This is a genomic window from Nonomuraea sp. NPDC054003, assembly GCF_055585125.1.
This window is the reverse complement of record NZ_JBVJKR010000004.1, coordinates 1-228,768: the sequence shown is the minus strand read 5'-3', so window position 1 is coordinate 228,768 and position 228,768 is coordinate 1. Positions and strand designations below refer to the sequence as shown.

197 protein-coding genes and 4 pseudogenes (1 of these 201 only partly in view) are annotated in these 228,768 nt (G+C 70.8%); 96 read left to right on the top strand and 105 right to left on the bottom strand.

What is annotated here, in order from left to right:
• Positions 1–111 carry the end of an MsnO8 family LLM class oxidoreductase gene (locus tag ACZ6YG_RS11645; protein WP_466017936.1) on the top strand. Its footprint begins 858 nt before the window's first position, so only the last 111 of its 969 coding nucleotides appear in the window; the start codon falls outside the window, past its left edge; the stop codon is at positions 109–111.
• A 41-nt stretch (positions 112–152) separates the two neighbouring features.
• Here the strand turns inward: ACZ6YG_RS11645 and ACZ6YG_RS11640 are convergent, their stop codons facing one another.
• A complete protein-coding gene (locus ACZ6YG_RS11640; protein WP_148032132.1) occupies positions 153–404 on the bottom strand; it encodes a hypothetical protein in 252 nt (83 codons plus the stop codon).
• Between the two features lie 344 nt (positions 405–748).
• Here ACZ6YG_RS11640 and ACZ6YG_RS11635 point away from each other — a divergent pair, with 344 nt between their 5' ends.
• From ACZ6YG_RS11635 to ACZ6YG_RS11610, 6 genes are all read left to right on the top strand, one after another.
• Positions 749–1,774: a helix-turn-helix domain-containing protein gene (locus tag ACZ6YG_RS11635; protein WP_148032133.1), complete on the top strand. Its 1,026-nt coding sequence runs from the start codon at positions 749–751 to the stop codon at positions 1,772–1,774.
• Positions 1,762–2,871 carry a hypothetical protein gene (locus ACZ6YG_RS11630; RefSeq protein ID WP_148032134.1) on the top strand — a complete coding sequence of 370 codons (1,110 nt, stop codon included), beginning with the start codon at positions 1,762–1,764 and terminating at the stop codon, positions 2,869–2,871. The genes ACZ6YG_RS11635 and ACZ6YG_RS11630 overlap by 13 nt, the downstream gene beginning before the upstream one ends.
• Positions 2,872–2,967: 96 nt before the next feature.
• On the top strand, positions 2,968–3,489 hold the full coding sequence (locus ACZ6YG_RS11625) for a GNAT family N-acetyltransferase (RefSeq protein ID WP_148032135.1): 522 nt from the start codon (positions 2,968–2,970) through the stop codon (positions 3,487–3,489).
• Positions 3,490–3,529: 40 nt separating this feature from the next.
• Positions 3,530–5,050 carry an acyl-CoA synthetase gene (locus ACZ6YG_RS11620; protein WP_466017935.1) on the top strand — a complete coding sequence of 507 codons (1,521 nt, stop codon included), beginning with the start codon at positions 3,530–3,532 and terminating at the stop codon, positions 5,048–5,050.
• A 60-nt stretch (positions 5,051–5,110) separates the two neighbouring features.
• Positions 5,111–6,172, top strand: coding sequence for a spore photoproduct lyase family protein (locus ACZ6YG_RS11615; RefSeq protein WP_271279301.1), 1,062 nt, complete (start codon positions 5,111–5,113; stop codon positions 6,170–6,172).
• Positions 6,173–6,240: 68 nt separating this feature from the next.
• Positions 6,241–7,176: a hypothetical protein gene (locus ACZ6YG_RS11610; protein ID WP_466017934.1), complete on the top strand. Its 936-nt coding sequence runs from the start codon at positions 6,241–6,243 to the stop codon at positions 7,174–7,176.
• An 8-nt stretch (positions 7,177–7,184) separates the two neighbouring features.
• Here the strand turns inward: ACZ6YG_RS11610 and ACZ6YG_RS11605 are convergent, their stop codons facing one another.
• From ACZ6YG_RS11605 to ACZ6YG_RS11595, 3 genes are read right to left on the bottom strand one after another with little or no spacing between them, the layout of a single operon-like run.
• A complete protein-coding gene (locus ACZ6YG_RS11605) occupies positions 7,185–7,556 on the bottom strand; it encodes a DUF6069 family protein (RefSeq protein WP_148032139.1) in 372 nt (123 codons plus the stop codon).
• Positions 7,553–8,209 carry a VC0807 family protein gene (locus ACZ6YG_RS11600; protein ID WP_148032140.1) on the bottom strand — a complete coding sequence of 219 codons (657 nt, stop codon included), beginning with the start codon at positions 8,207–8,209 and terminating at the stop codon, positions 7,553–7,555. Before ACZ6YG_RS11600 ends, ACZ6YG_RS11605 begins: the two co-directional genes overlap by 4 nt.
• On the bottom strand, positions 8,206–8,808 hold the full coding sequence (locus tag ACZ6YG_RS11595) for a TetR/AcrR family transcriptional regulator (RefSeq protein WP_219549101.1): 603 nt from the start codon (positions 8,806–8,808) through the stop codon (positions 8,206–8,208). Before ACZ6YG_RS11595 ends, ACZ6YG_RS11600 begins: the two co-directional genes overlap by 4 nt.
• 62 nt (positions 8,809–8,870) lie before the next feature.
• Here ACZ6YG_RS11595 and ACZ6YG_RS11590 point away from each other — a divergent pair, with 62 nt between their 5' ends.
• From ACZ6YG_RS11590 to ACZ6YG_RS11575, 4 genes are all read left to right on the top strand, one after another.
• Positions 8,871–9,974, top strand: coding sequence for a glycerophosphodiester phosphodiesterase family protein (locus ACZ6YG_RS11590; protein ID WP_466017933.1), 1,104 nt, complete (start codon positions 8,871–8,873; stop codon positions 9,972–9,974).
• Position 9,975: 1 nt separating this feature from the next.
• Positions 9,976–11,388 carry a tetratricopeptide repeat protein gene (locus tag ACZ6YG_RS11585; protein ID WP_466017932.1) on the top strand — a complete coding sequence of 471 codons (1,413 nt, stop codon included), beginning with the start codon at positions 9,976–9,978 and terminating at the stop codon, positions 11,386–11,388.
• Between the two features lie 10 nt (positions 11,389–11,398).
• Complete coding sequence (locus tag ACZ6YG_RS11580) at positions 11,399–12,217, top strand: PIG-L family deacetylase (RefSeq protein WP_466017931.1); 819 nt, start codon at positions 11,399–11,401, stop codon at positions 12,215–12,217.
• A 199-nt stretch (positions 12,218–12,416) separates the two neighbouring features.
• Positions 12,417–13,334 carry a carbohydrate kinase family protein gene (locus ACZ6YG_RS11575; protein ID WP_466017930.1) on the top strand — a complete coding sequence of 306 codons (918 nt, stop codon included), beginning with the start codon at positions 12,417–12,419 and terminating at the stop codon, positions 13,332–13,334.
• Positions 13,335–13,337: 3 nt separating this feature from the next.
• Here ACZ6YG_RS11575 and ACZ6YG_RS11570 read toward each other — a convergent pair whose 3' ends face one another.
• Complete coding sequence (locus ACZ6YG_RS11570; protein ID WP_219549090.1) at positions 13,338–13,904, bottom strand: NADAR family protein; 567 nt, start codon at positions 13,902–13,904, stop codon at positions 13,338–13,340.
• A gap of 137 nt (positions 13,905–14,041) precedes the next feature.
• On the opposite strand from ACZ6YG_RS11570, the gene ACZ6YG_RS11565 reads away from it, so the two are divergent.
• Complete coding sequence (locus ACZ6YG_RS11565) at positions 14,042–14,221, top strand: hypothetical protein (protein ID WP_466017929.1); 180 nt, start codon at positions 14,042–14,044, stop codon at positions 14,219–14,221.
• Between the two features lie 40 nt (positions 14,222–14,261).
• On the opposite strand, the gene ACZ6YG_RS11560 is transcribed toward ACZ6YG_RS11565, so the two are convergent.
• Positions 14,262–15,446 carry an RNA-guided endonuclease InsQ/TnpB family protein gene (locus tag ACZ6YG_RS11560; protein WP_466017928.1) on the bottom strand — a complete coding sequence of 395 codons (1,185 nt, stop codon included), beginning with the start codon at positions 15,444–15,446 and terminating at the stop codon, positions 14,262–14,264.
• A 179-nt stretch (positions 15,447–15,625) separates the two neighbouring features.
• On the opposite strand from ACZ6YG_RS11560, the gene ACZ6YG_RS11555 reads away from it, so the two are divergent.
• From ACZ6YG_RS11555 to ACZ6YG_RS11530, 6 genes are read left to right on the top strand one after another with little or no spacing between them, the layout of a single operon-like run.
• Positions 15,626–18,361: a Na+/H+ antiporter subunit A gene (locus ACZ6YG_RS11555; protein ID WP_466017927.1), complete on the top strand. Its 2,736-nt coding sequence runs from the start codon at positions 15,626–15,628 to the stop codon at positions 18,359–18,361.
• Positions 18,358–18,969, top strand: coding sequence for a Na(+)/H(+) antiporter subunit C (locus ACZ6YG_RS11550; protein ID WP_466017926.1), 612 nt, complete (start codon positions 18,358–18,360; stop codon positions 18,967–18,969). The genes ACZ6YG_RS11555 and ACZ6YG_RS11550 overlap by 4 nt, the downstream gene beginning before the upstream one ends.
• Entirely contained in the window at positions 18,969–20,501 is a 1,533-nt protein-coding gene (locus ACZ6YG_RS11545; RefSeq protein ID WP_466017925.1) for a Na+/H+ antiporter subunit D, read from the top strand. The genes ACZ6YG_RS11550 and ACZ6YG_RS11545 overlap by 1 nt, the downstream gene beginning before the upstream one ends.
• Positions 20,498–21,094, top strand: a complete 597-nt coding sequence (locus ACZ6YG_RS11540) for a Na+/H+ antiporter subunit E (protein ID WP_397196903.1) — start codon at positions 20,498–20,500, stop codon at positions 21,092–21,094. The genes ACZ6YG_RS11545 and ACZ6YG_RS11540 overlap by 4 nt, the downstream gene beginning before the upstream one ends.
• On the top strand, positions 21,091–21,351 hold the full coding sequence (locus ACZ6YG_RS11535) for an MrpF/PhaF family protein (RefSeq protein WP_466017924.1): 261 nt from the start codon (positions 21,091–21,093) through the stop codon (positions 21,349–21,351). Before ACZ6YG_RS11540 ends, ACZ6YG_RS11535 begins: the two co-directional genes overlap by 4 nt.
• Entirely contained in the window at positions 21,348–21,650 is a 303-nt protein-coding gene (locus tag ACZ6YG_RS11530) for a cation:proton antiporter (protein WP_148032151.1), read from the top strand. The genes ACZ6YG_RS11535 and ACZ6YG_RS11530 overlap by 4 nt, the downstream gene beginning before the upstream one ends.
• Here the strand turns inward: ACZ6YG_RS11530 and ACZ6YG_RS11525 are convergent.
• A complete protein-coding gene (locus ACZ6YG_RS11525) occupies positions 21,624–22,187 on the bottom strand; it encodes a DUF6328 family protein (protein WP_466017923.1) in 564 nt (187 codons plus the stop codon). The genes ACZ6YG_RS11530 and ACZ6YG_RS11525 overlap by 27 nt on opposite strands.
• A gap of 28 nt (positions 22,188–22,215) precedes the next feature.
• On the bottom strand, positions 22,216–23,010 hold the full coding sequence (locus ACZ6YG_RS11520) for an alpha/beta fold hydrolase (RefSeq protein ID WP_187281206.1): 795 nt from the start codon (positions 23,008–23,010) through the stop codon (positions 22,216–22,218).
• Positions 23,011–23,089: 79 nt separating this feature from the next.
• On the opposite strand from ACZ6YG_RS11520, the gene ACZ6YG_RS11515 reads away from it, so the two are divergent.
• The gene (locus ACZ6YG_RS11515) at positions 23,090–24,232 is read left to right on the top strand and encodes an acetate/propionate family kinase (RefSeq protein WP_466017922.1); all 1,143 of its coding nucleotides are present in this window, start codon (positions 23,090–23,092) and stop codon (positions 24,230–24,232) included.
• On the opposite strand, the gene ACZ6YG_RS11510 is transcribed toward ACZ6YG_RS11515, so the two are convergent.
• Together ACZ6YG_RS11510 and ACZ6YG_RS11505 are read right to left on the bottom strand one after the other, a co-directional pair.
• A complete protein-coding gene (locus tag ACZ6YG_RS11510) occupies positions 24,229–25,329 on the bottom strand; it encodes a glycoside hydrolase family 53 protein (protein WP_466017921.1) in 1,101 nt (366 codons plus the stop codon). The two genes, ACZ6YG_RS11515 and ACZ6YG_RS11510, sit on opposite strands and share 4 nt — an antisense overlap.
• 12 nt (positions 25,330–25,341) lie before the next feature.
• Positions 25,342–27,330 carry a beta-galactosidase gene (locus ACZ6YG_RS11505; protein WP_466017920.1) on the bottom strand — a complete coding sequence of 663 codons (1,989 nt, stop codon included), beginning with the start codon at positions 27,328–27,330 and terminating at the stop codon, positions 25,342–25,344.
• A 158-nt stretch (positions 27,331–27,488) separates the two neighbouring features.
• On the opposite strand from ACZ6YG_RS11505, the gene ACZ6YG_RS11500 reads away from it, so the two are divergent.
• Genes ACZ6YG_RS11500 through ACZ6YG_RS11485 form a run of 4 tightly spaced genes read left to right on the top strand, consistent with a single transcriptional unit; the run spans position 27,489 to position 31,553 of the window.
• Positions 27,489–28,811, top strand: coding sequence for an ABC transporter substrate-binding protein (locus ACZ6YG_RS11500; RefSeq protein WP_397196908.1), 1,323 nt, complete (start codon positions 27,489–27,491; stop codon positions 28,809–28,811).
• On the top strand, positions 28,808–29,716 hold the full coding sequence (locus ACZ6YG_RS11495; RefSeq protein ID WP_271275838.1) for a carbohydrate ABC transporter permease: 909 nt from the start codon (positions 28,808–28,810) through the stop codon (positions 29,714–29,716). The genes ACZ6YG_RS11500 and ACZ6YG_RS11495 overlap by 4 nt, the downstream gene beginning before the upstream one ends.
• Positions 29,716–30,561 (top strand): carbohydrate ABC transporter permease, encoded by an 846-nt coding sequence (locus tag ACZ6YG_RS11490; RefSeq protein WP_148032158.1) that lies wholly within the window; start codon positions 29,716–29,718, stop codon positions 30,559–30,561. The genes ACZ6YG_RS11495 and ACZ6YG_RS11490 overlap by 1 nt, the downstream gene beginning before the upstream one ends.
• Entirely contained in the window at positions 30,558–31,553 is a 996-nt protein-coding gene (locus ACZ6YG_RS11485) for a LacI family DNA-binding transcriptional regulator (protein WP_466017919.1), read from the top strand. Before ACZ6YG_RS11490 ends, ACZ6YG_RS11485 begins: the two co-directional genes overlap by 4 nt.
• A gap of 21 nt (positions 31,554–31,574) precedes the next feature.
• On the opposite strand, the gene ACZ6YG_RS11480 is transcribed toward ACZ6YG_RS11485, so the two are convergent.
• On the bottom strand, positions 31,575–34,112 hold the full coding sequence (locus ACZ6YG_RS11480) for a hypothetical protein (RefSeq protein ID WP_466017918.1): 2,538 nt from the start codon (positions 34,110–34,112) through the stop codon (positions 31,575–31,577).
• 77 nt (positions 34,113–34,189) lie between these two features.
• Between ACZ6YG_RS11480 and ACZ6YG_RS11475 the strand changes: the two genes are divergently transcribed.
• On the top strand, positions 34,190–35,167 hold the full coding sequence (locus ACZ6YG_RS11475) for an aldo/keto reductase (RefSeq protein WP_466017917.1): 978 nt from the start codon (positions 34,190–34,192) through the stop codon (positions 35,165–35,167).
• On the top strand, positions 35,164–35,904 hold the full coding sequence (locus ACZ6YG_RS11470) for an SDR family NAD(P)-dependent oxidoreductase (protein ID WP_466018166.1): 741 nt from the start codon (positions 35,164–35,166) through the stop codon (positions 35,902–35,904). The genes ACZ6YG_RS11475 and ACZ6YG_RS11470 overlap by 4 nt, the downstream gene beginning before the upstream one ends.
• 100 nt (positions 35,905–36,004) lie before the next feature.
• Here ACZ6YG_RS11470 and ACZ6YG_RS11465 read toward each other — a convergent pair whose 3' ends face one another.
• Positions 36,005–36,817, bottom strand: coding sequence for a MerR family transcriptional regulator (locus ACZ6YG_RS11465; RefSeq protein WP_466017916.1), 813 nt, complete (start codon positions 36,815–36,817; stop codon positions 36,005–36,007).
• Positions 36,818–36,900: 83 nt separating this feature from the next.
• Positions 36,901–37,641, bottom strand: coding sequence for a sugar phosphate isomerase/epimerase family protein (locus ACZ6YG_RS11460; RefSeq protein WP_466017915.1), 741 nt, complete (start codon positions 37,639–37,641; stop codon positions 36,901–36,903).
• A gap of 195 nt (positions 37,642–37,836) precedes the next feature.
• Between ACZ6YG_RS11460 and ACZ6YG_RS11455 the strand changes: the two genes are divergently transcribed.
• Both ACZ6YG_RS11455 and ACZ6YG_RS11450 read left to right on the top strand, forming a co-directional pair.
• Positions 37,837–38,826 carry a hypothetical protein gene (locus ACZ6YG_RS11455; protein ID WP_397196913.1) on the top strand — a complete coding sequence of 330 codons (990 nt, stop codon included), beginning with the start codon at positions 37,837–37,839 and terminating at the stop codon, positions 38,824–38,826.
• Between the two features lie 508 nt (positions 38,827–39,334).
• The gene (locus ACZ6YG_RS11450; protein ID WP_466017914.1) at positions 39,335–40,087 is read left to right on the top strand and encodes an NUDIX hydrolase; all 753 of its coding nucleotides are present in this window, start codon (positions 39,335–39,337) and stop codon (positions 40,085–40,087) included.
• Here the strand turns inward: ACZ6YG_RS11450 and ACZ6YG_RS11445 are convergent.
• Entirely contained in the window at positions 40,084–41,154 is a 1,071-nt protein-coding gene (locus ACZ6YG_RS11445; RefSeq protein ID WP_466017913.1) for an ADP-ribosylglycohydrolase family protein, read from the bottom strand. The genes ACZ6YG_RS11450 and ACZ6YG_RS11445 overlap by 4 nt on opposite strands.
• A gap of 55 nt (positions 41,155–41,209) precedes the next feature.
• Positions 41,210–42,526: a M64 family metallopeptidase gene (locus tag ACZ6YG_RS11440; RefSeq protein ID WP_466017912.1), complete on the bottom strand. Its 1,317-nt coding sequence runs from the start codon at positions 42,524–42,526 to the stop codon at positions 41,210–41,212.
• 229 nt (positions 42,527–42,755) lie between these two features.
• Between ACZ6YG_RS11440 and ACZ6YG_RS11435 the strand changes: the two genes are divergently transcribed.
• Entirely contained in the window at positions 42,756–43,712 is a 957-nt protein-coding gene (locus ACZ6YG_RS11435) for a LysR family transcriptional regulator (protein ID WP_148032167.1), read from the top strand.
• A 46-nt stretch (positions 43,713–43,758) separates the two neighbouring features.
• Here ACZ6YG_RS11435 and ACZ6YG_RS11430 read toward each other — a convergent pair whose 3' ends face one another.
• Positions 43,759–44,973, bottom strand: coding sequence for a P1 family peptidase (locus ACZ6YG_RS11430; RefSeq protein WP_466017911.1), 1,215 nt, complete (start codon positions 44,971–44,973; stop codon positions 43,759–43,761).
• 232 nt (positions 44,974–45,205) lie between these two features.
• Between ACZ6YG_RS11430 and ACZ6YG_RS11425 the strand changes: the two genes are divergently transcribed.
• Positions 45,206–46,381, top strand: coding sequence for an esterase-like activity of phytase family protein (locus ACZ6YG_RS11425; RefSeq protein WP_466017910.1), 1,176 nt, complete (start codon positions 45,206–45,208; stop codon positions 46,379–46,381).
• Between the two features lie 395 nt (positions 46,382–46,776).
• Here ACZ6YG_RS11425 and ACZ6YG_RS11420 read toward each other — a convergent pair whose 3' ends face one another.
• Both ACZ6YG_RS11420 and ACZ6YG_RS11415 read right to left on the bottom strand, forming a co-directional pair.
• A complete protein-coding gene (locus ACZ6YG_RS11420) occupies positions 46,777–47,067 on the bottom strand; it encodes a hypothetical protein (RefSeq protein ID WP_271275829.1) in 291 nt (96 codons plus the stop codon).
• A 188-nt stretch (positions 47,068–47,255) separates the two neighbouring features.
• The gene (locus tag ACZ6YG_RS11415) at positions 47,256–47,468 is read right to left on the bottom strand and encodes a DUF397 domain-containing protein (RefSeq protein ID WP_397196917.1); all 213 of its coding nucleotides are present in this window, start codon (positions 47,466–47,468) and stop codon (positions 47,256–47,258) included.
• Positions 47,469–47,621: 153 nt separating this feature from the next.
• On the opposite strand from ACZ6YG_RS11415, the gene ACZ6YG_RS11410 reads away from it, so the two are divergent.
• Entirely contained in the window at positions 47,622–47,888 is a 267-nt protein-coding gene (locus ACZ6YG_RS11410; RefSeq protein ID WP_466018165.1) for a winged helix-turn-helix domain-containing protein, read from the top strand.
• A 33-nt stretch (positions 47,889–47,921) separates the two neighbouring features.
• Here the strand turns inward: ACZ6YG_RS11410 and ACZ6YG_RS11405 are convergent, their stop codons facing one another.
• Together ACZ6YG_RS11405 and ACZ6YG_RS11400 are read right to left on the bottom strand one after the other, a co-directional pair.
• Positions 47,922–48,443 (bottom strand): opioid growth factor receptor-related protein, encoded by a 522-nt coding sequence (locus ACZ6YG_RS11405; RefSeq protein WP_466017909.1) that lies wholly within the window; start codon positions 48,441–48,443, stop codon positions 47,922–47,924.
• 7 nt (positions 48,444–48,450) lie between these two features.
• Positions 48,451–49,389 (bottom strand): macro domain-containing protein, encoded by a 939-nt coding sequence (locus ACZ6YG_RS11400; RefSeq protein WP_466017908.1) that lies wholly within the window; start codon positions 49,387–49,389, stop codon positions 48,451–48,453.
• A 157-nt stretch (positions 49,390–49,546) separates the two neighbouring features.
• Between ACZ6YG_RS11400 and ACZ6YG_RS11395 the strand changes: the two genes are divergently transcribed.
• The 7 genes from ACZ6YG_RS11395 (at position 49,547) to ACZ6YG_RS11365 (ending at position 55,528) form a co-directional block, all read left to right on the top strand.
• Positions 49,547–50,479 (top strand): HNH endonuclease, encoded by a 933-nt coding sequence (locus ACZ6YG_RS11395; protein ID WP_466017907.1) that lies wholly within the window; start codon positions 49,547–49,549, stop codon positions 50,477–50,479.
• Between the two features lie 93 nt (positions 50,480–50,572).
• The gene (locus ACZ6YG_RS11390) at positions 50,573–51,145 is read left to right on the top strand and encodes a TetR/AcrR family transcriptional regulator (protein WP_466017906.1); all 573 of its coding nucleotides are present in this window, start codon (positions 50,573–50,575) and stop codon (positions 51,143–51,145) included.
• A complete protein-coding gene (locus ACZ6YG_RS11385) occupies positions 51,129–52,271 on the top strand; it encodes an alpha/beta hydrolase family protein (protein WP_466017905.1) in 1,143 nt (380 codons plus the stop codon). The genes ACZ6YG_RS11390 and ACZ6YG_RS11385 overlap by 17 nt, the downstream gene beginning before the upstream one ends.
• A gap of 73 nt (positions 52,272–52,344) precedes the next feature.
• Positions 52,345–53,295 (top strand): alpha/beta hydrolase, encoded by a 951-nt coding sequence (locus ACZ6YG_RS11380; protein ID WP_466017904.1) that lies wholly within the window; start codon positions 52,345–52,347, stop codon positions 53,293–53,295.
• 148 nt (positions 53,296–53,443) lie between these two features.
• A complete protein-coding gene (locus ACZ6YG_RS11375) occupies positions 53,444–53,746 on the top strand; it encodes a hypothetical protein (RefSeq protein WP_148032174.1) in 303 nt (100 codons plus the stop codon).
• 185 nt (positions 53,747–53,931) lie between these two features.
• Positions 53,932–54,309 (top strand): hypothetical protein, encoded by a 378-nt coding sequence (locus ACZ6YG_RS11370; protein WP_271275820.1) that lies wholly within the window; start codon positions 53,932–53,934, stop codon positions 54,307–54,309.
• A 31-nt stretch (positions 54,310–54,340) separates the two neighbouring features.
• Positions 54,341–55,528, top strand: a complete 1,188-nt coding sequence (locus ACZ6YG_RS11365; protein ID WP_466017903.1) for a serine hydrolase domain-containing protein — start codon at positions 54,341–54,343, stop codon at positions 55,526–55,528.
• Here the strand turns inward: ACZ6YG_RS11365 and ACZ6YG_RS11360 are convergent.
• Positions 55,522–56,178 carry a GntR family transcriptional regulator gene (locus ACZ6YG_RS11360; RefSeq protein WP_148032177.1) on the bottom strand — a complete coding sequence of 219 codons (657 nt, stop codon included), beginning with the start codon at positions 56,176–56,178 and terminating at the stop codon, positions 55,522–55,524. The genes ACZ6YG_RS11365 and ACZ6YG_RS11360 overlap by 7 nt on opposite strands.
• 441 nt (positions 56,179–56,619) lie before the next feature.
• Between ACZ6YG_RS11360 and ACZ6YG_RS11355 the strand changes: the two genes are divergently transcribed.
• On the top strand, positions 56,620–58,257 hold the full coding sequence (locus ACZ6YG_RS11355) for a flavin-containing monooxygenase (RefSeq protein WP_466017902.1): 1,638 nt from the start codon (positions 56,620–56,622) through the stop codon (positions 58,255–58,257).
• A 65-nt stretch (positions 58,258–58,322) separates the two neighbouring features.
• Positions 58,323–59,273 carry an alpha/beta hydrolase gene (locus ACZ6YG_RS11350; RefSeq protein ID WP_466017901.1) on the top strand — a complete coding sequence of 317 codons (951 nt, stop codon included), beginning with the start codon at positions 58,323–58,325 and terminating at the stop codon, positions 59,271–59,273.
• A 58-nt stretch (positions 59,274–59,331) separates the two neighbouring features.
• Here ACZ6YG_RS11350 and ACZ6YG_RS11345 read toward each other — a convergent pair whose 3' ends face one another.
• The 5 genes from ACZ6YG_RS11345 to nhaA form a co-directional block, all read right to left on the bottom strand.
• Positions 59,332–61,554: a hypothetical protein gene (locus ACZ6YG_RS11345; protein WP_466017900.1), complete on the bottom strand. Its 2,223-nt coding sequence runs from the start codon at positions 61,552–61,554 to the stop codon at positions 59,332–59,334.
• 73 nt (positions 61,555–61,627) lie between these two features.
• Positions 61,628–63,034 carry a hypothetical protein gene (locus tag ACZ6YG_RS11340; protein WP_466017899.1) on the bottom strand — a complete coding sequence of 469 codons (1,407 nt, stop codon included), beginning with the start codon at positions 63,032–63,034 and terminating at the stop codon, positions 61,628–61,630.
• Positions 63,035–63,104: 70 nt separating this feature from the next.
• Positions 63,105–64,064, bottom strand: a complete 960-nt coding sequence (locus ACZ6YG_RS11335; RefSeq protein WP_466017898.1) for an arabinan endo-1,5-alpha-L-arabinosidase — start codon at positions 64,062–64,064, stop codon at positions 63,105–63,107.
• A 320-nt stretch (positions 64,065–64,384) separates the two neighbouring features.
• Positions 64,385–65,590: a PucR family transcriptional regulator gene (locus ACZ6YG_RS11330; RefSeq protein WP_466017897.1), complete on the bottom strand. Its 1,206-nt coding sequence runs from the start codon at positions 65,588–65,590 to the stop codon at positions 64,385–64,387.
• Between the two features lie 54 nt (positions 65,591–65,644).
• Positions 65,645–66,901: a Na+/H+ antiporter NhaA gene (nhaA, locus tag ACZ6YG_RS11325; protein ID WP_466017896.1), complete on the bottom strand. Its 1,257-nt coding sequence runs from the start codon at positions 66,899–66,901 to the stop codon at positions 65,645–65,647.
• Positions 66,902–67,143: 242 nt separating this feature from the next.
• Here nhaA and ACZ6YG_RS11320 point away from each other — a divergent pair, with 242 nt between their 5' ends.
• Genes ACZ6YG_RS11320 through ACZ6YG_RS11310 form a run of 3 tightly spaced genes read left to right on the top strand, consistent with a single transcriptional unit; the run spans position 67,144 to position 71,906 of the window.
• Positions 67,144–68,292, top strand: a complete 1,149-nt coding sequence (locus ACZ6YG_RS11320) for a carboxylate-amine ligase (RefSeq protein ID WP_466017895.1) — start codon at positions 67,144–67,146, stop codon at positions 68,290–68,292.
• A gap of 12 nt (positions 68,293–68,304) precedes the next feature.
• Positions 68,305–70,080: an N-acetylglutaminylglutamine amidotransferase gene (locus ACZ6YG_RS11315; RefSeq protein WP_466017894.1), complete on the top strand. Its 1,776-nt coding sequence runs from the start codon at positions 68,305–68,307 to the stop codon at positions 70,078–70,080.
• Complete coding sequence (locus tag ACZ6YG_RS11310; protein ID WP_148032186.1) at positions 70,077–71,906, top strand: S9 family peptidase; 1,830 nt, start codon at positions 70,077–70,079, stop codon at positions 71,904–71,906. The genes ACZ6YG_RS11315 and ACZ6YG_RS11310 overlap by 4 nt, the downstream gene beginning before the upstream one ends.
• A 16-nt stretch (positions 71,907–71,922) precedes the next feature.
• On the opposite strand, the gene ACZ6YG_RS11305 is transcribed toward ACZ6YG_RS11310, so the two are convergent.
• The 3 genes from ACZ6YG_RS11305 to ACZ6YG_RS11295 form a co-directional block, all read right to left on the bottom strand.
• Positions 71,923–72,951: a glycosyltransferase family 9 protein gene (locus ACZ6YG_RS11305; protein ID WP_187281210.1), complete on the bottom strand. Its 1,029-nt coding sequence runs from the start codon at positions 72,949–72,951 to the stop codon at positions 71,923–71,925.
• On the bottom strand, positions 72,948–73,211 hold the full coding sequence (locus tag ACZ6YG_RS11300; RefSeq protein WP_148032188.1) for a hypothetical protein: 264 nt from the start codon (positions 73,209–73,211) through the stop codon (positions 72,948–72,950). Before ACZ6YG_RS11300 ends, ACZ6YG_RS11305 begins: the two co-directional genes overlap by 4 nt.
• 69 nt (positions 73,212–73,280) lie before the next feature.
• Positions 73,281–74,294: a TerC/Alx family metal homeostasis membrane protein gene (locus tag ACZ6YG_RS11295; RefSeq protein WP_148032189.1), complete on the bottom strand. Its 1,014-nt coding sequence runs from the start codon at positions 74,292–74,294 to the stop codon at positions 73,281–73,283.
• 216 nt (positions 74,295–74,510) lie between these two features.
• Here ACZ6YG_RS11295 and ACZ6YG_RS11290 point away from each other — a divergent pair, with 216 nt between their 5' ends.
• The gene (locus ACZ6YG_RS11290; protein WP_222708974.1) at positions 74,511–75,143 is read left to right on the top strand and encodes a pyridoxamine 5'-phosphate oxidase family protein; all 633 of its coding nucleotides are present in this window, start codon (positions 74,511–74,513) and stop codon (positions 75,141–75,143) included.
• On the opposite strand, the gene ACZ6YG_RS11285 is transcribed toward ACZ6YG_RS11290, so the two are convergent.
• Entirely contained in the window at positions 75,144–76,166 is a 1,023-nt protein-coding gene (locus tag ACZ6YG_RS11285) for a zinc-dependent alcohol dehydrogenase family protein (RefSeq protein WP_466017893.1), read from the bottom strand.
• Between the two features lie 169 nt (positions 76,167–76,335).
• Between ACZ6YG_RS11285 and ACZ6YG_RS11280 the strand changes: the two genes are divergently transcribed.
• The 3 genes from ACZ6YG_RS11280 to ACZ6YG_RS11270 are packed head-to-tail and all read left to right on the top strand — an operon-like array spanning position 76,336 to position 80,080.
• Positions 76,336–76,854 carry a (2Fe-2S)-binding protein gene (locus ACZ6YG_RS11280; protein ID WP_271279942.1) on the top strand — a complete coding sequence of 173 codons (519 nt, stop codon included), beginning with the start codon at positions 76,336–76,338 and terminating at the stop codon, positions 76,852–76,854.
• Positions 76,851–77,843, top strand: coding sequence for an FAD binding domain-containing protein (locus ACZ6YG_RS11275; RefSeq protein WP_271279943.1), 993 nt, complete (start codon positions 76,851–76,853; stop codon positions 77,841–77,843). The genes ACZ6YG_RS11280 and ACZ6YG_RS11275 overlap by 4 nt, the downstream gene beginning before the upstream one ends.
• Entirely contained in the window at positions 77,840–80,080 is a 2,241-nt protein-coding gene (locus tag ACZ6YG_RS11270; RefSeq protein WP_466017892.1) for a xanthine dehydrogenase family protein molybdopterin-binding subunit, read from the top strand. The genes ACZ6YG_RS11275 and ACZ6YG_RS11270 overlap by 4 nt, the downstream gene beginning before the upstream one ends.
• 48 nt (positions 80,081–80,128) lie before the next feature.
• Here ACZ6YG_RS11270 and fdhA read toward each other — a convergent pair whose 3' ends face one another.
• From fdhA to ACZ6YG_RS11230, 8 genes are all read right to left on the bottom strand, one after another.
• Positions 80,129–81,349 carry a formaldehyde dehydrogenase, glutathione-independent gene (fdhA, locus tag ACZ6YG_RS11265; protein WP_148032193.1) on the bottom strand — a complete coding sequence of 407 codons (1,221 nt, stop codon included), beginning with the start codon at positions 81,347–81,349 and terminating at the stop codon, positions 80,129–80,131.
• A 49-nt stretch (positions 81,350–81,398) separates the two neighbouring features.
• A complete protein-coding gene (locus tag ACZ6YG_RS11260; RefSeq protein WP_271279945.1) occupies positions 81,399–82,283 on the bottom strand; it encodes an MIP/aquaporin family protein in 885 nt (294 codons plus the stop codon).
• Between the two features lie 79 nt (positions 82,284–82,362).
• The gene (locus ACZ6YG_RS11255; RefSeq protein WP_466017891.1) at positions 82,363–84,150 is read right to left on the bottom strand and encodes a SelB domain-containing protein; all 1,788 of its coding nucleotides are present in this window, start codon (positions 84,148–84,150) and stop codon (positions 82,363–82,365) included.
• The gene (selA, locus tag ACZ6YG_RS11250) at positions 84,150–85,448 is read right to left on the bottom strand and encodes an L-seryl-tRNA(Sec) selenium transferase (protein ID WP_466017890.1); all 1,299 of its coding nucleotides are present in this window, start codon (positions 85,446–85,448) and stop codon (positions 84,150–84,152) included. The genes ACZ6YG_RS11255 and selA overlap by 1 nt, the downstream gene beginning before the upstream one ends.
• Positions 85,449–85,551: 103 nt before the next feature.
• A complete protein-coding gene (nrfD, locus tag ACZ6YG_RS11245; protein ID WP_308249134.1) occupies positions 85,552–86,475 on the bottom strand; it encodes an NrfD/PsrC family molybdoenzyme membrane anchor subunit in 924 nt (307 codons plus the stop codon).
• Entirely contained in the window at positions 86,472–87,248 is a 777-nt protein-coding gene (locus tag ACZ6YG_RS11240) for a 4Fe-4S dicluster domain-containing protein (RefSeq protein WP_148034666.1), read from the bottom strand. Before ACZ6YG_RS11240 ends, nrfD begins: the two co-directional genes overlap by 4 nt.
• A 4-nt stretch (positions 87,249–87,252) precedes the next feature.
• Positions 87,253–90,429 (bottom strand): formate dehydrogenase, encoded by a 3,177-nt coding sequence (gene fdh / locus ACZ6YG_RS11235; RefSeq protein ID WP_466017889.1) that lies wholly within the window; start codon positions 90,427–90,429, stop codon positions 87,253–87,255.
• Positions 90,430–90,508: 79 nt separating this feature from the next.
• Positions 90,509–91,672 (bottom strand): cysteine desulfurase family protein, encoded by a 1,164-nt coding sequence (locus tag ACZ6YG_RS11230; RefSeq protein WP_466017888.1) that lies wholly within the window; start codon positions 91,670–91,672, stop codon positions 90,509–90,511.
• A gap of 266 nt (positions 91,673–91,938) precedes the next feature.
• Here ACZ6YG_RS11230 and ACZ6YG_RS11225 point away from each other — a divergent pair, with 266 nt between their 5' ends.
• From ACZ6YG_RS11225 to ACZ6YG_RS11215, 3 genes are all read left to right on the top strand, one after another.
• Entirely contained in the window at positions 91,939–92,220 is a 282-nt protein-coding gene (locus tag ACZ6YG_RS11225; RefSeq protein WP_466017887.1) for an FmdB family zinc ribbon protein, read from the top strand.
• Between the two features lie 27 nt (positions 92,221–92,247).
• A complete protein-coding gene (gene fmdA, locus ACZ6YG_RS11220) occupies positions 92,248–93,504 on the top strand; it encodes a formamidase (protein WP_148032199.1) in 1,257 nt (418 codons plus the stop codon).
• A 115-nt stretch (positions 93,505–93,619) separates the two neighbouring features.
• Positions 93,620–95,722, top strand: coding sequence for a sensor histidine kinase (locus ACZ6YG_RS11215; protein WP_466017886.1), 2,103 nt, complete (start codon positions 93,620–93,622; stop codon positions 95,720–95,722).
• A gap of 236 nt (positions 95,723–95,958) precedes the next feature.
• On the opposite strand, the gene cobM is transcribed toward ACZ6YG_RS11215, so the two are convergent.
• The 3 genes from cobM to ACZ6YG_RS11200 are packed head-to-tail and all read right to left on the bottom strand — an operon-like array spanning position 95,959 to position 97,271.
• Positions 95,959–96,702: a precorrin-4 C(11)-methyltransferase gene (gene cobM / locus ACZ6YG_RS11210; RefSeq protein WP_466017885.1), complete on the bottom strand. Its 744-nt coding sequence runs from the start codon at positions 96,700–96,702 to the stop codon at positions 95,959–95,961.
• 3 nt (positions 96,703–96,705) lie between these two features.
• Positions 96,706–96,888: a hypothetical protein gene (locus ACZ6YG_RS11205; RefSeq protein ID WP_466017884.1), complete on the bottom strand. Its 183-nt coding sequence runs from the start codon at positions 96,886–96,888 to the stop codon at positions 96,706–96,708.
• Positions 96,885–97,271 carry a pyridoxamine 5'-phosphate oxidase family protein gene (locus ACZ6YG_RS11200; protein ID WP_466017883.1) on the bottom strand — a complete coding sequence of 129 codons (387 nt, stop codon included), beginning with the start codon at positions 97,269–97,271 and terminating at the stop codon, positions 96,885–96,887. The genes ACZ6YG_RS11205 and ACZ6YG_RS11200 overlap by 4 nt, the downstream gene beginning before the upstream one ends.
• 78 nt (positions 97,272–97,349) lie before the next feature.
• Between ACZ6YG_RS11200 and ACZ6YG_RS11195 the strand changes: the two genes are divergently transcribed.
• From ACZ6YG_RS11195 to ACZ6YG_RS11185, 3 genes are all read left to right on the top strand, one after another.
• Positions 97,350–97,508, top strand: coding sequence for a hypothetical protein (locus ACZ6YG_RS11195; protein WP_466017882.1), 159 nt, complete (start codon positions 97,350–97,352; stop codon positions 97,506–97,508).
• A gap of 243 nt (positions 97,509–97,751) precedes the next feature.
• Entirely contained in the window at positions 97,752–98,312 is a 561-nt protein-coding gene (locus ACZ6YG_RS11190; protein WP_466017881.1) for a hypothetical protein, read from the top strand.
• A 138-nt stretch (positions 98,313–98,450) separates the two neighbouring features.
• A complete protein-coding gene (locus ACZ6YG_RS11185) occupies positions 98,451–99,842 on the top strand; it encodes a PepSY-associated TM helix domain-containing protein (protein ID WP_466017880.1) in 1,392 nt (463 codons plus the stop codon).
• Here ACZ6YG_RS11185 and ACZ6YG_RS11180 read toward each other — a convergent pair.
• The 4 genes from ACZ6YG_RS11180 to ACZ6YG_RS11165 form a co-directional block, all read right to left on the bottom strand.
• Positions 99,839–100,963: a DUF917 domain-containing protein gene (locus ACZ6YG_RS11180; RefSeq protein ID WP_148032204.1), complete on the bottom strand. Its 1,125-nt coding sequence runs from the start codon at positions 100,961–100,963 to the stop codon at positions 99,839–99,841. The two genes, ACZ6YG_RS11185 and ACZ6YG_RS11180, sit on opposite strands and share 4 nt — an antisense overlap.
• On the bottom strand, positions 100,948–102,540 hold the full coding sequence (locus ACZ6YG_RS11175) for a hydantoinase/oxoprolinase N-terminal domain-containing protein (RefSeq protein ID WP_466017879.1): 1,593 nt from the start codon (positions 102,538–102,540) through the stop codon (positions 100,948–100,950). Before ACZ6YG_RS11175 ends, ACZ6YG_RS11180 begins: the two co-directional genes overlap by 16 nt.
• 29 nt (positions 102,541–102,569) lie before the next feature.
• Positions 102,570–103,901 (bottom strand): purine-cytosine permease family protein, encoded by a 1,332-nt coding sequence (locus ACZ6YG_RS11170; protein ID WP_466017878.1) that lies wholly within the window; start codon positions 103,899–103,901, stop codon positions 102,570–102,572.
• 247 nt (positions 103,902–104,148) lie between these two features.
• Positions 104,149–105,486, bottom strand: a complete 1,338-nt coding sequence (locus tag ACZ6YG_RS11165; RefSeq protein WP_466017877.1) for a WD40 repeat domain-containing protein — start codon at positions 105,484–105,486, stop codon at positions 104,149–104,151.
• A gap of 330 nt (positions 105,487–105,816) precedes the next feature.
• Here ACZ6YG_RS11165 and ACZ6YG_RS11160 point away from each other — a divergent pair, with 330 nt between their 5' ends.
• The 4 genes from ACZ6YG_RS11160 to ACZ6YG_RS11145 all read left to right on the top strand — a co-directional run bounded on the left by ACZ6YG_RS11160 (position 105,817) and on the right by ACZ6YG_RS11145 (position 110,742).
• Positions 105,817–106,974 (top strand): cytochrome P450, encoded by a 1,158-nt coding sequence (locus ACZ6YG_RS11160; RefSeq protein ID WP_466017876.1) that lies wholly within the window; start codon positions 105,817–105,819, stop codon positions 106,972–106,974.
• A gap of 601 nt (positions 106,975–107,575) precedes the next feature.
• The gene (locus ACZ6YG_RS11155) at positions 107,576–108,607 is read left to right on the top strand and encodes a TerC/Alx family metal homeostasis membrane protein (protein WP_466017875.1); all 1,032 of its coding nucleotides are present in this window, start codon (positions 107,576–107,578) and stop codon (positions 108,605–108,607) included.
• Positions 108,608–109,237: 630 nt separating this feature from the next.
• Complete coding sequence (locus ACZ6YG_RS11150) at positions 109,238–110,023, top strand: alpha/beta fold hydrolase (RefSeq protein WP_466017874.1); 786 nt, start codon at positions 109,238–109,240, stop codon at positions 110,021–110,023.
• Positions 110,024–110,358: 335 nt separating this feature from the next.
• Positions 110,359–110,742 carry an STAS domain-containing protein gene (locus tag ACZ6YG_RS11145; RefSeq protein WP_148032211.1) on the top strand — a complete coding sequence of 128 codons (384 nt, stop codon included), beginning with the start codon at positions 110,359–110,361 and terminating at the stop codon, positions 110,740–110,742.
• Positions 110,743–110,810: 68 nt separating this feature from the next.
• On the opposite strand, the gene ACZ6YG_RS11140 is transcribed toward ACZ6YG_RS11145, so the two are convergent.
• Genes ACZ6YG_RS11140 through ACZ6YG_RS11130 form a run of 3 tightly spaced genes read right to left on the bottom strand, consistent with a single transcriptional unit; the run spans position 110,811 to position 114,595 of the window.
• Entirely contained in the window at positions 110,811–111,965 is a 1,155-nt protein-coding gene (locus tag ACZ6YG_RS11140; protein ID WP_219548798.1) for an FAD-dependent monooxygenase, read from the bottom strand.
• A gap of 15 nt (positions 111,966–111,980) precedes the next feature.
• Positions 111,981–112,985, bottom strand: coding sequence for a Rossmann-fold NAD(P)-binding domain-containing protein (locus tag ACZ6YG_RS11135; protein WP_466017873.1), 1,005 nt, complete (start codon positions 112,983–112,985; stop codon positions 111,981–111,983).
• Positions 112,982–114,595, bottom strand: coding sequence for a CocE/NonD family hydrolase (locus ACZ6YG_RS11130; protein WP_466017872.1), 1,614 nt, complete (start codon positions 114,593–114,595; stop codon positions 112,982–112,984). The genes ACZ6YG_RS11135 and ACZ6YG_RS11130 overlap by 4 nt, the downstream gene beginning before the upstream one ends.
• Positions 114,596–114,762: 167 nt before the next feature.
• On the opposite strand from ACZ6YG_RS11130, the gene ACZ6YG_RS11125 reads away from it, so the two are divergent.
• Positions 114,763–115,221: a GbsR/MarR family transcriptional regulator gene (locus tag ACZ6YG_RS11125; RefSeq protein ID WP_219548801.1), complete on the top strand. Its 459-nt coding sequence runs from the start codon at positions 114,763–114,765 to the stop codon at positions 115,219–115,221.
• 108 nt (positions 115,222–115,329) lie between these two features.
• On the opposite strand, the gene ACZ6YG_RS11120 is transcribed toward ACZ6YG_RS11125, so the two are convergent.
• On the bottom strand, positions 115,330–116,844 hold the full coding sequence (locus ACZ6YG_RS11120) for an FAD-dependent monooxygenase (RefSeq protein WP_466017871.1): 1,515 nt from the start codon (positions 116,842–116,844) through the stop codon (positions 115,330–115,332).
• Between the two features lie 101 nt (positions 116,845–116,945).
• Here ACZ6YG_RS11120 and ACZ6YG_RS11115 point away from each other — a divergent pair, with 101 nt between their 5' ends.
• Positions 116,946–117,557: a TetR/AcrR family transcriptional regulator gene (locus ACZ6YG_RS11115; RefSeq protein WP_364227896.1), complete on the top strand. Its 612-nt coding sequence runs from the start codon at positions 116,946–116,948 to the stop codon at positions 117,555–117,557.
• Positions 117,558–117,697: 140 nt separating this feature from the next.
• Here the strand turns inward: ACZ6YG_RS11115 and ACZ6YG_RS11110 are convergent, their stop codons facing one another.
• Positions 117,698–117,964 (bottom strand): GlsB/YeaQ/YmgE family stress response membrane protein, encoded by a 267-nt coding sequence (locus ACZ6YG_RS11110; protein ID WP_148032218.1) that lies wholly within the window; start codon positions 117,962–117,964, stop codon positions 117,698–117,700.
• A 259-nt stretch (positions 117,965–118,223) separates the two neighbouring features.
• Between ACZ6YG_RS11110 and ACZ6YG_RS11105 the strand changes: the two genes are divergently transcribed.
• The 4 genes from ACZ6YG_RS11105 to ACZ6YG_RS11090 all read left to right on the top strand — a co-directional run bounded on the left by ACZ6YG_RS11105 (position 118,224) and on the right by ACZ6YG_RS11090 (position 122,737).
• On the top strand, positions 118,224–119,582 hold the full coding sequence (locus ACZ6YG_RS11105) for a TrkH family potassium uptake protein (protein WP_466017870.1): 1,359 nt from the start codon (positions 118,224–118,226) through the stop codon (positions 119,580–119,582).
• A gap of 71 nt (positions 119,583–119,653) precedes the next feature.
• Positions 119,654–120,319, top strand: a complete 666-nt coding sequence (locus tag ACZ6YG_RS11100; protein ID WP_466017869.1) for a TetR/AcrR family transcriptional regulator — start codon at positions 119,654–119,656, stop codon at positions 120,317–120,319.
• Positions 120,312–121,184 carry an ABC transporter ATP-binding protein gene (locus ACZ6YG_RS11095; protein WP_364227887.1) on the top strand — a complete coding sequence of 291 codons (873 nt, stop codon included), beginning with the start codon at positions 120,312–120,314 and terminating at the stop codon, positions 121,182–121,184. Before ACZ6YG_RS11100 ends, ACZ6YG_RS11095 begins: the two co-directional genes overlap by 8 nt.
• Complete coding sequence (locus ACZ6YG_RS11090) at positions 121,181–122,737, top strand: ABC transporter permease (protein WP_466017868.1); 1,557 nt, start codon at positions 121,181–121,183, stop codon at positions 122,735–122,737. The genes ACZ6YG_RS11095 and ACZ6YG_RS11090 overlap by 4 nt, the downstream gene beginning before the upstream one ends.
• 23 nt (positions 122,738–122,760) lie before the next feature.
• Here ACZ6YG_RS11090 and ACZ6YG_RS11085 read toward each other — a convergent pair whose 3' ends face one another.
• The 8 genes from ACZ6YG_RS11085 to ACZ6YG_RS11050 all read right to left on the bottom strand — a co-directional run bounded on the left by ACZ6YG_RS11085 (position 122,761) and on the right by ACZ6YG_RS11050 (position 136,301).
• Positions 122,761–124,062, bottom strand: a complete 1,302-nt coding sequence (locus ACZ6YG_RS11085; protein WP_148032222.1) for a TrkH family potassium uptake protein — start codon at positions 124,060–124,062, stop codon at positions 122,761–122,763.
• A 230-nt stretch (positions 124,063–124,292) separates the two neighbouring features.
• Positions 124,293–127,079, bottom strand: a complete 2,787-nt coding sequence (locus ACZ6YG_RS11080) for a glycosyl hydrolase family 95 catalytic domain-containing protein (RefSeq protein ID WP_466017867.1) — start codon at positions 127,077–127,079, stop codon at positions 124,293–124,295.
• Positions 127,080–127,201: 122 nt separating this feature from the next.
• The gene (locus ACZ6YG_RS11075) at positions 127,202–130,681 is read right to left on the bottom strand and encodes a ThuA domain-containing protein (protein WP_466017866.1); all 3,480 of its coding nucleotides are present in this window, start codon (positions 130,679–130,681) and stop codon (positions 127,202–127,204) included.
• A gap of 217 nt (positions 130,682–130,898) precedes the next feature.
• Positions 130,899–131,732, bottom strand: coding sequence for a sugar phosphate isomerase/epimerase family protein (locus ACZ6YG_RS11070; protein WP_148032225.1), 834 nt, complete (start codon positions 131,730–131,732; stop codon positions 130,899–130,901).
• A 36-nt stretch (positions 131,733–131,768) separates the two neighbouring features.
• Positions 131,769–132,965 carry a substrate-binding domain-containing protein gene (locus ACZ6YG_RS11065; protein WP_466017865.1) on the bottom strand — a complete coding sequence of 399 codons (1,197 nt, stop codon included), beginning with the start codon at positions 132,963–132,965 and terminating at the stop codon, positions 131,769–131,771.
• Positions 132,952–133,902 (bottom strand): ABC transporter permease, encoded by a 951-nt coding sequence (locus tag ACZ6YG_RS11060; RefSeq protein WP_148032227.1) that lies wholly within the window; start codon positions 133,900–133,902, stop codon positions 132,952–132,954. Before ACZ6YG_RS11060 ends, ACZ6YG_RS11065 begins: the two co-directional genes overlap by 14 nt.
• The gene (locus tag ACZ6YG_RS11055) at positions 133,899–134,861 is read right to left on the bottom strand and encodes an ABC transporter permease (RefSeq protein WP_148032228.1); all 963 of its coding nucleotides are present in this window, start codon (positions 134,859–134,861) and stop codon (positions 133,899–133,901) included. Before ACZ6YG_RS11055 ends, ACZ6YG_RS11060 begins: the two co-directional genes overlap by 4 nt.
• Positions 134,862–136,301, bottom strand: coding sequence for a sugar ABC transporter ATP-binding protein (locus ACZ6YG_RS11050; protein WP_466017864.1), 1,440 nt, complete (start codon positions 136,299–136,301; stop codon positions 134,862–134,864).
• A 247-nt stretch (positions 136,302–136,548) separates the two neighbouring features.
• Between ACZ6YG_RS11050 and ACZ6YG_RS11045 the strand changes: the two genes are divergently transcribed.
• From ACZ6YG_RS11045 to ACZ6YG_RS11015, 7 genes are read left to right on the top strand one after another with little or no spacing between them, the layout of a single operon-like run.
• Positions 136,549–137,712 carry an inositol-3-phosphate synthase gene (locus tag ACZ6YG_RS11045; RefSeq protein ID WP_466017863.1) on the top strand — a complete coding sequence of 388 codons (1,164 nt, stop codon included), beginning with the start codon at positions 136,549–136,551 and terminating at the stop codon, positions 137,710–137,712.
• Positions 137,709–138,554, top strand: coding sequence for an SCO3242 family prenyltransferase (locus ACZ6YG_RS11040; RefSeq protein WP_364227861.1), 846 nt, complete (start codon positions 137,709–137,711; stop codon positions 138,552–138,554). Before ACZ6YG_RS11045 ends, ACZ6YG_RS11040 begins: the two co-directional genes overlap by 4 nt.
• A complete protein-coding gene (locus ACZ6YG_RS11035; RefSeq protein WP_466017862.1) occupies positions 138,524–139,417 on the top strand; it encodes a sugar phosphate isomerase/epimerase family protein in 894 nt (297 codons plus the stop codon). Before ACZ6YG_RS11040 ends, ACZ6YG_RS11035 begins: the two co-directional genes overlap by 31 nt.
• On the top strand, positions 139,362–139,868 hold the full coding sequence (locus tag ACZ6YG_RS11030) for an EboA domain-containing protein (protein ID WP_466017861.1): 507 nt from the start codon (positions 139,362–139,364) through the stop codon (positions 139,866–139,868). The genes ACZ6YG_RS11035 and ACZ6YG_RS11030 overlap by 56 nt, the downstream gene beginning before the upstream one ends.
• The gene (locus ACZ6YG_RS11025) at positions 139,869–140,714 is read left to right on the top strand and encodes a TatD family hydrolase (RefSeq protein ID WP_148032233.1); all 846 of its coding nucleotides are present in this window, start codon (positions 139,869–139,871) and stop codon (positions 140,712–140,714) included.
• A gap of 2 nt (positions 140,715–140,716) precedes the next feature.
• Positions 140,717–141,829, top strand: a complete 1,113-nt coding sequence (gene eboE / locus ACZ6YG_RS11020; RefSeq protein WP_466017860.1) for a metabolite traffic protein EboE — start codon at positions 140,717–140,719, stop codon at positions 141,827–141,829.
• On the top strand, positions 141,829–143,160 hold the full coding sequence (locus ACZ6YG_RS11015) for a nucleotide pyrophosphatase/phosphodiesterase family protein (RefSeq protein WP_466017859.1): 1,332 nt from the start codon (positions 141,829–141,831) through the stop codon (positions 143,158–143,160). The genes eboE and ACZ6YG_RS11015 overlap by 1 nt, the downstream gene beginning before the upstream one ends.
• A gap of 48 nt (positions 143,161–143,208) precedes the next feature.
• On the opposite strand, the gene ACZ6YG_RS11010 is transcribed toward ACZ6YG_RS11015, so the two are convergent.
• The 3 genes from ACZ6YG_RS11010 to ACZ6YG_RS11000 all read right to left on the bottom strand — a co-directional run bounded on the left by ACZ6YG_RS11010 (position 143,209) and on the right by ACZ6YG_RS11000 (position 150,242).
• Entirely contained in the window at positions 143,209–144,945 is a 1,737-nt protein-coding gene (locus ACZ6YG_RS11010) for a ThuA domain-containing protein (protein ID WP_219548845.1), read from the bottom strand.
• A gap of 12 nt (positions 144,946–144,957) precedes the next feature.
• A complete protein-coding gene (locus ACZ6YG_RS11005) occupies positions 144,958–147,777 on the bottom strand; it encodes a carbohydrate-binding protein (protein WP_466017858.1) in 2,820 nt (939 codons plus the stop codon).
• Between the two features lie 83 nt (positions 147,778–147,860).
• The gene (locus ACZ6YG_RS11000) at positions 147,861–150,242 is read right to left on the bottom strand and encodes an RICIN domain-containing protein (protein ID WP_466017857.1); all 2,382 of its coding nucleotides are present in this window, start codon (positions 150,240–150,242) and stop codon (positions 147,861–147,863) included.
• 354 nt (positions 150,243–150,596) lie between these two features.
• Here ACZ6YG_RS11000 and ACZ6YG_RS10995 point away from each other — a divergent pair, with 354 nt between their 5' ends.
• Entirely contained in the window at positions 150,597–151,334 is a 738-nt protein-coding gene (locus ACZ6YG_RS10995; RefSeq protein WP_466017856.1) for a FadR/GntR family transcriptional regulator, read from the top strand.
• A gap of 24 nt (positions 151,335–151,358) precedes the next feature.
• Here the strand turns inward: ACZ6YG_RS10995 and ACZ6YG_RS10990 are convergent, their stop codons facing one another.
• From ACZ6YG_RS10990 to ACZ6YG_RS10975, 4 genes are read right to left on the bottom strand one after another with little or no spacing between them, the layout of a single operon-like run.
• On the bottom strand, positions 151,359–152,510 hold the full coding sequence (locus ACZ6YG_RS10990; protein WP_466017855.1) for a mandelate racemase/muconate lactonizing enzyme family protein: 1,152 nt from the start codon (positions 152,508–152,510) through the stop codon (positions 151,359–151,361).
• A 25-nt stretch (positions 152,511–152,535) separates the two neighbouring features.
• Positions 152,536–153,363 carry a carbohydrate ABC transporter permease gene (locus tag ACZ6YG_RS10985; protein WP_466017854.1) on the bottom strand — a complete coding sequence of 276 codons (828 nt, stop codon included), beginning with the start codon at positions 153,361–153,363 and terminating at the stop codon, positions 152,536–152,538.
• A complete protein-coding gene (locus ACZ6YG_RS10980) occupies positions 153,363–154,256 on the bottom strand; it encodes a carbohydrate ABC transporter permease (RefSeq protein WP_466017853.1) in 894 nt (297 codons plus the stop codon). Before ACZ6YG_RS10980 ends, ACZ6YG_RS10985 begins: the two co-directional genes overlap by 1 nt.
• Positions 154,257–154,311: 55 nt before the next feature.
• On the bottom strand, positions 154,312–155,550 hold the full coding sequence (locus ACZ6YG_RS10975; RefSeq protein WP_466017852.1) for an ABC transporter substrate-binding protein: 1,239 nt from the start codon (positions 155,548–155,550) through the stop codon (positions 154,312–154,314).
• Between the two features lie 167 nt (positions 155,551–155,717).
• Between ACZ6YG_RS10975 and ACZ6YG_RS10970 the strand changes: the two genes are divergently transcribed.
• Positions 155,718–156,488 carry a FadR/GntR family transcriptional regulator gene (locus ACZ6YG_RS10970; RefSeq protein ID WP_466017851.1) on the top strand — a complete coding sequence of 257 codons (771 nt, stop codon included), beginning with the start codon at positions 155,718–155,720 and terminating at the stop codon, positions 156,486–156,488.
• Positions 156,489–156,800: 312 nt separating this feature from the next.
• Positions 156,801–158,132, top strand: a complete 1,332-nt coding sequence (locus ACZ6YG_RS10965) for a lectin (RefSeq protein WP_466017850.1) — start codon at positions 156,801–156,803, stop codon at positions 158,130–158,132.
• A gap of 309 nt (positions 158,133–158,441) precedes the next feature.
• Here the strand turns inward: ACZ6YG_RS10965 and ACZ6YG_RS10960 are convergent, their stop codons facing one another.
• Entirely contained in the window at positions 158,442–159,665 is a 1,224-nt protein-coding gene (locus ACZ6YG_RS10960) for a cytochrome P450 (protein WP_397196967.1), read from the bottom strand.
• A gap of 64 nt (positions 159,666–159,729) precedes the next feature.
• The gene (locus tag ACZ6YG_RS10955) at positions 159,730–160,671 is read right to left on the bottom strand and encodes an RNA polymerase sigma-70 factor (RefSeq protein ID WP_466017849.1); all 942 of its coding nucleotides are present in this window, start codon (positions 160,669–160,671) and stop codon (positions 159,730–159,732) included.
• A 229-nt stretch (positions 160,672–160,900) separates the two neighbouring features.
• Between ACZ6YG_RS10955 and ACZ6YG_RS10950 the strand changes: the two genes are divergently transcribed.
• The 6 genes and pseudogenes from ACZ6YG_RS10950 to ACZ6YG_RS10925 all read left to right on the top strand — a co-directional run.
• On the top strand, positions 160,901–161,752 hold the full coding sequence (locus ACZ6YG_RS10950) for an SDR family NAD(P)-dependent oxidoreductase (RefSeq protein WP_466017848.1): 852 nt from the start codon (positions 160,901–160,903) through the stop codon (positions 161,750–161,752).
• A 51-nt stretch (positions 161,753–161,803) separates the two neighbouring features.
• A complete protein-coding gene (locus ACZ6YG_RS10945; RefSeq protein ID WP_466017847.1) occupies positions 161,804–162,997 on the top strand; it encodes an NAD(P)/FAD-dependent oxidoreductase in 1,194 nt (397 codons plus the stop codon).
• 268 nt (positions 162,998–163,265) lie between these two features.
• Complete coding sequence (locus ACZ6YG_RS10940; protein ID WP_148032249.1) at positions 163,266–163,943, top strand: response regulator transcription factor; 678 nt, start codon at positions 163,266–163,268, stop codon at positions 163,941–163,943.
• The gene (locus tag ACZ6YG_RS10935; protein ID WP_466017846.1) at positions 163,940–165,310 is read left to right on the top strand and encodes a sensor histidine kinase; all 1,371 of its coding nucleotides are present in this window, start codon (positions 163,940–163,942) and stop codon (positions 165,308–165,310) included. The genes ACZ6YG_RS10940 and ACZ6YG_RS10935 overlap by 4 nt, the downstream gene beginning before the upstream one ends.
• Positions 165,311–165,378: 68 nt before the next feature.
• Positions 165,379–166,395, top strand: coding sequence for a serine hydrolase domain-containing protein (locus ACZ6YG_RS10930; RefSeq protein WP_271277145.1), 1,017 nt, complete (start codon positions 165,379–165,381; stop codon positions 166,393–166,395).
• Positions 166,396–166,655: 260 nt separating this feature from the next.
• Positions 166,656–166,811, top strand: a pseudogene (locus ACZ6YG_RS10925) (IS701 family transposase); the annotation flags it as partial.
• Between the two features lie 132 nt (positions 166,812–166,943).
• Here the strand turns inward: ACZ6YG_RS10925 and ACZ6YG_RS10920 are convergent.
• From ACZ6YG_RS10920 to ACZ6YG_RS10880, 9 genes are read right to left on the bottom strand one after another with little or no spacing between them, the layout of a single operon-like run.
• Complete coding sequence (locus tag ACZ6YG_RS10920; RefSeq protein WP_466017845.1) at positions 166,944–167,570, bottom strand: nuclear transport factor 2 family protein; 627 nt, start codon at positions 167,568–167,570, stop codon at positions 166,944–166,946.
• A 13-nt stretch (positions 167,571–167,583) separates the two neighbouring features.
• Positions 167,584–169,011 carry an aldehyde dehydrogenase family protein gene (locus tag ACZ6YG_RS10915; protein ID WP_466017844.1) on the bottom strand — a complete coding sequence of 476 codons (1,428 nt, stop codon included), beginning with the start codon at positions 169,009–169,011 and terminating at the stop codon, positions 167,584–167,586.
• A gap of 17 nt (positions 169,012–169,028) precedes the next feature.
• Positions 169,029–169,694 carry a 3-oxoacid CoA-transferase subunit B gene (locus tag ACZ6YG_RS10910; RefSeq protein ID WP_397196974.1) on the bottom strand — a complete coding sequence of 222 codons (666 nt, stop codon included), beginning with the start codon at positions 169,692–169,694 and terminating at the stop codon, positions 169,029–169,031.
• On the bottom strand, positions 169,691–170,353 hold the full coding sequence (locus tag ACZ6YG_RS10905) for a 3-oxoacid CoA-transferase subunit A (RefSeq protein WP_466017843.1): 663 nt from the start codon (positions 170,351–170,353) through the stop codon (positions 169,691–169,693). The genes ACZ6YG_RS10910 and ACZ6YG_RS10905 overlap by 4 nt, the downstream gene beginning before the upstream one ends.
• Complete coding sequence (locus tag ACZ6YG_RS10900; protein WP_466017842.1) at positions 170,350–171,543, bottom strand: thiolase family protein; 1,194 nt, start codon at positions 171,541–171,543, stop codon at positions 170,350–170,352. Before ACZ6YG_RS10900 ends, ACZ6YG_RS10905 begins: the two co-directional genes overlap by 4 nt.
• Positions 171,540–172,541, bottom strand: coding sequence for an LLM class flavin-dependent oxidoreductase (locus tag ACZ6YG_RS10895; RefSeq protein WP_466017841.1), 1,002 nt, complete (start codon positions 172,539–172,541; stop codon positions 171,540–171,542). The genes ACZ6YG_RS10900 and ACZ6YG_RS10895 overlap by 4 nt, the downstream gene beginning before the upstream one ends.
• Positions 172,542–173,633, bottom strand: coding sequence for an ABC transporter substrate-binding protein (locus ACZ6YG_RS10890; RefSeq protein ID WP_222708984.1), 1,092 nt, complete (start codon positions 173,631–173,633; stop codon positions 172,542–172,544).
• 15 nt (positions 173,634–173,648) lie between these two features.
• On the bottom strand, positions 173,649–174,515 hold the full coding sequence (locus ACZ6YG_RS10885; RefSeq protein ID WP_466017840.1) for a cupin domain-containing protein: 867 nt from the start codon (positions 174,513–174,515) through the stop codon (positions 173,649–173,651).
• Between the two features lie 33 nt (positions 174,516–174,548).
• Positions 174,549–175,439 (bottom strand): DUF6282 family protein, encoded by an 891-nt coding sequence (locus tag ACZ6YG_RS10880; RefSeq protein ID WP_466017839.1) that lies wholly within the window; start codon positions 175,437–175,439, stop codon positions 174,549–174,551.
• Between the two features lie 194 nt (positions 175,440–175,633).
• Between ACZ6YG_RS10880 and ACZ6YG_RS10875 the strand changes: the two genes are divergently transcribed.
• The 5 genes from ACZ6YG_RS10875 to ACZ6YG_RS10855 all read left to right on the top strand — a co-directional run bounded on the left by ACZ6YG_RS10875 (position 175,634) and on the right by ACZ6YG_RS10855 (position 179,698).
• Positions 175,634–176,413, top strand: coding sequence for an IclR family transcriptional regulator (locus tag ACZ6YG_RS10875; RefSeq protein WP_148032259.1), 780 nt, complete (start codon positions 175,634–175,636; stop codon positions 176,411–176,413).
• A gap of 65 nt (positions 176,414–176,478) precedes the next feature.
• The gene (locus tag ACZ6YG_RS10870) at positions 176,479–177,267 is read left to right on the top strand and encodes an ABC transporter ATP-binding protein (RefSeq protein WP_148032260.1); all 789 of its coding nucleotides are present in this window, start codon (positions 176,479–176,481) and stop codon (positions 177,265–177,267) included.
• A gap of 8 nt (positions 177,268–177,275) precedes the next feature.
• Complete coding sequence (locus ACZ6YG_RS10865; protein ID WP_148032261.1) at positions 177,276–178,169, top strand: ABC transporter permease; 894 nt, start codon at positions 177,276–177,278, stop codon at positions 178,167–178,169.
• A gap of 3 nt (positions 178,170–178,172) precedes the next feature.
• Positions 178,173–178,943: an HpcH/HpaI aldolase family protein gene (locus ACZ6YG_RS10860; RefSeq protein ID WP_364227773.1), complete on the top strand. Its 771-nt coding sequence runs from the start codon at positions 178,173–178,175 to the stop codon at positions 178,941–178,943.
• Positions 178,940–179,698 carry an SDR family NAD(P)-dependent oxidoreductase gene (locus ACZ6YG_RS10855; protein ID WP_397196981.1) on the top strand — a complete coding sequence of 253 codons (759 nt, stop codon included), beginning with the start codon at positions 178,940–178,942 and terminating at the stop codon, positions 179,696–179,698. Before ACZ6YG_RS10860 ends, ACZ6YG_RS10855 begins: the two co-directional genes overlap by 4 nt.
• Before the next feature lie 1,204 nt (positions 179,699–180,902).
• Here the strand turns inward: ACZ6YG_RS10855 and ACZ6YG_RS10850 are convergent.
• Positions 180,903–180,986: pseudogene (locus ACZ6YG_RS10850) on the bottom strand (acyl-CoA dehydrogenase family protein); the annotation flags it as partial.
• A gap of 362 nt (positions 180,987–181,348) precedes the next feature.
• Between ACZ6YG_RS10850 and ACZ6YG_RS10845 the strand changes: the two are divergent.
• Positions 181,349–181,533 (top strand): annotated as a pseudogene (locus tag ACZ6YG_RS10845) (IS1634 family transposase); the annotation flags it as partial.
• A 94-nt stretch (positions 181,534–181,627) separates the two neighbouring features.
• On the opposite strand, the gene ACZ6YG_RS10840 reads toward ACZ6YG_RS10845, so the two are convergent.
• The 6 genes from ACZ6YG_RS10840 to ACZ6YG_RS10815 all read right to left on the bottom strand — a co-directional run bounded on the left by ACZ6YG_RS10840 (position 181,628) and on the right by ACZ6YG_RS10815 (position 187,900).
• The gene (locus ACZ6YG_RS10840) at positions 181,628–183,199 is read right to left on the bottom strand and encodes a reverse transcriptase domain-containing protein (RefSeq protein ID WP_466017838.1); all 1,572 of its coding nucleotides are present in this window, start codon (positions 183,197–183,199) and stop codon (positions 181,628–181,630) included.
• 568 nt (positions 183,200–183,767) lie between these two features.
• A complete protein-coding gene (locus ACZ6YG_RS10835) occupies positions 183,768–183,962 on the bottom strand; it encodes a hypothetical protein (protein WP_466017837.1) in 195 nt (64 codons plus the stop codon).
• A gap of 206 nt (positions 183,963–184,168) precedes the next feature.
• Entirely contained in the window at positions 184,169–185,449 is a 1,281-nt protein-coding gene (locus tag ACZ6YG_RS10830) for a tyrosine-type recombinase/integrase (RefSeq protein WP_466017836.1), read from the bottom strand.
• A gap of 4 nt (positions 185,450–185,453) precedes the next feature.
• Positions 185,454–185,639, bottom strand: coding sequence for a helix-turn-helix transcriptional regulator (locus tag ACZ6YG_RS10825; protein ID WP_466018164.1), 186 nt, complete (start codon positions 185,637–185,639; stop codon positions 185,454–185,456).
• A 647-nt stretch (positions 185,640–186,286) separates the two neighbouring features.
• Complete coding sequence (locus ACZ6YG_RS10820; RefSeq protein WP_466017835.1) at positions 186,287–186,790, bottom strand: M20/M25/M40 family metallo-hydrolase; 504 nt, start codon at positions 186,788–186,790, stop codon at positions 186,287–186,289.
• Positions 186,791–186,865: 75 nt separating this feature from the next.
• Complete coding sequence (locus tag ACZ6YG_RS10815) at positions 186,866–187,900, bottom strand: helix-turn-helix domain-containing protein (protein WP_466017834.1); 1,035 nt, start codon at positions 187,898–187,900, stop codon at positions 186,866–186,868.
• A 186-nt stretch (positions 187,901–188,086) separates the two neighbouring features.
• On the opposite strand from ACZ6YG_RS10815, the gene ACZ6YG_RS10810 reads away from it, so the two are divergent.
• The 4 genes from ACZ6YG_RS10810 to ACZ6YG_RS10795 all read left to right on the top strand — a co-directional run bounded on the left by ACZ6YG_RS10810 (position 188,087) and on the right by ACZ6YG_RS10795 (position 191,745).
• The gene (locus ACZ6YG_RS10810) at positions 188,087–188,341 is read left to right on the top strand and encodes a DNA-binding protein (RefSeq protein WP_466017833.1); all 255 of its coding nucleotides are present in this window, start codon (positions 188,087–188,089) and stop codon (positions 188,339–188,341) included.
• 14 nt (positions 188,342–188,355) lie between these two features.
• A complete protein-coding gene (locus tag ACZ6YG_RS10805) occupies positions 188,356–189,225 on the top strand; it encodes a hypothetical protein (protein WP_466017832.1) in 870 nt (289 codons plus the stop codon).
• Positions 189,222–190,778, top strand: coding sequence for a YfjI family protein (locus ACZ6YG_RS10800; protein ID WP_466017831.1), 1,557 nt, complete (start codon positions 189,222–189,224; stop codon positions 190,776–190,778). The genes ACZ6YG_RS10805 and ACZ6YG_RS10800 overlap by 4 nt, the downstream gene beginning before the upstream one ends.
• 415 nt (positions 190,779–191,193) lie before the next feature.
• Positions 191,194–191,745 carry a chorismate pyruvate-lyase family protein gene (locus ACZ6YG_RS10795; protein ID WP_466017830.1) on the top strand — a complete coding sequence of 184 codons (552 nt, stop codon included), beginning with the start codon at positions 191,194–191,196 and terminating at the stop codon, positions 191,743–191,745.
• A gap of 669 nt (positions 191,746–192,414) precedes the next feature.
• Here ACZ6YG_RS10795 and ACZ6YG_RS10790 read toward each other — a convergent pair.
• The 11 genes from ACZ6YG_RS10790 to pglZ form a co-directional block, all read right to left on the bottom strand.
• A complete protein-coding gene (locus ACZ6YG_RS10790) occupies positions 192,415–192,873 on the bottom strand; it encodes a class I SAM-dependent methyltransferase (RefSeq protein WP_466018163.1) in 459 nt (152 codons plus the stop codon).
• 1,475 nt (positions 192,874–194,348) lie between these two features.
• On the bottom strand, positions 194,349–195,890 hold the full coding sequence (locus tag ACZ6YG_RS10785; protein ID WP_466017829.1) for an aldehyde dehydrogenase family protein: 1,542 nt from the start codon (positions 195,888–195,890) through the stop codon (positions 194,349–194,351).
• A complete protein-coding gene (locus ACZ6YG_RS10780; protein ID WP_466017828.1) occupies positions 195,887–196,792 on the bottom strand; it encodes an NAD(P)-dependent oxidoreductase in 906 nt (301 codons plus the stop codon). The genes ACZ6YG_RS10785 and ACZ6YG_RS10780 overlap by 4 nt, the downstream gene beginning before the upstream one ends.
• Before the next feature lie 41 nt (positions 196,793–196,833).
• On the bottom strand, positions 196,834–197,673 hold the full coding sequence (locus tag ACZ6YG_RS10775; protein WP_466017827.1) for an alpha/beta fold hydrolase: 840 nt from the start codon (positions 197,671–197,673) through the stop codon (positions 196,834–196,836).
• On the bottom strand, positions 197,670–198,743 hold the full coding sequence (locus ACZ6YG_RS10770) for an ABC transporter permease (protein ID WP_466017826.1): 1,074 nt from the start codon (positions 198,741–198,743) through the stop codon (positions 197,670–197,672). The genes ACZ6YG_RS10775 and ACZ6YG_RS10770 overlap by 4 nt, the downstream gene beginning before the upstream one ends.
• A complete protein-coding gene (locus ACZ6YG_RS10765) occupies positions 198,740–200,293 on the bottom strand; it encodes a sugar ABC transporter ATP-binding protein (RefSeq protein ID WP_466017825.1) in 1,554 nt (517 codons plus the stop codon). Before ACZ6YG_RS10765 ends, ACZ6YG_RS10770 begins: the two co-directional genes overlap by 4 nt.
• A 9-nt stretch (positions 200,294–200,302) precedes the next feature.
• Entirely contained in the window at positions 200,303–201,316 is a 1,014-nt protein-coding gene (locus ACZ6YG_RS10760; protein ID WP_466017824.1) for a sugar ABC transporter substrate-binding protein, read from the bottom strand.
• A 297-nt stretch (positions 201,317–201,613) separates the two neighbouring features.
• On the bottom strand, positions 201,614–202,477 hold the full coding sequence (locus ACZ6YG_RS10755) for a MurR/RpiR family transcriptional regulator (protein WP_466017823.1): 864 nt from the start codon (positions 202,475–202,477) through the stop codon (positions 201,614–201,616).
• Positions 202,478–202,777: 300 nt separating this feature from the next.
• Positions 202,778–204,997, bottom strand: a complete 2,220-nt coding sequence (locus ACZ6YG_RS10750; protein ID WP_466017822.1) for a DEAD/DEAH box helicase — start codon at positions 204,995–204,997, stop codon at positions 202,778–202,780.
• Positions 204,997–206,325, bottom strand: a complete 1,329-nt coding sequence (brxD, locus tag ACZ6YG_RS10745) for a BREX system ATP-binding protein BrxD (protein WP_466017821.1) — start codon at positions 206,323–206,325, stop codon at positions 204,997–204,999. The genes ACZ6YG_RS10750 and brxD overlap by 1 nt, the downstream gene beginning before the upstream one ends.
• Before the next feature lie 25 nt (positions 206,326–206,350).
• Positions 206,351–208,855, bottom strand: a complete 2,505-nt coding sequence (gene pglZ / locus ACZ6YG_RS10740) for a BREX-2 system phosphatase PglZ (RefSeq protein WP_466018162.1) — start codon at positions 208,853–208,855, stop codon at positions 206,351–206,353.
• Between the two features lie 3 nt (positions 208,856–208,858).
• Here pglZ and ACZ6YG_RS10735 point away from each other — a divergent pair, with 3 nt between their 5' ends.
• The 6 genes from ACZ6YG_RS10735 (at position 208,859) to ACZ6YG_RS10710 (ending at position 214,321) form a co-directional block, all read left to right on the top strand.
• Positions 208,859–209,725 (top strand): hypothetical protein, encoded by an 867-nt coding sequence (locus ACZ6YG_RS10735; protein ID WP_466018161.1) that lies wholly within the window; start codon positions 208,859–208,861, stop codon positions 209,723–209,725.
• 3 nt (positions 209,726–209,728) lie between these two features.
• Entirely contained in the window at positions 209,729–210,973 is a 1,245-nt protein-coding gene (locus ACZ6YG_RS10730) for a metallophosphoesterase (RefSeq protein ID WP_466017820.1), read from the top strand.
• Positions 210,974–210,987: 14 nt separating this feature from the next.
• Positions 210,988–211,530 carry a dCTP deaminase gene (gene dcd / locus ACZ6YG_RS10725; RefSeq protein ID WP_466017819.1) on the top strand — a complete coding sequence of 181 codons (543 nt, stop codon included), beginning with the start codon at positions 210,988–210,990 and terminating at the stop codon, positions 211,528–211,530.
• Positions 211,527–212,063, top strand: a complete 537-nt coding sequence (locus ACZ6YG_RS10720) for a dCTP deaminase (protein WP_466017818.1) — start codon at positions 211,527–211,529, stop codon at positions 212,061–212,063. Before dcd ends, ACZ6YG_RS10720 begins: the two co-directional genes overlap by 4 nt.
• Positions 212,060–213,166, top strand: coding sequence for a glycosyltransferase family 4 protein (locus tag ACZ6YG_RS10715; RefSeq protein ID WP_466017817.1), 1,107 nt, complete (start codon positions 212,060–212,062; stop codon positions 213,164–213,166). Before ACZ6YG_RS10720 ends, ACZ6YG_RS10715 begins: the two co-directional genes overlap by 4 nt.
• A gap of 102 nt (positions 213,167–213,268) precedes the next feature.
• Entirely contained in the window at positions 213,269–214,321 is a 1,053-nt protein-coding gene (locus tag ACZ6YG_RS10710) for a serine hydrolase domain-containing protein (protein WP_466017816.1), read from the top strand.
• A 613-nt stretch (positions 214,322–214,934) separates the two neighbouring features.
• Here ACZ6YG_RS10710 and ACZ6YG_RS10705 read toward each other — a convergent pair.
• The 8 genes from ACZ6YG_RS10705 to ACZ6YG_RS10670 form a co-directional block, all read right to left on the bottom strand.
• Complete coding sequence (locus ACZ6YG_RS10705) at positions 214,935–215,417, bottom strand: hypothetical protein (RefSeq protein ID WP_466017815.1); 483 nt, start codon at positions 215,415–215,417, stop codon at positions 214,935–214,937.
• Positions 215,418–215,428: 11 nt separating this feature from the next.
• Positions 215,429–216,724: a recombination directionality factor gene (locus tag ACZ6YG_RS10700; protein WP_148032290.1), complete on the bottom strand. Its 1,296-nt coding sequence runs from the start codon at positions 216,722–216,724 to the stop codon at positions 215,429–215,431.
• Complete coding sequence (locus ACZ6YG_RS10695) at positions 216,724–217,704, bottom strand: hypothetical protein (RefSeq protein WP_148032291.1); 981 nt, start codon at positions 217,702–217,704, stop codon at positions 216,724–216,726. The genes ACZ6YG_RS10700 and ACZ6YG_RS10695 overlap by 1 nt, the downstream gene beginning before the upstream one ends.
• On the bottom strand, positions 217,701–218,171 hold the full coding sequence (locus ACZ6YG_RS10690) for a hypothetical protein (RefSeq protein WP_466017814.1): 471 nt from the start codon (positions 218,169–218,171) through the stop codon (positions 217,701–217,703). Before ACZ6YG_RS10690 ends, ACZ6YG_RS10695 begins: the two co-directional genes overlap by 4 nt.
• Before the next feature lie 102 nt (positions 218,172–218,273).
• Complete coding sequence (locus ACZ6YG_RS10685; protein WP_222708989.1) at positions 218,274–219,407, bottom strand: DUF932 domain-containing protein; 1,134 nt, start codon at positions 219,405–219,407, stop codon at positions 218,274–218,276.
• A 97-nt stretch (positions 219,408–219,504) separates the two neighbouring features.
• Positions 219,505–220,047 carry a hypothetical protein gene (locus tag ACZ6YG_RS10680; RefSeq protein ID WP_466017813.1) on the bottom strand — a complete coding sequence of 181 codons (543 nt, stop codon included), beginning with the start codon at positions 220,045–220,047 and terminating at the stop codon, positions 219,505–219,507.
• A gap of 114 nt (positions 220,048–220,161) precedes the next feature.
• Positions 220,162–221,835 (bottom strand): ParB/RepB/Spo0J family partition protein, encoded by a 1,674-nt coding sequence (locus ACZ6YG_RS10675; protein WP_148032294.1) that lies wholly within the window; start codon positions 221,833–221,835, stop codon positions 220,162–220,164.
• Positions 221,836–222,063: 228 nt separating this feature from the next.
• Positions 222,064–222,516 carry a hypothetical protein gene (locus ACZ6YG_RS10670; RefSeq protein ID WP_148032295.1) on the bottom strand — a complete coding sequence of 151 codons (453 nt, stop codon included), beginning with the start codon at positions 222,514–222,516 and terminating at the stop codon, positions 222,064–222,066.
• 497 nt (positions 222,517–223,013) lie between these two features.
• Here ACZ6YG_RS10670 and ACZ6YG_RS10665 point away from each other — a divergent pair, with 497 nt between their 5' ends.
• The gene (locus ACZ6YG_RS10665; protein WP_148032296.1) at positions 223,014–223,217 is read left to right on the top strand and encodes a hypothetical protein; all 204 of its coding nucleotides are present in this window, start codon (positions 223,014–223,016) and stop codon (positions 223,215–223,217) included.
• 755 nt (positions 223,218–223,972) lie between these two features.
• Here ACZ6YG_RS10665 and ACZ6YG_RS10660 read toward each other — a convergent pair.
• From ACZ6YG_RS10660 to ACZ6YG_RS10650, 3 genes and pseudogenes are all read right to left on the bottom strand, one after another.
• On the bottom strand, positions 223,973–226,117 hold the full coding sequence (locus tag ACZ6YG_RS10660; RefSeq protein ID WP_466018160.1) for an ATP-binding protein: 2,145 nt from the start codon (positions 226,115–226,117) through the stop codon (positions 223,973–223,975).
• A pseudogene (locus ACZ6YG_RS10655) lies at positions 226,106–226,408 on the bottom strand (AfsR/SARP family transcriptional regulator); the annotation flags it as partial. The gene ACZ6YG_RS10660 and the pseudogene ACZ6YG_RS10655, both read right to left, overlap by 12 nt.
• Positions 226,290–226,817: an AfsR/SARP family transcriptional regulator gene (locus tag ACZ6YG_RS10650; RefSeq protein ID WP_466018159.1), complete on the bottom strand. Its 528-nt coding sequence runs from the start codon at positions 226,815–226,817 to the stop codon at positions 226,290–226,292. The gene ACZ6YG_RS10650 and the pseudogene ACZ6YG_RS10655, both read right to left, overlap by 119 nt.
• 983 nt (positions 226,818–227,800) lie before the next feature.
• Between ACZ6YG_RS10650 and ACZ6YG_RS10645 the strand changes: the two genes are divergently transcribed.
• Complete coding sequence (locus tag ACZ6YG_RS10645) at positions 227,801–228,487, top strand: Na+/H+ antiporter NhaA (RefSeq protein WP_466017812.1); 687 nt, start codon at positions 227,801–227,803, stop codon at positions 228,485–228,487.
• Positions 228,488–228,768 lie beyond the last annotated feature (281 nt).

Sequence of the window (228,768 nt, the reverse complement as noted above, 5' to 3'; positions counted from 1 at the left end):
CTGCGCGACCTGGTGACGGTGACGGGCGCCGACGAGGTCCTGGTGACGATGAACACCTACGACCTGGACGACCGCCTGGAGTCGTACCGGCGGCTGGCCGCCCTGGCGTGAGAGATGGGCGCCGTCTTCGCGCCCATCTCACCGTACGGCCGTCAGCTGAGCTCCAGGATGAGCGCCAGCTGCGCGATGAGCACGACGGCGACCGTGCCGACGGCGGCGAGCGCGACGACCATGAGGGACGCGCGGAAGAGCGCGGTGACGACCTTGCCGAGCCGGCGGACGGCCGAGATCACGGTCCAGCCGGCGAGGACGGCCAGGAGGTAGAGGAGGCCGCGGGCCATCGCGACGCCCTCAGGGCTGGCGATCGTTTCCATGAGTGCGGGAAGGGCAGAGGTGACGAACATGGTGGGTCCCTGTGGTTCGGCATCGAGGGGCCTTGGAGCGTGCGGCACTCCGGGGAGTGACGCCTGTTCGTGAGGATGCTCGCCCGGGCGGCGCGGTCTCGCCGGAGGGTCTCTGATCGTCATCTGAATCCCCGTCTGAACTTCAGTAAATCTTCAGCCCCTGACTGAAGACTTGCCCTCCCTTTGATGCATTAATCCCTCTCCTGGGTAAGTCGTTGTGGATTAGAATGGCCGCTTCGCCGATGCGGCCCCGAAGTTTCGGCGTTGGCCTGCGTGTATGCCCTCGCCCCCGGCAGTGGGTAGAGGTTTACTTAAGGTGTTGAACCTCGGATGGGGGTGTCCTCATGGCGGATTCCGGCCAGGCCCTAGCGCACCGGCTCCGGCAACTGCGCCTTCAGCAGTGGCCCGGCAGGAGAGTCAAGCAGCCGCAGCTGGCCCAGGCGCTCAACGTCAGCGTGCCCCTCATCTCGTCGTGGGAGAACGAGGGCAACCCCAAGGTGCCGCCGGTCTCCCGCCTGGAGGCCTACGCGCTGATCTTCTGCAGCCGCCGTTCGCTCAGGGACGACGACCTCGTCCCGGTCGCCGAGGACGAGCTGACCGCGGAGGAGTCACAGCTGCGCGACAAGCTCCTGCAGGAGCTGCTCGACCTGCGCTCGGCCGCCCTGGACCAGAGACCGTCGAGCGCGGTCGTCAACCCGTGGCAGTTCGACGACGGCAAGCAGGTCGTCATCGTCTGCGCGCGGCTTCCCGGGGAGTGGCTGGCGCGCATGCCGTACGTCGATCCCGACGACCCGCACCACATCGAGCTCTACACCTACGCCGACCTCGACGCGCTCTTCGAGCTGCACGGCCACATCCGCGCCTTCAACCCTGCCAGCGAGGTCCGCCGCCACACCCCGGACGAGCTGGAGCCGGACGACCTCACCTCGCATCTGGTGCTGCTCGGCGGCGTCGACTGGAACGACCTGACCACCAACGTCTTCCAGGACCTCGGGCTTCCGGTCGAGCAGGTGAACGACTGGGACGGCGAGCACGGCCCCTACTTCTCCTCCTCTGACCGGCGTTTCCATCCCAAGCTGAGCGGGGGGCGGCTGCGAGAGGACGTGGCGCTGTTCTACCGGGGGGAGAACCCCTACAACGCCGAGTGCACGCTCACGATCTGCAACGGCATGTACGGCCGCGGCACGCTCGGGGTGGCGCGGGCCCTGACCGACGTCAAGTTCAGGGACCGCAACACCGCCTGGCTCCAGGAGCGCTTCGGCGGCCACGAGGCCTACGCGCTGCTGAGCAAGGTCCGCGTCGTCAACGGCAAGGTCATCACCCCCGACTGGACGCTCGACGAGCTGAGGCTGGTCGAATGGCCCGGCTGACCTCGCCGGCGTCGCATCACCATCCCTCCCACCGGCATCTGCTCCAGGCGACCGGCGCGCCCGCGGGCATGGCCAGGATCGACGCGATCGTGGTGCCCACCGCCCGCCCGAGCCGTTACCTCCGGCACGCCTCCCATCTGGCGGAGGTCCTGGGCTGCCCGCTGGTCGTGCTGTGCAGCGGCAGGTGGACCAGCGCCGAGCGGGTGCGGGCCGGGGCCGCTCCCGGCGCCGACGTGATCGCCATCGACTTCACCGCGAGGTCGGCGGCGCGGCTGCCCGCGCTCGAGACGTCCACCGCGCTCCCCCCGAGGCTGAGACGGCACACCGACACGGCCGCCAAGCGCAATTTCGCGCTGGCGCTGGCCAGGATGGCCGGCTGGGAGCGCATCGTGTTCCTCGACGACGACATCGAGGTGGGAGCGCCTGACGACCTCCGCAGGGCGGCCGGGCTGCTCGACGACTTCGACGCGGCCGGGCTGTCGATCGGCGGGTTCCCGGACAACTCGGTCGTGTGCCACGCCTTCCGCGCCGTCGGCGGGCATCAGGAGACCTTCGTCGGCGGTGGCGCGCTGGTCGTGGAGACGGTGCGCGACGTCGCGTTCTTCCCGGACGTCTACAACGAGGACTGGTTCTATCTGCTGAAGGAGGACGGGCTGCGCCCGCTCGCCGTCACGGGCCTGGTCAAGCAGGCGCCCTACGACCCGTTCCGCACGACCGAGAGGGCCAGGGCGGAGGAGACGGGCGACGTGCTGGCCGAGGGCGTGTTCTGGCTGCTCGACGAGGGCAGGACCCTGCGGGAGGCCGATCTGCGGCATTGGACGGAGTTCCTGGCCAGGCGCCGCCTGTTCATCGAGAGCATCCTCGACCGCCTGCCGCGGGCCCGGGTGAGCCCGGACGAGCGGCGGCGGATGGAGGAGTCGCTCAAGGCCGCGCGCGGGCGGCTGGCCCTGATCAGTCCCGAGCTCTGTCTGGGATACCTCGACAGGTGGCGGGCCGACAGCAAGGTGTGGCGGGAGTTCGTGGAGCTGCTGCCCCGTGGCAGGCCCGTCGAGCAGGCGTTGCGTTATCTCGCCACGCCCGGCCGGGGCGCGCCGTGACCTCCGGGCGGCGATCCGCTGTCTGTTTCGTCCTTTTGTGACAGATCACCGCGATAAGCTGGTTGCCCGCCGTTTCGCCGCTTGATTGTAGAAGTCATGCTGCATGTCCGGATCCGAGCCGCCGTGCACGGGGATCTCGTCGCCCTGGTCAACTCCCTCGGGCAGGAGCCGTACTTCCGGGAGCGGCTGGCGGGTCAGCGGGAGAAGCACGGGGTGCTGCTGGTCGCGTGGGACGGGTTCACCCCCATCGGGGACGTGTACCTGTGGCTGGACCCGGCCGAGGAGCCGGAGGTGCGCGAGCGGCTGCCCGGCGTGCCGTTGCTGACCCACCTGGAGGTGGCGCCCGAGCATCGCAACCAGCGGATCGGCACCCGGCTGATGGGCGCCGCCGAGCGGCGGTTACGCGAGCTCGGCCACGACCGGGTGGCGCTGGGCGTGGATCCGCGCAACCGCCGGGTGTGGCCGCTCTACAGGCGGCTCGGTTACGTGGAGTGGCCGCATCCTCCGGTGCCGACCACGCGCCGGATCTACCTGCCGGGCGGGCGGGTGGAGCAGGTGCCCGACGTGTGCCGGATTCTGGTGAAAGATCTTCGTGAACCTCGGGCCGGCGAAGGCTAGGATTCCCGAACGAAGTTCGGCCAAGTGAGGGATGTCCGGTATGACGACTCGCCAGCATGCCATCGGAGACCTGTTGCGCCGCTCCGCGGCCCGCTATCCCGCCAAGACCGCCATCATCTACGGCGACCTGCGGCAGAGCTACGCCGAGCTCGACCGTACGGTGAACCGCACCGCCAACGCGCTGGCCTCGCGGGGCGTGGGCAAGGGCGACCGGTTCGCGATCCTCTCGCACAACGACCACGCGTTCGTGGTGGCCTACTTCGCGCTGGCCCGGCTGGGCGCGATCTCGGTGCCGATCAACTTCATGCTGGGCCCGGAGGAGGTCGCGTACATCCTGGAGCACGCGGGCGCGTCCGGGATGCTGGTGGAGGAGGCGCTGCTGCCGGTGGCCGAGGGCGCCGTGAGCGACCGGGTCGCGGTGCGCGGCGTCATCGGGGCGGGCCGGGACGGCTGGGAGCCGGTCGAGGACTGGATGGCGCACGGTGACGACGCCGAGCCGGTGGTGGAGATCGGCGACGACGACCCGATCCAGCTCATGTACACCAGCGGCACCGAGTCCCGGCCGAAGGGGGCGACCCTGTCGAGCCGGAGCCTGATCTCCCAGTACGTGACGTGCGTGGTCGACGGTGAGATGAGCGGCGACGACGTGGAGGTGCACGCGCTGCCGCTGTACCACTGCGCCCAGCTGCACTGCTTCCTCACGCCCGGGATCTATCTGGGGGCGACCAACATCGTGCTGCCCGGCGCCGACCCGGCGGGGATCCTGGCGGCGATCGAGTCGGAGCGGGCCACCAAGCTGTTCTGCCCGCCGACGGTCTGGATCGGGCTGCTGCGCCACCCCGACTTCGACCGCCGTGACCTGTCGTCGCTGCGCAAGGGCTACTACGGCGCCTCGATCATGCCGGTCGAGGTGCTGAAGGAGATCGCGGCCCGGCTGCCCGAGGTGCGGCTGTTCAACTTCTACGGGCAGACGGAGATGGCGCCGGTGGCCACGATCCTGCGCCCTGAGGAGCAGCTGACCCGGCTGGGTTCGGCCGGCCGGCCCGCGCTGAACGTGGAGACGCGGATCGTCGGCGACGACGGCGAGCCGCTGCCGCCGGGCGAGGTGGGCGAGATCGCGCACCGCAGCCCGCACGCGATGCTCGGCTACTGGAACGACCCGGAGAAGACCGCGGAGGCGTTCCGCGGAGGCTGGTTCCACAGCGGCGACCTGGGTGTGATGGACGTGGACGGATACCTGTCGGTGGTCGACAGGAAGAAGGACATGATCAAGACAGGCGGCGAGAACGTGGCCAGCCGCGAGGTCGAGGAGGCGATCTACCAGCACCCGTCCGTGGCGGAGGCGGCCGTGTTCGGGGTGCCGGACGAGCGGTGGATCGAGGCCGTGACGGCCGCGGTCGTGCTGCGCGAGGGCGCGAGCCTCACCGCCGACGAGCTGGTGGCGTTCCTGCGGGGCCGGCTGGCTCCGTTCAAGACGCCCAAGCAGGTCCGGTTCGTCGCCGCGCTGCCCAAGAACGCCAGCGGCAAGGTGCTCAAGCGGGAGCTGCGGGAGGCGTTCTGACCATCCCGTAGAAGCTCGCTGACCAGGGAAGACGACGCCGAGTCACGGTGTTGTACGGGAGTGCGCGACAACCTTCTCGACATCCGACGTATCTACTTCGAGCCCGCCGCCGCCGAGCTGCCGCGCGGCCGGGAGATACTCGGCCGCTTCCCTGGTGCCGAGCTGGTCGAGGTCGAGCGGCACGACCGCATCCCGGAGCTGTACGGCGACGAGGCGAACGTCGCCCGCTGGGTCCGGATCAAGACCGAGTCGCTGGTGCTCGGCACCAAGAAGTCGCTGACCGCCCGCCCGAACGGCCGCTCCAGCGACTTCGTCGCGCCGTCCACGGCCAACGGCTGCGCGATGGCGTGCGCGTACTGCTACGTGCCGCGCCGCAAGGGCTACAGCAACCCGATCACGGTGTTCGCCAACATCGACAAGATCACCGGCTATCTCGCCAGGCACGCCGCCAGGCAGGGCGTCAAGCCCGAGCCGGACCAGGTGGACCCGCACGCCTGGGTGTACGACATCGGCGAGAACTCCGACTGCTCGGTGGACGCGACGATCTCCAGGAACGTCCGTGACCTGGTGGAGCTGTTCCGGGACCTGCCGAACGCCAAGGCCAGCTTCGCCACCAAGTACGTCAACCGCGACCTGCTCGGCTGGGATCCGCGCGGGCGCACCAGGATCAGGTTCAGCCTGATGCCGGAGGCCGACTCCAAGCTGCTCGACATCCGCACCTCCCCGGTGGCCGAGCGCATCGCCGCCATCGACGACTTCGTGGCGGCCGGGTACGAGGTGCACGTCAACTTCAGCCCGGTGGTGGTCAGGGACGGCTGGCTGGAGGACTGGGCCGAGCTGCTGGACCGGCTCGGCGACGGGATCGGCGCGGCCGCGCGCGAGCGGCTCGCCGCCGAGGTGATCTTCCTGACCCACAACGACCGGCTGCACGAGGTCAACCTCGGCTGGCATCCGAAGGCCGAGGAGGTGCTGTGGCGGCCGGACCTGCAGCAGCCCAAGCGCTCGCAGACGGGCGGCTGGAACGTCCGCTACCGCACCGGCCAGAAGGGCCGGTACGTAGCCGCGCTCACCGATCTCATCGATGAGCGCCTGCCCTTCTGCCGGATCCGCTACGCCTTCTGACGAAGCAGCCGTCTTGTCCGGGCCCCCCGGCGAGCCCACAATCTGGGTATCCGTCAACGGGGTGCGCCATGGCTGGGGTGTGGGAGGGGCTGGCCGATCCGCTGACCGCCGTCATCGTCGCCGTGATCCTGGTGGTGCTGGCTTCCGTCAGCGAGTCCTGCCTGCTCAAACTGGTGTTGCTGGCCGCCGCCGTCGCGGCGCTGGTGTGGATGGGGCTGAGTCACGCCGCCACCGGGCGGCCCGTGGAGTGGAGGTGGGAGAGCGTGCTCTCCTTCCTCGAACGGCCGATCGTGGCGCTGGTGCTCGCGCTGGTGCTGGCGTTCATCGGCACCCGGTCGGGCTGGCGGCTGGCGAAGCTCCTGGCGTTCTGCGGGGCGGCGGCCGCGTTCTTGTGGGCGGCCATCCGCTATCAGGCGGTGGGCGGCATCGTCTCCGCCACCGTGAGCACGGCCGGGACGGTCCTGATCTGGCTGATCGCCGCCATCGTCGTGGTGACGCTGGCGCTCGTCGCCGCGGTGGTGGTCATGTTCCTGGCGTCCCCGCCGCGCCGCCCGCCGAGGCGGCCCCGCCCGGCGCGGGACGGGCCGCCGCCGGAGCGCGCCGGCCGTTTCACCGGGCTCGCCGATGAGCTGGCCGAGCTGCTGGAGGACGACCACGTGCTGGACGGTCCCGGTTCGCTGCTGCGCTTCTACTTCTCAGGGCTGCGCGACGTACGGGACGAGATCGCGGACATCCACCGGCGCTGCGACCGGGAGATCGTGGACCTGGCCGAGGCCGCGCCGGCGGAGTTCCCTGAGCTGGAGCCGGGCCCGCTGCGCCGGCTGGCCCGCAGGCGCACGGCGCTGCCGGACCGGGACGAGTGGGCGGAGCTGATGGACGAGCTGGAGGTGCCCGTCCCGTACGCCGCCATGCGGGTGCTTCTGGTGCGCCGCGACTGGCGGGAGGTGGCGACGATCTTCTACAAGTGTTACGTGTGCGCGCGGCTGCTGGGCGGCGCCCCATGAGAGCGGACTCAGCGCGTCGCCGTGCCGCGCATCCCGAAGATGATCACCGCTCCGGCGGCCAGGTGCATCAGGGCGAGCGTGAGCTGTGAGCCCGCGTTCACCCCGCCGAGCGGGCCGAGCAGCGACAGGACGAGGACGGCCGCGGCGACCGCGGTCCAGATGGCGCGGGCGCGCCGGGTGAGGCGTTCGAGGACGGCCAGCAGGGCCCAGCCGGCGAGCCCGGCGACGGCGGTGGCGATCACCACCGCCACGGGCCCGACCGCGATGGTCCCTGCTCCGCCCCGGGCGGCGAGGTCGACGCCGGCGATCGGGACGGCCACGAGCCAGACGGCCAGTGTGGCGGCGACGGCGACGGCGATGGTGGGAAGGCGGCGGGTCATGCGCGCGACTCCTCTCTCCTGAGCGGCTCGTACAGGCTGCTCCAGCCGTTGTAGAGCCCGCTCAGCACGTAGTGGACATTGGTGATGATCACGGCGACGAGGGTCGCGACCGCGTACAGGAGCATCCCTGTCACGCGCACCGTGTCGACGGGCAGCGCGTACGCGATGGCCACCCGGGCGGCGGCGTCGAGCAGCAGCACGACGCCCCAGACGGCGGACGACACCCGCCAGACGCGGCGGAACCTGGGCAGCCGCTCCCAGTAGACCTCCCACGGCTCGCGCACCGGCCCGAACGGGTAACGGTGCTCCAGCAGCGGCCGGGTGAAGAGGTAGGCGAGAGGCCGGGACATCCTGGTCGAGGCCAGGAACCAGATGCCGGCCGCCGCCGTGACCCAGCCCTCCTTGGCCAGCAGCATCCGCTCGTCGCCGCTGACCAGCGTCACCACCACGGCGACGGCGAACATGGCGGTGAAGAACGCGCTCAGCCCGTCGAGCTTGCGCTCGCGCAGCAGCTTGTAGCCGGTGAACCCGGCCGACACCAGCGTGTCGGCCAGCAGCGCCAGGTAGACGCTGACCCCCGCGGCGCGTAACCCGTAATAGATCACGACGGGCACGCCGATGTTGACGGCGATCGTCAGCCACCGCCCCCTCACGGCTCCGCCCTGGTGGCCAGGTCGAACATCGTCTCCAGCTCGCGCGCCGTCAGCTCCAGGTCGAGGCCGGGCCTGGAGCGCAGCAGGAACGGCAGGCCGTCGAGCGAGCGCTGGATCGTGGCGGCCATCACGAACGGGTCGAACGCGCGGAACTCCCCCCGTTCCTGGCCCTCGCGCAGAATGAGCTCCAGGTGGCTCAGCGTCCGAATCTCCTCCTCCGGGCCGTAGGAGCCGGCCTCGCCCGGATGGCTGAGGAAGATCGTCATCAGCGCCTCCATCTCGTCGCGGTGCGCGGCGTTGAACGCGACCAGGCCGCCGATGTAGGCGCGCAGCCGGCTCCTGGCGTCGGGCTGCGCGCTGACCCGCTCGTGCATGAACCGCCCGAGCTTCTCGTGCACGTGCCCGACCACGGCGGCCATCAGCTCGTCCTTGCCGGCGAAGTGGTACGAGATCAGCCGCGTGCTGCTCAGCCCCGCCCGCTCGGCGATCTTCGCGAACGAGGTGTGCCCGTAGCCGAGCCGCCCGAGGGTCTCGATAGTCGCGGCGATGATCTGCGCGCGCCTGGCGTCCCCCGTGAACGTCCGCTTTCTTACTTGCATGAGTAAACAGTAACTCATCCAAGTAACTCCGGGAACCCCTCTCGCGGGTTTACGGTGCGCCCATGACGATCCGCAGCCTGTTCGCGAGTGTGCTGGCCGTGCTGTCGGCCGGTACCGTCGCCCTCGTGGTGACCCCATCGACTTCCGCCGCGACGGCCGCCGACCCCGGCCGCCGCGCCCAGCCGCCCGTCGTCATCGGCCATCGCGGCGCCAGTGCCCACCGCCCCGAGCACACGCTGCTCTCGTACGAGGCCGCGATCGCGATGGGCGCCGACTACATCGAGCCCGACCTCGTCCCCACCAAGGACGGCGTCCTCGTCGCGCGGCACGAGAACGAGATCTCGCAGACCACCGACGTGGCCGAGCGGGCGGAGTTCGCCGGCAGGCGCGCCACCAAGACGATCGACGGCCGCGAGGTGACCGGGTGGTTCACCGAGGACTTCACGCTCGCCGAGCTGAAGACCCTGCGGGCCAGGGAGCGGGTGCCCGACCTGCGCCCGGACAACACGGCCTTCGACGGGACGGCCCAGATCCCCACCTTCGAGGAGGTGGTCGAGCTGGCGCTGCGGCACGGGGTTGGCGTCTACCCGGAGACCAAGCACCCGACCTACTTCGACTCCATCGGCCTGTCGCTGGAGGAGCCGCTGCTGGAGACGCTGGAGCGCAACCGCGTGCGGAAGGCGTACATCCAGTCGTTCGAGACGGCCAACCTGCGCGAGCTGTCCGGCAGGACGCGGCTCCCGCTCGTCCAGCTCATCGGCGCGACCGGCGCCCCCTACGACTGGGTCGCGGCCGGTAACGGCCGCACCTACGACGACATGGTCACCCCGGAGGGCCTGCGGGAGGTCGCCCGGTACGCCGGCGCGATCGGCGTCGACACCCGGCGCGTGCTGCCCGTCGGCGCCGACGGCAGGACCCTGGAGCCGACCGCCCTGGTCCGCGACGCCCACCGCGGGCGGCTGGACGTGCACGTGTGGACCGTGCGCAACGAGAACTCCCAGCTCCCCGCCGACCACCGGCTCGGGAACCCCGACAGCCCCGCCTACCCGCGCGCCACCGGTGACGTGGCGGGCTTCCTGGGCCGGATGCTGGAGCTGGGCGTCGACGGCGCGTTCTGCGACGATCCCGCGATGGGCCGGGCCGTCGTCTCGCGTCACGCCCGCTGACATGACGACCGACCAGCACGGGCTCGCCGTGAGCGGGGCGGGGCGGGCCGCCGTCCGCCACTACGACCGGGCCGTCGACGCGCTGCTGCACTTCCGTCCCGAGGTCGAGGCCGAGGCGGCGGCTGCGCTGGCCGAGGCGCCCGGCTTCCCCATGGCCAACGTGCTGAGCGCCTACCTGGGGATGCTCACCACCGAGCCGGCCCCGGCCCGCGAGGCTCGCGAGCGCTTCGCCGCCTTCCTGCGCCGCGCGGACGCGGCATCGTGGTCACCGCGCGAGCGGGCGCACGCCGAGGCGGCCGGCGCGCTGCTCGGCGGCGACCTCACGCGCTGCGGCGCGCTGCTCGCGCGCATCACCGAGCGGCACCCGCGCGACGCGCTCGCGCTGGCCGCCGGGCACCAGGTCGACTTCTTCACCGGCGACGCCCGCTCCCTGCGCGACCGGATCGGCGGCGCGCTCAGCGCCTGGCACGACGACGACCCGCACTACGGGCATCTGCTCGGGATGTACGCGTTCGGGCTGGAGGAGGCCGGCCACTACGACCGCTCCGAGGAGGTGGGGCTGCGGGCCGTCGAGCTGAACCGGCGCGACGTGTGGGGCATCCACGCGGTCGCGCACACGTACGAGATGCAGGGACGTTTCGGTGACGGCATCCGCTTTCTGGACGAGCGGGTCGGTGACTGGTCCACCGGGACGTTCTTCAACGTGCACACCTGGTGGCACTACACCCTGTACGCGCTGGAACGCGGCGAGACCGGCCGGGTGCTGGACATCTACGACGCGGTGCTGGCCGGCGGCGAGACCGCGATGCAGTTGCTGGACGCCTCGGCCCTGCTGTGGCGCCTCTACCTGGAGGGCGTCGTGCCGGACGGGCGGTGGGCGGCGCTGGCGGACGCGTGGCCGGACAAGATGGACGAGGCCTGTCACGCGTTCAACGACATGCACGCGGTCATGGCGTACGTGGGAGCGGGCCGCGCCGGCGAGGCGGAGCGGCTCATCGCGGCGCGGGAGGCGTACGTGCGCGAGCCGCGTCCCGGGGTCACCAACCAGGCGATGACCGCGCGGGTGGGGCTGCCGGTGTGCCGGGCGCTGGTGGCCTACGGGCGGGGCGACCATGACCGGGTCGTCGAGCTGCTCCAGCCGGTCAGGCACCGGGTGAACGAGGCCGGCGGCAGCCACGCGCAGCGGGACGCGGTGCAGAGGACGCTGCTGGAGTCGGCGCTGCGGGCCGGGCGGCACGAGCTGGCGCGGGTGCTGGTGAGCGAGCGGGTGCACCTGCGGCCGTGCAGCCCGTTCAACTGGCTGAAGCGGGGCGCCCTGGCCGAGGCGCTCGGCGACCGCGCCGCCGCGGCCGCCGCGCGGGACGAGGCCGCCCGGCTGGCCCTGGCGGGAGGATCTGTCGGGGGCGCCGAGTAGGGTTTCGGCCATGGAAAGCCGACTGACCTTGATGGCCGTGCACGCCCACCCCGACGACGAGTGCCTGAGCACCGGCGGGGTGCTCGCCCGCTACGCCGCGGAGGGCGTCCGCACGGTTCTGGTCACCTGCACCAACGGCGAGCAGGGTGACGGCCCCGGCGGGGTGAAGCCCGGCGACGCCGGCCACGACGCCGCCGAGGTGGCCGAGCGCCGGCTGGCCGAGCTGCGCGCCTCCGCAGACCATCTCGGCATCGAGCACGTCGAGCTGCTCGGCTACCGCGACTCCGGCATGGCGGGCTGGTCGACCAACGACCACCCTGACGCCTTCGCCAACGTGTCCGTGGAGTCGGCGGCCGCCCGGCTGACCGAGCTGATGGCGCGTTACCGCCCGCAGGTGGTGGTGACCTACGACGAGACGGGCGGCAGCGGCTACGGCCATCCCGACCACGTCCAGGCCCACCGCGTCGCCGTGGCCGCCGTCAACGGCGGCGGCGTCCCCGACAAGCTCTACTACACCGCGATCCCGCGCGCCGCGATCGCCAACATGGCCGCGACCCTCCGCGAGTCGGGCATCGACCTGGGCTTCGAGCCCGACGACGACTTCGGCACCCCCGACGAGCTGGTCAACGCCATCGTCGACGTCTCGGCCTACGTCGACCGCAAGCTCAAGGCCCTGGAGGCGCACGCCAGCCAGGGCGAGAACATCTTCCCGCTGCGCATGCCCCCGCAGGCCCAGCAGCAGATGTTCTCCCACGAGGCGTTCACCCGCGTCCAGAGCCGCGTCAAGACCCCGGCCCACGAGGACGACCTCTTCACCGGCCTCCGCTGACGCGACCCTCCTCGACCTGCCAGGCGGCTCCGCCCGCTCCGACCCGGGCGAAGGAAGGGCCGATAACCTCCGCGGTCACCGGCCCTGGCGCACGCATCGGGCGGCCACCGCCCCTCCACACGCATCGGGCCGGCGCGGGAGGACGGATCTCTCCGGACACCGGCTGATCGTGCAGGGGATGGCGTGAGAGGGTGGGCGGGTGATCGCGGTGCTGGGTGAGTGCGTCGCCGACGCGTTCGCGGATCGGCGGGCGGGTGAGCTGACGCTGCGGGTGCTGCCGGGCGGCGGGCCGGCGAACACGGCGGCGGCGCTGGCCGGGCTCGGCACGCCGGCGCGGTTCCTGGGGCGCATCTCGGGTGACGTGTTCGGGGAGCTGTTCCGGGAGCGGCTGGCCGGGGTGGATCTGACGTACGCCGTCGAGGCCCGCGAGCCGAGCACGCTCGCGGTGGCCGGCCTGGACGACGCCGGCAAGGCGCGTTACGGCTTCCACGCCGAGGGCACCGCCGACTGGCAGTGGACCGGCGCCGAGCTGGCCGGCCCGGTGCTGGACGGCGTGCGGTGCCTGCACACCGGGTCGCTGGCGCTGGTCAGGCCGCCGGGACGGGACGTGGTGGAGGCGTTCGCGGCGGCGGCCGCGCGGCGGGTGACGGTCTCGGTCGATCCCAACGTACGGCCGAGCCTCGCCACGCGGGAGGCGTACGCGGTCGAGCGGTGGTGCGCCTTCGCTGACATCCTGCGGCTCAGCGACGACGACCTGGCCTTCCTGCGGCCCGGCGAGCCGGTGGAGCGGGTGTGCGACGAGTGGCACGCCGCCGGGGCGCGGCTGGTGGTGGTGACGCGGGGCCCGGCCGGGGCGCTGGTGTCGCTCGGCGGGGCCCGGACGGAGGTGCCCGCGCCTCAGGTGGACGTGGTCGACACGGTGGGGGCGGGCGACGCGTTCACGGCCGGGCTGCTGCACTGGCTCGACGGGCGCGGGCTGCTCGGCGGCCGGTTGGACGGGCTGGATCCGGCCACGGCGCGGGAGGCGGCGGCGTTCGCGGCGAAGGTGGCGGCGCTGGCCTGCACGGTGCGGGGCGCCGACCTCCCCCGTGACGCCGGTGCGGTGGCGGGCCGCTGACCGTCAGCGCGGGCGGGCCAGCGCGTCGCGGACGTCCATGAGGGCGAAGCCGAGCAGGTTGAGCCCGCGCCAGGTGGCGGGCGAGGCGGCGGCCGGGTCGTCGGCGGCCAGCCCGATGCCCCACACCCGGTCCAGCGGGCTGGCCTCGACCAGCACCCGCCCGCCGGTGGTCAGCAGGAACTCCTTCAGCTCGGCGTGCTGCCCGAACTTGGCGAGGTTGCCCCGTACCACGATCTCGTAGCGGTGGGCGGCCCAGGTCTCCTCGTCGAAGCCGCCGACGGCGCGCCCGAGCTTCTTCGCCTCGCCGGGATGGGCGGCGGCGAGGATCTTCTCGGCGGCCACCTCGTCGCCGAACAGCAGGGCCTTGTGCGCCATCATGTAGTGCTCGGCCGACCGGTAGTGGCGCCCGTCCTCGGTGAACCCGGCGGGCCACCACTGGCTGAGGCAGCCGCGGCCGGCCGTGCCGTCGCGGGCGGGCTGGTGGCCCCAGAAGTAGAGATAGCGCGGCGGTCGCCCGGCCAGCTCTGCGGCCACGGCTTCGGGGACTGACCGGGGAAGCTTCTCGGACATGGCCTTACTGTGTCACAGCCTCCCTGTGTCACACCCGCGTCACACCCGCGCGACGGCATGCCCGTGCGGCGAGAGGCGCGGTTTGCCACAGGGGTGACCGGGGCAGACGAGGTGCTACGGACGAACCGGGAGTTTCCATGGCCGAGTATGAGGCGACGCGTGGCATGCCTGCCGAAAGCAGGCTGGTGTCCGGCGTCGCGTCCGACGTCACGCTGGTGAACAGGTGGCTGCTGCGCGAGCGTGCCGACGAGGTGCGCGGCATGCTCGACGAGTCACTCTCGCGTGAGATCGGTAACCGCCTGAACAACTCGGGCTGAATGGGTGACTCCTCCGCTCCCTGAAGGGAGCGGCTTCTCGCTAAGCCGCTTCCGCAGCCTCACGAAGGGCAAGCCCTGCCCTCACGATGTTGACCGCCGCGTTCACATCAGCGTGCGCGGCATGCCCGCACGACATGCACCGGAACTCGGCCTGGGTGACGCGGTTCTCCTTCGCCACGTGCCCGCATTCGGCGCACGTGCGGGAGGTGCCGGCGGGGTTCACCGCGATCAGCTCTCGACCGGCGCTCTCAGCCTTGTGCGACAGGATCGTCAGGAACACCCCCCAACCCGCGTCCAGGATGGTCCGGTTCAGGCCCGACTTCTGTGCGACGTTCCGGCCGGGAGCCTCGATCGTGCCGGACGCGCTGCGGGTCATGTTCGTGATCCGCAGGTCCTCGTGCACGATCACGTCATAGGCGCCGACCAGGACGAGCGCGGCCTCGTGCGCGTGATCGAGCCGCTGACGGCGGACCTTGCCGTGCAGGGCGGCGACGCGGGCCACCGCCTTGCGCCGCCGCCGGGAGCCCCGCCGCTTGCGGGCCAGGTCACGCTGCGCGTCCGCCAGACGGCCGGCGGTCGCGGCCAGATGACGCGGGTTCGCCACCCGCACGCCGTCGGAGGTGGTGACGAGCGAGGCCACACCCATGTCGATCCCGGCCACCGCACCCGTGGCGGGCAGAGGTTCGGCAGGCACGTCGTCGCACGACAGGACCAGATACCAGCGGGAGCCCTCACGCTTGACGCTGATGGTCTTGACCCGGCCTTTCACGGGCCGGTGCCGGTGGACGCGGACGTGCCCGACACCCTGCAACCGGACGAAGGTCACCTTCGGGTGTTCGGGCTGGGAGCCCCACCGGCAGCCGTCGCCGTCCTTGGGCCACTCGACGGTGTCGAACCGGCCGCGTCCTTTGAAACGCGGGAAGCCCGGGGTGTGCCCGGCCTTGACCCGGCGGAAGAACGCGGCGAACGCCTTGTCGAGGCGTCGCAGGGTGGCCTGCTGGGCGGAGAAGGACCAGCGGCCCTGCCCACCGGTGTCGTCGCCCCGGATATGTTTCAGCTCGGCGGACTGATCGCCGTAGCGGACGCTCACTCCTGCTTTGGCGTAGGCGGTGCGGCGGTGCTCCAGGGCGGCGTTGTAGAGCTGCCGGTGATCCTCCAGGCACTCTGCCAGCGCCGCCGCCTGCTTGGTGGTGGGGCGCAGCAGGAACTTCAACGATCTGCGCACACCCACCTCCTGTCACGTTCGGTAACGACAACACCACGATATCGGCTCGCGCCGACAAAACCAGGAAGGGTATCCGTGACGCGCGGACCTGACAGGTCAGCGCACGCTCGGGCCTTGCAGTCCCTCCCGCTCCCGATTCCCCCGCCGCCTCAAGGCGCCGGTCCCTTCGGGGGGCTCTGATGGAGTGGCTGCTCATCCTGCACGCGGCGGCCGCGTTCTGCGCTCCCTGGCTGGTCCGGCGGTTCGGACGGGACGCGCTGCTGCTGCTCGCGGCGGCACCGGCGGCCGGCTTCGTCTACACCCTGCTGGGGCCGGAGGCGTCCGTCCGTCCGTGGGCTCCGGCGCTCGGCATCTCGCTGGCGTTCCGCGCCGACGCGCTGGGCCTGCTGATGATGGCGCTGGTGACCGGCGTCGGCGCGCTCGTCATGGTCTACAGCTCGCGCTACTTCTACCGGGGCGACGAGGGCCTGGGGCGGTTCGGCGCGGCCATGACGGCGTTCGCCGGCGCCATGCTGGGCCTGGTCACGGCCGACGACCTGCTGCTGCTGTACGTGTTCTGGGAGCTGACGACGGTCTTCTCGTACCTGCTGATCGGGCATCACCCGGAGAGCCGGTCGAGCAGGCGGGCCGGCATGCAGGCGCTGGTCGTCACCACCCTGGGCGGGCTGGCGATGCTGGCCGGGTTCGTGATGATCGGGCAGTCGGCGGGCACCTACCAGATCTCCGCCATCCTGGCGGACCCGCCCGAGGTGGGATCGGTGGCGCTGCTGCTGGTGCTGGTCGGCGCGCTGTCCAAGTCGGCGATCTTCCCGTTCAGCGCGTGGCTGCCCGCGGCGATGGCCGCCCCCACGCCGGTGTCGGCCTACCTGCACGCGGCGGCGATGGTCAAGGCGGGCGTCTACCTGCTGGCCCGGCTGGGCCCGGCGTTCGGCGACGCGACGGTGTGGCGGGCGGTGGCGGTGCCGCTGGGCGCGCTGACGATGCTGCTGGGCGGCTGGCGGGCGCTGCGGGAGACCGATCTGAAGAGGCTGCTCGCGTACGGGACGGTCGGCCAGCTCGGCTTCCTGATCGTGCTGTTCGGCGCCGGCACCGGGGCGACCGCGCTGGCCGGGGTGGCGATGCTGCTCGGGCACGCGCTGTTCAAGGCGACCCTGTTCCTGGTCGTGGGGGTGGTGGACCGCGCGGCGGGCCGGCGTGATCTGCGCGGGCTGAGCGGGCTGGGCCGTTCGATGCCGTGGACATGCGGGGCGGCGGTGCTGGCCGGGGCGTCGATGGTGGGGCTGCCGCCGCTGGTCGGGTTCGTGGGCAAGGAGGCGGCGCTGGAGGCGCTGCTGGCCGACCCGTTCGTTCTGGCGGCGGTGGTGGCCGGGTCGGCGCTGACCGCCGCGTACACGCTGCGGTTCCTGTGGGGCGCGTTCGCCGACAAGCCGCACAGGAAGCGGTCGAAGCTGAAGCGGCCGCTGGTGCTCATGGTGGCGCCGGCCGTGCTGCTGGCCGGGCTCGGGCTGGTGCTGGCGCCGCTGGCGGGCATGTTCGAGACGGCCATGTCCGGCTACACGGCCTCCTTCCCCGACCCGGGGCACGGCACCCACCTGGCGCTCTGGAGCGGGGTGGGGGCGCCGCTGCTGCTGTCGGCGGCCACGCTGGTCGTCGGCGTGCTGCTGTTCCTGGCGCGCGAGCCGGTGGCGCGGCTGGGGTCGGCGATGCACATCACCGACTCCGGCGTGGCGTTCTGGAACGCGCTGCGCCGCACCGACCTGGCGGCGCTCCAGCTCACCGGCATCGTCCAGCGCGGCTCGGTGCCCGACTACGTGCTGCTCACGCTCGCCACCCTGGCCGGCATCGGGACGCTCGCCCTGTCCTACGGTCCTCCGCTCGCGCTGGAGGCGCCGGTGACGGGGTGGCAGCGGCCCGAGCAGCCGCTGCTCGCCGTGCTGATCGCGGCCGCGGTCGTGCTCGCCCTGCGCGCCCACAGCTACCTGCTGCTGGCCATCTCCTGCGGCATGACCGGGTACGGGGTCGCGCTGCTGTTCCTCGCCCACGGCTCCCCCGACCTGGCGCTGACCCAGTTCCTGGCCGAGACCCTCAGCATGGTCATATTCGTGCTGGTGCTGAGACGCGTGTCGAACCCGCCGGTGCCGGCCAGGCTGCCTTTCGCGCTCCGGCTCGGCATCGGTCTCGTGACGGGGGCGGTGGTGGTCGTGGCGGGCATCCTGGCGATGGACGCCCGGCAGGCCCCGCCGGTCGGCGACCTCATGGCCGGGGCGGCGGAGCGGGCCGGGGCCGGCAACATCGTCAGCGCCCTGCTGCTCGACATCCGGGCCTGGGACACGATGGGCGAGAGCACCGTGATCCTGGTGCTCACGCTGGGCGTCACCAGTCTGGTGTACCTGCGCCGCACCTCGTACGCGATCGACAGGAGGCCGGCGCCCCCGCGTCCCGGCCGGCCCTGGCTGGCGTCGGCGCTGCCGGAGGAGCATCGGTCGCTCGCGTTCGAGGTGGCCGCCCGCCTGACCTTCCACACGGTCCTGCTGCTCTCGGTGTTCCTGCTGTTCGTCGGGCACGGGCGGGTCGGCGGCGGTTTCGCGGGCGGGATCGTGGCCGGGCTGGCGATCACGGTCCGCTACCTGGCGGGCGGGCGCGACGAGCTGGCCAGGGCGGTGCCGGTGCACCCGGGCGTGCTGCTCGGGGTCGGGCTCACGATGTCGGTCGGCACGGCGCTCATCGGGATGGCGTTCGGCGGTGAGGCGCTGCGCATGCTGGCCGCCGACGTGACGGTGCCGCTGGTCGGCACCCTGCACCTGTCCACGGTGCTGCTGTTCGACCTGGGGATCTATCTGACGGTGGTGGGAATGGTGCAGGACGTGTTGCGGGCGCTCGGCGCCGAGGTGGACGAGCAGATCGAGGCGCGATGACGATTTCGCTGGTGCCGCTGGCCGTGTGCGGGCTGCTCGTCGCCGCCGGGGTGACGCTGCTGCTGGAGCGGAGCCTGGTCCGGGTGCTGGCGGGCGTGATCCTGCTCGGCAACGGGGTGAACCTGCTGATCCTCACCACCGGCGGCGACGCCGGCGACCCGCCGCTGCTCGGCCGGGCCGAGCCGGACCAGATGGCCGACCCGCTCCCCCAGGCCATGGTCCTGACCGCGATCGTCATCACGCTGGGCGTCACCGCGTTCCTGCTCTCGATGGTGCACCGGGCCTGGCAGCTGCGCGGCTCCGACGAGGTGAGCGACGACACCGAGGACCGCTGGGTTCGGCTGCGCGCCCGGCGCGGGCAGCTGGGCGAGCGGGTGCGCGCCCGGCAGGCGGAGTACGACCGGCTGGTCGCCGAGCAGCGCGCCGAGTTGCACGCCGAACTGCGTGACGAGCCGACCAGGGGTGAGCGGATGGCGCACCGGCGGGCCGACCGCAGGCGCCTCAAGGCCCGCCAGCGGGAGGCGCGCAAGCAGATGCGGCGGACCATCAGGGCCGAGCGGGAGCGCCAGGCGCTCGCGCTCGACCCCGAACTGGAGGGCGACGAGTAGTGGAGGCGCTGATCCCGGTCCCGGTGCTGCTGCCGCTGCTGGCGGCGGGCATCAAGCTGGCCATCGGCGCGCGGCTGCGGCATCTGCAGGGTGTCATCAGCATCTTCGCGCTGGCCGTCAACCTGGTGGTGTCGGCGGTGCTGCTCGCCCAGGTCGACCAGCACGGGCCGATGGTGGCGCGGATCGGCGGCTGGGAGACGCCGATCGGGATCTCGCTGGTCGCCGACCGGCTGTCCGCGCTCATGCTGGTGACCTCGTCGGCGGTGACGCTGTGCGTGATGGTGTACTCGGTGGTCAGCGCCTACGACCGGCAGGAGGACATCGCCCCGATGGCGATCTTCCACCCGGCGTTCCTGGTGATGCTGGCCGGGGTGGCGAACGCGTTCCTGACCGGTGACCTGTTCAACCTGTTCGTGGCGTTCGAGATGCTGCTGAGCGGGTCATACGTGCTGCTCACGTTCGGCGGGACCCAGTCCAGGATCCGGGCCGGGGCCACGTACACGGTCATGGCGCTGATGTCGTCGATGCTGTTCCTCATCGCGCTGGCGATCGTGTACGCGGCCACCGGGACGCTGTCGATCGCCCAGCTCGCCGTGCGGTTCGCGGACCTCACGCCGCAGGTGAAGCTGCTGGTGGAGCTGTTCCTGCTGCTGGCGTTCGCGATCAAGGCGGCGATCTTCCCCGTGTCGGGCTGGCTGCCGGACTCCTATCCGACCGCGCCCGCGCCGGCGACGGCGGTGTTCGCCGGGCTGCTCACGAAGGTCGGCGTGTACGCGATCTTCCGGCTGGAGGCGCTGCTGTTCCCCGGCGGGCCGGTGGGGACGCTGCTGCTGTGGGCGGCGCTGGCCACGCTGCTGCTGGGCGTGCTGGGCGCGGTGGCGCAGACGGACATCAAACGGATGCTGTCGTTCACGCTGGTCAGCCACGTCGGCTACATGGTGATGGGGGTGGGCCTGGCGACCGTGGCGGGGCTGGCGGGCGCCGTCTTCTACGCGGTGCACCACATGACCGTGCAGACGAGCCTGTTCCTGGTGGCGGGGCTGATCGAGCGGCGCTCGGGCACCACGTCGGTGAACCGGCTGGGCGGGCTGATGCGGAAGGCGCCGCTGCTGTCGGTGCTGTTCTTCGTGCCCGCGATGAACCTGTCGGGCATCCCGCCGATGTCCGGCTTCCTGGGCAAGCTGGCGCTGATCCAGGCCGGGCTGGAGGTCGGCGGCGCGCTCCCGATCGCGCTGGTCGCGGCCGCGCTGGTGACGAGCCTGCTCACCCTGTACGCGGTGGCGAAGGTGTGGGGCAAGGCGTTCTGGCGGGAGCCGCAGGGCGAGGGCGAGAGCCGGGCGGACGCCGGTGAGGAGCAGATGGAGCGGAGCGCGGCGAACACGCCGGGCCTGTACGGGCCGGTGACGGCGCTGGTGGTCCTGGGGCTGGCCTACACGGTGCTGGCCGGGCCACTGTCGTCGCTGACCGAGCGGGCGGCCGACGAACTGCTGGCGCGGCAGCCGTACATCACCGCGGTCCTGGGGTCGGGATGACGGAGCCTTCGGAGGCCGGCCCTCAGGAGCCGGAGCGGCAGGGGAAGACGCGCGACCGGCTGGCGCCGCGGCTGTTCGGCCGGCCGGTGCCGCTGGCGCTGGTCTGCTGGCTGGCGCTGATCTGGATGATGCTCTGGGGCGATCTGTCCTTCGGCACCCTGGTGGGCGGGCTGATCGCCGGAGCCGTGGTCACATGGCTGCTGCCGCTGCCGGTGCTCGATCCCGGCATCCGGTTCCGGCCGCTGCCGTTCATCCGGTTCCTGGCCTGGTTCCTGCTCGACCTGGTGACCTCGACGGCGCGGGTGGTGTTCTGGGTGCTGCGGTCGCCGTCGCCGCCGACCGCGATCGTGCCGGTACGCCTGCGCACCTCGTCGGAGGCCATGACGGTCATGATCATGATCGGGGTGACGACGGTGCCGGGCAGCCTCGTGCTGGGAGCCGACCGGGAGCGGCGGGAGCTGACCATCCACGTGCTCGGCCGGTCCGGCCCCCACGCGGTGGTGGCGGCGCTCACCCAGGACGAGGTGACCGCGCTGGAGACGCGGATCGTGGCGGCGTTCGGTACGCGCGCCGACCGGAAGGAGCTCGGATGACCACGGTGTATCTGGTGACGCTGGTGCTGCTCGCCGTCGGCGCGGCGGGGGCGCTCTACCGGCTGGGGAGGGGCCCGACCACGCTGGACCGGGCGGTGTCGGTGGACATGATCACCTCGCTGGCCATGTGCGGCGCGGGAGCGTACGCCGCCGTCTACGGCGACTACTCCGACGTCCCGATCCTGCTGGTGCTGTCGCTGCTCGGGTTCGTCGGGACCGTCTCGCTGGCCCGCTACTTCCCGGAGGGAAACCAGTGAACGTGCTGGACGTCGCGGCGGCCGTCTGCCTGCTCGCCGGGGCGGCGCTCGCGCTGACCGCCGGATGGGGCATGGTGCGCTTCCGCACCACACTCGACCGGATGCACGTCGCCACCAAGCCCCAGGTGCTCTGCGTGCTGCTGGTGCTGCTGGCGATGTGGCTGCGCCAGCCGACCTGGGCCACGGCAGGGCCGTTGCTCATCGTCGCCGTGGCCCAGATCATCACCGTGTCGGTGGCCGCGTACGTGGTGGCGCGGGCCGACTACCGCCGGTCAGACGCCGGCGGCGGCTCCTCCTGAGCGACGGCCGTCACTCTCGTCAGGCGCGGTGTCGTCGGGGCGGGCGGACCGGTCGAGCGCCGGCTGGCCGAACCACGCCCAGGCCGCCAGCGCCGCCACCCCGCCCGCGGTGACCCACGCCAGCGTGGAGTGGAACAGGAAGTCGACCACCAGCATCGTCGCGGACGTCATCGACAGGGCCAGCGCGAGGGCGCCCGCGAGGCCGTAGTGGTTGGAGCGGCGGACCAGCTTCTCCTTCAGCCCCTGGCGGAACAGCACCCGGTGCTGGCTGGCCGGGGCGATGTAACAGATCGACGCGCACGCCGCCGACACCAGCGCCACGAAGAACAACCACCGGTCGAACGCGCTCAGCCGCTCGAAGCCCTGCGAGAACGGCACGGTCAGCAGAAAGGCGAACAGCACCTGGACACCGGTCACCGCGACGCGGGCGCCCTGCAGTAACTCGACGAAGTTGCGATCGGCGCGTTCCTGCCGGGTCTCCTTCTCCTGTTCCGGCACCTGTTGCACGAGGACCGCCTCCCACCTGTTCCGATACATCTCGAAAGTCAAGGGGGTACTGCCAACGTCAAGGGATCGCAAACTCCCCGCCCGCCAGGAACGTTCCGACCACGCGGGCGAACTCGGCGGCCTGGTACTCCAGCGGCACCATGCCGCCGGCGATGACCGCGGCCGGCGCCCCCAGCCGGTCGGCCAGCGGGCGCAGCTCGGGGAAGGCGAAGGGGTCGTCGGCGGCGCCCACGCACAGGACCGGGCAGCGGATCAGGCCGAGCCGGTCCTCCATCCGGTAGGCGGCGACAGCGCGGTGCCCGCCGGTCAGGCCGGGCCGGGCGGCCAGCGCGTCGCGGACGAAGCGGGCCAGCAGGTCGGGGCGGCCCGGCGGGTAGAAGCCGGCCCGGCCCGCCCACAGCTCGACCAGGTGGGAGCCGTCCTCCCGTTCGGTCACGTGGTCCACCTGCGGCCGGCCTTCGCGCCGCCGGCGCGCCTCGGCGTCCACCAGCGGCGTGGACGACAGCACCAGCCTGCTCACCCGCCCGGGGGCGCGGGCCGCCACCTCCACGGCGATCACCCCGCCCGTGTGGTGCCCGGCGACCGCGGCCGTCTCCAGGCCGAGCGCGTCCATGAAGGCCAGCACCCCGTCCGCGTACGCCTCGATCGTGTGCTCGGCCGGCGGCGCGGAGGCGCCGAAGCCGAGCGTGTCCATCGCGATCGCCCGGTGGCCCGCCCCGAGCAGCGGCAGCACCTCGCGGTACTCGTCCCAGGAGCGGGGCGTCTGGTGCAGCAGCAGCACCGGCTCGCCGGTGCCGCACTCGGCGTAGTGGATCTGTCCTAAAGGGGTGCGGGCGTAGCCGAATCCGATCATAGGCACCATCCTCCGTCAGGGGCGGCGGATGTCCTAGACACCGTGGTGTCGCCCAGGCGGCGCCGGGTAGGCGTCAGGCATGCTGGATCAGGGACAGAGCTGGGCGGAAGCGGCGGTGCTGACGGTCAACGCCGGCTCGTCGAGCCTCCGCCTCGACCTCGTCGACGGCGGCGTGGTCGTCGACGGCGCGCGTTCCCAGCGGGCGGTGGAGCCGGGGTCCGCGCGGGCGGAGGTGTCGGAGTTCCTGGGCCGCCACCTCGACCGGGACGTGGGCGCGGTGGCGCACCGGCTGGTACACGGCGGCGAGCTGGTGACCGCGCCGACAGTGGCCGACGACCACCTGGCGGCCGCGCTGCGCCGGATCACCGACCTGGCGCCGCTGCACCTGCCGCCGGCGCTGGACCTGCTGGACGCGGCCCGCGAGCTGCTGCCCGCGGTGCCGCACGTGCTCTGCCCCGACACCGCCTTCCACACCGGGCTGCCCGACGCGGCCGCGGTCTACGCCCTGCCCAAGGCGTGGCGGGAGAGGTACGGGCTGCGCCGCTACGGCTTCCACGGCCTGTCGTACGCGTGGACGACCGACCGGGCGGCCGAACTGCTCGGCCGTCCGGTCGCGGAGCTGGACCTGGTGCTCGCCCACCTGGGCGGCGGCGCGTCGGTGTGCGCGGTGTCGGGCGGGCGCAGCCTCGACACCTCGATGGGGTTCACCCCGCTCGACGGGCTGCCGATGAGCAGGCGCTCCGGCGGCGTCGACCCGGGCATGCTGATGTGGCTGCTCGACGGCCGGCTGAGCGCGGACGAGCTGCGCCACGGGCTGGAGCGCGAGTCGGGGCTGCTCGGCCTGTCCGGCGGCCGCTCGGGCGACACCCGCGACCTCGTCGCCGCCGAACGCGACGGCGACGAGGAGGCGGCGCTGGCCCTGCGGGTGTTCTGCCACCGGGTGAGCCGGGAGATCGCGGCCGCGGCGACGTCGCTGGGCCGCGTCGACGCGCTGGTGTTCACCGGGGAGATCGGCTGGGACCAGCCCGAGGTGCGCGAGGCGGTCTGCCGCCGCCTGCGCCTGCTCGGGGTCGAGCCGCCGGTGGGCGGCAACCGCGCCGACGACGGCCTGATCAGCCCCGCGGGGACCGCGGTGCCGGTGCTCGTCGTCGAACCGCACGAGGAGCTCCAACTCGCCCGCGAGTGCCTGCGCGAGCTGTACGGGCCCGAGATCGAGGTCTAGCCGCGGCCGAGCGCCCGCATGGCGGGCAGGGCGCGGTCGTCGAAGCCGAACAGGGCCTGGTTCTCCCAGGCGTTGCCGGTGGACGGGTCGGCGGGGTCCCAGCCGTTGCCCGCCACGCCGGTCCAGGTGGCCTCCCAGGCGAAGACGCCCAGGCCGAGCCGGTCGGGGACGTTCCGTACGATGTCGGAGACCTTGCTCAGCAGGGCGGCCTGCCCGGCGGGGGTGGCCTGGTAGCCGGGGTACGGCTCGGGCGACAGGATGAGGTTCTCCCAGCCGTCGTCGTCGGCGGTGGTGAACGGGTAGCCGGTCTCCACGACGGCCACGGGCTTGCGGTAGCGGGTGGCGACGTCGTCGATGTTGGCCTGGAACGCCTCCAGGGTGCCGTGCCAGTACGGGTAGTACGACAGGCCGATCACGTCGTAGCGGATGCCGTGGGCGGCGGCGTTGTCGAACCACCACCGGTACAGGCCGTTGTCGCCGCCGTTGGCCAGGTGGAGCACCACGTCGGTGCGGCGGGAGACGTCCTTGACCGCGTCGTATCCGGCGTTGAGCAGCCGGGCGGTGTCCGCCCAGTTCTGGTTGCTCCCGTCGGGCCACAGCAGGCCGCCGTTGATCTCGTTGCCGACCTGGACCAGGTCGGCCGGGGTGCCCTGGCGGCGCAGCGCGTCCAGCACGTCGAAGGTGTGCGCGTACACGGCCCGGACCAGCTCGTCGAAGGGCAGGTTCGCCCAGGCGGCGGGCTTGAACTGCTTGCCGGGGTCGGCCCAGGTGTCGGAGTAGTGGAAGTCGACCAGCAGCCGGAGCCCGGCCTTCTTGGCCCGCTTGGCGACGGCCAGGACCTGCGTCTTGGTGTTGTAGCCGTCGGCCGGGTGCACCCAGACCTTGAGCCTGATGTGGGTGAGCCCGGCCTCGGCCAGGATGCGCAGCGCGTCGTCGCGGCGGCCGTCGGCGTGGCGGTAGACGCCGCCGAGCGCCTCGGACTTGGCGAGGCTGGAGACGTCGGCGCCGCGGATGGGCAGCCGCCGTTCGGCCTGGGCGGCGGGAGCCGCCGCGGCCAGGGTGGCGAGGCAGAGCAGAGCGATCAGTAACCGTCTCATGGGAGTGCTCTCCTAGGGGTGGGGGGATTGCTCCTCGACGACCGTCACGGCGCCGGCCGCGACGGTCACCGGCCCGTCGTGGTGCGCCCCGTCGAACACGCCCGTGCCGGTCACCCCCTCGACCGTCACCGGCTCGTCGCCGTGGTTGATGAGGAACAGGTGGCGGCCGCGCCGGACCAGTTCCAGCGTGTCGGGCAGGCCGCGCGGGCGGCTCACGCCGGCGCGGTCGAGCACCCCGGCCAGCAGCTCGCGCAGGCCGGTGACGGGGGCGGTGGCCAGGTACCAGGCGGTGCCGGCGCCGAGGTCGTGGCGGGTGAGCGCGGGATGCCCGGCGTCCGGCCCGGAGGCGAACTCGCGCTCGGCGACGGCCCCGGCTGGATGGATCCGCTCGGACCAGATCCGCCCGTCGAGCCCGCCGGTGACGGCGACGGTCTCGTGCTCGCGCAGGGGGTGGAACTCCTCGATCGACAGGCCGAGCACCTCGCGCAGCGCGCCCGGGTAGGCGCCGGGGTGGATGGTGTCGTGCTCGTCGACGATGCCGGAGAAGTACGAGACGAGCAGGTTTCCGCCTGCTTCCACGTACCGGTGCAGGTTCTTGGCCGAAGCGTCGGTGAGCAGGTACGCGCTCGGCGCGACCACCACCTGATAACGCGACATGTCGGCGGACGGGTGGACGAAGTCGACGGTGACGTGCTCCCGCCAGAGCGCCTCGTAGAAGGCGTCGGCCCGCTCACGGAACCGCAGGTCCACCGACGGCCGCCAGTCGAGCTCCAGCGCCCAGTACGACTCCCAGTCCCACACCAGGGCGACGTCGGCGGGCACCCGGCTGCCCCGCACGCCGGCGAGCCTGCGCAGGTCGGCGCCGAGCTCGACGATCTCGCGCCACTGCGCGGAGCCGGCGCCGGCGTGCGGCACCATCGCGGAGTGGAACTTCTCCGCGCCGAACCGCGAGGCGCGGAACTGGAAGAACAGCACGCTGTCGGAGCCGCGGGCGACGTGCGCGAGGCTGTTGCGGCGCATCTCGCCGGGCCGCTTGGCGAGGTTGCGCGGCTGCCAGTTGACCGCGCCGGCGGAGTGCTCCATGAGCATCCACGGCTCTCCCCCGGCCACCGAGCGCGCCAGGTCGGCGGACATGGCCAGGTCGATGTGGTTGTCCGGCTGCTCGGCCTTCAGGTAGTGGTCGTTGGCGACCACGTCGAGCTCGCGCGCCCACTGCCACAGGTCGGTCGACTTGCAGTTCACGGTGCCGGCGAAGTTGGTCGTCACCGGCACGCCGGGGGTGATCTCGCGCAGGATGTCGCGCTGCAGCGCGTAGTGCTCGCGGTGCTGGCCGTCGCTGAAGCGGGCGTAGTCGAGCCGCTGGGCCGGGTTGACGGCGGTGTGGTTGTGGCGGGGGGCGTCGATCTGCGCCCAGTCGGTGTAGCGCTGCCCCCAGAACGCGGTGCCCCAGGCGTCGTTGAGCTCGGCCAGGTCACGGTAGGCGCGGCGCAGCCAGTCGCGCCAGGCGGCGACGCTGTGCCCGCAGTAGCACTCGCCCAGCGGCGCCCCGTACTCGTTGTGCACGTGCCACATGACCACGGCGGGATGGCCGCGGTAGTGGGTGGCGAGCGCGCGCACCAGGCGGGCGGTGGCCTCGCGGAAGGCGGGCGCGCTGGAGCAGGCGTTCTGCCTGCCGCCGAAGCCGATCCGCACGCCGTCGCGGCCGACGGGCAGCGTGTCCGGGTGGCGGGCGGTGAACCAGGCGGGCGGCGCGGCGGTGGGCGTGGCCAGGTCGACCGCGATGCCGGCGGCGTGCAGCCGGTCGACGATCTCGTCCAGCCAGCCGAACTCGTGGCGGCCCTCCTCCGGCTCCATCAGCGCCCACGAGAACATGCCGAGGCTCACCAGGTTGACCCCGGCCTCGCGCATCAGGGCGACGTCCTCCTCGTGCACCTCGCGCGGCCACTGCTCGGGGTTGTAGTCCCCGCCGTAGGCGATACCGGCCGGACGCTCCGGATACATCCATCCCCCTTGTCGTACTTCTGTGAACGTGCACAGTAGCGCGCGTCACGGTTCTTGGAAACCGACCAGGAGACTAACGAGAACATAACGGGCCCTTGACCCCGCACTGATGGCTGATCCAGTCTGTGCACGTTCACAGAGAACATCTGGAGGTATGCATGCGTGCCACACGCCTCGGAGCCGCCTTGGCCGCAGCGCTCGCGGCCACCCTGACCCTGTCCGGATGTGGCGGCGGCGAGCCCGCCGGCACTCCGGAGGCGGCGCGGACGCAGTCTCAGGCCCCGCAGGGCCCGGTCAAGCTCACGTACTGGACGTGGGCTCCGAACATGGACAAGGTCGTCGAGGTGTGGAACAAGGCGCACCCCGACATCCAGGTGACGGTCAGCAAGCAGGCCGGGGGCGACGACGCCGCCGCCAAGTTCCTCACCGCGGCCAAGGCCGGCAACCCGCCGGACCTGGTGCAGGCCGAATACCAGCACCTGCCGTCGTTCGTGGCGGCCGAGGCGGTGGCCGACCTCAAGGCCGAGACCGAGGCGGTCAAGGGCGAGTTCGGCGAGGGCGTGTGGGGGCTCGTCACGCTCGGCACCGAGGGCGTGTACGCGGTCCCGCAGGACAGCGGCCCGATGATGCTCTTCTACCGCCAGGACCTGTTCGACGAGTACGGCATCGAGGTCCCGAAGACCTGGGACGAGTACGCCGAGGCGGCCCGCGCCGTGCGGAAGAAGGACCCCAAGGTCTACCTGGGCACCTTCTCCAGCAAGGACCCCGGCGCGTTCACCGGCCTCGCCCAGCAGGCGGGCGCCCAGTGGTGGTCGATCAGCGGCGAGGCCTGGAAGGTGGACATCGCCGACGCGCCCACCGTCAAGGTCGCCGACTACTGGGACGGCCTGGTCAAGGAGGGCGCCATCGACGACACGCCGTACTTCACCCCCGAGTGGAACAAGGCGCTCGCCGACGGCAAGCTGCTCACCTGGCCGTCGGCGATCTGGGCGCCGGGCACGCTGGAGAGCAACGCGCCCAAGGCCGAGGGCAAGTGGGCGATCGCCCCGATGCCGCAGTGGAACGCCGGCGAGAACCACACCGGCTTCTGGGGCGGCTCCTCCGTGGCGGTCGCCGCCAAGTCGCCGAACAGGGCCGCCGCGGCCCAGTTCGCCACCTGGCTCAACACCGACCCGGAGGCGGTCGACGCGCTGGTGAAGGAGGCCGCGATCTATCCGGCGGCCACCAAGGCGCAGACGGCGCTCACCGAGGCGCCCGGCTACTTCGCCAACCAGCCGGACTTCTGGCAGCAGGCAGCCCAGGCCTCCGCCGGGGCGCGCGGCTTCACCTTCGGGCCCAACGTCGGCGTCACGTACAACGCCTTCAGGGACGGCTTCGACAAGGCGTTGCAGGACGGCAGCCCGTTCTCCGGCGCCGTCAGGGCGATGCACGAGGCCACCGTCGCCGACATGCGCAAGTCCGGGTTCTCGCTCGCGTCATGACGTACTCCGCGAAGAGGCGGCGCGCCGCGCGCCGCCCCTTGCTCGCCCCGTACCTGTTCCTCACCCCGGCGATCGTGCTGTTCGTGCTGTTCCTGGCGGTGCCGATCGGCTACACCGCCTACCTGGCGATGCGCCGGACCCGGGTGTCCGGGCTCGGGCTGGGGGGCGGGTCGCGGCGCGAGGTGTTCGCCGGGTTCGACAACTTCGCCGCCGCGATCACCGACGGCGAGCTGTGGGCCGGGTGGCTGCGGGTGCTCGGGTACGGCGCGATCGTGCTGGTCGTGATGCTGGGGCTGGCGCTGGTGTTCGCGCTGGCCCTGGACTCGGCCCGGGTGCGGCTGGCCCGCTTCGGCCGGATCGCGATCTTCCTGCCGTACGCGGTGCCCGGCGTGGCCGCGTCGCTGCTGTGGGGGTTCCTCTACCTGCCGTCGCTCAGCCCGATCCGGGCGGTGCTGGACGTGGACCTGCTCGGCGCGACCACGGTCACGTACTCGATGGCCAACGTGGCGGTGTGGGGCGGGACCGGCTTCAACATGCTGGTGCTCTACACGGCGCTGCGGGCGGTGCCGCGCGACTACTACGAGGCGGCGCGGCTCGACGGCGCCACCGAGACGCAGATCGCGCTGCGGATCAAGATCCCGCTGCTGATGCCGGCGATCATCCTGACCACCGTGTTCTCGATCATCGCGACGATCCAGGTGTTCACCGAGCCGACCACGCTGCGGCCGTTCACGAACACGATCAGCTCCACGTGGAGCCCGCTGATGAAGGTCTACCGGGACGCGTTCGTCACCGGTGACCTGTACGCGGCGGCGGCCACCTCGATCGTCATCGCCGCCGTCTCCTTCGTCCTGGCGTTCGGATTTCTGCGCGTGGTCCGCGACCGCGCCTTCGGGGAGGGCTGATGGCCGCCGTCACGACCCGCCGGTCCACCGGCCTGCTGCCGACCGCCGTGCTGCTGGCCGGCGCGATCTACTGCCTGTTCCCGGTGAGCTGGGTGCTGATCGCGGCGACCAAGTCGCCCGGGGAGCTGTTCACCACGCCGACCATGGCCTTCGGCACCGGCTTCCTCTCCAACGTGTCCGATCTGCTCGCCTACCGCGACGGGGTGTTCTGGCTGTGGCTGGTCAACACGTTCGTCTACGCGGGCGGCGGTTCGCTGCTGGCCACCGTGGTCGCCGCGGTCTCCGGGTACGCGCTGGCCAAGTACCGCTTCCCGGGCCGGGCGCTGATCTTCAACCTGCTGATCGGCGGCATCCTGGTGCCGGCCGTGGTGCTGGCCATCCCGCAGTATCTGCTGTTCTCGAAGGTGGGGATGGCGGACACGTACTGGGCGGTGCTGCTGCCGCAGATCCTGTCCCCGTACAGCATCTACCTCGCCCGGGTGTACGCGACCGCCGCCATCCCGGACTCGCTGCTGGAGGCCGGGCGGATCGACGGGGCCGGCGAGTGGACGCTCATGTCGCGGGTGGCGCTGCCGCTGATGGTGCCGGGCATGGTGACGATCTTCCTTTTCCAGTTCGTGGCCATCTGGAACAACTTCCTGCTGCCGTTCATCATGCTGGGCGACGACGGCAAGTTCCCGCTCACGGTCGGGCTCTACACGCTGCTGGCGGCCGGGGCCAACCAGCCGGCGCTGTACAACCTGATCCTGACCGGCGCGCTGCTGTCGATCATCCCGCTGATCGCGCTCTTCCTCACGATGCAGCGATACTGGAGGACAGACCTGTCCTCCGGAGCGGTGAAATGAAGCGCCCTACCATCCACGACGTCGCCGCTGCCGCGGGCGTGTCCCGCGGCACGGTGTCCAGGCTGCTCAACGGCGACCGCTACGTCAGCCCGGCCGCGCGGGCCGCGATCGAGCGGGCCATCACCGAGACCGGCTACGTCGTCAACCGCGCCGCCCGCAGCCTGGTCACGCAGCGCACCGGCTCCGTGGCCATGGTGCTGTCGGAGCCGGACCAGATGCTGTTCGAGGACCCCAACTACAGCACCCTCATCCGGGTGGCGATCCGCCGCCTGGCCGAGCGCGACATCTCGCTGGTGATGATGCTCGCCGGCAACGAGGGCGACCGCGACCGGGTGGTGCGCTACGTGCGCGGCGGCCACGCCGACGGCGTGCTCCTGGTGACGACCCACGCGGGCGACCCGCTGGCCGACGCCCTCGCCGCCGCCGCCCCCGCCGTCTCGTGCGGCGCGGTCATCGGGCGCGAGAACGTCATCCCGTACGCGGCCGCGGACGATCGCCTGGGCGCCCGGCAGATGACCGAATACCTGGTGAGCCGGGGCCACAGGCGGATCGCCATGATCACCGGCCCGATGGACACCCCCGGCGGCATCCAGCGCCTGGAGGGCTTCGCCGACGTGCTGGGCCGCAAGGCGTCCAAGAAGCTCATCGCGCACGGCGACTGGACCCAGGCCAGCGGCGAGCGAGCCATGGCCGAGCTGCTGGAGCGCACCCCTGACCTCGACGCGGTGTTCGTCGCCTCCGACCTGATGGCGGCCGGCGCCCTGACGACCCTGCGCGCGGCGGGCCGGCGGGTGCCGGACGACGTGGCGGTGGGCGGCTTCGACGACTCCTCGGTGGCCACCTCCACCCTCCCGCCGCTCACGACGATCAGGCAGCCGCTGGCGGAGATGGCGAACGCGACCATCAACCTGCTGCTGGCCCGGCTCGACGGCGCCGAGAAGCCCGAGCCGGTGGTGCTCCCGACCGAGCTGGTGATCCGCGAGTCCGCCTGACAGAAGGCGCTTCGCGAGCTGTCACCCCGCGAGCAGTTGGTGGAGCCGCTGTGCTTCCCGCACCAGCCGGGTGGATCCCTTCCGGGCCGCTACGGCCGCCAGTTCCGGGATCTCGCCGCGTGCCCCGGCGAGCGCGGCGGCCCGGGCGCCCACGGCGAGCAGGTCCGCGAGCCCGTTGCGCGGGCGCTCCCCCGCGGCGGGCAGCACGCGCGGCAGCAGCGGGGCCACCACCGGCCACACCGCCGCGTGCGCCCCGGCCTGGACCGCCTCGTCGAGCGCGGACACCACCCGGGACAGCATGACCAGCCCCGGCGGCAGCAGCCCGGCGACCGCCCTCGCCAGCCGCTGCGCGGGCACCTCGTCCCGGGCGGCCAGGGTGAGGAACGCGTCCACGGCCGCCGCCCGCTTCGCGACGTCCGGCTCGCTCATCCCGACGGCCAGCGCGTGCGCCACCGCCGTCCCGGCGGGCCCGTCGCCGTGCGCCAGCGCGGCGAGCGCGAGATGCCCGTCGCCCCAGGCGTCGAGGGCGGTCAGCAGATGCGCCGCCACCAGCTCGCGATGCGACGGCGCCGCCATCGGCCACCAGCGCATCGTGGAGGACCAGGACGTGTCCCGCCGCGCCAGGTCGTGCAGCGGCTCCGGCAGCTCCAGCTCGGACTGGAGCTCCTCGCGCGTCCACCCGTATCCGACGTGGCCCGTCGCGTATCCGACGTGCTTGACCATCGAGCACCGGACCTCGGGGTCGGGCAGCCCGCCGCCGCGCAGCCACGCCGCGCACTCCCGGCCCGCCCGCGTGCCGAGCTTCTCCGCCCGCTCAGCGACCGCCTCGCCGACCGTACGCGGCAGCCGCAGGAGGGCGTGCGCGAGGTCGGCGGGCAGCGGCTCCAGGCCGGCCGACGCCAGCCGTTCGAGGCGGTCGAGCAGCACCTCGGGAGCGATGTGGCCAGTGCCGGAGGTGGGCGTGGCGAGCAGGAGGGGCGGTGCGGACGCCGTCTCGTAGGCGGCGATCAGTTCGCGGGCCCGCGCCTCGTAGAGCCGGTCCAGCCCGCCGCCTTCGCGGTTGACCCGGCCGCCGCGGATCAGCGCGGTGAGCCGCAGGCTGTCTTCCGGTGAGGCGAACGCGAGCACCGCCCGCACGAGCAGCTGGTGGAGCCGCTCGTCACTTCCATAGGGGTGATGGCAGCCGAACAGGTGCGGGTCCAGCGGATGCCACCAGGGTCGCAGCGCCTCGCGCAGGGTGTCCGGCTCCCGGTGCGCCCACTCGGCGAGCCCGGCCAGGACCCGCTCGAACGTGTCCGCTCCCGACTTCGGCCCCACGGCGGCGACCGCCTCGGCGAGTTCGCCCGGCGACGCGATGGGCGGCGGCAGGCTCGGCGCGGGCGCCGCGACCAGCGCGGGCGCCTCGGCTTCATCGGCCTCGACGGCTTCCCCGTGCGCGCCGGCGATCTTCTCCCGCAGCTCGGCGGGGAGCCCGCCCGCGGCGTCCAGGACGGCCTGCCGACCTTCCTCGCCCGCCCGTCCGGCCAACCGCACCGCTGCCCGGACGGCGTACTCCTGCAGCGCGAGCGTGTCCTGCCGGAACACCGCCGCCACCACCGCCAGCGCGGCGTCGACCCGTTCCGGCCCGCGCCCGGCGGCGTCACGCGCCCACGCGACGGCCGCCCGCACGAGCTTCTTCTCCTGCCGGAACGCCAGCGCCCCCGCCGCCTCGGCGAACAGCTCCGCCTCCAGCCGCCCCGCCTCGTCGGCCTGCCGCAGCCGCGCCAGCGCCATGTCGGCCACGGTGACAGGCGCGGCGGGCAGGATCGCCGCATAGTCGCGGACCCGTCCGGCCACCTCGTCGAGGTCCGGCGCGAGGTCGTCGTGCAGCTGGGCGAGCACCGGCGGCGCGTCGGGCCCGTCGCGCAGCAGCCGTCCCATGACCTGGTCGAGCACCTCGCCGCGATCCAGGCGACCGCTCTCGATCAGCCGCAGCACGCCATCGCGCTGCGGCCACGAGAACGCCTCCCGCAGCCCTGCCGTCTCGAAGATCCTGGGCGCGAGGTGCGGGAACAGGGGATCGTCAGCGCCCGGCGCGGATCCGAGCCGCCGCACCCACCCCGACAGGAAGGGGTCGCTGTCCGGCGGCTCGATGCCGGTCGCCCTGACCAGAGCCGCGACGATCTCCCACTCGCGTTCCTGGTCCGCCCGCAGCCGCAGCACCGTCCGCCGGGCGAGATCCTCCTGCCACTCCACCGGGCGCGTACGGACCAGGCCGAGGACGCGCGGCGCGTCGTCGCCCGCCGGATCGCGCCACCGGAGCTCGCGCCGGAAGATCCACGAGGTCACGGCCGCCGCCCCGCCGAGGCAGCCGACGCCCGCCATGAGCAGGGGCCGTAACTGGCCCGTCCACTCCCAGAACCTGCCGGCGTACGCCTTGTTCTGCGCCGCGAGATAGGGCGCGAGCTCGGCGGCGACGGCCTTCCTCGCGTCCGCGTCGAAGGCGGCGACGGAGCGGACGGTGCCGGCGGTGTCGCCGGCCTGGATCAGCTTGAGAAGATCTTTCCACGGTGCGGACATGGCGCGGACCCTACTGACCCGGCCCGACAATTCACCGATCCGGCGACCTCAAGCCAGGTATGGAAGAGTTACCGTCCATGGAACAGCGTGTGTTGGGACGTACCGGACGGCGAGTCGGCGTGGTGGGGCTGGGAGCGTGGCAGCTCGGGGCCGACTGGGGGCAGGTGACTGAGGACGACGCGGTCGCGACCCTCTCGGCGGCGGTCGGCGACGGGGTGACGTTCATCGACACCGCCGACGTCTACGGCGACGGCCGCAGCGAGCAGATCGTCGGCCGGTTCGCCAAGGCCCACCCGGACCTCACGGTGGCCACCAAGATGGGCCGCCGGATGGACCAGGTGCCGGAGAACTACGTGATGGCCAACTTCCGCACCTGGAACGAGCGCTCCCGCCGCAACCTCGGCGTCGACACCGTCGACCTGGTGCAGCTGCACTGCCCGCCCACGCCGGTGTACTCGTCCGACGCGGTGTTCGACGCGCTCGACACGCTGGTCTCGGAGGAGAAGATCGCCGCGTACGGGGTGAGCGTGGAGACGTGCGAGGAGGCGCTGACGGCGATCGCCCGGCCGGGCGTGGCGACGGTGCAGATCATCCTGAACGCGTTCCGGCTCAAGCCGCTGGAGCGGGTGCTGCCCGCGGCCCGCGAGGCGGGTGTCGGCATCATCGCCCGGGTGCCGCTGGCCAGCGGCCTGCTGTCGGGCCGGTACGACGAGAACACCACGTTCGCGCCCGACGACCACCGCACCTTCAACCGCCACGGCGAGTCGTTCGACGTGGGCGAGACGTTCTCCGGCGTGGACTTCCGCACCGGCCTGGAGGCGGTCCGGCGGCTGGCCCCGCTGGTGCCCGAGGGGGCGACGATGGCGCAGTTCGCGCTGCGCTGGATCCTCGACCAGCCCGGCGTGTCCGTCGTCATCCCCGGCGCCCGCAACCCTGCCCAGGCCGCCGCCAACGCCGCCGCGGCCGCGCTCCCGCCCCTCCCGCCGGAGACCCTCCAGGCCGTACGCGACGTGTACGACGAGCTCATCCGCCCGCAGGTGCACGACCGATGGTGAGCCGGAGGGTTCTCGTCACCGGGGCGTCGCGGGGGATCGGGCGGGCCGTCGCGACGGCGTTCGCGGAGCTGGGTGACCGGGTGGCGGTCCACCACCGCGACTCCCCCGCCCTCGCCTCCGGGCTGCTGGACGAGCTGCCGGGCGAGGGACACGCGGTCGTCCAGGCGGACCTGGCCGACCCGGAGGCGGTGCGCCGCGTCGTGGACGAGGCGGCCACCGCCCTGGGCGGCATCGACGTGCTGGTCAACAACGCCGGCGTGTTCCTGCACCACCCGGTCACGGACCTCACCTACGAGGAGTGGCAGGCCGCCTGGCGCCGGACGCTCGACCTCAACCTGGCCGGCGCGGCGAACATGATCTGGTGCGCGCTCCCCCACATGCCGCGGGGCGGCCGCATCGTCAACGTCTCCTCGCGCGGCGCCTTCCGCGGCGAGCCCGACAGTCCCGCGTACGGCGCCAGCAAGGCGGGCCTGAACGCGCTCACCCAGTCGCTCGCGGTGTCCCTGGCGCCGAAGGGCATCGCGGTGGCGGCGGTCGCGCCGGGCTTCGTCGAGACGGACATGACGAACGAGCACCTCAAACCGCCCAGGGGCGACGAGATCCGCGCCCAGAGCCCGTTCGGCCGCGTGGCCCGCCCGGAGGAGATCGCCGCCGCCGTCGTGTACCTGGCCTCGCCGGAGGCGGAGTGGGCCAGCGGCACCATCATCGACCTGAACGGCGCCAGCTACCTGCGCTGAGAGGCGGGGCCGGGTGGTAGAAGAATGGCATCTTCGACTTCTGACATCGCCGATCACGGCTCCCGGCGAGATTCTCCGGGAGCCGTGTCGCCGTAACGTGTCAGACCTTGTTCACCGGTTCCTGGAGTTCGGTGACCCACTCGTCGTGGTTGTCGGGACACTCCAGGTTGATCTCCCGGGGGTAGCCGACGGAGCGGTAGCCGTTGGCGTCGATCCAGCGGCCGAGGGTCTGGACGGTGGGCAGGACGGTCTCCATGGAGCCGCGGTGCATGACGGTCGCCGCCTGCTCGACGGGCGGCAGGTCCACGATCCGCAGCCCGTCGTCCTCGCCGAGCGGCGCGGAGACCTCGACGCCCGCGTGGATGAGGATCCCGCCGTCCGGCGCGTCCTCGTAGCAGGCGACCGCGGGCCCGGAGGGGGCGAGGCCCGCCGCCTCCAGGCGCCGGGACAGCTCCTCGTAAAGCGGCTGGATGACCGGGCCGACGGTGTCGAAGTCCGGTGCCACCGCGGTCAGTTCGGCCACCCGCACGCTCGGCAGGCTCTTCAGTACGACATCGTTGCTGGGCATCTGCCCCTCGCTCTCGATCGAGCGGAGCCTCGCCTCGACCTGGGCCAGCCGGGCCGCCGCCGCCGTGATCGCCGCCTCCAGGTCGGCGCGCCGCAGCCGGAGCATGGCGCGCAGTTCCCCGATGGTCACCTTCTCGTCCAGGATCGCCCGGACCTGTTGGAGGGTGAAGCCGAGGTCCTTGAGCGCGATGACGCGGTTGAGGCGGGCCAGCTGGGCGGCCGTGTAGTAGCGGTAGCCGGTGGCCGGATCGACGTGGGCCGGGCGCAGCAGGCCGGTGGCGTCGTAGTGACGCAGCATCCGGACCGAGACGCGACCGTGCCTGGCGAAGTCTCCGATGGTGAACATGATGTCTCCAAGTCGACCGCCTGACACGGTGTGAGGGTCAAGAACCCGCGCGGACGCCGAGGCCTGAGCCGGCGGAACGTGGGCTACCCGCCGAGCCCGTCGAGATAGGCGCGGGAGGCGGCGAGGGCTTCGAGCATGTCGCCGTCGCAGCGGTCGAGCTCGACGATCCGCCAGGCGTCGCCGGGGGCGGCCGCCAGGATGTCCGGGATCGGCAGCGTGCCGGAGCCGACCGCGGTCATGGCGTCGTCGACGGTGCCGGGGCCGTCCTTGACGTGCAGGTGGGTGACCCGGTCGCCGAGCCGGGACAGCAGGCCGGGCACGTCGGCGCCGCCCACCACGGCCCAGTAGAGGTCCACCTCCAGCAGGACGTCCGGGTCGAGCAGTTCGGCGAGCGCCTCAAGGGCGTGCCGGTCGCCGATCCGCGCCGAAAGCTCCCAGTGGTGGTTGTGGTAGCCGAGCCGCAGCCCCGCCCCGGCGGCGCGGGCGGCGGCGGCGTTGATCAGCCGGGCGCTCTCCTCCACGGCGGCACGATCGGAGAACCCGTCCGGCGGGATCGCCGGGATGATCACCGTGTCCGTGCCGATGGCCGCGGCGGCGTCCAGCACGGTGGGCGCGTGCTCTTCCAGCAGCGGCCCGTGCAGCGAGCAGGCCGTGAGCCCGTTCACCTCCAGCAGCTCGCGAAAGGCGCGGGGGTCGTCGCCCAGGAGCCCGAAGGTGGGCTCCACGGCCCGGTACCCCATCGCGGCGAGGGACGTCAGAGTCGTCGTCGGCCGCACGGACATCTCGGCGCGTACGGAGTAGAGCTGGACGGCGGGAACAAGCACGACATACCCCCTGCTACTACATGATCCAGTCCATCGATCTTAGGGAGCCGCCGGCATCCCGGGAAGCGGCGCCACCGCCGGAGGCTCACCACGCACTGAAGTAATTCGTATTAGCAGGTTGACTGACGCTTTTCGCTGACCGATGCTCGGTGATCACACCGGCCCCCCGCCGGTGTGATCACGAAAGGGCAGAGCATGTCCGATCCGATCCTCGACCGCCGCACGATCCTGCGCGCCGCCGCAGGCACGGCCGTCGCCCTCCCCGCGCTCTCCTCCCCCGCCGCCGCTGCCGCCGCCGGGCCCGCGGGCTTTCCCTCGTACGCCTACCTCGGCCGGTCGCTGAACACCTCGGCGCTGCGCTACAACCCGACCGGCGAGCTGATCTTCCCGTGCGTGCGCGGCACGTACGACCGCATGCCGGGCGGGCTCGGCAGGTACTACCTCTACTACGCCCCGCACGACGCGCCCGGCGGCATCTGCCTGGCCTACGGCGACTCACTCGCCGGGCCGTTCACCGAGTATCACGCCAACCCGATCGTCAGCCGGCAGTGGGGCCCGCACTTCAACGTCAGCCACGTGTCGTCACCGCACGTGCTCTGGCACGCCGCCTCCCGCCGCTGGTACCTGTACTTCCACGGCGAGAACAGCACGACCCGGCTCGCCACCTCGGCCAACGGGGTCGACTTCAGCTACCACGGCGTCGTGCTGAACACCTCGATGGTGCCCGGCATCTCGGAGGCCTCCTACGCGCGGGTCTTCGACCACGCGATCCCGGCGCGGGGCGCCCGGTACGTGATGGTGTTCATGGGCAACCACGGCGGCAACCGCAAGATCTTCTGGGGCTGGTCGGGCGACGCGGTGAGCTGGCAGTTCGCCCCTAACCCGCTCATCTCCCCCGCGGGCGACGGCCTCACCGACCTGAGCGGGCCGCACCTGCTCAAGCGCAACGGCACCACGTACGTCGTCTACCACGGCAACTCGGGCAAGATGTATCTCACCGAGGTCGGCAACTCCTTCGACCGGGAGGTGCACCTCGGCGTCTTCCACACCCCGCTGACCGGCGGCCCCGACTCCCGGCGCTCGGCCGCCCCGGCCTTCGGCACCGACGGCGGCGTCTCGTACATGTTCTACGAGGCGGGCCAGCGCGGCTCCACCGTGATCGCCGTGGCCCGCGCCACCTCCTGATCCCGTACCCCCTCGGCCCCGCTGCCCCGTCCCTCCCGGGTTCGGCGGGGCCGGGCGTCGCCCGCCGCAGCGCCAGGATGACCCCGACCCGTGCGTCAGCTCCACCGCGGCCAGCGTGGGATCCGCCAGCAGCGCCCGGCGCACCCCTTCCTGCCGCTCGCGGAACTCCGCCGGCCAGGCGGAGTCCGCGGTCATGCCGTCCACCACCAGCGTGCCGCCGGGCCCGAGCGCGGCGAGCGTGAGGTCGAGCCGCTCGTGCTTGCCGGCCGGCGAGTCCGCGAAGAGCAGGTCGAACGGCCCGAGCGCGGACAGCATCTCCAGCGCGTCGCCCGTGCGGAACTCCACGACCCCGGCCACTCCCCCTGCCGCGCGAGCCCGGTGCGCCCGGCGGCGAGCACGGCGAGGAGCCGTCCGACGCCCGGGTCTCACGAGTACGCGAACCCGGCCCGCTCGGTGGCCCGCCGTACGAGATCCTCCATGGGCACAGGATTCCCTATGCTGCCGACCCATGACGATCGACGGCGACTACGGCCTGCCCGGTTCGCTCGGCAGGGTGCTGCGGGCGGTGGCGGACGAGCGGGTGGCGCAGGATCGGCGGTGGGGCGTCCAGGAGGGCCTCACCGACGGCACCGGCCCGCAGCACGGCGACGAGGCGGAGCGGGCGAAGCGGGAGACCGGGGAGGCGTCCCGGGAGGGGCGGCTGACTTGGCGGCACGTGCTGGTGGAGGAGGTGCTGGAGGCGTTCGCCGAGGAGGACCCCGACCGGTTGCGGGCGGAGCTGACGCAGGTGGCGGCCGTGGCGGTCAAGTGGATCCAGGACATCGACCGGCGCGCCGCCCGGGACCGGTTCCGGGCGATCGTGGACGTGCACGTGCTGCTGGTCCGCGACGGCGAGGTGCTGATGGGGCGCCGATCCGGCACCGGGTACGCCGACGGGCTGTGGCACCTTCCGAGCGGCCACCTGGAGGCGGGCGAGTCGGCGACGGAGGCGGCGGCGCGGGAGGCCGGCGAGGAGGTGGGCGTCCGCGTCGACCCCGCCGACCTGGTCTTCGCCCACGTGATGCACCGGGCGCCGGAGCGGGTGGGGCTCTTCTTCGTGGCGGAGAGGTGGGCGGGCGAGCCGTACAACGCCGAGCCGGACAAGTGCTCCGAGCTCGGCTGGTTCCCGCTGGACCGGCTGCCGCAGGACACGGTCGGCTACCCGGCCGAGGCGCTGCGCGGCATCGGGCGCGGTGAGGCTTTCGGCCTGTACGGGTTCTAGCCCGGCGGATACTTGGCCGGGTCGGCGCGCCCGCGGCCGGCGAAGTCGTCGGCCAGTTCGGTGATGGTCTCGCGGCCTTCCAGCAGATACAGCCAGGCGACCGGCAGGGCGTTCTCGCCGCGCACGGCGCCGAGGAGGTTTCCTGTCATGGAGCCGGTGGAGTCGCTGTCGCCGGAGTGGTTGACGGCCAGCAGCAGCGCCGCGGCGAAGTCCTTCTCGCGCGTGAGCGCGCAGTAGACGGCGATGGCCAGCGCCTCCTCGGCCACCCATCCCCCGCCGAGGCTCTCCACCCGCTCCGGGCTCGGCTCGCCCTTCCCGGCCAGCTCGTCCGCCGCCCGCAGGGCGACGCTGGTCTCCTCGTGCCCGGGGTACGAGGCCAGCAGGCGGAGCGTCTCGTGGACCGCCTCGTACAGGGTCAGGTCCTCGGCCACGAAGTGGACAAGGGCGGCGAAGGCGCCGGCCGCGTAGTAGCCGGTGGGGTGGCCGTGGGTGATCCGCGCGCAGGCGGCGGCCAGCTCGAACGCCTCCCGCGCGGAGCCCCCGAGAAGCCCGAACGGCGCCGACCTCATGACGGTGCCGCAGCCCTTGGAGTCGCGGTTGACCGGCCCCGGCTCTCCCAGGGGCCCGTCCCGGCCGGGCCGTGCGCGCAGCCCCGACAGGCACGCGTTGCCGGGCGCCCGCCGCGCGTACAGCCACCGCTGCTCGCGCAGCCAGCCCGTACGGTGGTGCGGGTCGCCGGGCGGGGGCGGGGCGTCGTGCCGCTGGGTGTCGAGCCAGCGCAGGTAGGCGGACCGGACCACCTCCGGGGTGTCCGCGAACCCCCGGGTGGCGGCCCTCAGCTCGGCCCTGATCAGCCCTTCCAGCGTGAAGAGCGTCATCTGGGTGTCGTCGGTGATCAGGCCCGCGCGGCCGATCCCGTCGGTCACCATGCCGGTGACCCCGGCCTGCCCGTGACGGGCGCGGATGCCCGCGATGGAGTCGAACTCGATCGCCCCGCCGAGCGCGTCGCCGATCGCCCCGCCCAGCACGCATCCGCGGACCCGGCTGCGGTACGTCACTTCCGCCATGGCCCACACCTTATGCCCGGCCTTGTCGCGTACGGGAAGGATGGGCGCGGCCCTGTCAGTGGGCGTGCTTGTGGCCGAACGTCCAGGTGATCGTGGAGGTGAGGGCGTTCTCGCGGTACGCGGGATCGCGGATGAAGCCGGTGGAGTCGGAGACGACGACGGTATAGGTGCACGAGTGCTTCGACCGCAGGTCCTTGCGCCCGCACCACGGAGCCTCGGGCTTGCCGCGCTGCTTGGGCGGCTTGTGCTCGCCGGCCTGCACGGAGGTCAGGCCGGCCCACTCCGCGATCTCGTGCCCGTTGACGAACCACCGGGTGGACACGGTCGGGATGTCGACGTGGGTGACGGTCAGGGTGGCCGACTTGCGGATCGGCCTGTCGCTCGGCGGGGTGGCGGCGTCGACGATGCCGGTCAGCTCGTAGAACTTGCGGGTCATCTCCTCGCGGCCGACCGAGTTGAAGGGCTTGCGCAGGGTGCGCATCAGCGAGTCGTCGCTGGGCCGGTGGATGCCGAGGTTGTGGTAGTAGGCGCCTTCGAAGGCGCCGATGACGCCGCCGTCGGGGGTCTCGGCGCCGAGCCAGCGCCACCACTTGGTCCGCCGCGCGGTCTGCTCTCCGGCGTCGTGGACGGAGACGTTGGCGTCCGGCGGCTCCTCGCCGGTGTAGACGCTGCCGTCGTCGGGATAGGCCCAGTACGGGTACTCGTCGGCGAGGTCGCCGAGCGAGTGGCCGAGCTCGTGGGGAAGGATCTCCGGGCCGGAGACGTGACCGCCGGAGAAGGTGACCAGGTCCTCCTCGATGTAGCCGGCTCCGCCGTACGTGCCGCTGTTGACGACCACGGCGATCTGGTCGAAGGCGGGCGCCAGGGCGGCGTAGGACTCGGCGGCGGGCACGTCGACGCAGACCAGGCGTGCCAGCCCGTCGCAGTAGTAGGTGCTGTGGAGCGCGGTGTCCTTCTCGATCCCTTCGGCGGGGTCGTTGTCGGAGCCGGACTCGTTGGAGACGACGTTGACCTGCCAGACGTTGAACAGCTTCCGGTAGCTCTTGAACGGCTCGCGCTCGGCCAGCAGGTTCCAGCTGGTCTCCACCTGGGAGGTGTAGCGGTCCATCTCGGACTCGGTGAAGCCGTCGCCCAGGTAGACTAGGTCGATGCGCTTGTCGCTGGGGCCGTTCACCTCGATGGGCGTCACGGTGGCGGACGGCGCCTGCCGGGACCTCGCCCGCGGGCCGATCTCGCCCGGCACGTCGGTGTAGCCCCGCGGCCCGCTCTCGTCGAAGATCTCCACCTTGTGGTCATCGGACGCGGTCGCGGGCGGGACCGAGAAACACGTCGCGAGGAGTACGCCCCCCACGACCAAGCCAAGTTTGCGCATATTTGTCTCCATCGACAGCGATATGGCGCAGATTGTTCGCGGCTGCGCGTTCATGGGGCAATAACGCTGCGGTGTCGATCCGGGCCGGCGGCGGAGGGCGTCCGGCGGGCCGCAGGTCGGCACGCCACATAACCCGGGAGTTATCCCCTTTCGGGATGGCCCTCCCCGTGGGTACGGGCACCCACGCGCGCCTGATCACCCTAGGGTTATGTCGTACTAGATTGGCCGCATGCAGCTGGAGTTGCGGCACCTTCGGACGTTGTGCGAGATCGCGAACGCGGGCAGTCTCAGCAAGGCGGCGGTCGTCCTGGGCGTCTCGCAGCCCGCTCTCACCGCCCAGTTGCGGCGGATCGAGGCCACGCTCGGCGGGCAGATCTACCGGCGCGGCCGGCTGGGCATGACCCCGACCCCCTTCGGCCGGTTCGTGCTGATCCGGGCCAGAGCGGCGCTCCAGATCGTGGACGAGCTGATGACGGACACCACGCCCGCCCCGGACCGGCCGCGCGTCGCCCGGATGGGCGGCTACGCCAACCCGGTGCTCGGCGGCCTGCTGCGCAGGCTGTTCGGGACCCCGGGCACGCCGATCACCGTGCACACCGAGCACTCGCCCCGCCTGCTCATGGACCTGCTCGCCTCCAAGCGGCTGGACGCGGCCACGCTCGTCGACTACCCCGGCCACGAACTGGCCGTGCCCGCCGCGATAGGCGTGCGCCCCATCGCCATGGAGCCGGTCTTCGTCGCGATGGCCGCCGGCCACCCTCTCGCGTCACTCGAAGAGGTGCCCCTCGCCCGGCTGGCCGACGACGACTGGGTCCTGTCGCCTCCTGACGGGGCGGGCTGGCCCGAGTGCTTCGTGACGGCGTGCCGGGACGCCGGCTTCGAACCTCGGGTGCCGCACATCATGATCGAGGCGCCGATGATCCGGCTGCTCGTCGCCGCGGGGCAGGCCGTCACGCCGTGCCAGGCCACGTTCCCGCCCGGCGACGGCATCGTGGTCCGCCCGCTGGCGGGCGCCCCGCTGTGGATGAGGCACCTCGTCGCCTGGCGCCTCGACGGCGCGCTCGCCGACCGGGCGGGCGAACTGGTCGCCCTCGCCACGCAGGCCCACCAGGAGGCGCTGGCCGCCCACCCGGTCTACAGCGCCTGGCAGGCACGACGTCACTTCGGAGGTGATCCGCGACACTGAGCGGGCCGCTCCCCCGGCACGTGCGGGGAAGCGGCCCGATGCGGTGCTACTGGGGCAGCGGGGCCACCTCGCGCACCTTCTCCGCGGCGGCGGCCAGCGAGTCCCTGGTCACCTCAGGCGCCTCGCCCTGCTTGTTCTGCGGCAGCGGCTTCACCTTCTTGCAGGCGGACGGGTAGCGGTCGCAGTAGCTCTGGGTCGTGCCGACTGACGTGGCGTTCAGCATCGCGTGGCCGGTGGCCCGGGTCAGCGTGTCGGTGGCGGCGTTGAAGATCTCGTTGAGCCGGCGCGAGTCGGCCGGGTTGTTGACCCGCAGCGGGGTGCCGGTGCCGGTCGACATGCCGAAGATCGTGTCGCCGTCGCCCAGCGTGTGGATCGGGCTGATCGCGCGGGCCAGACCGTCCTGGGAGTTGCCGGCCATCCGCGCGGCGGCGGCCTTCTCCAGCGGCGCGTTCGTGGCGACCACGGCGATCGTGGTGTTCAGCGACGGGGCGTCGGCCTTGGCTTCCGGCCGGCACTCCTTGGCCTTCGGCGTCTCCAGGCCGCGGAACTCGCCCGCCACCTCGTACCGGGCCGCGAACAGCGAGCAGTCGCGCGGGTCGACCGGCGAACCGGCCGAGTTCACCACCACGATGGCGCCGACCATGGTGCCGTCGCTGAGGGTCATGCTGGCGGTGCCGACGCCGCCCTTCAGCCCGCCCGCGCGGGCACCGGTGCCGCCGCCGACGACGCCCTGACGTACCGGACCTTCCTTGGCGGCCTGCGCGGCGAGGTAGCCCCATTCGGGCGTGGTGCGGGCCTTGAAGTCGCCGCCCCTGCCGAGGTCGTAGATGTCGGCGGCGGGGACGATCGGCGCGACTCCCGAGCCGACCCTGACGCCCTCGCCGCGCTCCTCCAGCCAGCGGATGACGCCGTCGGTGGCGGCCAGCCCGTACATGCTGCTGCCGCCGAGCATCACCGCGTTCACGCCGGGGTTGGAGTTGAGCGGGTCGAGCAGGTCCGTCTCCTTGGTGGCGGGGGCGCCGCCGCGCTGGTCGACGCCGGCCACGGACATCGTCGGGGTGTAGATCACGGTGGTGCCGGTCAGGTAGGGCGCCCTGGCCGACTGGACCTGCCCGACCTTGATGCCGGGCACGTCGGTGATCGCGTTGTCGGGGCCGGGCAGCCCGGGGGTGTTCGCGGCGGTGGCGGCCTGCGCGGACGCGCTTCCGGGGACGGTGAGCATCAGTGCTCCGGCCAGCAGTGCGACGAGGCGTGGCTTCATGGATCCCTCATTCCAGTGGGGGGCGGGAAGGGACGTCGGGGAGTGCGCGCGCTACTGAGTGCACTGAGGCTACTGGTCGGACCAGCAAAGGTAAAGATCGTAGTGTGCCGATTTGTAGCTATAGTCGGCGTTTTCGCCAGTACGTCCGCGATCGCGTGAGTTCGCCGGCCCCCTGCCGGAAGGACGTCCGACGTTGGGCGTCGATTAACACGGCCTCCCTAGCGTGCCCGACATGAAACGTGCACTGCTCGCCCTCGGTGTCGCCACGCTGGTCACCGGCCTCGCCGCGCCCGCCGCGGCCAAGCCCGCCGACCCCGGCCGGGCCACCCTCACCGGGTTCGCCTCGCTGCCCGCCGAGACCTTCGTACCGAACAGCGAGACCTCGGGCACCCAGCTCGGCCCCGACCCGGTCAACGGACTCACCCCGCCCTTCGCCGGCCAGCCCGTGCAGGGCTTCAGCGGCATCGTGCCCCGGGGCGGCGGCGTCTACGAGATGCTGTCCGACAACGGCTTCGGCAGTAAGGGCAACAGCGCGGACTTCCTGCTGCGGGTGCACCGGGTCGAGCCCGACCTGCGGGGCGGCACGGTGAAGGTGCTCGGCGGGTTCGACCTCGCCGACCCCGACCGGCACATCACGTTCCCCATCACCAGGGAGGACCGCCGGCTGACCGGCGCCGACTTCGACGTGGAGTCGATCGTGCGCGCCACCGACGGCACCTACTGGATCGGCGACGAGTTCGGCCCGTTCCTGCTGCACTTCTCCTCGACGGGCAGACTGCTCGAAGCGCCCATCCCGCTGCCCGGCGTCCAGGCGCCGGAGAACCCGTTCCTGAACGGCGCCGAGCCGAACCTGGGCCGCAGCAAGGGCTTCGAGGGCATGGCGCGCTCGCTCGACGGCAAGCGGCTCTACCCGCTGCTGGAGGGCACCGTCAGCGGCGACCCGGCCGGCACCCTGCGCATGTACGAGTTCGACGTGCGTAAGAGGGCCTACACCGGCAAGCGCTGGACCTACCCGCTGGACGCCCCCGGCCACGCCATCGGCGACGCGGTCGTCGTGGACCGGAACCGGTTCCTGATCATCGAGCGTGACGGCGCCCAGGGCGACGCGGCCAGGACCAAGAAGATCTACCTGGCCGACGTCCGCGACCGGAACCAGGACGGCGCCATGGACAAGACGCTCGCCGCCGACCTGCTCGACATCGCCAATCCCAAGGGCCTCGGCGGCTTCGGCACGACGTTCCGCTTCCCGTTCGAGACGATCGAGGACGTGGCCATCCTCGACGACCGCACCCTGATCGTCGCCAACGACAACAACTTCCCGTTCTCCACCGGCCGCACGCCCGGCAAGCCGGACGACAACGAGTTCATCACCATCAAGCTGCCGCGCCCGCTGCACGCCACCCGCTGACCCTCATGTGCCCGTGCCCCTCCCGCCCTGGGAGGGGCACGGGCACGCCGCCTCCTCGGCGTGCACGGTGGAGCCGACCTCGTGGAAGAGCCCCCTTCGGGCCCTCGCGAATCCGGCAGGTGGTGGCCATCCGGGAGACCGGCAGCAGTGAGCCGTCGCCCCGCTCGAACTACGGACGCTCGCCCTGCGCGGTGCCGCCGGTTCGGCCTGAGGGCTGACCTCCATGATCTGCCCTCGGTTACCCATGAGGACGGCAACGACCACGAGGTTGTGCTCGGCACCGAGACGGTGTGCGGAGGCTTGCCTGCTGGGGCCAAAACAGAAGGCACGTTCGTGCTGAACGCGCCTTCTGGGGGGCCGTGGCCCCGGATAAGCATGTCGCCGTAGTGGCTGCTTCAAGCAGACCCCGGGCACTGGTGCGGGACATGCCGGTTCGGGCAGCAGATCATGCCGATCGTGGCGAACCGGCCGCCGTGCAACCACTCACCCCATTGCACGTCCACCCCGCGGGGCAACAGGTCGCGGGCGGACTGCAACCGATCTTTCATCGGGATGCGGTCGGGCCACAGCAGCGCGGTGCAGGTCCTGCCGTACTCCTCAGCCAGCCAGGCCACGGCGGGGCCGACCTGGTCGAAGGTGGCCGCGATCCGTGATGGGGGTTTGAGCAGCCAGTCGCCGGTCCGCATCGGAGGGAGGAGCGACGCGGGAAAGTCCGGCGAGGTGGGGCGGCGACCGGCCTCGTTCGCACGTTCCGATCCCGGGCCGGTCCACTGGTAGGCGTGCCAATGCATGGTGAGGCGCTCCGGGTACGGTTGGGGGCGGCGGCCCCTGCTTGCTGTGATCAGGCAGGGACCGCCGTCGACGCGGGTGATGCCTACAGAGTGGACAGGCCGGCGGCGCGAAGCTCGTCACCGGTGAACCGGAGCGTCCCGGCATCCGGGTTCTTCGAGTCACGCACCGCGTAAGCGTCCTCCACCCCCGGGATGGGCGCGATCAGGACACAGGAGTCCATCTCCTCCTCCTGCTGGTTGCCGCCACAGGCCCGGCTGAACGACACCCCTTCGAGGTGACAGCCATACAGATCCATTGCGTGGTCTTCCTTTCGTCCGAGCCCTCAGGGTCGGGCTCCGTTCTGGCCCACGAACGGTACCTGTACCGGCCTATTCATGGCTAGTCCAAGCCCGACCTATACTGTTTGGTCTAGCTATGGAAGTCAGTGACGGTTTAGGGTTCGGCCGTGATGTTGCCTGATACGCCGTGGACTGAAGACGACTGGAATCCGGAGTTCTATCGGTACGAGCAGATCGCGGACTGGATCCAGCAACGGATCGAAGCGGGAGAATATCCTCCACGAACCATGCTCTCCGAAATTCAGCTCCAGGGATATTTCGGTACGGGACGCACCACCATTCGCAAGGCGTTCGAAATCCTCCGCGAGCGCGGGCTGATCATCACGAAGCCCGGCAGAGGATCCGTGGTCATGCGAAGGGCAGGCACAACGGACTGATATTCAAGCACTGGTTACCCCGCTTGGCACCTGTCACTCGACCACGGCGTTGCGCCAGTAGCGGACGCTCGTCGCACCGATGACATCGGCATACTCCTGGTATATCTCCTCCAGACAAGCCAGGAGCGCTTGAGCGTGCTTCTCAAGACCAAGAACGGTGAGCGAACGCAGGATCCTGCTGATACGCAAGAAATTGTGGTTGTACGGGGTGAGCCATACAGAGGCTCGGTCGGAGAAGTCACCACCGGGTGAGACCCGAGGCGACTCGAAGGGACCGTCGAGCCTCAAGCCATAGAAGGCGAGCATCCGGAGCAAGGATTCCGTCAGCTCGTTCTGAAGGCCGCGATCGGACCTGAACGCCTCGATGTCGTTCTCGTTGAGGACTGGTGCGTTGTGATTCGCCATACTGGGCTCTGGTAGCGGGAAAAGCCACTGGATGTAGTCGTGGACCGCTTCCAGGGCAAGGAAGTCCTGGCTGCGGACATCATCAAGCGAACGTCCGCGGTCATCGATGCCGATCTGCCGGTAGAAGGCGACGACAGCGCTGGTTTTCATAGGCTCTTCACGTTGATGTCGGCTCGCAGACGCTTACAGCGATTCTGAGGAGATGTGCCGCCTCCCGGAGGGAGACTTGGGGAGGACTCTTGTCGTCAGCACGGAAGACGACCACGTTGATGCCGATTCTTCGGTAAGCGTCAGCGTAAAGAATCTCCGACCAGGCGAGCAGCTGGGCAAGGAGTGCACGGGTGGGCTTGATCGAGCCGTGCCCGGCACCGAGTAGAGGAAGATACACGGTGGACAGACGACGGTCGCGGGCCACGGTGCTCGCCCTGCGAGCGATCAGAGCCAGCGCCACCGGATCCGCCCGTAGCCCTTCGCCCTCCCGTTCGGTGGTGGCGGCAGCAACCAGCAGGTGAAAGTTCCCTTCCAGGGGTCGGTCGATGTAGGCCGCCGTCCCCAGCCTGTAGCTGCGGGTCTCCTTGCCGTTGATCTTGACGATCTGGGCAGGCATACCAGCCAGACTCTCGGCGATGGCCCGCTCCAGATCGGCGACGCGCCCCCTGTAGTGGGCATGGACGAAGGCCCCCGCGGCGCTTCTGGTGTCACTCAGGCACGTGCCGTTGAAGTACTCGTTGGCGGGCAGGACGATCAGAGCGCACGACGGGTCGTCGGCGATCTCTTCTATGCGGCCGAGCCTGATGGACAGTTCATTCTCACCGATGCGCGTACTGACGGAGTCAGCGTCCGAGGTGATTCTTATTCGACGCTTGGCAGGCACGGGAAAGGCCATGGCGGGAGTTTGCAAGGTGCTGACGGCCGCGAGTACAACGAGTCCCAACCCCACCAAGGCCACCGGATAGACCGGAGCCGCGAGCGGGACTATATCCAGCTTGGCGATATCCTTGACCTGAAAGAAAGAGACAAGAAGAAATAGAGTGCCGATCGCCAGAGCGATGACCTGGAACCTGACCTGGACTAACGCTTCGATCATGCCTTGCATAGGGCTGGCATCCTTGGCTGTCACCTGCGTTTCTGGCCTGGATCGTACATCAGCCGGCTGGAGCGTCACTTAGGAAAATCACTGGACGTCTCCGATCAGCTACTCTCTCGCCGGCACCCACTGGCGCGGACAGATCATCTCGGTGCACAATCGGCCCGTGAAGGCGTACGTCGGAGTCACCGACGGTGACTGGTTTCGCTTCCTCGCGGCACGCCCCGCCCTGACCGAGGCGAACTTCTGGCGGCCCTCGGGAAAGGGCGAGTTCAAGGTCCTCCGGCCGGGCGAGCCGTTCCTGTTCAAAACCCACCACCCACACAACCGGGTAGTCGGCGGCGGCTTCTTCGCCCGTTTCGTCAAGCTGCGCGTCTCCGAAGCCTGGGAGATCTTCAGCGAGGCCAACGGCGCCTCCACCCTCCATGAGATGCGTGCCCGAGTCGGCCACTATCGAAGAGAACCGATCTCGCCAGCTGACGACCCCGTGATCGGCTGCGTCTTACTTCGGGACACCTGCTTCTTCCCTCTCGACGCCGACGCCGGCCCTCCCCCGGCGTTCGCCGCCAACATCGTCCAGGGCAAGGGGTACGATCTCGCCACCCATCCGGACGCCCGGTTCTTCCACGACGTCGTCACCCGGCTCCTCGGCGGCCATGTGGAGATCGACCTGAGCGAGCCGTGGCATCTCGGCGGCCCGGTGTTCGGCGATCCCCGCCTGGTGCCGCAACGACTCGGCCAGCAGGCGTTCAAGGCCGTGGTCCTGGACGCCTACGACCGGCGCTGCGCCATCACCGGCGACAAGATCCGTCCCGTTCTGCAGGCCGCGCACATCCGGCCCGTCCACCGAGGCGGCGAGCACCGGCTCGACAACGGACTGCTGCTCCGCTCCGACGTGCACACCTTGTACGACCGCGGCTACCTCGCCGTCGATCCGTCGTACAAGCTGCTGGTCAGCCCTCGATTGCGCGAGGAGTTCGGCAATGGCCGCCAGTTCTACGAGCGGGCCGGGCACCAGATCGCCCTCCCTCGCCAGCGGCCGGACCGGCCGCAGCGGGAAGCCCTGGAGTGGCATCTGGACGAGGTCTTCCTTCGCTGACGGTCCGACCCAGCCTCCGATCTTGAGGGACACAGGCCCCTGAAGCGTCGCATGAGGTATACGCGGTAAACCTTCCGGGTATACGTTGTACACATGTCAATGAAGACGGCGGACCGGGTCGCCGAGGCCGCGCGCGCCATCCTCGAGACCGAGGGCGTCGAGGCCGTGACCATGCGCCGGGTGGCTGACGCCGTAGGCATCACCGCCATGGCGATCTACAAGCACTATCCGAACCGTGAGGCGCTCCTGGCCGCCGTGGCCGATCGCGCTCTCCGTGAGCTCGGGGCGGGCTGGGGTGGACGCGACGGTGACTGGGAAGCGCGCGCGCTGGGCCTGCTGGACGACTTTCTCGACTTCGCCCTCGGGTCGCCGCACCTGTACCGCTTCCTCATCACCGATCGGCGTGAACGGGCGCGGCGGTTCCCTGACGGCTTCAGGGACGGCGCCTCACCGTCGTTCACGAAGATCGTCACCTTGGCCGAGGAGGGCATGTGTGACGGCCTGCTGCGCCCGGACGATCCGCTGGAGGTCGCGATGACGGTGACGGCCACCGCCCAGGGCCTGGTGCAGCTCTATCTCGGCGGCCGTATCGGGCTGGCCGAGGACGAGTTCCGGGCTCTGTGCACGCGTGCGACGAGGAGGGTCCTCGATGGCGTCCGAGCGTAGGCCGCGCCGCTGGAGACGGCGGGCGTGGATCGCGGCCGGTGTTGCCCTGGCGGTCCTGGTCGCCGGGCTGGGTTACAGCGCCTGGTTCGGGAGCGACCAGGCGATCAAGGTGCGGCGCTGGGGGGCGGGAGACGTCATGGTGCTGGCCTCCGGCGACCGTACCGTGACCCTGGCCGACACGCCGGCGACGCGCAAGCCCGGCACGTACTGGCTGGAATGGAGCGGCGCCGGCACCATGCTCGGCGAGGTGACGTCACGGGGCGGCGGCAAGGTGACCCGCGCGGTGCTGGACGGCGCGGTCCCGTCCATCGGCACCTCCGGCAGCCTCAACGTGGCCCCTCCCGGGGATCCGGAGGTGGCGTGGGGCCTGGACTACTCCGAGATCACGGTGCCGACCGAGCTCGGTCCGGCGCCCGCCTGGCACGTCCCCGGCGACGGCACCACCTGGTTCGTCGCCGTCCACGGCCAGAACGCCAGGCGCAAGGCCGTCCAGAAGGTGCTTCCCGTCGTGCACCGGCTCGGCATGCCGTTCCTGGCCATCACCTACCGCAACGACGAGGGCGCCCCGGCCTCCCCAGACGGGCTGATCCATCTGGGCGACACGGAGTGGCGGGACCTGGAGGCGGCCGTCCGCACGGCGCGGGGCCTGGGGGCGCGGCGCGTCGTCCTCTACGGCACGTCCATGGGAGGCGTCGTGGCCGGCCAGTTCCTGGCGCGATCGCCGCTGGCGGACCTCGTCTCCGCGGTCATCATGGACGCGCCCCCGTACGATCTGGAGCGCGTGAGCGAGTGGAACGCCGCCCGGTTCGGCATGCCCGCCTTCGCCGGATGGCTCTCCAGCCGGGTGGTGGAATGGCGGATCGGCATCGACCAGGACGCCCTTCACCTGATCCGTCATCCGCCCGCCGTCAGGCCTCCGCTCCTGCTGATCCACACGGACGACGACACCGAGGTCCCGGTGGGCTCCTCCCGGGAGCTCGCCGCCGCCGGGCCGCGTCTGGGCTGGGACATCCGGTACGAGGAGTTCCCCGGCGGTGACCACACCGAGGCGTGGAACGTCGACCGGCCGAGGTACGACCGGCTCGTCCGCGGCTTCCTGACCGCGCACGCCGGGGCCGTTCCCTGACGACGGCCGCCCTCTTGAACTGCGGCCTCCATGCCAGCACGCTGAATCCACCATCGGAACCCTGGAGGCCGTGATGACCCCCCGCGACCTGATAGACCCCGAGAGCCGTGGCCCGCTGGACGCGCTGCTCGACATGCTGCCCGGCGGCTTCAACACCATCCCCGACATCGTCCAGCGCCGGGCCGTCGTCTCAGGCCTGCTGGGCGCCATGGAGGTGCCCGACAACCCGAACGTCGTCAAGGAGGACCGGACCATCCCCGGCCCCGACGGCGAGCCTGACATCGCCGTGCGGATCTACCGCCCGGCCGACGCGGCGGGGCAGCTGCCCGGCGTCTACTACATCCATGGTGGCGGCATGATCCTCGGCGACATCGCCGGAGAGGACGCCACCGCCACGATGATCTGCGACCAGGTCGGCGCCGTCGTGGTCTCGGTCGAGTACCGCCTCGCCCCCGAGCACCCCCATCCCGCCCCGGTCGAGGACTGCTACGCCGGCCTGGCGTGGACCGCGAAGAACGCCGCCGACCTGGGCCTGGACCCCGCGCGGCTGGCCCTCTACGGCGGCAGCGCCGGTGGCGGGCTGGCCATCGGCACGGCGCTGCTGGCACGCGACCGCGGCGGGCCGGCGATCTCCTTCATGATGCCGATCTACCCGATGATCGACGACCGGAACGAGACGCCGTCCAGCCACGAGATCACCGACGTCGGCCTGTGGGACCGGGCGGGCAACATCGAGGCCTGGGCCTGGTACCTGGGCGGCAAGGACGCCGACCAGTACGCCGCCCCGGCCCGCGCCGAGGACCTGACCGGTCTGCCCCCGGCCTACATCGACGTCGGCACCGTCGACCTGTTCAGGGACGAGGACATCGCCTTCGCGCAGCGCCTCATGCAGGCGGGCGTCCCGACCGAACTGCACGTGAACCCGGGCAGCTACCACGCCTCGGAGAACTTCGCCCCGGACGCCGCGCTCTCCCGGCGCATCTGGGACCAGCGGATCGACGCCCTCCGCAGGGCCCTCGCCTGACGACTCGCCCGCAGCGCCGCCGCCGGTACGGAAACCGCGCGGCGGCGTCATGCACGGGTGGCCTCCAGATCATGATTCACATGTTGACTTAAAGTAATCAGTCGACTACAAATCGAAGGGTTCCATCTCTCCAGTCGAAAGGGACCCCGTGCGCCTCCTCAAAAGCACCTTCCTCGCCTGCACCGCCGCCGGATGCCTCCTCACTCTCGCGACGCCCGCCGTGGCCGCGGTTCCGGCGGGCAACGCGCCCTCGTGCGTGGCCGTCTGGCAGACCAAGGGCATCGTCACCAAGACGGGTTACGCCCGCAACGACTGCCGCTACCGACTACGACTGAAGATCAAGTGGGCGCGCGGCACCGACGGCGACTGCTCCACCGTCGATCCGGGCCGGACCATCTCCTCCAAGGTCGCGCGGGGCCCGCGCAACTTCGACGGCGCGGACATCTGCTGACGACCGCGCGGAAGGGGCCGTCCGTCTCCGAAGGGGGAACGGGCGGCCCCTCGGCATGTGAACGACGGGTTGCCAACATCGTCTCCAAGAGAGACAATGTTTCCGGCGCCTCGAAGGACGGGGCGCCGGACGTGGTAATACTGGAGATCCGCGAAGGAGGCCGGAGAGGACGAGCTGGTGCGCCCATGACCGAGCGCTACCTCGGTGTCCTCGGCGTCGCCGAGGCCCTGGGAGTCAGCCGGCACGCCGTGCACAAGTGGCGCACGCGTTATCCGGCGGGCTCCGAGCACGCGTTCCCCGAGCCGGACGTCGAAGTCGACGAGACGCCGGGCTGGCGGGCCGATCGGCTGGAGGAGATCCGCCGATGGCGTGCGGGGCTGCCGGGGCGCGGGTCCGGTGGCGGGCGTCCCACCGCCGCACGTCAGGAGTATCTCAAGGCGGCGATGGCCCGCGGCCTGGACCGCGACGAGGCGCTCCGCGCACTGGCCACGTTCGCGGCGGAGTTCCCCGAGATGAGCGAGCCTGAGCTGTGCGCCTGGCTCGTCGAGAAATTCCGCCGCTGACCTTCTTCCACGGACTGGAAAGGGATGACGCATGCCCGAAATCAGTGGGCTGACCGCACCGGGGTTCGAAGCGGTACGTGACGCGTTCGCGGCCAACCTGGCCTCCGGGCAGGAGGTCGGCGCGGCGGTCAGCGTGTACCTGCACGGACGCCAGGTCGTCGATCTGTGGGGCGGGATCGCCGATCCCGGGACCGGCCGCCGATGGGAGCGCGACACCCTTCAGGTCGTCTACTCCACCACCAAGGCGGTCACGGCGACCTGCGCGCTCCTGCTGGCCCAGCGGGGCGAGCTCGACCTCGACGCTCCCGTGGCCCGTTACTGGCCCGAGTTCGCGGCGGGCGGCAAGGACCGCGTCCTGGTCCGGTGGCTGCTCACCCACCAGGCCGGTCTGCCCGCTCTCGACCAGCCGGTCACCCCGGCCGAGGTGATCGCCTGGGAACCCGTGGTGAAGGCGCTGGCCGCCCAGCGGCCGTACTGGGAGCCGGGCACCGGGCACGGATACCACGCGCTCACGTACGGATGGCTCGTCGGCGAGGTCGTCCGCAGGGTGAGCGGCCGGAGCGTCGGCGCGTTCCTCGCCGAGGAGATCGCCGCGCCGCTCGGCCTGGACCTGTGGATCGGCCTGCCGCCGTCCGAGCACCACCGGGTCAGCCGCATCCTCACCGATCCGGGCGGCTTCGACCCCGCCGCGATCGACCTGGACTCCATCCCGGAGCCCATGCGCGAGGTGATGGCCGCCTACGCCGATCCGGAGTCGCTGACCGTACGCGCGATGACCCTCGTCCAGCCCTCGCTGGACCACAACGACCCGGCGGAGCAGGCCGCCGAGATCCCCGCCACCAACGGCATCTGCACCGCCCGCGCCCTGGCCCGCTTCTACGCCGCCCTCATCGGCGACGTGGACGGGCACCGCGTCCTCGCCCCCGCCACCCTCGCCGCCGCGACCGCGGAACAGGTCGCCGGCGTCGACCGCGTCCTGCGCGTGCCCGTCCGCATCGGCACGGGCTTCGGCCTGCCCACCCCGGACGCGTACTGGTACTCCCCTGCCGCGTTCGGCTTCGGCGGCATGGGCGGCTCGATCGGCTTCGCCGACCCGGTAAGCGGGCTGGCGTTCGGGTACGTGATGAACCGCGTCCGGGAGGGGGTGCCTGACACGCGGGCGTCGAGCCTGCTCGGCGCCGTCAGGCAGGCGATCGCCGCGCCGGCGAAGCGTCAGTGATCCTCGTCGAACAGCATGGCCTCCACCCGCCGGCGGTAGTCACGGTAGATCTGCCGGTAGCGTCCGGCGGCCCCGGAGCGGTCGCCGCGTTCGAGGAGTTCGAGGACCTCGCGGTAGCCGTCCAGCCACACGTTCCACACCTCGCTCTCGGCGGTGAGGGCGAGCACCCGCAGGGTGCGCGTGACGACCAGGTCGACATGGGTCTGTAGCTCGCGGTTGCCGCTCGCCAGGATGACCACCGTGCTGAAGTCGGCTCCCGCGGCGGCGGCGACCGTCGCGTTGCCGTGGCGCAGTCCCTCGGCGAAATCGTCGAGTTTGCCGCGCAGGGCGGCGAGGTGCTCGTCGGTGAGGTTGTCGACGCCCCACTCGAAACCCGCGCAGGCCAGCACCATCATCACGTCGATGAGCTCGAGCGCGCTCTTCTGGGTCACCTGGGTGACCTGCCGTGTCCGGTTGGGCGAGATGTCGATCAGACCTTCGGCGGCGAGTTGGGTGACCGCCTCCCGTACCGGGGTGATGCTCACGCCGAGCCGGGCCGCGATCTCCGCGTCCTTGATCGCCGCGCCCGGCTTCAACCGTCCGGTGATGATCTCGTCTCGCAGTTGACGCAGGACCGCTTCTTTCCGCGTCAGCGGTACCGCAAAGGACATGGCGGCGCTCTCGCTCGGAGGGATCTGACGCGGCCATCCTACGAGTTCCTGACCAGTCCGGTCCGGCCCCCACCGGCGGGTTTCCCGTCGGGACGGGCTCTCACCTCGCGGATCCGGAGATGGTTGACGGAATGCAGAATGCATTTTACATTCGAGCTACTTCCAGATGACATGCGTGATGTTCAACCCCTGATCACGAAAGTGCAGGGTCCTCCCCGCTCGCGGCACGGCGTGCCGCGCGAACAGGGGCCAGCTGGTTCACCGAAGCGGCCGCGCCACACCAGGGCCCGCCGCCTCCTCCCCCGGATCCACCCTCCTGAGCTCATCACTCCGTGACCGCGGGGCGATGACGAGCACCCTCATGGCCGGGCGGCGCCCGTGGACACACGGCATCCGCCCGGCACCTGTCGAGGCATCACTTTCCCCCCCCCAGGAGGACGCATGTCCGCACCCCCCTCTGACTCTCAGCCCGCCTCGCGCGCCGTGCCCTCCTCCGTCGACGTCGTCGTCGTGGGCGCGGGCTTCTCGGGCATGTACCTGCTGCACAAGCTCCGGGAGATGAACCTGTCCGCGGTCGCCTTCGAAGCGGGCACCGACGTCGGCGGCACCTGGTACTGGAACCGCTATCCCGGTGCCCGGGTGGACGTGGAGAGCCTGGCGTACTCGTACTCGTTCTCGGAGGACCTCGAGCAGGAGTACGAGTGGCAGGAGCGCTACCCCACCCAGCCGGAGATCCTGCGGTACGCGCGGCACGTCGCCGACCGGTTCGACCTGCGCCGGGACATCTTCTTCCGGACCCGCGTGAACGCCGCCGCGTACGACGAGCAGGGCCGGACCTGGCGGGTGCGAACCGAGCACGGGGACGCCGTCACCGCCCGCTTCCTCGTCATGGCCACCGGGTGCCTGTCGGCCTCGAAGCTGCCGGAGATCCCCGGGCTCGACCGCTTCGCGGGGGCCACCTACCACACCGCGCACTGGCCGCATGAGGGCGTGGACTTCACCGGGCTGCGGGTCGGGATCATCGGTACGGGGTCCTCCGGCGTGCAGTCGATCCCCGTGATCGCCGAGCAGGCCGCGCAGCTCACCGTCTTCCAGCGCACCCCCGCCTACAGTCTCCCGGCGCGCAACCGCAGCCTGCGCCCGGACGAGATCGCCGCCATGAAGGCGAACTACCGGGCGTTCCGCCAGGCCCAGAAGGAGTCGGGGTTCGGTGTCCCCACGCCGATCCCGACGAAGTCCGCCCTGGAGGTCTCCGACGAGGAGCGCGACGCCACCTTCGAGCGGGCCTGGGAGAGCGGCAGCCTGGTCAACCTGCTGACCGCGTACGCCGATCTCAGCATCGACCAGGCGGCCAACGACACGGCCAAGCGGTTCATCCACCGCAAGATCCACCAGATCGTCGAGGACCCGCGGACCGCCGCGGACCTGTGTCCCGAATATCCCGTCGGGACCAAGCGCCCCTGTCTGGACACCGGCTACTACGAGACGTACAACCGGGAGAACGTGCACCTGGTCAACCTGCGGCGCACCCTCATCGTGGAGATCACCGAGAGGGGCATCCGCACCTCGGACCAGGCGTACGAGTTCGACGTGATCGTCTACGCGACAGGGTTCGACGCGATGACGGGCGCGCTGACGAGCGTCGACATCCGGGGCAGGGGCGGGGCGCCGCTCGACGAGGCCTGGAGCGCCGGCCCTCGCACGTACCTGGGGATCAGCTCAGCGGGCTACCCGAACCTGTTCATGATCACCGGTCCGGGCAGCCCGTCGGTGCTCTCGAACATGGTCGTCTCGATCGAGCAGCACGTCGACTGGGTGACCGACGCGATCGCGTATCTCGACCACCAGGGCCTCACCACGATCGAGCCCACCCAGGAAGCCGAGGACGCCTGGGTGGACCACGTCAACCTGATCGCCGACGCCACTCTCTACCCCAAGGCGAACTCCTGGTACATGGGGGCCAACGTGCCCGGCAAGCCGCAGGTCTTCATGCCCTACGCCGGCGGTGTCGGCGAGTACCGCAAGACGTGTGACGAGATCGCCGCCCAGGGCTACAAGGGCTTCGCGCTCTCCGTCTGAGCCCGCCGGGACCCTCAGAACACCCACTCCAGACCACCGGATTCATGACCCCCATGGAGGGCTCGATGTCCCGTCGTGACCTGATAGACCCGGAAAGCCGCATCCCCCTGGACGCGCTGCTCGGCATGATGCCCGGCGGCTTCAACGCCATCCCCGACATCGTCCAGCGCCGAGCCGCCGTCCAGGGCATGATGAGCGCGATCGAGGTGCCGGACAACCCGAACGTCGTCAAGGAGGACCGGACCGTCCCCGGCCCCGACGGGGAACCCGACATCTCCGTGCGGATCTACCGGCCGGTCGACGCGTCCGGCACCCTGCCCGGCATCTACTACATCCATGGCGGCGGCATGATCCTCGGCGACGTCGCCGGTGAGGACGCCAACGCGACGATGATCTGCGACCAGGTCGGCGCCGTCGTGGTCTCCGTCGAGTACCGCCTCGCCCCCGAGCACCCCCATCCCGCCCCGGTCGAGGACTGCTACGCCGGCCTGGCGTGGACCGCGAAGAACGCCGCCGACCTGGGCATCGACCCGGAACGCCTGGCGATCTACGGCGCCAGCGCCGGCGGCGGGCTGACCATCGGCACGGCGCTGCTGGCACGCGACCGCGGCGGACCCGCGATCACGTTCATGATGCCGATCTACCCGATGATCGACGACCGGAACGAGACGCCGTCCAGCCACGAGATCACCGACATCGGCATCTGGGACCGGGCGGGCAACATCGAGGCCTGGGCCTGGTACCTCGGCGGCAAGGACGCCGACCAGTACGCCGCCCCGACACGCGCCGAGGACCTGGCCGGCCTGCCGCCGGCCTTCATCGACGTCGGCACCGTCGATCTCTTCCGGGACGAGGACATCGCCTTCGCGCAGCGACTCATGCAGGCGGGCGTCCCGACCGAACTGCACGTCAACCCGGGCAGCTACCACGCCTCCGAGACGTTCGCCGCCGAGGCCCCGCTCTCCCTGCGGATCTGGGCCCGGCGCATCGATGCGCTCAAGCGGGCCCTGGCCTGAGTGACAGCTCCGGCGCCGTGGGCGGGGCTCCCGCCCACGGCGCCGGTTTTGTCGATCGTCACGCCGGCCTGGCCAGCCTGGCGAAGGAGAGCACGACCACCGTGGACAGCAGCCATCCCAGCAGGCCGGCGACGTTGAGCAGCCCCGACACCAGTGAGCCGCCGCCGGTGCGCGTCTCCGGGTACCACGTCGCCCGCTGGCCCAGGGACAGGAGCGGGACGACGGTGTCGACGGTGTAGAAGAGCGGGTCGAAGCAGCGCACCTGGCCGTCGCCGCACGGACCGGGCCGGGGATCCCGGCGGGACACGGTGACGGTGCTGTCGTCCTCCGGGGTCGCCGCCTCGACGGTGACCAGGCGGCCGTCCGCCGCGTACACGTTGCCGCGCGGGTCGGTGGCGCGCAGGGTCTCCTGCACGGCCGGGGTGAGCAGCATGGCGTAGACGAGGACGAGCAGGGCGCCGAGCAGCCAGAGCACGCGTCCGGGGCGGTAGCCGTAGCCGACGGTGAGGCCGTAGAGGGCGTCGATGGTGTCCCTGATCCAGCCGCGCCGGGGCGCCCGGCGGCGCAGTTCCATGAGCAGGTGCTCGGCTTCGACCGGGCGGCCGTGCTGGCGGAAGACCCGGGCCGCCTGCTCGTACGGGCTCGCGTCGTACGAGGTCATGGACCGGAGCCAGTCGCGGCGCTGCCGCCAGTCCCAGGCGTCGTCGAAGCGGTCGTAGACGAAGCCGGAGATCGCCGTGTCGGACGGCCAGCGGGTCACGTCGTCGGCGAGGACCGTGGTGGCCGCGCCGGTCAGGTCGACGTGCGGCGGCACTTCGGCCCAGCGCAGGCGCATGCCCTCGCGGGTGGTGGCCGACACGGCCTTGATGCCGGCGGTGAAGGTGCCGTCGTCGCAGTCGAGCCGGCCTTCCGCGGCGCACCGGTTGAGCACGACCTCGCCGTCCGCGGTGAAGCCGGCGCTGAGCAGGATCGGGCCCCGGATGAGGGCCTGTTCGAGGGAGAGCGCCTGGCCGCCGGGGTTGTGTAAGCGGGCGTTGCGGACGTTGACCACGCCGCCGACCGTCGCGGCGCGGAAGCCGAGCCGGCCTCCCTCGGTCTTCACCTCCCGCATGTTGACCATGCCGTCGATCACGGCGCCCTGGGCGGAGATGACGGAGGTCTCCTCCGGGTGGCTCCAGCGGGTGCCCCGCAACGTGAGGTCGCCCCGGATGTGGGCGCCGGCCAGGCGGAGCGTGCCCGCGACGGTCGCGCCCTCCTCGATGAGGAGTCTCGACCGCAGCTCGGCGTTGGTCAGGTCGAGGGCGCGGCCGCCGGGGACGGTGAAGACGCTCTCGCGGCTGATCTGGATGGTGCTGAACGACCCCATGCTCAGGTCCACGCCGCCGCTGATCCTGCACTCGCCCTCGATGCCGAGGGGTCCGCCGACGACGAGCCCGGGGGCGCTGATGGCGGTGCCGGTGCTGCGGCCGCTGGTGTAGTTGACGCCGGTCACCGGGCCTGTGGGGTCGATGGTGGCATTACGGATCAGGACATGTCCGGAAATGCGGGTGTTGCCGAGGTCGATCCGGCCGCGGACCAGCGGGCGCCTGCCGGTCTGGTCGTCGATGAGGAACACGCTGCCGCCGATCTCGGCGTCCCCCAGGTCCAGCGCCAGGTCCTGCTGCGGGCGGGTGAGGCTGGCGCCGGTCAGGTCCAGCGACCCCTCGACCCGCGCGCCGATCAGCCGCAGCGCGCCGCGTGCCTCGAACCGGTGCAGCAGCCGGATCGTCCCGCCGACCCTGATGCGATCCGCCTGGATCGCCCGGCCCTCGGACTCGATGAGCGTGTCCAGGCAGAGCAGGCGCCCGCCGATCTCCGACTCGCACAGCCAGACGGCCGCGGTGGACGAGGTGCTGGCGGGAGTCCGGAGGTCGCCGGTGATGCGTGACCTGGACAGATCCAGGTCCCGCCGTACGCGCAGGCCGTTGGCCAGCAGGCCGGGGACCGCGCAGCCGTCGAGCGCCAGCAGGTGGAGGTCGGCGCCGTCCAGGTCGAGGGGCTCGTCGAACACGCACCCGACGAAACGGAGCGGGAAGGTGACCGCCATCCCCGTCAGGTCGAGCCCGCCCGTGATCCTGGCCCCCTCGATCACCAGGCCGCGGGGGTCGATCTCCGCCGGGTCCCGCCGGCACACCTTGCGCACGAGATCGGCGTCGACGACGAGCTCTTCCCCGCGTGACGCCCGCACGACCTGGCCGGCCCGGCAGGCCCGCAGCAGGGCGGCCTCGCCGAAGGACGTCACGACGGGTACGCGATCGCAGACATGGCCATGAGGCCAACCTAGCGCTGAACGATCTCCGCGTCCCGGGCGGAGCCTAGCGGCCGTACAGCCCGGCGAGGCGCTCGCGCAGGTCGGCGCCGTAGTCCCGGTGGTAGACCTGGGCGGAGCAGTAGACCGGGCCGCCGTTACGTGACAGGCCGGACGTCCAGGTGGCGGCGTTCTCGACGCCGGGGTCGCTCAGCTGGATGCCGGTCAGCGCGATGTCGTCCACGCTCACGTCGACGAAGTAGTTCGTCACGCCCTTGAGCTCGAACAGCCGCCACTGGAGCTTCGCGCTCGTCCGCCCGGCCAGCTGGTCCGTCAGGTCGATCGTGGCCTTGGTCCACGTGTCCTTGGCGTCGGCGGTGACGTCCCGCTGCCACACCAGTTTCCCGTCCACGAGAAGCTGCTTCTTGTGGTGGCCGGCCGGGCTCTCGGAGCCGCGGCCGTCCCGGTGGTAGAAGGTGACCGTGCGCTTGGTCGCTCCGGGCGTCAGCTGGACCGTGCGCTCGGCGCCGCACCACATCCCGGCCTTGGTCGGAGTGCCGGACTCGACGACGAAGCTCAACCGTCCGTCGCCGGTGCGGGAGAGGTCGTCGGTCGCGGGGCGCGTCCAGTTGGCGTCGCGGGGCATGAGCGGGAGCTTGTACTGGATGACGCCCGCGGCCTCTCCCGCGCGGACGAGGTCGAGCGCCTGCTTCGTGATCGTCTCGACGTAGGACACCGTGGGCTTCTGCGCGGCGTGGCTCAGCGGGTGCGCGTACGGCATCACGTAGACGTCGGTGCCGGGAAGGCGCTGGGCGAGCTGCTTGACCTGGTAGGACAGGCTCCACGACCAGGAGGTGTCGCGGTGCGGCGAGTCCCTGAACGGGAAGATCACGCCGTCCAGGAGCGGGATCTGCTGGGCGATGAAGTCGTCGGTGAACTGCTTGTAGTAGACGGTCGGGTTGAAGGTGAACGCCGGGTTGACCGCCTTGGCGGCGTCCCTCATCTGGCGGACGTACGCGGGGGTGAAGGTCTTCCCGATGTCGTAGGCGTAGTCGTCCACGGTCCAGCCGGCCAGGTTCGGGTGAGTCTTGGAGAGGGTGGCGAGCTCGCGGGACCAGGCCACGTAGTCGTGCTTGAACGGACGGGAGACGCAGCAGCCCTGCTGGCTCGGCGAGTACACCATCACCCACACCTTGATCCCGGCGTCGGCGGCGGCCGGCAGGAACTCCTCGCGCAGGTCCTCCCAGTGCACGTTGTCACCGGCCATCGGATAGACGTACGTGTTCGCGTTGAGGGCCTTCAGGGCCGCGATCATCGCCTTGGTGTCCATGTGCCTGATCCCGTCGTCCCGTGGCGCCTCCTCCCTGATGAGGTTGCCTTCCGTCCCCCGCACGCCGGGGACGTCGGCGTGGACGACGCCGGGGATGAGCGCCGAGAGGAGGGCGGCGAGGGTCACGAGCGCCAGACGGGTCACGGGGGTCCTTCAAGATCAGACGATGGAGGGCCGTCAGCCTAGTGACCACCGGTATGCCGGCGGTAAATCGTCAGCTCACGTGCGGCCAGCCGTCGGCGTCCCAGGCGAGCCGGTTGAGCCCGAGCTTGGGTGTGCCGCCGTCGTCGCCGTCGTAGTAGTGGTAGACGAGCACGTCGCGGCCGCGGTCGCGCATGACGCTCTGGCCGCCGGGTCCGACGAAGCGGCCGTGGGTCTCCAGGAGCAGGGTGCCGCCGCCGGTCATCATCGGCTGCCCGTCGCGGCCGGTGTACGGGCCGGTCGGGCTGGTCGAGCGGCCGACCTTGATCTTGTACGTGCTGTCCAGGCCCGCGCAGCAGCGGTCGTAGGAGGCGAACAGGTAGTAGTAGCCGCCGTGCTCGACGAGGTCCGGCGCCTCGACCGCGTACGGCGCGTCGGGGCGGGTGGCGAGGTGGTACAGGGTGCGGTCCTTCTCGTGCCGCAGCCCGGTACGGGGGTCGAGGCGGATCATGCGGATGCCGGTCCAGTACGAGCCGAAGCTCAGCCACCAGCGGCCCTCGCGGTCGACCAGCAGGTTGGGGTCGATGGCGTTGTGGTCCATGCCGAGCTCGGTGGCGTACACGATGCCGCGGTCGGTCCAGCTTCCCGGGCGGCCGGTGCGGCTGGTGGCCAGGCCGATGGCCGAGTGGTTGCTGCCGAAGCTGGAGACGGCGTAGTACATCAGGTATTTCCCGCGTTCGTGGGAGATGTCGGGGGCCCAAGGGTCGTTCTCGGCCGAGTACGTGCTCCACCAGGCGGGCGGCGTGTCGAACGCGTCGCCGGCGCGGGTGAACGTGACCCCGTCGGCGGAGGTGCGGGCCTCCAGATGGCCGTGGGTGGAGTACAGGACGTAACCGAACGGGGTGCGGATCATCGTCGGGTCGTGCACGACCGTGTCACCGGCGACCTGGCCGGGCGGCGGGTAGGCCAGCGCGGGAGTGGTGTTGAGCAGCAGGGTGACGACGGCCGCCATGACGGTGATGGCTGGGCGCACGATGGGTCCTCTCCTGGTGGGGGGTGGAGGAGACCGTGCGCCAGGGGTCGAGGGGAATATAGACACGAATCATGACAACGGTCAACGCCCTTGACTGGCGGTGGCAGTCGGCGTACTTTCATGCGGACACGCAGTGATAACGCTAACAGCGTCGCCGGAGACCGTGCGCCACACAGAACCCGGCCGCGCGGCACCGACTCACCCGAACCGGGCGAGCGCCTGGTCGTAGAACCGGTCTTGGCGTCCCGGCCGTCGGCCCTGGTGAGGGCGATGGTCACGTATCGCGCGCCGGTCTCGTCCGGATGTCGACGGTGGCCCCGTTACACGGGATGCTCCTGCGGAGCACCTTGGCGTTCCTGCCGATGGTGCGGACCACCTGCTGGTCCGAGATCGTGCGCGCCGGGCCAGCCCAGGAGGCGGGCGCCCAGGGTGGCCGTCTCCAGGGCGTGCCGCTGGATGGGCCGGCCGAGGTCGTGGCCGGTGAGCCGCTGGATCCGGCCGAGGCGGTAGGTCACCGTGCGGACGCCCACGTGCAGGCGGCTCGCCGTCGCGGTGGCGACGGCGCCGCTGGCGAAGTAGGCGAACAGCGTCTCCAGCAGGGTGGCGGGACCGCCTCTGGCGGCCCGCAACGGGCCGAGCACGGCCTCGACCAGCTCGGCGATCGCCGCCCTGTCCCGCAGCAGCACCTGAAGGACGAGCAGCTCGGACGCGTACAGCACCTCCTGCTCCAGCTCCAGGAGGCGGCCGAACTCCACCACGCTGCGCGCCTCCTCGAAGGAGCGCACCACCCCGCCGGGCCCCTCGTGCGCGCGGCCGACCCCCACACGCAGCGACTCCTCCCCGCCCAGCGCCTGCCGCACGCGCGCGGCGAACGCCTCGCTCACGCCGTCCGCGTGACCGGGGGCCACGCACACCAGCAGGCCGTCCTTGGTCGCGATCAGCACGTCCCGTACGTCCATCGCGGCCTCGACGTGGCGGGCGACGGGGCCGCCGTCGTGGAAGGGGCGGCCGGCCTCGGCGACGCAGACGAGGTGGGCGGCCGCCAGGCGCAGCCCGAACCGCCCCGCGCGTTCGACCACCGTGCCGAGGTCCCCGCGCCCCTGGAGCAGGTCGTCGACGAACTCCCGGCGTACGGCCTCCTCCCGGCGGATCTCCAGCCGCTGGGCTTCCTCGTACCCCTCGACCAGCGCGCCGGCCGACCGGTCGGCGGCCCGGAAGATCGCCTCCCCCGCGGACCGCAGCTCCTGCGCCCGCCGCGCGCCGACGATCCCCGGCAGCGTCGGCCAGGCCAGCCAGGTGGCGCTCAGGTGGACGTCGATGACGGCGCGCAGCGGGATGCCGTCGCGTGCCGCCGTCTCACCGCACTCGCGCATGCGCGCCAGCGCCGCGCTGTCGAGATGCCCCTGGGTCCTGCTCACCTGGGCCAGCAGCGGCAGGTACTCGCCGAGCCAGCGGGCGGGCACGCCGCCCGCGTCGGCGCTCGCGCGTGCGGCGATCTCCTCGAGGTCGAATTCGGGTACGGTCACGGTGCGGCTCTCCCCCGAAGGCCCGCGCTCTGGATTGCCGAGGTCCGGCAAGCGTCACTGTAGCGTTCCAACCTGGCGCGCGGCGTCGCGGTCGTCGGCTTCCTGGATGCGCCGGTAGGCCCGGTTGCGCAGGCGCAGGATCACCGCGGCCAGCAGGGCGGCGGTGACCGAGCCGGCCAGCACCGCCAGCTTGACGTGGTCGCCGCCGGTCCCGAAGGCCAGCTCGCCGATGAGCAGCGACACCGTGAAGCCGATCCCGGCCAGGATCGACAGGCCCAGCACGTCGAGCCAGCTCAGCCCCTCGTCGAGCTGGGCGCGGGTGAACCGGGCCACCAGCCAGGTGGCGGCCATGATCCCGATCGGCTTGCCGGCGACGAGGCCGGCGACGACTCCCACGGCGACCGGGTCGGTGAGCGCGGCCGCGAGGCCGTTCAGCCCGCCGAGGTGCACACCGGCCGACAGGAACGCGAACAGCGGCACCGCCACCCCCGCCGACAGCGGCCGGAAGCGGTGCTCGAAGTGCTCGGCCGGCCCCGGGCCTCCGCCGTGGACGACGGGCACGGCGAAGGCGAGGAGCACGCCCGCGACCGTGGCGTGGACCCCGGAGGCGTGCACCAGCGCCCAGACCGCGAACGCCAGGGGCAGCAGCAGCCACCAGGAGCGGACCCCGCGCCGCACCAGCACCGCGAAGACCGCCAGCGGGACCAGGGCCGCGAGCAGCGGGACCGGCGCGAGGTCACCGGTGTAGAAGACGGCGATGATGACGATGGCCATCAGGTCGTCGACCACGGCCAGGGTGAGCAGGAAGGTCCGCAGCGCCGGGGGCAGGAACGTGCCGAGGACCGCGAGCACCGCCAGCGCGAAAGCGATGTCGGTGGCCGTGGGGATCGCCCACCCGGCCGCGGCTCCGTCGACGTTCCTGGTGGCCAGCAGGTAGAGCGCGGCGGGGACGACGACCCCGCCGAACGCCGCCGCGACCGGCACCGCGGCCCGCCTCACCTGGCGCAGGTCGCCCGCGACGAACTCCCGTTTCAGTTCGAGCCCGGCGACGAAGAAGAAGACGGCCAGCAGCCCGTCGGCCGCCCAGGTCGCCAGGTCGAGGCGCAGGTGCAGGGAGGCGGGGCCGACGGTGAAGCCGCGGATCGCCTCGTACACCCCCGACCAGGGCGAGTTCGCCCATATCAGGGCCAGCGCCGCGCCGCCCAGCAGGAGAGCTCCTCCGATGGTCTCCTTGCGCAGGATGTCGGCGATGCGGCGGGCTTCCGCCCACGAACCGCGGCCGAAGAGACGGCGGCGTACGGCGTCGGTCATGGCCCTCCAGATGGGAAACGGTTTTCACATCAAGGCTGGTGTACGGGCATGACGGCGGACAACGACGGCGGCCCGCAGTCTCCCGGCGCGAACATTGCCGACGACCGGCAAAGTCGGCGGAGGACGCGGCGGAACACCGCCCGGACGCGCCGTCCCCGCGACCGCGCACAGTGATCGATCCCACGTGAGGAAGGCCTTTTTCAGGGGAGGGGGCATGTCATACGGGCACGAAGGAGGTACTGGTGGCGGGTGACGCGGGATCGATCCGGGTGGGGGTCGAGGAGGAGTTCCATGTGGTCTCCCTGGACACCCGGCGCCTGACCGGGCACGCCGATCTGTTGCTGGAGCAGTTGCCGCCCGATCGCTTCACCCACGAGCTGCAGCGTTCGATGGTGGAGTCCAACAGCTCGCCCTTCCTGCGGCTGGACGACCTGGCGCGGGACCTGGGCGACCTGCGCGGGCGGCTGATCGGGCTGGCCGACGAGGCGGGCCTGGGGATCAGCGCGGCGGGCAGCCCTCCGCTGGTGGACATGCACGAGCTGAAGGTCTCCCCGGACCCCCGCTACGAGCAGATGCTCAGCGACTACCAGCAGCTCACCCGTGAGCAGCTGATCTGCGGCACCCACGTACACGCGGAAGTGGACGATCCGGACATGGCCGTCGCCGTCGCGCACCGGCTGACGCCGTGGCTGCCGCCGCTGCTGGCGCTGTCGGCGAGCTCGCCCTACTGGGACGGCGACGACACCGGATACGCCAGCTACCGCAGCCTGGTGTGGCGGCGCTGGCCCACCGCCGGTCCCATCGCGAAGTACGACTCCGCCGCCGAGTATCAGGAGATGATCAAGGAGCTCATCCGGTCGGAGGTGATCAGCGATCCCGGGATGATCTACTACGACATCCGGCCGTCGCAGCATGTGCCCACGGTGGAGCTGCGGATCTGCGACTCCTGCCCCCGGCTGGAGGACATCGTGCTGATCGCGGGGCTGTTCCGGGCGCTGGTGGCCAGGGAGCTGGAGGCGGTGCGCCAGGGCGTGGAGCGCGAGGTGCACCTGGAAGCGGTGCGGGCGGCGACGTGGCAGGCGGCGCGGTCCGGGCTGGAGGGCGAGCTCATCGACCCGGTGGGCGGCGTGCCGCGGGCCGCGCCCATGGTGATCCGGCGCCTGGTCGAGGGCCTGCGGCCGCAGCTGGAGGAGTCGGCGGACTGGGAGCTCGTCTCCGGGCTGACCCGGGAGGCGCTGGCGCGGGGCAGCTCGGCGGCGCGCCAGCGCCAGGCGTTCGCCCGCCGGGGGCGGCTGGCCGACGTCGTGGACCTGCTGCTGGCCGAGACCCGGGCCTGCGAGTGGAACCGGCCCCTCGGCGACACCCCGCCGTACCGGTCCGCGGCGTCCTGAAAGGGAAAGGCGATGTGCGGGCTGAGCGGTGAGATCCGCTTCGACGACGCGGAGGCGGACCTCGGCGCCGTGGGCCGGATGACCGAGGCCATGCGCGACCGCGGGCCCGACGGCTCCGGCCTGTGGTCGCACGGGCCCATCGCCCTCGGCCACCGCCGCTTGAAGATCATCGACCTGTCGGAGAAGGCGGCCCAGCCCATGGTCGACGCCGAGCTGGGCCTCGCGGCGGTGTTCAATGGCTGCCTCTACAACTACCGGGAGCTGCGCGCCGAGCTGCGCCGCGCGGGCTACCGCTTCCAGTCCGGCTCCGACACCGAGGTGCTGGTGAAGGCGTTCCACCGGTGGGGCGCCGGATGCGTGGACCGCTTCACCGGCATGTTCGCGTTCGCGGTCGCCGAACGCGGCGGCGGCAGGCTCACCCTGGGCCGCGACCGGCTCGGCATCAAGCCCCTGTATCTGTCCGAGGACGGCCGGCGGCTGCGCTTCGCCTCGTCGCTGCCCGCCCTGCTGGCCGCCGGCGGGGTGGACACCGGCGTCGACCCGGTCGCGCTGCACCACTACATGACCTTCCACTCGCTGGTGCCGGGCGAGCGCACCATCCTGGCCGGGGTCCGCAAGCTGCCCGCGGCCACCGTACGGGTGATCGAGGCGGACGGCACGAGCACCGAGCACCGCTACTGGGAGCCCCGCCACCGGCGCCCGGCGGCGCCCGCGGACGACGGCGAGTGGCGCAGGGCCGTCCTCGACGCGCTGCGCACGGCGGTGCGCAGGCGCATGGTCGCCGACGTGCCGGTGGGCGTGCTGCTGTCCGGCGGGCTCGACTCCAGCCTGATCGTGGCGCTGCTGGCCGAGCAGGGGCAGCGGGAGCCGGCCACGTTCAGCATCGGGTTCGAGCCGGCCGGCGGCGAGCAGGGCGACGAGTTCGCCTACTCCGACCTGGTGGCCCGGCGCTTCGGCACCGACCACCACCGCATCCGCGTCCCGGACTCCCGCCTGGCGCAGGGGGTGGAGCAGGCGGTGCACGCGATGAGCGAGCCGATGGTCAGCCACGACTGCGTCGCCTTCCACCTGCTGTCGCGGGAGGTCGCCGGGCACGTCAAGGTCGTGCAGTCGGGCCAGGGCGCCGACGAGGTGTTCGCCGGCTACGACTGGTTCCCGCCGCTGGCCGGGGTGCCGCGCGAGCGGGCCGCGGACACGTACCTGGAGGCGTTCAGGGACCGCCCGCACCACGACCTGGCACGTATCCTCGCGCCCGATCACCTGCTGGACTCCGACGTCAGCGGCGACCTCGTCCGCGCCCACCTCGCCAGGCCGGGCGCGGACACCGCGCTGGACGCCGTGCTGCGCCTGGAGACCACCGCCATGATGGTCGACGACCCGGTCAAGCGGCTCGACAACATGACGATGGCGCACGGCCTGGAGGCGCGCACGCCGTTCCTCGACCACGAGCTGGTCGAGCTGGCCGCGGCCTGCCCGGCCGAGCTCAAGCTGGCCGGCGGCGGCAAGGGCGTGCTCAAGGACGCCGCCCGCCGGATGCTGCCCGCCGAGGTCGTCGACCGGCCCACGGGCTACTTCCCGGTGCCGGCGATCCGGCACGTCGAAGGGCGGCTCCTCGACCTCGTCCGCGACGCGCTCACCAGCCGGGCCGCCCGCGACCGCGGCCTGTTCCGGCGGGACTACGTCGACCGGCTGCTCGCCGACCCCGGCCGCGACAGGGCGGCGACAGGGGTGAACACGCTGTGGCAGCTCGGCCTGCTGGAACTGTGGCTGCAGGCCCACCTCGGATGACGCCGGAGATCATCGGCGGCCTGTCGCACCTGCCGTCGGCCGCCAGCCTGACCGCGTGGAGCTGCCTGGCGCCCGCCCTCGCCCCGGACGACAGCGCCGTCGCCTTCGTCAGCGACAGGGACGGCTCTCCCCGGGTGTGGATCCAGCCGGTCGGCGAGGACGCCGAGGCGTGGGTCGTCGACACCGGGCCGCAGCCCGCCGTCGACGTGAGCTGGGCGCCGACCGGCGCCCGGCTGGCCGTGCTGCTGGCTCCGGGCGGCGGCGAGCACACCCAGGTCTGGACGGTGCGGCCGCACGGCGGCGACCTGCGCCTGCTCTCCGCGCCCGCCGGAGGGTCGGCCGCGCTGGTCCGCTGGACGGGGCGGGGCGAGGAGGTGCTGGTCGCCGAGACGTCGGCCGCCGGCCACACCCACGCCGTGCTGGCCGACGCCGCCACGGGCGGGCGCCAGGTCATCGCCGCGGGCCGGTTGCTGTGGCCGGCCGCCATCAGCCGCGACCACGCCACGATGCTGCTGCGGCGGGGCCCGCGCGGACGGCGGCACATGTACGTGGCGACCCTCGTCGCCGAGGCGCTGGGCGCGCACCTGCCGAGCGGGGAACGGCCGCTGCTGCCCGGACTGCCGGGATCCACCGACGCCGGCGCCCTCTCCCCCGACGGCCGCACCGCGTACGTGGTCTCCGACGCCGGCCGCGACCGGGCCGCGCTGCTGGCGGTGCGGCAGGGCGCGGACGCGGTCGTGCTGGCCGAGCGGCCGGACGCCGAGCTGGACCGGTTCGCGCTGAGCGCGGACGGGCGCCGCGCGCTGCTGGTGTGGAACGAGCACGGCCGCTCCGGGCTGGACGTGCTGGAGCTGGAGACCGAGCAGCCCAGGCCGCTGCCGCCGCCGCCCGCCGACGTGGTGACCTCCGCCAGGATCAGCTGGGACGGCACCCTGGCCGTCCTCGCCGCGGAGAGCCCCGGCGACCCCTCGCACGTGCTGCTGTGCGACCTGGACCGGGGCGGCTACCGGCGGGTCGCGGGCGCCGGCCGGCTGGCCACGGCGGCGGGTGCGGAGCTGGTGCGCTTCCCCGCCCGCGACGGCCTCGTCCTGGCCGCCTGGCTCTACCGGCCGCCGCACGTGCTGGGGCCGGCGCCGTTCCTGGTGTTCCTGCACGGCGGCCCCGAGGACCAGGAGCGTCCCACGTTCAACCCCCTCTACCAGAACCTGCTGGCCGCCGGGATCGGCGTGCTCGCCCCGAACGTGCGCGGCTCCGGCGGATACGGGCGCGCCTTCCGGCAGGCGGACGACCGCGAGCTGCGCTTCCGCGCCGTCGACGACGTGGCCGACTGCGTGGCCGGGCTGGTGCGCACCGGCGCCGCCGCGCGGGACCGGATCGCCTGCATGGGCTGGTCCTACGGCGGCTATCTGACCCTGGCCGCGCTCGTCACCCATCCGGGGCTCTTCCGCGCGGGCGTGACCGTGAGCGGCATCGCCGACTTCGAGACGTTCTACGCCCGCAGCGAGCCGTGGATCGCCGCGGCCGCGATCAGCGAGTACGGACACCCGGAGACCGACCGCGACCTGCTGCGCGCCCTGTCGCCGCTGCGCGCGTTCGACCGGCTGGCCGCCCCGCTGCTGGTCGTGCACGGGGCGCACGACACCAACGTGCCGCTGTACGAGGCCGAACAGGTCGTCGACGCGGCCACGGCCCGCGGCGTGCCGTGCGACCACCTCTTCTTCGAGGACGAGGGCCACGAGATCCGGCGGATCGGCAACCGGATCAGCTTCGTGACCAAGGTGGTGGACTGGCTGACGAACCGCCTGCACACCCACGGAGCCGGGTGACCGCCGGACCGCAGGGTCACTTCAGCAGGTCCCCGGCCTCCTCCGCGACCGCGTCCACCGGCACGTCGGTCACCCATGACACCTCGTGCCCGCACCGCCCGGCGTGCGGGTCGAGCCCGCCCGCGCCGCAGACCGGGCAGGCGGGCGTCCACGACACCAGCGGCCGGTGGCGGTGGCGGGAGAGCGGGCCGGCGTTGATCAGGTTGCCGCACCAGTAGACCGCCACCGTCGCCGTCCCCACCGCGGCCGCCAGGTGGCGCGGCCCGGTGTCGTTGGCCACCAGCAGATCGCACCGCTCGTACAGCGCGGCCAGCCCGCCCACGCTCAGCTCCCCGGCGACCGCGGCCGGGGGCCGCCGCATCGCCCCGGCCACCCTGGCCACCAGGTCGCGCTCCGCCCGCGACCCGGTGACCACGACCGGCCGGCCCAGCCGGTCCGCCACCGCGGCGAAGCGCTCCGGCGGCCACCGCCGCCGCGGGTCGTTGGCCCCCGGATGTATCGCGACCAGCCCTTCCGGCAGCTCGCCCAGCTCCGCCCGGTCGCGCGCCGTCACGGTCAGGCGCGGCTCGGTCAGGCTGGTGTGGCCGCCCACCAGTGCCGCGACCTCCAGATACCGCATCGTCTCGTGCTGGAAGTGGATGTACCGTACCCACCGGTCCAGCGGCGGCGCGTCCGGGGCGCGGAGCCCGGCCGTCGTCCCCGCGCCGAGCGCCCGCACGAACGGGTTGGAGTAGCGCCCGCCGCCGTGGATCTGCACCGCCAGGTCGAAGCGCGACTCCCGCAGCCGCTCCAACAGCCCGGCAGGCGCCCGGTGGCCGTCCTCGGAGGTGGACACCCCGGTGATCGGCGGCAGCGCGATCACCTCGTCAACCGGGCCCGGCCGCCCGGCCAGGAAGTCCGCGTGCCACGGCAGGGCGAGCAGCGTGAGCTCGGCGTCCGGGTAGGCGTTCCTGATCGCCTCGACGCCGGGCAGCGCCAGCAGGAAGTCGCCGAGCGCGTTGGCGCGCAGCACCGCGATCCGCCGCACCCCGGCGACCGTGCTCACGGCTGTTCCAGGACGGTCGTCGGCTGCTCCAGACGGCAGGCCCGGCCCGCTCCCCCGTACCGCTCCATCACCCGCAACCGCGCCACCACGTCCTCGTACGCGGACTCCGCCGGCGGGTCGTGCGCGACGGGCGCCCGCGACCGGTCGGAGATCACCACGCGGGCGCCGGTCACGCGCCGCGCCGCCAGGCCGGTCAGGGTGACCAGCACGGGACGGTCCCTGGCCGGGACGAGCACGTCGAGGTCGCGGGCGTCGGGCACGGTTGCCGGGCTACCCCCGCCTCCGGGGCAACAAACCGGACAACCCTGCTGACCTGGGCATACGCCGGGTCACCGGTCCGGGCGTTCTCCGGCGCGGCGCTCGTCGCGCTGGTTGGCGCGCACGCTGGTCAGCGTGACGGTGAGCAGGACCGTGACGATGACGCCCAGCGAGGCGAGGGTCGGGATCTCGGGGACCTGCGGCCAGATGCCGTGCGCCCAGTGCAGGACGAGCTTGACGCCGATGAACGCCAGGATGAGGGCGAGCCCGTGGTTGAGGTAGCGGAGCTTGCTGAGGGCTCCCTGCAGCACGAAGTAGAGCGCCCGCAGGCCGAGCAGAGCGAAGGCGTTGGTGGCGAACACCAGGAACGGGTCCTCGGTGACGCCGTAGACGGCGGGCACGGAGTCGACGGCGAACACGATGTCCGTGGCGAAGACCGCCACGATGGCCAGCGCCAGCGGGGTCAGCGCGTACCGCCCGGCCTCCCTGACGACGAGCCGCGAGCCCCGGTAGTCGTCGGTCACCGGCACGAACCGGCGCAGCAGCCGGATCGAGCGGATGGAGGAGATGTCGACCTCCTGCTCCCGGCCGCTCGCCGCGTCCTTGAAGACCTTCCCGGCCGTCAGCACGAGGATCGCGCCGAACAGCAGGAACGCCCACGTGCCGCTCTGCAGGGCGGCGGCTCCGAGCGCGATGAAGACGGCCCGCAGCACCAGCGCCCCGATGATCCCGTAGAGCAGGACACGCTGGGCCAGCGCGGCGGGCACCGCGAAGGCGCCCAGCAGCAGCATGAACACGAACAGGTTGTCCACCGACAGCGACTTCTCCACGACGTAGCCGGTGAAGAACTCCACTGCCACGGTGGACCCGGCCCACGCCCACAGGCCGAACCCGAACACCACGGGAAGGGCCAGGTAGAAGATCGACCAGCCGGCCGCCTCGCGCATCCGCACCTCGTGCGGGCGCCGCGTGACGACGAAGTCGAGTACGAGCAGGGCGACCAGCCCCGCGATGGTGATCGCCCACAGCTGGGGTGAGGCGATCGTCTGCAGTTCGACGGCAGCCAAGACTGACGTGGCGGGCATGCATCCTCCTCGAACGCTGAGCCGTTCGAGGTCTCCTTCACCCGCTTGACGCGGGCGGCCGCCCGGGGACCCGCCACAGGTCCGTACTGACCGGGTTCGACGCTTGGGAAGTACTCCCCTCGTTGCCCTCCACGGTAAAGCATCCGCAGAGGGTGATCCACCCGGGGATGCTCACGTACGGGCCGGGGGCTGCGTGCCCACCACTATATTGAGGCGGTGCATCACGCTTCTGAGATCCGTACGGTGACGACCGAGGCCGAGCTCCGGGAGATCGTGCCGGAGCCGTCGCAGGGCATCTGGGACAAGGACATCGGCCGGATCGACGAGCACGCCCGCGCGATCATCGCCCACTCGCCGCTCGTGCTGCTGGCGACCTCGAACCCCGACGGGACGTGCGACGTCTCGCCGCGCGGCGACCCGGCCGGGTCGGTGCTGGTCCTCGACGACCACCGCCTGGCGCTCGCCGACCGGCCCGGCAACCACCGCGTCGACAGCTTCCGCAACGTGCTGCGCAACCCCCACGTCGGGCTGCTGTTCATCGTGCCGGGGATGAACGAGACCCTGCGGGTCAACGGCCGCGCCACCCTCGTGGCGGACGCGCCGTTCTTCGACGACCTGGTGGCCCGGGGCAGGCGGCCCCGGCTGGCGGTGCTCGTGGACGTCGAGGAGCTCTACATGCACTGCGCGAAGGCGTTCCTGCGGTCGTCGCTGTGGAAGCCCGAGACCTGGCCGGCCCGCGACAGCCTGCCCACACTCGGGCAGATCGCCAAGGACCACCTGGGCCTCAGGGACGTTCCGGCGGAGGCGATCGACGAAGGGCTCGCCCTGGACGCCCGCACCAACCTGTAGTCAGGGCAGGAGGAGTGCCTTGATCGCGCGGCGCTCGTCCATCGCCCGGTAGCCCTCCGCGGCCTGGTCCAGTGGCAGGGTCAGGTCGAAGACCTGGCCGGGATCGATCTTCCTGTCGCAGATCAGCCCGATCAGCTCGGGAAGATACTGCCGCACCGGCGCCGGCCCGCCGTGCAGGTGCACGAGCGAGAAGAACAGCTCGTCGCCCTGCAGCGCGACGTCGTGGGAGACGCCGACGAAGCCGACGTGGCCGCCGGGGCGGGTGGAGCGGATGGCCTGCGTCATCGACTCCTGGGTGCCGACCGCCTCGATGACGCTGTGCGCGCCGAGCCCGCCCGTCAGCTCCTTGATCCGGGCCACCCCTTCGTCGCCGCGTTCGGTGACGATGTCCGTGGCGCCGAACCGGCGGGCCAGCTCCTGCCGGGGCGCGTGCCGGCTCATCGCGATGACCCGCTCGGCCCCGAGCTGCCCGGCCGCGAGGAGCCCGCACAGTCCGACGGCGCCGTCACCGACGACCACGACGGTCTTGCCCGGCCCGGCCGCGGCGGCGACGGCGCCGAACCATCCGGTGCCCAGCACGTCGGAGGCGGCCAGCAGGCTCGGCACCAGATCGGCGTCCGGCATGCCGGGGGTCGCGACGAGCGTGCCGTCGGCGAGCGGTATCCGCGCCAGCTCGGACTGCGTGCCGATCGAGCCCATGAGCACCCGGTGGACGCAGCCGCTCTGGTAGCCCGCCCGGCAGATCTCGCAGGTGTTGTCGGAGGCCCAGAACGAGCCGACCACGAACTGACCCGGCCTGATGGTGGTGACCTGGCCGCCGACCTCCTCCACGACGCCGACGTACTCGTGCCCCATGGGAGCCGCCCCGTCGAGCTTCTCGACCCCCCGGTAGGGCCACAGATCGGATCCGCAGACGCAGGTCGCCGAGAGCCGGATGATCGCGTCGGTCGGCTCGACGATCACCGGGTCGGGACGGTCCTCGACGCGGACGTCGCCCGGAGCGTACAGAACTGCTCCACGCATGGTGAATCCCCTCTTCCACGTAGGTGTCAGGCTTCCCCCGCCCCGCTTCCGAAAACGGGAAGGCCGGGGCGGGGCGCCCGGGTTTACCCGGCCCAAGCCCTCGCCTCAGCTCCTCCGTACCTTCGCCGGGTAGGGAAGGACAGGCCAGCGGCCAGGGGAAGGGAAGACCATGTCCGATACCGATCGCCGCCCGCGCGTCATCCAGGGGCCGGAGAGCGTCCCGGTGTCGCTGAGGATCAACGGAAGGCCCCGGGTCCTCCAGGTCGAGCCGCGCGTGAGCCTGCTCGACGCGCTGCGCGAGCACCTCGGCCTGACCGGCACCAAGAAGGGCTGCGACCAGGGCACCTGCGGGGCCTGCACCGTGTGGTCCGACGGCCGGCGGGTGCTCGCCTGCCTCATGCTGGCCGTCACCGCCGCGGGCCGCGAGATCACCACGATCGAGGGGCTCGCCGGCGACGACGGGCCGCACCCGATGCAGCGGGCCTTCGTCGAGAACGACGCCTTCCAGTGCGGCTACTGCACCCCTGGACAGATCATGTCCGCGGTCAAGCTGATCGAGGAGGGCAACGCCGCCACCGACGAGGACATCGCCGAGTTCATGAGCGGCAACCTCTGCCGTTGCGCGGCGTACCCGAACATCCGCGCCGCCATCCGGCAGGTCCGCGACGGCGCGGGAGGCGCGTCGTGAGGCCGCTCACCTACAGCAGGGCCAGGGACGTCGGCGACGCGATCGCCCTGGCGGCGGCGAGTCCCGCGAGCGCCTTCCTGGCCGGCGGGACCAACGAGGTGGACCTGATCCGGGCGGGCGTCTCCCGCTCCGGCCACCTGGTGGACATCAACGACCTGCCGCTGACGGCCGTCGAGGACCGTCCCGGCGGCGGTCTGCGCATCGGCGCGCTCGCCCGCATGACCGACGTCGCGCGGGCGCCGATCGTCGTCCGCCGCTTCCCGGCGATCTCCCGGGCGCTGCTGCTGGGCGCCTCCGAGCAGTTGCGGAACATGGCGACGATGGGCGGCAACCTCTGCCAGCGCACCCGCTGCCCCTACCTGCGCGACGGCGTCTCGCCCTGCAACAAGCGCGAACCGGGGACGGGCTGCTCGGCGCTCGACGGGCTGAACCGGGGCCACGCGATCCTCGGCACCAGCGAGCGCTGCATCGCCACCCACCCGTCGGACGTCGCCGTCGCGCTGGTGGCTTTCGACGCCGTCATCCGGACGGCGGGGCCCGGCGGCGAGCGCGCGATCGCGGCCGACGACTTCTTCCTTCTTCCCGGCGACACGCCCGAGGTCGAGCACCCGCTGGCGCACGGCGAGCTGATCGTCGGGATCGACGTTCCCGGCGAGCCGCTCGGGATCGGCTCGGTCTACCTCAAGTTCCGCGACCGGCAGTCGTACGAGTTCGCCCTCGTCTCGGTCGCGGCGGCCGTGGAGGCGGAGGACGGGATCGTCACCGGCGTCCGGCTCGCTCTGGGCGGGGTCGGCACGAAGCCCTGGCGGGCGAGGCGGGCGGAGGCGGCGCTCGTCGGCGGCCCGGCGGACGAGGCGGCTTTCCGGCGGGCCGCCGCGCTCGAACTCGACGCCGCCGTTCCTCGCCGGTACAACGCGTTCAAGGTCGAGCTCGCGCGCCGCGCGGTGGTGCGCGGCCTGACCCACAGCCTGAGGGGAGCCCGGCCATGACCACGGTCGGCACGCCGGTCACGCGGGTGGACGGCCCGGCGAAGGTGACCGGCGCCGCGCGGTATTCAGCGGAGATCTCGCCGCCGGGGGCGGCGCATCTCGCGATCGTCGGCGCGTCCGTCGCCGCCGGCCGGGTGTCCGCGATGGACACCGGCGCGGCGCACGCGGCCGAGGGCGTCCTCGCCGTGCTCACCCACGAGAACCTGCCGAGGATCGCCGCGCCGCCGCGCCTGCTGCCGTCGCTGGCGGGCCTGACCGCGCCCGGCGAGAGCTTCTTCCCGATGCAGGACACCGTCGTGCACTACGCGGGACAGCCGGTGGCCCTGGTCGTCGCCGAGACGTACGAGCAGGCCCGGTACGCGGCTTCGCTGGTGCGCGTCTCGTACGACGTCGTCCAGGCGACCGCCACGATCGAGCAGGGGCGCGGCCGGTCGTACGAGGCGGAGCGCCTGTTCGGCGGGCTGCTGCCGGGGCGCGAGGAGCGCGGCGACGCCGAAGCCGGCCTGGCCCGGGCCGACGTGCGGGTGGAGGCCCGCTATCGGATGGCGGCCAACCACCACAACGCCCTTGAGGCGCCGTCGACGGTCGCCGTCTGGGACGGCGACGACCTGACGTTGTACGAGTCGACCATGGGCGTGCGGGCCACCCAGCAGACCGTGGCCCACCTGCTCGGCCTGCCCGTCTCCCGCGTCCGGGTCATCACGTCCTTCGTCGGCGGCGCGTTCGGCTCCAAGGCGATGGTGTGGCCGCACACGACGCTCACCGCCATGGCCGCGCGGCACGTCGGCCGGCCGGTGAAGCTGATGCTCACCCGGCCGCAGATGTTCACCTCGACGGGGCACCGCGAGGAGCAGGAGCAGAGCATGGCGCTCGGCGCCACCCGGGACGGCCGGCTGACCGCGATCCGGCACGAGAAGCTGTCGGTCACCTCGCCGTTCGACGACTGGGCCGAGCCCGCGACCGGCGTCTCGTCGCAGCTGTACCCGTGCGGCGACTACCTCGGCGTGCACCGCCTCATCAGGGGCAACACCATGACGCCGACCTTCACCCGGGGCCCCGGCGAGACCCTCGGCGTCTTCACCCTTGAGGCGACGATGGACGAGCTGGCCTACCGGCTCGGGATCGACCCGCTCGACCTGCGGCTGCTCAACCACGCGCGGACCGACCCGCACGGCAACCCGTGGTCCAGCGGCGGGCTGGAGGAGTGCCTCCGCCTCGGCGCCGAACGATTCGGCTGGTCCGGGCGTGACCCGGCCCCCCGCACGCGGTCCGACGGCGACTGGCTGATCGGCACCGGGATGGCGGCCGCGGCGTACCCGGTGGCGTTGTTCATGCCGCCCCAGCGCGCCCGGGCCCGTCTCTTCGCCGACGGCAGCGCGGTCGTGCAGACCTCGACGCAGGAGATCGGCACCGGCGTGCTCACCATCGCCACCCAGGTGGGAGCGGACGCGCTCGGCGTCACCCTCGCCGACCTGCAGGTCCAGGCCGGCGACACCGATCTGCCCAACAGCACGGCGGCGGTGGGCTCGACCGGCGCGGGCATGGTCGGCTCCGCCGTCCACGCCGCCGGCACCGCGCTGCGCGAGCAGCTCGTCGCCCTGGCGGTGGGTGACGAGGCGTCACCGTTGCACGGCGTCGCCCCCAGGTCGGTGACCGTGGCCGCCGGGCGCCTGTCCTCGGCCGAGCGTCCCGGCGCCGCCGACACGTACCGTGAGCTGCTCGAACGCCACCACCTGTCCGACGCGGAGGCGACGGGCACGTGGCGTCCGCCGCCGCTGGACACGCCGCACGGCCTGCTCACCTTCGGCGCCCAGTTCGCCGAGGTCGCCGTGGACCCGGAGTTCGGCCTCGTCCGCGTCCGCCGGCTGAGCGGCGCGTTCGCGCCCGGACGGGTGCTCAACCCGCTCCTGGCCCGCAGCCAGCTGATGGGCGGCATGCTCCGGGGCCTGGGCCAGGCTCTCCTGGAAGGCAACCACGCGGACCCCCGCACGGGCCGCTGGGCCGCGGCGAACCTGGGCGAGTACCTCGTGCCGGTCAACGCCGACGCGCCCGAGGTCACGGTCGACCTCGTCGAGGTGCGCGACGACGTCGTCGGCCCGCTCGGGGTCAAGGGGGTCGGGGAGATCGGTCAGGTCGGGGTGGCCGCCGCCATCGCCAACGCCGTCTTCCACGCGACCGGCCGCCGCGTCCGCGGCCTGCCCATCGCGCCCGAGACGGTGATGGACCCGGCCTGGTGACGGCCCGGGGGACCGCGAGCGACGGCTCGCGCCGCTCGCGGCGCATGGTCACCTGGACGCGAGCATGCCGTGCGGGTCGATCACGTACTTGCGCGCCGCGCCCTCGTCGAACTCGTGGTAGCCGCGCGGGGCGTCGTCCAGCGAGATCGGGGTGGCGTTGACCGCCTTGGCGATCTGCACGCGGTCATGCAGGATCGCCTGCATGAGCTGGCGGTTGTACCGCATGACCGGGCACTGGCCGGTGACGAAACTGAGCGACTTGGCCCAGCCGAGACCGATCTGGATCGACAGCGAGCCCTGCTTGGCCGCCTCGTCCGCCGCGCCGGGGTCACCGGTCACGTAGAGTCCCGGGATGCCGAGCGCGCCACCCGCCCGGGTGACGTCCATCACCGTGTTGAGCACGGTCGCGGGCTGCTCCTTCTCCGCCTCCTTGCCGTGGCCGCGGGCCTCGAAGCCGACGGCGTCCACGGCGCAGTCCACCTCGGGCTCGCCGAGGATCTGCTCGATCTGGTCCTTCGGCTCGCCCTCGGCCACGTTGACGGTCTCGCAGCCGAAGCTCCGGGCCTGCTCCAGACGGTCCTTGTTCAGGTCGCCGACGATGACGACGGCGGCGCCGAGCAGGAACGCCGAACTCGCCGCGGCGAGCCCGACCGGTCCGGCCCCGGCGACGTAGACGGTCGAGCCCGGCCCCACCCCGGCGCCCACACAGCCGTGGAACCCCGTCGGGAAGATGTCCGCGAGCATGGCCAGGTCGAGCATCTTCTCCATCGCCTGGTCCTTGTCCGGGAACTTCAGCAGGTTCCAGTCGGCGTACGGCACCAGGACGTACTCCGCCTGGCCGCCCACCCAGCCGCCCATGTCGACGTAGCCGTAGGCGGAGCCGGGCCGGTCCGGGTTGACGTTCTCGCAGACGCCGGTCTTGCGTTCCTTACAGTTGCGGCAGCGGCCGCAGGAGATGTTGAACGGCACGGACACGAGGTCGCCGGTCTTGATGTACTCGACGTCGGGGCCGGTGTCGACCACCTCGCCGGTGATCTCGTGACCGAGGATGAGGCCCGTCGGGGCCGTGGTACGGCCTCGGACCATGTGCTGGTCGCTTCCGCAGATGTTGGTCGCGACCGACTTGAGTATCGCCGCGTGGGGCAGTTTGCGGCCCACGTTGGCCGGGTTGACGCCCGGACCGTCCTTGAGTTCGTAGTCGGGATAGTCGGTCACGCGTACCTCGACCTTGCCGGGGCCCTCGTAGGAGACTCCTCTGTTACCTGACATGACGTGCCCTCTCCCTTGTACGGGGTGCGAATGGCGGGTGGTCACGTGGTCATCGATCACCCCCGGGGCCGGGGCGGCGGCGTGGGCCGTGCGCCGGGCGGTCGCGTACCAGGTCGTCGCGAGAGCTCCGGGCCACCGGGACGTCCCGCGCGAGGTCCTCCTCGTCACCCGGCCGCCGGGTGCCGGTGATCTCCCCGGCGGTGCCCTGCTCGGCCGCCTCGGGCAGCTCGCGCGCCGGGCGCGCCACCTGGTCGTACACGAGCACGGCGAGTACGGCTCCGACGACCGGGCCGATGATGTAGACGCCGAACTCCGACCACGGCGTGTCACCGCCGAACACGCTCGTCGTCAGGTACGGGCCGAAGGTGCGGGCGGGGTTGACGGAGCCGCCCGTCATGGGGCCGATCACGAAGATCTCGCAGGCGACGGCCATGCCGATGATCCACCCCGCCCAGCCGCTCGGCGCCCGGCGGTCCACGGCCATCGCCATGATGGTGAGCATCAGCAAGAACGTGCCCATCACCTCCAGCAGGATGCCCTGCCCATAGCTCACGCCCTCGCCGAGAGCGGTGAGCCCGGTGCCCAGGTCGGCGGCCCGGCGGCCGAAGCCGCCCACGATGAGCAGACCGCCGGCGAACGCCCCGATGAGCTGCGCCACGATGTACGGTGGCACCTCCGCCCACGGGAATCTGCGGCCCGCCGCCAGGGCGAGGGTGACGGCCGGGTTGATGTGCGCGCCCGACGTGCTGCCGAAGGCGTAGATGACGAGCGCGACGACCACGGCGAACGACAACGAGATGAAGCCGAGCGCGGCGTAGGAAAGTTCACCGTTGCCCATGAGCAACGCGGCCACCACGGATCCCGGACCGAAGATCACCAGCAGCATTGTCCCGATGGCTTCCGCGACGAGCCGCCGTGGAAGGTCTCCGACCATCGCAACCCCCAGATGACGATGGTTCACAATCCCCCTGATTTCCCAATATATATACCCAGGTCCAGGCCCCTAAGCGGAGTCATCCGCAGCGGCGGCGCACCTCGTCCAGCCGCTCGGTGAGACCGGCCCTGTCGAGGTGTTCGAGCAGCGGCACGGCGACCCGGCGGGTGGTGCCGAGCGCGCGTCTGGCCTGGCTGACCGTGAACGGCTGCGGCAGCCGGCTGAGCACCTCGGCCGCCCGCCCGTCGGCTCCCGGCAGCAGCACGATCCCCTCGCCCACCCGCAGCAGGCTCCCCGCCCGCACGGCCGCCGCCAGCTCCTTCGGGCCCAGCCCCAGCTCGGCCAGCCGCCCCGCCTCCGGCGCCTGGAACGGCCGCGCCGCCAGCTCCCGCTGCACCCGCTCCACCGCCAGCGCGACCGGCCCCGGCAGCCCTGCCTGCCTCGCCACGATCCGCCCGCCGGCGAGGGTGAGCGGCGGCCCCACCAGCGCCGCGACCAGCCGCCGGTCCGGCAGCCCCAGCTCGCGCCGGGCCGCCTCGACCGGCATGGCCGGCTCCAGGGGATTGCGCTCCGCGTACCGCCGCGCCGCCTCGCCCAGCCGCCTCCGCGACTCCTCCCAGTAGTCCGGATCGGCGTGCCACTCCCCCGCCACCCCGGGAACCTCGGGCGCCGGCCCCATGGCCCGCAGGTCGGCGGCCCGCAGCAGCCGATGCACCCGCAATGCGAACGCCGCGTCGAGCCCGGCGGGGTCGGGCTTGGGGAGGGCCGTTTCCAGCTGGGCGGCTCGCTCTCTGCCGGCGCCCCGGCCGCGCAGGGCCCGGGGGCGCACGTCGAGGACGGCCGCCCCGGCGAGCACCCGCACCTCGGACCGGTCACGCCCGGGGTCGCGCAGCAGCAGCACGTCGCCGAGATGCAGCGGCACCGGCCGGTCCAGGCGCAGCCGTACGAAGCGGCCGCCGAGGTGCCGCGCCTCGGCCGTCACGGCCGCCGACCCCACGTGGACGGTCAGCCGCCGAGGCAGGCCGGGATCCTCCTGCGGCTGTTTCCCGACAGACGCGACGCGTACGTCCACCGACTCCGTGTACGTCCACCCGCCCGGCGTGACGAGCGCCTGCCCGCGCCCGGGGAGGTCGTGCCCGCGCAGGTTGACCGCCACCCGGGCGACCCCGGACACCGTGTCCCGCGCCCGCTTCAACGACTCCAGGCCCCTGACCCGCACCGGCTCGCCGTCGAGCAGCAGCTCGTCGCCCACCGACACCGTCCCGGCGGGCAGCGTGCCGGTCACCACCGTCCCGCTGCCGGTCACGCTGAACGTCCGGTCGATCCACAACCGGACCGCCGCCCCCGGATCCGGCCGGGGCAGCCCGGCCACCAGCCGGTCCAGCGCCCGCCGCAGTTCGTCCAGCCCCTGACCGGTGCGCCCGCTCACGGCGACCGCCGCCACCCCACCGCCCGGCTTCCCGAGTGCCTCGTCCAGGCGGGCGCGGGACCGCTCGATCGCCGGGCCCGGGTCGGCGAGGTCCGAGCGGGTCACCACCAGCAGGCAGTGCCGTACCCCGAGGGCCTCCAGGGCCACCAGGTGCTCCTCCGACTGCGGCATCCACCCCTCGTCGGCCGCCACCACGAACACCACGGCCGGTACGGGCCCGACCCCCGCGAGCATCGTGCCGAGGAACCGCTCATGACCTGGCACGTCGACGAACGCGAGCGGCTCCCCCGACGGGAGGGACGTCCACGCGTACCCGAGCTCGATGGTGAGGCCGCGCCGGCGTTCCTCGTCCAGCCGGTCGGGCTCCATGCCGGTGAGCGCCCGTACCAGGGTGGACTTGCCGTGGTCGACGTGACCCGCGGTGGCCACGACGTGCATCAGCCCACCACCTCCGCGGCCGCCAGCACCGCGCGCGCCACGTCGTCGTCGCGTTCGGGCGGGACGGCTCGCAGGTCCAGCAGCAGCTGGGCGCCCTCGATCCGGCCGACGACCGGCGGATCGCCCGTCCGCAGCGGGACGGCGAACCGTTCGGGCAGGCTCACGGCCGCGCTCGGCAGCAGCACGCCGGGAGCGCCGCCGCCGCCGACGGCGGCCTCGCTCGGCACCCCCGAGGCGTCGATCCCGGCGCCGGCCAGGCGACCGGCCAGGGCGGCGGCGCGCCTCTCCAGCACGGCCGGATCGGCGTGCAGCGCCCGCCGGACCGGCGGGACGGGACCGCGCAGCGTCGCCTCCAGCGCGGCGAGCGTGAGCTTGTCGACCCGCAGCGCGCGGGCGAGCGGGTGCCGGCGGCAGCGTTCGACCAGGTCGCACCGGCCCAGGAGGAGGCCCGCCTGCGGCCCGCCGAGCAGTTTGTCGCCGCTGGCCGTCACCAGGTCAGCGCCCGCCTCGATCATGGTGGCGGCGTCGGGTTCTGCGGGCAGCAGCGGCTCACGGGCCAGCAGGCCGGAGCCGATGTCCACCACGACGGGCACGCCGAGCCCGGTCAGCTCCGGCACCTCGGCCGAGCCGGTGAAGCCCTCGATCCGGAAGTTCGACGGGTGGACCTTGAGCACGAACCCCGTCGCCGGCCCCACCGCGTCGGCGTAGTCGCGCACCGAGGTGCGGTTGGTGGTGCCCACCTCGCGCAACCGCGCCCCGGTGGAGGCGAGCAGGTCGGGGATGCGGAACCCGTCGCCGATCTCGACCAGCTCGCCCCGGCTGATCACGATCTCCCGCCCGGCGGCGAGCGCGGTGGCGACCAGGACGAGGGCGGCGGCGTTGTTGTTCACGACGTGCACGTCCTGCGCCACCGGCACGGCGCCGGCGAGCGCCTCCAGCGTGCCCCGGCCCCGCCGCGACCGGGCGCCCGTCGCCAGGTCGAACTCCACGTCGGCGGACCCGGCGGCGGCGGTCATCGCCTCGACGGCCGCCGCCGACAGCGGGGCCCGGCCGAGGTTGGTGTGGATCAGCACGCCCGTGGCGTTGACGACCGGACGCAGGCTCGCCGCTCGGGCCGGGAGCGCCGTCACCGCCGCGTCGGCCACCTCCTCGGGGGCGATCTCGCCCTGCCGGGCCCGCTCCTGCGCCGCCGCCACCGCGGCCTTGACCACCGACCGGCCCAGCCGTCCGCCCGCCTCCACCAGGCGCGAGTCGGCGAGCACGGCGTCGGTGCGTGGCACCCGCCTGCGTCGATCCATATTCCCGAACATAAGCGGAGGCGGGCGGGAATCGAACCCGCCGGGCCGAGGACCTCGGCCTCCTGAAAAGTCGGGGCCCGGCGCGCCCGGGCGGGATCCGGCTTCAGGAGGCTTCGTCGAGGCGCCGGCGCTGGGGGACGACGGTGTACTTGGGGTCGGCGGCGGAGGCGCGGCCCGCCGCGAGGATGCCGAAGCGGGTGCACAGCGAGCCCGCCGTGAGGGCGAGGCCGGACACGGCGTTGAGTGCGCGGCTGCGTCCGGCGACCACGGCGAGCAGCCCGCCGCCGGCCGTCAGGACGCGCGCGGCGCGCATGAGCCGGCCCGCCCGTCCCACCTGGTACGGCTCCCCCAGGAACCCGAGCCGGCGCTCCATCAGGTGCCCCGCGACCGTCTCCACGCCCGCCCCGAGCGCGGCCACGGCGCGGGCGGGACCGGCGTGGGCCGGCGGCGTGCCGAGCATCCCGGCCGCCCCCGCGGCGGCCATCGCGCTGCCCGCGAACAGGAACGGCAGCTCCCGGTACGCCTCGTGCCAGGCGGGCACGGCGGTGTCGGCGACCAGGACGGCGGTGTAGGTGGCGGTCAGCGGCCCGGTCACCGCGGTGGCCAGCAGCGCCGCGTCACCGGCGGCCGGCAGGATGCCGGTCAGGTCACCGGCCAGGGCGGCGGCCGACAGCCCGCCGTGCGCGGCGAGGATCCACGAGCCGACGCTCATCGGCGAGGTGAGCTTGAAGACGCGGAACATGTTGAGGAACCGTTCGGGCCTGCCCAGCTCGGCGGAGAGCAGCCCGGCTCCCAGGGCCGCCCCGGCCGCCGCCGCGACGCGGGCGGTGCGGTCGAGGCGGGTACGGCCGGTCAGCCGGGCCATCACGGCCATCGAGGACGAGACTCCCGACACACCCCCCAGATAGAGATATGTCGGCATGTGGGGTTCGTGCCAGATGGGCGGCTTGATCACTGGGCGGCCGTAGTAGGACCGGAACTCCGCCTCCGGCACCACCTCCTGCGCCACGGCCCGTTCCCGCTTCACCGCCGCTCCCCCGTACGCAGGAACGCCAGAGCCACGGCACCGGCCGCCGACAGCGCGGCCGCGCCCGCCCAGCCCCACATGGCGGGCAGGTCGCGGGTGGTCACCACCGGGTCCGGCGGCAGGCCGTACACCTCGGGCTCGTCCAGCAGCAGGAAGAACGCCCCAGTCCCGCCCACCCCGTCATCGGGGCTCTCCCCGTACAGGCGGGCCTGCTCGTTCCCGTCGGCGCGCAGCCGGGCCACCCGCTGCTCGGCGCGCTCCCGCAGCTCGTCGAGCGGGCCGAACTGGATCGAGTCGGTGGGGCACGCCTTGGAACAGGCGGGTTCGAGGCCGCCGCGCTGGCGGTCGTAGCACATCGTGCACTTCCAGGCCCGCCCGTCGCCCTCCCGCCGGTCGATCACGCCGTACGGGCAGGCGGGCACGCAGTAGCCGCACCCGTTGCAGATGTCGGCCTGGACCACCACCGTGTCGAACTCGGTCCGGAACAGCGCCCCGGTCGGGCACACGTCCAGGCAGGCGGCGCGCGTGCAGTGCTTGCACACGTCGGAGGACATCAGCCACCGGTCCACGCCCTCGTCACCGCCGACGGCCACCGGCCGTGACTGCTCGATGAACGCGACGTGCCGCCAGGTGCTCGCCCCCAGCATGCCGGTGTTGTCGTAGGAGGTGGCCTCGAAGACGAAGCCGTCGTCCGGGATCTGGTTCCACTCCTTGCAAGCCACCTCGCACGCCTTGCAGCCGATGCACACGCTCGTGTCGGTGAAGAACCCCATCCGCTCAGCCACGGCGGTACCTCTCCAGCAGGTCGAGCGCCGCCGGGCCCCTCGGCCGGCGCCCCGGCCGCACGTCACAGGTCATCGCCTTGCCTTCCTGGATGTAGACGTTCGGATCGAGGACCAGCGGCGTCAGGTCGTTGGTGACGTCACCGGTGACCAGGCCTCCTCCGCCCCACCCCCAGTGGTACGGCAGGCCGACCTGGTGGACGATCACGCCCCCGAGGCGCAGCGGCCGCATCCGCCCGGTGACCAGCACCCTGGCCTCCACCACGGCGCGGCTGGTCACGATCGTGGCCCAGCCGCCGTTGGTCAGCCCCGCTTCGGCGGCGAGCCGCGGCGACACCTCGCAGAACAGCTCGGGCTGCAGCTCGGCGAGGTAGGCCAGCGGCCGGCTCATCGCGCCCGCCGTGTGGTGCTCGGTCAGCCTGTACGTCGTCAGCACGTAGGGGAAGCGTCCGTCCGGCGCGTTGTACGGGCTCTCCGGCCGGTTGTAGGTGTGGCGTGCCGGGTTGGCCTGCTGGGCGTACAGGGGGTTGGCGACCGGAGACTCGTGCGGCTCGTAGTGGGCGGGCAGCGGGCCGTCGACGAGCCCGAGCGGCACGTACAGCCAGCCCTTGCCGTCGGACTGCATGATGAACGGGTCGGTCCCGGCGAGCGCGTCCTCGGCGAAGGCGCCCTCGGGCGGCACGTAACCGGGCGGCTTGCCGATCTCGCAGTCGGGCACGTCGTGGCCGGTCCACTCGCCGCGCTCGGCGTCCCACCACACGTACGCCTTGCGCTCGCTCCACGGGCGGCCCTCGGGATCGGCGGAGGCCCGGTTGTACAGGATGCGCCGGTTGGCCGGCCACGCCCAGCCCCATTCGGGCGCCACCGCGGTCTGCTCCCGGCGGGGGCGGCGGCGGGCGGCCTGGTTGACCTCGTCGGCGTACACCCCGCAGTAGATCCAGCAGCCGCAGGTCGTGGAGCCGTCGGCGCGGAGCTGGCTGGTGGACGACAGCGCCCGTCCGTCGGGGCCGACCCCGTTGATCTCGCGGAGCACGGCCTCGGCCGAGGGCTCGCCGTGCACGCCGAGCTCCGGATAGTCCCAGGTCAGCTCGCGCACCGGCCGGTCGATCTCGTCGTCGGTCAGCCGGCGCCTGATGAGCTTGCCGAGGTGGTAGTAGAACCACAGCTCGCTGCGGCAGTCGCCGGACGGGTCGACCGCCTTCTCCCGCCACTGGAGGAGCCGCTGGGTGTTGGTGAACGTGCCCTCCTTCTCCACGTGGCTCGCGGCGGGCAGGAAGAACACCTCGGTGCCGATGTCCTCGGTGCGCAGTTCGCCCGTCTCCAGCTCCGGGCCGTCCAGCCAGAACGTGGCGGTCTCCACCAGGGCCAGGTCACGGACGACGAGCCAGTCGAGGTTCGCCAGGCCGAGGCGCTGCGCCCGGCCGCCGGAGGAGCCGACCACGGGGTTCTCCCCCACCACGAAGTAGCCCTTCACGATGCCGTCGATCTGGTTCATCACGGTGGTGTAGTGGCCGTGGTCGCCGGTCATGCGCGGCAGGTGGCCGAAGCAGAAGTCGTTCTCCTCGGTGGCGGCCTCGCCCCACCACGCCTTGAGCAGGCTCACCAGGTAGGCGCGCCGGTTGCCCCAGAAGCCCGTGCTGCCGCCCTCCAGCTCCAGGTAGTGGTCCAGGCCTTCGTGCCGTCCGGCGTCCGGCATGTCCAGGTAGCCCGGCAGGATGTTGAACAGCGTCGGGATGTCGGTCGAGCCCTGGATGCTGGCGTGGCCGCGCAGCGCCAGGATGCCGCCGCCGGGCCGTCCCATGTTGCCCAGCAGGAGCTGCAGGATCGAGGCGGTGCGGATGTACTGCGCGCCGACGCTGTGCTGGGTCCAGCCGACGGAGTAGACCCAGGCGGTGGTGCGCTCGCGGCCGGAGTTCGCGGTGATCGCCTCGGCCAGCTCGGCGAAGTCGTCACGCGGGATGCCGCAGAGCTGTTCGACCAGCTCCGGGGTGTAGCGGGCGAAGTGCCGTTTCACGATCTGGTAGACGCAGCGCGGGTGGGTCAGCGTCGGGTCCGTGGGCGGGCTGGGGTGCACGGCGGCCCCGCGCGCGCCGTAGGTGTCCGGCCCCGCCGTCTTGGCGTGCCGGGCTCCGCCCTCCGCCTGCTCGAAAGGGTGGCCCTCAGGCGTGGACTCGTACGCCCAGCTCCTCGGGTCGTACGTGGCCGTCTCCGGGTCCCAGCCGGAGAACAGGCCGTCGAGGTCCTCGGTGTCGCGGAAGTCCTCGGACACGAGGGAGGCGGCGTTGGTGTACGCCAGCACGTACTCCCTGAAGTCCAGCTCGTTCGCCAGCACGTGGTTGATCAGCGCGCCGAGCAGCACGATGTCGCTGCCCGCGCGGATCGGCAGGTGCCGGTCGGCCAGCGCGCTGGTGCGGGTGAACCGCGGGTCCACGTGGAAGACCTTCGCCCCGCGCGCCTTGGCCTCCATCACCCACTGGAACCCGACGGGGTGGCACTCGGCCATGTTGGAGCCCTGGATGACGATGCAGTCCGCCTCCGCCAGATCCTGCTGGAAGGTCGTCGCGCCGCCACGCCCGAAGCTGGTCCCCAGACCGGGGACGGTGGAGGAGTGTCAAATACGCGCCTGGTTCTCCACCTGGATGGCGCCGAGGGCGGTGTACAGCTTCTTCATCAGGTAGTTCTCTTCGTTGTCGAGCGTCGCCCCGCCCAGACTGGCGATGCCCATCGTGCGGCGCACGACCTTGCCCTCGTGGGTGTCCTCCCAGGTCTCCCGCCGGGTGCGCACCACCCGGTCGGCGATCATCTCCATCGCGGTGTCCAGGTCGAGCCGCTCCCAGCCGGTGCCGTACGGCCTGCGGTAGAGCACCTGGGTCTGGCGTCCCGGATGGGTGACGAGCTGCTTGCTGGCCGCCCCCTTGGGGCAGAGCCGTCCCCGGGAGATCGGGGAGTCGGGGTCGCCCTCGATCTGGGTGATCTTGCCGCCCTCGACGTAGACGAGCTGGCCGCAGCCGACCGCGCAGTAGGGGCAGATGGACCGGGCCACCGAGGCGGCGTCCTCGGTGCGCGGGCGCAGGGCGTCGGTGCGGCGCGACCGTGCCGCGTCGCCCCTGCCGTCCTGGCCTCTGAGCTGCCGGATCACCGGCCAGCGGGCCGGCCATCCCCTTCCTGCCATGGTGCGATCCATGCCCGGTTTCGGAGGGCATATTCCGGCGACTCGCGGGCGGACTGGTCACGTCCGTGGACGTGACGTTTCAGGCGGCCGCTTCGGCGATCAGCCTCGCCGCCTGCCGCACCTCCCGCTCGGTGCTCCACCGGCCCAGGGACAGCCGCACCGCCTCGGACGCCCGCCCGGCCGGCAGGCCCATGGCGAGCAGTACGGGCGAGGGGGCGTCGACGCCCTCGTGGCAGGCCGATCCGGTGGCGGCGGCGATGCCGGGGACCGCGGCCAGCAGGGCCCGGCCTCCGACGCCGTCGATGCTCACGTTCAGCGTCCCCGGCAGCCGTTCGGCCGGGTGACCGTTGAGGTGGACCCGGCCGGGCAACCGGGCCTCCAGTTCGGCGTGCAGCAGGTCGCGCAGGGCGGCCAGCCGTACGGCGCTGCCGGGCAGTTCGAGCCGGGCCAGCTCGGCGGCCTTGCCGAGGGCGGCGACCAGGGCGACGTTCTCCGTGCCGGCCCGCAGCCCGCCCTCCTGGCCGCCGCCGTGGATGAGCGGATGGAGCCGGGTGCCGGAGCGTACGTAGAGGGCGCCCACACCCTTGGGCGCGTACATCTTGTGACCGACCATCGTCAGCAGGTCCACGCCGAGGGCGGACACGTCGAGGGGCACCTTCCCGGCGGCCTGCGCGGCGTCCGTGTGGAACAGGGCCCCCGACTCGTGCGCGACGGCGGCCAGCTCGGCGATCGGCTGCAGGGTGCCGGTCTCGCTGTTGCCGTAGGCGATCGAGACCAGGGCGGTCTCCCGCTCCTGGACGGCGGCGCGGAGCACGTCCGGGTCGACGCGGCCGTGCGGGTCCACCGGCACCCGCGTCACGGTGAACCCGTCCGCGCGCAGGCTCTCGCAGGAGCGCAGCACCGCCGGATGCTCGGTGGCCAGGGTGACGACCTGCCGCCCCGGGGAGCCGAGGGCGGCGCCGCGGACGGCCAGCGTGTCGGCTTCGGACCCGCCGCTCGTGAACACGATCTCACCGGGTTGGGCGCCGAGCAGTCCGGCCACCTGGCCGCGGGCGCGCTCCACGGCCCGGCGCGGCTCACCGGCGTAGGAATGGCCGCTGGAGGGGTTGCCGAAGTGCGTCGTCAGGTAGGGCAGCGCGGCCCGCAGCGCCTCGGGGTCGACCGGGGTGGTGGCGTTGTAGTCCAGGTACAGCGCGCCACCGGCCAGCGCGGGATGCGCCTGGGCCCCGTCGTTCTCGCTCACGTACCGATCTTGCTCTCACCGGGCGCGACTCCGCAACGTACTCCCGTCGATCAGCCATGAACATACGGGAGGTACGTGGCATGGGTTTTGCCTAGGTATTCGGCGACCTGCCTTACTCCGCGAGCAAGCTTGGCAGAAGTGCGATCGATTGCAGCTCATTCACACGTTAAGTTGCGTATATCCGTTTCTGAGGTTGTTTCCCCAGGTCACGTCGATAAGACGTCGTGGCCTGGGGCTTTTGTTCGAAAACGCGGGGGGCACCTTCTATGGCGACATACGGCTATCGCTGTCCGCATTGTCGCGACATCGAGGTCGCCTTTCCGATCGGCACCGCACCCGCCGCGGTGCGGTGCCCGGACTGCGGCGCGACCTCGACGCGGAGGTTCTCGGCGCCGATGCTGGCGCGCACTCCGGCCGCCCTGGCGGCCCGGTTGCGGCGGGCGGAGCGCAGCGCCTCCGAGCCCGCGGTCGTCACGTCCCTGCCGCCGCGCCGCGCCCCGGCCGCGGTGCCCATTCATCCCGCCACCGGTCGCCTGCCGCGCCCGTGACCGTCCCTGTGCCGAAAGGATCCAGCCGTGCCAGAGCTGATCTTCCCGCTCGACTCGACCAAGAAGTTCACCGACCAGGCCAAGATCGGTCACAACCGCTGGCATCCCGAGATCCCGCCGGTGGCGCGGGTCAAACCGGGCGACAGCTTCCGGGTCCACTGCCGGGAGTGGTTCGACGGCGCGATCCACAACGACGACTCCGCCGAGGACATCCGTGACGCCCCGCTGACGAAGGTGCACGCGCTCAGTGGCCCGTTCGCGGTGGAGGGGGCAGAGCCGGGCGACCTGCTGATCGTGGACATCCTCGACGTGGGACCCATCCCCCAGGAGGACAGCGGCCCCCTGGCCGGCCAGGGCTGGGGTTACACCGGCATCTTCGCCAAGAAGAACGGCGGCTCGTTCCTCACCGACCAGTTCCCCGACGCCTACAAGGCGATCTGGGACTTCCGCGGCCAGGAAGCCACCTCGCGCCACATCCCGGCGGTGTCGTTCACCGGCATCACCCACATCGGGCTCATGGGCACCGCGCCGTCGGCGGAGCTGCTGGCGAAGTGGAACCAGCGGGAGGGCGCGCTGATCGCCACCGACCCGGCGAGAGTGCCGGCGCTGGCCCTGCCACCGGAGCCGCAGGACGCCATCCTCGGATCGGTGTCCTCGTCCGCGTTCGACAGGATCGCCGGCGAGGCCGCCCGCACCGCGCCGCCCCGGGAGAACGGCGGCAACCAGGACATCAAGAACCTCACCCAGGGCTCCCGCGTCTTCTATCCGGTGTTCGTGCCCGGGGCGAACCTGTCGCTCGGCGACCTGCACTTCTCCCAGGGCGACGGCGAGATCACCTTCTGCGGCGCCATCGAGATGGGCGGCTTCGTCGACCTGCACGTCGACCTCATCAAGGACGGCATGCGAACGTACCGCGTCGGCGAGAACACCATCTTCATGCCGGGCCGCACCGCCCCCCAGTACAGCGAGTGGCTGGCGTTCTCCGGGATCTCCGTCACGCTGGACGGCGAGCAGCGCTACCTCGACTCGCAACTGGCCTACCAGCGGGCCTGCCTGCACGCGATCGACTACCTGACGACGTTCGGCTACAGCCCCGAGCAGGCATACCTGCTGCTCGGCGCCGCCCCGATCGAGGGCCGGCTTTCGGGGGTGGTGGACATCCCCAACTCCTGCGCCACCGTCTACCTGCCTACCGCGATCTTCGACGTCGACGTCCGGCCCAGCGCGTCCGGGCCGGTCCGCGTGCCGGAGGGCACCAGCGCACCGCACGCCGCCTTCGCCTGAACCACTGGGCACGTGCCTGGTCAGCGGCCATGCGCGCCGGATAGCGTTCTACGCTGATGCTCGCGGACGCCTGGTCGGTTCGCCGACGGGCGCTGAGAGTTCCGCGGGGCAGGGGATGCGAGCAGTGAAGGCAGACGGGGGCGGCGCGCCGGGCGCGGGCCGGGTGCGGGCGTGGGTGTCCGTCGTGCTGGCCGTGCTGTCGGTGTCGCTGACCGTGGCCGGCACCGCGATCCAGTTATCGCTGCCCGAGGAGTGGTCGCCGTGGCCGCCCCTGGCGCCCGACCACGGCGCGGGCCTGACGTTCCCGCTGATCGGCGCGTTCCTGATCGCGCACCGTCCCCGTCTGAAGCTGGCCTGGCTGATGTGTGCCGGCGGCCTCGGCTGCGCGGTCAACGTGATGGTGACCGGGCTGCAGTTCGCGCAGGCGTCGGCCGGCGACCTGGAGAGCGCCGGATGGCTGCGCATCCTGGCCGTCGTGGGCTGGATCGTCGGGGCCTGCGCGCTGGGGATCCTGACGCCGCTGCTCTCACCGGACGATCGCCTGCCCTCCCGCCGCTGGCTGCCGGTGGCGATCACCGGTGTGGCCGCGACCGTCGTCGAGGGCGTGCGCACCATCGCGCGGCCGACGCCGCCCGCGAGCACCTACCGCTGGCCGGAGGTCATCCCGAATCCGCTGGCGATCGAGGCCCTGGCTCCCTACCAGGGGGTGCTGATGCGCTCGCTGACTCTGCTGATCAACGCGTGTGTGGTGCTCGCCCTGATCTCCCTGCTGGTGCGGCTGCGGCACGCGTCCCCGGCGGCGCGCAGGCAGATCGCCTGGCCGCTGAGCGCGTTCGTCGTCTACACGGTGTTCGTGCTGCTCGGCGAGGCCTACTGGCTGCCTGCGACGATCTGGACCGGGCTGCTTCCGGTGACGATCGCGTTCGCGGTGCTGCAGTACCGGCTGTACGGCATCGACACCGTCATCAGCCGGACCGTCATCGCGACCGGCCTGATCGCCGCGGTCGGCGGGGCCTACTTCGGCACCGGCGCCCTGGCCGCGCTGCTGGTGTCGGGCTACGACCAGGTGGCGGGGCTGGCCGCCGCGCTGGTGACGGGCGTGTTCTTCCAGCCGCTGCGCACGCGCCTGCGCCGCCTCACCGACGTGATGCTGTACGGCAGGCACGGCCAGCCGGAGGAACTGGCCAGGAGACTGGCGCGCGAGGTCGGCGAGACCGAGCCGGTGAACGCGCTGGCCGCCGTCACGGCCGTGGTGCACGACGGCCTGGGCGTGACCGGCGTCGTCGTCGAGGTCGGCACAGAGGCCGGCACAGAGGTCGGCACAGAGGCCGGCACCGAGGCCGGCGCCGCGGGCATGCGGGTGGAGCTGGGGACGATCGGCCCGGACCCGCGGGCCGTGCCGCTGGTGTGGCACGGCGAGCCGGTGGGCCGGATGCTGATCGGGCCGCCAGGGCCGCGCCGTTTCTCCGCCGCCTACACCGAGCGGCTGATCAGCACGGCGACCGTCCACGTCGCCGACGTCGCGCACGCCGTACTGATGACGGCCGACCTGCAACGCTCCAGGGAGCACATCCTGAACGCCCGTGAGGAGGAGCGGCGCAGGCTCCGCCGCGACCTGCACGACGGCCTCGGCCAGGCGCTCACCAACATGTCGATGTCCCTGACCATGGCCCAGCTGCGCCTGCGCGAGGTGCCGTCCACCGCCGACCGGATGCTGCGGGACCTGCGCGGCAGCATGGACTCGGTCAGCCAGGAGGTCCGCGAGCTGGTCTACGGCCTGCGCCCGCCCAGCCTGGATGACCTGGGTCTGCTCGGGGCGGTGCGCGCGCTCGCCGCGGAGCCGGGCCCGCCCGTCCAGGTCGAGGTGGAAGGCGAGACCCGCGACCTGCCGGCGGCCGTGGAGGTGGCGGCGTATCGGATCGCGCAGGAGGCGCTGACCAACGTGCGCAAGCACGCCGACGCCACCCGGATCGTCGTCACGCTGGCCTGCTCGGAACACGCGCTGGTCGTACGAGTGCGCGACGACGGCAAGGGGCTGACCGGCCACCAGCGCTCCGGCGTCGGCTTCGCCTCGATGCGCGAGCGCGCCGCGGAGCTGGGCGGCACCTGCCGGATCACCCAGGCGCCCCTGACCGGGCCGGGGACGCAGGTGGAGGCCACGTTCCCGCTCCCCAAGCCCTCTGACGTCGGTGAGGCAGGCGTGAAGCCTCGATGGTGAGCGCGACCACCTCAAGGGTTGATCAGCGCGCGCTCACCGGGGTGCCGAAGACCTTCGCGGCGTCGAGGTTGCTCAGCAGCGCCGCGCTCTGCTCGTCCAGCTTCCTGGGCAGCATGTCCCAGGCGAAGGCGTAGTAGGCACCCGCGCCACCAGCTCTTCCGGCAGGTCGGGCCGGTGCCCGTGTCCTCTGTCACGGGTCCGCGCCTCCGCCGTGCCGCCCAGGATGAGGATCCGATTCACGTCCTGGCCCGCTTCGCGCTGTAGAGGTGGCTGTCGGGGAACTCCGACGCCGACAGCACCCGCCCGACGACGATCACCGCCGTGCGGCGGATCCCGGCCTCGTGCACCTGCCCGGCGATGTCCGCCAGCGTCCCGCGCAGGATCACCTCGTCCGCCCTGCTCGCCCGCGCCACCACCGCCACCGGGCAGTCCGGCCCGCACGAGGGCAGCAGCTCCGCCACCACGGCGTCGATCCGCTGCACGGCCAGATGGAGCACCATCGTCGCCCCGCTCGCCCCGAGCGTGGACAGGTCCTCGCCGTCGGGCATCGGCGTCGCCCTGGTCGACGTGCGGGTCAGGATGATCGTCTGGCCGACGCCGGGGACGGTGAGCTCCCTGCCCAGCGCGGCGGCCGCCGCGGCGAAGGCCGGCACCCCCGGCACCACGTCGTACGGCACGTCGAGCGCGTCCAGGCGGCGCATCTGCTCGGCCACGGCACTGAACACCGACGGATCGCCGGAGTGCAGCCGCGCCACGTCGAGTCCGGCCCGGTGCGCGGCGACCAGCTCCGCGACGATCTCGTCGAGCGTCAGGTCCGCCGTGTTCACCAGCCGCGCGCCGACCGGGCACGAGTCGAGCAGCTCGCGCGGCACCAGCGAGCCCGCGTACAGGCACACCGGCGACGTCTGGAGCCGCCGCAGGCCGCGCAGCGTGATCAGGTCGGCGGCCCCCGGGCCTGCCCCGATGAAGTAGACGGTCACGGCTCATCCTTCCTGATGACCGACCACACGGTCACCGGCATCGCGGCCCCGCTCAGCCGCGGAGGCAGGGACGAGATCGAGCTGCCTGGGGGCGCCCATGAGCACCTCCGCCGCCTCCACCGCGCGCCGCGAGTCGGCGGGCAGTCCGTCCCGGCCGTCCGCGCCGATGCCGACGACGGTGATCACACGTTGCCCAGCACGCGGGTGACCTCGATCTCCAGGACGACCCTGGACGGGTTCGGGCGAGGCGGCTTGTAGCGGGCGGCGTAGCGGCGTTCGGCGTCGGTCACCCGCTCCGGCTCGGTCCGCACCACGGCCCGGCCCTCCAGCGTGGACCAGCGGCGGCCGTCCACCTGGCACAGCGCCACGAGCGCGCCGGCCTCGCCGATGAGCCGGGCCTTGTACGAGGACCCCGAGGTGATCACCCGGGCGGTGGCGGTCTCCAGATCCAGGGTCGCGCCCACCGGCACCACGTGCGGGGGCCCGCCGGGACGCGCGGTGGCGAGCGTGCACAGATGCCGCTCCTGCCAGAACGCGGCGAAGCCGTCCCCCTGCTCGACCAGATTCACGACCCTCCTCAGGCGATGGCGACCAACATCGTATATCGACGCTTCTGGCATGGTCCGGTCGTGTCCATCCGCTCACCAGTGCCTACACTCCTACGGGCGAAGCGGCTACGCCGCCTGGCCGCTGAGGGCCTCACCGCCGACGACACGGTCGTCATGCTGGACGCCCACTGCTCCTTCACCGGCCTCGACGACTTCGCCGTCTATCGGGGCACGCCCGACGAGATGCCGGTGACTTAAGTGGGCGACCGCATCCGCGAGCTCCGCGCCGAGGCCCGGGCCCGCAAGGGCTGGATCATGGACACGTACCTCCTGCGCCGCGCCCCGCCCCAAGACTGAGGACGCGCGTCTCGGCACGGAGTCCTCTCGCCGCGGGTGAAAGGTTCACGGCAGGCGATCCCGCGGCCTGCGACATCCTCGCCGAGCACCACGCCGGACGGGTTCCGGGGTGTCGGCGGTGTGCCCCCAGGGAACGATGTGCGGGTGCATGTCGGCCGGCCCTTCCTGCGTGCGTCGCGTGCCACGGTGTTCGCCGTGGTCTGCGTGCTGGTGTCGGCCGTCGTGCACGTGCTGGCCGGGGGCGCGGCCGTACGGCCCGGGTTCCTGGCCGCGGCGGTGGGGCTGACCTGGGGCGGAGCCTACGCCATCGGTGCCCGCCAGCACGGCCGGGGCGCGCTGCTCGCCGCGTGCTTCGCCGCCCAGTACTGCGTGCACCACCTGTTCAGCGCCGGCGCCGAGGCGTCCGCCGTCCCCCTCGCCCACGCCCACGGCGGCACCGGGGTGGGCATGGTCCTGGTCCATGTGGCGGTGGCTCTGCTGTCGTCGTGGTGGCTGGAACGCGGCGAGACCGCCCTGGCCATGATCGCGCACCTGGCCGTCACGTCGCTGAGCGTGCTCTGGGCCGGCCTGCTGCTCGCCGTCTCGCCGGTCACCGCACGCCTGCCGCGCCGCCCTCTGGCGCATCACGAGCATGCCCGGCTGCGGCTCCTGCTCGCCTCCAGCCTGCGCCGCCGCGGGCCTCCCCTGCCGGGCGCCGCTCTCTGATCGGGCCGTAGCCCGCTTCACGGTCGTGGCCGGCCGCTGCCGCCACCCCCGTCTCCCTGCCGCGCCGACGCGCGGACGAACACCTCATCTCGCGGCGGCACGCACCTGTCGTGGCGCGCGCCCGTAACGGAGACTCTCGTGACCTCTACTGACACCCGCCCCACCGCCGGCCCCGACCCGTCCCCCCGCCGGGCGTCGGCCTGGACCGCGCTCAAGCCGCTGATCCTTCGCCTGCACTTCTACGCCGGGATCCTCATCGCTCCCTTCCTGCTCGTCGCCGCCTCCACCGGCCTGCTGTACGCCGCCTCCTTCCAGATCGAGCAGGTCGCGCACCGCCACGAGCTGACCGTTCCCGTCGGCGAGCAGCGTCTGCCGCTGAGCCAGCAGGTCGCCGCCGCGCAGGCCGCGCGACCTGACGGGAAGGTCACCGCGGTGCGCACCCCGGACGGGGCGGACGCGAGCACCCGCGTCCTGATGGACGTGCCCGGCCTGCCGGAAAGCACTCAGCTGGCCGTCTTCGTCGATCCGTACACGGGTCAGGTGCGCGGCACCCTGGACAGCTACGGCGGCTCGGGCGCGCTCCCGGTCCGCGCCTGGATCTCCAACCTCCACCGTCACCTGCACCTGGGCGAGCCGGGGCGGCTCTACAGCGAGCTGGCGGCCAGCTGGTTGTGGGTCGTCGCCCTGGGCGGCCTGACGCTCTGGGTCACCAGGCGCCGCGGCACCCGCCGCCTGCGCGGCCTGCTCGCGCCCGACCGGTCGTTGCCGGGAGCGCGCCGGCGCCTGTCCTGGCACGGCTCCGTCGGCCTGTGGGCGGTGCTGGGCCTGCTCTTCCTGTCGGCGACCGGCCTGACCTGGTCCACGTACGCCGGGGAGAACGTCGGCGAGGTGCGCACCGCACTCGGCTGGACCACGCCGGCGGTCACCACGTCCTCCGGCGACCACGCCGCCCATGCCGGTGAGGGGGTCCACCGGCACGGCGGCACGGCCGTGAGCGTCGATCAGGTCGCCCGGGCCGGGGCGGGTGAAGGCCTGTCGGGCCCGCTCGAGATCGTGTGGCCCGCCGAGCCGGGCGCACCCTACGTGATCAAGGAGATCGACAAGACGGTTCCGCAGCGCCTCGACCAGGTCGCCGTCGACGCCGGCTCCGGTCAGGTCACCGCCGTGTTGCGCTTCAGCGACTACAACCTCGCCGCCAAGCTCACGCAGTGGGGCATCGACGGGCACATGGGCCTGCTGTTCGGCCTGGCCAACCAGATCGTGCTGATGCTGCTCGCCGCCGGGGCGATCACGCTCATCGTGCTCGGGTACCGGATGTGGTGGCAGCGTCGTCCCACGCGCGGTTTCGGCGAGCCGTACCCGCGCGGCGGCTGGCACCGGCTGGGCTGGGCGGTCCTCGTACCGCTGATCCTCCTCGTCGTGGCTGTGGGCTGGTTCCTGCCCCTGATGGGCCTGTCCCTGCTCGCCTTCCTGGCCGTCGATGTCCTGCTGGGCCTGCGTGCCCGCGCGACCCAGCAGGAAGGCGCCTAGGGTGCTGGGGTCTTCGCGAGGCTTCCGGGCAGGAGGTTCTCCAGCGGGACGTACGGGTCGGTCAGGCCGAAGCCTGCCGGGCCGAAACAGGCCAGCGCGTCAGGCGTACGCATGATCGGCGGCGTGGAGATGGCGAACACGGTCAGCCGCTGGCCGTAGGCGAGCGACTCGGTGGGAACGGGCGCGCCGGTCTCGGTGGCCAGGGTGCAGATCAAGTCGGGGACGATGGCGAGGACGCGACCGTCCCGGCGGGCGACGAGGTGCTCGTTCTGGAAGGTGATCTCCAGGACGTCGCCGGGATCGTCCGCGGCCTGCAGGCGGGCCCTGCCGCGGGCGAAGCCGTCGACGGTGCGGCGCTCGACGTCGACGACCTTGCCGCGGAACAGCACGACGCCCAGGCTGTAGATGGTGCCGGCGAGCATGGCGGTGAGCGCGTCGAAGGGGTCGGCGTGCGCGGCGCGGGCCTCGCGCAGCGTGCGGCCGATGTCGCGGCACAGCGACAGCGTGCCGTGCACGGAGGTGCGGCGGACCTCGGCGGTGTCCATGGGGTAGTCGCTGATGTAGGAGGCGCCGCCCATCTGGATGGTCAGCGCCCTGGCCAGCTGTTCCATGCGCTTGTTGTCGCCGGCGGTGATGACGCAGACATCGCCGTGGTCGGAGGCGATGGCCATGGGCGAGCCGGACACGCCCAGCACGCCGAAGGTCTGCATCTGCAGTTCGGGGAAGGCGCGGCCCATGCCGTCGGCGTCGACCACGGGCAGGCCGAGCTGGGCGCCGAGCATCAGCGGGATCATGCTGTTGAGCCCGCCGCACTCGGTCGGCATGACGGCGTGCGCCCGGCGGCCGAGGTGCTCTTCCAGAGCGCGGAAGGCGGCCACGTTGCCGCCGCCGGAGGGCAGCTTCTCCACGAACACGGTCGGCGCCCCCATCATCGACGACGGCAGCACCAGCGCGTCGTCGGGCAGTTCGTCGGCGCCGATGACGCGCACCCGGCGACCGGCGGCCATCTCCCGCTCCACCAGGAGCCGGCCGATGTACGGGTCGCCGCCGCCTCCTGTGCCCAGCACCGCGGCGCCTTCGGCCAGGTCGTGCAGCCCTTGCGGGGTCAGGTCGTAGCCCACTGCGGATCCTCCTCGGGAGTACGGGCGCGGCCGAGGTCCAGGTCGCCGACGGCGCGCACGATGACACGGACGGCGTTGCCCGGCAGGTAGTTCACGTGGATCTCGTCGACGTGGACGATCTCGACGCTGGAGGGCACCGCCCCGGCCGAGACGGCCAGGTCGGTCGCCTCGGCGCGGGCCTGGTCCAGCACGTCGTCGCGGGTGAGCTGGGAGCCGATGAGGAACAGCCGGTCGACCTCGCCGCCGATCTGCCCGATGGCGGCGCCGATGGCGTTGGCGACGCCGTGGTGGCCGGGGATGCGCACCTCGGGCACGCCTGGAAGCTCGGCGGGCATGAGGACGGCGCCGCCGCCGACGATGACGACCGGCAGCGGCTCGGCGCTCAGCCGCATCTGATCCACCAGTCCGGCCACCCGGTCCGCCATCCAGGCGGCGCCGCGCCGGACGAGGTCACGGTCCAGGCCGCGCACCAGCGAGCGATCGCCGACCTCGGCCAGCCCGGCGGCGACGGCGAGATCCGTGGCGGTCAGGGTACGGCCGCCGAAGACCAGCGCCTGCTCGGTCAGCTCGTAGCCGACCGAGTCGGGGCCGATCCGCAGCTCCGGCCGCCGGGTGACGCGGCTGCCGCCGCCCAGGCCGACGGAGACCACGTCCGGCATGCGGAAGTTGGTGCGCACCCCGGCGATGTCGACGTCGGTGCCGGCCTGGCGGGGGTAGCCGCCGGTCAGCACGCCGACGTCGGTGGTGGTGCCGCCGATGTCGACCACCGCGGCGTCGGCCAGCCCGGCCAGGAACGCGGCGCCGCGCATGCTGTTGGTGGGGCCGCTGGCGAACGTCCTGACCGGGTAGCGGCGGGTGTACTCGGCGTCCATGAGCGTGCCGTCGTTCTGCGACAGGAACAGCGGGGCGCGCACGCCGACGGCGGCCAGCGCGGCGGCGAACGCGTCGACGATCTCGTCGGCCAGGTCGAGCAGGCAGGCGTTGACGACGGTGGCGTTCTCCCGTTCCAGCATGCGGATGCGGCCGATCTGGTGGGAGAGGCTGACACGCAGGTGGGGCAGCTCGGCGCGCAGGATGTCGGCGGCGGCCAGCTCGGCCTCGGCGGTGACCGGGGAGAAGACGGAGCTGATCGCCACGGTGGTGATGTCGTGGGCGGCCAGGTCGGCGGCGACCCGCTTGAGCTCGTCGGGGTCGAGCGGGGAGATGGGCCGGCCGTCGAACTCGTGGCCGCCGTGGCACAGACGCACCACCGGGCGGACGGCGTCGACCAGCTCGGCCGGCCAGGCGGAGGTGGGCGGCAGCGCGGCGGTGGCGGGCAGCGCGAGCCGGACCACACCGGTGCGGGCCAGCCGGCGGCGGGTGACGAGGGCGTTGGTGAAGTGGGTGGTGCCGATCATGACGGCGGAGATCCGGCCGCGATCGAGACGGCTGCCTTCCAGCAGCGTGGACAGCGCCGTGACGACGCCGCCGGTGACGTCGGCCGTGGTGGCCGTCTTGATGCCGGCCACGACGGTCATGTCCTGGTCCAGGAGGACGGCGTCGGTGTGGGTGCCGCCCACGTCGATCCCTATGCGCACAGCCGCGTGCTCCTTCCCGGGGATCCGGGTCATGACGTCGACGGCCGGGCCGCGCCGGTCAGGCCGAGCCGGCCGGCGACCGCGTACAGGACGAAGGCCGCCAGCAGGGCGTTGAGCGCCGGGATGCCCGCGGTGACGAAGTGGCCGATCAGCGCGGCGGCCACCCAGGCGACCAGCGCGGCCGGGATCCACCCGGGCGCGTGGGCGGGCAGCTCTCCGCGCTCGCGCGAGCTGTCGAGGTCGGCGCGCCAGCTGCGCACCACGAAGTACTCGGCGACCATGATCCCGGCGATGGGCGGGATGGCCACCCCCAGCAGGACCAGGAAGTCCACCAGGTGGTCGGCCATGCCGAGGGCGGCCAGCGCGGTGCCGACGATCCCCAGCACCACGGTGACGGCGGCGCGCCCGGCCTTCACCCCGAACGCGGTGTGCAGGGTGTTGGTGACGCCCAGGCTGGCGGCGTACAGGTTCCAGTCGTTGACCTTGGCGGTGGCGGTGATCAGCACGAGCACGCCGACGGTGCCGGAGGTGGTGGTGACGATGGTGACCACGTCGCCGGTGCGCAGCGCGTGCGCGAGCAGGACGCCGACCAGGGCGAGCACGTACTCGCCGAGCGAGATGCCCAGGACGGTCTGCTTGACGACGTCGGCGGCGTTGCGGTTGAAGCGGCACATGTCGGGCGAGATGACGGCGCCGACGATGAACCCGCCGGCGACCAGGGTGGCGCCCTGGGCGAGGCTCATCGCCGGCCCCGCGGGCTGGGAGGCGATCAGCTCGCCGAGCGGCCGTTCGGCGAGCTCCACGCCGATGGCCCAGCCCGCCAGCGCCAGGAAGGCCGGGACGGTGATCCACGCGGTCCAGGCCATCCCGGCGAAGCCGTGCACGACGATCGCGGTGATCGCCAGGCCGCCGGCGATCGCCCAGATCCACGCCGGCGAGCCGCCGAGCAGGGAGGAGACGCCCTGGGCGAGCACGGCGGTCTGCACGCCGAACCAGCCGAGCAGGCTGACCGCGATCACCAGGCCGACCAGGCCGGAGCCGTAGCGGCCGAACCCGGCCCAGCGGGCCAGCAGGCTGGTCGACAGGCCTTCGCGCATGCCGGCGATGCCCAGCGCGATCGCGACGACCTCGAGGATGACGGCGCCGAGGGTGACGGCCAGGACGGCCTGCCAGAAGGTCATGCCCATGCCGAGGGCGGCGCCGAGCAGGAACTGCGACAGCGCCGACAGCAGACCGAACCGTTGCACGGCGATGGTGGTCCAGCCGTAGCGGGCGGAGGCGGGGACGCGTTCGAGTGCGTAGTCGTCACGGGCCAGGCCGGTGTCGGCGGGTAAGCCGACGGATGCGGGGGGTTGCGCCATCGTGTGTCCTTCGCAGCAGTGATCTACACCGACAACGCGACGTTAGATAAAAGAGGCGCACACGAGAAGAGGCGCGGTATGTGCAGCTTTCTACGGGCCGCTCGGCTGCCGCGGCGGAAGCTGTACACCCGCGCCCAGCACGGTGACACGCCGGGGGTGCTCATGCTGCTCGACGCCGGGATCGCCCCCCGGTTCCGTGACGGCCGAGCCGCGTGTCGGTGACGCCCCCACCGGTGCTCCCGGTTGTTCAGTCGTGGGACGGCGCGGGGCTGTACAGCCGGATCGTGCGGTGGGCGACGGCAGCCAAGAGATCACCGTCGGGGTGGAACGCCACCGCGCACACGGGGAACGCGTGGCCGGTGAGAGGCTCGCCGACCTGGCGGCCGGTGGTGGGGTCCCACAGCCGGACCGTGCCGTCGTAGCTGCCGGAGGCCAGGAGATCGCCGTCCGGATGGACCGCTACCCCGAGCACGGCATAGGTGTGGCCCATGAGCGGATCCCTGCGCTGTTGTCCGGTGGACGGGTCCCACAGCCGCACCGCGCAGTCCTCACCGCCGGTGGCCAGGAAGTCGCCGCGTGGGTGGAACGCCATCGTGTACACACCGCCAGGGTGACCAGTGAGCGGTTCGCCGACCTGGCGGCCGGTTGTCGTGTCCCACAGCAGGATGTTCCCCTCCTCCTCGGTGCCGGCGGTGGCGAGCAACGAGGAGGAGGGATGGAACGCCACCCCCTTCACGGTCCCGCTGTGGCCGTGGAGCGGCTCGCCGACCTGTCCTCCTGTGGCCGGGTCCCAGAGCCGGACCACACCTCGGGTATCGCCGCTGGCCAGCAGGTGACCGCCGGGGTGGAACGCCATCGCGGTCACCGGACCTTTGTGGTCGGGCTGAGATCGCCCGGTCTGTCGGCGGGCGGCCAGGTCCCACCACCGCACCACACCGTCCTTACCCGCGGTGGCGAGCAGGTGGCCGCCGGGGTGGAAGGCCACCTCGTTGTAGCCGCTCATGGGTTCGTCGGCGGAGAGGTCGCCCACGAGCCGGCGGGCGGCGGGATCCCAGAGCCGTACCGTACGGTCCCAGCCGGTTGTGGCCATCAGGTCACCGTGGGGGCGGAACGCCACCCCCAGAACGAGATCGGTGTGTCCGGTGAGGGGGCCACCGACCGGCGCCCACGAGAGCGGCGAGATGTCTCCCTCGACGTTCTGCCCCGGCTCCAGTCCGGGCGGATAGTGGTGGTTGATGATCTGATTGCCGACCGCTTGATATACCCCACCCTGACCTGATGCCTTCGCCCTCATCTGCACGTTCCGTGCGTCAGCACCATGGGCGGCGATGCCGATGGCCTCCCCCGGGCCCGACAGGCCGGGTGGCGTCCCGGGCTCGGCAGCAGGCCGGTCGGCGGTGACGGCGGATGGGGCATGGCCGGCGCGCGGTCGCAGTAGCGCCACCACCGAGACCACCAGCCCGGCCGCACCGACGAACATACTGATCACGCTCGCCCGCTGATCCAGCACGCCCAGGACCCCCGCCGGCAGGTGCAGCGGGTCGGCGAAGAACCCGATCAACCCTACGGCCAGCAACGCCGTCATTGCCGTGATCGCGGTGATCTTCACCCACCGCCTGCCCCGCGGCCGTGGATCGCGACCGGAATCTGCCGCATTCGACATGTCTCCAGAGTGCTCCTGAATCGGCAGGAGCGGGACCCCCGAAAGGCGTCCCGAAACCGTTGCTTGGCATCGGCGTCAGCAGCCTGCCATCCACTTGAGACGGTGAATGGCGGACCAGATCAGCGGCGCCTGTGGCGGGTTCGTCGGGAGAGCCCGGAATCCCATCGGCTTGACCTTGACGCGACGTCAACATCTTGACTGGCACCAGGCGAGCGAACACCCGCTGCCCGTCGAAGAAAGGCGCCGAAGGCGATGACCCTCCCGTACGACCGCCCTGACCCCTTCACACCCCCTCCCGAGTACGCGGCCATGCGCGAGAGCACCCCCATCGCCCAGGTGAAGACCCCCAGCGGCGGCCCCGCCTGGCTCGTCACCTCCTACGACGCCGTCGCCGCCGTCCTGGCGGACCGGAGGTTCGGGCTCACCCCTCCCGGGACCGCGCATCCCGGGAACGACACGCTCTTCCAGGACGGCGAGGCGCACGGGCGGCTGAGGCGGCTGGTGTCGAAGGCGTTCGGGCCGCGCGGGATCGAGGCGCTGCGCCATCGGATCGAGCGGCTCGGGGACGACCACGTGGCCGCGATCGCCCGGGGCGGGCCGCCCGCCGAACTCGTCGCGGACGTGGCCGGGCCCGTGTCCATCGCGGCGATCAGCGAGCTGCTCGGGGTGGAGATCGCCGACCGCGAGCACTTCCAGGCCGTCGCCGGTGCCGCCGGCGGCGTCGACTTCGTCTTCGGCGGCGAGGAGGAGATGGCCCAGGGCGCGCAGGCGTGGGAGAGCCTGTCGGCGTACGCCGCGACCCTGGTCGAGGCGCGGCGCGAGGACCTCGGCGATGACCTGCTCAGCTCCCTGATCACCGTACGGGACGCCGAGGACGGCAGGCTCAGCGACAGCGAGCTCGTCGCCATGACCGCCACCATCGTCTCCGCCGGATACCTGTCGGCCCGCAACGCCATCTCCGCGGCCGTGCTCAGGCTGCTGCGCGAGGGACGCCTGGCCACGGCCTCCGAGCGGCTGGGCGCGACCGTCGAGGAGGTGCTGCGCCTGCAGTCCGGACAGACAGGCGAGCCCTTCCCCCGCTTCGCCCAGACCGACGTCGAGCTGGCCGGGACCCGGATCCGAGCCGGTGACCTGGTGTTGGTACGCCTCGAGGCCGCACACCGCGATCCCCGGCACTTCGCCGATCCCGACGCCTTCGTACCGGAACGGAGATCGAGCCCGTCACTGGTGTTCGGGCACGGCGCGCACTACTGCCTCGGCGCGCCGCTGGCCCGCCTCGAGGTCGCGGCCGTGATCGGAGCGCTGGCCCGGCAACTGCCCGGGTTGTGCCTGGCGGGCCCGGCAGAGAGCGTCGAGTGGGTCCGCCACGGGGTCGACGCCGGCCCGAAGGCTCTCCACGTCACCTGGTGAAGCGGTGGGGTGCGCAGTGATCCGCAGCCTGAGAGACGTAGCCCCCCGGCCGCTCCGGGCGGTCCTCGACAGGCGGCGTGCGAGGCGGCACGGCGGCGAACGGCGGCGCGGGACCGCGGCGGTGGAACCCAGAGCGCAGCGGCAGCCACGAGCGCAGAGAAGATCAGCAGGACGCCCGCCAGGATCTCCAGCAGCACGGTGATCGACATGAGGACTCCTCTTGGGCCTCGCCTGGAGGTGTCGCCACGAGGACGAAGGTCTTCCCGCACCCTCCGCCCCGGCAGCCGCGTCGGCCAGGCTGCGGCCGGAGGGCCATCCCGCCGGGCCTGTCCAGGCGTGCAGACCGGGATGTCCGACGGCGGGTACTCCCCTTTCTTCCACTATCGGCCCAGCTTGCGGCGCCGGTCAAACGCTTGACGATCACCGCGGGAGCCGCCGAAGTGGAACAGACCGGACCGGTGTGCCTAGCCTGGAAGGGCGAGGGGAGTACTTCCCAAGAGCCGGCCCGGTCAGTACGGGCGTGACTTCGTCCCCGGGCGGCCGCCCGCACGGTCGTGGGCGAAGGAGACCTCGAAAGGCCCGGCCGGTCCGAGGAGGTTCCATGCCCGTCCCCATAGGGCTGATGACGGCTGCCCCTCTGGAATCGATCGGCTCGCCGCAGCTGTGGGCGACCACCGTTGGCGGCCTTGCGCTGCTGCTGGGCGCGGATTTCGTGCTGACCCGGCGCCCGCACGAGGTACGGATGCGTGAGGCGGTCGGCTGGTCGGTCTTCTACCTGACGCTGCCCCTGCTGTTCGGCGTCTACGTGTGGCGCGTGTTCGGGCTGCAGGCCTCGGTGGGGTTCTACACCGGTTACCTGGTGGAGAAGTCGTTGTCGGTGGACAACCTCTTCGTGTTCATGCTGCTGCTGTCGGCCTTCGCGGTGCCTGGTGAGCTGGCCCAGCGGGTCCTGCTGTACGGGATCATCGGGGCATTGGCGCTGCGCGCGATCTTCATCGCCCTGGGCGCGGCCGCGCTGGCCAGCGGCACCTGGGCGTTCCTGCTGTTCGGCGTGATCCTGATCATCACCGCAGGGAAGATCCTCAGAGACGCGCTGCGCGGCACTCAGCAGCAGGTCGACATCTCCTCCATGCGCACCATCCATGTGCTGCGGCACTTCATGCCGGTCACCGCTGAGTACCGCGGCTCGCGCCTGATGGTCCGCCAGGGCGGCCGGTTGGCCCTGACGCCGCTGGCGCTTGCCATCGTGGCCGTCTTCGCTACCGACATCGTCTTCGCGGTCGACTCGGTGCCCGCGGTGTACGGCGTCACCGAAGACCCGTTCCTCGTCTTCGTCACCAACGCCTTCGCCCTGCTGGGCCTGCGGGCGCTGTACTTCGTGCTGCTGGGCGTGCTGGAGAAGCTGCGGCACCTCAATCACGGGCTCAGCGTCATCCTGGGGTTCATCGGCGTCAAACTCGTCCTGAACTGGGCGCACAGCGTCTGGCCCGCAGTCCCGGACATCCCCACCCTGGTCTCACTCGGCGTCATCGTCGTGGCACTGACGACCGTCACGATCACGAGCCTGCACGCCAACCGCCGCGCTGCCCACCGTGATGTCCAACGTGTCACCGTCCCTCCGTCGGACGGATGATTCGCGTGGCGCTGGTGACGCTTGTTCTCGGGTTCGCGCCGACCTCGCAACCGGTCGCCTGGATTGGCCGTGGCGGAGGTCGTGGTCGAACGGCCGGCGTCGCAGGCCTGCGTCGGTGATGGCCTCGACGTCGACGATGCTGCGGCCGGTGCCCGGCGGCCTGCGGCCATGTCGCGCATGGGTTCCAGCCGCCGGCGCCGTTCCGGGTCGCCGCCCACCGCTTCGAGCTCCGGCTCCGCCAGTGCGTGGAAGCTCGCGAACTCGGCCATCTGGGCGCGGAACGCGCGGGCGAAGACGTCCTCGGCGAGCCGGTAGCGGTCGCGCCGCTCGCCGCGCACCCGGAACCGCTCCACCAGCCCTGGCTGTTCCCCTCATGGTCCACTTGTTCGGATCAATCTCGTAACTCACAGCATGCTTGTTGCGGGTGGCGTGGATCTTTGCCAGGGTGACATCGTGCCTTGGCCTCGCTCACGGAGGCTCGGGGTTGGTGAGCCGGGAAGCCTGGTCGGCAGATGATCGACCCACCTGCGAGGAAGGGCTCCCCCTGTGGCCTCCCCCACCATTTACACCTCACCCGCGGGCGAGCGGGAAGTGCGCGACTGGTGCCGTGACCGGCTGCGCTCTTGGAAGGTGCGACACCGGCTCCACACCCTGGAGACCAGTTTGGGCACCACGGCGGTCGTCAGCGCCGGCCAGGGCCGCGGCGTGGTGTTGCTGCCCGGCACCAACTTCTGTGCCGCGACCTCGCTGGAGGTGGCCGAGGCTCTGCTCCCCGGCCACCAGGTGATCATGGTGGACCTGCCGGGCCAGCCGGGCCTGAGCACGGCACGTCGGCCCGGGCGGGGTCGCCTGGCCGGCTACGGCCGCTGGGTCGGAGAGATAGTCGACCAGTTGGACATCGGACCCGTCGTGGTCGTGGGTCACTCGCTGGGAGCGGCGGTAGCCCTGGCGGCGCACCCGGGGCCGCGCATCAGCGGCCTGCTACTGGTGTCCGCGGCCGGTCTGAGCCGGGCCCGCCTGACTCCCGCGCTGATCAGGGTCACGCTGCCCTGGCTGACCGTACCGACCGTCGAGCGCAGTCAGGCGCTGCTGCGTCACATGAGCGGCCGAGCGCACGAGACGGACGGCTCGGATCACCGGCTGGCGGAGTGGATGACCCTGGTCGCCCGGCACAGTCGCACCAGCTTGGCTCCGTCGCCGCTCCCCGCGCCCCTCGTGAGCCGCTGGCGGGGCACCCCGATGGTGGTGGCCACTGGACAGGAGGATTGTTTCTATCCGCCCGCCCGCCTTCACGGGCCTGCGCTCGCCCTGCTGGATACCAACGTGGTGAATGTGCCGGGCGTGGGTCATCTCGGCCCGCACGAGGACGCGACCCTCCTGCCCGCGCTCCTCGACACCCTGCGAAAGCGCACCTGAGCCGCTCGCGGGTGGAGCTTGATGACACCACTGGTCCGATAACGGCGTCACTTCTGCCGACTGTAACCGTTTGCTACGCTCACAATTGGTGCGCCGGGAAGCCTGGTCGGCAATTGTTGTCGCCGACCGAAATCAGAGGTCCTCGATATGCGCGCACGGGATTGGTTCATCCCCTTCCCCGGGATCCCTGTGGATGCTCTGCCGCCGGCGGCGGCCCATCCGAGCAGGCTCCACCCGCCCGTATCGCCATCAGGAAGCCGCGGTGTCGTCCGGTGTTCCGCCGGGCCCTCACAGGACGTTTCGCGTCCGCCGGGCGGCCGACGCGAGGATCCGGCATGAACGACAGCGCGCTCATCGTGGGCGTCTCCGAAGAGCACGGCGTGCTCGTCGTCAGGCTCGCCGGAGACTTGAGCTGGGACAACATGACCAGATGGCGATCGTGGCTGGACACGCACCTGGCAACCGACGCGAAGATGCCGGTGCTGATCGATCTGTCGGCTCTGGCCTTCCTCGACTCCTCCGGGCTTGCCAGCCTGATCACAGCCCACCAACGCCTGCAGCGAGCAGGTGTGGCCATGGCCTTCCTGCATCCCGGCGCACCGGTCACACGATGGCTGCGCATCACCGGTCTGGAAGCTCACCTGCCGATCTTCGACACCATGGACGCGGCGATACCGGCCGTCAGTTCACCGCCTCCGCCGGCTTGGCCCCGGCCTTGAGACGAGCGGTCCCACACGAACGCCGGCCGCAAGCGGTGTGATCTTTCGTTGGCCAGATGGACCGCTGGTCAGCCTTCGATGAAGCGGCGGATCATGTAGCGGCGGACCAAGGGCAGGGAGGCCAGCCGCAGGGGCAGCAGGCTCAGCCACAGCAGGAGCGGGCTGGTGGGGGCGTAGACGCCTTTGACGCGGCGGCCGAGCTTCTGCTTGCGCTCGGCTTCGGGCCGGATGGCGGCCTCCCACGCGGCCAGCGCGGCGGGGACGTCGCCGGGGTGGGCCGCCAGTTCGGTGCCGAGGCGGTCGGCGCCGCCGACGGCCAGGGAGGAGCCGTATCCGGCGAACAGGGTGACGCACCAGGCGGCGTCGCCGAGCAGGACCACCCGGCCCTTGCTCCAGGACGGCGCGACGACCTGGCTGATGGTGTCGAAGTAGACCGACTCGGCCCGCTGAAGTCCGGCCAGGGCTTCGGGGATGACCCAGCCGAGGTCGCCGTAGACGCGCCGCAGTTCGGTGGTCACGTCCTCGCCGGGGCGGGCGTGGTCGGCGCGGTAGCCGAAGAAGGCGACGTTGCGGCCGTCGGGGATGCTGATGACCGCGGCGGTGCGGCCGCCGGAGGACAGGGTGCCGGTGGCGCCGGTGGCGATGGAGGCAGGGCGCTTGTCGAGCATGTAGACGGCGACCTTGTGCTCCAGGTCGAGCAGGAAGTCCTCTTCCGGGCCGAACAGCAGGGCGCGGGTGGCCGAGTGCAGGCCGTCGGCGCCGATCAGCAGATCGCCTTCCTCCTCGGTGCCGTCGGTCAAGGTCACGCGTACGGTGTGCTCGTCCTGGTCGACGGCGGTGAGGGTGGCGCCGAAGCGGATTTCGGCGCCACCCTCACCGCCCTCGACCTTCTCGTACAGGACGGCTTCGAGGTCGCCGCGCAGGATGGTGATCGAGCGGCGGCCGGTGGTGGCGGCGATGGTGGCACGGTCGAGGGAGAAGCGGCGGTCGCCGTTCGGCTTGTGGTAGACGAGTTCGTCGGTGATGAAGCCCTTGCCGAGCAGGCCGGGCAGGATGCCCATGCGTTCGGCGGCGTCGTAGCCGATGCCGCCGAAGGTGACGGCGTAGCCTCCGCCGCGGCGGGCGGGGGCGCGTTCGACGATGAGGGTGTCCCAGCCGATCTGGTGCAGGCGCAGGGCGGTGGCCAGGCCGGCGATGCCGGCTCCGATGATGATGGCGCGCATGAAAGGTGTGCTTCCTCAGGAGGCGAGATGGTCGAGTAGCCGCTGTTCGGCGGTGGCGTCCAGCCAGGTGTCGGGGGAAGGGGCGTCCGCGCGGGGTGCCGGATCGCCTTCGGCCCGCAGCCAGGCCCAGGTGTCGGCGAGGGTCTCACGCAGCGGGCGGGTGGTGAGGCCTTCGGCCAGGGCAGCGCTGACGTCGGCGTCGTGCATGCCGCTCGGCACGCTCCCGTCGGGCAGCCGTAGCCCGAACTCCATGCCGAGCGGCAGGCCGTGCCGCAGGAGCAGGTCCGGCTCCGCCCACACGAGCTCGGTGTCGAACCCGGTGACGTCCAGGGCCGTGGTGAGCAGGTCGCCGAGGGTGATCGCGCCTGGCGGGCCGGTCGCGGTGAAGGCGCCGCTCAGGCCGCGTTCGGCGGACTGGAGCAGCCAGATGGCCAGGTCCCGGACGTCGATGTACTGCAGGGGCGTCCGGGCGGGGGCGGGCGCGAGGACCTTGCCGCCCTTCTCCAGACGGCGCAGCCACCACGGGATGCGGCCGACGTCCTCGTACGGGCCGAGGATCATCCCGGCTCTGGCCAGCAGCGCCGTCTCGGGGAAGGATTCGAGGACGGCGAGCTCGCCGCCGCGCTTGGCCGCGGCGTAGTCGGCATCGTCGGTGCCGGCGGGGTCGCCGTCGACCAGGGGCGCCCGCTCGTCGGCGCCCGCGGGCCAGGGCCAGCGGTGCACGCCGCGACTGGAGACGTAGCCGTAGTGCCCTGCCCTGCCGGACAGCAGGCGGGCGGTGTCGCGCACCACTCTGGGCGCCCAGGCCCAGGTGTCGATGACCGCGTCCCACTCCTGGCCGCCCAGCGCCCGCCGGACAGCCTCGGGATCGGTGCGGTCGGCGAGCAGCGCCCGCACGCCGGGCGCGGGGTCACGGCTGAGACCGCGGTTGAGCGTGCTCACATCGTCACCGCGCTCCAGTGCCGTCTCCACGACGGCGCGGCCCACGTGGTGGGTGCCGCCGAGAACAAGCAGTTTCATGACGCTCCTGGGGTGAGGGGCAGGAAAAGGGCTGATGGGCGCAGGTGGTCGTGGAAGATCTCGTGCTCGGACGCGCGCAGGCCCGTCCCGGTCGCGAGCGGCTCGCCGGTGCCGGGGTTCCGGCCGAAGCGCGGGTGTGCGCCGCTGGAGACCTGCAGCCGGATGCGATGGCCGCGCTGGAACCGGTGGGCCATCGGCCACAGGGTGACCTCGACCGTACGGATGTCGCCCGGCTCGCGCAGGCGCACGATCCCGTCGCACACGTTCATCGACCGGCCGCGCTCGTCCACGTCACACAGGCGGGCGAAGTAGTCGACGTTCGGGTTGGCCGAGCGCGCGTGCAACCGCACGCGGACCGGGCCGACGGCCTCGACGTGGCCGGGCAGGGGCGCGGTCGTGAAGGTCAGCACGTCGGCTCTGGCCTCGACGGCGCGGTTGTCCTGCGTCCCGACCGACATGCCCGCCTGCGTGCCGCCGACGGTCGGGGTCGGGTCGGCGGGGTCGTAGCGGTAGCGGCTGGGTGCGGCCTGACCCTCGTGCGGGGTACGGCTGAGCCCGCCGGCTGGATGCAGGAACCAGGGGGTCGGCTCGTGCGCGGGCGGCCACGCGGCCAGGTCGCGCCAGTGGTCCGCCCCGGTGACGAACAGGCGTACACCGGTGGGCGCCTGCCGTCCGAGCAGCACGGCGTCCAGCGAGGCCAGCGCGTCGGCCAGCCCTTGGCGCGTGTAGAGCCCGCGGCCGTGCCCCCATGGGCCGACCAGGAGCCGCACCTGGCGCCCGGCGGCCACCAGGGCGGCGTAGTCCGCCAGCATCCCCGGCAGGAAGCAGTCGTGCCAGCCGCCCTGCAAGTGCACCACCGGCGGCATGCGCGGGGTGTTGGCGCGGTGGTCGGTGCTCGCCCAGTACTCCTGGCTCGCCTCGTGCCGGACCCAGTCCCGGAACCATGGCACGGGATGCCCGGTCAGGGCCTGGTCGGCCTCCTGCAACGGGAGGGCGAGCGTGGCCTTCGACAGCCGCCGGGCGGCGCCCACCATGCCGGCCATCTGGCGGGCGATGCGGTAGCCGCCGGTGAACATCCGCTCCACCAGCTGCACCCAGCCCAGCGCGTTCCCGGTCGCGAAGGCCCCGCCGGGGTACATGAAGCCTTCGGCCAACGACGACGGCGCGTCCTGGATGAGCGCGATCTTCCACTCCGGGATGTCGCGGGCGGCCAGTTCCCACTGCGTGAAGCCGAGGTAGCTGGCACCCCAGGTGGCCAGTTCGCCGCCGAACCACGGCTGGGCGCGCAGCCAGCTCAGCGTGCCGTCGCCGTCGGCCGGGTCGATGACGAAGCCGTCGAAGCGGCCGCCGGATCCGGCCGTGCCGCGCAGGCTCTGGAACAGCACCTGGTAACCGCGCTCGGCCAGCAGCGCAGGAAGCCGGTCCAGGACGTTGCCGCGGCCGTACGGGCCGCGCAGCAGCACCAAGGGAGCCTGGCGCTGACCGGCCGGATAGTAGTGCGTGGCGAGCAGCCGCACACCGTCGGCGGCCGGGATCTCCACGTTCCGCCGCACCCGCACCCGGTGACGCAGGGCGGGCCGCACGCCGTACACACGACTGAGCAGGGTCATAGCCGGTCAACTCCCTATCGACGTGGAACTGGATGTCACATCGCCGACCAGGCTTCCCGGCACACCATCGAACCTCCTGCGGAGGCCGATGCCAATACTATACCGACTTTTCAGAAATTTCTGAAGACATGGTGTATTCGATATCCTGCTTCCGCAAGGAGGCACACGTGAACGACAGGCATGAGCAGTGGCAGGCGGCCGAACGGCTGGCCCTGACCCTGATCGAAGGCGGGATGCAACGCATGTCCGCGCGCACCCTCGCGGTCTTCCTGTTCACCGACCAGGAAAGCGTCACCGCCGGCGAGATCGCCGACCGGCTGGAGGCCAGCGCGGGCTCGGTCTCCGGCGCGATCAAATCCCTGCTGACGGTCGGCCTGATCGAACGCCTGCCCGCGCCGGGCAGCCGCCGCGAGCACTACCGGCTCCGCGACGACGCCTGGGCGACCCTGTTCACCAGCCAGAACACCGTCATTCAGGCCATGCTCCAGGCCGCGGCCGCCGGGATCGCCGCCACAGAAAGCGGCAACCCCGCCCATCAGCGCCTGACCCAGATGCGCGACTTCTACGCGTTCCTGCTCGGCGAGCTCCCCGCCCTGCTGCACCGCTGGCACCAGCAGAGCGCCTGACCCAAGCCCGCCGGCCGGCGCGAGCGCCCAGCCTCGGCCTGCCGCCAGGAACGCCTCGCCACGATCCGCGAAACCGCGCGATGTCTTCGGCGGCACCACGGCGACGACCTATGGCTCGGGGTGTATCGACGCGCGCCGCAGCCAGCGTCCGAGGCCGTCCGAGCCGGGACGGCCGCGCCAGGCCAGATGGGCGTCCGGGCGCACCAGCCACACCTCGTCATCGCGCCAGCCGTCCGGCGTGAGCGTTACGACGCGGTCACCCAGCGAGTCGCTCACCTGTGGTTCGCAGAGCCGCGCGCCCGGGCCGGTGGCCAGCAGGGCCCAGCGCCCGCCCAGCTCGGCGTGCAGCCGCGTGCCGGCGCACGCGAGATCGGCGACCCGGTCACCCGGCCGCGGCCGGCGTCCCAGCCGCGATCCGCGACCGGCCAGCGGGCCGCGACGGTAGGTCACCCCGAGCTGGGAGGCGGCCATGGTTCCCCGGCGCTGCACCGCCGGCCGGTTGAACAGGGGCACCAGCACCCACCTGATCAGCAGACGCAGCAGCGGGCTGTCGCCGATCTGCAACCGGGCGGTCGCGCTGGTGGAGCGGAGCACCTCGGCGGCGAGCGGGCGGCGCTCGGCCTGGTAGGTGTCCAGCAGCCGATGGCCGGCGCGGCCGTGGACGACCAGCGCGAGCTTCCAGGCGAGGTTCTCGGCGTCGCCCATCCCGGTGACCATGCCCTGGCCGCCCATCGGGCTGTGGATGTGGGCCGCGTCACCGGCGAGCAGGACGCGCCCTTGCCGGTAGCCGGTCGCCAGCCGCCGGTGGACGCGGAACATCGAGGCCCAGACGAGGTCCTCGAGCTGTTCACCCGCGAGCCCCGCGCGCTCGCCCACGACGCGCCGGAACGCCTCCAGGATCTCGGCCTCGTCCAGCTTCTCGTCGGTGGCGCCCGGCAGGTAGGCCATCAGCCGCCACAGGTCGTCGCCCGTGCCGTCGGGCGAGGGCATCGGCATGACGAACAGCGGCCCGTCGGGATGGGCCCAGCCGTGCCCGCCCTCGCGGCCGAGGCCGAAGCCGGCGTGACCGTCGGCCAGCAGCCACTGGTCGGTCAGGGGCGCGCCGGGAAATCCGATGCCGGCCAGCTTGCGTACCGTGCTGTGCGCGCCGTCGCAGCCGGCCAGCCAGCTCGCGCGTACGGTCCGCCCGCCGCCGAGCACGGCCGTGACGCCGTCCCCGTCCTGGCGTGCGTCGACCAGTCCGGTCCCCCATTCCACGCCGCCGCCCAGCTCGGCGAACCGGCGGCGGAGCGCGGCCTCGATCTCGGTCTGGGGCAGCACCAGCGCGGGCCGGGGAGTGCCGAGGATCGGGTCGCCGAAGCGGATCCGCATCACCGGCCGGCCCCCGATGTAGGTGGTGAGCACCAACCCCTGGGCCGAGCGTTCGGGCAGGTCACCGAGCGCGCCCAGCCGGTCGAGCACCTCGACGCCTCTGGCGTGCAGGAGGTTGGCCCGCGACGTGGTCGCCGGCCCCGCCGCCTGGTCCACCACGCGCACCCGCACGCCGTGCAGCAGCAGGCCGCAGGCCAGCGCCAGCCCGGCCGGCCCGGCGCCGACGACCAGGACATCCGTGGATTCGTTCATGACATCTCCCTTAGAACGGAACGATTCCGTTCCGGCCCTTCCACGGTACGGCCCGCCTACAATGGAACGCAACCGTTCCGTCTCATGGGAGAATGTCGCGCATGTCCGACTCCAGCCGCAGGCCCGCCGGCGCGGCCGTCCTGCGCCAAGAGGTCACCGGCGCGATCATCGAGGCCGCCCTGGCCGAGCTGACCGACCACGGATACGCCCGCATGTCCATGGACGCCGTCGCCCGCCGGGCCGGCGTCGGCAAGGCGGCCATCTACCGGCGCTGGTCTTCCAAGGAGCCCCTGGTGCTGGACCTTCTCACCGAACTCGCCGACCAGGCCGTGCCCCTTCCCGACACGGGCACCCTGTACGAGGACGTCGCCGGCTTCGTCCGCCACACCTCGGCGCTGCGCGCCGACACCCGCGCCATGCGGATCCTCACCGACCTGACCGCCGAGGCGACCCGCAACCCGCGACTGGCGGCGGCCATGCACACCACGGCCGAGCTGCCCCGCCGCGCCGCCGCCACAGAGCTGCTGCAGCGCGCCGTCGACCGCGGCGAACTGCCCGCCGACCTCGACCTCGACCTGGCCACCGACTGCCTGATCGGCCTGGCCTACCTGCGTCCCCGGACGCCGTGGCAGCCCTCGGAGCCGCTGGATCCCGGTGTCCTGGCGCGGCTGGTGGAGGTCATCCTGGCCGCGCTGACCGCCTGCCGCGGCTGAGCCGGCCACGGGTCGAGCGGGCCGGCACTACGGCATCATGACCGCGCTCGTACAGGCCGGTCGAAGAAGCTCCGCGCACGACGGCGGTTGACGAGGCAACGCATGCGCGATCGCCGAACGCGGCGGAGAGCCTGCTGCGATCATCGCACCTCTCGCCGGCGCCTTGAGCCGACGATGGCCTCCGCGGTGCCTACCAAGGCCACCGCGGCGATCACAGCCACGACGAAACCGAGCACATTGAGCTCGAAGATGTCGCCGGTGCCGAGCAGGCTGGCCACGGTGCCGCCGATCAACGAGCCCACCAGGCCCAGCAGCAGGGTCGCCAGCAGGCCGAGGTTCTGCTTGCCCGGCTTGATGAGCCGCGCGAGAGCGCCGATGATGAGCCCTGCGACAATGAAGCCGATCATGAAGGTCCTTCCTGCACCGCTTGTCGGGGAGCGGCGATGTGGGGATTCCGTTGGTCGGTATGCCCCTGGCGTCCGGAACCGAACCCGATCGCCGCCATAGAGGCCAGGTACACAGCGACACGACGAACGCGGGCCGAGCCTTCCCCAGCGTTCGACGTGATTCCGCTGTTCTCAAGGTGAAGTCTGGAGCGGTGAACGTGAAGACCACGAAACGGGAGAGGAAATCCGGGACGGTCCGCTACCTGCGCCGGGAAACGTCGTGAGACGCGGCGGACCGGTCGCGGCTCTGCGGGGCCGGTTCCAGCACCCGGCACAGGTGATCACGACTGGTTTCGCGGCCGCGGTGCTCGTCGGCACCGTACTGTTGTCCTCTCCCCTGGCCAGCGCCTCGGCGGAACCCACCGACTGGATCACTGCGCTGTTCACCGCGACCTCGGCGGTGTGCGTGACCGGCCTGGTGATCGTCGACACGGGCGGACATTGGTCGGCGTTCGGCGAGGCGGTGATCGCCCTGCTGATCCAGGTGGGCGGTCTGGGCATCATGACCCTGGCCACCGTGTTCACCCTGTTGATCTCCGGGCGGCTGGGGCTGCGCGCCCGGCTGTTCGCCCAGGCCGAGACCAAGTCACTCACCGCCGGCGATCTGCGGCGCATCGTGCGTAACGTGGTGCTGTTCAGCCTGTTCAGTGAGGCAGTCGTCGCCGTCATCCTCACACTGCGGTTTCTTCTCGGGTACGGCGAGCCGTTCGGCCGGGCGCTCTACCTGGGCGTCTTCCACGCCGTGTCGGCCTTCAACAACGCCGGATTCGCGCTGTGGCCGGACAGTCTGATCCGGTTCGCCGCCGATCCGTGGATCTGTCTGACCATCGCCGCCGCGGTCGTCGTGGGCGGGCTCGGCTTCCCGGTGCTGTTCGAGCTGCGCCGCTCGTGGCGGCACCCCGGCCGGTGGTCGCTTCTGACCCGCATCACCGTCGGCATGACCGTCATCCTGCTCCTGATCGGCACCCTGGTCTTCCTGGCCGCCGAGTGGAGCAACCCCAGGACTCTGGGGGCGTTGAGCGATGACGACAAGGTGCTGGCCGGCTTCTTCACCGCCGTGATGCCTCGTACCGCCGGCTTCAACAGCCTCGACATCGCTTCCATGACCCCCTCCAGCTTGCTGGTCACCGACGTGCTGATGTTCATCGGCGGAGGCACCGCCGGCACGGCCGGCGGCATCAAGGTCACCACCTTCGGCGTGCTGGCGTTCGTCGTCTGGGCCGAGATGCGCGGCGAACCGCGGGTCACCATCGGCCACCGGCAGCTGACGTCGGCCACGCAACGCCAGGCGATCACCATCGCCGCGATGAGCGCGGGCCTGGTCGCCGTGTCCACCTACGTGCTGCTCGTGCTCACCCCGCACACCCTGGATCAGGTGCTGTTCGAGGTCGTCTCCGCGTTCGGCACGGTCGGGCTGTCCACCGGCATCACCGCTGCCGTCACACCCGCCGGGCACCTGCTGCTGACCCTGCTCATGTTCGTCGGCCGCATCGGCCCGGTGACGCTCGGCTCCGCGCTGGCGCTGAAGGAACGCACACGCCGCTACGAACTGCCGGAGGAAAAGATGATCATCGGCTGACCAGATCGGCCCGCCGACTTCAGAACAATACGATCTTGCCGGAAACAATATGTCCATATAGGATCCGGGTCATGTGTTCAGCCTATGATCGACCGCCCGAGGATCTGACCGCTCGCGCGCGGATCCGCGACGCGGCCCTGGCGGAGTTCGCCGAGCGCGGTTTCAAGGGGGCGACGCTGAAGGCCGTCGCCGACGCCGCCGGTGTCTCGGTCGGCCTGGTGCAGCATCATTTCGGCTCCAAAGAAGGACTGCGGGAGGCCTGCGACGCGCACGTCCGTGCCACCATGCTGGGCGCCGCGGGCCAGGTCCAGGACGGCGTCGAGGTCACCCCCGACGTCATCCAGGGCATGTACGAGGCGAACGAGCTCAGCGTCCGCTACCTCGCCCGGGCCCTGGCCGAGGGCTGGGGCGTGGCGGCGGTGTTGTTCGACGAAGGCGCCGACGCCGCCGAGCGGTTCCTCATGGAGAACTGGCCGGACGACTTCCCCCCGCACGAGGCCAAGGTGCGCGAACGCGCCGCCGTGATGGCGGCGATGCACCTCAGCACGATCGTGCTCCACGCGCACCTGTCCCGCCGGATGGGCGTCGACGCGCTGAGCAGGACGAATCTCCCCCGGCTCGGCATCGCCATGGCCGACGTCTACGCGCACCTGGGGCAGTGGATCACCTCGGGACCCGGAGACCAGGTCCGCCAGGCCGTCACCGATCACCACATGAAGGAGCACCCCCGTGACTGACGTGATCGAGATCCACGGGCTGACCAAGGAGTTCGGCCGGGTCCGCGCGCTGGACGGCCTGGACATGACCGTGCGGGAAGGAGAGGTGCACGGCTTCCTCGGTCCCAACGGCGCCGGCAAGACCACGACCCTGCGCATCCTCCTCGGCCTGCTGCGCAAGGACGGCGGCCAGGTCCGGCTGCTCGGCGGCGACCCCTGGGCCGACGCCGTCGAGCTGCACCGGCGGCTCGCCTACGTCCCCGGCGACGTCACCCTATGGCCGAGCCTGTCCGGCGGCGAGGTGATCGACCTGCTCGGCCGGCTGCGCGGCCGCACCGACGCCAGGCGGCGCGACGAGCTGATCGAGCGTTTCGCCCTGGATCCCCGTAAGAAGGCCCGGACCTACTCCAAGGGCAACCGGCAGAAGGTCGCGCTGATCGCCGCGCTCGCCTCCGAGGTGGAGCTGCTCCTGCTGGACGAGCCGACCTCCGGCCTCGATCCGCTGATGGAGGCGATCTTCCGCGAGGTCGTCGCGGAAGAACGGCGCAAGGGCCGCACGGTCCTGCTCTCCAGCCACATCCTCGCCGAGGTCGAGGCGCTCTGCGACCGGGTGAGCATCATCCGCGACGGCCGCATCGTGGAGGCCGGCACCCTCGCGCAGCTGCGCCATCTCACACGCGTCTCCGTCACGGCCGAACTCGCCAGGGTCCCGGCCGGTGGACTCCCCCATGTCCACGACCTGAGCACGGACGGCGGCCGGGTGCGTTTCCAGGCCGACACCGACCACATCGGCGACGTGCTGGCCCACCTGGCGCAGTACGGCGTGCGCGACATCACCGCCCAGCCGCCCACTCTCGAAGAGCTGTTCATGAGGCACTACCGATGAACACGACAGCGCTGATCCGGCTGATCCTGCGTCGCGACCGCGTCTGGCAGCCGCTGTGGATCCTGTCCGTCGCCCTCTTCGTCGCGACCACGGTGACCACCATCCGGCAACTGCTCCCCACCCGGGACGCGGTCCTGCACTACGTCGAGGAGATCGCGCGGAACCCCGTCATCCTCCTGCTGCAGGGACCCGCGTACGGCGACAGCGTGGGCGCCGCCGCCGCCCAGCAGCGGGCCGCCGCCACCACCATCTTCGCCGCCCTGGCCAGCATCGTCCTCCTGGTCAAGCACACCCGCTCCGACGAGGAGCAAGGGCGGCGGGAGCTCGTCGGCTCGGCCGCCGTGGGACGGCGCGCCCCGCTGACCGCCGCCCTCACCGTCGTGCTGGGCGCGAACCTGGTGCTCGCCGCACTGATCGCGGTGGTCGGCGTGAGCGCCGGGCTCCCTCCGGCCGGCTCCCTCGCCTGGGGCCTGACCGCCGCGTCGGGTGGCTGGGTCGGGGCCGCGCTGGCCGCGGTGGCCGTGCAGCTGACCCAGAGCGCCCGCGTGGCCGGAGCCGCGGCCTTCACCGTGTTCTTCGCGGCTTACCTCGTCCGGGGCGTCAGCGACCTGGGCGGCCCCGGGATGGAATGGCTGGGCTGGCTCGTACCGAACGGCTGGTTCCTGCGGGCGCGCGCCTTCGGCGGCGAGCAGTGGTGGGTGTTCGCGCTGGTCGCGGCGTTTGTCGCGGCCATGGCGTGGGCGGCCTACGCGCTGTCGGCCCGCCGCGACCTCGGCGCCGGCCTGCTGCCGCCCCGCCTCGGCCCCGCCCGCGCGCCGGCCGGTCTGCGCGGACCGCTCGGGCTGGCCTGGCGGACGCACCGGGGCGCGGCACTGGCGTGGATCGCGGGCGCCGCCTTCATCGGCGCGGGGCTCGGGCTCGGCGGGCAGACCGCCGTCGAGACGTTCGGTCAGAGCGGAGCGCTGGACTACTGGGGCGGGCGCACGGGAGAGGACGATCCCGCGCGGATCTTCTTCAAGCTCGTCGTGTACGAGCTGGCGGTGTTCTCCGTCTCCCTGTACGCGATCATGACGGTGCTGCGCCTGCGGGGCGACGAGGCCACCGAGCTTTTCCTGTCCGGCCCGGTGAGCCGGACCCGGTGGGCGGCTGCCCATCTCCTGTTCGCGGTGACGGTCCCCGTCGCCATGCTGGTGATCGCCGGCCTCGCGCTGGGCCTCGGCACCGGCGACTTCGCCGGCGGGCTGGCCCTCACCACGGTCATCCTGCCCGGCATCTGGGTGATGGCCGGGATCGCCGTGGCGGCGTTCGGGCTGTTCCGGCGGGCCGGAGCGGTCGTGGGGTGGACCGCCCTGGTCCTGACCATCGCCCTCGAAGTCGCCTGGGAGGTCGGCCTGGTGAACGACTCGCTCTTCATGATCTCCCCGTTCGCCCACGTCCATTACTCCACCCTGGCCAGCCCTGGACCGGGCACGCTGGCCGGGCTCACCGTCGTGGCGGCAGGCTTGGCCGCGGTGGGTCTGTACGGGCTCCGCCGCCGCGATCTGACCCTGTGAACCTCCTGTGACCGGTGCCGGTGTCAGCCGACGATCACCTTCTCCTCCGGCAGCTCGTAACGACGAGTGCGCTGCTTCAGGGCGAGCGCGGAGCCCAGCGTCAGCGGGCCGATGCGCCCGATGAACATCAGCACGCTGAGCAGCACATGCCCGGCCAGCGTGGTGTCGGCGGTGATGCCGGTGGACAGGCCGTTGGTGGAGAAGGCCGAGATCACCTCGAACAGCACCTGGTCGAGACTGTGCGGAGAGATCATCAGCATGAGCCAGGTGGAGAACGTGACCAGGATAGCGCCGATCAAGCTGATGGACAGCGCCTGACGCTGGGTGGTGGACGGCAGGCGGCGGTGGCCGATGTTGACCTGGTGCTCGCCGCGCAGCTCCGACCAGATGGCGAACACCAGGAACCCGAACGTGGTGACCTTGATCCCGCCCGCGGTGCCGGCGCTGCCGCCGCCGATGAACATCAGCACGTCGGTGAGCAGCCAGGAGGAGGGGTTCATCTGGCCGATGTCGATGGAGTTGAAGCCCCCGGAGCGTGGCATGACGGCGGCGAAGAAGGCCGCCAGCAGCTTGCCGGAATCATCCAGCGGGCCCATCGTGGCGGGGTTGTGCCACTCGATCGCCAGGAACGTCAACGTACCGCCGCCGAGGAGGACCACGCTCAAGCCGACGGTGACCCGGGTCAGGATCGACCAGCGGCCCGGATGCCGCCAGGTCCGCAGGAGTTCGAAGACGACGGGGTAGCCGAGCCCGCCGACGACGACAGCCAGTGCCACGGGCAGGCAGATCCACGGATCCGCGACGAAGCGCATCAGACTGTCGGGCCACAGGGCGAAGCCGGCATTGTTGAAGGCCGACACCGAGTGAAAGAGGCCCAGGTAGGCTGCCCGGCCGAGCGGCTCGCCGTATCCGGTGACGAAGCGGACCGTGAGGACCACCGCGACGGCGGCCTCGCAGACGATGCTGAACATCACCACCTTCCGCAGAACCCGGCGAAGGTCGGCGGCGACCACCGATTTGGTCTCCAACTGGGCCGACAGGCGGGCGCGCAGGCCGATCCGGCCCGAGATCATCACGATGATCAGCGTGGCCAGTGTCATGATGCCCAGACCGCCCACCTGGATGAGAAAGACGATCACCACCTCGCCGAACACCGACCAGTGCGTTTCGGTGTCCACCACGATCAGGCCGGTCACGCAGACGGCCGAGGTGGCGGTGAACAGCGCGGTGAGCCAGTGGGAGGAGTCGCCCTCGGTGGTGGCCAGCGGGAGGCCGAGCAGCAGCGTGCCGATCAGCACAGCGGTCCCGAATCCCACCGAGATCATCACCGCCGGGTGCCGGCCGCGGCCCGGCACCGCGGGCCGGCGCCGTGCCTTCCGGTTACCCGCCCTCGCCGGCTGCTGGGCAGCAGGCCATGAGCCACGCATCAGGGAGCCCCCGTGGAGTCGTACGGCTGAAGACGCCGCCGACCAGGCTTCCCGGCACTCCGCGCATACCGTAGCGCAGCACGGCATAGCCGCCAACCGCGCACCGTGCCACGGACGGGTATGGACGGTCAGGTGCTCATGATCGTCCACTGGTTGTTGGTGCTGCTGTTCGGCGTCCACAAAGCGACGGTGGAGCCGGCGGTGCTGTTGCCCATGCCGTCCAGGGCGGTGCCGGTGCCCCGGTTGATGATCTGGTGGCGGCCGTTGCCCGTGCTGTTGAGTCGCCACTGCTGGTTGGCGCCGCCGTTCCAGGCCGCCTGCCGGGCGTTGGCGCCGTTGGCGGTGTTGCCCCAGCTGTCGATGACCATGGCGTTGGTGCGGTTGACGATGCGGTACCAGCCGCCGCCCAGGTCCACGAGCTGCCACTGCAGGTTGGTGCTGCCGTCCCAGTTCCACTGCTTGAGGTTCGACCCGGAGGCGACGTTCCCGCCGCTGTCCAGCACCAGGCCGGTGGTCGCGTTGGTGATCCGCACGTGGCTCGCGGGCGCGGGGCCGGACCCGGTCATGCGGTACGTACGACCGGCTTGACCGGTCAGTCTGATGACGTCGTTCTCGGGTTTGGCGACGCTGACGGCATCGCCGGTCGTGGTGTCGACCACCTGGTAGGTCCCGGCGAAGATCCGGGCGCGTACGTTGACCGTCCCGCCACGGTCGAACCTCAGGAGGATCTCGGTGGCCCCGCCGGAGCTCCAGGTCGCGTCCACGGTGTGGCCGCCGCGTCCTCGAAGACCCCGTACCGTGCCGTTCGGCCAGGCCGGCGGCAGGGCCGGCAGCACGTGCAGCTCGCCGTTGTGGCTCTGCAGCAGCATCTCGGCGACGCCGGACGTGGCGCCGAAGTTGCCGTCGATCTGGAACGGCGGGTGCAGGTCGAACATGTTCGGCGCCAGCCGGGCCGTCGTCACCAGGAGGCGGAGCAGCGCGTGCGCACGAGCGCCCTCCTCCATCCGCGCCCAGTAGTTGATCTTCCAGGCCAGGGACCAGCCGGTCCCGTCGTCCCCGCGGAGTTCGAGGGTGCGCCGGGCGGCGGTGTACAGCGCCGGGGTGCCGCGCTTGGTGATCTGGTTGCTGGGGTGCAGGCCGTAGAGGTGGGAGATGTGCCGGTGGGCGGGCTCGGTCTCGACCCAGTCGTACAGCCACTCCTGGATGTTGCCGCGCGAGCCGATCTTCATCGGCGGTAGCCGGTCCCGGGCGGCCAGGACCCGCGCCCGGAAGTCGGCGTCGACGCCGAGCGTCTGGGAGGCCTGGGCGCAGCCGTCGAACAGGTCGCGCAGGATCTGGTTGTCCATGGTGGGGCCGGCGCAGACGCTGACGCCCGCGTGGTGGGCCAGTTCTGGAGAGTTCGACGGGTTGGTGACCAGATACCCGAGCTGAGGTTCCTGCACGAGGGTCTCCAGGAAGAACTGCGCGGCGCCTTTCATCGCGGGGTAGTAGCGCCGGAGGAACTCCAGGTCGCCGGTGAAACCGTAGTGGTCCCAGACGAGGGTGGCCAGCCACGCTCCGCCGGTCTGCCACATGCCCCAGAACGCGCCGTCGACGACCGACGTCCCCCGCCACGCGTCGGTGTTGTGATGGGTCACCCAACCGCCGGCGTCGTACTGGACGCGGGCCGTCCGGGCGCCGCTGACCGCGAGTTCGTCGAGCATCGCGAACACCGGTTCGTAGCACTCGGACAGGTTCGTCGTGTCGGCCGGCCAGTAGTTCATCGGCAGGTTCGCGTTGATGGTGTACTTCGAGTCCCAGGCCGGGGTGAGCGAGTCGTTCCAGATGCCCTGGAGGTTGGCCGGCTGCGTGCCCGGCCGGGAGGAGGAGATCAGCAGATATCGGCCGTACTGGAACAGCAGCGCGGAGAACTGCGGGTCGTCGGTGTTCGCGTGCTGGGCGATCCGCACGTCGGTCGGCTGGTCGGCTGCCGCGGTGCGGCCGAGGTCGAGCGTGGTGCGCCCGAACAACCGCTGGTAGTCGGCGACGTGCCGGCCGCGCAGGTCGTCGTAGGTCCTGCCGGTGGCGGCGTCGAGATGGCGCCGGGCGATGCCCTGGTAGTCGCCGCCGACGTCGCGGAAGTTACGGTAACTGGAGCCGATGGAGACCAGCAGCGTCACGCTGTTGGCGGACCTGACCTGCAGGGTGCCGCCGGAGCTGCTGACGCTGCCGCCCTCGGCGACGGCCCGCGCCAGCGCCAGATAGCGGACCGAGCCGACCACTCCCTCCATGTCGCCCGAGACGCCGTCGAGCGCGACCGTGGTCCCGTCCGGGCTGGAGCGCGTCGCCCGTTGCGGGCTGCCGAAGGTCGCGGAGAACGTGATCGAGCCCGGCCTGTCGGCGGTCAGGCGGACGGCGATCACCTGATCGGGCGCGCTCGCGAGCACCTCGCGCCGGTACCTGACGCCGTTCTGCAGATAGGACACGGCGGTGGTGGCCGTGGTGAGATCCAGATGACGGTTGTACTCCGCGACCCCGGAGGCGCTGCCGAGGCCGAGCCGCAGATCACCGACGGTCTGGTAGGCCAGCTGTCCCACAGGGTTTCCCCGCATGTTCTGGTCGATCATCGTCTGGGCCTGGCTCCACTGGTTCTGGAAGACCAGTTGCCGGATCTGGCCCAGCGCCGCCGCCCCTCGGGGATTGCTCTGGTCGTACGGTCCACCGGCCCAGACGGTGTCCTCGTTGAGCTGCAACCGCTCGGTGTCGACGTTGCCGAACACCATGGCGCCCAGGCGGCCGTTGCCGATCGGGAGCGCCCGCAGCCAGTCCGTGCCGGCGCTCTCGTCGTACCAGAGGGCCAGATCGTTCGCGGCGCTCACCTCAGGAGGGGGCGCCGAGGCGGCCCGGGCGGCGGCGGTCCATGCCGGCGGCAGCATGAAGGCTCCGGCTCCGGCCGCGCCGAATCTGAGGACTTGCCTTCGTGATAGATCAGACATCTCGCATCCCGTTTCCTACGGAGTGGTGGTCGGTCCCCGGCTCACGCGGGCGTCGCAGGGGATCAGACGCGGGTCCACTTCTGGTTGGCGCCGCCGTGGCAGGTCCAGATCTGCGTCCTGGTGCCGTTGGCGGTGCCGGCGCCGCTGACGTCCAGGCACTTGTTCGCGCCGACCGCGGTGATGCTGCCGTCGGTGTTGAGGCGCCACTTCTGGTTGTTCTGGCCGTTGCAGTCCCAGATGATCACCGCGGTCCCGTCCGCCGTCCCGGCCCCGTTCACATCCAGGCACTTGCCGCCGTACACCCGCAACTCACCCGCACTGGTGACGGTCCACTGCTGGTTCGCCTGGCCGTTGCAGTCCCAGATCAGCACCTGCGCGCCGTTCGCCTGGGAGGCGCCGTTGACGTCCAGGCACCGGTTCGACGCCACGCCCCGCAGCGCGCTCGTGCCGCCCGGGGGCGGGCCGTCGCCCTGCCCGACGCCCGTGCCGTTGAAGGTGACGGAGTCCAGGTCGAACGCGTTCGCGGACGGCGCCTTGAACACCACGTGGACATTGCGGGTGCCACCGGGGTCGGTGACCCGCACCGGGGACAGCGACACGTAGGTGTTCCATCCCCCGGTCGCCGGCACGGGGCTGGAGGCGAGGAGGGCCCCGGTCGGCGAGTCGGCGCGCAGTTCGATGGACGCGCCGGTGCTGGACGGCGCCGAGACGCGGAAGGACACCGTGTCGATCCCGGACAGGTTGATCGGGCTGAAGGAGATCCAGTCGTTGTTGGAGATGTCGCCGATGCGCCTGCCGCCTTCGGCTCCGGACTCGTCGACGACGCGGATGCCGGACGAGCCGGTGAAGTGCTCGGCCTGCTTGTGTTTCGGCTGCAGGGTGAGGCCGGCGGAGCCCTTCAGGCCGCCGCTGTCGGTGTAGTCGGCGGACAGGACGTAGTAGACGTTGGAGGCCTCGTCATGGCCGGAGGCGGTGGTCGTGACCGTCCCGGAGCAACCGGTGTACTGGCCGGTGTCGTGGGCGTGCTGGTCATGGCCGAGCGCCGTGATCACGTTGACCTTGGTGCAGTCGGCGGCGCCGTCCTCGGCGTCGGTGACGTTCACCGTGTAGTCCACCCGGTCGCCGAAGTCGATGAACCCGCCGTCGGGCGGGGCCGAGAAGGTCACCCCGGGACGGGTGTTGCCGACGACGATGGGCACCGTGACGCTGCCCGTCTTCCCGCCGGCGTCCCGTACGGTCAGCCTGGCCGTGAAGGTGCCGTTGGCGGTGTAGGTGTGAGAGGGGTTGGCGCTGGTGGAGGTCCCGCCGTCGCCGAAGTCCCACGCGTAGGTGATCGGGTCGCCGTCGGGGTCGGTTGAGCCGGCCGAGGAGAACGCCACCACCAGCGGTGCCGTGCCCGAGTCGGGTTCGGCGCTCGCCTTGGCCAGGGGCGCGCGGTTCCCGGCCACGTAGTCGACCCGGTAGATGCTGTCATCGGTGTTCGCGTGGCCGAAGCCGTTGCCCCAGTCGGCCATGTACAGGGCGCCGTCCGGCCCGAACTTCATGTCGATCGGCGCGCGCGGGGCGATCTGCGCCACGAACGGGTTGATCTTCAGGAGGTTGCCCGAGGAGTCGAGGCGGAACTCCTTGACGAAGTTGCGGCTCCATTCGTAGAAGAACGGCGTGCCGTCGAAGTACGCGGGGAACTTCCGGTCCGAACCGCTGGCCGGGTCATGGCGGTAGAACGGGCCGCCCATCGGGGCGGCGCCGCCGCAGCAGTTGATCTCGGGGAACTGGGCCGAGGCGTGGTAGTCGTACCACACGGTCGCGGGCTTGGCCGCGGGCAGGTTGGTCAGGCCGGTGTTGTTGGGCGAGTCGTTGACCGGTGCCGAGCAGGTGAACTTCGGGCCGGAGGTGTTGGTGGCGAAGTTGTAGTCGTTGAACGGGAGGTTGTCGCCGACGCAGTACGGCCAGCCGTAGAAGCCGGGCTGCTTGATCAGGTTCCACTCGACGGTGCCCTCGGGACCGCGGCCGGGGTTCGCGGCGCCCGCGTCCGGTCCGTAGTCGCCCACCGAGATCCAGCCCGTCACCTTGTCGACCGAGAAGCGGAACGGGTTGCGGAAGCCCATCGCGTAGATCTCCGGCCGGGTCTTGGCGGTGCCGGGCGCGAACAGGTTGCCGGACGGGATCGTGTAGGTGCCGCCGGGCTCGGGGTGGATGCGCAGGATCTTGCCGCGCAGGTCGTTGGTGTTGGCGGAGGACCGCTGAGCGTCGTAATGCTCCCGGCCGGGCCGCTCGTCGATCGGGGCGTACCCGCTGGATCCGTTGGGATTGGTGTCGTCACCCGGGCCGATGTACAGGTTCCCGCCCGGCCCGAACGCGAGGTAGCCGCCCGTGTGGCCGGGCTCGTCGACGTTGCGGTACGCCGGAACCTCGATGATCTTCTTCTCGCTCGCCAGGTCGAGGCTGGTCCCGTTGAAGGTGAACCTCGACACCCGGTTCACCTCACCGCCGTTCAACGGCGAGTAGTTGACGTAGATCCAGCCGTTGGTGGCGAAGCTCGGATCCAGCGCCAGCCCGATGCCGCCGTCCTCGCCGCCGTCGTACACCGGCAGGGTGCCGATGACGCGCGTGCCCCCGCCGTTGGCGGGGATCATGTTCATCTTGCCGGAGCGCGAGATGTAGAAGACCCTGCCGTCGGCGGCCACGTCGAGCTCCATCGGCTGGTCCGGTGCGCCGTCGAGGGTCACCTTCTGGAACCGGGCCGCGACCGTGCCGCCGCAGTCACCCGGCGCATCGCCCGCCGCCCACCGCACGCCGCCCAGCAGGTGCTGCCGGAACAGGGGCTCCGCGTAGGAGGAGGCCTGGTGGCCCATCGCGGTGGCCCACACCCGGCCGCCCTCCGGGTTGTGACACCAGGAGATCGGGTGGTCGACGCCCATCTTGCTCGGCCCCGCGTCATACGTGGTCTCGTCCGCGGTCACCAGCACGTGCACCGAGCCCCGCATGTTCTTGTCGAAGTTGTACCACTCCTCCGCCCGCACCCACCGGTCGGGCAGCCCTGCCGTGGAGGGGTGGGCCTTGTCGGCCACCTTGGCGGTGCCCTGGAGGATCGACGAGTGCGCGGTCATGTGGGCGCCCGCCAGGACGACCTGGTCCCACCAGGGGAACTGCGCCTCGATGTTCATGTCGGTGGCGTTGTGGATCGCGACGACGCCGTGGCCGGCGCGCACGTAGGCCTGGAAGGCCTGACGCTGGGCGTCGTTGTCCCACACCATGCCGCTGGTCTGAAGCATGATCACCGCGTCGTAGGTGTTCAGGGTCGCGGGCGTGAAGACGGCGGAGTTCTCGCTGTGGTCGAGCTGGAAGTCGTTGTCGGCCGCCAGCTGCTGGAACATCGCGACACCCGCGGGGATGGAGTCGTGCCGGTAGGCGCCGCTCGCCGTCTCGGTGAACAGCAGCACCCTGAACGGCGCGGCCGCCTGCGCCACCTGCGGCGACAAGGACATCAACAGCCCTGACAGGGCTGCGACCAAGGCGGGGAACAGGCGTGATCTTCGCATGAAGGATCTCCTGGGGGGTGCCGGCAACAGGTCGGAGTCGGAGGGAGGACGTGAGGCGTGTCGCCTCGCCACAGACCCATTAAGCCTGCTTATTCAGAGTTGGGAAACCGGCCTTGTCCACCTATCCGGCGAGTACCCATCGATAACAGCAGGTCAACGTGCCGAAGGTCGCTACCGCACCCGCTTCCACCCAGCAGGATAAGTATGAAACTTTCAATCACAGGGTCCGAAGGTAGGCGAGGCCGTCCACGGCCAGCCTGTCCTGGCTCTCCGCGAGGGGCCGCCAGACGGAGGCCGCGGTGGCGATGGTCCGGTTGTGCGCGGTGAACGACTCGATGACGAGCGGCCCCCGATAGCCGGTGTCGCGCAGGGCCCGGGTGAAGCCCGGCCAGTCGAAGCGGTCGGCTCCCGGCGTGCCGCGATCGGTGCCGCACACCTGCACGTGCGCGATGCGATCCGCCGCCAGCCGCACCGCCTGGGCGGGGTCCTTCTCCTCGATGTTCATGTGGTAGACGTCGAGTGCCAGGTGGCAGTCCTCGGGCAGCGCCTCGAGCGCCTGCTCGACGGTGTTGACGAGGCTGGTCTCGTACCTGTTGAGCGGCTCGACGGCGAGCTTCACCCCGCGCTCGGCCGCATGGTCCAGGACGGGCCGCAGATGCTCGCGCAACTCGGCGTAGACCCCCCGGCGTTCGTCCGGCGAGAGCCGCCACGTACGGCCGACCGAGGCGTACGCCGGCCCCCCGATCACCGGGGAGCCGACGGTCACCGCCACGTCGACGCAGTGCCGCAGATAGTCCTGGGTGTCGCGGACGGTCCCCGGGGACGCGGCCACGAGCTCGCGCCCCGGCGGCATGACGAGCACCACGGACGCGGCCAGCCCGTGCTCGGCCAGCACCGCCGCGGCCTTGTCCGGGTTCCAGTCGCCGGGCCGCTCGACGGGCAGTTCGATGACGTCGAAGCCCCACCGGGCGACGCGGGGCGCGAGCCGCGCCAGTTCGTCGTCGGTCAGCGGGGAGACCCAGACCCAGGTGTTCACTCCGATGGAGAACATGGCGTCCCTCTTCGTCGTCGGTTCGGGAGGGGCTGATCAGCCCTTCTTCCCGCCCCAGGTCTCCGGGAACCCGGGCAGGTCCTCACAACCGCAGAGCGCGTAGTGCAGCGGCGGCATGTCGGGCTGCAGGTAGTCCGCCAGGTTGTCGCCGGTGACCTTGGGCTGCGGCAGGTTCCACCTCTCCGGCACCTCCTCGCCCTTGAGGATCTTCAGAGCGGCGATGATCGGGGTGCGCCACTGGTAGGTCGGGTACGTGGGCGCGACGGCGGTGAGACCGGCGTCCTTCCACTTCTGCAGGAAGTCCTGCTGGTCCTCGCCGTTGATCGGCGGCACCGGCAGGCCGGCGTCCTCGAACGCCTCGATCGCGGCAACCGCCGTGGCGCCCGCGTCCATCCAGACACCGTCGATCGTGCCGTGCCGCTGGATGTAGTCGCTGACGATGCTCTTGGTCTTGGCGGCGTCACCGTCGGTGAACTCCACCCCCACCACCTGGAGGCGGCTCCTGTCGAAGACCACCTTCGCCGCCGACCAGCGGGTCTCCAGCACGTCGACGCCAGGCAGTATGCGCAGCGCCAGCACCTTCCCGCCCTCCGGCACCTTCTCGGTCAGGAACTCGGCGGCGTCGGCGCCGAAGGCGTAGCCGCCGATGGGCTTGATGAACGTCACCGGGCAGTCCGTTTCCACGCCCCGGTCGAACACGATGACGGGCACCTTCGCGCAGGCGGCCGTCACGGCGGGGGTGAGCGTCGCCGTGGTGTTCGGCGAGACGATCAGCGCGTCGCAGCCCTTGGCCTGCAGCTCGGCGATGTCGGAGATCTGCTTGTCGTCCTTGCCCTCGGCGTCCAGCGCGGTGAACTCTTCGATCTCCTCGTGCAGGGCCACCTCTGCCTGCATCGTCTTCCATCCGACCTGGCGCCAGGGGTTGTTGACCGCCGCGTTGGAGAAGCACAGGTGGTACGGCCCGTCCTTCTTGTACTGTGCCGTGTCGATCATCTTCGGGTCGATGGCCTGCTCCCAGGGCTTGGCCGCGGGGCCCTGAGGTGTCTGGGAGCGCATGGCCAGCTGGGCGTCGAAATCCGCCTGCACGAAGAACTTCGACTGCGTGCCCGTGCCGGAGCCCTGCGCGCTCGTGGCGGGTGCGGCGGGCTGGGTGGTGGCCGTCGGCCTGTCGGTGGTGCAGCCGGCGAGAAGCAGCGCGGCCAACACTGCGATTGCGGCCTCAGGACGCGGCATGTGCGTCTCCTCTTCGGGGGGTGGGCTTCCAGGGAAGCCGGATGGCTCCTGCCGCGACCGCGGCGATGATGATGACGCCCTGCACGGTGAACTCCAGCGCCCCCGAGATTCCGTACAGGTTGAGCAGGGTGAACAGCGCCTCCAGCGTGACGGCCCCGGCCATGGCGGCCGGCACGGAGCCGCGGCCGCCGCCGAGCGCCACGCCGCCGAGGACGACGGCGGTGATGGCGGAGAACTCCAGCCCCTGACCGACCTGGGCCGAGACTCCGGCGAAACCGCCGAGCAGGATCGCCGCGACGGCCGCCGCCAGGCCGGAGAGCATGAAAGCGAAGATCTTGACCCGGTCGACCCGGACCCCGGACAGCGCCGCGGCACGCTCGTTGTCGCCGGCGGCCATCAGCGTCTTGCCGAAGTCGGCGCGCATGAGCCGGATCGCCGCCGCGCCCAGGGCCACGAGGATCAGCACCGACCACGGCACCGGCCCGAGGCCGCCGCGGCCGAAGACGCGGAAGCCCTCCGACAGCGCGCCGCGCGGCGCGCCACCGGTCCACAGGAACACCGCCCCGGACAGGATGAGCAGCATGCCGAGCGTCACGATGAACGACGGCACCCGCAGCTTGGTGGTGGCCACGCCGTTGACCAGCCCGACGAGCAGCCCGATGACGATCAGCAGGACGAGGACCGGCCAGGTGGCGGACTCGTCGCCGTCGATGAGGCGTGCGGCGATCACCACCTCGGCCGTCACCAGCGAGCCGACCGACAGGTCGAACTCGCCGGAGACGATGACGAAATACTGTCCCGCGGCGAGGATCACCAGCGGCGCGGCCCGTTTGAGGAACGCCAGGAATCCGGCGGGCTCCAGGAAGTGGGGGTTGACCAGGGCGATCGCGGTGAGCAGCGCCACGAGGACCGCGAGGATGGGAAGGGCCCGCCTCATGCGGGCCGTCCCACGGTACGCCGGGCGTAGACGGCCACCGCGACGACGATGACCACGCCGCGGACCACGTCCTTGACGAAGGAGTTGACCTCGAGCTGGTTGAAGACGGTGTCCAGGACGGCCAGCAGCAGGACTCCGCCCACGGTTCCGGCGACGCCGCCCTTGCCGCCGGCCAGCGCGGTCCCGCCGAGCACGACGGCGGCGATGGACTCGAGGTCGTAGCCGCCGTCGGTGCCCACCGTGGGGGCCCCGGCGCCGAGCCTGCTGGCCAGCAGCAGGCCCGCGATGCCGGCGCAGACGGAGCACAGCACGTGGGTGAGCACGATGACCCGGCCGGTGCGGATGCCGGACAGGCGGGCGACCTCCTCGTTCCCGCCGACCGCGTAGATCCGGTATCCGAGCCGGGTCCTGCTCAGCAGGAACCAGGCCAGCACGGCCACGCCCGCCCAGAGCAGCGCGGAGACGGGGATCGGCCCGATCCGGGAGTAGCCGAGGACCTGGAACGACTCGGGCACCTTGCCCGCGGGCCCGTCGTACAGGTGGTCGACGACGCCTTTGATGATCAGGGCGACTCCGAGCGTGGCGATGAAGGCGTGCACCCGGAGCCCGGTGATGACCAGCCCGTTGACCAGCCCCACCAGAGCGCTGATGGCCAGCACCGCGGCGACCGCCGGCCCGATGTTCCCGTCCTGGCCCGCCATGATCTCCGCCGCGACCAGCGAGGCCAGGCTGATCAGGTACGCCACCGACAGGTCGAGCGACCCGGCCAGGATCGCCAGCGTCTGCCCGATCGCCACGATGCCGAGGGCCGCGGAACGCTGCTGGATCCCGACGACGCTCTCCAGGGTGAGGAACTGGCCGCCGTCGAGCGCGACGAGGGCCCAGCCGACCGCGACCAGGCCGAGCAGCGCGAGGAACACCACCTGCGTGGGTTCGCGCAGCCGCGTGAGCAGGGGCATTCAGGCCGCCTCTCCCGCGGCCAGGCGCATGACGGCCTCCTCGGAGGCACCGGCGGGCAGCGTGCCCGCCACGCGGCCGTCGCGCAGGACGACGACGCGATCGCTCATGCCGATGAGCTCGGGCAGCTCGGAGGAGATCATCATGATGGCCATGCCGCCGTTCGCCAGTTCGCGCATCAGGTCGTGGATCGTGGCCTTGGCCCCGACGTCGATCCCCCGGGTCGGCTCGTCGAACAGCAGCACCCGCGGCGCCATCGTCAGCCACTTGACCAGCACGACCTTCTGCTGGTTGCCGCCGGACAGGTAACGGACCTCCTGTTCCCGGTGTACGGGCGAGAGGCGTACCCGTTCGAGCAGGTCACGGACGCCGGCGCGGTCGCCGGCGCGCACCGCGCGGGCGACGAGCAGGACGTTGTCGCGCACGGACTGGCGCAGCGCGAGTCCTTCGGCCTTGCGGTCCTCGGTCACGAGTCCGATGCCCAGGGCCACGCCTTCCCGGACCGAGCGCGGGCGCGACGGGATCATCTCGCCCGTGGTGAAGGGCTCCGCGCCGAAGATCGCTCTGGCGAGCTCCGATCTGCCGGATCCCTGGAGGCCCGCGATGCCGACGATCTCCCCGGCGCGCAGCTCCAGGTCGATGTCATGGAGCCGGTGATTGCCGGCCGCTCGCAGGCTGAGGCGTACCTCGCCGGCGCCCGCCGAGCGGGGCGGGAAGTAGGTCCCGAGGTCGCGGCCCACCATCAGGCGGATCAGCTCGCCGGGGGTGACCTCACCGATCGGGAGGGTGGTGACGCGCGCGCCGTCCTTGAGCACGGTGACCCGGTCGGCGAGATCGAACACCTCGCGTAATCGGTGGGAGATGTACACGACGGCGACGCCGCGTTCCCTCAGCCGCCCGATGAGCCGGTAGAGCGACTCGACCTCGTGCTCGGCGAGCGCCGCCGTGGGCTCGTCCATGACGATGAGCCGCGCGTTCACCGACAACGCCTTGACGATCTCGACGATCTGCTGCTGGGCCACCGGCAGGCGCTTGACGGCGTCGCGCGGGCCGAAGGCCTCCTCGCCCAGCTCGTGGAGGAGCCGCGCGGTCGCCTCCTCCATGGCGGCCCGGTCGACCAGGCCGCGCCTGACGGGCTCGCGCCCGAGGAACACGTTCTCGGCGACGGTGCGCTCGGGCAGCAGGTTGAACTCCTGGTAGATGATCGCGATGCCGGAGCGCCGCGCGTCGAGCGGATGGCCGAAGGAGACGGGCCGGCCGTCGAGCTCGATCGTGCCCTCGTCGGGCGCGTGCACCCCGCAGATGATCTTCATGAGGGTGGATTTGCCGGCGCCGTTCTCGCCGACGACGGCGTGGACCTCGCCGGCCGTCACGGCCAGGTCCACCCCGGACAGCACCCGCACGCCCAGGAAGCTCTTGCCGATGCCGCGCAGGCTCAGCATCCGGTCAGCCGTCCCCGCCGACTTTCAGGCCTATGGCTCATGGTGCGGGATGTTAAGCGGGCTTATATCGATGGTCAAGCAAAAGTTGGTCGCCAGTACGCCTAAATTGCCCGGGTTTGGGACGTGACGAACGGGCGGCGATGGCCATAGACGGCAGACCATAAGACAACGATGAGCCTACTTATGCTTGACCATCGACGAAAATACCTTTTACCATCGCGAAGACTCACCTACCGGATGCCTTCGCATGCGGGGTAGTCCCGGACACGATGGAGCTTTCATGGACAAGCTCGGTGTGTGGCTTATCGGGGCACGAGGATCCGTGGCGACCACTGCCATCGTGGGCGCCGCGGCCATCAGGGCGGGAGCAGCCTCCCCCCGTGGATGCGTGAGCGAGTCCGCCGGCTTTCCCGGGCAGCTGGTTCCGCTGACCGACCTGGTCTTCGGCGGACATGACATCGCCGAGACCTCCTTACGCAAGCGCGCCGAGCAACTGGGCAGAGCGGAGGTCATCTCACCGGACCTCCCGGGGCTGCTCGCGTCCGACCTGGAAGCCGCCGACGCCGAGATCCGGCCGGGCCACGTCCCCGGCGACGGACCGGCCGCGACCCGGCTGATCGACGACATCACCGGCTTCCGCGCCCGGCACGGGCTGGCCCGGGTGGTCGTCATCAACGTGTCGTCGACCGAACCCCCGGTGGATCCGCGCCCGGAGTTCGAGAGGCTGGCCGACCTGGAGGAGCGGCTCGCCGCGGGCGACGACGTCCTGCCGCCGAGCTCGCTGTACGCCTATGCGGCGTTCCATGCGGGATGCGGCTATGTGGAGTTCACCCCCTCCACCGGGCCGACCCTGCCCGCCCTGGCGGAACTCGCCGCCCGGCGGGGCGTGCCGTACGCGGGACGCGACGGCAAGACCGGCGAGACCCTGGTGAAGAGCGCCCTGGCGCCCATGTTCGCGGACCGGGCCCTCCGGGTCCGCTCCTGGTCCGGGCTCAACCTGCTCGGCGGCGGCGACGGGGCGACACTCGCCGATCCGGCCGCCAGGTCCAGCAAGCGGCTCTCCAAGGACCAGGTCGTCACGAAGGTCCTGGGAGAACCCGTGGAGGGTGAGACGCACATCGACTACGTCCCGGATCTCGGGGAGTGGAAGACCGCCTGGGACCACGTGAGCTTCGAGGGCTTCCTCGGCGTCCGGATGACGCTGCAGTTCACCTGGCAGGGCTGCGATTCGGCGCTCGCCGCCCCGCTCGTCCTGGACCTGGCCCGGCTGGTCGCCCGCGCGCACGAGAAAGGGCGGCACGGCGTCCTGCCCGAGCTCGGGTACTTCTTCAAGAGCCCGCTGGGGACGGACGAGCACGCCCTGGCCGCCCAGTACGCCCGGCTGCGCGCCTTCGCCGAGGAGCTGTCATGAGGGCGCTGCTCGAACTGGTCCGCGCACCCGCCGCGCTGTCGGTGCCGGGGGACACCATCGCGGGGGCCGCCGCCGCGGGACGGCGTCCGGCACCCGGCCTGGCCCTGGCGTCGGTGCTCATGTATTGGTCGGGAATGGCGCTCAACGACTGGGCGGACCGTGAGGCGGACGCCGTCGAGCGTCCCGAGCGCCCGATCCCGTCGGGCCGGGTCCGCCCGGGCGCCGCGCTCGGGCTCGCGGCCGCCCTGACCGGCGCGGGCCTGGCCACCGCCGCCCTCGCCGGCGGCCGTCGCGGTCTCACCGTCGCCGGCCTGCTGGCCGGCGCGGTGTGGGCCTACGACCTGGGTCTCAAACGGACGGCGGCGGGACCGGCGTCGATGGCGGCCTGCCGCGTGCTCGACGTGCTTCTCGGCGCGGGCGAGCAGACCAGGGCCGCCCTTCCGGCGGCGCTGGCGATAGGCGCGCACACCTACGGGATCAGCGTCCTGGGCCGCGCCGAGGTGACGGGGGCGGCACCCGGGACCGCCGGGCGCGCGGTCGCGGCCAGCACGGTGGCGGCCGGGCTCGCGGCCGCCTCCTGCGCGCGGGGCGGAGCCGCCGCGCGGGCCGGGGCGGGCGTCCTCATCGCCGGCTATCTCGCCTCCACCCTCCCGGTCCAGGCCGGGTTACGGACCCTTCCCGACCCCGAGAACGTACGGCGGGCCGTCCGCCTGAGCATCCTCGGCCTGATCCCGCTCCAGGCGGCGGCGGTCGCGGGCGGCGGCCGGTTCGCGACGGCGGGCGCGCTGCTGTGTTCGCTCCCCGTGGGGCGGTGGCTCTCATCCCGGCTGGCGACATCGTGAAGTGGGCCTACTGCACCAACGGATTCGCCGGCCACCGGCTCCCCGAGGTGCTCGCGGTCCTGGCCGATCTGGGGTACACGGGTGCGGCCATCACGCTCGACCACGGTCATCTCGACCCCTTCTCCCCCGGGCTGGCCGCGGAGGTGTCCAGCATCGCCGGGATCTGCGCTCGCCTCGGCCTCGGCACCGTGGTCGAGACGGGCGGGCGCTACACCCTCGATCCGCTGCGCAAACACCATCCGACCCTCATCAGCGAGGACGCCGGACGCAGAGTGGAGTTCCTGGTCATGGCGATGCGCGTCGCCGCCGACCTGGGCGCTCCCGTGGTGCATCTGTGGAGCGGCGTCCGGCCCGACGGCATGCCGGAGGCGGAGGCGTACACGCGACTGGCCCGCCAGTGCGCGCGGCTGCTCGACGAGGCCGATCGGGTGGGCGTCACGCTGGGATTCGAACCCGAACCCGGGATGCTGGTCGCCGACCTGGACGGCTACGAGCGACTGCGGGCGATGCTCGGCGGCCATCCCCGGTTCGATCTCACCCTCGACATCGGGCACTGTCACTGCGTGGAGCGGGAGGACCTGGACACGTGTGTCCGGCGGGCGCTGCCGTACACCGTGCACGTGCAGATCGAGGACATGCGCCGGGGAGTCCACGAGCACCTGGAGTTCGGCGAGGGTGAGATCGAATTCGTGCCGGTGCTCGCCGCTCTGCGCGGCTACCCGGGCCTAGTGGCCGTGGAACTGGCCCGGCACAGCCATGCGGCCCCGCAGGTCGCCCGCCGATCGATCGACTTCTTGAGGAGGGCACATGAAGGAGCCCGCACAGGAGTGGCAGGCCTCGGCCGTCCGGCAGGTCGAGGCTGACCCGCACGCGATCCACCGGCTCTTCCCGCAGGCCGGACGGCGGGGCGGTCCAGACGCCCGGCGCGCGCTGCTCGGCGCGCTGCGCGGCGACCCCGCGGTGATCCGAAGCCTGTACGAGGCCGGCGACAGCGGCGAGCGGCTGGCGATCCTGACCGTCCTGCACGAGCTCGACCTGGACGGCACGGCGGTCGCGCTGGTGGAGGACGCGCTTCGCACCAATGACGCGCGGCTGGTCGCCGCGGCCCTTGGCCCGTACGGCTCGGCGTGGCTGGGCGACCACTCCTTCCGGCAAGGGGTGCTCAAGTGCGTCTTCATGTCGATCCCCCTGGACGAGGTGGCCGGGCTGGACCGCCGCTTTGACGCCGAGCTGGCCCGGATGTTGGCGGACTACGCGGCCGAGCTACGGGCGGCCGGCCGCCCCGTCCCGCGTGACGTCCTGGAGAGGATCTGAATGCGCATCTTCGACCCGCACGTCCACATGACCTCCCGGACCACCGACGACTACCGGCGCATGCACGACGCGGGGGTCCGGGCCGTCGTCGAACCCGCCTTCTGGCTGGGGCAGCCCCGGACCAACGTGGGCAGCTTCCTCGACTACTTCGACGCGCTGCTCGGCTGGGAGCCCTACCGCGCCGCGCAGCACGGCATCCGCCACCACTGCGCGCTCGCGCTCAACCCCAAGGAGGCCAACGATCCGCGCTGCGCGCCGGTGCTGGCCGAGTTGCCGCGATACCTGCTGAAGGACTCCGTCGTCGCGGTCGGCGAGGTCGGCTACGACTCGATGACGGCGGAGGAGGAACGGGCGTTCGAGGCCCAGCTGGCGCTCGCCCAGGACAATGATCTTCCGGTGCTCGTGCACACTCCGCACCGGGACAAGGCCGAGGGCACCCGCCGGACGCTCGACGTGGTGCGGGCCGCCGGGATTCCCCCCGGGCGGGTGCTCGTCGACCACCTCAACGAGTTGACCGTCGGCATGGTCGCGGACTCGGGCTGCTGGATGGGGTTCTCGATCTACCCGGACACCAAGATGGACCCGGACCGGATGGTGACCCTGCTCAAGCAGTACGGCACGGACAGGATGCTGGTGAACTCGGCCGCCGACTGGGGGCGGAGCGATCCGCTCAAGACGCGTGAGGTCGCCGACGCCATGCTCGCGGCGGGCTTCGGCGAGGACGACGTCGATCAGGTCCTGTGGCGCAATCCGGTCGCCTTCTACGGGCAGAGCGGCCGGCTCGACCTCAGTTCCGGCTCGGAATCCGGATCTGACTACGCCGGCAACACGATCAAGCGGGGCTGACCATGCGGCTGCGCCATCCGGACGGCTCGACGGTGCATCTGTCCTACTGCACCAACGTCCACGCCGCCGAGGATCTCCCCGGCATCCACGCTCAGCTGTCCGGCGGCGCGGCGCGGGTCAGGCGCCTGCTCGGCGTCGAGCGGCTCGGGCTCGGGCTGTGGCTGTCCCAGCACGCCGCCGCGGACCTCACCGCCTGGCCCGGGGAGCTCGCGGCGCTGCGCGAGCGGCTGACCGCGCTCGGGCTGGAGGTCGTGACCCTCAACGGGTTCCCCTACCGCGGCTTCCAGGACGAGGTCGTGAAGTACCGCGTCTACACTCCTGACTGGGCCGACGCGGACCGGCTGCGCTACACGCTCGGGCTCGCCGAGATCCTCACCGCGCTGCTGCCGGACGACGTCACCGAGGGCACGATCTCGACCCTTCCCCTCGCCTGGCGGACCGGGTGGACGAGGGCGAAGGCGGCGGCGGTGACGGCCCATCTCGACGCGGTCGCCCAGGGCCTGCGGGCGCTGGCGAGCCGTACCGGCAAGGTGATCCGGCTGGGCTTCGAGCCGGAGCCCGGCTGCGTCGTCGAGACGACGTCGCAGGCGCGCGCCCTGCTGAGTGACGTGGACCACGACCACCTCGGCCTCTGTCTGGACGCCTGCCACATGGCCGTGGGTTTCGAGGACCCTGACGCGGGCGCGGCCACCGGGTTGCCGATCGTGAAGCTCCAGGCGTCGTGCGCCCTGGTGGCGCCGCCTGGGGCGCAGCGGGCGCTGGCCGCGTTCGACGAGGCCCGGTTCCTCCACCAGACGCGCTCCGCCACCGGCTACGCCGACGACCTGGGCGAGGCGCTGGCCGGCGGCCTGCCCGCGGACGAGAGCTGGCGCGTGCACTTCCACGTCCCGCTGCACGGCGCGCCGCCCCCTCCGCTCACCACCAGCGCCCCCTACCTGCGGCACCTGCTGGAGACGCTGCTCGGCGGGGAGCGTCCGCTGACCAGGCACGTCGAGGTGGAGACCTACACCTGGCACGTGCTTCCCGGCGCGCCGGCCGACGTCGCGCAGGGCATCGCCGCCGAGCTCGACTGGATGCGGGGGCAGCTGGCCGCCCTCGGGCTGAAGGAGACGTGATGGCACCGCTGATCGTGATCAATGTCGTCGGGCTCACCCCGCGCCTGCTCGCGCACATGCCGAACGTGGCGAAAGCGGGCTCGGCGGCCGCGCTGCGGCCCGTGCTGCCCGCCGTCACCTGCTCGATGCAGGCCACCCTGCTGACCGGTTCGATGCCCCGCGACCACGGCATCGTGGGAAACGGGTGGTACTTCCGGGATCTCGGCGAGGTGCTGCTGTGGCGCCAGCACAACGCGCTCATCCAGGGCGACCAGCTGTGGACCGCCGCGCCCGGCCTGCGCACCGCCAACGTCTGCTGGTGGTACGCGATGGGCGCGCCCGCCGACCTGCTCGTCACCCCGCGTCCCGTCTACCACGCCGACGGCCGCAAGTCGCCCGACTGCTACACCCGCCCGCCCTCACTCCACGACGACCTGGAGGCCGCGCTGGGGCCGTTCCCCCTGTTCACCTACTGGGGACCCAACGCGGGGATCGCCTCCAGCGAATGGATCATCGCGGCGGCCCGCCGCATCCTGGCCCGCGAACGGCCGGATCTGCTGCTGGTCTACGTGCCCCACCTCGACTACGACCTCCAGCGGTACGGCCCCGCCGGTCCTGAGGCGATCGCGGCCGCCCGGGCCGTCGACGCCGCGCTGGCTCCGCTCCTGGCCGAGGACGCCGAGGTCGTCGTGCTCTCCGAATACGGCATCACCCCGGTGTCCCGCCCGGTGGACATCAACCGGGCGCTGCGCGCCGCGGGTCTCCTGGAGGTCTACGTCCAGGCTGGCATGGAGTATCTCGACCCGTGGGCGTCCCGGGCCTTCGCCGTCGCCGACCACCAGGTGGCCCACGTGTACGTGCGCGACCCCGGAGACCTCGACCGCACCCGCGCCGTCATCGCCGAGCTGTCCGGCGTCGACGAGGTGCTCGACCAGGCGGGGAAGGCGAAGTACGGTCTCGACCACGAACGCGCCGGCGAGCTCGTCGCGGTGGCGGAGCCGGACGCCTGGTTCACCTATTACTACTGGCTCTCCGACGACCGCGCCCCGGATTTCGCCAGGCTCGTGGACATCCACCGCAAACCCGGCTACGACCCCGCCGAGCTGTTCATGGACCCGGGCGATCCGTTCGTCAAGCTGCGCGCGGCGGCGGCGCTCGCCAGGAAGAAGCTGGGCTTCCGGTACACGATGCGGGTGGTGCCGCTCGACCCGGCGCCGGTGCGGGGCAGTCACGGCCGGCTGCCCGATCTCCCCGACGACGGACCGCTGATCATCGGTCCCTTCGACCGTGACTTCTACGAGGCGACCGAGGTCAAGGGACTCCTGACCGCCCTGGCCTGGACGAACCGCTGACCGCGCACAGACCCGCCGGCGCGGATCGCCGCGCCGGCGGGTGACCGATCAGACGCGGGTCCAGCGCTGGTTGGTTCCTCCGGTGCAGGTCCAGATGCGCGCCCTGGTGCCGTTGGCGGTGCCGTTGACGTCCAGGCACTTGTTCGCGCCGACCGCGGTGATCGTGCCGTCGGCGTTGAGGCGCCACTTCTGGTTGTTCTGGCCGTTGCAGTTCCAGATGATCACGGCGGTGCCGTCCGCGCTCCCCGCCCCGTTCACGTCCAGGCACTTGCCGCCGTAGACCCGCAGCTCACCGGCGCTGGTGGCGGTCCACTGCTGGTTGGCCTGCCCGTGACAGTCCCAGAGCTGCGCCTGCGCCCCGTTGGCCTGCGAGGCGCCGCTGACGTCCAGGCACCGGTTCGACGCCACGCCCCGCAGCGCGCTCGTACCGCCCGGTGTGCTGGTCAGTTCCTTGACGCGGATGTTGCGGAAGGACACCACGTCGCCGGGCCCATGGTTCTGGATGCCGATGTGGCCCTGCTGGAGCGAGCGGGCCGGATCCGCGTTGGTGAAATCGTTGATCTTGCTGCCGTTCAGGAACACCTGCAGCCGCTCGCCCTCCACCAGCAGCTCATAGGTGTTCCACTGCCCCGGCGGGTTCAGCGCCGCGTCGCGGGCGGCGAGGTCGGCGGCCTTGAACCCGTAGATCGCCCCGGTGGTCCTGTCCGGGGTGTCGGTCGCGTCGATCTGCACCTCGTATCCGGTGTCGAGCGCCGCGCCGGGGTCACTGGTGGCCGGGAACCCGACGATCACGCCGGAGTTGGAGTCGCCGGTCAGCTTCCAGTCGAGCTTGAGTGAGTAGGAGCGGAACTCCTTGGCGTTGTACCACAGCATCCCCATGCCGCCCTGGGAGGTCAGCGTGGCGTCGTTGCCGGTGAACGACCCCGGCCCCGCCTGCGACCAGCCCGTGGTCGAGCCGTTGTACAACGTCGTGTACCCGGTCTCCGGGCGGCAGTCGGCGTTGGCGGCCCTGGCCGCGTACCGGATCCCGCCGAGCAGCAGCGTGCGGAAGGCCGGATCGGCGTACGACTCCTGGGTGTGCCCCAGGCCGGTGTAGAACGCGCGGCCGGCGGACTGCGGGTGGCACCAGGTGATCGGGTGGTCGCCCATGCTGCCGCCGCTGTAGCTGCCCTCGTCCAGGCTCTGCAGCACGCGGACGTTCGGGCGGGGGTTGGCGCGGTAGTTGTACCACTCGTCGGTGCGTGACCAGGTCGCCCCGAGGTGCGCGGTCGCGGCGTGCGCCCGGTCCTCGTTCCGTACGGTGGCCTGCTGGATCGCCGGGTGACTGGCGAACCAGGCTCCCATGAGCTGCCCGTAGTACGGCCAGTTGTACTCGGTGTCCGCGGCCGAATGCACGCCCACGGAACCGCCCCCGCCGTCCACGTACGTCTGGAAGGCGGCCTGCTGGTTGTCGTTGAGCACGTCACCGGTCGTGTTGAGGAACACCACCGCCTGGTACTGGGCGAGGTTGGCCGCGTTGAAGGCGGTCGAGTCCTCGGTGGCGTCGACGGTGAAGTCGTTGGCCGCCCCCAGCTCGCGGATGGCCTGGATGCCGGCGGGGATCGAGTCGTGCCGGAACCCGGCCGTCTTGGAGAACACCAGCACCTTGAAGGCGGCGGCCTGGGCGGGGATGGCGGGGATCAACGTCGCGGCGGCGGTGATCGCGGCCACCGCCACTGACAGGCGCCGCAGTACAGAGGTCTTGCGGCCGCCCCCGGGTGCGGCTGGGGTCAGATGTCGCAACATGGGATGTCCCTTTCAGACGCGGGTCCAGCGCTGGTTGGTTCCTCCGGTGCAGGTCCAGATGCGGGCCTTGGTGCCGTTGACGGTGCCGTTGACGTCCAGGCACTTGTTCGCGCCGACGGCGGTGATCGTGCCGTCGGTGTTGAGGCGCCACTTCTGGTTGTTCTGGCCGTTGCAGTCCCAGATGATCACCGCGGTGCCGTCCGCGGTCCCGGCCCCGTTCACGTCGAGGCATTTGCCGCCGTAGACCCGCAGCTCACCGGCGCTGGTGGCGGTCCACTGCTGGTTGGGCTGGCCGTTGCAGTCCCAGAGCTGCGCCAGGGCGCCGTTGGCCTGGGAGGCGCCGTTGACGTCCAGGCACCGGTTCGACCCCACGCCCTTGAACGCGCTCGTGCTCCCCGAGGGCGGGGTGCCGGTGTCGAGGGTGAAGGCGTCCACGTCGAACAGGTAGCCCTGTCCGGTCGGGCCGCGGAAGACCAGATACAACGTCGTCGTGCCGGCCGGCGCGCCGCTGAGGTTCGCCGAGACGTCGGTGAAGGTGTCCCATCCGCCGGTGCTCGCCACGTTCACCGTTCCCAGCAGCGTGCCGGTCGCCGAGCCCGCCCGCACCTCGATCCTGCCGCCCGCGCCGGCCGACGACACCCGGGCGGTGATCCGGGTCGCGCTGCCCAGGCTGTACGGCTGGAAGGAGATCCAGTCGCCGTCGTCGGTGAAGCCGACCGTCTTGCCGCCTTCCGCGGTGGCGTGGTCGGCCGTCTGGACGCCCTGCTGGGCGCCGAAGTGCTCCGCCTGCCGGTGCCGCGGCTGGAGCGTACGGGCGCTGGTGGAGGTCAGACCGCCCTGGTCGGTGTAGGAGGCCTCGAAGACGCCGTAGATGTTGGCCGCGGCGTCGTGCTCGCCGTCGACCGGCACCGCGATGGAGCCCGAGCAGCCGGTCGTGGAGGTGATCTGGTGGCGGTGGCTGTCATGGCCGAGGAAGTAGGCGACGGTGACGCCGCCGCAGTCGATCGTGCCGTCCTCCGGGTCGCTGACGGTGACCTGGAAGGGCACGGTGTCCCCGAAGGAGAACGGCTGCCCGTGGGCGGGGGTGGTGAGGCTGATCGTCGGCGCGGTGTTGCCGACGGTCACGGTCACGCTCGCCGTGCCGGTGAGACCCTGCGGATCCCGGACCGTGAGCGTCACCGTGTAGGCGCCGTTCGTGGTGTAGGTCTTGCCCGGGTTCGCCGCCGTGGAGGTGGTGCCGTCGCCGAAGTTCCACGAGTAGGTCAGCGCGCCGCCCTCCGGATCCGAGCTGCCCGCCGAGGAGAAGTTCACCGCGAGCGGAGCCGGTCCCGACGTCCTGTCGGCGGACGCCCTGGCGATCGGGTTGCGGTTGGCGCCGCCGATGTACTCGATGCGATACAGCGCCTGGTTGTTGTTCCCGGTGCCGTAGTCGAGGACGTAGAGGGCTCCGTCAGGACCGAAGGCCATGTCCATCACCTGCGTCCCTGTCCAGGGGAACGCCGAGATCTCGCCGTACGCGCCGTCCTGCTTCACCTCGATCGCCTTGATCCAGCGCCGGCCGTATTCACCGGCGAAGTACCGTCCGTCGAGCGCCTGGGGGAACTTGACGGCCGAGTTCAGGCCGGGATCGTAACGGTAGACCGGGCCGCCCATCGGCGACTCCGATCCGGAGCCGAACTCCGGCGGGCTTCCGGCGTCCCCCGCGTACCGGATCCACGCCGGCTTGGCCGGAGGCAGCGTGGCCAGGCCGGTGTTGCGGAAGGAGTTGTTGGCCGGGCCGCCCGCGCAGTCGTACTTCGGACCGGTGCTGTTGGTGGCGAAGTTCCATTCGTTGTAGGTCTCGCTCGTGGTGTTCGTGCCCGTGCAGTACGGCCAGCCGTAGTTGCCCGGACCGGTGATGCGGTCGAACTCCACCTGCCCGCTCGGGCCGCGGTTGGAGGAGGTCACGCCCGCGTCCGGCCCGTAGTCGCCGAGGTAGACGATGCCGGTCGCCTTGTCCACGCTCATCCGGAACGGGTTACGGAAGCCCATCGCGTAGATCTCCGGCCGGGTCCTCGCCGTGCCCGGCGGGAACAGGTTGCCGGCGGGGATCGTGTAGGTGCCGTCGGGCTGCGGTTTGATGCGCAGGAGCTTGCCACGCAGGTCGTTGGTGTTGGCGGAGGAGCGCTGGGCGTCGTACTGCGGGTTGCGGTTGGTCCGCTCGTCCAGCGGGGAGTAGCCGCTCGACTCGAACGGGTTGGTGTCGTCGCCGGTGGTCAGATACAGGTTGCCGGCGGCGTCGAAGTCGATGTCCCCGCCCACGTGACAGCACTGTCCGCGGTCGTTCTGGACCCGGAGGACCACCTTCTCGCTGGCCATGTCGAGGGTGTCGTCCGCCTTGAGGGTGAACCGGGACAGGTACAGCTCGCCCTTCCACTGGTCGAACTGGGCCTGCGTGCCGGTGCTCGGCGCGTCGCCGTTCGGGGTGCTCAGCCTCGGGGAGTAGTAGATCCACAGGTGCCGGTTCGACGCGAAGCCGGGGTCGACCGCCACTCCCTGCAGGCCCTCCTCGTCGTGGGTGTAGACGTTGAGCCTGCCGGCCACCTTCGTGGCGCCGGTGGCGTCGGTGACACGCAGCGTGCCGTCGCGCGCCGTGTGCACCACCGACCGGTTCGGCATCACGGCCAGCGACATCGCCTCACCCAGCTCGGCGCCACCTGACGCGAGGGACACCTGCTGGTAGTCGGACGGCGGGATGTCGAGGGCGTTCGCCGGGGAGGCGTCGAGCGCGAGCGCTCCTGAAGTGACGAGTGCCATCGTGGTCAGCAAGGTGAGCCACGGACGTCGGGACATGGGTGTTCCCTCCTGCGACAGGAAGACCAGTCAGGGCAAGGCGCCCGGGATTCCGCCTCGGGCCGCGGTGGAGACGGGGCCCGTCAGGCGCGGGTCCACTTCTGGTTGGCGCCGCCGTGGCAGGTCCAGATCTGCGTCCTGGTGCCGTTGGCGGTGCCGGCGCCGCTGACGTCCAGGCACTTGTTCGCGCCGACCGCGGTGATGCTGCCGTCGGCGTTGAGCCGCCACTTCTGGTTGTTCTGGCCGTTGCAGTCCCAGATGATCACCGCGCTGCCGTCGGCCGTCGCGGCCCCGTTCACGTCCAGGCACTTGCCGCCGTACACCCGCAACTCACCGGCACTGGTGACGGTCCACTGCTGGTTCGCCTGGCCGTTGCAGTCCCAGATCAGCACCTGCGCGCCGTTCGCCTGGGAAGCGCCGTTGACGTCCAGGCACCGGTTCGACCCGACTCCCCTGAACGCGCCCGTGTCCCCCGAGGGCTGCCCACCGGGCCCGGCGGACGCGATCACGGCCTGGGCGCCGGCCGGCCAGGCGCCGTTGGCCACCGTGACGTTGGTGTTCACCACGTTGCCGCGGTCGCCGTTGGTGACGTTGGTGCTGCCGTTGGTCGACCAGTTGCCGGTGACGGTGAAGTCGCCCATGTTCTCGCCGTACCAGTAGTTGGCGGTGGCCCAGGTGCCGGTGTTCGCCAGCACGTTGTTCCTGACGGTGTAGTACCGCGAGCCCTCGTCGAAGTAGATGCCGAACCAGCCGTTGGTGCGCAGGCAGTGGTTGTCGCTGATCACCGCGCCCGGGTTCCACGACAGCGTGTAGATGCAGCCGCCGTCGGTCATCTGCTGCATGACGTCGTGCACGTAGTTGCCGACGAGCCGGTTGCCGGAGGCGGTGGTGGGCGTGGTGTAGCGCGGCTGGAAGTCGTACAGGCCGCGGTCGGCGTAGTGGGTGCTGCCGCCCGGCTCGTTGGCGCCCCAGCCGTACCCGATCGACATGCCGGTGTACGGCATGTTGTAGACCTCGTTGTGGGACACGTCGGTGCCGGTGACGTAGGTGGACAGGACCGAGACGACGCCCCGGTGGTCCAGGCCGAGGTCGTGGATGCGGTTGTGGCTGACGGTGATGTCCCGGTTGACCATCCGCTGGTCACTCGGGTGGTGGGCGTCCGCGCGCACGCCGCCGACCACGATGCCGCCGGCCGAGCTGCGGGCGATCTCCGACCGGGTGACCGTGATGCCGGCGGCGCCCAGGCCGACGCCGCTGGCGTGCGCGTTGGCGTCGTTGCCGATGCCGATGGCCGTCTGTCCCAGGTTGACGAAGCGCGAGTCGGTGAAGGTGACGGTGTTCGCCGCGGAGACCTGCACGGCGGCCGGCATCTGGTACCAGTTCGGCCGGGTCGCCTCGAACTGCCGGCAGCCCTGGTGGCAGGAGGTGAAGGCGGGCCAGCTCCAGTTGCCCGCTATGTAGGCGCCGGTCTGCTGGTCCGCGTAGCCCTGGTTGACGCCGGGGCCGAGCCAGCTCGTGCCGGTGAAGGTGATCCCGCTGAAGGTGATGTGGTGCGCGGGCGCGTCGTAGGTTCCCCCCACGTGCACCAGCGACTGGAGCACCGGCAGTTCCACGCTGACCTGGCTCATGTTCTGCCCGGGGAGCGGGATGTAGGACAGGGCGCCGGTCGCGGGGGCGAGGTACCACTCCCCCGGCGAGTCGAGGAACTCGTAGGCGTTGGTCAGGTGGAGCGGCCCCGCCCGGTGCGGACTGGTGAAGGTGTCGTACCCGAAGTTGTTGTTGTTCCAGGCGGGCTGCCGCATCGTGATGAGGTTTCCGCTGATGCTCTGCACCGGCGCGTACCGGTCGGTGAAGGAGCCGACGCTCTCCATCTCCACCCGGCCCTGGTCGGCGAGGTTGTTCAGGTAGCTCAGCGCGCTGCTGGTGAACCTCATCCCGGTGCTGCTCGCGGTGAAGTCGGACCGGTTGACGGCGGTGCGCGCCCGGGTGGCGAGCGCGCCGTCGACGTACAACTGCCGGGTGTCGATCCCGGCCCCGACGTTGGCGCGCCAGATGTTCCTCGCCGAGTCGGCCAGGGTCCATCCGGTGACCGCCCTGGCTCCGCTGATGACCGGGACGGCCCCCGCCGCGGCCTGCCATCTGACGACGTAGCCGTTGTCGCCGGAGTCGGCGGCGGTCAGGCGGAGCGGCGAGGACAGCCGATACACCCCGCCGGCCAGCTCCACCACGATGTCACCGGACATCCCGGCGTTCAGCGAACGTACCGCCGTCTGCGCCGCGGCCAGCGAGCACGGCTGGCTGGAGGTGCAGCCGGTGCCGGTGCCGGCGGGTGACGCGTACAGGGTCGTGGTGGCCGCGCGGGCCGGGGTGGCGGGGGCGACGAGGGCGAACGCCGCGGCCAGCACGGCGGTGACGACGCCGATCAGGACCGGTCTGAGCATCGTGACGGGTGGCGGTAAGTGCACAGTCGTTCCTTCGGGGGGTAGGCGTTTGGCCAGGTCACGCCCTGTTCGTCAGGCAGGTGACGCCGTTGCGGGGCCGAGCGGGCGTGGACCGCCGGTCTCGCTCCTAATTACCTTTGGAGTAGGGATACCCGTCAACCCCTTAAGCCTTCTTATTTCCCGATATGCGCACTGAGAGTGCGTCCATGGGGCGCCGCTCTACGCTTTCACCAGTGGTAACACCGGTGACCATGCTTGTCTGCGCCCGTGACTCTCGGATGAACCGTTCATATGTGTCGTACTTATTGGGCGGCGCCGGAGGCGTGGAGGGTCGGCTCTTCCGTCATACTCTTCAGGGAACGCCGAGGAGGAAGCACGGTGACTGAGGCCCCGCGCGAGAGCGGATACCGGCCGGGCTACGAGGTAGCCGCCGAGCAGGTGCTCGAACTGATCGTCAGGCTCGGCCTGCGTCCGGGTGACCGCATGCCGACCGAGAACGAGCTGGCCCGGCAACTGGGCACCAGCCGCACCGTGGTGCGCGAGGCGGTGAAGATCCTCTCCGCGCTCGGCCGCGTACGCGCCCAGAAGGGCCGCGGCCTGTACGTGGCCGACGACGAGGGGATGTTCGGCACCGGGCGCTGGGGGGCCTTCTTCCTCCCGACCGACCTCGACCACGTCTACATGCTGTTCGAGTTCCGCCGGACGCAGGAGATGGAGACCAGCCGGCTGGCCGCCCGGCGCGCCACCCCCGCCGAGCTGAGGGCCATCGAAGAAGCGGCCGGACTGTGCCGCCGCGGCTACGAGACCGGACGCGAGGAGCTGTTCAACGAGGGCGACGACGCCTTCCACACCGCTGTCGCCACCGCCTCGCACAACATGTTCCTCCAGGTCGGCGTGCGGGAGGCCCGCAGGCTGCAGGCGCAGTCGAGCCTCATCGGCCTGCGCGGCTCGGTGGGCGGGCACGCCGCCAAGGCCGTGGAGGAGCACGACGCCATCTACCAGGCCATCCGCGCCGGCGACCCCGAGGCGGCCGCCCAGTCCGCGGCCCTGCACATCGACAACACGCTCGACGACTACCGCAAGGAGATCCAGCAGCGTCTCTTCTCGTCCCCCTGATCCGGGCGGGCGCCCGGCTCCGGCTCATCCCGGAGACCGCGTCGCGGGTGAGCGGTCGTCGACCGCCAGCAGCCGCCGCCCGGCGTGCTCCGGCCGGATGTGGGGGCCCTCGGCCGCCCTGGTGTCCGGACGGCGGGCGAACGCGTTGATCGCCTGCTCATCGACCGTGATGCCCAGACCCGGCGAGTCGCCGAGGACGAACGCGCCGTCCTCGACGTACAGGTCGAGCGACAGCCCGAACGGCGGGTGCAGATCCTGCAGCTCGCTGGCCAGATGGTTCGGCACCGACGTCGCGGCGTGCAGCAGCGCGACGGGCGTGGCGCCGATCGGGCTGACCGGCAGGTCGTGGGCGTGCGCCAGCGCGGACACCCGGAGAAAGTGGGACACCCCCCAGACGACGGCCGTCTGGACGATGTCCACGGCGCCCGCGGCCAGCAGCGGGCGGAACTGCTCAAGGCCGGTGAGGTTCTCCCCCGTGGCGACGGAGGCGCGGATCCCGCGGCCGACCGCGGCCAGGCCGTCGGCGTCCCACCGCCGCACCGGCTCCTCGATCCACGTGAGATCCAGCGTGCGTTCGAGCTCGCAGACGTGCCGGACCGCCTGCTTGCGGTTCCAGGCCTCGTTCACGTCGAGCATCAGGCCCGGCCGCGCTCCGCGCCCCGCCTCGGTCAGGACCTCCCGTACCAGCGTGAGGCGGTGCCGGTCGCGTTCGATGTCGAGGCCGCCCTTGATCTTGGCCGCGCGCAGACCGTGCCCTGCGTAGACCTGGTAGACGGAGACGAGTTCGTCGTCGGACAGGCCGATGTCGAGGCCGGAGGCGTAGGCGGGCACCCCCCGGTCGCGCCCGCCGAGCAGGCGCCAGAGCGGCTCACCGGCCGCCCGCGCCTTGATGTCCCACAGGGCGGTGTCGAGTGCGCCGATCGTGCCGAACACGGCCCCGGCGTGGCCCGCCTTGAAGGTCCGCCGCAGCATGCGATCGTAGAGCGCCGTCACGCCGCGCGGATCCTCACCCTCGATCGCGGCGAAGACCGTGTCGATCTCCACATGCGGCCCGAGGCCGACGCCGGTGATCCCCTCGTCGGTGTCCACCATGACGAGCGGCACCGGGACGACTCCGTCGGCGAAGACACCGTTGACGTCACCGACGGGACGACCCCATTCCTGGACCGTCGTCATGGTGCGATAGCCAGTGATCCGCATGTCAGCCTTTCGTGGAGCCGGCGGTGATCCCGTCGGTGATCTGGCGCTGGAGGAACAGGTAGATCATCAGCACGGGCACCGCGGCGATCAGGACACCCGAGGCGAAGACGGGGATGTCGCCGGAATACTGCCCGCGCAGGGCGTTGACCCCGATCATGAGGGTGCGGTTCTCCGGCGACGGCATCATGAGCAGGGCGATGAGCACGTCGTTCCAGCAGAACAGGGCGTCGAGAATGCCGACCGACAGCAGCGCCGGAGCGCCCAGCGGGAGCATGATCCGAAGGTACACGCCGTACACCGTGTTGCCGTCGATCCTGGCCGCGTCGACGATCTCCGCCGGAATGGTCCTGTAGTGACTCGTCATCAGGAAGACGGTGAACGGGAGGAACTGGGCGACGTAGGCCAGGATCAGCCCCGGATAGGTGTCGATGAGCCCGCTGTCGGCCATGACCCTGGTGAGCGGGACCATGATCACCTGGAACGGGACGAACAGTCCCGCGAGACAACCCAGGAAGATCATCGAGGAACCGCGGAACCGGAGCCGAGCCAGCGCGAAGCCCGCCATCGACCCCAACAGCAGCAGCAGGGCCACGGCGCACGCCACGACGATGAACGAGTTGACGAAGTACCCCGCCATTCCGGCGCCGGCCCACGCCTCGGTGAGGTTGTCCCACCGCGGGGAACCCGCTGGGGAGAACCGGTCGAGGATGTATTCCCTGCGGGTCTTCATCGCGACGTTGGCGGTGAACACGAGAGGATAGATCGTCGCCAGCGCGAGAGCGGCCATCGGAACGGCGGCCACCCACCTGGCCGGACGCGTCCTGGGCATCAGTCCTGCCTCCCGGCGCGACGGAGCAGGGTGATCTGCAGGAGCCCCACCACGAGCATGACGACGAAGAGAACCGTCGAGGCGGCCGAGGCGAGCGCCGGCCGGTTCATCTGTCCCTGCTGGTGCCAGATGTAATACTCCGGCAGGTAGGTGGACCCCTCCGGGCCCCCGCTGGTCATGACGAAGAGCAGGCCGAACATGGACGTCAGCATTCCGATCATCGTCGTCACGAAGACGAACTGAATGGTGCGGGTCAGGCTCGGGATGATCACGTGCCAGATGGTCCGCCGGAGTGACGCGCCGTCCACGCGGGCGGCGTCCAGCAGCGAGGCGTCCAGGGTGCTGAATCCCGCGAGGAACACCACCAGGGCCATCCCGAACGTCGCCCAGATGTGCACGCCGACCACCGTGAACATGGCGATGCCCGGATCGCCCAGCCAGTCGACGGGGCCGGCGCCGATCGCCGCGAGGGCGGAGTTCAACGGGCCCTCGTACCCGAGCATCAGGTTGAAGATCGCACCGACGATCACCGGTGAGAGCACGGCCGGGAAGAAGTAGACGCTGCGGTAGACCCGGTGGCCCGGCACCCGCAGATAGATGAAGGTCGCGAGCAGACCCGGAATCGCCACCGCCAGGGGAAGCAGCAGCACCAGCAGCCCGACGTTGCGCAGCGAGAGGTGGAACAGCGGGTCGCCGGCCAGCTCCAGGTAGTTGCCCGCCCCGACGAAGGTTCCGTTGTACTCGCCATCGCCCGTGAAGGAGAAGTTGACCCCCAGGGCCAGCGGCCACAGCCGCAGCGCCACGATGATCAGTACGGCCGGGGCCACCAGGACGTAGGGCGCGAGGCGCTCGGCGCGCACCGTGCCGGCTGCCGTACGGGCTCGTCGCTTCACGGCCGCTCCACCGGCCGGCCGGGCCGGCGGCGACGGGCCTCCGATCGGCACGCGGTCAGCCCGTCCGGTCGGAGGCGGCCAGCTGCTCCACCGCCTCGTCCACGGTGGCCGACCCGCTCAGGAGCTGCTGGGACAGCCGTCCCATCAGGTCCAGGGTCTTGGACGACAGCGCCACGTGCAGGGCGGGCCTGCCGGTCCTGATCTCAGAGACGATCGCGGTGGCGGCCGGGCCGGCCCGCGAGACGTCGATCGTGGTGTCGGACGTGATCGCGCCGGCCTCGGCGTAGAACGCCGTCAAGGCGTCGGTCGAGGTCAGGGCTCGCACCAGATCGGCGGCCAGTGCGGGGTCCTTCGTCCCCTTCGCGACCGCGTAGCCGATGCCGCCGTCATACGGAAGGCTCGGGGTGGCTCCGTCGGTGACGACCGGAGCCCGCATGACGCCGATCTTCTCGGGCGGCAGGAACTCTCCGAAGTCCTTCCAGTGCCCGATATCCGACATCAGCCCGATGATGTGAGCGGCCTTTCCGGTCTCGAAGACTGTGAAGATGTCGGTGAACATCGCGGTGGAGTTGGCGCCGCGGTTGTTCAGCCCCTTGTCGCCGGCGTCCTTCCACAGCTCGAAGATCCGCCGTACGTGGGGAGAGGTCCAGTCGCGCTTTCCGGCGATCCAGTCGTCGTACTCCCGGGGCGTGAGGATCCCGGATCCGAGGCCCGACAGGAAGAACTGGATGCCGAAGCCTTCCTTGTTCCCGAGCGCGAAGCAGGCGGCCCCGGTCGTCTTCTTGATGGCGGCGCAGCCGCTGACGAACTCGTTCCAGGTCTTGGGCGGGTCAGCCGGGTCGAGGCCGGCCGCTTCGTAGAGCGTCTTGTTGTAGTAGATCGGGTGCCCCTGCAGGGTCACCGGTGCGGCGTAGACCTTGCCGTCCTCGCTGAACGCTTCCCAGCCCGCCAGCCGGCTCCTGTCCTCGGCCACGTACCGGTCCAGCGGAAGGAGCGTGCCGGCCCGGTCACGGATCTGCCCACCCCCGTTGAAGAGCATGACGTCGGGCGCCTTGTTCGACTGGCTCGCCGTGCCGAGCAGGGTGTAGTACTGGTCGTACGGCTGGGCGACGAACTCGACGGCGACCCCCGGATGCCGCTTGGCGAAGTCCGCCTTCGCCTTCTCGACGTAGGCCGCGGCGGCCGGTTCACCGGACTTCCAGTCCCAGACCACGAGCTTCCGCTGCGAGTCCCCGGACGGGGTGCCCGTCCGGGTCGCGCTTCCACAGCCGGCCACGGCCAGTGCCGCGACCATCAGGGCCGACCATAACGCTCGGTGCTTCATCGCTGCCCGCTTTCCGGGAGCGGCCGCCGGATCAGGCCGTCTGCGGTCAAACGTAATTCGTATGACGTCTCACGGCAAGGGATCGTGCGTATACTGACCGCGGTGACGCTGTCACCTGCCAGGCCACCGGAGGCGACATGACGGCATCGCGGGAAACGGCCGGCAGTGACCCGGCGCCACCGGCCTGGGTACGCCGCCCGGCGAGTCTCGCCAGAGCGGTTACCGCCGAGCTGGTGGAGCGCATCGTGCGCGGTGTGCACCCGCCGGGGACACCGTTGCCCCCCGAGCCCGCGCTGTGCGAGACCTTCTCCGTGAGCCGCACCGTCGTGCGGGAGGCGGTGAAGATCCTGCAGGAGAAAGGGCTGGTGCAGGTCCGCCAGGGCTCCGGCACCATGGTCACTCCCCCGGCGACCTGGGACATGCTCGACGATCTCGTCCTCACCGCGACCATCGCCGAGGACGAGAGCCTGGCGATCCTCGACGACCTCGTCGTCACCCGGCGCGTGCTGGAGTCCGACATGGCCAACGTCGCCGCCCGCCTGGCCGGGCCGGACACCGTAGATCAGCTACGAGCGCTGGTGGATCACATGGACGAGCTCGTGGACGACCCGGTCACGTACGCCGAAAGCGACCGCGCCTTCCACGACATCATCATGCGGGCCTCGGGCAACCGCATCGCTCGTGGCGTCGTACGGTCACTCGAAGGCCAGGTCGTCAACACCGCCCGCTACCTGGGCAGGACCGAGCGGGCCCTGTGCGTGGCGTCGAACCTCGGCCACCGCCGCATCTACGAACGCATCGCCGCGCACGATCCCGAAGGCGCCGCCGAGGCGATGTTCCGCCACATCACCGACGCCTGGATCGTCCGCCGCAGCGGGACGGCCGATCCCGTACGGCTGCAGCGCTAGCACGGACACCCCGCTCGGGCACCCGGACGATCTGAAAGTTTCATCGCGGCAGATCAGCGGTGGCCGCGGCAGCTTGTCCTGGTCAGGCGGAGGAGCGGCGGGATCTCCCCGGGCGAGGGTTCTCGACGTCGGGCGGGCCGGGCCTTGACAGGTCTTGTCACGGTCATATTTGCTCCGCTGCACCATCGCCATCAGCCGCCCGAAAGAAAGGAGAACCGATTCCAGCGCTATTGCGTTAGCGCTAACACATTAAATTCTCGACTACTTCCCATTCACGTGTGGCACCACCACAACGGCAAAGGAAATCGCGTGATGTCGAGGCTCAGGCTCCTCCTCACCGCCATCGCGTCGGCGGCACTGCTCGTCGTTCCGACCACGGGGCAGACGGCGCTGGGCGACAGCGCGACCCCGTCGCGCGCGCAACAGAGCGCCCTCGCGCCCACCGCGGGATGCGGCAAGACCCCGACCCTCAGAAGCGGCGCCCAATCGATTACCACGAACGGCAGAAATCGAAGCTTCGTCCTGAGAATTCCAGACGGCTACAACAACACCACCCCCTACCGGTTGATTTTCGGATTCCACTGGAACGGCGGCACCGCCAACGACGTCGACTCGGGCGGAACCAGTGGTTATCCGTGGTCCTATTACGGGCTCAGGGCGCTGTCGAACGGCACCGCGATCTTCGTCGCGCCTCAGGGACTCAACAACGGCTGGGCCAACTCGGGCGGTGAGGACGTCACCTTCGTCGACGACATGATCCGGAGGATCGAGGCGGACCTCTGCGTGGACACCGCACAGCGCTTCGCCCTGGGCTTCAGCTACGGCGGCGGCATGAGCTACGCGCTCGCGTGCGCCCGGGCGACGGTCTTCCGCGCGGTGGCGGTCTACGCCGGCGCGCAGCTCAGCGGCTGCAGCGGCGGCACGGAGCCCGTCGCGTACATCGGGCTGCACGGCCTCAGGGATTCGGTGCTCAACATCTCCGCGGGCCGGTCGCTACGTGACAGGTTCGTCAGGAACAACGGCTGCACACCCCAGAACCCGCAGGAGCCCGCGCAGGGCAGCCTGACGCACATCGTCACCTACTACTCGGGATGCCGGACCGGGTATCCGGTGGCATGGGCGGCGTTCGACGCGGGCCACACCCCCGGTCCCGTGGACGGGAGGCCTGGCGACTTCGAACCCGGCGAGAACTCCTGGACCAGGCCCGTGGTCTGGAACTTCTTCACGCAACTGGGAGGCGGCGACCCGAATCCGCCCGACACGAGCGCGCTGCGGGGTGTCGGGTCGAACCGCTGCCTGGACGTCAACGGCGCTTCCCAGGCGAACGGCGCGCAGGTGCTGATCTGGGACTGCAACGGCCAGCCCAACCAGCAGTGGACCGTCACCAGCGCCGGCGAGTTGCGGGTGTACGGCGGCAAGTGCCTGGACGTGAACGGGGCCGCGACGGCCGACGGCACCGCGGTGATCATCTGGGACTGCAACGGCCAGAACAACCAGAAGTGGCGCCTCAACACCGACGGCAGCATCACCGCGGTCGGCGCGAACAAGTGCCTGGACGTCAGCGGCGCCGGCACCGCCAACGGCACCAGGACGCAGATCTGGACCTGCCACGGCGGCACCAACCAGAAGTGGACCCGCGCCTGACGGTCCGCGAAGGCGCCACCGCCGGGGCGAGCCACCGCCCCCCGCTCACCTCCACCGACCGCATCATCGACGCCCGCACCCACCACATCTCCGCCGGCGGGTACGTCCTGCCGAGCTCTACCTGGGCCACACCCAGGAGCGTGTCGGCTCCTGGGTGTGGCCCAGGAGCCGACACCTTCGTCCCGCTCCTGTTCGGCAAGTCCGGGCGAGTGGAGGCTGCGTTCCGGACGGTGCCCTGCCTAGTTCAGGACGCATGGGCCGGAGCCGGCGCAGGGTCCGGTGTCGGCTGTGATCCGCACCATGTCCTGCTCACCAGGTGACCGGGAGTTCGTGAACGCCGTAGACGACGGCGTCGCTCTTGAACGGCAGGTGCTCGGCCGGTGTGGCGAGCCGCAGGGTGGGGACGCGGCGGAACAGCGTGTCGAAGACGATCTGCAGTTCCATCCGGGCCAGGTTCTGGCCGAGGCACTGGTGCGGGCCGAAGCCGAAGGCGAGGTGGTGGCGGGCCCCGCGTTCGACGTCCAGTTCGGCCGGGTCCTTGAACGCCGCCGGGTCCCAGTTGGCCGACAGGGCCGAGACGATGACGCCCTCGCCGGCCTTGATACGCGCCCCGCCGATCTCCACGTCTTCGATGGCCACCCGGGAGGTGACTCCGTCGGCGATGGTGAAGTAGCGCAGCAGTTCCTCCACGGCCATGGGTGTCTTGTCCGGATTAGCGGTGATCAGGGCGAGTTGCTGCGGGTGGGTGAGCAGTGCGACCACGCCGAGCGAGATCATGTTCGCTGTGGTCTCGTGTCCGGCGGTCAGCAGCAGGAAGGCCAGGCTCACCAGGCCCGCGTGATCGAGGGCACCTTGCCGGCGTTGCCGGGCGATCTGCCGGCTGAACAGGTCGTCGCCGGGTTCGGACTCCTTGCGGGTGACCAGGTCGTCGATGTAGGCGCGCAGTTCGGCGAAGGCTCGCTGCCGGTCCTCCAGGGAGGTCCGGCTCACCATCATGGTGGTGCGGCTTTGGAAGAAGTCGTGGTCGCTGTAGGGGACGCCGAGCAGTTCGCAGATCACCAGGGAGGGCACCGGCAGGGACAGCGCCTGGACCAGGTCGACCGGCTGCTGGTCGGTGGCGAGCAGGTCGTCGATGAAGCGGTCGACGATGTCCTGGATCCGTGGGCGCAGCGCGGCCAGCCGCCTGACGGTGAATTCGCCGATCACCGGGCGGCGGGCCGCGGCGTGTTCCGCGCCGTCCATGCCGAGCATCAACGGCGGCTGGCTGCGGAGCTGCCGCAAGGTCGCCGCATCGAGGGTGAAGAGCGGGAAGCCGTCCTTGCGCTTGTCGCAGGAGAAGCGGGGGTCGGCGAGGACGGCACGGCCTTCCTCGTGCCCGGACACCCACCACGCCTCGCCGCCGCTGGTCAGGCGGACCCTGCTGATCGGTGCCCGCTCGCGCAGCCGTTCGTAGGCGGCGGGCGGGGCGAAGGGGCAGCCACGCTCGACAGGCACTTCCAGGTCGGCGCGTTCGCCGGCGACGCTGTTCGTCATGAAGAACCTCCTGGTAAAAAGTCCGGGATGAAGCCGGAGGCGGTGTGGGCTGTTCCGCCGGTGTTCATCGCAGGGTGAGTGGGATCTCGGATGCGATGCGGGTCAGCTTGTCGGGGTTGCGGACGTAGTAGAGGCCGGTGATGCGGGCGTCCTCGACCCGGGCTGCTATGACGCCGTCGATCTCGCCGTCCACGCGCAGGAGGAGCGCCGGGTTGCCGTTGACCACGGTGGGCTCGCTGGTGAGCGTGACCTGCGCCTTGCCGAGGCCGCTGACGATCATGCGGGCCACCTTGCCCGCGCCGATGATCGGCTGCGGCGCGGCCTGCTTGACGCCGCCGCCGTCGCTCACCAGAACGACCTCAGGGGCGAGCACGTCGAGCAGGCCCTGCAGGTCCCTGGTCTCCAACGCGCGCCGGAACGACTCCAGAGCCGCCCGGGCCTGGCCCGGGGAGACCACCTCGCGAGGACGCCGGGCGTCGACGTGCCGGCGGGCCCGGTGCGCGATCTGGCGTACGGTCCCCGGCGTCTTGCCGACGGCGGCCGCGATCTCCTCGTAGCCGATGGCGAAGACCTCGCGCAGCACGAAGACGGCCCGCTCGGTCGGCGACAGCGTCTCCAGGACGAGCATCAGCGCCATCGACACGCTCTCGGCCAGTTCGACGTCCTCGGCCACGTCCGGCGCGGTGAGCAGTGGCTCGGGCAACCAGGAGCCGACGTAGTCCTCCTTGAGACGCCTCATGGTGCGCAGCCGATCCAGCGAGCGCCGGGTGGCGATCCGTATCAGGTAGGCGCGCTGGTCGGACACCTGTCCCAGGTCGACCTTGACCCACCGAAGCCAGGTCTCCTGCAGGGCGTCTTCGGCGTCGGCCGCCGAGCCGAGCATCTCGTAGGCGACGGTGAACAGCAGGTTGCGATGGGCGAGGAACACCTCGGTGGCCGGGCCCATCTGACCGCCACCGGCCATCGGCTCGGCTGCGCCCGTCGTCGCGTCCCTGCGCTCCCGCATACCTGGCTCCTGCCCGCTCATTCGCGACTGCTGCTCTATGCATAAGGCGCCGGCGCCTGCCGATGTGTGACACCCGTGATGGGTGACACACCTCACGTCACCGCACTGTCACAAAGTCCGGGGCGCGAACGCCGCATGGTCGTCAGGGTGCCGACTCCCTGAGCGATCACCTTGGCCCCGCTGCGGGGTGACCGCGCAACCGCCATCTCACAAGGAACGGAAAGACATCATGAGCAAGGTCTGGTTCGTCACCGGTTCGTCTCGCGGCCTGGGCCGCCACTTCGTCGAGGCCGCCCTGTCGCGCGGCGACAAAGTGGCCGCGACCGCCCGTACCGCCGCAAGCCTTGACGAGCTGGTCGCCGGCTACGGCGACGCGGTGCTTCCACTGGAGCTGGACGTGACCGACAAGGCCGTCGTCCTCGACGGTGTGAAGCGGGCCGCCGAGCACTTCGGCCGTCTCGACGTCATCATCAACAACGCCGGCTACGCCCAGGTCGGCGCGGTCGAGGAGATCACCGAACAGCAGTTGCGCGACCAGATGGAGACCAACCTGTTCGGCGCGGTGTGGGTGATCCAGGCCGCACTGCCCTACCTGCGCGAGCAGGGCTCGGGACACATCATCCAGCTGTCCTCGGCCGCCGGGCTCATGGCCATGCCGCTCAGCGCCGCCTACAGCGCCTCCAAGTGGGCTCTGGAAGCCGTGAACGAATCCCTCGCCCAGGAGGTCGCCGACTTCGGTATCAAGGTGACCGTCATCGAGCCCGGCGGTTTCGCCACCCGGTCCGGCAAGAACCCCGATCCCCTCGACAACGGCCACCTGGCCGAGCCCGACCCGATCTACGACGGCCTTCGCCGGCGCATCGCCGCGTTCGCGGGAAAGCAGCCCGCCGGCGACCCGGCCGCCGCGGCCCAGGCCCTCCTCAAGATCGTCGACTCCGACGACCCGCCCCTGCGGGTGCTCTTCGGCCAGGGCTTCTACCCGATCCTCCAGCAGGTCTACGCCGACCGGCTCAAGACCTGGGCCGACTGGCAGGACCTTTCGGCGCAGGCTCACGGCAACCTCGATCAAGAAGATCGGTGACCCGGGGCCGAGCCAACTCATCGCAAGCAAGCGAACCGACAGGAGCACCACATGAAGCACCGCATCGTCGTCCTCGGCGCCGGCTACGCCGGGGCCTACGGGGCCGGGATCCTGGCCCGTCGGTTGTCCCCGGCGGACTTCGAGATCACCGTGGTCAACGCCGAGCCGGAATTCGTCCAGCGCATGCGGCTGCCCCAGTTGGCGGCCGGTCAGGAGATCGACACTCCGAACCTCGCCGACGTCTTCGCCGGCACGGGGATACGGCTGCGCCTGGCCCGTGTCACCGCCGTCGACCCCGAGCGCCGGGTCGTCGCCCTGGCCGACGCCGGCGGCGAACTCGGCTACGACACGCTTGTCTACGCGCTCGGCAGCCACGGTGACGTCGAAGGCGCGCCGGGCGTGGCCGAGCACGCCTTCGACGTCGCCGCCCGGCCCTCGGCGCTGCGCCTGCGCGAACGCCTGGACAGCCTGGACAGACGGGGTGAAGGCGGGAGCGTGCTGGTCGTCGGCGACGGGCTGACCGGCATCGAGACCGCCACCGAGCTCGCCGAATCCCGGCCCGGCCTGTCCGTGACGCTCATCGCCCGCGGACAGCTGGGCGCCCGGCTTTCGGCCGGAGCCCGCGGCCACCTGCGGCAGGCCTGCGACCGGCTGGGCATCACCGTCCTGGAGCACACCAGCGTCCAAGCCGTCGAAGCGACCAGGGTGCTGTGCGCCGACGGCACCGCCCTGGCCGCCGACGCGACCGTGTGGACGGCCGGGTTCGCGGTCAGCCCCGTCGCCGCCGCCGCCGGGCTGAAGGTCACCGGGACCGGTCAGATCGTCGTCGACCGCACCATGCGGTCGATCTCGCACCCCGACGTCTACGCCATCGGCGACAGCGCCTGCGCCGTCGGCGACAACGGCCGGCCGCTGCCGATGTCCTGCGCCTCGGCCGGCTACACCAGCCGGCAGGCCATCGAGGCGATCGTGGGACGCCTGACCGGCCGCAAGATCCCACACACCAAGCTGGTCTACACGTACAACCAGATCAGCCTCGGGCGGCGGGATGGGATCCGGCAGGCGGTCGACGACGAAGGGCGAGCGAGGGCGAAGTACCAGGGCGGCCGGAAGTCCGCACAGATCAAGTCGGTCATTCTCAGGATGGCGCTGTGGGCCACCTCGCACCCGACCTTCGGCATGCCCAGGCGCAAGCACCGCCTGGCCGCCGCACCGGACGCGACAGCCGCGAAGGCGGCCGTGTAGCCGCCTCATAGGGTGTGGTCCACGTAGACGACCCCGCCGCTGATCGACCCCAGCCGGTTCGAGGCCGGAGAAGCCGGCCGGCCGCAGGAGTTGTCGCCGTCCGGCTCTGACGGCCTGGGGTGACGCTCGCTTCGACGGCGACGATCGGGGCGTCGTGCACGCAGGCGACCTGAGTTGCGGCGCCGGCCCGGCGGCCAACATCCTGTCCGTGTTCCAGACCTGACGAAGTAGGATCTGGGCCCCTCGGCTGTTCCCCCTGGAGGTGTCGTTGGCCGGTCACCAGATCCTCGCGGTCGATGACGACCCGGCGATCCTGCGGGCGCTGCGGCGCGGGCTGCGGCTGGAAGGGTTCGGCGTCGACACCGCCGGCTCCGGGCAGCGGGCGCTGGAGCTCGTCGCCGTCCGCAGGCCGGACGCGGTCGTGCTCGACGTGTCCATGCCCGGCCTGTCCGGCATCGATGTGTGCGCCCGCCTGCGGTCCGGCGGGGCCGACGTGCCGGTGCTCATGCTGTCCGCCATGGACGACGTGGCCGACCGGGTCGCCGGGCTCGCCGCGGGCGCCGACGACTACGTGGTCAAGCCGTTCGACCTCGGCGAGCTGGTGCTGCGGCTGCGCGCGCTGCTGCGCCGGGCCGGCCGCGTCCCGGGCGCCGCGGTACGGGTCGGGCCGCTGGTCGTCGAGCCGGCCGCGCGCAGGGTGACGATGCACGGCCGCGAGGTCGAGGTGACCCGGCGCGAGTTCGACCTGCTGGAGGTGCTGGCGCTCAACGCCGGCCTGGTGCTGTCTCGCGAGGTGCTGCTGGAGCGGGTCTGGGGCTACGACTTCGACGTCACCGAGAACGCCGTCGACACCTTCGTCGGCTACCTCCGGCGCAAGCTGGGTGAGCCCCGCATGGTGCACACCGTCCGCGGTGTCGGCTTCGTCCTGCGGGCGCCGGCGGCGTGAAGCTGTCCACCCGCTTCGCGCTCTGCCTGGCCGTGCTCGTCCCGCTCATGGTGTCGCTGGCCGGGCTGCTGGTGCTGGCCCTGGTCTCCGCCGATCTGCGTGCCGAGCGCGACGAACGGCTGCTGGCGCGGCTGAACGCGCTCCGGCCGATGGCCACCTCGTACGCCTGGCGGGCCCGCGTCGCGCCCGCCGTGCCGCCGGACTTCATGGAGCGGCGGCTGGCCGCCGCGGTCGGTACGGGCGCGTACGTGCACGTCCACGGCGCGGAACCGCTGACGATCGGCGACGTGCCCGCGCGTCCGCCCGCCGGCGACGGCCCCGCCGACCACGCCGAAGGGGCGGGCGAGTGGCGGTACGTGGCCACCGACCTGGGGCGGCGGGGCAGCCGGTTATGGCTGTTCGAGCCGCGGGAACGGCTCGACGCCCAGCTCTCGCTGCTGCGCCGGCGGGTGTGGACGGTCACGCTGGCCGGCGCCGCGGCGGGCGCGGCGGCCGGGCTGGCGCTCGGGCGGTACGCGGTACGACCGCTCGTCCGGCTCGGCCGGCAGGCCGCGGCCCTCGACACCCCGCCGGAGCCGTCCGCCCGCACGGGGGTCCGGCTGGACACCGGGTCCCGCGTCGGTGAGATCGACCACCTGGCCGGGGTGCTCAACGACCTGCTGGACCGGCGCGACGCGGCGGTGACCCGCACCGCCGAGGCGCTCGACACCGCCCGCGCCTTCGCCGCCACCGCCGCGCACGAGCTGCGCACCCCGCTCACCAGCATGGGCGCCAACCTCGCCCAGCTCGACCACCCCGGCCTCACCCCCGCCGATCGCGACGAACTCGTCGCCGACCTGACCGCCGAGCACGCCCGCGTCCAGCGGCTCATCACCGTGCTCCGCCAGCTCGCCGCCGGAGAGCTGCTCGACCCCGCGACCTCCGCCCCCGCCGACCTGAGCGGCATCGTGCGCGAAGCCGCGGCCTCGGCCCGCCGCCGCCACCCCGGCGCGACGATCACCGAGTCCGTGGCGGACGGCGTGACCGTGCGCGGCTGGGCCGAGGGGCTCCGGCTGATCGCCGGCAACCTGCTCGACAACGCCGCCAGGCACGGCGAGCCCCCGATCACCGTGGAACTCGCCCTCGACGGGGCGACCGCGGTCCTCACCGTCGCCGACGGCGGCCCCGGCGTCACCGCCGGGGAGCGTGAAGCCGTGTTCGCCCGGTTCCGCCGCCGTCCGGGCAGTCCCGGCTCCGGCCTCGGCCTGACGCTCGTCCGTCAGCAGGCCGAGCTGCACGGCGGCGCCGCCACCGTGACCGGCTCCCGCTTCGAGATCCGGCTGCCCACGGCAGGCGGGACCGGCCGCGCCCGCTCGTGGCTGGAGTGACTGCCAGAGATTTGCCAAGGACGCCCGCCATCATCGCCCCTGTCCCATCACCCACTCCAGGAGGCGACGTGCGCAGCATCCTCATCGCGCTCACCCTGGCCGCGCCCGCGGCCCCGTCCGCCGACGTCATCCGGCCTTCGGCCGACCCGGTCAAGCTGGTCGACGCCAACCGGCCGCTCTCGGCCACGTACACCTACCAGGGCGAGCGGCGCACCCTCGACGACTTCCTCACCCGTACGAAGACCAACGGATTCCTCGTCCTGCGCGGTCAGAAGATCGTCCACGAGCGGTACACCGACGCGAACCGGAACACCCGCTTCCAGTCGTGGTCGATGGCCAAGTCCTTCACCTCGGCGGCACTCGGCATCGCGCTGCGGGAGGGGCACATCCGGTCGCTCGACGAGCCCGTCACCAAGTACCTGCCCGAACTGCGCAAGTCCGGCTACAACAACGTGTCCATCCGGCACCTGCTGTGGATGTCGTCCGGCACCGACTGGGACGAGCGCGAGGACGTCCCCCGGATGCAGATCGCCGCGAACCAGGGCCAGTCGCTCACCCGGATGGCCGCCCGTCAGCAGCCCGACTGGACCCCAGGAAGCCAGTTCGAGTACAACAGCATGAACTCGTACGTCCTGGCCCGCGTGATCACCGAGGCGACCGGCACCCCCTACCACCGCTACGTCGAGAAGAAGATCTGGCAGCCCGCGGGCATGGCGGGCGCGGCCCAGATCTCCAGTGACGGCAAGGGCGAGAGCCTCGGCTACTGCTGCTTCCAGGCCACCGACCGCGACTACGCCCGCTTCGGCCTCCTCTACCTGCGCCAGGGCAAGGCCCACGGCAAGCAGGTGGTCCCGGCGTCGTGGGTGAAGTCGTCCACCAGCCCGTCCGAGGTCAACCCGAAGTACGGGCTGCACTGGTGGCTGGGCGGCGAGCGGGACTTCATGGCGGCGGGGTTCGGCGGACAGTACATCTACGTCTCGCCGGAGCACGACGTGGTGATCGTCAAGTCGACCACGTCGACCGGCGCGCACGACCAGGAGGAGGTGCTCGCCGCCTTCCGCGCCGTCGCCGCCAAGGTCTCCTGAGCGCGCCGTACGACACCCGGGTCACCTCGCACGGTCACCGTCGGGCGACGGCCTGCGGCGAGCCGGCGTCACGGGCTGTTCCGGCTCGTCCCGGTACCGTCACCCCGACCAGTGACCCGGACGACGATCACCGGCCCGGCGGGGCGGACCAGGAGACCGTCACCGTCACGTGTCGGGTATGAACGGGCCTTAGTACTGAGGCGTAAGGGTCACCTGGCGACGGCCACCGCGGGATCATCCGGAGTCTGCAACCGAAGATCGTGCGGTGGCCGCGGACCGCCGGTCGGTTCGGCCGCATCGAACCACGTCGCGCCGCGCACGCGTACGTGCGCGGGCTGCCGGCCGACACCGACCGCGAGAACTGCTGGAACCTGGCCGAACACGCCGGGCTGCTCGGTCCGCGGTCGCGCGGCCGGGGACCGAGACGATGTCGGGCTCGTCGTCCTGGCCGATGCCGGCGGTGCAGGTGCAGGGCGAACCTACGGCTCGACCCGCCCAGGACTCGTGCACGCCCGGGCCCGTCGCAGCGGGGCCCGCGGCGCTGACCGCTAGCCCGTGCCGGCGAGCCAGGCGGTCTCGCCCTGGTGGAACGCGTCGAGCTCGGCCGGCCGGTCGTCGCCGAGCAGGTCTTGGCTCACCATCACGCCGCGGGTCGACTGAATCCAGGTGAGGAACCGGTAGGACGGCCGAAGCCCGGCAAGCTGGGCCACGTCCACCGGAAGCGCGTCACCCGCGTGGACGGGGCGCAGCTCGTCGCGCTCCATCAGGACCTCGAAGGTCATCAGCCTCCACCGTCCTTCGTCCCGAACCGCACGTGAGAAGAAGCGGCAGTAGGCGTGGAAGTCGACCTCCACTCCCTTCACCGTGGTCCGGTTGAAGATCTTCGCCGGGCTCTCGACGGTCGCCCGATCGCCCTCGACCCGCGCGTAGGCGGGGAAGACCCAGTGCTTGCTGTTCCCTGTCCGCGCCATCCACGTCTTCGTCGCCTCGACGTAGGCCTCGCCGCCGCGTCCCTCGTACCACGTGGTCCGGACGTAGGCGTCGTCGTGGAAGCAGTCACGCATCATGTCGAAGAGTCGCTGGTCGCGGGCGAAGCGTTCCCGCCTCACCAGGTCGAAGAGCTCCTCGCGGTCCAGGAGGACTGCCAGCCGCCGGCTGTGGTCAGGGTTCACCATGTCGTCCTCTCGTTCACCGCGGATAGCCGAGCACGGCCTTCACCTCGAGGTACTCCTCGAAGCCGAACCGCCCGAACTCCCGTCCGTTCCCGGACTGCTTGTAGCCGCCGAACGGCAGGCTGCGGTCGAACGGAGCGCCGTTGAGGTAGACGCGGCCCGCACGGATGCGGTTGGCGACCCTGCGGGCGCGGTCGGGGTCCTTCGACTGCACGAAGCCCGCCAGCCCGTACGGCGTGTCGTTCGCGATCTCGACGGCCTCGTCCTCGGTCTCGTAGAGCAGGATCGAGAGCACGGGGCCGAAGATCTCCTCGCGCGCGATCCGCATCTGCGGCGTGACGTCGCCGAACACGGTCGGGCGGACGTAGAACCCCTTGCCGAGCCCGTCGGGGCGTCCCGGGCCGCCGGCCACGAGCGTCGCGCCCTCGTCGATCCCCGACTGCACGAGCGCGGTGATCTTCTCCAACTGCGCCTGGCTCACCACGGGCCCCATCGTGGTCGACGGATCGAACGGGTCCCCGAGACGGACCTCCTCGACCGCCCGTCGCGCAGCGGCGTACGCCTCGTCGCGCTGCGAGCGGTGCACGAGCATCCGCGTGGGCGACTGACAGTTCTGGCCGCCATTGGTGTAGCACGAGTGCACCCCGGCGACGACCGCGGACTCCAGGTCCGCGTCGGGCAGGATGATGTTGGCCGACTTGCCGCCGAGCTCGAGCGCGACGCGCTTCACCGTGTCGGCCGCGAGCTTGGAGACCCTGATGCCGGCACCGGTCGAGCCGGTGAGCGAGACCATGTCGATGCCGGGGTGCGCCGCGATGGCCTCACCCACCGTGGGACCGTCACCGTTGACGAGGTTGAACACGCCGGGCGGCAGTCCGGCGTCGTGGATGACCTCGGCGAGCACCATGGCGCTGAGCGGCGCGATCTCGCTCGGCTTGAGCACCACGGTGCATCCCGTGGCGAGGGCCGGGGCCACCTTCGACGCGACCTGGTTCAGCGGCCAGTTCCACGGCGTGATGAGACCGCAGACGCCGATCGGCTCGCGCCGCACGATCCCGGCTCCCATCTCCTCCTCGAAGCGGTAGTCCGCGAGCACGCGGGCCGCCTCCTCGAAGTGGAACAGCGCCACCGTGGCCTGGCGTTCCGTCGAGAACGTGATCGGCGCCCCCATCTCGCGCGTCATCGTCCGGGCGATCTCGGGCAGCCGAGCCCGGAAGCCGGAGATGATCCGCTCGAGGTACTCCAGCCGTTGCTCCACGCTGACGTGCGCGTACGCGGCGAAGGCCGCGCGCGCCGCCACCACCGCGCGGTCGACGTCCTCGGCCGTCCCGAGGCTGATCTCCGCGAACGTCTCCTCGGTCGCGGGGTCGAGGACGCCCAAGGTGCGCGGCGCGGCCGGATCGACCCACGCACCCCCGATGTAGAACTGGTGCCTGGTGGACATGTCGCTCTCCAACCTCCTCATGGTGTCGCCGCGGCGAGCGGGACGTCGAGTCGCGAGCGGAGCTCATGGAACGAGATCCCCCACGTCTCCCGGACGAGGACCTGGTCCCCTCCGGTGATCTCGAATATGGCGACGTCCGTATAAATCCGGTCCACGCACCGCAGCGCGGTGAGCGGATACGTGCATTCCCTGACGAGCTTCGGCTCGCCGGTCCTGGTGAACAGCGACATCAGCACGAAGACCTGCTTGGCGCCCACGGCGAGGTCCATCGCCCCGCCGACCGCCGGGATCGCGTCGGGCTCGCCGGTGTGCCAGTTGGCGAGATCCCCCGATGCCGAGACCTGGTAGGCGCCGAGGACGCACAGGTCGAGGTGGCCGCCTCGCATCATGGCGAACGAGTCGGCGTGGTGGAAGTACGAGGCGCCGGGCAGCTCGGTCACCGGGAACTTGCCGGCATTGATCAGGTCGGGATCGATCGCGTCGCCCGTCGCCGCCGGCCCCATGCCGAGCATGCCGTTCTCGGTGTGGAGGATGACCCCCGACTCCGGGGGGAGGTGGTCGCCGACGGTCGTGGGCTGACCTATGCCGAGGTTGACGTACGCCCCGCGGGGAATGTCGCGCGCGAGCACCCGGGCCATCTCGTCCCGCCCGAGGGGGCTGCGGTCAATGTGCTGAGCGATCATGACGCCACCTGCACGATCCGGTCGACGTAGATGCCTGGGGTGACCACGGCCTCAGGATCCAGCACTCCCGGCTCGACGACGTGCCGCACCTGCACGACGGTGGTCGTCGCGGCCGTCGCCATGACGGGAGCGAAGTTGCGTGCCGTCTTGCGGTAGACGAGGTTCCCGAAGGCGTCCGCGGTGTGGGCGCTGATGAGCGCGACGTCGGCGGCGATGGGCAGCTCCAGGACGTACGTCCGGCCGTCGATCTCGCGGGTCTCCTTTCCCTCCGCGAGGAGGGTCCCGGCTCCGGTGCGGGTGTAGAACCCGCCGATCCCGGCTCCGGCGGCGCGCATGCGCTCGGCCAGGTTCCCCTGCGGCGCGACCTCGAGCTCGATCTTCCCGCTGCGGTACAGCGCGTCGAAGACCCAGGAGTCCGTCTGCCGGGGGAACGAGCACACGATCTTGCGCACCCGCCCGGCCGCGAGCAGCGCCGCGAGCCCGGTGTCCCCGTTGCCCGCGTTGTTCGACACGACGGTGAGGTCTCGCGCTCCCTGCCGGATCAACGCGTCGATCAGGTCGAACGGCATGCCGGTCGTGCCGAAGCCGCCGACCAGCACCGTCGAGCCGTCGGCGATGCCGCTGACCGCCTCGTCGGCAGAGGTGCAGAGCAGCGTCATGCGACGTTCTCCAGCACGACCGCCAAGCCCTGACCCACACCGATGCAGATGGCCGCCACGCCCCATCGTTCACCGGACTCCACGAGCCGCGCCGCGAGGGTCCCGAGAATGCGCCCGCCCGAGGCGCCCAGCGGGTGCCCGATGGCGATCGCCCCGCCCTTGGCGTTGACGACCTCGGCGTCCCGCAGCCCGAGCTTCAGCCAGGCGTCGACACAGGCGATCGACTGGACGGCGAACGCCTCGTTCAGCTCGACGGCGCCGATGTCGTCCCAGGTGATGCCCGCCCGCTCGAGCGCGTCGCCCGCGGCCTCGACCGGGGCGTAGCCGAACTGCTGCGGCTCCAGCGCCGCCCAGCCGCGACCGGCGATCCGCGCGACCGGGTCACGACCGATGGTCGCGGCCGCGCTCGCCGAGCCCAGCAGGACCGCGCTCGCGCCGTCGTTCAACGGTGAGCAGTTGCCGGCGGTGATCGTCCCGTCGGGCCGGAACGCCGGCTTCAGCTTCGCCAGCGCCTCGAGCGAGGTGCCGGGACGGATGCTCTCGTCCTGGGCCAGGTCGGCGCCGGGGACGGGCACCACGAGGTCGTCGTAGAAGCCCTTCGCCCACGCCTCCGCCGCGAGGCGGTGCGAGCGGGCGCCGAACTCGTCCTGCCGCTCGCGCGAGATCGAGAACTTCTCCCGCAGCTGCTCGTTGCACTCGCCCAGCGAGGCCGTCCACTCGGCGGGCATCCGCTCGTTCACCAGACGCCAGCCCAGCGTCGTGGAGACGGCGGTGACGTCGCCTGCCGGGAACCGGCGCGACGGCTTCGGCAGGACCCACGGCGCCCGCGTCATCGACTCCACGCCTCCGGCGATCGCGATCTCCGCGTCGCCGGCCTCGATCATGCGTGCGGCCATCATGGCGGCGTCCAGCGACGAGCCGCAGAGCCGGTTCACCGTGGTGGCGGTCACCGAGACGGGCATGCCCGCCAGCAGCACGGCCATCCGGCCGACGTTGCGATTGTCCTCGCCGGCGCCGTTGGCGTTGCCCCAGAACACGTCGTCGACCAGGCCGGGATCCAGGCCCGGCGAGCGGTCGAGAAGTCCCTTCAACGCAGTCGCGGCCAGATCGTCGGTCCTCGTGTCGGCCAAGGCTCCGTTGAACCGGCCGAACGGGGTCCGGACCGACGCGTACACGAATGAGCTGCTCATCGGAGCGTCTCCACTTCCTGCCCCATCTCAGGAGGCGTCCTTCGCTTGCTTGCGGATGTCGTGTGGTGCCAGTGCGGGAGGACGTGCCGCCCGACGAGGTCGAGTGTGTGGCGGGCGACCTCCGGCGGCATGCCGAACGGGGCGACCCGCAGCTGGACGGACGTGACCCCCGCCCGGACGTACCGGGCGATCGTCGCGTCGATCTCGTCGGGCGTGCCCACCATGGGAAGCTCGATCTCGGCAGGGCCGTCCGCACCCATCCACAAGCCCCGCTCGGTGTAGTAGCCGGTCGCGGCCTTCAGGTGGCGCGCGGCGAGCTCGCGGGCAGTGGCGGCATCCTCGTGGACGACGCAGAACCTGGTGGTGGCGACCACTCCCTCCGTCCCGTCCGGCCGTCCGCCGCGACACGACCAGTAGGCGGCCGACTGCTCGGTCAACAGGTCGTCGCAGTAGTTCGTCGCGCCGTAGAATCCGTCGGCGAGCGTCGCGGCACGACGGGCCGAGGCAGCCACCTTGCCGCCCACCAGGATCCGCGGCCCGCCGCGCCGCACCGGAGGCGGGACCGCCACCGGCGCGTCGGCGGACCAGGCGTCGCGCAGCGACTTCAGCGTGGCGTCGAAGGCCGCGCCGGCCGGGCCTGACGCGGGCAGCCCGGCCCGGTGGGCGACCTCCGGGCCGCCGAGCCCGAGGCCGAGGGTGAGCTTCCCGCCGCACAGCTGGTCGAGCAGCGCGGCCTCGTACGCCAGCTTCTCCGGACTGTACGCGCGCAGGAGCAGCACCGCCGACCCCAGCGCCAGGGACGTCCGCCCGGCCAGATGCCCCAGGACCATCAGGGCGGACGGAAGGTGGAACGGCTGAGCCGCCGCGTGATAGCTCTCACCCACCCACGCGGAGTCGAAACCGTGCCGCTCCGCGCGGGCGAGCAGCGTGACCGCGCGATCCACCTGCGGGCGGACCGGCTCCTGGGAGCTCAGGTCGAGCGCGACCCCCAGCCGCATTCAGCCGGCGCTCTCTGCTTGCTTGACGACCTCGTCGTAGGAGAAGTCATTGAACGCCTTGAACATCGCGTCGGTGTAGATCTCCTTCGCCGGGAACTTCTTGATGAGTCCGGCCGAGGCCATGAAGTCGAGCGAACGGGTGAACGCAGCCTCGTCGATCCGGCCCAGCGTCTTGTCGTCGAAGCCCTGTCCGTCCAGGCGTACCTCGAGGACCTTGACCCCGTCGGCCAGCGCCTTCTCCTCCGGTTCCGACCCGCGGGTCTCCGGATAGAGCTTCCACAGGTCGCGGATCGCGGCCTCGGGGTTGGCCTTGGCGAAGACGAACGCCTTCGCCACCGCGCGGCCGAACCGTTCGAGGACGTCCTTCTTGGCCTCGAGGTTCTTCCGGGTCGTCGCGAAGCCGCCGCCCCACGCGTCCGCCGTCTCCTTGACGGGAAGCGGCGTCAAGGTGACGCCGGCGTTCTTGACGATCTGGTACTGGATGTCCCAGAGCGCCAGCGCATCGACCTGGCCGCTCTTGATGGCGTTGATCTGCTGGGCGCCGGCGCCGATCGGCACCAGCGTGGCTCCGTTCTGGCCCAGCCCGTTGAGCTCCATCGCGGTACGGGCGAACGTCGCGCCGGAGCTCGCGACCGCGGAGACGCCGATCTTCTTGCCGTTCAGGTCGGCGATGCTCTTCACGTCCGAACCGTCCGGCAACTGCAGGCTGTAGATCCACTTCGCCCAGTAGGAGCTGAAGTAGGCCAGGTCCAGGTCCTTATCGTGCCCGATGGCCACGGGCTCGACCGTCATGAGGCCGAGGTCGGCCCCGCCGCCGGCGACCTGCTGCGCCGCCTGGGTGGCCGACGGGAACAGGTTGGTCGTGACCTTCAGGCCCTCCTGCTCGTAGAAGCCCTCGGCCTCCACGACGGCCATGACCGCGTAGCCGGCGTTCCAGCTCGGGGACGCCATCGCGAACGTCACCGGCGTCAGCCCGCCGGACTTGGCCGAGGCGTCGGATCCGCTGCCGGAACCGCACGCGCTCAGCGTCACGACCGCGCACAAGACCGCGACCGCACCACTGACGACTTTCACCGCTCGTCCGGTCTTCACGATGGAACCTGCCTCTTACTGGTTGGGGAGGGGGTAGGTGTCTTCGTTGAGCACTCGGCCCGGCGTCAGGGAGAAGTCCAGACGCGGCGGGCAGAAGATGTCGATCAGCTGGTTGGTCCCCGGACCGACGGCCTCGCTGGTGTGGATCATGGGCGGCGGGATCACGGCCACGGAAGGACTGCCGCACTTCAGGTGCCGGTCCTCGCGCCACTCGCTGCGCCGCCTGGACCACGGGGTCCGCAGGTGGTGGACGTACTCACCCTCCACGGCGAGCGAGCACTGCTCGAAGTCGTCGTGGTCGTGCGGCGAGAGGGTGTCCGGATCGCGCGGGCCGATCCTGGGCGCCAGGAAGTTGACCATGAAGGTGCTGCACCGCACGATCTGGCCCGGGCGGACGGCGTCCTGCGTCACCTGCAGGTCGGCCAGCCGGTAGGCCCTGATGCGGTAACCCCCGGGCGGGTCGGGCCACGGCTCGAACGGCTTGGTGTTCGGGTGCGGATCGGCGTACGAGTCCCGGTTGCGCGCCTTGTCCAGCAGGTCGGCGGACCGGGAGCTGAACAGCCGTACGACGGTGCAGTCGTCGACGCCGGCGATCGCGCTGCTGCCCGGCGGGACCATCACCACGGCCTTGCCCGAGACCGGCTCGGACTCCCGCGACGCACGGATGACGACGCCGCACTCCTCGTACGGGAGGATCGCGACGTACTCGTCAGGCTGGTCATCCCGCTCCAGCACGTCGCCGGCGACCAGCGTCGTGTAGGCGAGCACGAAGTTGTGTCCGCGGAAGTACCACGTCGACGATCCACCAGGGGTCGTCTCGTCGGGATCGCCCGTACCGAGGTCGGAGAACTCCACGTCGGGCGGGGTGGCCAAGGTGGTCATCGTCTGTCCTCATCTGTCGTGGGGGGTGGTCGTTCAGTCGTCCAGGCCGAGCAGGAAGGCAGGGTTGGCGCAGAAGATCTGCCGCAGCGACCTCTCGTCCAGGCCGAGGTCCAGCAGCGCCGTCGCGACGCGGATGTAGGAGTCCACCGGCAGCGGCCGGTCCTTCTGACCAAGGTCGGAGGCGATCACGGTGTGCTCCGGGCCGATCCTCTCGATCCAGTCCATGAGGATCTTCGGGTCCCACTTCTTGGTCCCCTCGGGGTCGTAGAAGCCGGTCTCGTGCTCGACGAACGCTCCGTAGCCGACGAGCTCACGGCACTTCGCCTCGTCCGCGCCGATGACGTAGTCGGGATGGTTGAGCAGCATCCGGGTGACACCCTTGTCCTTGGCCGCGGCGAACAGCTGGGTGATCGACTCGGTCTCCATGTGCCCGCCGGTCACCATCGCGCCGGTCTCCTTGACCAGGTCGAGCACCTCGTGAACCTCGGGGATCAGCTCGCCGTTCTCCTGGTGGATGTCGACCCTGGACGACGGCACCTCGACGCTCGCCGTGGGGAAGCCGACGCCCTCCGGATGGCACTCGATGTGCCGGCCGGCCGAGAACGTCGGGAACCACACCGCTTTGCCCCCCATGCGCAGGCACATGGCCACCGCCTGGGGGTTGATGCCGCCGATCATGCTGTTCAGGGTGATGCCGCCGAAGACCGGGGTCTTGATCTTGGCCAGCCGGTCGCTCATCGCGAGCAGGTCCATGACGGTGTTGTGGTGGTGGGACTTCACCAGCACACCCCGCATGCCGAGCCGCTCGCCGTCCTTGCCGGCCTCGGCATGGTCGATGCGTCGGGGGAACGGGTTCGGGCCGGAATGGCAGTGCAGGTCAACGCAGCCGTTCAGCAGCTTGATGATGGCGGGTGTGGCAGTCACGAAGTCTCCAGGCGTCGGCGGTGTTCGCATCACAGACTGAGAGTTCGCTATCCGGTCTGTCAATAGGGTGCGTTCGAGGAAGGATTCCGCGAATTCGCAGGAAAATCTTGCAGCGAGACGTGGGACACGCTTACTCTCTGTCCGTACTGCGAACTACGGGCACTCTTTATGGACACTCAACGAGGCGGGGGCCGATGACGAAGCGCCAGGTCGACAAGCCAGTGACTGCTCGCGAGCAGGACATCCAGGCGGTGAGCCGGACCGCGCAGATCCTCGGACTGTTCGGTCCGGAGACTCCGGAGCTCTCCGTCGCGGAGGCCACCCGCCGGCTCGGTCTGAACCGGACCACGGTGCATCGCTACTTCAGCTCGATGATCGGCTCCGGCCTGCTCGAGCGTGTGGAGGACTCCGCACTCGTTCGTCCCGGACGGTCGATCCTGCAGCTCGGCAGTTTCATGCTGGGACAGCAGCGCATCATGCAGAAGGCGCCGGCCTACATGCGCGAGCTCGTGCTCGAGATCAAGGTCAGCACCGTGCTGTCGCTGTGGGGCACCTCCGGCCCGGTGGTCTCGCTGGTGGAGGAGGCCGAGCATCCCACCCTGGTGACAGTGCGCGTGGGCTCACAGCTCGCCCTGGACTCCTCGCAGGCCAAGGTCTTCCTGGCCTTCCTCCCGGACCAGTTCCACGCCGACCGGCTCACCGGCAGCCTCCCCGAGCCCCAGCGCACCGAGACTCGCCGTCGTATCGAGGCGATCCAGCAGGCCGGCATGAGCAGCCACGTCAACCACCGCGGCATCTGCGTCGTCGCGGCGCCGGTGTTCGCGGCGACCGGGATCTGCGCCACGATCGCGGCCGTCGGCACCGAGCGGATGCTGCCGGAGGCGCTGGACTCCCGAGAGGCCACGGCGTTGAAGGCCGCCTGCAAGCGACTGACCAAGGAGATGGGCGGCACGTGGCCCGAGGCGGCCGACTGATCGCTGCCGGCACGACGACCAAGGCGCGGGCAGCCTGCGCTCGAACCAGGTGAGGAATGACAGACATGCCGACCAGCACCGACACCGACTGCGTGATCCGCCTGGACTCGCTGTCCATGCTCTACCCGACGAAGTCCGGCGGGACCGTCCAGGCTCTCGACGACGTCTCCCTCAGCGTCCGAGCCGGTGAGTTCATCTCCATCGTCGGCCCCAGCGGCTGCGGCAAGAGCACGCTGCTGCGGATCATCATGGGCCTGTCCCGCCAGACCTCCGGACAGGTCACCTTCGGGCCGTCGGAGGACACCCACCGCAACCAGCTCGGGATGGTCTTCCAGCAGCCGCTGCTGCTGCCATGGCGCACCGTGCGGAAGAACCTGCTGACGTCGCCGGACCTTCACGGCGCCCGGGACGCCGCGACCCACGCGAAGGCCGACGAGCTGCTGGTGATGCTCGGCCTGGAGGAGTTCGGCGATCGGTACCCCAACGAGCTGTCCGGCGGGATGCAGCAGCGGGTCGGGATCGGCCGCGCCCTGATGCACGACCCGCGCATCCTGCTCATGGACGAGCCGTTCGGCGCCCTCGACGCGATGACCCGCGACCAGATGGGACTGGACCTGCTGAAGATCTGGGACCAGGACCGCAAGACCGTGCTGTTCGTGACGCACAGCATCCCCGAGGCGGTGCTCCTCGCCGACCGCGTCGTGGTCATGACACCGCGACCCGGCCGGTTGGCGGACGTCGTCGAGGTCGCGCTCCCTCGACCGCGGCGGCTCGAGAACATCAACACGCCCGAGTTCGGGGAGATCGTCCTGAAGATCCGCAAGCTGCTCGACTCCGAGCACAGCGCCCACTAGGAGTCCTGATGTCCACCAACACCAAGCGCCACGCAGCCGGCGGCGAGGCACTCGCCGCCCCGGACGGCGGGACCGCGCCGGTGGAGGCGCCCACGAGCTCGGACACCCCGGTCCGATCCCGACGCCGCCGAGTACCGGAGATCACCTACAGCGTGCTGGTGTTCATCGGGCTCTTGGTGGTCTGGCAGGCCGTCGTGGAGATTTTCGACGTCTCCGACATCCTCGTCCCCGCGCCCACGGCCGTCGCCGGCTCCCTGGTCGACGGCTTCCAGGACGGCAGCCTGATGACCCACTCGATCGTCACCCTGAAGGAGATCCTGATCGGGTTCGGCATCGCGGTCGGCTCGGCACTGGTCTCCGCGGTGCTCATCACCCAGTTCCGGACGGTGGAGCGCGTGCTCTTCCCGCTGCTCATCCTGACCCAGACCATCCCGAAGGTCGCCATGGCGCCTCTGCTGATCGTCTGGTTCGGCATCGGGATCAGCTCGAAGGTGCTGACCGTGGCCCTGATCGCGTTCTTCCCCCTCCTCATCAACGCCATCTTGGGATTCCGGTCCGCCGCCTACGAGCAGGTCGAGATGCTCAGGTCCTTCGGCGCGTCCCGCATGCAGGTCATGCGGCACCTGCAGATCCCGTCGGCGCTTCCGCACATCTTCGCGGGACTGGAGGTCGCCGTCATCCTGTCCGTGACCGGCGCCGTGGTCGCGGAGTTCGTGGGCAGCTCCGCAGGTCTGGGCTACCTGATCCAGGCGAGCAACTTCACCCTGGACGTGGCCAGGACCTTCGCGGTGATCGTCGTGCTGTCGGCCGTCGGCATCGCACTGCACGCGGTCGTCGTGCAGCTCGGCAAGTGGCTGGTCTTCTGGACCGCCGCCCCCACCGACACCACCAGCGGGATCTGAGCCATGACACGAGTACGCAACGGGATCAACGACGGCACGCTCGGGACCTGGATCAAGCTCGCCAGCCCCGAGAGCGTCGAGATCATGGCCTACGCGGGCTTCGACTTCGTGGTCATCGACCTCGAGCACACGACACTGGACCTGGGCGCCGCCTCGACCCACATCGCGACGGCCCGCGCCCTCGGCGTGGACCCGCTCGTCAGGGTGCCTGACCACGGCCTCAGCGTGATCCAGCGGGTCCTGGACGCCGGCGCGGCCGGTGTGATCGTGCCGCACGTCGACACGGCTCAGCAGGCCCGGGCGGTCGTACGGGCCACCCGCTTCCCGCCGCGCGGCGACCGCGGGTCCGGCGGCACCAGCCGAGCGGGTCGCTGGGGGCTGCTGCCACGGGCGGACTACCTCGAGTACGGCAACGAGCGGGTTCTGTGCGTCGTCCAGCTCGAGAGCGAGGCGGCGATCAGGAACGCGAGGGAGATCCTGGCCCTCGACGGCATCGGTGCCGCGCTCGTCGGGACGGCCGACCTCTCGATGTCGATGGGCGTCGCGGCGGGACGCGACGAGGTGGACCGGCTCGCCACGTCCGCGCTGGAGGCCGCCGCCGCGGCAGGTGTTCCCATCGGCACCGCCTCCGCCACGAGTGAGGAGGCCCGGACCGCGCTGGCCCGCGGCTACGACTACGTGGTGGTCAGCAACGACACCTCGATCCTCGCCAGCGGAAGCCGGGCGATCGTGAACGCGCTGAAAGCGCCCGTCGCCGAGCGAGTCGCCCGGTGAGCGCGCCACGGGTCGCCATCGTGACGGGCTCGAGCTCCGGGATCGGAGAAGGGATCGCCCATGCGCTCGCGGCAGACGGCTTCACCGTCGTGGTGAACTCGGCCACCTCGGTCGACGCCGGTGAGCGGCTCGCGGCCCGGCTCCCGGGGGCGAGCTATGTCCAGGCCGACATCGCCGATCCCTCCGACGCCGTGCGCTTGGTGGAGACGACCGTGGAGCGGCACGGCCGGCTCGACCTGCTGGTGAACAACGCCGGAGTGTCGCGACCCGTCCCCCACGCCGACCTGGATGCGATCACCGCTGACGACTGGCACCGGATCCTCGGCGTCAACGTCGTCGGCACGTGGCAGGTCTCCGTCGCCGCCGTGAAGGTCATGGAGCCCGGCAGCCAGATCATCAACATCACCTCGGTGGGCGGATCGCGCCCCCTCGGCAGCTCGATCCCGTACTCCGTCAGCAAGGCCGCGCTCGACCACCTGACGAGGCTGCTGGCCAAGGCCGTGGGTCCAGACGTCCGGGTGAACGCGATCGCCCCGGGGCCGCTCCAGACCCGACTGACCTCGGACAGCCTCACCACGCGGGCGGCGCGCACCGTGGCCATGACACCACTGGGCCGGCTCGGGCAACCATCCGACGTCGCAGCGATGGTCCTGGCGCTCACCAAGGTCCCCTTCGTCACCGGTGAGGTGATCCACGTCGACGGCGGCATCAACCTCGTCACCCACCTCGACGCGCCTCGCAACGACGACGCGTGATCCGTACCCGCCCTTGAGGGCCAACCGGGGCGCTGCGCGGCGTCGATGGCACGCCTGACACCTTTGAGCCGGCCGGAATCCTCGAAGCGGTTGGGGGACTTGCCGACCTTCAACCGGCTCGGCGGCCGGACGGCGGGTTCTCGGTGCTGCGGTTGGCCACGCTGCTGGACCAGCCGGTACTGGCGCGGTCCGGCCTCCCTACCGGCCGGTCTGGCATTTTCGAGGACGGCGCTTCCCTTCCTACAAGGGGCAGAAGCACTTTCGGGCCGGTGGTGGTCAGCGACGATGGGCCGGCACGTCGGTTACGAGTCCTGGCTAGAACGCGATCACCTGATGTTGTTGGACTACGACCCGCAGGTGGTCGGCATCGCCGCCTACTGCCGGGCGTTGCCGGCGCGCTGCGCCGCTCAGGTGGGTCAGAATCCGCCGGTAGTACCCCCGGCCGGTCCTACGGCACCAACACGTCGGTGCTCGAATTTGAGACAGTGCCTAGTCCTGCCCGACGAGCGCCGGATCAGCGGCAGTGGTGCGGATGGGTATCGCAGTCGATGGGGTCTTGGTCGGGGTAGATCGACGACGCTCCTGCGCCGTTCAGAGGCGCGGCTGCTCGCTGGCCGATCTTGAGGATCAGTTGTGGATCACTGCAGGTGCTGCCCGCGTTCGTGGTGGGCGCCCCGAGATGCAGGTCGAAGCCATTGAGGAGCCGTGCAGAGGGAGGGACGAACAGCTCGCCCCACGGCTGAGGCCCCGAGCGAAGACCGGGAGTTGAACATCGCGGACCGTCTGGACCGCGGCGAGGGTGCCGGGACCTGCCATCCCGTGACGGTCCACCCGGGCCACGGTCCAACGACGGTCCAGACAGCGAGGAGGCCGGTCACCCCATTGGAGAACCGGCCTCTGACCTGCTGCGATGTGGTGGGCGATACTGGGATCGAACCAGTGACCTCTTCGGTGTGAAGACTGCAGACGCCGAACCACAACGCGAGGCGGACGAATCCCGAAATTCATCACCGCATGAGCTTCTGCCTGCGGTCGTAAGCCGGTATCGAGACGACTCCCAGCCGCACCCCTGGCCATGCGGCTGGGATCACCCTCCGTAGCCATGGACGTCAACGTAATCGATCTTCGCTCGATACCGGCGCGAACCTCTGACGGAACAGAGCCCTCGGCCGATCTCCAGGACAGGCGTCCGATAGCGGGGGGTTCAGCGAACCTGCAGGCCCGTCACCGCGCGCCCGATGATCAGCCGCTGGATCTCCGACGTCCCCTCGAAGATGGTGTAGATCTTGGTATGCGCCTCGGCTACCTGGCAAAACTCGCAGGACATGCTTCTGACCTGCGAGTTTCCTTGCAAAGCCGTTCAAGGGTGTGCACCTCATTTCAGCCTCTGACGGAACAGGCACGGAACACCGGCCAGGTCGGCGCTCGCGAACTCTCGAAAAGGTGGTTACACAGCGCAATGCGAACGATGGCGAAGGCCTTCAGTCGCGCGGCCAACCGGAGCCTCACAGATCCGTCGCCGGACCCGCTGAGCGCGATCACGAAGACCTGGCCGACTCTGAAATGACACTTGAGGTCAGGGAGTCGTAGCTCCCATCGGGAACGGCGAAAAGTGCGCACTAAATCGATCATGTCTCTACCCTGGTGGCCGTGTCTCCGTACGTGCGGACGGTGAAGACAGCCTCAGGCGCCCGGGCGGCGCAGATCGTGTACTCCTCCCGTCGTGGTCGCGGGAGATCGAGCACATCGAGTCGGCGCACGACTACGCCGAACTCGAAACGCTCAAAGCAGTGGCGCGTCAGCGACTGGCTACCGGCCAGCAAGAACTGGACCTGGGGCTGGAAGACGAGCCGGCACAGATTCGTATCCGAGCCGGCAACCACGTCCTGACCACCGCCGACCCCCTGACCGCCGACCTACGCGATGCCGTCAAGGAGATCCGCAGCCCTGAAGGCGCCCACTTGATTGAGCCGACTCAGGTAACGCCATCCCTATGTATTGCCGCCGGCGGATCCGAGAGCGAGAGGGGCTCGCGAAACTCGCCGACGGCGGGGCTGCCCCTGGAGAAGCGGTACGGCACGCAGCAGCATGCGTGACACCGATTACGGGAGCATGGCGAGTTGCCGGCCCTGGGCGACGAGGATGCCTTTGGTGTCCCAGATCTCGAAGTCTTCTTCGTGGTATCCGTTGATCAGGTGACGCGTGGTGGCGCGACAGGCGAGCCAGCCAGGAGCGGGCCGGGCCCGTAGATGCGCGGTCAATTCGAGCGTGGCAGAAGAGAACTCGCCGACGGCCCAGTACGGCCGGAGGTGCGGCATCCAGCAGCAAGGGCAACGCGTCTGGATCGGCGTGGCGGCCGTCCCGGAAGCGCATCCAGAACTCTATTCCGGCATGCTCGGCGGGCTTCCCCCGCCACCAGCCGGGCACCTCGGCGAACCGGAACTCCACACGTTCGGTGATGCTGACACCGTCCAGCGACTTGCCGCCGAGCGGATCGACGCAGTCATCCGGATCCGGGAGGACCGGCGGCTCCCCGGTGACGAGCGTACGCCCGTCGGCCTGGTCGAGGGTGCCGAAGGTGGCCGTCGCCCGCAGTCGCTCCTTACCCTCCTGCGACAGCACGACCTGGCCCGTGGCGACACGCCGCCCGGTCCGGATGATCTCGGTGCGCAACTCCGCCGGTCCGATGACCGCGGGGCGCAGGAAATCGGCAAAGCGCACCAGAACACCATCACCCTGATCCCAGGCTCGGTCGAGCCGGTGCAGGTAGATGTTGCACAGCAGCGGCGAGATGACGCCGCCCTGCGGTGTTCCGGTGACCTCGCGCCGCACCTGCCCGTCCTCCGCCAGCACCCCACTGCGCAGGACCTGCCGCAGCAGCGACAGCACCGGCTGGTCACAGATGCGTTCCTGGATCGCGTGCATCAACTTGTCATACGGGATCGCCGAGAAGCAGTTGGCGATGTCCGTCTCGACCACCCAGCGCCGTCCCCGCTGCTGCTCATCGATGAGCACCTGCAACGCATCGTGAGCCGACCGCTTGGGCCGATAACCGAAGGAGCAGTCGGCCATGTCAGCCTCAAAGACCGGCTCGAGCACGATCTTCAACGCCGCCTGCACGATGCGGTCACGGACCGCGGGGATCGACAACGGCCGCATCTCGTTGCTGCCCGGCTTCGGGATGAGCACCCGCCGCGCGGGCAACGGCCGATAGCGCCGCTGCCGCATCTCCTCGGCCAGCTCGCCGAGAAGCCGGTCGACGCCGTACTCCTCGACCTCGGCCAGGGTGGTCTTGTCGATGCCCGGCGCGCCGTCGTTGCGACGCACCATGACCCACGCGCGCTGCAGCACGTCTCTGCGGAAGACCTTGTCGAACAGCGCGTGGAACCGACGTCCGGGATCGGCCTTGGCCGCCCGGTAGAGCGCATGCTGCAGAGCACGGACCGGATCACGCGGAACACGCGATCCCTTCGCGGCGGGACTAGCCTGACCGGCACTCACCGGGCCCCTCCCTGGTCAGTCGCTGCGCATCGACGAAGCAGCGGCCCTTCCCATCACCGCCGGTTGTGTTGTCCGGCCGGCTCGATCGGTACTACGGCCGCCTCCGACGCCCACCCGGCACGATGTCCACTTCCCGAGACCATCGGTTATAGGACACGCCGCTCCGGCAACGAAGACGAGCTTCCGCAGGTTGCCGGGCCGGGGAGGGCCTCCCCAGTTCCCGTCGCCACTGTCGATGCGTTCCGCGCCCCATACGCCGGGGAGTCCTTGACGGCTGCTTCCAGGTTCTTCACCGCGTCCATGGCCTTCGCCCCGATTTCGAGAGGCTCGGCACTCCCTCGTCCCGCCCGGAGGCGGGCTGAGTAACGACGCCGCAGGCTTCGCTTCATGCTACGGACCGCACCGTCGCTCCCCCATCAGGGCTTTTGACGCTGGGCTTCGACCCCGCCCGTTTCCAGACGAAGCCGCCAGCCTGCTACCGGGCCTCCTGGCAGCTACCCGGACCGGACTTCCACCGGCAAGCGACGACGAGCTTACGAACAGCAAGATCCACCGCTATGTCACGGCTTCACCTCCTGCTCTGCTGGGCGCACGAAAATGGCTCAGTGACGATGCCCGCATATCGGTTGGCGGCCACGAAATCGGTGCGGGAATCGACATCGAACTCGAACAGGGATGGTGGTGCTGTCATCGTCTCCTCCGGGGTCATGCGGTGCTCCGGGTCATCGCGAGCGGTAGTGATCGCTCCCTCGGCCATTATCATGCGCACTCCCCGCAAGGTCGATGACCTGGCAGGTAAAGCGCCCCGCCCTGGGCCTGTCGGGTGATCCGGGTGTCCCGAGACTCGCGACGGTTCCGGCTGGACAGTCAGGCCGGCGAGCTGTCAGAGCCGGCCGGGCGGGGCCTGCTGATGACACGCTGCAGACTCGCCGCGGCGGCCCCTGACAGGTGCGACCTATTTGAGCCAACTCAGGTTCGAGGGTCCGTTGTTTGGGAGTGCACCAGCGCCGCTGAGGAGATAGCTCTCGGACTCAGTTGCCGTTGGTCTATTACCTGTCGTGCGCGATCATGGGAACCTGGCTGCAGGTGTGCGTATACGCGGAGGGTGAAGGCAGCGTCCTTGTGACCAAGGTATTCAGCCAGCTCGCGGACCGACACCCCACCGGCGAGCAGGACACTGGCATAGTAGTGGCGCAGCTGGTGGAGGCCCTCCCTGCGAGTCGTGGCATATCGCGCACGCTGACGCCCATCCTTTTCTGGCCCAGGAATGACGCCGGCGACAACTAGCGCTGGTTTCCAGACTGTTTCGCTGTAGCTACGATACTTGACGAATTCGCCATCTCTCCAACGAAAGAGCAGATTACGGGTACGTGGCTTCCCGTCAGGCTTTTCCCATGGGAGAGTATAAGTCAGCGACTCGTAGTGCTGCACATGTAGGCGGATGGCCTGGGCTGCCCAAACAGGCAACGGGACAACTCTTTCCCGGTCGCTTTTGGGTCTGGCATAGACGAATGTCTTGCCGAGTTTCTTGAGCTGACACCGAACTCTGACAACCATCTCATCGAAGTCGATGTCTTCCAGTGCGAGCCCGAACAACTCCCCCTGACGCAGCCCACAGGCAGCCCCCGCAATTGGCACAGCTTTCAGCAGGTCAGGGTGCGCATCGATTACAGCCTGGACGCGTTCGTCGCTCCACGCCTGAAGTTCTCCCGCCTGATGCCGAGGGATTTGGATGATGGCAGACTTAGCTGGATTCTTCTTGATCGCATCGTCAGCAACAGCCAACTGCAGTATGCCTTGCAGGACAAGGAAGGCGGCATTCACCGTGGAAGGCCCGAAGCGATTGCTCAGATCCCGGATCCAGGCCTGAATCTCAGATGGCAGAATGTTCTTGACCTGCCTGTGCGCGAACGCAGGGGATACGTGTAGGCGATACGCGGCCTCGTACCGGAGCGTTGTCGATGGATCAACGATTCTTGAGTTGAGCCAGCGTTCGGCCGCCTCGCCGAACAATATCTTTCCAGCACGTGGATCGATGTAGTCGCCACGATCGCGATCCACCTCCATGGCGGAGGCCTTCTTCTCAGCGTCCACCTTACGTTCGAACGCAGCTGACCGCTCACGCCCGTTCGGCCCCTCCCACACCGCGAGCCATCGTTTTCCTTTGCCGTAGCGCGCTGATCTCACCTTACGAGAGCTGCCGTCTGGCAGGATTTCTCTCTTGTGCCAAAGGTCTTTGACGAACGCCACTCAGCTACTCCTGTTCCTGCACCCATGCCTGGACATCCTCGGGGCGGTACCGAAGATAGCGGCCAATCTTGCGACCCTTGGGACCGATACGACGATGTCGCCACACGTACAGCGTTGCTACAGGCACGCCGAGGAACTCGGACGCTTCTTTCACGCTCCATAGGTGCTCGTGTCTTGCGAGGTCCTTCATCGACTCGCGCGAAGGACGTTCCTCTGAACCAGCTCGATCGAGGAATGTCGGATGCGAACTGTCCCCCGCGGAAGCACCGAAGAGATTTCCAATCATACAAGACCTCCTGACGAGAAGGCGACGTGCCATCCTAGCGACTGTTTGGCCACGCTGCCGTTAAGCATTGGACCCGCTAACAGCGCTCTAATAGATGGCGCAGATATCAAGACTACCGACGCAGTCACTTTGGGCCAGCGCCGCTTTCAACGTAGATGAGCGACCAGCCAGCGGCTATTTCATGCTGAGACACCGTAGGAGGATTGAAGCGACCAGCCTGAGCGACCTTCGGGAATCTCCATGTACCGTTAGTGCTCGACAGATTCAAACACCACGTTTCCAGGTTCCGGGTCGACGATATCGGAAATTCGCTGACTATTGCGTCGCGTGTCCAGCGCTCGTTGACTCCAGGGCCATCCTCTCTTGCGACCAGCTGCGCCCGAGCGAGGCACAGGGCGCCACGCCCTCCTCCCTCAAGACAGAAGCGTGGGAGCGCTCGCCTGGAGGCGCGGATACCGATACGCGGCCCCTGGCAGGCGCGATCTTATGATGCCCGCCGACTTCTATTAATCCTTGAAGGATGGAATATTACCAACTTTTGGGATGAACGTCTAGAGCGGCCGTTGCATGTGATCCCCTGAAGGCCAGCCCACCCGCTCCCGGCAGAAAGGGCACTCCTCATGTCGCAGGCGCTCACTATCGAGGAACTGCTCGCTCTCCCTGCCACCGTGGACTCCTACATCGCCGTAGAACATGCGCAGTTGAACAGTGATCATGTAGATGAGCGCTCCCACCAGGGTCTGATTCAGCCTCTGAACCTCGTGGGCGAGGGTGACTTCGAGGTGGCTCGGCTTGGTGACGATCGCCGCCTCGGCGGTGAAGGTCTCTGGCACCTCCTTGGGGCCGGAGCTGCCGTACTCCTTGTCGTCGACGTAGGCGAGGATGACGTCGCCGAGCAGCAGGCCGCGGGCCATGGCCCGGGCAGCGACCATTATGGCTGCGAGGGTGCCCTTCCTGTCGAAGGTTCCGCGCTCGTACATCTTGCCGTTGCGGATCAGCGGCGGGTCGCCGTCGTAGCCGGCCAGGCTCACCGTGTCCAGGTGGCCGTTGAGCATGAGCGACCGGGTGACACCTGCGCTGCGGACGATCGCAGCAGCAGAGGGTCGGCCGCCGCGCTGCTGGTCAGTGCCTCACCTCGACCCGATCTCGCGATGCAGGCGTGCGACCCTTCTCGCGTCCTGGTAGTCCTCGAGGCTTACTCCCAGTTCAGCGGCTAGCTCCTCGGGAGGCTGCCGGGGTTCGCGGCCTGGCCAGTGCAGGGCTATCCGTGCTGCCAGGGCCTCCAGGTAGTCCAGACGGTCCTCCGGTTCCCGCTCGCTGATCCGCCGGAGTCTGCGGTCGATCTCCTCAACTACGGCGTCGGTGGGGTGGGCGGCGCCTCGGGCGTAGGCGTCGATGACCGGGATGGCGGCTTCCTGCATGCCGGTGCACACCAGTTCCTCGGTGGCGTGGTGGATGAGGTCCGGCACCACCCGTACCGGCGTGCTGGGGATCTTGGTGGCGAATAGGTCGCGCAGGCGGAGAAGGTCGGCCACGATGCTGTGGCGCCGGCGGGATTCTTGTGCGGGTGGGGTCAGGTCGCGTCCGTCGCCCATGGCTTGCAGGATCCGGTGCAGCTTGTCGTATCCGGCGGTCGCCTCGTGCCAGGAGTCGCTGTCCAGCCAGAAGGCGATCGCTTGCTCGGCCGTGTCCGGGTCGACTTTTCGCTGTGCCAGGAAGCCTTCGTAGGCGGTTCGGTTCTTCTCTTGGGTGAGGCGGTGGCGCAGGCGGGCCCAGGCCAGGAGGAAGTGTGCGTACTGTTCGGTGGCGTTGCGGCCTTCGTGGGTGACCGTGCGGCTCAGGTCGTGCAGATCCCGGCCTTCGGCGTCGTCCATGGGGAGCGGGAGTTCTTCCAGGGCGATGCCGAACACGCGGGCCAGCGCGATGGCCTCGTCCACGCTGATCGCACGGCGGCTGCCGTCAGGCTTGGGGTTGACGATCTTGGAGATGGCGGACTGGTGGGTGGGGCAGCCGGCGTTGGTGAGCTCCTGGGCCATGCGTTCCTGTGACCAGCCGCGGCGGCGCATCTCCCAGGCAATGCGAAGGGCGACGTTCTCCTCGCTGAGGCTGCGTGCTCCCGACTGATTGGTCTTGTCTGGATCACTTCGTTTCTCGGCTGCCGACACGCGTCACTCCTTGACACCATCCGAGTTTCATCCTGAAGAGATGGAAGATTACCAACGATCGGGTTGATGGGCCACCATCGATCATGCCATCCTGATCGCGAGCGTCAACCCATCCCATTCGCGATGAACCGCTCGGCGCTGTCCGACACGGCCCGGGCGGATCACTCATCAGAAAGGCGCGTCCTCATGGCCGAGGCATTGACTACCGCGGAACTGCTTGCTCTGCCCGTCACCGTCGACATCGTGACCGCCGCACGAGCGTTCGGCATCGGCCGGACCAAAGCGCACGAACTCGCCCGCAAGGGCGAGTTTCCCTGTCCCGTCCTCCGGGTCGGCCACACCTACCGGGTCGGCCGCGCCGCCCTCCTTCGCTGCCTCGACATCGACGACCCCGCACTCACACCCGCATCGCCAGCCCAGGCCACCGACCTCGCCTCCTGAACCGAGGTCACCCGATGACCACTCCGTTCACGCACATCCTGCAGGCCCTCTACGAAAAGACCGGCTACGCCCCTCGCGGCTCACGCACTCAGAAGAGCTCGGTCTGTCCCGCCCATGACGATCGGCAGCCGTCGTTATCCGTCGGCGTCACGAGCGACGGCATCGTCATGATCACCTGCCACGGCGGACCGAAATGCTCCGTCCAAGACGTCATGCAGTCGCTCGATCTGCCCATGTCCGCTCTATGGCCCGAGCACTTACGAAACCCACACTCCCCCAGGCGCTCTGGCGATCGCTGGATGCCCTGTGGTCACGACCGGGTGGCCGAGTACCTCTACCGGGACGAACAGGGCACCGTCCTGTACGGCGTCGCACGGTGCAGCCGGAAAGGGAACGGCTGTCAGGGTTTCCGCCAGTGGCGACCCGACCCGGCCAAGCGCTCTGGCCGGCGCTGGGGCCTGTACGGCGAGGACGGCAGCATGGCCGTGCGCCTGGTGCCCTACCGCCTGCCCGACGTCATCACCGCCGTCCACCAAGCCCGGGTCGTGATGATCACGGAAGGCGAGAAGGACGTCGAAGCCCTCCGCGCGCATCCGGGTATCACCGCGACCTGCAACGCCATGGGAGCCGGGAGATGGCAACCGGACTTCACACGCTACTTCCACGGCGCCGATGTCTCCATCGTCGCCGACCGCGACCAGGCCGGGCGTGACCACGCCCTCACGGTCGTGGAAAACCTCATGCCCGTGGCCCGCTCCATCTACGTGCTGCAGGCCCGGCACGGCAAGGACACCTCCGACCACCTCTCCGCCGGTGGCACAATCGGCGACTTCATCGAGGTCTGGGCACCCAAGCCCTGCACTCTCCAGGGAATCGGCGGGTGACCGCCGGAAGTGGGCCGAACTGGGCCCCGGACATCACGAAACCAGGCAAGCCACCAAGCGACCACCCGGACCAGGAGCTCTGGGATGAGATCATCCCTCTCGGCTCACGGCTCGTACCTCCCGCGTTCCCTCTCGACTGCCTGCCGTCGTGGCTGGAAGAGATCGTCAAGGCAGTGGCCGAAGAGACCCAGACCGCCCCCGACATCGCCGCGACCTTCGCCCTGGGTGGCCTGTCCACCGCGGCCAGCGGCAAAGCCGTGGTCCGGGTACGCGGCGGCTGGCACGAGCCGCTCAACCTCTTCCTCACCGCGGTCGCTCCGCCCGCCACCCGCAAGTCGGCCGTCTTCCGGGCCATGACCGCGCCGCTCTACCGGGCCGAGCAGCAACTCGTCACCGCCGGCCGGGCCGAAGCACGGCAGACCGAGCTGCTCCGGTTGCAACTGGAACAGGCCGACAAGCAAGCCAGAACCAAGGCCGTGCGCAGCGGCTCGGCCAGCGACCTGGCCGAGGCCGAATCCACCGCCCTCGCCCTCGAAGAGGCCGTAGTCCCTCCCGAGGTCCAGCTGATCGCCAAGAACGTCACCCCCGAGGAGTGCTCCACGATCATGTCCGAACAGGGCGGCCGCCTAGCCATCCTGTCGGCCGAAGGCGACCTGTTCGACATCGTGTGCGGCCGTTACAGCAACGGCGTGCCCGCCCTGAGCCCGTTCCTCGAAGCCCACGCCGGCGACGTGCTCAAGGTCAACCGCCGCGGCCGGGCCGAGTACGTGCGCTCCCCCGCTCTGACCATCGCCGTGTGCATCCAGCCCGCCGTGCTCACCTTCATCGCCCAAAAGCCCCGCCTGCGCGGCCAGGGCCTGCTGGCTCGTTTCCTGTACTCGCTGCCGAAGGACACCGTCGGCTACCGCAAGACCGAACCCGACCTCGTACCCGAGCAGGTACGGCACGCCTACGAGCGAAATATGACGCACCTGGTCATCAGTCTGGCCGAATGGGAGCGGCCCCAGATCCTCGACTTGTCCCCAGCTGCCGCCAAGCTCGTCACCGAGTTCCAGGACGAGATCGAGCCCAAGCTCCGGGCAGGCGTCGGCGAGCTCGACAACCTGCGCGACTGGGCGGGCAAGCTCGTCGGCGCCGCCGTCCGCATCGCGGGCCTGCTGCACCTGGCCGAGCATCTCCATGACGGCTTCCGTAAGCCCATTGTCGAAGAGATCATGCGGCAGGCCATCGAGATCGCCCGCTATTACATCGCCCACGCCGCGGCCTGTTTCGGCGCGATGGCGGAAGATCGGCACACCGAACTCGCCCGGGATGCCGTGGCTTGGATGACCAAGAACGAGAACGTCAGGACGGCCCGGCAGTTCAGCCGGCGCGATCTGCACCGCGGCATGCAGACGAAGCTCAAGGACGCCTCGACTGTCACCGCCGTGCTGTCGCTGCTGGACGCGCACGGCTACATCCGGGCCCTTCCGGAAGCGGCTCGCGGGTCGCGAGGTGGGCGCAGACCTTCCCCGAAGTACGTCGTCCATCCCGCGCTCTTCGCCCAGCCGTGACAGAACGGCCACAACCCAAACGACCTATGGAAACAGGCGAGACAAATGGTCCGACAGAACGGTGACGAAATCACCGGCAGCGACAGAACGTCTTCCAGCGCGTCGTATACGCCTTCAAGCTCATGCACGAGTGCGATTCTGTCATTCACCCAGACCATTCGTCAGCGTTGCGTCATTACACAGCTAAGTGCCGACGAGCCTGGTCACAGCAGGTGGGCGGTTTCTGTCACTTCTGTCATCGCCTCAAAGTCTTTAGTGACAAGATGTGGAAATTATCAAGAGTTGAGTTCGAATCGTCCTTAGCATCTGGTTGCCACCCTCAGCTTCGACTTAAGACGCCCCAGAAGGGCCCCTTCACCCACCGGGTTCCACGTACGGCACCGGCACTACCGCCTCTCACGGATTGAGGACCGCGATGACCTCCTTACCTCTCTCCTTAAGCGGTGACCCCACCAAGGTCGCCGACGTCTTGGGCAATCTAGACGGCTCTACCACGCGTTTCCTGGCCGCCCTACTCGACCAGCCGCGCAAGGCTCGGGTTATTTCGCAGGCCCGGCGACCCGCGGTCACTGCGTTATCTCGGGAGTGCTGCCTACGCATGGGTTTCGCCGTCGACGACATCGCGTTGGTGCGCCGCTCCCAACTGATCACCGACGCAAGAGAGGCGGTGATCTCGGCCAACAAGGTCGTCCTCGATATCGGCCATCCCCTAGTGGCCGATCTCGACCTCGGCACCGACATTCCGCTCGGCTACCTGCTCGGTGAGATCGAGCAACGCCGGGAGATCCTTCAACGGGGTGTGCGGCCGTGGTCATGGGGATGTCTCGATCCTTTCAAGACGACCCGGGCCAGTGCCTGGCGCTCGTATTTGATCATCACCAGCGGCCAGCCCCTCTGCCATGTCGAGGAGGTCTTCCACCCCGATGTGATCTCACCGCCGCCTGCTGCATCCGGTCCGAAACTATGACGATCGCCTTGCACGGCTGCGGTGAACGTCGGACGCTGTCGCCGCCACATAGGCGCGGCTTGGCCGGAAGACGGTTCCTTCGTTGCGACGCTGAACGCTACAAGGGCAGGAACGCCGTCGAGCGGGCGATCAGCCAGCTAGGAACGTTCAGGGCTGTTGCCAGGGCTCGGAGGCCATCAGGACGGCCATTGTCCCCGGCCGTGTCGCTCCAACCGGCGTCGCCTGGCGCGGCCGGACCCGCCGCTGGCTGAGGCAGGTGGCCGCACGCCACTGACCCGCTGCGGCGGCGCCTATGAGCTCGCCCGTCGCCCACCCGGTGACGATGTTCCGGCCTGTACCGGGACGAGTCCCGCTGGGCCGCCCGCACCTCGGCCCTGCACCAGGCCAAGGTCGACGGGCGGCTGCCCGTCGACGATGTGATCGTCGGCCTGGCCGTCGCGTATCTGCCCCGACCCGGGGAGTTGCCCGGCGAACTCCCGCAAGCCGCTAGCCTCATCCACGCTGCCCGGCTGTTTCCTGGTCGCGGCTCGGGCGCGGACCTCGGTTGTCTGGATGCTCCAGGTGGCGGTGGGCGCTCGTGCGCATCGCAGCCGGTGCCTGCGAGGTGCAGGGCCGGCCACGATGGTCAAGAGGGCATGGGCACTCGTCTTGGCGTGAAGACCGCCACGGCTACGGGCGGCCTTCCACGATCAGCGTCCCCACGTTCTCCGGGTTCGAGGCGAGCTCCACCCTCGCGTGCGCCTCACGAAACCCCGCCCCGGTCAGCATCCGCACCCACACCTCCGGCTCGTACGTCCATCGGTAGATCCACACCTGCCGGCCGGTGAAGCCCGCCCCGTACATGCCCTGGACGCCGGCGGTGCCCGGCACAACGGGCGCACATGAGAACACCAGCTTGCCGCCAGGAGCCAGGCGCGCACGCACGAGCGGCATCCACTGGTCAGGGTCGGTGAACCACAGCGCGCCGAAGATAGAGTGGATCGCCTCCCAGCCGCGCTCGCTGCCGCTGAGGAAGGCGATCGCATCCGCGTGCACGAAGTGCGCATTCGGCAGGTGCCCCCACTGCTCGCAAGCGCCCTCGATCTGCACGGGCGACAGGTCCACGCCGGTCGCATCGATGCCCTTGATGGCCAGCGCGGCGACCGCGTGGCCGCGGATGGAGCCGAGCTCCAGCGCCGTGGCCGGGTCGCCGGCCAGTTCGTCGCCGGGGCCGTGGCCTTCGGGTCCAGCCGAACGCGTTCTTCAGCGGGGTCTGCGGCGCGTCGGTCTTGCGGATGCCGGTGGCGTAGCGGTCCCAGTAGGCGACGCGATCGGTGACGGCGGGCCGGTCGTGTTCGCTGGGCTCGGCGGGCATGGCGGGCACCTCGGTGCGCGAGGGACAGGAGCAGCGTTACGCTAGCCCGCCGCCATCAGTGCTCGTCGGGGAACCAGCCGCTCTATACCCGCGCGGAGCGAAGGGCCGGGAACGCGTGGGGAGCGATGTGGGCGATGCTCATTGAAGTGGGTCTCGTAGATCGCCAACACGCCTTGTAAGTGGCGAGCGTTGACGATGAGAATCCGATTGACAAGTTCTCGGCGCAGGCCTGGTGAGCGCGCTCTGGCCGCAGGGCCGGCCGTCTGAGACCGAGAACGTGACCGTCAGGACCGCTGGGCAATGCAGCTGGCGCGATCTCCACCGCAGGATGTAGACGGAATTCAAGGATGCCTCGACCGTCACCGCCGTGCTGTCACCTCCTGGATTCCCACGCCTCCATCCGCGCCCTTCCCGAGCCCTCCCCCCCGGTTCGCGAGGCCGGCGCGGACCTTTCCCTCGGTACGCCGGCGGCCCTCTCCTCTTCGTAAATCCATGACAAAACCGCTACGGCGGTGATGGCCTGCGGAAACGGCTGGAACAAAAGGCAAGACAGAACGGTGACAGATCTCATAACAATGACAGAACCTCTCCCCTCGCTCGTCTTCACCCAGAGCTAAAGGCGGGAATCGGGTTCTGTCATTCACCGAGCAGATTCGTCGTATTTCTGTCGCTGTTACGTCAGACGCCAACGCCCCAGATCAGCGCAGACTTCCGACGTACTGTCAGTTCTGTCCTCAGCTTCAGGTAACGAGCGAAGAGGAACGAGATACGGGACCGGAGCGTTCTCGAATAACACCTGAAGCGAACATCACCTTGGTAGAATCGCCTGTATGGAGACCAGCGCCTTACGAGTGGACAATTCACACACCATCCATCTGGCGGGCACCAGCGTCGACCGATACGACGTAGAGCTCCCCGCACCGGCCTGTCACACGGCGATCGCAGGCTGGGACCCCGCGACGACTGCGCACCTCGACCGCGCCGGTGAACTGCCGCCGATGCCTACAACTCATCGAACGGCAGCAACTTCCAGCCATCCTTCAGGACGTAATCTTCTGACCGTTCGCGAGGTAATCGAACTGCGCGACCGGCAGACAGCCGACAAGGCCGGGTCCGACGGCAAAAGCGTCTCACCCCACGCAGGTGAGACGCTTCCGCCGGGGCAGCAGCCGTCAACCGCCGGTCTGGTCAAATCTCGAGGCGCGCATGACGCCTCACACCCTGACCAGGGTGCACACTCTCGTAGCCGTCACGAATCCCGCAAAGACGGAAAGGGTGCAGGGTAGGGAGCGGTCGGCACCCAGACCGCCTTCGCCTGGGTGTACTCGCCCAGCACATCAGGGCCGGATGAACGGCCCCAGCCCGAATCCCCGAACCCACCGAACGGTGCCGCCACATGGATCGTCTTGTAGGAGTTGATCCAGAACGTGCCGGCCCGGACCTCGTCGGCGATCCGGTGCGCCTGCTCGACCGACCGCGTCCAGACCGCTCCAGCCAGTCCGAACTCGGTGTCGTTAGCCTGCCTGACCGCGTCGGCCTCATCGACGAACGTGCTCACCGCCAGCACCGGACCGAAGACTTCAGTCCGGGAAACCGTGTGATCGGTGGTCACGTGGTCGAGCACGGTCGGCTCGACCCAGTAGCCTCCCTCGCGCAGCCCGTCCCGTTCGCCGTGCCTGCTGACCCGCGTGGCGCCTTCGCCGACCGCCTGCTCGACCAGCCCGCACACGTGCTCGTACTGCCGGGCGTTCCCGACGGGGCCGATCTCGACCTCCGGATCCAGCGGGTCGCCGACCCTCAGCAGGGCGGCCTTGCGAACGACTTCGGCGACGAACTCCTCGTGCAGGTCAGCGTGCACCAGCAGCCGGGAACCCGCCACGCAGGACTGGCCGGCACCGGCGAAGATCGCCGCGAGCACGCCGTCGGACGCGGCGTCGACGTCGGCGTCGCCGAAGACGATGTTCGCGCTCTTACCTCCCAGTTCCAGCAGCGCCGGGACGCCTCTGGAGGCCGCTGTCGTGGCGACGGTACGGCCGGTGGCCACCGAGCCGATGAACGCCACCTTGCGCACCCGGGGATCGGCCACCAGCGCCTGCCCGACCGTCTCCCCCAGCCCGCTTGCGACACTCAGCGCTCCCGGCGGCAGGCCGGCCTGCTCAGCCAGCCGGGCCAGCACGATCGTGGTGGCCGGTGTGAACTCGCTCGGCTTCAGCACCACGGTGTTGCCGCAGGCCAGGGCCGCTGCGGAGTTCCACGCGGCGGTGAACAGCGGAGCGTTCCACGGGGTCAGCAGCCCGACCACGCCGTACGGCACACGGCGGGTGTAGGTCAGCCACGGTCCGGGGACGGGCAGCGTCTGGCCGGTGATCTTGTCGGCCCAGCCGGCGTAGTAGTCGAAGAAGTCGGCGGCCCGCAGAGCCTCCACGCGGCTGTCGCGCAACGGCTTGCCGGCCGTCGCCGAATCCAGCCTCGCCAGTTGTTCGGCCGACTCCCGGATCAGCGCGGCCAGACGGCGCAGCGCCTCCGCGCGGCCGAACGGGCCTGCTTCCTGCCAGGGCCGCAGCGCCGCAGCGGCGGCATCGATCGCGGCGGCCGTGCCCTCGGCGCCGATGTCTCGCCAGGTGGTCAGCAGTTCCCCGGTGGCCGGGTAGCGTGCTTCGACGGCCGCGCCGCGCCCGGCGAGGTGCTGACCGGCCGCGTACCCGCCCAGTCCCTCGGGCAGGGCTTCGCTGAGGATGGTGGCGGCGGTGGCGGCGGTCGCGCTGAGTCCGAGCGATCGCGAGTCGGTCACTGATTCCTCCCGGTCTGAGTCAGCACCCCGGACGAGGCGGCGATCACTTGGGCCACTCGGTTGAAGTCGGCGTCCGGCGACAACTGCCGCGCGGCCTCCTGCCAGGCGCGGCGGGTGGCGTCGATGACGGTCATGGCGGTGCCGGTGCTCGCGGCCAGGTCGACCGCCAGGTTGACGTCCCTGGCCATGAGCCTGACCGGGAAGCCGGAGTCGTAGGTGCCCGGCAGCACCCAGCGCGGGAAGTTGACGTCGGTCGCCGCGTTGCGTCCCGAGCCGCTGTTCAGCGCGGCGACGACCTTGTCGGCATCCATGTCGTAGGCGGCGGCGATGTCGACGGCCTCCGCGCACAGCGCGATGGCCCCGGCGCACAGAGCGTTGTTGAGCAGTTTGGTGACGTTGCCCGAGCCGGGGCCTCCCATGTGTCGCCATCCACCGGCGGTGATCGCGTCGAGCAGTGGAGCCGCCGTGGAGACGGTTTGCGGCGCGGCGCCGACGAACGCGGCGAGGGTTCCCGCGGCGGCACCGGACGGACCGCCGGACACCGGCGCGTCCACGAACACGACGTCGTGTGCCGCGGCGTCCGCGGCCAGGCCGACGCTGGTTCGCGGGCTGGAGGTGGACGTGTCGACGATCAGCCGTACCGAGTCCAGTACCAGGAGTTCGGGGACGACGACGCTCACCTGCTCAGCGCCGGGGAGGGAGAGCAGGACCTGTTGCGTTCCGGCCAGGTCCGCGATGGCGGTGACCGTGGTGACACCGGCGTCGCGCGCCCGGGCCAGAGACTCCTCCGACGGGTCGTGGCCCAGCACCGACCAGCCGCGCCGGACGAGCATCGCCGCCATCGCACCTCCCATCGCGCCTAGGCCGATCACGGCCACCGACTCTGGTGTGGTCTCGCTCATTCCTGTCCTTTCCGGGATATCAGTTCGTCTTACGGACCGGCTCAGTGCCGTTCGAGCCAGTCGCGTACGACCGTGAGGAACGGTTCGGGGCGCTCGATGAAGGGGAAGTGGCCGCACTCGGGCAGGACCGCGAGCGCCGCGCCCGGGATGCCGGCGGCGAGCCGCTGCGAGCAGAGTTCCAGCGGAAGGATCCAGTCGTCGTCGCCGGAGACGACGAGCGTGTCGCCGGTGATCTCGCCGAGCCGTCCGCTGACGTCGTAGGCGCTCAGCGCCCGCAGGTGTGCCGTGTTGAACGCCTGCGCGCTGAAGTGGGTGCCCTCCGACGCGCGGGCGACCAGTTCGGGGGTGGGCGCGTGGAAGTACAGCGGCAGCAGGGTGCGCCACAGGTCGGCCCACTCCTCGTCGTCGGCCTGCGGCCGGGCCAGCCGCACCCGCACCGCGTCCACCTGTTCGGGGGTGCCGCGCCGCGCCGCGTTCTCGGCGATCACGTCGCTGTGGTCGAGCTTGGGCGCGGTCGAGACGAGGATCATCGGCCGGCCGGCGCCCGACGGGGTCAGCGCGTACTCCAGCGCCACGTAGCCGCCGTAGGAGTGGCCGACGATGACCGGGTTGTCCAGGTCCATCGCCTCGATGACCTCGTCCACCTGCCGGACCCAGACGGTGTTGTCGTGGATCGCCGCGTAGTCCAGGGTGCGGTCGGACCTGCCGTTGCCGACGAAGTCGAGGTAGATCACCCGGTGGCGGTCGGCCAGCGTGTCGAAGGCCGGGCGCAGGTAGCCGTGGTCGAGTCCCAGGCCGCCGTGCAGCACGAGGATCGGCCGGCCGGATCCGGCCTCGGCCACGTACGTGTCACCGACCGAGGTCGGAATGGTGGTGCTCATCGTGATACCTCCTGATCGCCGGACGTGGTGTTTCTTGCCAGGCGTAGCCGGGCCCATGGGAGCAGTGCGCGGCGGCCGCGCCGGTGGTTGAGCAGGTCGAGCCCGACGGACGCGATCAGTGCGACGCCCTGGGAGATCTGCTGCCAGGCGTTCGCGACGTTCATCATCGTGAGGCCGGCCTGAAGGATGTTGAGGAACAGTACGGCGAGCAGTACCCCGAACAGCCGTCCCCTTCCGCCGGTGAAGGCGACCCCGCCCAGCAGTACCGCGGTGAGCACCTGCAGCTCGAAGCCGACGCCGAGGGTGCCGGGAGGCGCGCTGTTGAGACGAGAGGCGAGGATGACCCCGGCCAGGCCGGCCGCAAGGCCGTTCAGGGTGAACAGCACGAACCGGATCCGCCGCAGATTGAGTCCGGCGAGGTAGGCGGCCTCGCGGTTCATGCCGACCGCGTAGATGTGCCGCCCGGTGGGGGTCAGCACCAGGAACGCCCCGCCGAGCGCGAACACCAGTATGGCGATCCAGATCGGGATGGCTATGCCGAGGAACGTGCCGTTGCCCAGGCGCAGGAAGCCCTCGGTGAAGCCGAACACCGGCGCCGTGGTGATCAGGTAGGTCAGTCCCCTGGTGATGTTGCCCATGCCGAGCGTGACCACGATCGAGTTGATGCCGACCACGGTGACCAGGAAGCCGTTGACCGCTCCTGCGGCGGCCCCGGCCGCCAGGCCGACGAGCACCGCGGTGGGCGCGCCCCAGCCGCTGGCGGCCATGAGGTACCCGGCGGTCACCGCGGAGACGGCCTCCAGCGAGCCGACCGACAGGTCCACCTCTCCAGAGATCACCAGCAGCGTGCTGGTGACCGCGACGATGGCCAGCACGGTGCTCTGCAGGGCGATGTTCTTGAGTACGTCGACGGTCAGGAAGGTGGAGTCGGCGGAGGTGAACACGATCAGCAACACGGCGATGCCGATGACGAGGCTGTTGCGGACGAGAAGTGCCCCGACGCGCTGCGCGGTCCACCCCGGCTCTCCGTGACCGGCGGCACTCACGTCCGGCGCCTTGACCTGGCTCATGATCGGGAGACTCCTTCCGTCTGGGGTGCGGCGGGCACCGGGTCGAGGACGCCGAGATGAGACAGGTGCAGCATCCGGTTACGGTCGAGCGGCTCAGCCGGGAGCTCCGCCACGATGCGGCCCCGGACCAGCACCAGAACCCGATCGGCCAGCAGCGCGACCTCGTCAGGATCCGACGTGGTGAACACGACCGTGCGGCCGGTGAGAACCTCTTCCGAGCGCAGCGTCTGGTAGATGTCGGCGCGGGCGCCGACATCGATGCCCTGGGTCGGTTCGTCCAGCAGCAGGACGCGTACCCCCTGGTAGGCGGCGAGCCACCGGCTGAGCACCAGCTTCTGCTGGTTGCCGCCGGAGAAAGCCCGCGCCGGCAGCGCCGGGTCGGCGGGATGCAGCCGCACCTGGCCGGCTCCGGCGGCGAAGCGCCGTCGCTCGGCCGCGCGATGCCTCAGCAGCGGCGGGCCGAGCTGTCCGAACGCCGGTTGCAGGACGTTGTCCGCCGCGTCGAGGTCGGTGAAGACAGCTTGCCGGGCCCGGTCGCCGGGCACCAGCGCGATCCCGGCGCGCAGCGCCGCTCTGGGGCTCGACCGGCGCGGCACCGTGCGGCTGCCCACCTGTACGGTGCCCGCATCGGCACGACGGGCCCCGTACAGCGTCTCCAGCAGCTCGCTACGGCCCGAGCCGACGAGACCGAAGATTCCGACCACCTCACCCTCGTGGCTGGTGAAGGTGATGTCGTCGAAACGTTCGCCGGACAGCCCGGACACGGTCAGCATGGGGGCACGCCGCTGCGACGACGCGGGCCCGGCGACGCGGCGCGGAGCCGGAAGGCGGCCGGTGATGGCCTCGGTGAGCTGCTCGGTCCGCACCGAGCCGACCGGCTCGTCCAGCGCGACCACGCCATCGCGCAGCACCGTGATCCGGTCGCAGAGGTCGAACACGTCGCCGAGGATGTGCGTGATGAACAGGACGTGCACCCCGCTCGCGGCGATGCGCCGTACGACGTCCTTGAGTTTTCCGGCCTCGCGGTCGGACAGGGCGGCGGTCGGCTCGTCCAGGATGAGCACGCGGAGGCCGGGGCGCGAGGTGGCCTTGACGATCTCGACCAACTGCTGGCTCGCGATCGGCAAATCGCCGACGATCGTGTCCTCGCGCAGGCCGTGGTCCGGGCCGAGGACGCCGCTCAGCGCCTGCCTGGTACGGCGCCGCTGTTCGGCTCGGGCGAGCAGCGGGCCACGGCGCAGCTCTCTGCCGAGGAAGACGTTGTCGGTGATCGACAGGGACGCGACCAGGCTGAGGTGCTGGTAGATCACCGCGATCCCGGCCTCGGCCGCCCGCTGAGGGGTCAGGCCGGTCCACACCTCGCCGTCAAGCTGGATCGTTCCAGAGTCCGGCGCGTGGGCTCCGCTGAGGCATTTGATCAGCGTGCTCTTGCCCGCGCCGTTGGCGCCCAGCAGGGCGTGCACCTGCCCGGGCTCGCAGCGCAACGACACGCCTTTGAGCACTTCGTTGGCGCCGTAGCTCTTCCGTACGCCGTCGATGACGAAACTCATGACGACCCGCTACGCCAGGTCCGACAGATAGGCGGCCAGCTTGTCGGTGTCCCCGGCGGTCAGCGCCTCGATCTCCATCTGCACGATGGGCGAGCTCGCGGTGCCGGCGGCGAGCGCGATCGGGTGCTCCACGCAGACCTTGGCCAGCTCGGAGATCCGCAGCGCGGAGCTGCAGCGCAGCATCGTGCCCTGCTGGACGAGTTCCAGCGCCTCCTTGGCGCCGTCCTGCCCGCCGATGAAAACGCTGGGGTCGTTCTTGTCGAATCCCGCGTTGACGAAGGCTCGGTAGGCGCCGGTCGCGCCGTCGTCGTTGTAGCAGAGCACCACGTTGATGTCCTTGCGGCTGCTCAGGATGGACTGCATCACCTGCAGGCCGGTCGCGGGGTCGCTGGCGGCCTGGGTCGCGACGATCTCCGCGTCGGGTGCGCTCTGCTTGAGGCCCTCGATCATGCCGTCGCACCGCTCGATGCCGATCGTGCCGGACTCGCGGAACTCCAGCAGGACGACGTTGGCCCGGCCGCCGTGCTTCTCGGTGACCCACCGACCGGCCTGCTGGCCGAGCTGCAAGCCCGACTCCTTGTTGTTCAGCAGGACCGAGCCGCTCTGGTTCTGCATCTCACCGGCGTAGGTGACCCATACCAGTCCGGCGTCCAGCGCGGACTTGGCGACCGGTTCGAGGCTGGTGACCTCCATCGGCAGCACGGTGAACGCGGGGACCTTCTGCGCGATCCAGCCCTGCAGGTTGGCGAGCTGCTTGTCGAGCTGCGCGTCGTCGACGGCGGTCAGCAGTTCGGCGCCGGCTGCCTTGGCGGACTGCTCGGCGAACTTCATGATCGTTGACCAGAGTGGGACCGTGTTGAACGGGTGGTCGAAGCCGACCTTGGTCACGTTCTTGCCGCCGCCCGCGGAGGGCGACGCGCTTTCGGGGTCTGAGCCGCAGGCGGCCAACAGCGGAGCGGCGGCGCCGAGGGCGGCGACGGTCGTGGCGTAGCGGAGGAAGGAACGGCGAGACTGGCCAGTCATCAGATCTCCTTGAGCTGAGTCAGGGGGTGCCCTGGGAACAAGTTCGGGGGCGAGGCGGCGTACACGGCTTCGCAGGCTGAAGTCAGCCGGCCTCGGGAAAGGGCTCTTCACCACGGACGCCGACGGCGGGACACCGCAGGCGTGGCGACGGCCAAAGGCAACTGGGCATGCGCCGGTATGGGCTCGGCGCGGAAAGGGTGGAATTCGGGTGACGACGAAACGGCGTCAGTGGTAACGCGTCGCAGGCGGACTATAAGCCCTGCGAGCGGACGACTAGGCTGCGCACTCCGAGCATGCTCACCTCCGCTGGTCAAACACGTCGAGCGCGTTCCACAGCGCCTGGGTGCGCTGGTGGGCGTTCCGCGCGTCAGCGGCGACGTGCGATTCGATCCCGGCAAGCAGCCCGTAGACCACCGAGGTGGCCGCAGTGACGGACTGGAAGAACGACACCCCCTCGCTGGGAACCGTGATCAGGTACGTGGCCGCGGAAGCCAGCCGGGTGTTGGCGGCGTCGGTGATGACCACGACCGGCACGCCTGCTTCACGCACCGCCTCGGTCAGTACGGCGATCTCGCGGAACTGCTTCCAAAAGCTGATCGCGACCAGGCAGTCTTCTGGACCGAGCCTCCCGGCCGCCGAGGCCAGGTGTACTCCGCCGCGGCCCTCCAGCGTGAACGGCAGGCCCATGGTGCTCGCCAGATGGGTCAGCACGTGCGCCGGGGCGGTGAACGAGCCAGAAGCCACGACGAGGGTGCTGCGGGCTTCCGCCATGGCGAGCGTCGCCGCGTTCACTACCTCGGGGTCGACCAGTTCCAGCGCCAGCGTGAGGTTGCTTATGTCGCGCCGCACGGCCTCGTACACCGGGCCCATCGCACCGCCGTCGGCGTGCTCGGCTTTGGTCTGGTCGGTGCTGAGGCTGGCCAGGTAGTGTGCCCGCAACTCCTGTTGCAGCGCCGGCCAGCCTCGGTAGCCCAGTGCCTGCGCGTAGCGCACCACGGTGCTGGACGTGGTGCCTGCCAACTCGGCTACCTCCGCAACCGGCGCGTAGGAGCATCGTTGTGGATTGGCGGCGAGGGCCCGAGCGACGCGCTGCATGGTCGGGGATATGCCCTGATGTGAGTCCCCGCCCCCGAGCCAGGCCGGGATCGCCCGATCTTGCATCGCAACAATCCTTCCAACAGGGGGTGATTGGAACGATAGTTGCACAACCTGAGTCGATTGAGAAGAGGTGCTTTGTAACGGATGGATTCTGGAGCTCGCACCGCCGGAGCATGATTTTCACGTCGGCGTGATGGCCACAAGATCAGTCCGGGTGCTGGCCCAACCTCGATGACCCACCCCATGCCGACCGTGTCGGCTCACCGATGCTTCCCGTGCCGTTATCCAGAGAAGGCTTGGCGGTGTGCTCGCCGCTCCTCATCGTCGCCGATAAAGGTGGGCGTCGGGCGATGCAGGACTCTTTCAGGAGACACCGTTGGCGGGATACCTGAGCTGCAGGCGGACCGGCTCGGTCAGTACGGCGCGGGCTCCGTCGAAGTCGGCCAACCGGGCCGCCACCGTGGCCACCGCCAGCCGTTCCGGCAGGACTGCGGAGAACTTCAGCCCGTTGACGGCGCGGCGATCGACGTCCGGCAGCACCAGAATCTCCCCGTCACCTACGCTGCTGCGGGCCTCCTGCCAGGCTGTAGGCGTCAGGTCCTCGCGCAGCCGTACGGAGAAATCTGTCGGACGCTGAACCGGGTCGGCGATCGAGGGCAGCGTGGCGGCGAGCGTCGTGTTGGCGCGATAGCCGGCCCAGGTCCACCACCGCACGTCGTCACCCGCCCGGGTGATCAGCGTTCCTCCGGGGTGCACGAGGCCGGGAGCCTCCTCCTGCCGCCATTCGGCGAGTCTCGCCTGCGCGCGGCGGGTCAGCGAGACAGGAGGCTCCGCACCGAGCAGGACCTCTCGCATGGCCTGCGTCAGGGCATAGGACAGTCCGGCGATGCCGCCGCTCGTCCACTTGGCGACACCACCGCTGTTGGCGGGCTCGACGAAGGCCCGCCTGCGCGCCCAGTCGATGAATGTCACCCGCCAACTCCGGCCGCCGAGCAGCAGCAGGCGAGGGCCCGTTCGCTCCTCGGTCAGCACCGAGGGGTCGGTGCGGCCGATCTCCTGGCGTCCGGCCAGCACGGTGAATTGCGGCGGCGCGGTGAAGGAGGCTGTCAGCTCGATGAAGTTGCGCCGCCCGAAGTGTTTCTCGGCTTCGGGGCCGATGAACAGCATCCCGCCGTCCTCGTCCAGGAACCCCTTCTCAACCATGTGCCGCACGATGGGAGCGGCTGAGCGGTCGAAGGGTGCCAGGCCGTTCCACTCCTGCGGCCACACGTGGTTGCCGATCCGGTGCTGCTGGAGGGTGACGGCGAGCAGTTGCTGCGCCACCAGGTGGCGTGGTTCGGACGGTGCAGTGACCGGTTCGACCCAGCCGCGGCCCCACAGCAGGAGCAGGCCCGCAGCCTGGAGCAGGGATTCTGCCTCGGTTGCGAGGAACAGGCAGTTGCGTACGGTGCCGGCTCGCCGGCCGGTGCGTCCGATGCGCTGCAGGAACGAGGCGACGGTGCTGGGCGCGTCGATCTGGATGACCCGGTCCAGGTCGCCGACGTCGATGCCGAGTTCCAGGGTGGAGGTGGAGACGATGACGCAGTCGCGGGCTTCGGCGAAGGCTTGCTCGGAGCGGGCGCGTTCGTCGGCTGATAGGGAGGCGTGGGACAGGAAGACGTTCACTTCGCGGGCGCGCAGGGCTGCACCGAGTTGCTCCACCTGTCGCCGGGAGTCGCAGAACACCAGGCGTTTCTCGCCCCGGTGCAGTGTGGCGATCAGTTTTGCGGTGTTGTCCAGTGAGCCGACGTAGTCGAGTTCGACATCCCCGGCCGGGCGGAAAGCCGCCGGGAGGGAGGCGTTCAGGGAAGAGGCCGCGTGACCGGGAACGTCGGGGTCAACAGTGGCGGTGGTCGCAGAAGGTAGATCAGGTGCCACCACCTGGCCGGTTCGCTTTCCGGCGCCGGCCCCCTGTAGCCATTCGAGCAGCTGGTGCGGGTTCCCGACGGTCGCCGACAGGCCGATTCGCTGGAGGGGGTGGCCGGTCACGCGCTCCAGCCGTTCCAGTACGGCCAGCAGGTGCCAGCCGCGGTCGTCGCCGGCGAAGGCGTGCACCTCGTCGACGACCACTGCCCGGACTCGGCCCAGTAGGTGTGCGTGGTCGGTCTTCACGCCGATCAGCATCGCCTCGAGCGACTCGGGGGTGGTGAGCAGGATGTCGGGCGGGTCGGTGCGGATCTTCCGCCGCTGGGATTCTCGGACGTCGCCGTGCCAGAGCGAGGCCCGGCGCCCGAGCCACTGGGCGTAGGAGTCGATGCGCGGCAGAAGGTTGTTGAGCAGTGCCTTGAGTGGACACAGGTAGAGCACCGACGTACCGGTCCAGCTCCGTTGTGCCATCACGGATAGCAGCGGGAAGCAGGCCGCCTCGGTCTTGCCTCCCGCGGTCGGGGCGAGCAGGACGGCGTCCTCGCCCTCCATCAGCGGTCCGATCGCCGCCCGCTGCAGCGGGCGCAGGTCGGGCCAGCCGAGGCTGTTCACGATGTGGTGCAGGACGACCGGGTCGAGCCGGTCCAGCACGTCGCCGGGCCCGCTGCCGGACGCCATCACAAGTCCAGGTCGACGTCGTCGGCCGAGGCGGCGAGGTTCCGTTCGGTGTCGGTGAGTTCGTCGCTCCGCACGGTCAGCGTGTAGTGCCGCCGGGGGTCGAAGTCGTCGAACTGGTCGATGCGGTCGAGCACGTCGCCGACGAGCTTCTTCAGGAACAGCCGGGGAGCCACGCCGACCTTGCCGCCCAGCGCTCCGCCGACCGCCCGCGCCAGGTCGTCGATGTAGGCGTCGGCGGCGAGTTCCTTGATTCTTTCCGGGGCGTCGGCTCCAGAGGCGTAGAGGTCGCGGACGGTCACGCCCAGGTTCACCAGGGATTCCAGGGTGAAGCCGGGCAGCCGGAGCTGCACCGCGCGCGGGTTGTCGAAGCGCGGATCGGTGGTGAAGTCGGTCGCCAGCCGCTGGGCCAGCGGTGCCAGGCGCTGCACTCCCTGTTGCCCGTCGTAGAACGCCGGAGTGCCGGTGATCACCAGATACAGGCCGGGGAAGCGGCCCGAGTGCACCTCGTCGATGAGCTGCCGCAAAGCGTTGAGCGCCTTGTCGCGCGCATCGGCGCGCACCCGCTGCAGGGTCTCGACCTCGTCCAGCACGACGAGGAGCCCGGGATGTCCGGAGTCACGCAGCACCGTCAGCAGCCCCTGCAGGAAGCCGAGCGCACCGAAGTGGTCGAGATCGCCGCGCACGCCCGCGAAACGGCGCGCGGCCGCGGCAACGTGCGGCTGCCCACCGAGCCAGGCCAGCACCGCGGCGGCGGTCGCCTCGTCGCCCGCGGCGAGCGCGGCCCGGTAACCGCGCAGCGCGGCCGCGAAGGACGGTGCGTGCCGCGATACTTCGGTGAGCCGGGCGACCAGCAGCTTCTCCACCTCGGCGCTCAGATCGTTCTCGTCCGCCCCGGCGGCGAGGGCGTCCTCCTCCAGCGCGTAGAACCACGCATCCACCACCGACCGCAGCGCGCTCGGCGGAAAGCTGGCGGTGGTGAGCCGTTCGGTCAATCGCCGGTAGACGGTCTCCAGCCGGTGCAGGGGCGTCTCGGTCTCCGAAATCTGGATCTCGGAGACGGCGAAGTTTCGACGTTTGGCCCGCTCCCCCAGCCACCGGGCGAAGAAGGTCTTGCCGGAACCGTATTCTCCCCGTACGGCCTTGAACACCGACGCGCCTGAGGCGACCGCGTCCAGTTCGGCGTCCAGCGCCGATTCGAACCTGTCGAGGCCGGTGGCGAGCAGATCGAGCCCGCTCTCGGGTACGGCACCGCGCCGCAGCGCGTCGATCACGGCACGGCGGCGCACGGCGCTGACCTGGGCGGAGCGGGACGACCGAGCGGTGTTCACGCCTGCCAGTCTCCCATCGTGCTTGTCATGTCAGTTCGAACTGGTCACGCAGGAGCCCTGTGTTCAGCCGCAGCGTGCGCCCATCGGCCAGGGTCTCCAGGACCTGCACCCCGTCATAGTTGAGAAGCTGACGCAGGACGGCGGCGAAACCGTCGGCTCGCCCAGGCGGATAGCCGACGCGCTGGGCCAGCGCCGTGACCGGGAGAGCGCCGGCGTCGAGCAGGGCCCGCACCGCCGTTTCGACCTTGTCCAGTGGCGGCTTGCGGGCCAGCAGTCCCACCTGCGCCTGGAAGATCTCCGATGCCAGCAGGGCATCGACCAGGGCGTCGTCGGGCGAGGCTAGACGAGGGGCGAGGAGTGCGTCATCACCTCCGGGAGCCAGCACTACGTCGAAGAGCGCGTCGCCCATCGCGGCCTGCGCCAGCGCCGCCTTTGACGGCTTGGCGCGGCGCTTCGGCTCGGGCGCCACGACGGGGATCGGGGTGGCGGGGCGGGCAGGCGCCGTCTCATCGGACCACCAGGCCGGGCGCTGGTCGCCGAGCTCGCGCCATCCCTTGGGCGGCTCCGCCCCGAAGGGCAGGAAGGCCAGGACGGGGATGGTGACCTCGGCGAGCGAGGCGCCGCCGTGATAGCCGGCCTTCTGCGCGGTGTAGCGGGAGTCGGTGTCCCACAGCGCTACGATCTCGGCGCCCGGTTGCGGCCACACGACCCGCGGCCCGCGCAGCACGATCTCGGTCTCGCCCAGCGGGCCGCCGGGGGTGCGGTGCCGGGCGGAGGCGATGCCGTTGCCGTCGAGCTTCGTACCGTGGCGGTCCACGACGTGCCCGTGGTCGCTGGTGAGGATCACCGCCATGCCTTGGGCCGCGGCCACGCGCAGCAGTTCTCGCAGTTTCCCGATGTGGTCGAGGCGCCATGCGCCGTCGCCGAGCTTTTGTTCCTTGGCGAGCCGGTCGTCGATGGTGTTGAGAACGACCGCCACGTGTGTGTGCTCATCGGCGAGTGCTTCGGTGAGTTCGGGTCCGAATGGGTCGCCGACGCTCTGGCCGCGCAGGTCGTCCTTGTGGAAGACCGCAGCGCTGGCCCCGCCCCAGAAGCGGTGCGCGGGAAACAGTCGCTTCTCGTCGGCCTGTGCGCCTTTCAATAGCTTGCCGGCGAACAGCGAGGTGCGGGAGATCGCGGTCAGCGTCGGGAGGGCGGCGGCCATGGCGCGCCGCCGCGGGGGCCGGTTGGCCAGGTCCGGCAGCGGGTCGTACTCGGCCCAGTGCCGGCGCAGCTCTTCGCCAAGCTCGGTGGCGATCGCAGCGCTCATCCCGTCCAGGATCAGCAGCAGCACGCGCCGCCCGGTCTTGGCGGCCACGACCGGTTTCACGACGCGGGCGAGGAAGGTTTCCACGGTCAGCATCGAGCCGGGGTCGGTGCCCGCGGCGGTCCAGATGGCGAGGGTTCGTGCGAAGGCTTGGTCGATCTCGCGCCGTCGTTGGCGCACGCGGGTGCCGAGAGTGTCGTAAGCGGCTTTCAGCTCGGAGTCGGGATCGCCTCCGGCCTCGATGTGCTCCAGGGCCTGGTCCACCCAGCCGGTCTCGGTCAGCTGGCGTTCGATCGCCGCCGCGACCGTTTCCGCGCCGGTGGCGGGGTCGGCGGCGAGCCATCGCGCGAGCCGCTGTCCCATCCGGGCACGCTCGATGCGTACTTCCGCGTCCGGGTCGGCGGCCAGGCGGTGAGCGGCCAGTTTCGCGAGGGCCTGGGTGAGCGCGTGCGGTTCTTTTCCGGCCAGCGCCCGACCGGCCTGTGCGAATCGGGCTTCCAGGCCGGCCGCCAGCACAGGGCTGGCTTCTGCCGCGGTCTCGGCGCCGAACTGCCGGGCCAGCACGGCGGCCCGGTCCAGCACCGTGCTGGACAGGCGGCGCGCGTCGCGCGCCGCCTCCTGTTCTGCGCCGGTACGGCCCGCCTCCAGCAGCATGCTGACGAATTCCTCGCAGGAACGGCCGAACGCGGCCACGAGCGCATCGAGGGCCTCGCCGGTCGCAGGTGGCTCCTCGCCGAACCACCGTTCGGCCCGTCCTCGTACCCGGTAGGTGGGCGCGTCGGGCTCGGCGTGCTGCCACAGTGCCGCGCACACCAGCCCGAAGGGCACCGCGTCGGCCCCGTGCTCAGCTTCCACCAGTGCGAGCAGCGCCCGGCCGGCGAGCCCCGCCTGGTCCTCCTCACCGAGGAATGCCGACAGCCCGGCGCGTTCCGGGCCGCGCAGTGCCAGCAGCCGCTCCGGTCCACCGGGGATGAGCGACCACCGCAGCAGCGTGTGGGTGTCGAGGCTGTTACCGCTCGGCGTCCGGCTTGCGCCCGGTGTCGTGTCGGTGTCGTAGCGGCCGAGGCGCAAACGGCGCAGGGCGAGCGCCGACAGTGCGGCACGGCGCGACAGCACCCCTCCAGCCAGCGGCGGCCAGCCTCCCGGCGGGGTGGCGTCGTCCGAGCGTGGGGCGACCGGCTCGGGCTCGGGCGTGAGGAACTTGTCCGTACGGTCGGCGGCTATCGGATCACTCCGGCGCGCTCGGCCTCACTCACGCCGGTGGAGATCACTTTGCCTTTCCCCAGCCGTGGCGCCACCGTGGTGGCGCTGCTGCGCGCCCTGGTGGCGGGACGAGCCCTCCTCCTTCGTACGCCCAATACCTCTCCGGAGGTGACCAGCCTGGTGGCAGCGCTCGGCCTGGCCGGTCACCGGGTGACCTTGCAGGAGGGCCAGTTATCGATGCGGCCCAGTGCCGCCACCACATCCACCGGCCCAGTTCGCTGGCAGGTGCCGGGCGACAAGATCGAGGCTGGGACTCTGCTGTGTGCTCTGGCCGCCACCGGCGGAGATGGGCATGTCACCGGCGTCGACCCGGCCCACCTGCGACCGCTGCTGAACCTGCTGATCGAGCTGGGCTTCGCTCCCGCCGCCCGCGGCAAGGGGGTAGAACTGGCCGCACCCGCCACGCTGAGCGGCGCCCCGATGCGGGCGATCGCCTCCCTGGCTTCGCTGGCCGAGAGCGACTGCCTGGACGCCGACTTCGAGCCACCCCTGATGGCCCTGGCCCTCACCCTGCCCGGCCGGCACACGTTCGCCGATGAGATCAACCCCGGCCGGCACGCCAACCTGCTGCCCCAGCTGCGGCGCCTGGGCGCCGTCATCACCGAGACCTCGCCCATGACCTGCCATCTGCGCGGCCCGCAGCGCCTGAGTGGAGCCGAGGTCGTGGCCACCGACATCCGCACCGGCTCGGCGCTACTGCTGGCCGCACTGACGGCGCGCGGGACCACCAGGATCGACGGCTTGGACCAGGTGCAACGCGGGCACGCCGACCTGCCCGGAAAACTGCGCTCGCTGGGCGCCGACATCACCAGTGTCGCCTCCGAGGACTGAGTCATGCCTGTGACGTCACCGGCACACCGGACAGCACGGAACCTGCAGGCGATCGTGGCCACCACCGACGTGCACTCGGCTCTGGACGACGCCCGCCCACTGCTGGCCCACCTGCACCAGGCCCGGAACCGGGCACTGATCGTCGACTGCGGCGACTTCTTCGAAGGCTCCGGCTACTACACGCTCGGCCGCGGCGTGCCGGAACGCCGCCTGCTGGCTGGCCTGTATGACGTGCTCGCTCCCGGCAACCACGGCTGGCACCACCACCTGCAGCCCGATCTGCGGCCCCTGACCGTGTGCGCCAACGTCACCGACGCCCGCGGCGTCGGCCTGTTCCGGCCCCTGCACCGGGCCACCATCGCCGGACTGCGCGTGATCATCAGCGCCGTCATCGGCGAACAGGCCTTCGCCTGCGTTCCGGCCGCCGACCGCGCCGCCAACCGCTTCGTGGAGCCACACATCGCACTGAACGCCCTGCGTCGCGTGCACGGCCCTCCTGATGGCGCGAGCTGGGTCGTGCTCAGCCACGCGGGTTACGAACACGACTTGGCCCTGGCCCGGGCCTGCCCGTATCTGGATGTGATCTTCTCCGGGCACTGCCACAGCGACCGTCACCAGCCCACCGTCGTCGGCGCCACCGCGGTGGTCAAAGGCTACGAGCTGGCCGCCGGTTACGCCCGGGCCGTGCCCGCCGCCGACGGCTGGCAGACAAGCGTGCACCACTTCGCCTCCGACGTGCCCGAGAGCGCCGTCCCCGCAGCGTGGCAGCCGCTGCTGGCCGACCTCGAACACCTACGCCGTCGGCTCGCGGCCCCGCTCGGCCACCTGACCACGCGGTTTCGTCACCGTCCGGTGAACCTGGCCGAGTTGCTGGCCGCCACCGCCGGGGAGCTGCGCGCCCGTACCGGCGCTCCGGCCGTCCTGCTGAACCAGACCTGCCTGCGGGCCACCACTCTGGGCCACCACCTGCATGTCGGTGACCTGCTGCGACTCGAACCGTTCGGCAACCGTCTGATCACCGCGAGCTTGCCTCCGCGATGGGCCGCCGACCCGGCCGCGCTCCTAACCGGCCTCACCCGCCAGATGGGCCCGATCATCACCGCACCGGACCCGCTCCCGGCCGGTCTGCGCCACGTGCTCACCACCCACTATCTGGCCAGCACCTTCCTGGACAGCACGCAACCCCCGAGCTCGATGCTCCTGGCCGAGGCTTTGCAGCGCCTGCTGACAGAGGCCGGCCCCGCCTGACAAGGAGGCACGTGATGATCCTCACCGGACCGGAGATCACCGCAGCGGCTCGCGACGGCAGGCTGCGCATCGACCCCTTCGAGGTCGACCAGGTCAACCCCAACAGCTACAACGTGTGCCTGGGCGAGCACCTACTCACCTACACTGACTCCGTCATCGACGCCCGCCGCCCCAATCCCACCCGCACCCACCACATCTCCGCCGGCGGGTACGTCCTGCAGCCCGAAGAGCTCTACCTGGGCCACACCCAGGAGCGCGTCGGCTCCGACACCTTCGTCCCGCTCCTGTTCGGCCGCTCCTCGATCGGCCGGCTCGGCCTGTTCGTGGAGATCACCGCCCCCATCGGCGACATCGGCTTCTACGGCCAGTGGACCCTGATGCTCTCCGCCATCCGGCCGCTGCGCGTCTATCCCGGCATGAAGATCGGCCAGATCATGTTCTTCGTCGCCGTCGGACCGGTCGACCTCTACCGTGGCAAGTACCAAGCCTCGACCGGGCCGCAGTCCTCCCGCTTCTTCCACGATGAGGCCCGTCCACGGCAGGCGGCCGCCTCATGATCCTCACTGGGCCCGCCATCACCGCCGCGATCAACGCCGGAGAGATCACCATCGACCCCTTCGATCCGGCCCGCGTCTCCCCCAACGCCTACGACTGGCGGCTGGGCCCCCGCATCCGCGCCTGCACCGACGACCTGGACGCCGCCGAGCCCAGCACCTTCACCGAGGTGACCATCCCTGAGACCGGGATGATCCTGCGGCCCGGCGTACTGTATCTCGGCCTCACCCACGAACAGACCGGCTCCGAGCGCTACGCCCAACTGCTCAACGGCGACCACGCCACCGGCTGCCTGGGGTTGTGGGTCCACGTCTCGGCGCCGTTGGGCCACGCCGGGCACGCCATCCGCTGGACTCTGGAGATCCGCGCCGCTCGGCCGGTGCGCGTCTACCCGCGCATGACCTTCGGAAAGCTCGTCTTCCTGCAGACCTTCGGCGCCCCCAGCAGCTACCAGCACCTCGGCTGTAAATACGCCCGCTCCAGCGGCATCGAGGCCTCCCGGCTGTACGAGGAGATAAAAGGACAACGCCCATGACCGGCGCCACGACCGGCCGTGTCGTGACCGCGCTGGACCTGCCCGCCGCCAGCCCCGGCGGCAGCGTGGAACTCCTGTACGACCTGTACACCGGCCACGCGCCGCTGATCGACGCCCAGGTGTTCATGCTGCCCCCGGCCACCGCCGACGCCGTCGTCCCCGCTCCGATCCAACTGCTGCCCGCGACCGGCAAGTGCCTGGACGGGCCCTCGTTCCTCACCTATGTCACCCGCCTGCGCGACCAGTTGGCCGAACGCGTCGACGCCCGCCAGATCGCGACCGTCCACCTGCAGCACCTGACCTTCGGCGCCACCCCCGCCCTCATCCGACTCCTGCCCGACCATCCCCACCTGGCGCTGGTCCACGGCACCGACCTGCTCTTCGCCGCGACCCACCGCACCCAGCACCGCGTCCTGCATGAGACCGTGCGGGCCTGCCGCGCCATCGTGGTCCCCACCACCGCGATGGCCGACCACCTCCTCCACCTGACGCCCCACGCCCGTCACGCCCGCATCGAGCACATCCCCTGGGGCGTGCCTGATTCACTCCTCGCCGCCCCGCCGTCGGCCCGACCGCGCACCGACGGGCCGTTGCGGCTGCTGTACGCCGGACGGCTGACCCCTGAAAAAGGGCTCCACACCATCACCGAAACCCTGACCAGCATTCCCGGCCTGCAGCTGAGCATCGCCGGCCCGCCCGCCGAGTACACCGCCCGCCTGGCCGGGCTCGAACGTACCGGAGGCCGCACCACCTATCTCGGCTGGCTGCCCCGGCACCAGCTCTGGCAGGCCTTCGCCGACCACGACGCGCTCATCATGCCCTCCACCACGCTGGAAGCCTTCGGCCTGGTCGCCCTCGAAGCTCAAGCCTGCGGCCTGCCGGTGTTGTATCGGCCGGTGCCCGGCCTCGTCGAGGTCTTGAACGACTCAGCGCTGGCCGCCGACCTGGCCGACCCCGCCGCCCTCCGCCAAGCCCTCCGCCGCCTCAGCACCGACCACGCCCTGTCAGCCGACCTACGCACCGCGGGTTTGGCCAACGCCGCACGCTTCCCCCTCAGCGCCACCGCCGCCGCGCTCACCTCCCTCAGCGAGCAGATCACGTGACACGCCCACCCGCGTTCACACCCGCAGCCCACCAGACCGCTTCATTAGGCTGGCAACCGGCCCGGCCGACCACGCCACCGACTCTGAAGGACACACCATCACATGGCGAACCGCGACGACCAGATCACCCACCTGTTGTCCGACGGGGTCCGCGAGCAGGTCTTCCCCGGCGCGGTCTGGGCCATCGGCGACGCCGACACCGTCCTGGCCTCGGGTTGCTGCGGCGTGCTCGATCCTGCCCAGCCCGACGCCGCCATGCGCATCGACAGCGTCTTCGACATCGCCAGCCTCACCAAGATCGTCGCCGTGTGGGCCGTCATCGGCACCCTGTGGCAGGAACAGAAACTACTGCTGGACGAGCCGCTCGCCGGCTTCTGGCCCGAAGTCGCCGACCGCCCTCTCGGACAGGTCACCGCCCGCCACCTGCTCACCCACACCGCCGGCGTGCCGCTGCGAGCCAACCTCAAGAACCTCTACGGCACCGACCCGCACGCCATCCGCGACGGCGTCCTGGCCGAAGCCCTCCACCGCCCGCCCGGCGAAGCCGTCGAATACACCGACCGCGCCGCCCTCATCCTGGGCTTCCTCGCCGAACACCTCACCGCCACTCCCCTGGACCGACTCGCCGCCCAGCGCATCTGGCACCCCCTAGGCATGAACGACACCCGCTTCGGCCCCTTGCCTTCCCATCTCGCAACCCGCAGCGCGCCCACCGAACTCGACGAAGAAACCGGCGCCCACCTCAAGGGCATCGCCCACGACTTCTCCGCCCGACTTCTCGGCGGCGTCTGCGGCATCGCCGGCGCCTTCTCCACCCTCGCCGATTTGGCCCTCTTCCAACGCCACTTGCTGGCCCCCGGCCACGCACCGCTCGAAAGCGAGACCATCGGCTTTAGCCTCGCCTGGGTGGCCGAATCCCTGCAGGTCCACACCGGCGACCTGGCTCCGGCCCGCGGCCTGTTCTGGCATCCCGCTCCCGGCACACGCCCCGAAGACGACATCTACGTGCACTACGGCTTCACCGGCACCGGCATGTGGACCTCACCCAAGCAGGGACGCTGGGCCATCTTGCTCACCAACAAGCTCTACTACAGCCGCGACCGCGATCCGCTCACGACCGTGCGCAACACCTTCCGCGCACTCGCCTTCGACTGAACCGATCCACCAATGCGCCGCGGTCACGTCCCGCGTGAGGGTCGTCACCTCGCAGAAGCCGGTAACACCTTCCATCTGGCAGGCCGCGTTGGGGTTCAGGGTGACCGCCTTCAGCCCGCTCATAGCCAGCGGGCCTGCGCCCTCGATCAGCCGAGGCACGCCGTCCCCCTCCGTGGGCATCATGGTTCCCTGGCTGGGACCATCCCCGCGTGCGCGGGGAGCACTCCCCGGAGTACATCCGTGCCTGGTCCAAGGCGGGGCCATCCCCGCGTGCGCGGGGAGCACCTTCGACGACCTGCAGGTTTATCGAGCGATGGAGCCAATTTTGAATACTTTCAAAGAATCGGACACTAGTTCCATAAAGCCCATATCGCCTCACATGCAGACTTTCACAACATAATCTCTCCGGCAAACCATGATCATCCACTCCGAGAGGAGCGTACCGGCGGTCACCGCCACTCGTGTCCCGCACGGCGTCAAGGAAATCACGTTGCCAGCAGACCGGAACAGCACTTGCGTCTGACGGCGTGCGCCAGCGAGAAAGGATCGGGTGGAACACATAGTCGATTTGTACGATCGCGCACTCGGTGAGTCAGGAGGTAAGTGACGGCCGCTACGGGCGGGGGCCAACCTGTTGATTGATAAGCCGCTCCAGGTCTTCGCGAGTGTTGCTGGACTCGAATAGCCCACCGTCGTCGTGGTGATCGGCGTCGGGGTCGATCCCGATGAGGTGGGCCGCCCGGTGGCTGACGTGGATGACTCGCTTGCCGCGCACGTGGCGTATGAGGTGTGCGGGGTCGTTGTCGGTGGCGAGCATGTACTGCCAGATCGAGTACGGCACCGACCAGCTGCCGGCCTTGGTGACGGGGGTGCCGTCAATGGACATCTGGCGATCGCGGATGTGCACGAGCCACTGGCCGCCGGCGGCGAGGGCGACCTGGCCGGCGTAGCAGCAGCCCGTTCCGCACCTGCTGCGGTAGTCCGTCTGCCACCAGCGCACGTCGGGGTCCGGGCTGGCCTGGACCTCGGTGATCCGGTCGAAGCCCTGCCAGGCCGCTTGGCGGTGGCGGAGTTGCGGCACGAAGTCGGTGGTCATGGTGTTTCCTTTCACGGTGCGTCGTCCTGCGGCCGGTCGGCTACGGGATGGGGAGGCTGGTGGTCGTCGACGAGGTCGGCGTCGACGACCTCGTGGTCCTGTTCGCCGGCGAGTTGCCGGCGCAGATCGGTGGCGAAGGCCTGCAGTTGATCGAGGGTGGCGCGTCGCATGGTGGTGCCGGTCCTCGCGTCGAAGGCGGCGTGCAGGTCCGTGGTGCCGCCTGGCCATTGGTGGAGGATCTGGTGACGCAGCCACTCGGCCCGTGCATGCGGGGTGAGCTTTTGGACAGGCTCCGGGGAGGCGCCGCTCTCGGCCGGAGATCGCTCGCCGAATGGCGCCTCGGCAGGCAGGCGGTCTCCAGCAGGTTCCTGGGGGACGGTCGAGGGTTGGTGCCGGCGGGCTGTCAGCGCGGCGCCCAGGGTGTTGAGCACGGTGCGCAGCTCTGGGGTGAGATGTCCGGCTTGGAGGGCCTGGTGCCAGATGGCGCGTACCCGCTCGGGGGTAGTGGCGGCTGAAGCCAGCGCGAGGTAGTCCGGCGGCGTCTGGCTGGACGGTTCGTCGCCGCCGTCCTCGCTGTCGGGTGTGCCGGGCGATTGGCTGTTGCCGCGGGGCAGTTCGGGTGCGTTACGCCGTGCCAGCTCTGAGCGCTCGGGCACGGTGCCGGTCATCAGTTGACGTGGGGAGATGCCCTCCACGCGCAGCCGGGGCACCGGGAAGGTGACGGGCTTGCCGCCCTTGAGCGTACGGGCTTCGGTGACGAACAAGATGGCGTCGATGTAGTCGCCGGCGCGTTCGATGAAGGCGGCCCGGTCGGGCAGTTCCTCGGCGGCGTTCCAGCCCTTGCTGGCCAGCAGCCAGGTGCCCAGGCTGGGCACGTCCTGCAGCAGGACCGACAGCCGGGTCTTGACCTCGCAGCGCAGCCGCCCTTCTGCCCGGCACAGGCAGGGCCGGCCGGACTTCTGCTCGATGGTCTCGCCGTCGCAGCGCCGCTCGCAGTAGGGGCCGTCCCACAACTCCATCCACTGGGTGACCGAGTGCGGCGGCAGCAGCACGGGGATCTCGTCAGCGGTGGTGGTGACCTGCCACTTGTCCAGGCCTCGGGTCATCTCGGCAACGGTGCCGCCGTACAGGGCGGCGGCCGCCTCGACCAGGGCGCGGGAGGGGGAACTGAAGCGAAAAGTGTTGAGCTTGATCGGGTGCACGCCGTTCTTGGCCGGGACGCTGTCGCCGATGCGGATGTGGCCGTCGGGCCAGTAAGCACGCTGCCGGCGTCGCATCCGCGCGAACACGTTCGGGTGGATCGGCATCAAAGATCCTTATCGGTCGGGGGCTGGACGGGCTTGCGACCGCGCAGGTCGATGCGGTGCAGGTAGGCGGTGACCGGCTGCAGCCCGCGGAAGGCCGCGAACGCCGCGTCGTCGGCCGGCAGGGGGATGAATCCGTAGCCGGTGGTGCGCAGGTTGAGCACCGCGGCGCCAGCGAAGTCCGGGACCGGGAACTCGTGCGTGCCGTCGTGGTGGTCGGTGGCGCCGTAGCGGCACTGAGGCGGGCAGGCCAGCGCGACCGTGGCGTGGCGCAGCGCGGCGAGTTGCAGCGGGTACTCGTCCCACACCGCCGAGGCGGGGTGTTTGAGGCTGGTCTTAATGTCGACCAGCCACAGCCCGGACGGGGTGGGCAGCGGATCGGCCGGCACCGCGCGGGGCTTGAATCGGGGCACCAGCGGCGAGGTGGGGGTGGGAAAGCGTAGGTTCGCCCACAGGTCGCTGGTGCCGCCGTAGCCGAGGTCGCGGTTGAGCATGGTGCATTCGGCGGTGATGACGTCGGCGGCGATGTCGATGCCGAAGTCGGTGAGCCACTGTCGGTAGGCGCCGAGGAACGGTTCGGCTTCGGGGTCGGGCGCGATCGGCGCCTGGAGGTTGATGGCCTGGGCCTGGCGGTGGACGCGGCTGCCCAGCCGCATCCGCCGCTCCCACTCGGCCTGGTAGGCGGCCTTGGCCTGCTTGACGAACTCGGCCAGCTCGTCGGGGTCGGCGGCGGCACGCAGCGCGGCCGGCAGGTGCTCGGCGAACCACTCGGCGGTGTGCTTGGCGGCCGCCGGCGCGAGCGCGTGCTTGGCCATGGTGGCCAGCACGTTGGTGACCGAAATCAGTAGCGCGCCGGTGGCCGGGTCGCTGTAGTAGCGGCCGTTGCCGGTGGCGATGGCATGCTGCGGTCCGTCGGGATCGTGTTCGTAGACGAGCTCGCCGGGCGCGGTCATGCCGGGGCGGATCGGGGTGTCCGCGCTCATCGCTGTTGCCCCGTCTCCTCCCCCGGCTGCGCGGGCGTGGTGGAGGTCGTGGTCGAACGGTCGGCGTCGCAGGCCTGGGTCAGCGCGGGGCCGTGCAGGAGTTGCCCGTCGACGGTGACGCGCAGGTGACGGTCGGCCCGCCGGTCGCGGGTGTAGAGCTCGACCAGGATGCCGCCGTCCAGGGTCTGGCGGACGTAGCCGGTGATCTGGTTGGTCTGGATGCGGGCGATCGGCCAGCCGGTGACCGCGTCCTCGATCATGTCGGCGGTGATGGCTTCGACGTCGACGATGCTGCGGCCGGTCGCGGCGATGATGGCGCTGATGGCGGCGAGGGTGTCCGGTCCCCAGTTGCCGTAGGCGGCCAGCAGCGTGCGGTAGATGTCCTCGATCGCTTGGGCGTCGGAGATGAGCGCGTGGGCGCGAGGCACCAGAAGCGGGCGCGGGCCGGGCAGGTCAGACAGGCACACCACAGTGCCTCCCAACTCGGATAGGTACGAATAGACGGAAAGGGGAACCGCGGCCCCCGGTCCCGGAGGGAAGACGGACCGGAGGCCGCGGAGACAGAGGGTTCAGAGGCCGGCGGCCAGGTGCAGCACGCGCGCCGCGTGGCCTTCCATCTCGTGCGCCGCGTCGGCGTCCGGCAGGGTGCGGGCGACGCTGGTGACGGCGTGCATGACGCCGCCGGCGCTGGTGTCGCCGCCCTGGATGAAGTGGGACAGGATCTGCCGCTGCTGCTCCTCGGTGTAGGAGAGCTTCTTGGCCACCTGCTCGATCGTCGCGGCGGGGTCGGTGACGCGGGTGCCGGCCAGCCGTGCCATCTGATCGAGCTTGGCGCGGACGTAGTCGAGGTCGAGGAAGGTGGTGATCGCGTCGCGGGTCTGGGCGGTGATCAGGGCCAGGTTCTTGTCCTGGGTGTCGGCGCTCCAGCGCACCACGCCCTCGTCCAGGCGGCCGCCGAGGTGGACGTGCCGGGCGGCGTCGGCGTTGATGGTCATGCCGTTGCGGCAGACCTGGACCAGCAGGCGGGGCACGATGGTGAACGCGCCTTCGCCGACCTCGCTGTTGGTGATGACGAACCCGGCGAACACGACCGGGTTGTCGGCGCCGCGCTCGCCGGTGAACGGGCTTCGGTAGTCGCGCAGCAGGTCCGGTGCCAGGGCGCGGATCTGCTCGCAGACGACGCGGACGTACATGCGCCGTTCGGTCAGGTCGCAGCCGTCGATCTGGACCTGCACGCCGCTCAAGCGCACCCCGTCCAGGGCCGCCATGAGGACGTCGAGGTTGTCGATGATGCGGTAGCTGTCGGACAGGAACGCCCGCGCGACGCCGTGCCCGCCGTTGCCGTTCAGGCCGCGTACGAGGAAGCGCCTGTCGGCGTCGGCCAGCCAGCCGTTGACGTTCGCGTCGTACAGGTCGGGCTTGTGCTCGCGCAGGCGGCGCAGGTACGGCAGCGGGATGCCGAGTTTGCTTGCGAGGCCCTGGTCGCACACGCTGGTCGGCGTGTAGAGCCCGGCGGTGGTGGTGACGCCGCGCTCCGACAGCAACGGTGCCGTACTGATGCGCAGGCGGGTGCCTTCGGCGCGGATCTGCCGGCTGTGTGCCACGACGTCGACCTTGTGCGCCTGCTGATGGCGCAGCAGGTCGACAAGGTCTTCCAGTCCCGCGTTACGGGTGGTCAGCGTAGGTGCGGATGCGGAACTCACAGGGGTCGCCCCATTCGTGGAGGTGGGTGGAAAGGGAAAAGTCCCGGCCGCCTGAACCGGCGGCCGGGACCAGATGAAGTGGAAAGAGGGGGCGGGATTACAGGCCGGTGAGGAACTCCTCATCGCTCGGCAACTGGTCGAACCGCCACCCCGTGACCAGGGCCGCCGGATAGTGATCGTCGGGGTGCGGCCGGGTGGCGAAGCGGCCGCGGTTGTGCGGGGCTACCTGCCGGCCCCGGTACACCTCGAAGACCTGGGTATCGAGGTCGACGATGTAGCCCCACTCGCACTCGGAGTAGGCCACGGGGTAGGACGAGGCGTCGTCGATGACGCCTGCTCGCAGCATCGCCTCGGGGTCGCCCTGGGTCTTCCAGAGCAGTTCCACCCAGGTGATCACGTGGGACGAGACGTACGGGTCGGCGTACTTGCCGTACCGCTCGATGTCATCCTTGTTGGGCCGGCCGGAGGTGACCACCTGCAGCGCGACGACGCGCTCGCGCAACACGTCCGGAGCTTTCGAAGCGGTGCGCAGCCACCCCAGCACGATCAGGCCGACTCCGTCCGGCGCGGAGTCGTAGTGGTTGTAGGCGATCTTCTCGGTCTGGTCGGCGACGAAGCCGACGAAACCACGGCTGGCCATGGGTTACCGAGCCTCCGTGTCGGTACAGGTCATGTGAGGGACCTTCCTGGGTCGTGGACGGGAAAAGCGAAGCTCGGCCGGAAACGGGCAAGCGAGAGCGGCCGCCGGTCGTTGTCAGGCTGCTTGGAGACTGTCGTCGGCGTTGACGTCGTCCTCGCCATCGGCTGCCTCGCAAGCGCTGAGCTCAGCGCGGGCGGTAGGGTGCTCGGGAACGTCAGCGCTGGTGGCACGGTCGCGCTCGGGTGAGGGCGCATCGTCCGGAGCGAGAGACACGCCTTCTTCCTCTTGCGGGTCGTCGTCTTCCCGGCTGGGGAGATCCGGAGCGGTGTCGGGGGGCGTGTCGCCGAGGTAGGGGGTGCCGTCGATCAGGGCCTGCTCGATGGGCGCGGGCGCGTACGCCTTGTCCCCCAGCTCCGGCCCCAGCTCGTGCACCAGGAAGCGCAGCCAGGTCGCGGCGTCTTCGGTGGAGCACGGGCTGTGACGACCGGGCCGCCAGGTGTTCTTGCACTCGGCGGAGGCCTCGCTCATCTGGTACTCCCACGCCACCGCGATCGGCAGCAGCTGCAGCATCGTCAACCGGCCGGAAGCAGCGGTGGCCAGCGCCGCCTCCAGGTCCGCGGGACCGCCGAGCTTGCCATACAGCCTGGACAGCGAGGCCGTACCGAGCTTGTCGCGTACCGGCGCCGGCATGTCGTTGAGGGTCCGGGTGATGAAGCGGACGACCGGCTTGGGCGCGCTCTTGCGGGCCAGAAGGGTGGCCAGCCACTCCTGGCGGACCGTGGCGGCCGCCATCCACGCCCGGTTGCCTTCCACGACGACCTTGCGAGAAGGGCCGTCCGGCTCGGTCGTAGCGGACTGCGGGAGCGTGATGGCCGGCGGCGGGGTGTAGCCGTGCCGCTCGGGGGTGCTGCAGTACAGCTCGGGCTGCCCCTGGCGCCAGCTGTAGAAGAACGCGCCGCGGCCCGGGCAATCGCCGTGCTGCTCGGGGTCGAACCCTTCTACCCGGCCAGCGAGCCGGGCGAGCCGGACGGCGCCGGCGGGTTCGTCCTCGGTCACCGGGACGCCCGCGTCCGCCAGGTCGGCCACCGCTCGGGCGTGCGCGGCCGCCTCCTGCCGGTCCGTGCGCACCCGCTCGATGGCGTGCCGGCCGGTGTACCCCCAGCTGGAGATGAACGAATCGATCTGGGCCAGCGCCTCCTGGTCGCCGTCGAACTCGTCCAACATTGCGAGCTCGTCCAGCGTCCAGGCGTACTGCATGGCCTGCGCGGTGCGGCGGGTCGGCTCCGACAGCTTGCCTGCGGCGATCGCCTGGGCGACCTCCTCGCGGCTGCGGCCGGTGCGCTTGCGGATCTCGGTCCGGGTGGCGCCCAGCTGGTGGGCCATGAACAGGGCGCGGGACTGCTCGAAGGGTGTGAGTCCGAGGCGGAAGTCGTCGTCGTTCTCTACCACCTGGTCAACCAACAGGCTCGCCTTGTCCTCGGCCTTGGTCAGGTCGATCAGGCACAGCAGCTTGGGCAGGTTGATCGTGATGGCGCCTGCCAGGCGGCGGTTGCCCTTGACCACCCACCAGCGGTGCTCCTCTTCTCCTTCGCCGCGCTGGTGATCGTCCGGTATGGGGATGACCGTCACCGGGACCTGCAGCTGGGCCTTGAGAGAGGCGCAGAACTCCTGGGTGAGGTGGTAGTTCTCCCGCACGTTGTCGGGGAAGTGGCCGAGCTGGCGCACCGGGATCCGCGCCAGGCGGAAGTCCTCGGGCAGTTCCAGGTCGGCGTCGGGTTCGACGTCCACCGGCGGGACGGGTTCGAAAGTCTCGAGATAAGAGCTGGATGGCTCGAGGGCTTCGGTGGTGATGGACATGGAGCAGTGACTCCCATCGGAATGAAGTGAAGAGGGGGCTCCCGCCGCCCGCCCCTTCCGCGCAGGCGAGAGCGCGGAGGACCCGGCAGAGCGGGCGGCGGGAGGAACGAAGAGACGCCGGCGGGAGGGATGCCGGCGCCTCTTCGGCTCGGGGTGGCGTCAGGCCGCGGCGGCGGGCTGGGCCTCGTCGGCGGCGGATGCACCCTGGACCATGCGCGGGGAGGCGGCGCTGATCTGCGAAGGGCTGGTGCTTTCGCTAACCATGCTGTAGCGCGAGCACAGCCCTATCGCGGTAGCGGTGATCTTGATGATGCTGCGGACGGTCTTGTGCCCGGCGCGGTCCCTGGACTCGAAGCTCCGGGCGACCAGGTCGCACCCTTGAACCACCAGCAGGTGGCCCTGGCGGTAGGACTCTCCGGCGCGGATGGCCGCGACCCCGTAGGTGACCACCTCGACCTGCCGGGTCGGCACATACGGGGCGCCGTCGCGGCCCGGCGTGGGAGGCCCGTTGACCTCCAGCTTGGCCGACCACATGGCGGGCGAGTCACCCTTGGCGGGGAAGAAACGGGGCGGGAACGCGATCCTGCCGGTGATGCTGACCTGGATGTCCATGAGCGAGGCCCTTCCTCGGCCAACGCCCCGGACGGGGCGTGGCGGATCTGATCGGCTACCGGGGCTAGCGGACCGTGTGGTGGACCCGTCCCGGCAAGGCAGACACAGCGCCGCCGGGCGCGAGGGCCGCAACCGGGTGGTGCCGGCCACGGACAAGATGTTTTGCGCCAGCAAAAGATCTCTGCCGTGGCGGGCACGAGCCTCGGCGAGAACCCGGTTCGCGGCACCGCGACCAAGGCGGCGCACGGTCGGCCGGCCGGGATGGGCCAGCCACGGGGCTCCAACCCGGGCTGATTCCCGGTGCCGCGTCGTGGCGGCTACCAGGCCGACTTGGCGCGGCAGCGACCTGCGAGACGATCGGTGGGATGGGTCCGGCGGTCGCACCCGTGATAACATCCTGCGGTTCGTGCAGATGTCGCTGAAGGTCAACGCAGGCAGTGCGCGAGAACACCGAGGAACCACCCCTGTTTCGCCTGCCGACAGCTAGCATCAGCGCTGTGGAGCACGATCGCCGGCCCGAGCCGATGCGTCCCGGCCCGGAGCAGCTCGCCCGCCAGCGCGCGTTCAACAAGCTAATGAACGCGTGGATCGACTCCCACCCGGACGCCCCGGACATGGCGATGTGGGATGATCCGGAGTTCATCCGCGCGGTGAACGTGCTTGATGGTCGCGACCCGGAACACGGCCTCAACGAGGCCTAACGCAAACCGGGCACGCCCCGGTCGCGACTTCTGTTGTACGAACTCACGCTCATTCACTTTGCAACCGCTCGCGGACGCCACCCCACCCCGGGTCGTTCTTGCCCGCTGCGTCGTTGCCGCTTGTAGCCGCTACGGTTTTGAGGCCAGTGGCCAGGAGCGCCAACGCCTGTCGAAGGCCACGTCCACATCCGACGGCACACCGTACACCTCGACGGCGGCCTGCGTGACCACCCGGGACCCGGCCACCGACTCGCTCGCCGTGGCTTGCGCCGCTCTGACCGACTCCGAAGCACCCTCGATGATCGACTTCGACCCTGTAGGCCAATGAGTCACTATCCCCGGTAACGGGGCTGTACCCGTTCGCGATGCTCTCAGTGAGCCTCCGGTCGACCTGGCGCGGTAGGCAATGTGATCGCATCGCCGAAGCTGAGTGGCTTGGGTGCTTATCTGTGGTTCCGGGGGAGCCGGGTTCCGCGCTTCCCCTCGTGACGTAGAGACCGAACCCGAGGGAAAAGACTGCTTCCTGCAGCTCGTCACCGCAGACCTCACCGTGATCTTCTGGGTGGTCCCGTCGGCGCGGCCACGGGCCAATCGCCGGTCGTCACGTTCCTGCCGTCCGGGGTCGAGAGGATGCGCGCCTTCAGTGAACCCGGTTCGCGGCCCCGCGGCCAAGGCGGCGCACGTGTCGGCCGTCCAGGACGGGGCCGCCACCGGTTCTGCGACTCGGGCTGACTCCCGGTGCCGCGTCGTGGCGGCTATCCGGCCAGCTTGGCACGGCACCGCATGGCTTCCTCTGCTCCCCCATCCGCTTCGAACACCGCGGCCGCATCCTGGTAGCGCTCGTCGGCCTCCTGCCGGCGGTCCAGCGCGGCCAGCGCGTCACCGGCCAGTTCCTGCGCGTGCGCCTGCCCGGCGCGGTGCCGAATCTCCACGCTCAGCTCGCGTGCCTGGTCACTCAGCCTGAGCGCGGGCTCCGCACAGCCGGCGTTCAGCATCAACGCCGCCAGCGTCTGCAGAGCCCACCGCAGGTAGGACCGATCCTGCGGTTTCCTGGCGAGTTGGCCGCCCACTGCCACCGCCTCACGGCCCAGGACGAGCGCGCGCTCGTGGTCACCGTGGGCGCTAACCACGGTGGCCATGGCACGCAGGCACAACAGCTCAGCGTACTGGTTAGCGATGTCGTGGGCGATCCGCAACCCCCGATGGGCATCCGTCTCGGCCTCGAACAGCAAAGCGTCGCGATCAGAGGCGACCGGCGCCGCGGCGGCGAGTTGACGACGACACACTGCTCGCAACGCGAGCGATCGTGCCAGTCCAAGAGCATCCTTACTGCTTTCCCGCGCGGCCACACACTCGTTGAGCAGCGGCATCGCGCGCTGCGCTCCGCCCGCATGACGCATGATCAGCGTGGCCAGGCGATGACGCGCCTCCGCGGCCAGCCGTACGTCGGAGGGGGAGAGCATCTGCAGCAGGCGCCGCCACATGTCCTCGGCGTCGCGGTGGCGGCTTTTTCGGTACAGATAGGACGTCACGCGCAATGCGAGCCCCATGGCCAGGCTCGACAGCCTTTGTTCGCAAGCGATGCGCACTACGTACAGGAGATTCGCCGCCTCGGTCGCCAGCCAGCCGTCGACGTCGTCCACAATCAGCTGACGGACGTTCGACGGGGCGAACGTCGACATCTCCAGCGCCACGACCGGCGGGTCATGCGGCTCCGGGGCGATCTGCTCGTCGGCCAGGCCCGCGAGCTCCAGCCAGCCCAGCGTCAGCCGGTGAATGGCCCGGTCGCGCTCGTTGGGACGCTCGGCCAGACGCGCGGCGGCGAAGACACGCAGCAGATCGTGCTGCCGATATCGAGGCTGGCCGAGCGAATCCACCCCGATCGTGGACAGCAGGCTGTGCCGGACCAGGCTTTCCAGCACGTCCTCGACATCGTCGGCATCTCCGCCTGCCAGCATGGCCACCTCCCAGCCGGCGAATCCGCCCGGCCGCAGCAGGGAGGCCAGGCGGAAGACCCGCGCCGCGAGATCCGGCAGCGACTCATAACTGTCGGCCATGCCGACCTCGACCGTCATGCCATCGGCCCGCAGCATGCTCAGCAGCCGCTTGCGCAACCGCGTGGCGAACGTCGCCAGCGGCCACTGCGGCTGTCCCGATAGCCGGGCACCGGCAATCCGCACCGCCAAGGGGAGCCCGTCACAAGCGTCGACGATGTCGGCGGCCGCGGTGGTGTCGGACTGGATGCGCGCGGCGCCGATGATCTCCCCCAGCAGGCTCAGCGATTCGGCCGGCGACAGCGGTTCCAGCCGCACGGTCCGCATACCGGCCCCGCCGACCAGGTGCACACGGCTGGTCACCATCACCGCGCATCCCGGCGTGCCGGGCAGCAGCGGATCCACCTGATGCATGCCGGACACATCGTCGAGTACCACCAGGACCCGGCGCCCCGACAGGACCGAGCGATACAGCGCGGTGCGCCCGGCGACGGTGGCTGGCACGCTGGCGAGCTCGACTCCTAGCGCGGCCAGGACCTCCCCCAGCACGTCGGCGATCTCTCTTGGCCGGTCGGACATGCCGGCCAGGTGCACGTAGATCTGGCCGTCCGGGAAGCGCGACCGTAGCAGGTGCGCCACCTGGTGTGCCAGCGCCGACTTGCCCACTCCAGGGGAGCCGCTGATGGCGGCGATGAGCACACGGCCGGACTCCCCCTCATTACGCAGATAGCGCGACAACTCTTCCACCTCCGCCGTACGGCCGGTGAAATCGCTCACGGCCGGTGGAAGCTGAGCCGGAGGTAGTCCCGCGGCTCCCCAGGCGATGGTGGGGGCGGCCGGTTCGTCGTCGTCCAGGATCCGAGGACCGAGGGTGTCCGCGGCGATCTCGTCGCGTAACCGGCGCAGCTTCGACCCGGGGTCCGCGCCGGTGTCCTGGGCCAGCAGCGTCGCGAGGGTGTCGTAGTGCCGCAGCGCCTCCACCCGATAGCCCGCCCGGTACAGAGCGGTCATCAGCAACGCGTTGAGTATCTCCGACAGCGGATCGTCGGCCAGCTCCCGGCGGAGATCGCCGAGGAGCTTATGGTGCTCGCCCGTGTTCAATCGGGCCTTCAGGAGATCCTGCTGCGCGACCTTGCGCTCCCACAGCAGTTCTTGCCGCCATGTCGCCAATCGAATGGGGTCCTCGGGCACGTCGGCCAGCGGGGGATCGCCCCCACCATTCCAATGCCCGGCGTAACGAGGCGACTGCGGCTGGTTGATCCCCCGCTGATATCCGCGTCCTGCCCTCCTCAGCCAAGCGCCGGAATTCGGCAAGGTCGAATTGGTCGTCTGGACGGAGCGTGATGCGATATCCGTGAGCACGCGCTGACGGAATGCGCCCTGGAAGTAGCCGGCGAAGCTGTGACAAGGCGGTTTTCAGCGAGTTTTCCCGGCCGTAGGTGTCGCCCCAGACCGCCTGCATGAGTGTCTCGGCGCTAACTCCGTCGGAGCCGGCCAGCAACAGCGTGACCAGCAGCGGACGCCTGGTACGGGTGATCTCAACCGTCCCTCCCCCGCGGTCGACCTGGAGCCGGCCCAAGATGGCGAACCGCACAGGAGCCCCCATTCGCGACGAGAAGGCGATCGGCGCTGCGACAGCAGTGATTTCAGATGAAATCTGATCATTTTGGATATTACTGCGCAAACCCAAAACTGGATCATGACCCGGACGCAACCGCATCACAACCTGATCAACGCTCTCGCCACCATCGTTCCCCACCCCTCCTCGCATGAGGTGCCCAGCAACGAATACAGCAGCCCGCCACCGCCTGAGTCCAAGGCGGCAATATGTGCCTGCCATAAAGCTGACCATCGGGTTGTAGCCCCATTTGAAGATTCCTTCAAGAAGGACTCGGGCCTCGCACCTGGCTTGCCATCGGCACCGTGCACGAATCCGACATGGCCCGTAGCACTCAGTGACAGCGAGAACGCTCAGGCTGGTCGGGCAAGACGCTAAGGTCGACCTCGCATCGGCCCAGCTCTTCAGGAATGGCTGGAAGTGCTCTGGAACGGGAAGCGCGGGCAACTGCCCGTCGTGAGCGTGGCCGAATCGCAGGGCGGTGTAGGGGTATGCGGCGGTGAGCGGTCAGAGATCCAGGGCCGCCGGAGCCGCGGCGGTTCTTCGGCTTTCTGGGCCGTTGGAAGGACCAGCGTGGTGACCTGCTCGTCGTGCTGCTGCGGGTGGGGCAGGCCGAAGACAACACCGTCGTCCGGCCGAGCTGCGACCCGGTATCGCGGACCGGGTCGCACCGCTGCTGACGGACATCCTCCGCTAGATCGGTGACATCGCGATTCCATACCCGGAGCTGACCGTCCGGGTCGTGGTCTCGCTCATCCAGGACCTTAACAACCGGCTCGGCGACAGGATGCTGTCGTTTGGCTCCACCAGCAGGCCAGGGCCGGCGGACGCGCGGAAGACGGCCGCCGCGGCATGAGCGCACCGAGCTTCGTGGCCGGGCTGCTCGTCGGCATGAACCTCATTAAGGTCTTCTTCCACGGTTCCAACGCGCCGTTGCCTGGCGACTGCTGGCGGCGCTGGCGCTCTTCACCGTGCTGGTGCAGCGCCGCGTGCGCTCCCGGCGGCTGCTGCTTCCGCTGGCCGCCATCACGTGGGCTCTGGTGCACGCCTCGGGCGTGCACGCCACCGTCGCCGGCGTCCTGCTCGGCTTCGCCGTACCCGTCCTGCGCAGCCCCAAGTCCGGCGGCCCGGACACCGGCCCCGGCCTGGCCGAGCACTTCGAGCACCGGTTCCGTCCCCTCTCGGCCGGGGTGGCCGTGCCCGTGTTCGCGTTCCTGTCCGCGGGAGTGACCCTCGGCGGAGTGGACGGCCTGATGAGCGCCTTCCGCGACCCGGTGGTGCTGGGGATCGTGGTGGGCCTGATCGTAGGCAAGCCGATCGGCATCATGACGGCGACCTGGCTCATGGCCCGCTTCACCCACGCCGACCTGGACGAGAACCTGTCCTGGGTCGACATGCTGGGCTTGTCGATGCTGGCCGGGATCGGGTTCACCGTCTCCCTGCTGATCGGCGAACTGGCCTTCGGTATGGGTGACGACGCGCACGTCAAGGTGGCGGTGCTGGCCGGTTCAGTGACCGCGGCATTGCTGGCGACAGTGGTTTTGCGGTTGCGTAACCGCGCCTACCGGCGCATCCACGAGATCGAGACCGCCGACCTCGACCAGGACGGTGTCCTGGACGTTTACGAGACGGACCAGCCTGAAACAGCCGGCAGTTGAGTCCAGAGGCGGCGGGCGCCTTCACCGGTTTGCTCGCCGCCTTCAGCCGGGCAGGCTAGTACGGCAGCCGGAGATCGTGATCGTGGGTGTGGCGGCGTGACCCAGGACAGCCGCCACGTGATCATGTCGGGCTGGTGCCGAGTCCGAATGACCTGGTGGACTGGTCGCCGGCTTGCATCAGGATGTACGTCTTGGGGACAGCACTGCATCAAGTCGGTCGAAGCCCTCGGCCACACCGCGGGCCATGGGGGAGGAGACGACGAGATCGCGGGTGTGCTGCG

Bases quoted from the DNA above. Each gene is read 5' to 3' on its own strand.
- ACZ6YG_RS11640 (WP_148032132.1), bottom strand. From the start codon at position 404: ATGTTCGTCACCTCTGCCCTTCCCGCACTCATGGAAACGATCGCCAGC.
- ACZ6YG_RS11635 (WP_148032133.1), top strand. From the start codon at position 749: ATGGCGGATTCCGGCCAGGCCCTAGCGCACCGGCTCCGGCAACTGCGC.
- ACZ6YG_RS11630 (WP_148032134.1), top strand. From the start codon at position 1,762: ATGGCCCGGCTGACCTCGCCGGCGTCGCATCACCATCCCTCCCACCGG.
- ACZ6YG_RS11625 (WP_148032135.1), top strand. From the start codon at position 2,968: ATGCTGCATGTCCGGATCCGAGCCGCCGTGCACGGGGATCTCGTCGCC.
- ACZ6YG_RS11620 (WP_466017935.1), top strand. From the start codon at position 3,530: ATGACGACTCGCCAGCATGCCATCGGAGACCTGTTGCGCCGCTCCGCG.
- ACZ6YG_RS11610 (WP_466017934.1), top strand. From the start codon at position 6,241: ATGGCTGGGGTGTGGGAGGGGCTGGCCGATCCGCTGACCGCCGTCATC.
- ACZ6YG_RS11605 (WP_148032139.1), bottom strand. From the start codon at position 7,556: ATGACCCGCCGCCTTCCCACCATCGCCGTCGCCGTCGCCGCCACACTG.
- ACZ6YG_RS11595 (WP_219549101.1), bottom strand. From the start codon at position 8,808: ATGCAAGTAAGAAAGCGGACGTTCACGGGGGACGCCAGGCGCGCGCAG.
- ACZ6YG_RS11590 (WP_466017933.1), top strand. From the start codon at position 8,871: ATGACGATCCGCAGCCTGTTCGCGAGTGTGCTGGCCGTGCTGTCGGCC.
- ACZ6YG_RS11585 (WP_466017932.1), top strand. From the start codon at position 9,976: ATGACGACCGACCAGCACGGGCTCGCCGTGAGCGGGGCGGGGCGGGCC.
- ACZ6YG_RS11580 (WP_466017931.1), top strand. From the start codon at position 11,399: ATGGAAAGCCGACTGACCTTGATGGCCGTGCACGCCCACCCCGACGAC.
- ACZ6YG_RS11570 (WP_219549090.1), bottom strand. From the start codon at position 13,904: ATGTCCGAGAAGCTTCCCCGGTCAGTCCCCGAAGCCGTGGCCGCAGAG.
- ACZ6YG_RS11565 (WP_466017929.1), top strand. From the start codon at position 14,042: ATGGCCGAGTATGAGGCGACGCGTGGCATGCCTGCCGAAAGCAGGCTG.
- ACZ6YG_RS11555 (WP_466017927.1), top strand. From the start codon at position 15,626: ATGGAGTGGCTGCTCATCCTGCACGCGGCGGCCGCGTTCTGCGCTCCC.
- ACZ6YG_RS11550 (WP_466017926.1), top strand. From the start codon at position 18,358: ATGACGATTTCGCTGGTGCCGCTGGCCGTGTGCGGGCTGCTCGTCGCC.
- ACZ6YG_RS11540 (WP_397196903.1), top strand. From the start codon at position 20,498: ATGACGGAGCCTTCGGAGGCCGGCCCTCAGGAGCCGGAGCGGCAGGGG.
- ACZ6YG_RS11535 (WP_466017924.1), top strand. From the start codon at position 21,091: ATGACCACGGTGTATCTGGTGACGCTGGTGCTGCTCGCCGTCGGCGCG.
- ACZ6YG_RS11525 (WP_466017923.1), bottom strand. From the start codon at position 22,187: ATGTATCGGAACAGGTGGGAGGCGGTCCTCGTGCAACAGGTGCCGGAA.
- ACZ6YG_RS11520 (WP_187281206.1), bottom strand. From the start codon at position 23,010: ATGATCGGATTCGGCTACGCCCGCACCCCTTTAGGACAGATCCACTAC.
- ACZ6YG_RS11515 (WP_466017922.1), top strand. From the start codon at position 23,090: ATGCTGGATCAGGGACAGAGCTGGGCGGAAGCGGCGGTGCTGACGGTC.
- ACZ6YG_RS11510 (WP_466017921.1), bottom strand. From the start codon at position 25,329: ATGAGACGGTTACTGATCGCTCTGCTCTGCCTCGCCACCCTGGCCGCG.
- ACZ6YG_RS11505 (WP_466017920.1), bottom strand. From the start codon at position 27,330: ATGTATCCGGAGCGTCCGGCCGGTATCGCCTACGGCGGGGACTACAAC.
- ACZ6YG_RS11500 (WP_397196908.1), top strand. From the start codon at position 27,489: ATGCGTGCCACACGCCTCGGAGCCGCCTTGGCCGCAGCGCTCGCGGCC.
- ACZ6YG_RS11495 (WP_271275838.1), top strand. From the start codon at position 28,808: ATGACGTACTCCGCGAAGAGGCGGCGCGCCGCGCGCCGCCCCTTGCTC.
- ACZ6YG_RS11490 (WP_148032158.1), top strand. From the start codon at position 29,716: ATGGCCGCCGTCACGACCCGCCGGTCCACCGGCCTGCTGCCGACCGCC.
- ACZ6YG_RS11485 (WP_466017919.1), top strand. From the start codon at position 30,558: ATGAAGCGCCCTACCATCCACGACGTCGCCGCTGCCGCGGGCGTGTCC.
- ACZ6YG_RS11480 (WP_466017918.1), bottom strand. From the start codon at position 34,112: ATGTCCGCACCGTGGAAAGATCTTCTCAAGCTGATCCAGGCCGGCGAC.
- ACZ6YG_RS11475 (WP_466017917.1), top strand. From the start codon at position 34,190: ATGGAACAGCGTGTGTTGGGACGTACCGGACGGCGAGTCGGCGTGGTG.
- ACZ6YG_RS11465 (WP_466017916.1), bottom strand. From the start codon at position 36,817: ATGTTCACCATCGGAGACTTCGCCAGGCACGGTCGCGTCTCGGTCCGG.
- ACZ6YG_RS11455 (WP_397196913.1), top strand. From the start codon at position 37,837: ATGTCCGATCCGATCCTCGACCGCCGCACGATCCTGCGCGCCGCCGCA.
- ACZ6YG_RS11450 (WP_466017914.1), top strand. From the start codon at position 39,335: ATGACGATCGACGGCGACTACGGCCTGCCCGGTTCGCTCGGCAGGGTG.
- ACZ6YG_RS11445 (WP_466017913.1), bottom strand. From the start codon at position 41,154: ATGGCGGAAGTGACGTACCGCAGCCGGGTCCGCGGATGCGTGCTGGGC.
- ACZ6YG_RS11440 (WP_466017912.1), bottom strand. From the start codon at position 42,526: ATGCGCAAACTTGGCTTGGTCGTGGGGGGCGTACTCCTCGCGACGTGT.
- ACZ6YG_RS11435 (WP_148032167.1), top strand. From the start codon at position 42,756: ATGCAGCTGGAGTTGCGGCACCTTCGGACGTTGTGCGAGATCGCGAAC.
- ACZ6YG_RS11430 (WP_466017911.1), bottom strand. From the start codon at position 44,973: ATGAAGCCACGCCTCGTCGCACTGCTGGCCGGAGCACTGATGCTCACC.
- ACZ6YG_RS11425 (WP_466017910.1), top strand. From the start codon at position 45,206: ATGAAACGTGCACTGCTCGCCCTCGGTGTCGCCACGCTGGTCACCGGC.
- ACZ6YG_RS11420 (WP_271275829.1), bottom strand. From the start codon at position 47,067: ATGCGGACCGGCGACTGGCTGCTCAAACCCCCATCACGGATCGCGGCC.
- ACZ6YG_RS11415 (WP_397196917.1), bottom strand. From the start codon at position 47,468: ATGGATCTGTATGGCTGTCACCTCGAAGGGGTGTCGTTCAGCCGGGCC.
- ACZ6YG_RS11410 (WP_466018165.1), top strand. From the start codon at position 47,622: ATGTTGCCTGATACGCCGTGGACTGAAGACGACTGGAATCCGGAGTTC.
- ACZ6YG_RS11405 (WP_466017909.1), bottom strand. From the start codon at position 48,443: ATGAAAACCAGCGCTGTCGTCGCCTTCTACCGGCAGATCGGCATCGAT.
- ACZ6YG_RS11400 (WP_466017908.1), bottom strand. From the start codon at position 49,389: ATGCAAGGCATGATCGAAGCGTTAGTCCAGGTCAGGTTCCAGGTCATC.
- ACZ6YG_RS11390 (WP_466017906.1), top strand. From the start codon at position 50,573: ATGTCAATGAAGACGGCGGACCGGGTCGCCGAGGCCGCGCGCGCCATC.
- ACZ6YG_RS11385 (WP_466017905.1), top strand. From the start codon at position 51,129: ATGGCGTCCGAGCGTAGGCCGCGCCGCTGGAGACGGCGGGCGTGGATC.
- ACZ6YG_RS11380 (WP_466017904.1), top strand. From the start codon at position 52,345: ATGACCCCCCGCGACCTGATAGACCCCGAGAGCCGTGGCCCGCTGGAC.
- ACZ6YG_RS11370 (WP_271275820.1), top strand. From the start codon at position 53,932: ATGACCGAGCGCTACCTCGGTGTCCTCGGCGTCGCCGAGGCCCTGGGA.
- ACZ6YG_RS11365 (WP_466017903.1), top strand. From the start codon at position 54,341: ATGCCCGAAATCAGTGGGCTGACCGCACCGGGGTTCGAAGCGGTACGT.
- ACZ6YG_RS11360 (WP_148032177.1), bottom strand. From the start codon at position 56,178: ATGTCCTTTGCGGTACCGCTGACGCGGAAAGAAGCGGTCCTGCGTCAA.
- ACZ6YG_RS11355 (WP_466017902.1), top strand. From the start codon at position 56,620: ATGTCCGCACCCCCCTCTGACTCTCAGCCCGCCTCGCGCGCCGTGCCC.
- ACZ6YG_RS11350 (WP_466017901.1), top strand. From the start codon at position 58,323: ATGTCCCGTCGTGACCTGATAGACCCGGAAAGCCGCATCCCCCTGGAC.
- nhaA (WP_466017896.1), bottom strand. From the start codon at position 66,901: ATGACCGACGCCGTACGCCGCCGTCTCTTCGGCCGCGGTTCGTGGGCG.
- ACZ6YG_RS11315 (WP_466017894.1), top strand. From the start codon at position 68,305: ATGTGCGGGCTGAGCGGTGAGATCCGCTTCGACGACGCGGAGGCGGAC.
- ACZ6YG_RS11310 (WP_148032186.1), top strand. From the start codon at position 70,077: ATGACGCCGGAGATCATCGGCGGCCTGTCGCACCTGCCGTCGGCCGCC.
- ACZ6YG_RS11295 (WP_148032189.1), bottom strand. From the start codon at position 74,294: ATGCCCGCCACGTCAGTCTTGGCTGCCGTCGAACTGCAGACGATCGCC.
- ACZ6YG_RS11285 (WP_466017893.1), bottom strand. From the start codon at position 76,166: ATGCGTGGAGCAGTTCTGTACGCTCCGGGCGACGTCCGCGTCGAGGAC.
- ACZ6YG_RS11280 (WP_271279942.1), top strand. From the start codon at position 76,336: ATGTCCGATACCGATCGCCGCCCGCGCGTCATCCAGGGGCCGGAGAGC.
- ACZ6YG_RS11270 (WP_466017892.1), top strand. From the start codon at position 77,840: ATGACCACGGTCGGCACGCCGGTCACGCGGGTGGACGGCCCGGCGAAG.
- fdhA (WP_148032193.1), bottom strand. From the start codon at position 81,349: ATGTCAGGTAACAGAGGAGTCTCCTACGAGGGCCCCGGCAAGGTCGAG.
- ACZ6YG_RS11260 (WP_271279945.1), bottom strand. From the start codon at position 82,283: ATGGTCGGAGACCTTCCACGGCGGCTCGTCGCGGAAGCCATCGGGACA.
- ACZ6YG_RS11255 (WP_466017891.1), bottom strand. From the start codon at position 84,150: ATGCACGTCGTGGCCACCGCGGGTCACGTCGACCACGGCAAGTCCACC.
- selA (WP_466017890.1), bottom strand. From the start codon at position 85,448: ATGGATCGACGCAGGCGGGTGCCACGCACCGACGCCGTGCTCGCCGAC.
- ACZ6YG_RS11240 (WP_148034666.1), bottom strand. From the start codon at position 87,248: ATGGGGTTCTTCACCGACACGAGCGTGTGCATCGGCTGCAAGGCGTGC.
- ACZ6YG_RS11225 (WP_466017887.1), top strand. From the start codon at position 91,939: ATGGCGACATACGGCTATCGCTGTCCGCATTGTCGCGACATCGAGGTC.
- ACZ6YG_RS11215 (WP_466017886.1), top strand. From the start codon at position 93,620: ATGCGAGCAGTGAAGGCAGACGGGGGCGGCGCGCCGGGCGCGGGCCGG.
- ACZ6YG_RS11170 (WP_466017878.1), bottom strand. From the start codon at position 103,901: ATGGCGCAACCCCCCGCATCCGTCGGCTTACCCGCCGACACCGGCCTG.
- ACZ6YG_RS11165 (WP_466017877.1), bottom strand. From the start codon at position 105,486: ATGACGGCGTTGCTGGCCGTAGGGTTGATCGGGTTCTTCGCCGACCCG.
- ACZ6YG_RS11160 (WP_466017876.1), top strand. From the start codon at position 105,817: ATGACCCTCCCGTACGACCGCCCTGACCCCTTCACACCCCCTCCCGAG.
- ACZ6YG_RS11155 (WP_466017875.1), top strand. From the start codon at position 107,576: ATGCCCGTCCCCATAGGGCTGATGACGGCTGCCCCTCTGGAATCGATC.
- ACZ6YG_RS11145 (WP_148032211.1), top strand. From the start codon at position 110,359: ATGAACGACAGCGCGCTCATCGTGGGCGTCTCCGAAGAGCACGGCGTG.
- ACZ6YG_RS11140 (WP_219548798.1), bottom strand. From the start codon at position 111,965: ATGCGCGCCATCATCATCGGAGCCGGCATCGCCGGCCTGGCCACCGCC.
- ACZ6YG_RS11135 (WP_466017873.1), bottom strand. From the start codon at position 112,985: ATGAAACTGCTTGTTCTCGGCGGCACCCACCACGTGGGCCGCGCCGTC.
- ACZ6YG_RS11130 (WP_466017872.1), bottom strand. From the start codon at position 114,595: ATGACCCTGCTCAGTCGTGTGTACGGCGTGCGGCCCGCCCTGCGTCAC.
- ACZ6YG_RS11120 (WP_466017871.1), bottom strand. From the start codon at position 116,844: ATGAACGAATCCACGGATGTCCTGGTCGTCGGCGCCGGGCCGGCCGGG.
- ACZ6YG_RS11115 (WP_364227896.1), top strand. From the start codon at position 116,946: ATGTCCGACTCCAGCCGCAGGCCCGCCGGCGCGGCCGTCCTGCGCCAA.
- ACZ6YG_RS11110 (WP_148032218.1), bottom strand. From the start codon at position 117,964: ATGATCGGCTTCATTGTCGCAGGGCTCATCATCGGCGCTCTCGCGCGG.
- ACZ6YG_RS11100 (WP_466017869.1), top strand. From the start codon at position 119,654: ATGTGTTCAGCCTATGATCGACCGCCCGAGGATCTGACCGCTCGCGCG.
- ACZ6YG_RS11090 (WP_466017868.1), top strand. From the start codon at position 121,181: ATGAACACGACAGCGCTGATCCGGCTGATCCTGCGTCGCGACCGCGTC.
- ACZ6YG_RS11085 (WP_148032222.1), bottom strand. From the start codon at position 124,062: ATGATCTCGGTGGGATTCGGGACCGCTGTGCTGATCGGCACGCTGCTG.
- ACZ6YG_RS11080 (WP_466017867.1), bottom strand. From the start codon at position 127,079: ATGCTGCCGCCGGCATGGACCGCCGCCGCCCGGGCCGCCTCGGCGCCC.
- ACZ6YG_RS11075 (WP_466017866.1), bottom strand. From the start codon at position 130,681: ATGCGAAGATCACGCCTGTTCCCCGCCTTGGTCGCAGCCCTGTCAGGG.
- ACZ6YG_RS11070 (WP_148032225.1), bottom strand. From the start codon at position 131,732: ATGTTCTCCATCGGAGTGAACACCTGGGTCTGGGTCTCCCCGCTGACC.
- ACZ6YG_RS11065 (WP_466017865.1), bottom strand. From the start codon at position 132,965: ATGCCGCGTCCTGAGGCCGCAATCGCAGTGTTGGCCGCGCTGCTTCTC.
- ACZ6YG_RS11060 (WP_148032227.1), bottom strand. From the start codon at position 133,902: ATGAGGCGGGCCCTTCCCATCCTCGCGGTCCTCGTGGCGCTGCTCACC.
- ACZ6YG_RS11055 (WP_148032228.1), bottom strand. From the start codon at position 134,861: ATGCCCCTGCTCACGCGGCTGCGCGAACCCACGCAGGTGGTGTTCCTC.
- ACZ6YG_RS11050 (WP_466017864.1), bottom strand. From the start codon at position 136,301: ATGCTGAGCCTGCGCGGCATCGGCAAGAGCTTCCTGGGCGTGCGGGTG.
- ACZ6YG_RS11045 (WP_466017863.1), top strand. From the start codon at position 136,549: ATGCGGGGTAGTCCCGGACACGATGGAGCTTTCATGGACAAGCTCGGT.
- ACZ6YG_RS11040 (WP_364227861.1), top strand. From the start codon at position 137,709: ATGAGGGCGCTGCTCGAACTGGTCCGCGCACCCGCCGCGCTGTCGGTG.
- ACZ6YG_RS11030 (WP_466017861.1), top strand. From the start codon at position 139,362: ATGAAGGAGCCCGCACAGGAGTGGCAGGCCTCGGCCGTCCGGCAGGTC.
- ACZ6YG_RS11025 (WP_148032233.1), top strand. From the start codon at position 139,869: ATGCGCATCTTCGACCCGCACGTCCACATGACCTCCCGGACCACCGAC.
- eboE (WP_466017860.1), top strand. From the start codon at position 140,717: ATGCGGCTGCGCCATCCGGACGGCTCGACGGTGCATCTGTCCTACTGC.
- ACZ6YG_RS11015 (WP_466017859.1), top strand. From the start codon at position 141,829: ATGGCACCGCTGATCGTGATCAATGTCGTCGGGCTCACCCCGCGCCTG.
- ACZ6YG_RS11010 (WP_219548845.1), bottom strand. From the start codon at position 144,945: ATGTTGCGACATCTGACCCCAGCCGCACCCGGGGGCGGCCGCAAGACC.
- ACZ6YG_RS11005 (WP_466017858.1), bottom strand. From the start codon at position 147,777: ATGTCCCGACGTCCGTGGCTCACCTTGCTGACCACGATGGCACTCGTC.
- ACZ6YG_RS10990 (WP_466017855.1), bottom strand. From the start codon at position 152,510: ATGACGACGGTCCAGGAATGGGGTCGTCCCGTCGGTGACGTCAACGGT.
- ACZ6YG_RS10985 (WP_466017854.1), bottom strand. From the start codon at position 153,363: ATGCCCAGGACGCGTCCGGCCAGGTGGGTGGCCGCCGTTCCGATGGCC.
- ACZ6YG_RS10975 (WP_466017852.1), bottom strand. From the start codon at position 155,550: ATGGTCGCGGCACTGGCCGTGGCCGGCTGTGGAAGCGCGACCCGGACG.
- ACZ6YG_RS10970 (WP_466017851.1), top strand. From the start codon at position 155,718: ATGACGGCATCGCGGGAAACGGCCGGCAGTGACCCGGCGCCACCGGCC.
- ACZ6YG_RS10965 (WP_466017850.1), top strand. From the start codon at position 156,801: ATGTCGAGGCTCAGGCTCCTCCTCACCGCCATCGCGTCGGCGGCACTG.
- ACZ6YG_RS10960 (WP_397196967.1), bottom strand. From the start codon at position 159,665: ATGACGAACAGCGTCGCCGGCGAACGCGCCGACCTGGAAGTGCCTGTC.
- ACZ6YG_RS10955 (WP_466017849.1), bottom strand. From the start codon at position 160,671: ATGCGGGAGCGCAGGGACGCGACGACGGGCGCAGCCGAGCCGATGGCC.
- ACZ6YG_RS10950 (WP_466017848.1), top strand. From the start codon at position 160,901: ATGAGCAAGGTCTGGTTCGTCACCGGTTCGTCTCGCGGCCTGGGCCGC.
- ACZ6YG_RS10945 (WP_466017847.1), top strand. From the start codon at position 161,804: ATGAAGCACCGCATCGTCGTCCTCGGCGCCGGCTACGCCGGGGCCTAC.
- ACZ6YG_RS10920 (WP_466017845.1), bottom strand. From the start codon at position 167,570: ATGGTGAACCCTGACCACAGCCGGCGGCTGGCAGTCCTCCTGGACCGC.
- ACZ6YG_RS10915 (WP_466017844.1), bottom strand. From the start codon at position 169,011: ATGTCCACCAGGCACCAGTTCTACATCGGGGGTGCGTGGGTCGATCCG.
- ACZ6YG_RS10910 (WP_397196974.1), bottom strand. From the start codon at position 169,694: ATGATCGCTCAGCACATTGACCGCAGCCCCCTCGGGCGGGACGAGATG.
- ACZ6YG_RS10905 (WP_466017843.1), bottom strand. From the start codon at position 170,353: ATGACGCTGCTCTGCACCTCTGCCGACGAGGCGGTCAGCGGCATCGCC.
- ACZ6YG_RS10900 (WP_466017842.1), bottom strand. From the start codon at position 171,543: ATGAGCAGCTCATTCGTGTACGCGTCGGTCCGGACCCCGTTCGGCCGG.
- ACZ6YG_RS10895 (WP_466017841.1), bottom strand. From the start codon at position 172,541: ATGCGGCTGGGGGTCGCGCTCGACCTGAGCTCCCAGGAGCCGGTCCGC.
- ACZ6YG_RS10885 (WP_466017840.1), bottom strand. From the start codon at position 174,515: ATGACCACCTTGGCCACCCCGCCCGACGTGGAGTTCTCCGACCTCGGT.
- ACZ6YG_RS10875 (WP_148032259.1), top strand. From the start codon at position 175,634: ATGACGAAGCGCCAGGTCGACAAGCCAGTGACTGCTCGCGAGCAGGAC.
- ACZ6YG_RS10870 (WP_148032260.1), top strand. From the start codon at position 176,479: ATGCCGACCAGCACCGACACCGACTGCGTGATCCGCCTGGACTCGCTG.
- ACZ6YG_RS10865 (WP_148032261.1), top strand. From the start codon at position 177,276: ATGTCCACCAACACCAAGCGCCACGCAGCCGGCGGCGAGGCACTCGCC.
- ACZ6YG_RS10860 (WP_364227773.1), top strand. From the start codon at position 178,173: ATGACACGAGTACGCAACGGGATCAACGACGGCACGCTCGGGACCTGG.
- ACZ6YG_RS10835 (WP_466017837.1), bottom strand. From the start codon at position 183,962: ATGATAATGGCCGAGGGAGCGATCACTACCGCTCGCGATGACCCGGAG.
- ACZ6YG_RS10825 (WP_466018164.1), bottom strand. From the start codon at position 185,639: ATGAAGGACCTCGCAAGACACGAGCACCTATGGAGCGTGAAAGAAGCG.
- ACZ6YG_RS10820 (WP_466017835.1), bottom strand. From the start codon at position 186,790: ATGCTCAACGGCCACCTGGACACGGTGAGCCTGGCCGGCTACGACGGC.
- ACZ6YG_RS10810 (WP_466017833.1), top strand. From the start codon at position 188,087: ATGGCCGAGGCATTGACTACCGCGGAACTGCTTGCTCTGCCCGTCACC.
- ACZ6YG_RS10805 (WP_466017832.1), top strand. From the start codon at position 188,356: ATGACCACTCCGTTCACGCACATCCTGCAGGCCCTCTACGAAAAGACC.
- ACZ6YG_RS10795 (WP_466017830.1), top strand. From the start codon at position 191,194: ATGACCTCCTTACCTCTCTCCTTAAGCGGTGACCCCACCAAGGTCGCC.
- ACZ6YG_RS10780 (WP_466017828.1), bottom strand. From the start codon at position 196,792: ATGAGCGAGACCACACCAGAGTCGGTGGCCGTGATCGGCCTAGGCGCG.
- ACZ6YG_RS10775 (WP_466017827.1), bottom strand. From the start codon at position 197,673: ATGAGCACCACCATTCCGACCTCGGTCGGTGACACGTACGTGGCCGAG.
- ACZ6YG_RS10770 (WP_466017826.1), bottom strand. From the start codon at position 198,743: ATGAGCCAGGTCAAGGCGCCGGACGTGAGTGCCGCCGGTCACGGAGAG.
- ACZ6YG_RS10765 (WP_466017825.1), bottom strand. From the start codon at position 200,293: ATGAGTTTCGTCATCGACGGCGTACGGAAGAGCTACGGCGCCAACGAA.
- ACZ6YG_RS10760 (WP_466017824.1), bottom strand. From the start codon at position 201,316: ATGACTGGCCAGTCTCGCCGTTCCTTCCTCCGCTACGCCACGACCGTC.
- ACZ6YG_RS10755 (WP_466017823.1), bottom strand. From the start codon at position 202,477: ATGCAAGATCGGGCGATCCCGGCCTGGCTCGGGGGCGGGGACTCACAT.
- ACZ6YG_RS10750 (WP_466017822.1), bottom strand. From the start codon at position 204,997: ATGGCGTCCGGCAGCGGGCCCGGCGACGTGCTGGACCGGCTCGACCCG.
- ACZ6YG_RS10730 (WP_466017820.1), top strand. From the start codon at position 209,729: ATGCCTGTGACGTCACCGGCACACCGGACAGCACGGAACCTGCAGGCG.
- dcd (WP_466017819.1), top strand. From the start codon at position 210,988: ATGATCCTCACCGGACCGGAGATCACCGCAGCGGCTCGCGACGGCAGG.
- ACZ6YG_RS10720 (WP_466017818.1), top strand. From the start codon at position 211,527: ATGATCCTCACTGGGCCCGCCATCACCGCCGCGATCAACGCCGGAGAG.
- ACZ6YG_RS10715 (WP_466017817.1), top strand. From the start codon at position 212,060: ATGACCGGCGCCACGACCGGCCGTGTCGTGACCGCGCTGGACCTGCCC.
- ACZ6YG_RS10710 (WP_466017816.1), top strand. From the start codon at position 213,269: ATGGCGAACCGCGACGACCAGATCACCCACCTGTTGTCCGACGGGGTC.
- ACZ6YG_RS10705 (WP_466017815.1), bottom strand. From the start codon at position 215,417: ATGACCACCGACTTCGTGCCGCAACTCCGCCACCGCCAAGCGGCCTGG.
- ACZ6YG_RS10700 (WP_148032290.1), bottom strand. From the start codon at position 216,724: ATGCCGATCCACCCGAACGTGTTCGCGCGGATGCGACGCCGGCAGCGT.
- ACZ6YG_RS10695 (WP_148032291.1), bottom strand. From the start codon at position 217,704: ATGAGCGCGGACACCCCGATCCGCCCCGGCATGACCGCGCCCGGCGAG.
- ACZ6YG_RS10680 (WP_466017813.1), bottom strand. From the start codon at position 220,047: ATGGCCAGCCGTGGTTTCGTCGGCTTCGTCGCCGACCAGACCGAGAAG.
- ACZ6YG_RS10670 (WP_148032295.1), bottom strand. From the start codon at position 222,516: ATGGACATCCAGGTCAGCATCACCGGCAGGATCGCGTTCCCGCCCCGT.
- ACZ6YG_RS10650 (WP_466018159.1), bottom strand. From the start codon at position 226,817: ATGGGGGCTCCTGTGCGGTTCGCCATCTTGGGCCGGCTCCAGGTCGAC.